At 66.9% G+C, this 230,686-nt stretch carries 157 protein-coding genes and 1 tRNA gene (1 of these 158 cut by a window edge); 69 read left to right on the forward strand and 89 right to left on the reverse strand.

Annotated features, from left to right (window positions below; translation table 11 throughout):
* From KF715_18710 to KF715_18730, 5 genes are all read right to left on the reverse strand, one after another.
* Window positions 1–8,463: tandem-95 repeat protein (locus KF715_18710; GenBank protein MBX3738731.1), on the reverse strand; the 8,463-nt coding region annotated here is incomplete at its 3' end.
* 642 nt (window positions 8,464–9,105) lie between these two features.
* Entirely contained in the window at window positions 9,106–21,804 is a 12,699-nt protein-coding gene (locus KF715_18715) for a hypothetical protein (protein ID MBX3738732.1), read from the reverse strand.
* A gap of 108 nt (window positions 21,805–21,912) precedes the next feature.
* The gene (locus tag KF715_18720; protein ID MBX3738733.1) at window positions 21,913–22,530 is read right to left on the reverse strand and encodes a response regulator transcription factor; all 618 of its coding nucleotides are present in this window, start codon (window positions 22,528–22,530) and stop codon (window positions 21,913–21,915) included.
* 50 nt (window positions 22,531–22,580) lie between these two features.
* A complete protein-coding gene (locus KF715_18725; GenBank protein ID MBX3738734.1) occupies window positions 22,581–25,112 on the reverse strand; it encodes a response regulator in 2,532 nt (843 codons plus the stop codon).
* Window positions 25,113–25,987: 875 nt separating this feature from the next.
* Entirely contained in the window at window positions 25,988–26,980 is a 993-nt protein-coding gene (locus tag KF715_18730; protein MBX3738735.1) for an NAD-dependent epimerase/dehydratase family protein, read from the reverse strand.
* Between the two features lie 218 nt (window positions 26,981–27,198).
* On the opposite strand from KF715_18730, the gene KF715_18735 reads away from it, so the two are divergent.
* The 13 genes from KF715_18735 to KF715_18795 all read left to right on the forward strand — a co-directional run bounded on the left by KF715_18735 (window position 27,199) and on the right by KF715_18795 (window position 36,534).
* Entirely contained in the window at window positions 27,199–27,984 is a 786-nt protein-coding gene (locus KF715_18735; GenBank protein MBX3738736.1) for a DeoR/GlpR transcriptional regulator, read from the forward strand.
* A gap of 50 nt (window positions 27,985–28,034) precedes the next feature.
* The gene (locus KF715_18740) at window positions 28,035–29,354 is read left to right on the forward strand and encodes a 4Fe-4S dicluster domain-containing protein (protein ID MBX3738737.1); all 1,320 of its coding nucleotides are present in this window, start codon (window positions 28,035–28,037) and stop codon (window positions 29,352–29,354) included.
* The gene (locus KF715_18745; GenBank protein ID MBX3738738.1) at window positions 29,351–29,902 is read left to right on the forward strand and encodes a BMC domain-containing protein; all 552 of its coding nucleotides are present in this window, start codon (window positions 29,351–29,353) and stop codon (window positions 29,900–29,902) included. Before KF715_18740 ends, KF715_18745 begins: the two co-directional genes overlap by 4 nt.
* Window positions 29,903–30,031: 129 nt before the next feature.
* Complete coding sequence (locus KF715_18750) at window positions 30,032–30,709, forward strand: phosphate propanoyltransferase (protein MBX3738739.1); 678 nt, start codon at window positions 30,032–30,034, stop codon at window positions 30,707–30,709.
* Between the two features lie 44 nt (window positions 30,710–30,753).
* Entirely contained in the window at window positions 30,754–31,023 is a 270-nt protein-coding gene (locus KF715_18755; protein ID MBX3738740.1) for a BMC domain-containing protein, read from the forward strand.
* Between the two features lie 28 nt (window positions 31,024–31,051).
* Window positions 31,052–31,330 (forward strand): BMC domain-containing protein, encoded by a 279-nt coding sequence (locus KF715_18760; protein MBX3738741.1) that lies wholly within the window; start codon window positions 31,052–31,054, stop codon window positions 31,328–31,330.
* Window positions 31,331–31,400: 70 nt separating this feature from the next.
* On the forward strand, window positions 31,401–32,591 hold the full coding sequence (locus KF715_18765) for an acetate kinase (GenBank protein MBX3738742.1): 1,191 nt from the start codon (window positions 31,401–31,403) through the stop codon (window positions 32,589–32,591).
* Window positions 32,592–32,637: 46 nt separating this feature from the next.
* Window positions 32,638–32,931, forward strand: coding sequence for a BMC domain-containing protein (locus KF715_18770; protein ID MBX3738743.1), 294 nt, complete (start codon window positions 32,638–32,640; stop codon window positions 32,929–32,931).
* A gap of 120 nt (window positions 32,932–33,051) precedes the next feature.
* Window positions 33,052–33,351 (forward strand): EutN/CcmL family microcompartment protein, encoded by a 300-nt coding sequence (locus KF715_18775; GenBank protein MBX3738744.1) that lies wholly within the window; start codon window positions 33,052–33,054, stop codon window positions 33,349–33,351.
* A 2-nt stretch (window positions 33,352–33,353) separates the two neighbouring features.
* Window positions 33,354–34,814 carry an aldehyde dehydrogenase gene (locus KF715_18780; GenBank protein MBX3738745.1) on the forward strand — a complete coding sequence of 487 codons (1,461 nt, stop codon included), beginning with the start codon at window positions 33,354–33,356 and terminating at the stop codon, window positions 34,812–34,814.
* A 4-nt stretch (window positions 34,815–34,818) separates the two neighbouring features.
* Entirely contained in the window at window positions 34,819–35,082 is a 264-nt protein-coding gene (locus KF715_18785; GenBank protein MBX3738746.1) for a EutN/CcmL family microcompartment protein, read from the forward strand.
* A gap of 3 nt (window positions 35,083–35,085) precedes the next feature.
* The gene (locus KF715_18790) at window positions 35,086–35,406 is read left to right on the forward strand and encodes an ethanolamine utilization protein EutN (GenBank protein MBX3738747.1); all 321 of its coding nucleotides are present in this window, start codon (window positions 35,086–35,088) and stop codon (window positions 35,404–35,406) included.
* A 39-nt stretch (window positions 35,407–35,445) separates the two neighbouring features.
* Window positions 35,446–36,534, forward strand: a complete 1,089-nt coding sequence (locus tag KF715_18795; protein MBX3738748.1) for a class II aldolase/adducin family protein — start codon at window positions 35,446–35,448, stop codon at window positions 36,532–36,534.
* A 221-nt stretch (window positions 36,535–36,755) separates the two neighbouring features.
* Here KF715_18795 and KF715_18800 read toward each other — a convergent pair whose 3' ends face one another.
* The 6 genes from KF715_18800 to KF715_18825 all read right to left on the reverse strand — a co-directional run bounded on the left by KF715_18800 (window position 36,756) and on the right by KF715_18825 (window position 45,230).
* On the reverse strand, window positions 36,756–38,894 hold the full coding sequence (locus tag KF715_18800) for a hypothetical protein (protein MBX3738749.1): 2,139 nt from the start codon (window positions 38,892–38,894) through the stop codon (window positions 36,756–36,758).
* Window positions 38,884–40,965, reverse strand: a complete 2,082-nt coding sequence (locus KF715_18805; GenBank protein ID MBX3738750.1) for a hypothetical protein — start codon at window positions 40,963–40,965, stop codon at window positions 38,884–38,886. Before KF715_18805 ends, KF715_18800 begins: the two co-directional genes overlap by 11 nt.
* Window positions 40,966–41,081: 116 nt before the next feature.
* A complete protein-coding gene (locus KF715_18810) occupies window positions 41,082–42,101 on the reverse strand; it encodes a hypothetical protein (GenBank protein ID MBX3738751.1) in 1,020 nt (339 codons plus the stop codon).
* A gap of 70 nt (window positions 42,102–42,171) precedes the next feature.
* Entirely contained in the window at window positions 42,172–42,954 is a 783-nt protein-coding gene (locus tag KF715_18815) for a DUF1573 domain-containing protein (protein ID MBX3738752.1), read from the reverse strand.
* Window positions 42,955–42,961: 7 nt separating this feature from the next.
* The gene (locus KF715_18820) at window positions 42,962–44,281 is read right to left on the reverse strand and encodes a hypothetical protein (protein MBX3738753.1); all 1,320 of its coding nucleotides are present in this window, start codon (window positions 44,279–44,281) and stop codon (window positions 42,962–42,964) included.
* A gap of 7 nt (window positions 44,282–44,288) precedes the next feature.
* A complete protein-coding gene (locus tag KF715_18825) occupies window positions 44,289–45,230 on the reverse strand; it encodes a helix-turn-helix transcriptional regulator (GenBank protein MBX3738754.1) in 942 nt (313 codons plus the stop codon).
* Window positions 45,231–45,424: 194 nt separating this feature from the next.
* Between KF715_18825 and KF715_18830 the strand changes: the two genes are divergently transcribed.
* Genes KF715_18830 through KF715_18845 form a run of 4 tightly spaced genes read left to right on the forward strand, consistent with a single transcriptional unit; the run spans window position 45,425 to window position 49,156 of the window.
* The gene (locus tag KF715_18830; protein ID MBX3738755.1) at window positions 45,425–46,423 is read left to right on the forward strand and encodes an ATPase; all 999 of its coding nucleotides are present in this window, start codon (window positions 45,425–45,427) and stop codon (window positions 46,421–46,423) included.
* On the forward strand, window positions 46,416–47,003 hold the full coding sequence (locus KF715_18835; GenBank protein ID MBX3738756.1) for a cupin domain-containing protein: 588 nt from the start codon (window positions 46,416–46,418) through the stop codon (window positions 47,001–47,003). Before KF715_18830 ends, KF715_18835 begins: the two co-directional genes overlap by 8 nt.
* 6 nt (window positions 47,004–47,009) lie before the next feature.
* A complete protein-coding gene (locus KF715_18840) occupies window positions 47,010–47,402 on the forward strand; it encodes a phosphomannose isomerase type II C-terminal cupin domain (protein ID MBX3738757.1) in 393 nt (130 codons plus the stop codon).
* 2 nt (window positions 47,403–47,404) lie between these two features.
* The gene (locus tag KF715_18845) at window positions 47,405–49,156 is read left to right on the forward strand and encodes a class I mannose-6-phosphate isomerase (GenBank protein ID MBX3738758.1); all 1,752 of its coding nucleotides are present in this window, start codon (window positions 47,405–47,407) and stop codon (window positions 49,154–49,156) included.
* 31 nt (window positions 49,157–49,187) lie between these two features.
* Here the strand turns inward: KF715_18845 and KF715_18850 are convergent, their stop codons facing one another.
* The 6 genes from KF715_18850 to KF715_18875 all read right to left on the reverse strand — a co-directional run bounded on the left by KF715_18850 (window position 49,188) and on the right by KF715_18875 (window position 57,830).
* A complete protein-coding gene (locus tag KF715_18850) occupies window positions 49,188–50,330 on the reverse strand; it encodes a DegT/DnrJ/EryC1/StrS family aminotransferase (GenBank protein MBX3738759.1) in 1,143 nt (380 codons plus the stop codon).
* A gap of 89 nt (window positions 50,331–50,419) precedes the next feature.
* Entirely contained in the window at window positions 50,420–51,172 is a 753-nt protein-coding gene (locus tag KF715_18855) for an amidohydrolase family protein (protein MBX3738760.1), read from the reverse strand.
* 3 nt (window positions 51,173–51,175) lie between these two features.
* On the reverse strand, window positions 51,176–51,946 hold the full coding sequence (locus tag KF715_18860) for an amidohydrolase family protein (protein ID MBX3738761.1): 771 nt from the start codon (window positions 51,944–51,946) through the stop codon (window positions 51,176–51,178).
* Window positions 51,947–51,951: 5 nt separating this feature from the next.
* Window positions 51,952–53,253, reverse strand: a complete 1,302-nt coding sequence (locus KF715_18865) for a hypothetical protein (protein MBX3738762.1) — start codon at window positions 53,251–53,253, stop codon at window positions 51,952–51,954.
* A gap of 52 nt (window positions 53,254–53,305) precedes the next feature.
* Complete coding sequence (locus KF715_18870; GenBank protein ID MBX3738763.1) at window positions 53,306–54,700, reverse strand: MFS transporter; 1,395 nt, start codon at window positions 54,698–54,700, stop codon at window positions 53,306–53,308.
* A 142-nt stretch (window positions 54,701–54,842) separates the two neighbouring features.
* Window positions 54,843–57,830: a TonB-dependent receptor gene (locus KF715_18875; protein ID MBX3738764.1), complete on the reverse strand. Its 2,988-nt coding sequence runs from the start codon at window positions 57,828–57,830 to the stop codon at window positions 54,843–54,845.
* A 282-nt stretch (window positions 57,831–58,112) separates the two neighbouring features.
* Between KF715_18875 and KF715_18880 the strand changes: the two genes are divergently transcribed.
* Window positions 58,113–59,378, forward strand: a complete 1,266-nt coding sequence (locus KF715_18880) for a Gfo/Idh/MocA family oxidoreductase (protein MBX3738765.1) — start codon at window positions 58,113–58,115, stop codon at window positions 59,376–59,378.
* 9 nt (window positions 59,379–59,387) lie between these two features.
* On the opposite strand, the gene KF715_18885 is transcribed toward KF715_18880, so the two are convergent.
* Window positions 59,388–61,427: a family 20 glycosylhydrolase gene (locus tag KF715_18885; GenBank protein ID MBX3738766.1), complete on the reverse strand. Its 2,040-nt coding sequence runs from the start codon at window positions 61,425–61,427 to the stop codon at window positions 59,388–59,390.
* A gap of 56 nt (window positions 61,428–61,483) precedes the next feature.
* Window positions 61,484–63,502, reverse strand: coding sequence for an acetate--CoA ligase (gene acs, locus KF715_18890; GenBank protein MBX3738767.1), 2,019 nt, complete (start codon window positions 63,500–63,502; stop codon window positions 61,484–61,486).
* Window positions 63,503–63,607: 105 nt separating this feature from the next.
* On the opposite strand from acs, the gene KF715_18895 reads away from it, so the two are divergent.
* The 3 genes from KF715_18895 (at window position 63,608) to KF715_18905 (ending at window position 67,980) form a co-directional block, all read left to right on the forward strand.
* Complete coding sequence (locus KF715_18895) at window positions 63,608–64,879, forward strand: DegT/DnrJ/EryC1/StrS family aminotransferase (GenBank protein MBX3738768.1); 1,272 nt, start codon at window positions 63,608–63,610, stop codon at window positions 64,877–64,879.
* 67 nt (window positions 64,880–64,946) lie between these two features.
* Entirely contained in the window at window positions 64,947–66,926 is a 1,980-nt protein-coding gene (locus tag KF715_18900) for an NPCBM/NEW2 domain-containing protein (protein MBX3738769.1), read from the forward strand.
* Window positions 66,927–66,930: 4 nt separating this feature from the next.
* The gene (locus KF715_18905) at window positions 66,931–67,980 is read left to right on the forward strand and encodes a Gfo/Idh/MocA family oxidoreductase (protein MBX3738770.1); all 1,050 of its coding nucleotides are present in this window, start codon (window positions 66,931–66,933) and stop codon (window positions 67,978–67,980) included.
* On the opposite strand, the gene KF715_18910 is transcribed toward KF715_18905, so the two are convergent.
* From KF715_18910 to KF715_18920, 3 genes are read right to left on the reverse strand one after another with little or no spacing between them, the layout of a single operon-like run.
* Window positions 67,973–69,388, reverse strand: a complete 1,416-nt coding sequence (locus KF715_18910) for a Gfo/Idh/MocA family oxidoreductase (GenBank protein ID MBX3738771.1) — start codon at window positions 69,386–69,388, stop codon at window positions 67,973–67,975. The two genes, KF715_18905 and KF715_18910, sit on opposite strands and share 8 nt — an antisense overlap.
* Window positions 69,285–70,136, reverse strand: a complete 852-nt coding sequence (locus tag KF715_18915; GenBank protein ID MBX3738772.1) for a Gfo/Idh/MocA family oxidoreductase — start codon at window positions 70,134–70,136, stop codon at window positions 69,285–69,287. Before KF715_18915 ends, KF715_18910 begins: the two co-directional genes overlap by 104 nt.
* 56 nt (window positions 70,137–70,192) lie before the next feature.
* Entirely contained in the window at window positions 70,193–71,104 is a 912-nt protein-coding gene (locus KF715_18920) for an amidohydrolase family protein (GenBank protein ID MBX3738773.1), read from the reverse strand.
* A gap of 77 nt (window positions 71,105–71,181) precedes the next feature.
* On the opposite strand from KF715_18920, the gene KF715_18925 reads away from it, so the two are divergent.
* The 3 genes from KF715_18925 to KF715_18935 are packed head-to-tail and all read left to right on the forward strand — an operon-like array spanning window position 71,182 to window position 73,792.
* Entirely contained in the window at window positions 71,182–72,123 is a 942-nt protein-coding gene (locus KF715_18925) for an N-acetylglucosamine-6-phosphate deacetylase (protein ID MBX3738774.1), read from the forward strand.
* On the forward strand, window positions 72,120–72,917 hold the full coding sequence (locus tag KF715_18930; GenBank protein MBX3738775.1) for a 6-phosphogluconolactonase: 798 nt from the start codon (window positions 72,120–72,122) through the stop codon (window positions 72,915–72,917). Before KF715_18925 ends, KF715_18930 begins: the two co-directional genes overlap by 4 nt.
* A complete protein-coding gene (locus tag KF715_18935) occupies window positions 72,914–73,792 on the forward strand; it encodes a sugar phosphate isomerase/epimerase (GenBank protein MBX3738776.1) in 879 nt (292 codons plus the stop codon). The genes KF715_18930 and KF715_18935 overlap by 4 nt, the downstream gene beginning before the upstream one ends.
* On the opposite strand, the gene KF715_18940 is transcribed toward KF715_18935, so the two are convergent.
* The 4 genes from KF715_18940 to KF715_18955 all read right to left on the reverse strand — a co-directional run bounded on the left by KF715_18940 (window position 73,777) and on the right by KF715_18955 (window position 78,113).
* A complete protein-coding gene (locus KF715_18940) occupies window positions 73,777–75,153 on the reverse strand; it encodes an MFS transporter (GenBank protein MBX3738777.1) in 1,377 nt (458 codons plus the stop codon). The two genes, KF715_18935 and KF715_18940, sit on opposite strands and share 16 nt — an antisense overlap.
* A 137-nt stretch (window positions 75,154–75,290) precedes the next feature.
* Window positions 75,291–75,947: a TetR/AcrR family transcriptional regulator gene (locus KF715_18945; GenBank protein MBX3738778.1), complete on the reverse strand. Its 657-nt coding sequence runs from the start codon at window positions 75,945–75,947 to the stop codon at window positions 75,291–75,293.
* 61 nt (window positions 75,948–76,008) lie between these two features.
* The gene (locus KF715_18950; protein MBX3738779.1) at window positions 76,009–77,055 is read right to left on the reverse strand and encodes a dihydrodipicolinate synthase family protein; all 1,047 of its coding nucleotides are present in this window, start codon (window positions 77,053–77,055) and stop codon (window positions 76,009–76,011) included.
* A 2-nt stretch (window positions 77,056–77,057) separates the two neighbouring features.
* Window positions 77,058–78,113 carry an NAD(P)-dependent oxidoreductase gene (locus tag KF715_18955; protein MBX3738780.1) on the reverse strand — a complete coding sequence of 352 codons (1,056 nt, stop codon included), beginning with the start codon at window positions 78,111–78,113 and terminating at the stop codon, window positions 77,058–77,060.
* 66 nt (window positions 78,114–78,179) lie between these two features.
* On the opposite strand from KF715_18955, the gene KF715_18960 reads away from it, so the two are divergent.
* The 4 genes from KF715_18960 to KF715_18975 are packed head-to-tail and all read left to right on the forward strand — an operon-like array spanning window position 78,180 to window position 82,926.
* Window positions 78,180–79,328: a M20/M25/M40 family metallo-hydrolase gene (locus KF715_18960; GenBank protein MBX3738781.1), complete on the forward strand. Its 1,149-nt coding sequence runs from the start codon at window positions 78,180–78,182 to the stop codon at window positions 79,326–79,328.
* A gap of 27 nt (window positions 79,329–79,355) precedes the next feature.
* Window positions 79,356–80,321 carry an alpha/beta fold hydrolase gene (locus tag KF715_18965; GenBank protein ID MBX3738782.1) on the forward strand — a complete coding sequence of 322 codons (966 nt, stop codon included), beginning with the start codon at window positions 79,356–79,358 and terminating at the stop codon, window positions 80,319–80,321.
* Between the two features lie 51 nt (window positions 80,322–80,372).
* The gene (locus KF715_18970) at window positions 80,373–82,271 is read left to right on the forward strand and encodes a hypothetical protein (protein MBX3738783.1); all 1,899 of its coding nucleotides are present in this window, start codon (window positions 80,373–80,375) and stop codon (window positions 82,269–82,271) included.
* Window positions 82,258–82,926 (forward strand): HAD-IA family hydrolase, encoded by a 669-nt coding sequence (locus KF715_18975; protein ID MBX3738784.1) that lies wholly within the window; start codon window positions 82,258–82,260, stop codon window positions 82,924–82,926. Before KF715_18970 ends, KF715_18975 begins: the two co-directional genes overlap by 14 nt.
* On the opposite strand, the gene KF715_18980 is transcribed toward KF715_18975, so the two are convergent.
* The gene (locus KF715_18980; protein ID MBX3738785.1) at window positions 82,927–85,221 is read right to left on the reverse strand and encodes a heparinase II/III family protein; all 2,295 of its coding nucleotides are present in this window, start codon (window positions 85,219–85,221) and stop codon (window positions 82,927–82,929) included.
* Between the two features lie 204 nt (window positions 85,222–85,425).
* Between KF715_18980 and KF715_18985 the strand changes: the two genes are divergently transcribed.
* Complete coding sequence (locus KF715_18985; GenBank protein MBX3738786.1) at window positions 85,426–86,004, forward strand: hypothetical protein; 579 nt, start codon at window positions 85,426–85,428, stop codon at window positions 86,002–86,004.
* 331 nt (window positions 86,005–86,335) lie between these two features.
* Complete coding sequence (locus tag KF715_18990; protein ID MBX3738787.1) at window positions 86,336–87,187, forward strand: hypothetical protein; 852 nt, start codon at window positions 86,336–86,338, stop codon at window positions 87,185–87,187.
* Between the two features lie 13 nt (window positions 87,188–87,200).
* Here KF715_18990 and KF715_18995 read toward each other — a convergent pair whose 3' ends face one another.
* Both KF715_18995 and KF715_19000 read right to left on the reverse strand, forming a co-directional pair.
* Window positions 87,201–89,366 (reverse strand): alpha-galactosidase, encoded by a 2,166-nt coding sequence (locus KF715_18995; GenBank protein MBX3738788.1) that lies wholly within the window; start codon window positions 89,364–89,366, stop codon window positions 87,201–87,203.
* A gap of 73 nt (window positions 89,367–89,439) precedes the next feature.
* A complete protein-coding gene (locus KF715_19000; GenBank protein ID MBX3738789.1) occupies window positions 89,440–92,100 on the reverse strand; it encodes a TonB-dependent receptor in 2,661 nt (886 codons plus the stop codon).
* Between the two features lie 272 nt (window positions 92,101–92,372).
* Here KF715_19000 and KF715_19005 point away from each other — a divergent pair, with 272 nt between their 5' ends.
* From KF715_19005 to KF715_19035, 7 genes are all read left to right on the forward strand, one after another.
* Window positions 92,373–93,860, forward strand: coding sequence for an alpha/beta hydrolase fold domain-containing protein (locus tag KF715_19005; GenBank protein ID MBX3738790.1), 1,488 nt, complete (start codon window positions 92,373–92,375; stop codon window positions 93,858–93,860).
* Window positions 93,861–93,916: 56 nt separating this feature from the next.
* Entirely contained in the window at window positions 93,917–96,508 is a 2,592-nt protein-coding gene (locus KF715_19010) for a DUF4982 domain-containing protein (GenBank protein MBX3738791.1), read from the forward strand.
* Window positions 96,509–96,521: 13 nt separating this feature from the next.
* The gene (locus KF715_19015; GenBank protein MBX3738792.1) at window positions 96,522–98,333 is read left to right on the forward strand and encodes an FAD-dependent oxidoreductase; all 1,812 of its coding nucleotides are present in this window, start codon (window positions 96,522–96,524) and stop codon (window positions 98,331–98,333) included.
* 135 nt (window positions 98,334–98,468) lie between these two features.
* A complete protein-coding gene (locus KF715_19020) occupies window positions 98,469–99,776 on the forward strand; it encodes an SGNH/GDSL hydrolase family protein (GenBank protein ID MBX3738793.1) in 1,308 nt (435 codons plus the stop codon).
* A 59-nt stretch (window positions 99,777–99,835) separates the two neighbouring features.
* On the forward strand, window positions 99,836–100,873 hold the full coding sequence (locus KF715_19025; GenBank protein ID MBX3738794.1) for a LacI family DNA-binding transcriptional regulator: 1,038 nt from the start codon (window positions 99,836–99,838) through the stop codon (window positions 100,871–100,873).
* A gap of 76 nt (window positions 100,874–100,949) precedes the next feature.
* Window positions 100,950–102,170 carry an MFS transporter gene (locus KF715_19030; GenBank protein ID MBX3738795.1) on the forward strand — a complete coding sequence of 407 codons (1,221 nt, stop codon included), beginning with the start codon at window positions 100,950–100,952 and terminating at the stop codon, window positions 102,168–102,170.
* Entirely contained in the window at window positions 102,167–104,419 is a 2,253-nt protein-coding gene (locus tag KF715_19035; protein MBX3738796.1) for a right-handed parallel beta-helix repeat-containing protein, read from the forward strand. Before KF715_19030 ends, KF715_19035 begins: the two co-directional genes overlap by 4 nt.
* 73 nt (window positions 104,420–104,492) lie before the next feature.
* Here KF715_19035 and KF715_19040 read toward each other — a convergent pair whose 3' ends face one another.
* The 3 genes from KF715_19040 to KF715_19050 all read right to left on the reverse strand — a co-directional run bounded on the left by KF715_19040 (window position 104,493) and on the right by KF715_19050 (window position 107,217).
* On the reverse strand, window positions 104,493–105,020 hold the full coding sequence (locus tag KF715_19040) for a YXWGXW repeat-containing protein (protein ID MBX3738797.1): 528 nt from the start codon (window positions 105,018–105,020) through the stop codon (window positions 104,493–104,495).
* 32 nt (window positions 105,021–105,052) lie between these two features.
* Window positions 105,053–105,601 carry a hypothetical protein gene (locus KF715_19045; protein ID MBX3738798.1) on the reverse strand — a complete coding sequence of 183 codons (549 nt, stop codon included), beginning with the start codon at window positions 105,599–105,601 and terminating at the stop codon, window positions 105,053–105,055.
* A 134-nt stretch (window positions 105,602–105,735) separates the two neighbouring features.
* A complete protein-coding gene (locus KF715_19050) occupies window positions 105,736–107,217 on the reverse strand; it encodes a hypothetical protein (GenBank protein ID MBX3738799.1) in 1,482 nt (493 codons plus the stop codon).
* A gap of 248 nt (window positions 107,218–107,465) precedes the next feature.
* Here KF715_19050 and KF715_19055 point away from each other — a divergent pair, with 248 nt between their 5' ends.
* The gene (locus KF715_19055; protein ID MBX3738800.1) at window positions 107,466–110,675 is read left to right on the forward strand and encodes a tetratricopeptide repeat protein; all 3,210 of its coding nucleotides are present in this window, start codon (window positions 107,466–107,468) and stop codon (window positions 110,673–110,675) included.
* Entirely contained in the window at window positions 110,672–113,932 is a 3,261-nt protein-coding gene (locus KF715_19060) for a TIR domain-containing protein (protein MBX3738801.1), read from the forward strand. Before KF715_19055 ends, KF715_19060 begins: the two co-directional genes overlap by 4 nt.
* 13 nt (window positions 113,933–113,945) lie before the next feature.
* On the opposite strand, the gene KF715_19065 is transcribed toward KF715_19060, so the two are convergent.
* The 6 genes from KF715_19065 to KF715_19090 form a co-directional block, all read right to left on the reverse strand.
* Complete coding sequence (locus tag KF715_19065) at window positions 113,946–116,555, reverse strand: DUF4982 domain-containing protein (GenBank protein ID MBX3738802.1); 2,610 nt, start codon at window positions 116,553–116,555, stop codon at window positions 113,946–113,948.
* A gap of 61 nt (window positions 116,556–116,616) precedes the next feature.
* Window positions 116,617–117,327, reverse strand: coding sequence for a GNAT family N-acetyltransferase (locus tag KF715_19070; GenBank protein MBX3738803.1), 711 nt, complete (start codon window positions 117,325–117,327; stop codon window positions 116,617–116,619).
* A 79-nt stretch (window positions 117,328–117,406) separates the two neighbouring features.
* Window positions 117,407–118,120 (reverse strand): response regulator transcription factor, encoded by a 714-nt coding sequence (locus KF715_19075; GenBank protein ID MBX3738804.1) that lies wholly within the window; start codon window positions 118,118–118,120, stop codon window positions 117,407–117,409.
* Window positions 118,120–119,181 (reverse strand): response regulator, encoded by a 1,062-nt coding sequence (locus KF715_19080; GenBank protein ID MBX3738805.1) that lies wholly within the window; start codon window positions 119,179–119,181, stop codon window positions 118,120–118,122. Before KF715_19080 ends, KF715_19075 begins: the two co-directional genes overlap by 1 nt.
* A complete protein-coding gene (locus KF715_19085) occupies window positions 119,178–119,621 on the reverse strand; it encodes a response regulator (GenBank protein MBX3738806.1) in 444 nt (147 codons plus the stop codon). The genes KF715_19080 and KF715_19085 overlap by 4 nt, the downstream gene beginning before the upstream one ends.
* A 23-nt stretch (window positions 119,622–119,644) precedes the next feature.
* A complete protein-coding gene (locus tag KF715_19090; protein MBX3738807.1) occupies window positions 119,645–120,874 on the reverse strand; it encodes a PAS domain S-box protein in 1,230 nt (409 codons plus the stop codon).
* A 127-nt stretch (window positions 120,875–121,001) separates the two neighbouring features.
* Between KF715_19090 and KF715_19095 the strand changes: the two genes are divergently transcribed.
* Window positions 121,002–121,973: a PocR ligand-binding domain-containing protein gene (locus tag KF715_19095; GenBank protein ID MBX3738808.1), complete on the forward strand. Its 972-nt coding sequence runs from the start codon at window positions 121,002–121,004 to the stop codon at window positions 121,971–121,973.
* 81 nt (window positions 121,974–122,054) lie between these two features.
* On the opposite strand, the gene KF715_19100 is transcribed toward KF715_19095, so the two are convergent.
* The 11 genes from KF715_19100 to KF715_19150 all read right to left on the reverse strand — a co-directional run bounded on the left by KF715_19100 (window position 122,055) and on the right by KF715_19150 (window position 146,091).
* The gene (locus KF715_19100; protein MBX3738809.1) at window positions 122,055–123,848 is read right to left on the reverse strand and encodes an ABC transporter ATP-binding protein; all 1,794 of its coding nucleotides are present in this window, start codon (window positions 123,846–123,848) and stop codon (window positions 122,055–122,057) included.
* 27 nt (window positions 123,849–123,875) lie between these two features.
* On the reverse strand, window positions 123,876–126,011 hold the full coding sequence (locus tag KF715_19105) for a glycoside hydrolase family 3 C-terminal domain-containing protein (protein ID MBX3738810.1): 2,136 nt from the start codon (window positions 126,009–126,011) through the stop codon (window positions 123,876–123,878).
* On the reverse strand, window positions 126,011–126,694 hold the full coding sequence (locus KF715_19110) for a hypothetical protein (GenBank protein ID MBX3738811.1): 684 nt from the start codon (window positions 126,692–126,694) through the stop codon (window positions 126,011–126,013). Before KF715_19110 ends, KF715_19105 begins: the two co-directional genes overlap by 1 nt.
* On the reverse strand, window positions 126,691–128,625 hold the full coding sequence (locus tag KF715_19115; protein ID MBX3738812.1) for a glycoside hydrolase family 125 protein: 1,935 nt from the start codon (window positions 128,623–128,625) through the stop codon (window positions 126,691–126,693). Before KF715_19115 ends, KF715_19110 begins: the two co-directional genes overlap by 4 nt.
* 2 nt (window positions 128,626–128,627) lie before the next feature.
* On the reverse strand, window positions 128,628–130,847 hold the full coding sequence (locus tag KF715_19120; protein ID MBX3738813.1) for a glycoside hydrolase family 3 C-terminal domain-containing protein: 2,220 nt from the start codon (window positions 130,845–130,847) through the stop codon (window positions 128,628–128,630).
* Window positions 130,848–130,980: 133 nt separating this feature from the next.
* Window positions 130,981–134,163 carry a discoidin domain-containing protein gene (locus KF715_19125; GenBank protein ID MBX3738814.1) on the reverse strand — a complete coding sequence of 1,061 codons (3,183 nt, stop codon included), beginning with the start codon at window positions 134,161–134,163 and terminating at the stop codon, window positions 130,981–130,983.
* A gap of 47 nt (window positions 134,164–134,210) precedes the next feature.
* Entirely contained in the window at window positions 134,211–135,629 is a 1,419-nt protein-coding gene (locus tag KF715_19130) for an MFS transporter (GenBank protein ID MBX3738815.1), read from the reverse strand.
* Window positions 135,630–135,640: 11 nt separating this feature from the next.
* Window positions 135,641–139,081, reverse strand: a complete 3,441-nt coding sequence (locus KF715_19135) for a hypothetical protein (protein MBX3738816.1) — start codon at window positions 139,079–139,081, stop codon at window positions 135,641–135,643.
* 138 nt (window positions 139,082–139,219) lie between these two features.
* Window positions 139,220–142,063 carry a TonB-dependent receptor gene (locus KF715_19140; GenBank protein MBX3738817.1) on the reverse strand — a complete coding sequence of 948 codons (2,844 nt, stop codon included), beginning with the start codon at window positions 142,061–142,063 and terminating at the stop codon, window positions 139,220–139,222.
* A gap of 52 nt (window positions 142,064–142,115) precedes the next feature.
* A complete protein-coding gene (locus KF715_19145; GenBank protein ID MBX3738818.1) occupies window positions 142,116–144,854 on the reverse strand; it encodes a hypothetical protein in 2,739 nt (912 codons plus the stop codon).
* 151 nt (window positions 144,855–145,005) lie between these two features.
* On the reverse strand, window positions 145,006–146,091 hold the full coding sequence (locus KF715_19150) for a LacI family DNA-binding transcriptional regulator (protein MBX3738819.1): 1,086 nt from the start codon (window positions 146,089–146,091) through the stop codon (window positions 145,006–145,008).
* Window positions 146,092–146,182: 91 nt separating this feature from the next.
* Between KF715_19150 and KF715_19155 the strand changes: the two genes are divergently transcribed.
* Window positions 146,183–147,850 carry a hypothetical protein gene (locus tag KF715_19155; protein ID MBX3738820.1) on the forward strand — a complete coding sequence of 556 codons (1,668 nt, stop codon included), beginning with the start codon at window positions 146,183–146,185 and terminating at the stop codon, window positions 147,848–147,850.
* A 63-nt stretch (window positions 147,851–147,913) separates the two neighbouring features.
* Here the strand turns inward: KF715_19155 and KF715_19160 are convergent, their stop codons facing one another.
* The 6 genes from KF715_19160 to KF715_19185 form a co-directional block, all read right to left on the reverse strand.
* Window positions 147,914–150,133 carry a hypothetical protein gene (locus KF715_19160; GenBank protein ID MBX3738821.1) on the reverse strand — a complete coding sequence of 740 codons (2,220 nt, stop codon included), beginning with the start codon at window positions 150,131–150,133 and terminating at the stop codon, window positions 147,914–147,916.
* 89 nt (window positions 150,134–150,222) lie between these two features.
* Complete coding sequence (locus KF715_19165) at window positions 150,223–151,335, reverse strand: DegT/DnrJ/EryC1/StrS family aminotransferase (protein MBX3738822.1); 1,113 nt, start codon at window positions 151,333–151,335, stop codon at window positions 150,223–150,225.
* Between the two features lie 8 nt (window positions 151,336–151,343).
* A complete protein-coding gene (locus tag KF715_19170) occupies window positions 151,344–152,393 on the reverse strand; it encodes an NAD-dependent epimerase/dehydratase family protein (protein MBX3738823.1) in 1,050 nt (349 codons plus the stop codon).
* Between the two features lie 135 nt (window positions 152,394–152,528).
* Window positions 152,529–154,292 carry a DNA polymerase/3'-5' exonuclease PolX gene (gene polX / locus KF715_19175; GenBank protein ID MBX3738824.1) on the reverse strand — a complete coding sequence of 588 codons (1,764 nt, stop codon included), beginning with the start codon at window positions 154,290–154,292 and terminating at the stop codon, window positions 152,529–152,531.
* A gap of 22 nt (window positions 154,293–154,314) precedes the next feature.
* Window positions 154,315–155,562, reverse strand: coding sequence for an AMP-binding protein (locus KF715_19180; GenBank protein ID MBX3738825.1), 1,248 nt, complete (start codon window positions 155,560–155,562; stop codon window positions 154,315–154,317).
* Complete coding sequence (locus KF715_19185; GenBank protein ID MBX3738826.1) at window positions 155,544–156,536, reverse strand: o-succinylbenzoate synthase; 993 nt, start codon at window positions 156,534–156,536, stop codon at window positions 155,544–155,546. The genes KF715_19180 and KF715_19185 overlap by 19 nt, the downstream gene beginning before the upstream one ends.
* A gap of 88 nt (window positions 156,537–156,624) precedes the next feature.
* On the opposite strand from KF715_19185, the gene KF715_19190 reads away from it, so the two are divergent.
* Window positions 156,625–158,187 carry an IMP dehydrogenase gene (locus KF715_19190; protein MBX3738827.1) on the forward strand — a complete coding sequence of 521 codons (1,563 nt, stop codon included), beginning with the start codon at window positions 156,625–156,627 and terminating at the stop codon, window positions 158,185–158,187.
* Between the two features lie 362 nt (window positions 158,188–158,549).
* Window positions 158,550–160,172, forward strand: a complete 1,623-nt coding sequence (locus KF715_19195; protein MBX3738828.1) for an immunoglobulin domain-containing protein — start codon at window positions 158,550–158,552, stop codon at window positions 160,170–160,172.
* A 7-nt stretch (window positions 160,173–160,179) separates the two neighbouring features.
* Here the strand turns inward: KF715_19195 and KF715_19200 are convergent, their stop codons facing one another.
* Entirely contained in the window at window positions 160,180–161,109 is a 930-nt protein-coding gene (locus KF715_19200; protein MBX3738829.1) for a hypothetical protein, read from the reverse strand.
* Between the two features lie 165 nt (window positions 161,110–161,274).
* On the opposite strand from KF715_19200, the gene KF715_19205 reads away from it, so the two are divergent.
* Window positions 161,275–162,798 (forward strand): adenylosuccinate synthetase, encoded by a 1,524-nt coding sequence (locus tag KF715_19205; GenBank protein ID MBX3738830.1) that lies wholly within the window; start codon window positions 161,275–161,277, stop codon window positions 162,796–162,798.
* 59 nt (window positions 162,799–162,857) lie between these two features.
* Here KF715_19205 and KF715_19210 read toward each other — a convergent pair whose 3' ends face one another.
* The 5 genes from KF715_19210 to truA form a co-directional block, all read right to left on the reverse strand.
* Window positions 162,858–163,223 carry a helix-turn-helix domain-containing protein gene (locus KF715_19210; protein MBX3738831.1) on the reverse strand — a complete coding sequence of 122 codons (366 nt, stop codon included), beginning with the start codon at window positions 163,221–163,223 and terminating at the stop codon, window positions 162,858–162,860.
* Between the two features lie 84 nt (window positions 163,224–163,307).
* A complete protein-coding gene (locus KF715_19215) occupies window positions 163,308–164,621 on the reverse strand; it encodes a bifunctional folylpolyglutamate synthase/dihydrofolate synthase (protein ID MBX3738832.1) in 1,314 nt (437 codons plus the stop codon).
* 18 nt (window positions 164,622–164,639) lie between these two features.
* A complete protein-coding gene (gene accD / locus KF715_19220; GenBank protein MBX3738833.1) occupies window positions 164,640–165,536 on the reverse strand; it encodes an acetyl-CoA carboxylase, carboxyltransferase subunit beta in 897 nt (298 codons plus the stop codon).
* A gap of 9 nt (window positions 165,537–165,545) precedes the next feature.
* A complete protein-coding gene (locus KF715_19225; protein ID MBX3738834.1) occupies window positions 165,546–166,289 on the reverse strand; it encodes a ComF family protein in 744 nt (247 codons plus the stop codon).
* Window positions 166,286–167,053 (reverse strand): tRNA pseudouridine(38-40) synthase TruA, encoded by a 768-nt coding sequence (gene truA, locus KF715_19230; GenBank protein MBX3738835.1) that lies wholly within the window; start codon window positions 167,051–167,053, stop codon window positions 166,286–166,288. The genes KF715_19225 and truA overlap by 4 nt, the downstream gene beginning before the upstream one ends.
* Window positions 167,054–167,105: 52 nt before the next feature.
* Between truA and KF715_19235 the strand changes: the two genes are divergently transcribed.
* Window positions 167,106–167,765 carry an HAD family hydrolase gene (locus KF715_19235; GenBank protein MBX3738836.1) on the forward strand — a complete coding sequence of 220 codons (660 nt, stop codon included), beginning with the start codon at window positions 167,106–167,108 and terminating at the stop codon, window positions 167,763–167,765.
* Window positions 167,766–167,780: 15 nt separating this feature from the next.
* Here KF715_19235 and ruvX read toward each other — a convergent pair whose 3' ends face one another.
* Together ruvX and KF715_19245 are read right to left on the reverse strand one after the other, a co-directional pair.
* On the reverse strand, window positions 167,781–168,209 hold the full coding sequence (gene ruvX / locus KF715_19240; GenBank protein MBX3738837.1) for a Holliday junction resolvase RuvX: 429 nt from the start codon (window positions 168,207–168,209) through the stop codon (window positions 167,781–167,783).
* A 107-nt stretch (window positions 168,210–168,316) separates the two neighbouring features.
* A complete protein-coding gene (locus KF715_19245) occupies window positions 168,317–169,402 on the reverse strand; it encodes a mannose-1-phosphate guanylyltransferase (protein MBX3738838.1) in 1,086 nt (361 codons plus the stop codon).
* 89 nt (window positions 169,403–169,491) lie between these two features.
* Here KF715_19245 and KF715_19250 point away from each other — a divergent pair, with 89 nt between their 5' ends.
* The 4 genes from KF715_19250 (at window position 169,492) to KF715_19265 (ending at window position 172,379) form a co-directional block, all read left to right on the forward strand.
* The gene (locus tag KF715_19250) at window positions 169,492–169,812 is read left to right on the forward strand and encodes a sulfurtransferase (protein ID MBX3738839.1); all 321 of its coding nucleotides are present in this window, start codon (window positions 169,492–169,494) and stop codon (window positions 169,810–169,812) included.
* 220 nt (window positions 169,813–170,032) lie between these two features.
* Window positions 170,033–171,448: a 30S ribosomal protein S12 methylthiotransferase RimO gene (gene rimO, locus KF715_19255; protein ID MBX3738840.1), complete on the forward strand. Its 1,416-nt coding sequence runs from the start codon at window positions 170,033–170,035 to the stop codon at window positions 171,446–171,448.
* Between the two features lie 3 nt (window positions 171,449–171,451).
* Window positions 171,452–171,880, forward strand: coding sequence for a hypothetical protein (locus tag KF715_19260; protein ID MBX3738841.1), 429 nt, complete (start codon window positions 171,452–171,454; stop codon window positions 171,878–171,880).
* Window positions 171,852–172,379 carry a hypothetical protein gene (locus KF715_19265; protein MBX3738842.1) on the forward strand — a complete coding sequence of 176 codons (528 nt, stop codon included), beginning with the start codon at window positions 171,852–171,854 and terminating at the stop codon, window positions 172,377–172,379. The genes KF715_19260 and KF715_19265 overlap by 29 nt, the downstream gene beginning before the upstream one ends.
* 136 nt (window positions 172,380–172,515) lie before the next feature.
* Here the strand turns inward: KF715_19265 and KF715_19270 are convergent, their stop codons facing one another.
* On the reverse strand, window positions 172,516–173,982 hold the full coding sequence (locus KF715_19270; GenBank protein MBX3738843.1) for a Mur ligase: 1,467 nt from the start codon (window positions 173,980–173,982) through the stop codon (window positions 172,516–172,518).
* A gap of 187 nt (window positions 173,983–174,169) precedes the next feature.
* Here KF715_19270 and KF715_19275 point away from each other — a divergent pair, with 187 nt between their 5' ends.
* Window positions 174,170–175,957 carry a M2 family metallopeptidase gene (locus KF715_19275; protein MBX3738844.1) on the forward strand — a complete coding sequence of 596 codons (1,788 nt, stop codon included), beginning with the start codon at window positions 174,170–174,172 and terminating at the stop codon, window positions 175,955–175,957.
* Window positions 175,958–176,188: 231 nt separating this feature from the next.
* Window positions 176,189–177,712: a TolC family protein gene (locus KF715_19280; protein ID MBX3738845.1), complete on the forward strand. Its 1,524-nt coding sequence runs from the start codon at window positions 176,189–176,191 to the stop codon at window positions 177,710–177,712.
* 169 nt (window positions 177,713–177,881) lie between these two features.
* Here KF715_19280 and KF715_19285 read toward each other — a convergent pair whose 3' ends face one another.
* Window positions 177,882–178,517 (reverse strand): DUF1080 domain-containing protein, encoded by a 636-nt coding sequence (locus KF715_19285; GenBank protein ID MBX3738846.1) that lies wholly within the window; start codon window positions 178,515–178,517, stop codon window positions 177,882–177,884.
* Between the two features lie 192 nt (window positions 178,518–178,709).
* On the opposite strand from KF715_19285, the gene KF715_19290 reads away from it, so the two are divergent.
* The 3 genes from KF715_19290 to KF715_19300 all read left to right on the forward strand — a co-directional run bounded on the left by KF715_19290 (window position 178,710) and on the right by KF715_19300 (window position 183,682).
* The gene (locus KF715_19290; protein MBX3738847.1) at window positions 178,710–179,537 is read left to right on the forward strand and encodes an MBL fold metallo-hydrolase; all 828 of its coding nucleotides are present in this window, start codon (window positions 178,710–178,712) and stop codon (window positions 179,535–179,537) included.
* An 80-nt stretch (window positions 179,538–179,617) separates the two neighbouring features.
* Window positions 179,618–182,077, forward strand: coding sequence for a transporter substrate-binding domain-containing protein (locus tag KF715_19295; GenBank protein ID MBX3738848.1), 2,460 nt, complete (start codon window positions 179,618–179,620; stop codon window positions 182,075–182,077).
* Window positions 182,078–182,254: 177 nt separating this feature from the next.
* On the forward strand, window positions 182,255–183,682 hold the full coding sequence (locus tag KF715_19300; GenBank protein ID MBX3738849.1) for a PAS domain S-box protein: 1,428 nt from the start codon (window positions 182,255–182,257) through the stop codon (window positions 183,680–183,682).
* 43 nt (window positions 183,683–183,725) lie between these two features.
* On the opposite strand, the gene KF715_19305 is transcribed toward KF715_19300, so the two are convergent.
* Window positions 183,726–183,800, reverse strand: a tRNA-Cys gene (locus KF715_19305).
* A 262-nt stretch (window positions 183,801–184,062) separates the two neighbouring features.
* On the opposite strand from KF715_19305, the gene KF715_19310 reads away from it, so the two are divergent.
* Window positions 184,063–185,805 carry an HDOD domain-containing protein gene (locus tag KF715_19310; protein ID MBX3738850.1) on the forward strand — a complete coding sequence of 581 codons (1,743 nt, stop codon included), beginning with the start codon at window positions 184,063–184,065 and terminating at the stop codon, window positions 185,803–185,805.
* 98 nt (window positions 185,806–185,903) lie between these two features.
* Here the strand turns inward: KF715_19310 and KF715_19315 are convergent, their stop codons facing one another.
* The 15 genes from KF715_19315 to KF715_19385 all read right to left on the reverse strand — a co-directional run bounded on the left by KF715_19315 (window position 185,904) and on the right by KF715_19385 (window position 207,670).
* Window positions 185,904–186,272: a Dabb family protein gene (locus tag KF715_19315; GenBank protein MBX3738851.1), complete on the reverse strand. Its 369-nt coding sequence runs from the start codon at window positions 186,270–186,272 to the stop codon at window positions 185,904–185,906.
* Between the two features lie 75 nt (window positions 186,273–186,347).
* Window positions 186,348–187,418 carry an alginate lyase family protein gene (locus KF715_19320; GenBank protein MBX3738852.1) on the reverse strand — a complete coding sequence of 357 codons (1,071 nt, stop codon included), beginning with the start codon at window positions 187,416–187,418 and terminating at the stop codon, window positions 186,348–186,350.
* Between the two features lie 40 nt (window positions 187,419–187,458).
* Window positions 187,459–188,877 carry a glucuronate isomerase gene (uxaC, locus tag KF715_19325; protein ID MBX3738853.1) on the reverse strand — a complete coding sequence of 473 codons (1,419 nt, stop codon included), beginning with the start codon at window positions 188,875–188,877 and terminating at the stop codon, window positions 187,459–187,461.
* Between the two features lie 101 nt (window positions 188,878–188,978).
* On the reverse strand, window positions 188,979–190,799 hold the full coding sequence (locus tag KF715_19330; GenBank protein MBX3738854.1) for a hypothetical protein: 1,821 nt from the start codon (window positions 190,797–190,799) through the stop codon (window positions 188,979–188,981).
* 114 nt (window positions 190,800–190,913) lie between these two features.
* Window positions 190,914–191,702: an SDR family oxidoreductase gene (locus tag KF715_19335; GenBank protein MBX3738855.1), complete on the reverse strand. Its 789-nt coding sequence runs from the start codon at window positions 191,700–191,702 to the stop codon at window positions 190,914–190,916.
* 43 nt (window positions 191,703–191,745) lie between these two features.
* Window positions 191,746–192,798, reverse strand: coding sequence for a pectate lyase (gene pelA / locus KF715_19340; GenBank protein MBX3738856.1), 1,053 nt, complete (start codon window positions 192,796–192,798; stop codon window positions 191,746–191,748).
* A gap of 1 nt (window position 192,799) precedes the next feature.
* Entirely contained in the window at window positions 192,800–194,203 is a 1,404-nt protein-coding gene (locus tag KF715_19345; GenBank protein MBX3738857.1) for an MFS transporter, read from the reverse strand.
* A gap of 26 nt (window positions 194,204–194,229) precedes the next feature.
* Window positions 194,230–196,824: a glycoside hydrolase family 88 protein gene (locus tag KF715_19350; protein ID MBX3738858.1), complete on the reverse strand. Its 2,595-nt coding sequence runs from the start codon at window positions 196,822–196,824 to the stop codon at window positions 194,230–194,232.
* A 128-nt stretch (window positions 196,825–196,952) separates the two neighbouring features.
* The gene (locus KF715_19355; GenBank protein ID MBX3738859.1) at window positions 196,953–198,041 is read right to left on the reverse strand and encodes a glycoside hydrolase family 88 protein; all 1,089 of its coding nucleotides are present in this window, start codon (window positions 198,039–198,041) and stop codon (window positions 196,953–196,955) included.
* A 3-nt stretch (window positions 198,042–198,044) separates the two neighbouring features.
* The gene (locus tag KF715_19360; protein MBX3738860.1) at window positions 198,045–199,256 is read right to left on the reverse strand and encodes a DUF4861 domain-containing protein; all 1,212 of its coding nucleotides are present in this window, start codon (window positions 199,254–199,256) and stop codon (window positions 198,045–198,047) included.
* 9 nt (window positions 199,257–199,265) lie between these two features.
* Entirely contained in the window at window positions 199,266–200,033 is a 768-nt protein-coding gene (gene kduD / locus KF715_19365; GenBank protein MBX3738861.1) for a 2-dehydro-3-deoxy-D-gluconate 5-dehydrogenase KduD, read from the reverse strand.
* A gap of 33 nt (window positions 200,034–200,066) precedes the next feature.
* A complete protein-coding gene (gene kduI, locus KF715_19370; GenBank protein ID MBX3738862.1) occupies window positions 200,067–200,897 on the reverse strand; it encodes a 5-dehydro-4-deoxy-D-glucuronate isomerase in 831 nt (276 codons plus the stop codon).
* 207 nt (window positions 200,898–201,104) lie between these two features.
* A complete protein-coding gene (locus tag KF715_19375; GenBank protein MBX3738863.1) occupies window positions 201,105–202,082 on the reverse strand; it encodes a hypothetical protein in 978 nt (325 codons plus the stop codon).
* Window position 202,083: 1 nt separating this feature from the next.
* Window positions 202,084–204,273: a hypothetical protein gene (locus KF715_19380; GenBank protein ID MBX3738864.1), complete on the reverse strand. Its 2,190-nt coding sequence runs from the start codon at window positions 204,271–204,273 to the stop codon at window positions 202,084–202,086.
* A gap of 139 nt (window positions 204,274–204,412) precedes the next feature.
* A complete protein-coding gene (locus tag KF715_19385; GenBank protein MBX3738865.1) occupies window positions 204,413–207,670 on the reverse strand; it encodes a TonB-dependent receptor in 3,258 nt (1,085 codons plus the stop codon).
* A gap of 159 nt (window positions 207,671–207,829) precedes the next feature.
* Between KF715_19385 and KF715_19390 the strand changes: the two genes are divergently transcribed.
* The 11 genes from KF715_19390 (at window position 207,830) to KF715_19440 (ending at window position 220,171) form a co-directional block, all read left to right on the forward strand.
* Window positions 207,830–208,663, forward strand: coding sequence for an IclR family transcriptional regulator (locus KF715_19390; protein ID MBX3738866.1), 834 nt, complete (start codon window positions 207,830–207,832; stop codon window positions 208,661–208,663).
* Between the two features lies 1 nt (window position 208,664).
* Window positions 208,665–209,960 (forward strand): DUF2088 domain-containing protein, encoded by a 1,296-nt coding sequence (locus KF715_19395; GenBank protein MBX3738867.1) that lies wholly within the window; start codon window positions 208,665–208,667, stop codon window positions 209,958–209,960.
* A gap of 191 nt (window positions 209,961–210,151) precedes the next feature.
* Window positions 210,152–210,787 carry a bifunctional 4-hydroxy-2-oxoglutarate aldolase/2-dehydro-3-deoxy-phosphogluconate aldolase gene (locus KF715_19400; protein ID MBX3738868.1) on the forward strand — a complete coding sequence of 212 codons (636 nt, stop codon included), beginning with the start codon at window positions 210,152–210,154 and terminating at the stop codon, window positions 210,785–210,787.
* A 26-nt stretch (window positions 210,788–210,813) separates the two neighbouring features.
* Window positions 210,814–211,890 (forward strand): mannonate dehydratase, encoded by a 1,077-nt coding sequence (locus KF715_19405; GenBank protein ID MBX3738869.1) that lies wholly within the window; start codon window positions 210,814–210,816, stop codon window positions 211,888–211,890.
* Between the two features lie 24 nt (window positions 211,891–211,914).
* Window positions 211,915–213,012: a sugar kinase gene (locus KF715_19410; protein MBX3738870.1), complete on the forward strand. Its 1,098-nt coding sequence runs from the start codon at window positions 211,915–211,917 to the stop codon at window positions 213,010–213,012.
* 203 nt (window positions 213,013–213,215) lie between these two features.
* The gene (locus KF715_19415) at window positions 213,216–214,325 is read left to right on the forward strand and encodes an amidohydrolase family protein (protein ID MBX3738871.1); all 1,110 of its coding nucleotides are present in this window, start codon (window positions 213,216–213,218) and stop codon (window positions 214,323–214,325) included.
* 77 nt (window positions 214,326–214,402) lie between these two features.
* Entirely contained in the window at window positions 214,403–215,683 is a 1,281-nt protein-coding gene (locus KF715_19420) for a PD40 domain-containing protein (GenBank protein ID MBX3738872.1), read from the forward strand.
* Window positions 215,684–215,811: 128 nt separating this feature from the next.
* Window positions 215,812–216,642, forward strand: a complete 831-nt coding sequence (locus tag KF715_19425; protein ID MBX3738873.1) for a DUF4339 domain-containing protein — start codon at window positions 215,812–215,814, stop codon at window positions 216,640–216,642.
* Between the two features lie 135 nt (window positions 216,643–216,777).
* Entirely contained in the window at window positions 216,778–217,695 is a 918-nt protein-coding gene (locus KF715_19430; GenBank protein MBX3738874.1) for a DUF362 domain-containing protein, read from the forward strand.
* A 3-nt stretch (window positions 217,696–217,698) separates the two neighbouring features.
* On the forward strand, window positions 217,699–219,207 hold the full coding sequence (locus KF715_19435; protein ID MBX3738875.1) for a 4Fe-4S binding protein: 1,509 nt from the start codon (window positions 217,699–217,701) through the stop codon (window positions 219,205–219,207).
* A gap of 64 nt (window positions 219,208–219,271) precedes the next feature.
* Window positions 219,272–220,171, forward strand: coding sequence for an alpha/beta hydrolase (locus KF715_19440; GenBank protein ID MBX3738876.1), 900 nt, complete (start codon window positions 219,272–219,274; stop codon window positions 220,169–220,171).
* A 28-nt stretch (window positions 220,172–220,199) separates the two neighbouring features.
* On the opposite strand, the gene KF715_19445 is transcribed toward KF715_19440, so the two are convergent.
* Window positions 220,200–220,715 (reverse strand): GreA/GreB family elongation factor, encoded by a 516-nt coding sequence (locus KF715_19445; protein ID MBX3738877.1) that lies wholly within the window; start codon window positions 220,713–220,715, stop codon window positions 220,200–220,202.
* Window positions 220,716–220,875: 160 nt separating this feature from the next.
* On the opposite strand from KF715_19445, the gene KF715_19450 reads away from it, so the two are divergent.
* Window positions 220,876–221,043, forward strand: coding sequence for a hypothetical protein (locus KF715_19450; GenBank protein ID MBX3738878.1), 168 nt, complete (start codon window positions 220,876–220,878; stop codon window positions 221,041–221,043).
* Between the two features lie 64 nt (window positions 221,044–221,107).
* Here the strand turns inward: KF715_19450 and KF715_19455 are convergent, their stop codons facing one another.
* The 3 genes from KF715_19455 to KF715_19465 form a co-directional block, all read right to left on the reverse strand.
* A complete protein-coding gene (locus KF715_19455; protein ID MBX3738879.1) occupies window positions 221,108–221,473 on the reverse strand; it encodes a DUF1294 domain-containing protein in 366 nt (121 codons plus the stop codon).
* Window positions 221,470–222,615, reverse strand: a complete 1,146-nt coding sequence (locus KF715_19460; protein ID MBX3738880.1) for an alginate lyase family protein — start codon at window positions 222,613–222,615, stop codon at window positions 221,470–221,472. Before KF715_19460 ends, KF715_19455 begins: the two co-directional genes overlap by 4 nt.
* A 61-nt stretch (window positions 222,616–222,676) precedes the next feature.
* The gene (locus KF715_19465; protein ID MBX3738881.1) at window positions 222,677–223,264 is read right to left on the reverse strand and encodes a hypothetical protein; all 588 of its coding nucleotides are present in this window, start codon (window positions 223,262–223,264) and stop codon (window positions 222,677–222,679) included.
* Between the two features lie 205 nt (window positions 223,265–223,469).
* On the opposite strand from KF715_19465, the gene KF715_19470 reads away from it, so the two are divergent.
* Entirely contained in the window at window positions 223,470–223,973 is a 504-nt protein-coding gene (locus KF715_19470) for a gluconokinase (protein MBX3738882.1), read from the forward strand.
* A 24-nt stretch (window positions 223,974–223,997) separates the two neighbouring features.
* Here KF715_19470 and rnc read toward each other — a convergent pair whose 3' ends face one another.
* The 4 genes from rnc to KF715_19490 form a co-directional block, all read right to left on the reverse strand.
* On the reverse strand, window positions 223,998–224,720 hold the full coding sequence (gene rnc, locus KF715_19475) for a ribonuclease III (protein ID MBX3738883.1): 723 nt from the start codon (window positions 224,718–224,720) through the stop codon (window positions 223,998–224,000).
* Between the two features lie 82 nt (window positions 224,721–224,802).
* Window positions 224,803–225,600, reverse strand: a complete 798-nt coding sequence (locus tag KF715_19480) for an ABC-2 family transporter protein (protein MBX3738884.1) — start codon at window positions 225,598–225,600, stop codon at window positions 224,803–224,805.
* Window positions 225,601–225,621: 21 nt separating this feature from the next.
* Entirely contained in the window at window positions 225,622–226,434 is an 813-nt protein-coding gene (locus KF715_19485; GenBank protein MBX3738885.1) for an ABC-2 family transporter protein, read from the reverse strand.
* 477 nt (window positions 226,435–226,911) lie between these two features.
* Entirely contained in the window at window positions 226,912–227,697 is a 786-nt protein-coding gene (locus KF715_19490) for a ParA family protein (GenBank protein MBX3738886.1), read from the reverse strand.
* 94 nt (window positions 227,698–227,791) lie between these two features.
* Between KF715_19490 and mfd the strand changes: the two genes are divergently transcribed.
* Window positions 227,792–230,686 carry the 5' portion of a transcription-repair coupling factor gene (mfd, locus tag KF715_19495; protein MBX3738887.1) on the forward strand. The gene runs 465 nt beyond the window's last position, so only the first 2,895 of its 3,360 coding nucleotides appear in the window; its start codon is at window positions 227,792–227,794; the stop codon falls past the right edge of the window.

The following is a 230,686-nucleotide window of genomic DNA, read 5'->3' on the forward strand; positions in this document are numbered from 1 at the left end:
GGCATCGTTGCGCCACATCACCAGTCCGGTGTCCTTCAACTGCGTCGGTCGCGCCCAGAATTCCACCGTGAAGCCGGCGACCGACGCACCAAGGTTATGCTGAGGCACAGCCCGCACGCGACCGAAGTCGTCGGTGCCGTCGAATTGCACCGCGCGCGAGACGCGGCCATCGCCGATCAGCGCGGCGCCGTTGAACAACTCCATCTTGAGGCCGTTCACGACGTCGACGTCGTTCTTGTTGAAGGGCCACCACGCCGCGACGGTGGCGGGGTCTGGCTCGACCTTGTAGAGCGCGTCGACGCGGACCTCGACCGTGGCCTTCGAGCAAAAGCCGCCGTCATCGGCTTCGAGTTGCAGGAGGTAGATGCCGCCCTCCGAGAAGGTGGCGGTGGTCTGAGGCGAAGTATCGTTGGCGAAGGCGACGCCTCCGGGCCCGGAGAGTTTGGTCCACTTCGACGTGAGGACGCCGTCGACCGGCTGGCCGTCGTCGGTGACGGAGCCGTTGAGCGCGACGACGGTGTTGGCGGTGCGATTGTAGAGCGTGGGACCGGCGTCGACAATAGGGGCAACGTTGGCGACAGGGGGGCGTTTGCCGGCGGGGTGCGCGTAGATGGCGTTCACCTCGTCGGCGTAGATGGCGCGCTTGTAGACGGAGATTTCGTCGAGCAATCCGCCAAAGGACTCGGCGTTCGCGGTCTGGCCGCCGAAGTTCACGTCGAGGTTGGTGCGGAGCGTGAAGGAGCCGATCGCCTGCGTGACACGAATGGAACCATTGACGTAGAGACGAGCCTCGCCTGAGACGCGGTCATAGGTGGCGGCGACGTGCGTCCAGGTGCTGGTGGGTAGCACGCCGTCGACGCCGAGGATGTGCGAGGTGTTGTTTGTCTCGCGGAAATCTGCCTCGAGGCGGTTGCCGATCTGGCGGAGATTGAAGCCGCGTATCGCGCCGGAGGAATACTCGAAGATCGTGGCGGTGCGCGCGGCGCTCGGGTTCACCCATAATTCGAGCGCGAAGCCGGCGGTGTCGCCGGCACCGACATCGAGTGTGGGAGCGGCAAAAACACGGACACGGTCGTTCACGGCGTCGAAGCGGAATGCGCCGCCGATCTTGCCTTCGGCGTAATTGGTGCCGCGCTCGGTGAACGCCTGGTTGCCGCCGACGTGATCGTCGCCGTTGGCGGAGGCCTGCCACCAGGAAACGATGCCGTCGGGGGCCACAGGAATGCAGGAGTAGCCGAGCCAGACGGTGGTCACGTCGGTGGAGGTGAGCGCGGTGTCGCTTGCGGAGAGGCTTAAGACGTAGACTCCCGGAGCGGAGAACGTCGCGGTGGTGGACGGCGCAGAGGCATTGGCGAAGGCGACGGTGCCGGGGCCGAAGAGCTTGCTCCACGTCGAGGTGACAGGCGCGCCGTTCGGTAGGCCGTCATCGCGCACGGTGCCCCACAGCCAGAGTTGCGGCGGCAGATCGGCGCGGAAGGTGGTGTAGCCGGCGTTGACATAGGGCGGGCGATTGTAGGGCGTGAGCGAGATCGTGAGGTCGTCGGTGCGTATGACGCCGTCGAGCGTCGCGGTGAGACGGAGCACGTAGGTGCCGATGCCGCCGAACTGCGCCTTGGCGCGCGGCGAAGCGGGATTGTCGAACGTGACCGCAGCTGGGCCGCTAACGACGGACCACGCGTAGGTCGGCGCGGTCGGGAAGTCGTGGGCGGAGTGGCAGAATGCGCCCTTGAGTTGGATCGAATCGGGCCAGTTGCCCTCGATGTCGGCGCCAGCGCTGACGGTCCACGACGGTGCGATGGTCGGCGCGGCGTAGCCGGCAGTGCCGACGGTGACCGAGTAAAGCACAGGGGGCTCGCCGGTGCTGGCAGAGACGAGGCGAGAACGAAGCTTTAGGTAACGGCCGGCACCGGACGGCGTGGGGTTGGCGTAGCTGAGGGTCTGCCAGGCGCCGAAGGTGACTCCATCGGCGCTGAGCGCGGCTTCGACGGCAACATTGCCGTCGTTGCAGAGCTGCGCGTCCCACACGACCGGGCCCCAGGTGGTCCCGGAAAGCTGGCCGTCGTGCACGATGGTCCAGCGGCCTTCAGGCGAAGCGAGCGCGGTGCTGCTGCCGGTGAAGCGGCCGTAGGTCCAGAGCGCGCCGCCGAGATTACCGGTAGTCGTGTCGACCTCACCGATGGGGGTCTGTCCGTCAGAGCCGAGCGCGCCGCCGAGGGGATTAATACGTTCGACGACGCCGGTGGAGCTGACGACCCAGATGCGGCCGCGACGGTCGATCGAAACCTCGACCGGGCCGTGATTGGCCACCTCGACGTTGCCAATGAGCGTGCCATCGCTGAGCAGATGGCCGACGGAGTGGCCGCAGTGCGAGTGGGCGACCCAGATGTGATCGTTGGCGTCGATGGCGATGCCCATCGCCCACGGCTCGCCGTGGTAGAATTCGCCGAGCTTCGTGCCGTCGGGGGCGTATTTTATGATGGTGCTCGTCCAGTCCTTGGTGACCCACAGGTTGCCCTTGCTATCGAGAGCGGAGGCCCAGGCACCATCGCGAACGGAATTGGACTGCGGCAGGGCATCGATCGGGTCGTCGGTCTGCCAAATGAGGAACTGCGAGCCAGCAGAGTAGAGCTTACCGTCGGCGGCGATGAAACCGCCCTGCCCTCCCATGCCGATCGCCGGTTCGGAACGCAGGAGCGCGCCGGTATTGCCGTCGAAACGTTGCCAGCTGCCGCCGGCACCTCCGACCCAGACGTTGTCATCGGCGTCGACGGAGAGATGGCGCACGCCGGGCACGTCGGTGCGGACGTAGAGGAGGATCGCCTCGTCAGTGGCAGCGGCGAGGTTGTCGGCATCCCACGCGAGCACGTCGCCGAGCGCGCCGGAGGTGTCGACGCGACCGTTGCCGTTGCGATCGACCCAGTAGCCGTTCTCCGGGATGCCAATCTTGATCAGGGAATTGTCGCTGTAGTTGGCGACCCAGACGTTGCCCTTCGAGTCGACAGCAATGCGCGATGGATACGGCGTGTTGGCGGCGACGCTGGGCTTGCTGAGAAATTCGCCGAGCACGCGGCCGGTGTCGGGATCGATTTTCACGACAGTGCCCTTCTGGGAGTTGGCGACCCAGACAGCATCGAAGGAAGAGAGGACGACTTTGTTCGTCAGCTCGTCGGCCGTCTCGGTTGAGAGCGAGAAGAGCGTGCCCTCCGCGAAATCAGCGGTGGTCGTGTAGGTCCGCGAACGCGGCGGAAGGCCGGCGGTGAGTTGCACGGTGGCCGGGGCGGAGTTGAGTGCGCCGTCGCTGACGCGGAACGTGAACGAGTCGAACCCGCCGAAATCGGGAGCGGACGTGTAGACGAGGTTCGGCGGCGTGCCGGTCAAGGTGCCGCGCGTCGGCTGCGTTACCACCGTGTAGCTGAGCGAATCACCATCGACATCGGTGCCGGCGAGCGTGACGCTGAGCGGTTGACCGGTCGTGGTGGCGTAGGTCGCGGGCGTGGCGACGGGAGCATCGTTGACGGGAGTTACGGCCAGCGTGACCGCCGTTTCCGGCGACGTCAGCGAACCGTCCGACGCGACGAAGCGGAACACGTCGGAGCCGTTGTAGTTGGGCGCGGGCGTGTAGGTGAGGTTCGGCGCCGCGCCACTCAACGCGCCGTGCACCGGCGGTTGAGTGACCACGAACGTGAGGGCGTCGCCATCCACGTCGGCGCCGGTGAGGGCGATTGACACCGCGGTGTCTTCGGCGGTGGTGAGCGATTGGGAGTCGGCCGTCGGCGCGTCGTTCACGCTGTTGATCGTCAACGCCACCGTGGCCGGGCTCGATGCGACCGTGCCGTCGTGCGCCGTGAACGTGAACGAGTCCGTGCCATGGTAGTTGGCCGCCGGCGTGTAGGTGAGATTCGGCGCCGTGCCGCTCAACGCACCGTGGGCCGGTGGCGTCGCGACAGAAAACGTCAGGGCATCTCCGTCGACATCTGTCGCCGACAGGGCGAGCGCGACCGGAACATCCTCGTCGGTCGTGATGGCGGCGGCGCTGGCGACCGGCGGATCGTTCACTGGCGTGACGTCAAGCGTCACGGACGCCGGTGCGGAGGTGAGCGCCCCATCCGAGACCGTGAACGCGAACGCATCAGGCCCGTTGTAGTTCATCGTCGGAGTGTAGACGAGGTCCCGACCGGTGCCGCTGAGCACGCCGTGTTGCGGCGGGGTCGTCACGACATACGTCAACGCGTCCCCATCGACGTCGCTGCCACCCAGTGCGATCGCGGCGGCGGTATCCTCGGGAGTGACGACCGATTGCGCCAGCGCCACCGGAGCGTCGTTCACCGGGACGACGTTGAGAGTCACCGTCGCGGAAGCCGAGTCCAGTTGGCCGTCGTTGGCCACGAAGGCGAATTCATCGGGACCGTTGTAGTTCGGCGCCGGAGTGTAGAGCCAGTTGGCACCGGAGCCGGTCAGCAAGCCGTGCGCTGGATGCACGACGATGCGAAAGCCGAGCGGGTCGGTTTCGACATCGGAGCCGGTGAGCGTGATTGCCACGCCGACATCCTCCAGCGTGCTGGCAGTGGCCGAGGTGGCGACCGGGGCGTCGTTCACTGCCGCGACTTCCAGCGTGACGGTGTAAGGATCGCTTTGCAGCGTGCCGTCACTGACGCGGTAGGTGAACGAGTCGGGACCGTTGAAATTCGGCGCGGGGGTGTAGACGTAGCCGCCAGGCGCTGGTGCGAGCGTCCCGTGTGCCGGCGCGGTGGTTAGTTGGAACGTGACGGCATCGCTGTCGACGTCGGTTCCGATCAGCGAAAAAGCAACCGGCGTGTCTTCCACCGCGGAAACAGTGAAGTTGGCGCCGCTTGGGGCATCGTTGACCGGCGAGATCACGAACCGGATCTCGGCCGGAACCGACTCCAGCGTGCCATCGGAGACCTTGAAGAGGAGCGAGTCGCTGCCGTGAAAATTGGGGGCCGGCGTATAGGTGAGACGAGGATCGGGCCCAGTGAGCGAACCGGACACGGTGCCGTGGGCTGGCGGTGTCATGATCGCGTAGGTGAGCGCGTCGCCATCGGGATCGCCCGCGATCAGATCGAATTCCGTGGGCGTGTCCTCCACGACCGCCACCTCGGCGGGAGCGGCGATCGGAGCGTCGTTCACCGGATCGACGTGAATCGAGACCACCGCGGGAGCGGACGTCTGGGTGCCGTCGGAGACCGTGAAACGGAAACTGTCGTTTCCGTTGAAATTGTCGTGCGGCGTGTAGATCAGGTCCGGTGCCGTGCCGCTGAGCGTGCCGTGCGACGGTGGCTGCGTGACCGCGTAGCTGAGCGCGTCGTTGTCGGGATCGCTGCCCGTGAGCACGATCGCCTTCGGGCTGTCCTCGGGCGTCGTGACGCTTTGCGCGTCCGCGGTCGGCGGCTGATTGAGATCGGTCACCTCGAACGTGACCGTCGCGACGTTCGAGTCGGCCGTGCCGTCGTTGGCCTTGTAGGTGAACGAATCGGTGCCCCCGAAATTGTCGTTCGGACGATAGCTCAATGCAGGCGGGGTGCCCGTGAGCGTGCCGTGTGCCGGCTGGCTCAAGACCGTGTAGGTGAGCGGATCGTTGTCGGCGTCGCTCGCCACGAGCGTTGCGTCGACGTCGTGGCCTTCGCTCACGGTGCGCGAAAACGACAAGGCAATCGGTGCGTCGTTCAACGACTCGACCGTGATCGCCACCAGTGCTTCGGGCGAGGCGGCCACGCCGTCGCTCGCGCGAAACGCGAACTCGTCCGCGCCGTGGTAATCGGGCGCCGGCGTGTAGGTGAGATTCGGAGCCGTGCCGCTGAGCGTGCCGTGCACCGGTGGCACAGTGATTTCGTAGGTCAGCGCATCTCCGTCCGCATCCTGCGCGGTCAGCACGAGGGGCTTCGGGGTGTCTTCGCTGGCGAGGATGGTCTGGCCTTGCGCAACCGGAGCGTTGTTCGCGACCGTCAGCGAAATTGTGGCTTCAGCCGACGTCGTGCCGAGGTCCGCCACGGTGAATCCGAAGCTGTCGGGTCCCGCGTAGCCCGCAGTCGGGGTGTAGACGAGATTCGGAGCGGTGCCGGAAAGCGTGCCGTGTTGCGGCAGATGCGTGACGCCAAACGCGAGGGCGTCGCCGTCCACATCGGTGCCGGACAGAACGAGCGGCAGCGGCGCCCCTGCATGCAAGGTGTAGCTCGCGGACTGCGCCACAGGCGCGTCGTTGACCGGATCCACGTGCAGGGTGACCGTCGCCGAAACCGATGTGAGTGATCCATCGGAAACCGCGTAGGTAAACGCGTCCGTGCCGAAGTAGTTCGACGCGGGCGTGTAAGTGAGATTCGGGGCCGAACCGGTGAGCGTGCCGTGCTGCGGCTGCGTCTGAACGATAAACGAAAGCGGTGAGCCTTCCGCGTCGGCTCCGGCGAGCACCACCGCAGCCGATGTGTCCTCGGCCAGCGTGATGTCCCTTGGCGTCGCCACGGGACGGTCGTTCACGGGGTCAACCGTGAGCGAAATCGTGGCGGGAGCCGAAGTGAGCGCCCCATCGGAAACCGTGAACGCGAAGGAATCCGGCCCCGCATAGTCGGGTGCCGGCGTGTAAGTGAGGTTGGGCGCCACGCCGCCCAACGTGCCGTGCTGCGGAGGCACCGTGACCGCGAACGTCAGCGGGTCGCTCTCCGGGTCGACGCCGGCGAGAGTCACCGCGATCGGCGTATCCTCCGGCGTGACCACGGACTGCGGCGTAGCCGTCGGCGCGTCATTGATGAGCGCGACCGTCACCGTAATGCCCACTGAGTCCGTGGCCGATCCGCGATCGTCGGTCGCCCGCGCAAGGAAGTTGTAGGTGCCCGCGGGGAGACCGCTGAGCGCGAGCGCATAGGGCGCCGCGAGCGCCTCGCCGATCTTCGTGGCGTCACGGAAGAATTCCACCTTCACCACGCTGCCGTCGCTGTCCGACGCGGACGCCTGGAGGGTGAACGCTCCCGGCACATCGAAGGTGCTGCCATCCGCCGGAGAGATCAGTGCGACGACCGGCGCAACGTTGGCAGGGATGACCGTGACGGCGACCGGCGCCGAGGTGGTGGTGGCACCGTTATTGTCCGTGGCCGCCGCGGTGAAGACGTAGTTGCCGACCGCCAGTGTCGGACTGAGTGCGCTGAAAGGCGCCGCGGTGCTCTCGCCGATCTTCGCTCCATCCTGGAAAAACTCCACCTTCGCCACCGTGCCGTCGCTGTCAGCGGCGGTCGCGTTAAGCGTGATCGCCGCGGGCGCCGCGAACGTGCTCCCTTCGACGGGACTGGTCAGCGCAACGGTTGGCGGGACATTCGGTGTCGCGACGGTGATGGCGACCGAAGCGGAGCTGACTGACGCGCCTGCATTGTCGGTCGCGCGCGCGGAAAAGGAATAGCTGCCGGCACCGAGATGGGAAACGTTGACCGCGAACGGCGCCGCCAGATCCTCCCCGATTTTCACGGCGTCTTGGAAGAATTCCACCTTCGTGATCGTGCCGTCGGCATCCGAAGCGATCGCACTCAGGACGAAAGACGCCGGAGCATCGAACGATGCGCCCGCTGCTGGCGAGGAAATCGCAACGGTCGGCGGCTCGTTCGGAGTCTGCGTCGACTGGAGACGCAGCACGCCGCCCCCGTTGACCGTGAGACGATCGCAAATGACTCCGCCGACCAGCACGCTATTGCCATTGACGAGCACGGTGCCGTTTGGTGCGAGGACGTTGCCGTGAAAATTCACGCCGCCGTTCAAGGTCAGTCCGCCGGACGCGATGTTCATCGTCAGCCACCCGGGCTGGCCGGCGGCCCCGAGATTGCCGTTGGCGGAAAATCCGTTCGCGAGATTGACGATGACCGGACCGACAACGTCGAATCGGGTGCTGCCGTTGAGGTTCAGATGTTGAAAGTTATAGATCGACGGCGTCGTGGCCCCAGCGATGCCGAGCGTGAAGCCGCCGCTGCCATTCGCGGTGAAGTCGCCGTAGGTGCCGGCAGGGACGGTGAACTGCCCCACCCCGCCATTCAGGGTGAGATTGCGCAGGCCGCTCCAGTTGATGCTCGTGCCGGAGGAGTTGACGGTGACCGATGTCGTGCCACTCGGAGCAGGCACCGCAGCCACTGAGGGGAGCGTGACGGCGTTGGTGCGCCGAACGACGTGGCGAAGCGTGGCGTTGCCGTTGAGCGTGATCTGGTAATTCGTCGGCGTCGCCGCGCCGGTGCCATCGAGCGTGCCGCCGTAGCTAGGTTGACCGTTGAGTCGCACGGACGGCGCGCCGGGCACGAGGAGATCGAGAGTGACCTTGGCTCCGCCGTTCAAAGTCACCGCCTCCGGGAGCATCTGCTGCACAGAGCCTTCGACGGTGCCGTTCAGCGATGGCGCATGCCGCACTTGGGCAATCTGACCGAAAACCGGCGCCGACAGGGAAAGACCGAGATACAGGGCCAAAGCACTTTTCATAAGGAAATGCTCCGTGAAAGGGCGGCCCTTGCCCCGTGGAGGGGCGCTAGAGATTCAATCAGCCAGAAAGATTCAAGTGAAATCCCCCAACGAATCCTAATCTTAACGAGCAGTCCTACTGTTTGGCGCGCCTAGCCAATGGCCGATACTCACTCCGCAAAGCCCCTTCCTGCTGCGTTTCCCGTGGCATACAAGGGCTGCGCTTGAACGCAGCGCATGTTTTGTCGGCAATGCTCCCCTGCACGAACTCCGATTTAGTCCGGCAACGCATATTGGGCTTCGATTTGCATCGCCGCGCGTCGGTGCCGTTGGATGGCTACCATTTCTCACGATCAAGCTAGGCACACGGCCGAATTCGTCGAGGTTACCGGACCGATGCACACGCCGGGTGTGCTCGCCTGATTGGCGAGCAGCCTATTGTAGTGACCGATAAGCTGAGCATTGGGCTAAAGCATCACTAAGTAGGCACGAACACTACCCGCGCATGAAGCCGCGTCCTCGTCGAAGGGCGTCACATCGGGGAAATATCGCATGCACTTGCGCAATGCGCTGCCGGTGCTTCGGACTCACCGATTTGACTGACTATACTCGAATTCACTCAGCACAATCGCGGAGAGCGCTCAGTTTTCTCCGAGGCGAAGGCTATCGTGTCACCATGAGACGGAGGAAGCAGTGCGGGGCCGCGGTGGCCGGGTAGGTCGCGCGCCAGGTGGCCACGCCACCGACGGTCGAGACCAGCGTGTGCGTCACGCCCGTGGCCGACCAACTGGTGAGATTGGTCGAGAATTGCACGGCGTAGGTCACGTCCGTCCGGTTCGCCGGACGCGTGTAGGTCAGCGTCCATTGGCCGTTCTCGAGCGTGAGCGCTGGCGCGCCCGCCGGACTGGCGGCCTTCGGATTCAGGCCGAGCGCGTATTCGACGAGGTTTGAGAGTCCGTCATGGTCGTAGTCCGCGTTCGGTCCGGTCTGCGTCGGGTCGGCGATTTCGGTCGGGGTGAAATTATCCACGAGCCACGATGCGAAATTCGCCGTGACGTTGAATGTGCGTTCGACGGGCGCGGCCGCGAGATAGCCGCCGTTGCCCGGCTGGGTGGCGCGAATCGTGATCGCGCCGGTGCCGAGCAGAGTCAGCTGGTTGCCCGCGACGCTGGCGGAGCCGGAGACGACGCTGAACACGACCGTGAGGCCGGAACTGGCCGTCGCCTCGAGCGTGAGCGGCGTGGCGCTGAACGGAACGTCGGACAGCGCGGCGAACGTGATCGTCTGCGCTTCCTGCGTGAGAGCGATCACGGCGCTGCGCGAAGTGGCGGTGCCGTAGGAGTTGGTCACGACGACATCGTAGGTGCCCGCGTCTTCGGCCGTGACATTGGCTTTCGTGAAGGTCGGGGAGGTGGCGCCGTCGATGGCGCTGGTGTTGTGCCGCCACTGATAACCGAGTGTCGGCGCGCCGCTGGCCGTGACGCTGAGGTTGATCGTGCCGCCCGCGCTGAGGGTGGCGCTGGCGATCGTGTCGGCGGTGATTTCCGGAGCGAGGGGCGTGCCTTGCAGCGAGGCGAGGCCGGCGCGGCTGATGCCGTCATCGAGGAAGCTGAAACTGCCAACCACGATCAGGTGTCCGGTCGGGAGCAACGCGAGGTCACGGAAGGAAGTGCTCGAGATGCCGCCCGCGGTGCTGGTGAACGAGCGTGTGCCGTCGTAGGTCGGATCGAGCACACCGTCGGGTCCGAACTGCAGCACACGCGAACGCGTGCCGGCACTCTCGGTGAAACTGCCCGCGATCACGATGCGTCCGTCGGGCCGCAGCACGATCGGCACGATCGTGCTGTTGAAATTGGCCGTCGCGCCGAGCGTGAACGTCGGGTCGACGACCCCGTCGGCGGTGAGCCGCGCGACGCCGGCCCGGGCCACGCCGTCCACGGTCGTGAATTGTCCGGCGATGAGCAGCCGGCCGTCCGGGTAGACGAGGAGCTGGTAGACGTTAGCCACGTTCAGGTTGTTGAACCCGGTATCGAGTGGACCGGTGGAGAGGAAGCGCACGACGCCGCGCCGGGAGGCGCCGCCCGCCGTCGTGAATGGGCCCGCCACGAGCACCCGTCCGTCCGCCAGCGCGCGCACCGCCATCGGCGTGGCGTCGAGGCCGCCCGCGGGGTCGAAGGTCGGATCGATGGCTCCGGTCGAAGCGAGGCGAACGAGGTTCCGCGCGGAGCTGCCGGCGATATCGACGGTGAAATTGCCGCCGACGTAGATCCGGCCATCGCCGAGCTCGGCGACGTCGCTGATCACGGCGTTGGACGGCAGGTCGGCGTTGAACGTCGGATCGAGCGCGCCGTCAGCGGTGAGACGGACGAGTCGCTTCACGGCCTGTCCGGCGAGCGTGGAGAAGGTGCCCCAGGCGTAGAGCCGGCCGTCGGGCAACGGATGGAGCCCCGTCAACGAACCGCCGCTGTTCACTTCCAGTGCCGCGAAACTCGAGTCTGCGGAACCGTCGGGCAACAGCCGAAGGAGGCGCGTCGACGTGATCGTCCACCAATTTCCATTCGCGGCGGCCACGAGGTCGCGCACGTCGGTGCCCGTGGCGGTGGCGTTGAAGCCGAGGCGCACCGAGCCGGCGCGGGGTAGCGCGGCCGAACGGACGGAGAGATTCACAAACGCCTCGGCGTATCCCTCGCCGTTGGCGACGACGATGCGGTATTGGCCCGCATCGGCCGGCTTCACGTTCGTGCGGGCGAGCGCCGCCGTTGTGCTCAGGATGGTCGTCGGATCGGAAACCTTCGTCCACGCATAGGTGAGCACGCCGGTGGGCGTGCTCGCGGCGACGCTCCAGGTGATGCTGCCGCCTTCGGGCAATTCAGCGTCGGCTGGCGCCGTGCCGATGACCGGCGTGAGCGCGTCGGTATATTGGATCCACACGGCGGCGTGGCGGATGTTGGACGTGGCGCTGTTGACTGCGCCCCCGATGCGTCCGATGTCGCCGACGAGCAGGATCTGATTGCCGTTGGCAAGGAGGGGTGCCGCCCGGCTCGAGGTCGCGGTCGTCGCGTAGCCGCGGTAGAATTGGCCGCGGTAACCGTTGGCATTGTTGAAGAGCGTGTCCGCCGTGCCGTCGGCGCGGAAGCGATAGAGGCCATTGGGCGTGCTCGCGACGATACTGTCGTCGGGCAACGCCAGGGCGCTCGTGTAGCCGGTGGTGAGATTCGCGGTCGCGGGCAGCAGCGCTCCGTCGGCGCCGAGCCAGGCGAGTCCGGTGCGGGCGACGCCGCCGACTTGGGTGAAGTTGCCGCCGATGAGCAGGCGCCCGTCGGTGGCGGCGCTGATGAAGTTCACCGTCGAATTCGGCGCCGGCGCGAACGTGGCATCGAGGGCGCCGCTGGCATCGAGCCGGATCAGGCGCGTGGCGGTCAGGCCGTTGTAAGTGGTGAACGCTCCGCCGACGATCACGCGATCGTCCGGCGACATGAGCAGCGTCGGGTTCGGGTTGTTGAGGCCGGTGCCGACGAGGAACGTGGTGTCGAGCGCGCCCGCCGCGGTGAGACGCGCGAGATATTGGCGCGCGACGCCGGCCACCTGGCTGAACGAACCGCCGATGACCAGTCTGCCGTCGGAGGTGAGCGCGAGCGAAGTCACGGTGGAATTCGGGCCGGTGCCGGGGTCCCAGACCGGATCGACGGTGCCGTCGGCGAGCAGGCGGACGACGCGGTTGCGCGTGACGCCGTTGACCTTGGTGAACTGACCACCGAGATAAATGCGGCCCTGCGCGTCGACGAGCGCGCACGACACCACGGGGGAGGAATTCGAGCCCGTGATCACCGTGGGAAGTCCACCCGCGAAGGTGCCGTCGGCGTTCAGCCGGAACAGTTCGTAATTCGCGCTGCCGTTAACCGAGGAGCCAATCGAGACGACCAGCGCCCGACCGTCGGGCTGCCGCACACCGAACAACGCCGGCGTGTCGATGCGCGTGACGGCGTTCAACGCACTGAGTGCGCCGCTGTAGTCCGTCGGCGGGACGCTCACGGTCACCGGCGTCGTTTGCACCGTGCCGCCCGTGGTCGTGACCCGCACGGTGTAATCCCCCGCGGCGCTCGACGGCGCGCCGCTGAGGCGGTAGCGCGATGCCGTGGCGCCAACGATCGCGTCGCCGTCCTTGAACCACTGGAAGGTCGCGTTCGCCGGCGCGAGGACCGGCGCCGCGAGCGAAAGGATGCCGTAAGGCGAAAGCGAAAGGTCCGCGAACGTGCCGGTGATTTCGGGCGCCACGGACGAGGGCAGTTCCGTGCCGACGAGGGCGAAGAGGCCGAGGCGGTCCGTGACGCCTCCGAGGGCGGCTCCACTGCTGTTGCTCACCAGAATGCGGCCGGAGGGCTGCACCGTGACCCGTTGCGGCACGGTGTTGGAGCTCACCGCCGTGGTAGCCGGGAGATTGGCGAAGGACGGATCGGGCGCACCGTCCGCGAGCAGGCGCACGATGCCGTTGCGCGGGAGACCGTCGTAACTCGAGAACACGCCGACCACGATGAGCCGGCCCGCGGCGTCGACGGCCATCTCGGAGTAGGAGGCGCTGCCCGAAGCAAACGCGAACACGCCTGGGGTAAAGTTCGCGTCGATCGTTCCGTCGGGCCGCACGCGCACGATCCGGCGATAGTCGGACCCGTAGCCGCTCTGGCTCGAATTGCTCCAATTCAGAATGACGAACAGGCTGCCATCGGCCGCGCCGACAAAGCCGTTGATGAATTCGCTCGAACGCAGGATCGGTCCGACGAAGGTCGGGTCGATGGTGCCGTCGGCATTGAGCCGCGCGAGCCAATGGTTGTTGCCGACGGAGTCGTTGAGGGAGCCGACCAGCCAGCGCTTGCCGTCGGGAGCGACATGGAAACTGCCCGACGCGAAGGCCCCGACATCGAACGAGCCGTCGAGCACGCCGGCCGCGCTGTAGCGTTGGAGCCCGCTGCCGGCGCTTACGAGAATGCGCCCGTCATCGAGCGGGATCACATCGTTGCTCGCGCCGATGACGCCGAACGTCGGGTCGACCGAGCCGTCGACGTTGAGGCGCACGACGCGCGAGACTCCGTCGACGCCCACGGTGCCGCCGAACAGCAGCAGCTTGCCATCGCTCTGGAAACGCAGGCCCGCGGCGACGCCGGTGACCTGCGCCGAGAGCGTGAAGTCGCCGCGCGCCGTGCCATCCGGGGCAAGCGCCACGAGCGGCCGGGCCGCGGCGGCGCCGAGCTGCACATTGCCGACGAGATAGATGTTGTTGGCCGCGTCGCTGTAGGGCCGCGCTCCGCCCACGACCGAGAGTCCGGCACCCCAGGCGAGGTCGACTTCGCCGGGGCGGGCGTTGTTCGTTCGCACTGTGACCTGCGTCGGTCCGGCCGTGAGCACGTCCGAGCCGCGCGTGGCTGTGACGCGGTAAGCACCGGCGTCCGTCGTGGAGGCATTGGCAATGACCAGTGACGGTCCCGTGGCACCGTCGATCGCATTGCCATCGCGGAACCATTGGTAGGTCGTCGCACCGTCGCCACCGCGGAAGGCAGGGCGCAACGCGAGCACCCCGCCCTGCGCAACCGTGAGCGCATCGGGCAGCGGCGTGAGCAAGGCGAGCGCATCGGTGTCGCCCGCATTCGTATAGGAAAGACCGAACACGCTCACGCCGCCGATCGCAGTCAGGCCATTGCCGCCCGCGACGAGCAGCCGATCGCCCGCCCCCAGCAACGCCTGCGGATTGCTCTGCACGGTGACGGCGCGGTCGATGCCGCCGTTGCGCGTCAGGCGGAGCAGTTGCGACGTGGTCAGCAGGTAGAGGCGCCCCGCGGCGTCCTCGGCCAAGTCCCGCGCGGTGGCATTGAGGCTGAGACTGAAATTGCGATCCACCGCGCCGCCGGAGGTGAGCTGCACGACGATGGAATTTTCGCCGAGCACGAAGCCGTTCTGGCCGGTCAGGAAGATGCGCCCGTCGCCCGCGAGGTAGATGCCGGTGGGCGTATTCGCGAACGCCGGCGCGGTGAACGTCGGATCGAGCGCACCGTTGGACGTCAACCGGACGAGACGGGTCGCGACGTTCGTCGCGCCGACGCGCGTGAAGTTGCCGGCCAGCAGGATGCGGTCGCCGCCGACGAGGACGATGTCGGTATACTCCGTCGCATCGAGACCGGTCGGAGCGAAGGTCGAGTCGAGCACGCCGGCGACGCTGATCCGCGCGAGCTTGCTGCGCGCGACACCGGCGATGGTGGTGAAGCTGCCGAAGAGCACGATCTGCCCGTCGCTCTGGCGCGCCATGCGGACGGGCGATCCGCCGGTGGTGTTGGTGCTGTTGAGCAGCACGCTCGCGAGCGACCCGTTGCTGTTGAGCCGGACGAGGTAAGCCGTGCTGCCGTCGCTCAGGCCGAGATTGCCGAGCACGAGGATGCGGCCGTCAGGCTCGATGAGCGTCGCGTTCACGCTGACGCCGGCGGTCGTGGAGAACGGCAGGGCATTGTTGAAGGCGGTGTCGAGCACGCCCGCGGAGGTGAAGCGCGCGAGCCCGCGGCGCGGGACGCCGTCGACCGTCGTGAAAGTGCCGCCGGCGAGCACGCTGCCGTCGGCCACGCGAGACAGTGCACCCACGCCGCCGTTGAAGTTCGATGCGAGTGTGATGCCGCCCACCGGGGCGAGCGGATCGGCGGCGAAGAACGAGACGTTCATCGTGGCCGTGGCCGAACCGCTGGCGTTGGTCGCGGTGACAGTGTAAGTGCCGGCATCGGCCGACGAGGCGCCGGTGACGATCAGCTGCGGACCGGTCGCGCCTGCGAGCACCGCGCCATCGCGCCGCCAGACGTAGGTGAGCGGTCCCGCACCGGCGAAGCGGGCGAAAAGGGTGAGCGTGGTGCCGTCGCCGATCGTGCGGTTGCCGCTGCTATCGGCGAGCACGGGCGCGCCGGTCGGGCCGCCGGTGACATTCAAACGCACATAGCCCGAGCGCGGCGCGCCGCTGATGAAGCCGGTGAGGGCGAGCTTCGCACCGACCCAGGTCAGCCGGCTCTCGCTCAGGTTGTCCACGCGAAGTCTGCCGCTGCCGGGAAAATTCACGTCGAACTGGCCGGCGGTGGCATCGACGCGCACGATCGGGCCGGTCGGGAAACCGTCGAAGGTCGCAGACGCGCCGGTGTCCAGCGAAAGGTAGATGTAGCCGTCGGCGCCGATGGCGAGGGAGCTCGGCGACGCCGATGCTCCCGCGGAGCGCGTGATGCCGAACGTCGGATCGAGCGCGCCCGTGGTCGTGAGGCGGGCGATCGTCTTCCGCGGCTGCCCGGAGATGCTGGTAAAGCTGCCGACGAGCAGAAGCCGACCTGCGCTGTCCAGCGCCAGGCCGCTGACACTGCCGCTCGCGAAGCTGGCGCGCGTGAACGTGCCGTCGATCGCGCCGGCGGCGGTGAGGCGCACGATTTCCTCGACGTTCGTCGTCGAGTTGTAGCCGACGATGTAGACCTTGCCGAGATTGGCGGTGTCGGTCGCGAGCCGCACGAAGCGGATGCCCGTGAGGCCGTGGGCGCCGGGCACGAACGTCGTGTCGACCGCGCCGGCCGTCGTCAGCCGCGCGACACCGGCGCGGCTGGTGCCGGTGACAGTGGCAAAATAGCCGGCGACGATCAGTTTGCCGTCCGACTGGAGAACGGCGTCGAGGATCTGGTTGTCCGGCGTGGGCGTGTAGGCGGAATCGTAGGTGCCGTTGGCATTCACGCGCGCGATGTAGTTGCGCGCGGTGACGCCGAATGCGTCGTCGAACGCGCCGATCGCGATCACCTTGCCGTCGGATTGCACGAGCAGCGTGCGCACGAAGCCCGTGAAGCCGGCGCCGGAAGCGAACGTCGCGGCGGGCTGCAGCACGCCGTTGGCGTCGTATTTGCGAAGGTAGCTGCGCGAGGGATTGTTGTAGTTGTCGTAGAACGACGCGATCGCGCTGCCGTCGGCGGCAAACCCGAACACCGTCGCATCGCGCGGCAGCGGGTCGGCGGCCCAGGTGAGATCGAGGCTGCCGGGTCCGCCGAGCTCGGGGTCGACCGTGAGACTGACCGGCGTGGTCTCCACGCTGCCGTTGGTCGAGGAGGTGACCCGGAGTTTGTAGGCGCCGGCCTCGTCGGCGCGGATGCTGCGCAAGGTGAGCACGGGGGACGTCGCGCCGGTCACGGTGGTGCTGTTCGTCAGCGCCGTCGCGCCGCGATACCATTGGAAGGCGAGCGTGCCCCGGCCGCTGGCGAGGGCGCTGAGTTCGACACGCGTGCCGGCCGCGACCCCGCTCCCGGGCGCCACCGGGGCGCGCGCGATGGCGGGCGCCTGCGGCGGATACGAGCCGCTGAGCAGGCGCGCGAAACCCGCATAGGAGCCGTTGCTGAGCATGACGCTGCCGGAGACGAACAAGGAGCCGTCGCCGAGCGCGAAGAGCGCGGAGAAGCTGGAACTGCCCGCGTTCGGACTCGCCCATTGCGTATCGATCGCGCCGGTGGAGGTGAGGCGCACCGACCTCTCCACCGGCCAGCCGGAGAACGAGTCGAACAGGCCGAGCACGATCACCGTGCCGTTGTCGCTCGGCACCGCGGCGACGATCGACGGGCTGTCGTAATACGCGCGCACCGCGGGGCCGCTGCCGGGATCGAACGCCGTGTCGAGCGAACCGTCGGCGTTGAGGCGCGCGAGCTTGTTGCGCGTCGTGCCGTTGTAGGCGGTGAAATTGCCATGGACGATCAGCTTGCCGTCGGTCTGCGCGACGAGGCCGAGAATCGTGCCGTCGGCGCGCGTGCCGCCAGCGAACGTCGTGTCGTTGGCACCGGTGCCGCCGATGAAACGCGCGAGGCGATTCGCCGCCGCGCCGCGATACGCGGTGAAGGCGCCGGCGATGATCACGTTCGTCCCCTGGACGACGATGCGGCTGACCACGTCGTTCGGACCCGTGGCATCGCTCGTCGGCGCGAGCGTGGTGTCGACGCTGCCGTTGGTATTGAGGCGCGCGAGGTAGCGCCGCGTCGTGCCCGCCACGGTGTCAAAGTAGCCGCCGAGCAGAATTTTGCCGTCGGACTGCAGCGCGAGCGCGGCAATCTGGGTCGCGTAGCTGGCGCTGGATTGGACGACGGTCACGGGCGCGAAGGTCGGATCGACCGCACCGCTCGAAAGCAGGCGCACAAGGCCGTAGGTCACGCCGTTCGTGACCATGCTGCCGGCGACGATCAGCTTGCCGTCCGACTGCAACGCGAGCGCGGTGGCCGTGAGCTGCGTGAGGGTCGGCGCAAAGGTGCTGTCGACCGTGCCGTCGGCATTCAAACGCCGCAAAAGACCGCTGCCGCCGACGTAGTATTGTCCTCCCGCGGTGCGGACGACGGCTTGCACGGAACCATTCAAGGTAGACGCGCCCGTGAACGGCAGCGTCAGCGCACCGGGCACGGCCGCGGTGTCGAAGGTGAGTGTGACCGGCGTCGAGTCGGTCGAGCCGTAGGTGTTGGTGATGCGCACGAAGAACGTCGCGCCGAAATCGGTGTCGCCGACGTTGGCGAGTGTGTAGCTGCTCCCCGTGGCGTCGGTGATCGCGACACCGTTGCGATACCATTGGTAGGTGAACGGGCCGGGCCCTGCCGCGCCGACGGTGAACGTCGCGCTCGCACCGTAACCGACCGCCTGCGCGAGCGGCGCGCCCGAGATGACCGGTGCAAGCTTCACCGTCACGCGCCAGCCTTGCGTGCTGTATTCGCCGGAGCCGTTGGAAAACGTGAGCGTGTAGAGGCCCATGTCGCCGAGGCCCGCGGAGGCGACCGCATAACTCGCGCCGGTGGCGCCCGGAATGAGCACGCCGTCGCGATACCATTGATAACGGAGTCCGGAAATCGCGTCGCCGTAGCCGACCGAGAACGGGTTGCCCGGGTTCACGTCCGCCACGAAAATCTGGTCGCCCGGCAATGTGTAGCTCGGGCTGTCGCCGCCGAAGAGCACGGCGAGGCGATTGCGCGCCACGCCGCCGTAGGCGGTGAACGTGCCGCCCGCGGCGACACGGCCATCGGCGACCACGGCCAGCGCGCGCACTTCGCCGGAGAAGCCCGTGCCCACATCGAAGACCGGATCGATCGTGCCGTTCGCCGCAAGACGGAGCAGGCCGCGCCGCTCGCCACCGCCGAGCGTCGTGAACGCACCGCCGACGTAGAGCCGGCCATCCGCGAGCGCGGCGAAGGCGTGCACGGCGCCGTCGGCGCCGAGGCCGCCCAGAAAGGCGCTGTCGCGCGAGCCGTCGGCGTTGAGGCGGACCAGACCACCGACGCTGGCGCCGGCCCAGGCGGTGAACGAGCCGCCCACGAGCAGCTTGTCGCCGCTCACGACCGCGAGCGCGCGCACGGGTTTGGAGGAATCGGCGTTGCCGGCGCCGAGGTCGAAACCGCTGGCCCGCGCGCCAGTCGCGTTGAGTTTCACGACTCCGGGCGCGGCCGAGCCGGCGAAGCTCGTGAACGCGCCGCCGGCGAAAACACTCCCGTCGCTGGCGCGGGCCAGCGCGAGAATCGCACCGTTGGCGCCCGAGCCGGCGTTGAACGCGGAGTCCACTGCCCCACCCGCTTGCAGCCGGACGAGGCCGCCGGCCGGTGTGGCGCCGGCAAAACTGAACCCGCCACCGACGAGCAGGCGACCGTCGGGCTGGAGCAGCACGGCGTTGACCGCGGCGTTGAACACCGGCGCGGCGAACGTCGCATCGACGGAGCCATCCGCATTGAGCCGCACGAGGCCCGGAGCGGACGTGCCGTTGTAGCTCGTGAAGCTGCCCCAGAGCAGGATTTTGCCGTTGGCGTCGAGCGCGCCGCCGAGCACCGCGCCGTTGCAGCCGTTGGTGTAGGCGAAGGTCGGATCGATCTGGCCATAGACATCGATCGCCGCGACGCGCAGCCGCGCGGTGCCGGAAAAGGTCGTGAAATCGCCCGCCACGACGAAGCGTCCGTCGGCGAGCGGAACCACGGCGCTGACGGTGCCGCTGGCGAGCGCGGCGGCGTTCATCGCGGATTCGAGTCCGCCGCGACGCACGGGCGCGGAATGAAAACGCGCGAGGCCATGGCGCGTTGCGCCGTCGATGGCCGTGAAAGTGCCGCGCACGAGGATTTTTCCGTCCGGCAGCTCGAGAAAATCCGACGGATAGCCGCCCGCGACCGTGTCGGCGGCGAAGAGCGAATCGACGGGGCCGTTCGCGGTGAGTCGCGCCAGCATCGGACGCGGCTGATCCTGCATCGCGTTGAACGCGCCGGCCACGAGCACGGTGCCGTCGGCGGCGCGGCGCGCGCGGTAGACGTAACTGTTGGCGCCGGGATACGGATTGAAAGTAAGGTCCGGCGTGCCGTCGGCGTTGAGGAGCGTGGTGCCGTTGAAGACGTAGCCGCCGGAGTTGGCGAAGATGCCGCCGAGGAGAATCTTTCCGTCGGTCTGCACCTGCACGCTGTTCACCGCAGCGCTGACGTCCGTGTTGGCGGCAAAGGCGGTGTCGACCGCGCCCGCGGTGGACAGGCGCACGAGATTCGCTTCGGCGGTGCCGCTGAAACTCGTGAATGCGCCGCCCACGATGAGGCGACCGGAGGCATCGAGCGCGGCGTCGGCGATGGTGCCGCCCGCCGGGCCGGTGCCGGGCGCGAAGGCGGTGTCGAGCGCGCCGGCGGCCGTCACGCGGGCGACGCCAGCGCGCGCGGTGGCGTTGACCTGCGTGAACGTGCCGGCAAGCGCGAGGTCGCCCGACGCGGTCGCGAGCGCGCGCACGACATTGCCGCCGGTGATCGCGAGCAGCGGCGAGGCGTAGCTGAGGTTGCCGTTCGCGTCGAAGAGCGCCGCGCCGCTCCGCGTTTGCGAGCCGAGCTTCGTGAAGGGGCCGAACGCCCAGACGTTGCCGTTGGGCAGTTCGAGCACCTCGGTGATCTGGTTGTCGGTGTAGTTGCCGTCGTAGGCGGCGAAACTGGAGTCGATCTTCGCATTCGGCAGGTAACGCGCGAGGTCGACGCGCCGTGTGCCGCCGATCCAGTCGAAGAGGCCCGCGACGTAGAACTTGCCGCCGAGGCCGGGCCGCACGGCGTTGATGTAGGGCGGAAACCAGAGGCCGGCGCGGCTGTTAAAGGTGGCGTCGCGCGCACCGGTGTTCGTCACACGCAGGAGACCGGCCTGGCCGGAGACGGTGTCGAACATGCCACCGGCGGCGAGCACGCCGTCGTCCGGCGTGACGGCGATGCTCTGGATGCGGCGGAAGGACATGCCCGGGCGGTTGAACTGCCATGCTGCCTCCGGCACGAAGAAGCTCTCGTCAATCGTGTTGCCGTCGCCGCTCACGCGCACGAGGCCGGGCGCGGCCGGGTTGTAGTTGTATTGGTAGGCGGGCGCGAAATCGCCCGCGACGAGGATGCGCTCCGCGCTGTCGAGCTTGAGATCGCTGATCGTGTCGTAGGTGGACGAGAACACCGCGGTGGCGCCGAAGGTCGAGTCCAGCGCGCCCGCGGTCGTGAGCCGGGCGAGGCACTGGCGCGCCGTGCCGTTGAAGGTGGAGAAGAACCCGCCGATCACCGGGCGGCCGGCGCTGTCGATCGCGATGGCCACGATGTCGGAATTGGCACCCGTGCCGGGATTGAACGCCGTGTCGAGCGCGCCCGCCGCGGTGAGGCGCGCAATGCGGTTGCGCGCGGTGCCGTTGTAGGTGGTGAAACGGCCCACGATGATCGCCTGGCCGTTGGCCTGGAGCGCGACGTCCCAGACGATGTCGTTCGCACCGGTCGTCGGAGCGAACGTCGTGTCGAGCGCGCCCGCCGTCGTGAGGCGCGCGACGCGGTTGCGCGTGTTGCCGTTGAAGCTCGTGAACGCGCCCACGGCGACGACCTTGCCATCGCTTTGGAGCGCGAGTCCGATGACCTCGCCGTTGAAACCCGTGCCGGGGTTGAAGGTCGTGTCGAGCGAGCCGTCGGCATTGAGTCGCGCGATGGAGTTGCGCGACGTCGCGCCATAGGCGGTGAACACGCCGCCGATGACGATCTTGCCGTCGCTCTGCACGGCGATGCAGCGCACGGTGCCATTGAGCGACGCGCCGACGTTGAACGTCGGATCGATGGTGCCGTCGGCGTTGAAGCGCGCGAGATTGGCCGCCTCCCCGCGGTCGGCGCGACTGAAGAGACCGCCGGCGAGCACCTTGCCGTCCGGCTGGGTCGCGACGGCGAAACCGAGGCCGAAGGTCCGCGCGTCCGGATCGAACGTCGAATCGAGATCCGCCGCAGGCGCGACCGACAGCGCGACCGTCGCCGCGAACGTGAGGGTCAACAACGCGCGAATCCCGACAAAAGCGAGCACGCCGCGCGCAGCGTGGAAGGAGCGGGCAACCATGGCTCCAGCCTTGCCACGCTCCGCCGTCGCTCAAGCGACCGCGGGTCGGGGCATCCCTGATTTTTGCGCAGCCGGGAAAAACGCCGGTGTGATCCGAGCCGACAGGCCCTAGCGGGAAAGACCCTGTTCGCGCACCCAGATCGCCGCCCGCGCGATCAGCGCGTTGGCGTGCGGCAGGCCGAGCTTCTGCTTGATCGATTCCCGGTGGGTCTCGATCGTCTTGACGCTCACTCCGAGTTTGGCGGCCACCTCCTGCGTCGTATGCCCGTGGCCGAGCTCGCGGAAAACCTGGAGTTCACGCTCGCTGAGTTCCGCGAGCTCGTGGTCGCCGCTGGACGTCGACGTTCGCGACGGCACCGGAAAATCGAGCAGCCGCCGCACCGCAGCGACAACCTGGCCCGGACCCTCCCGTTTTGAAAGGAACGCATCGGCACCGGCCTGGAGCGCTTTCGGCCGGTAGACCGCCTCGTCGAGCATCGTCAGCACCACGATCCGCAAGGCCGGGCCATCGCGCCGCAGCTCGCGCACGAGCTTCAGTCCGTCCTCGCCGCCGAGCACGAGGTCGACCACCGCCACGTCGGGCCGCAGTGTCGCGGCCGCCTCCCGTGCGGTGATGCCGTCGTTCGCTTCCGCGCAGATCTCGAGTCCCGGATCAGTCCGCAACACTGCGGCGACGCCGGCCCGAAAAAGAGGATGATCGTCGACGAGAAGAATGCGCGCTGGCATGGCCGCGCCGAACGAAACGACGCGCGCGGAAAATACAAGCGCACAGCGCGTCAGGCTGCACGCAGCCAGCGCTGGAGTGCGGCCTCGACGGCCACCCAGCCCGCGCGCAACGCCGCCTCGTCCTTCCGTTCGGCGGCACGCACGGTCGCCTCGCACGCGTCCCGCAACGCCGCATCGCCCACCGCCGCGGCGCTGTTGGCGAGATAATGCGCGGCCCCGCGCACCCCGCCCCACTCGCGAGCCCCGACCGCCTGTGCCAGCGTCAGACGGTTCTGCGCCGCCACCAGCCGGAACTGCCGCGCCAACTCCTCCTGCCACGCCGGCAACGGCGTCGCCGCCGTCGCACCCGTCCGCCCGGACAGCGCCCCGAGCAATTCCTCCTGCGCGACCGGCTTGGTCAGAAACACGTCGAAGCCCGCCCGCAAAGCCGCCTCGCGCTCCGCCGCACCGGCATGCGCGCTGGCACCGACCAGACGCAGTTCCGGCCGGCGCCCGCGCAGCTCGCGCGCCAAATCCAGACCCGACTCGCCACCGAGCGCGAGATCGAGCACCGCCGCCTCGACCGAAGGGTCTTCTGCGGCGCGCACCGCCGCGGCCACGGACGCCGCCATCGTGCAACGCGCCCCTGCCGCCGTCAGCATCGCGGCGAAGAGTTCGCGCACCAGCGTGTTGTCGTCTACCACCAGAACGTGCCGACCCACGAGCGGGCGCGCCGCCCCCACGGGCGCCTCCGCCGGTCGCGCCGCCTTCGCCCCGACGACCTTCGCGTGAAAAGCGGTCCCGCTCGCCCCGTCGCTCTCCACCGTCAACCCGCCGTCGAGCGCCCGGCACAGCGCCGCACTCAACGCCAGGCCGATGCCGGCGCCCTCCTTGTGCGCGGTGCGCTCGAGCCGCGTGAAGGCCTGGAACAGTTTCCCCTGCGCTTCGGGCGCGATGCCCGGGCCGGTGTCCGCGACCGTCAGCCCGAGGGCCACCGCATCCCCCCGCGACTCCGCCTCCAAACGGACGCTCACCGTGCCACGATCGGTGAACTTCACGGCATTGCCGACGAGATTGAAAACCACCTGCCGCCAGCGCGCATCGTCGATGCACACGGCCTCGGGCACGGTGTCGTCCACCACACATTGCAGACGCAGGCCCTTGGCCTCCGCGCGCGGACGCAGTCCCTCGACCACGCTCAACACCAGCTGGCTCGGTGCGACGGTGCGCGACGCCAGGCGGAGCGTGCCGGCATCCACTGCGCCGAGATCGATCAGGTCGTTCACCAGCCGCGTCATCAATTCCCCGTGCTGGCGCATCGCCTCGATCCAGGCCGCCGCCTGGGCGTCGCCGCCGACGCGATCGCGCAGCAGTTCACCGTAGCCGAGCAAGCTCTGCAGCGGCGTGCGCAACTCGTGACTGACGGTGGCGAGGAAGGCGGACTTCACGCGGCTCGCCTCCGCCTGCACGACCGCATCGCGTTCGGCTGCCTCGCGCTCGCGCTCCACGCGCCGCTGCAACACCAGCATGGCACCCAGCAAAAGGCCCAGCGCCGTCACCAGCAGCGGTCCCGAACGCCACTTGCGCTCGATGCTTTGGAAGAACTCCCGTTGCTCGAATTCCAACCACCCGAGCATCCGCCCGTCCGCGGAGCGCAGGGCGGCCCGGCAAAAATACGGCTGCCCGATCTCCGGCACCGCGGACGTCTCGATCAGGTTTCGACCCTCTCTCCAGTCCGCCTCGTCCTGCGGCGTGGCGCGGCGCAGCACCTCCACAACGCCCTCGGGCAGCCGCCGGCGACTATCCGCGAGCACAAATACCCACCCGCTGTTGACCGCGATGACGCGCACCCGCTCGATGAACGGAGTGTAGCGAAACTCGCGCGCCACGAGGCGGGAAAGCGAGGCGCTCAAACCCTCGAGGTCCTCCGGCAACACGCGGGTCGCGCCGTCGCCGGTTTCACGCTGCCAGAGCGGCGGCAGCGGATCCGACCAGCGCTGGAGCAGGTCGGCGTTGAGGATTTGCGCCCGCGCAGCTGCGCCTCGCAGGCGGTTCTGGTGCAACTCGTGGCGGTTGTCCCGGCCGACCTGTTGCGCAAACCAGAGTCCGCCGAACAACCAACCCGCCGCCAGCAGCCACCAGCCCAACCCGACGCGGTCGGTCGTCGTCGACCGGTCCGGTCGCTCGCGGCGCAACACGAGGAACACGACGGCGGCCGCGAGGCACTGATAAATCGCCGCCACCAAGCCAAACGCCGTCGGCGGCCCGGCACGCTGCAGTTCTCCCAGCGCACCCGCCAGCGGCCCGATCGTGGAACACAACGGACCGGCCGCCGCGATCAGCATCGCCGCACGCACCGCCCGCGAGCGACCGCGCGCGAGCGCAAAAGCCAGACCGAGCACGGCGACGGACAGCGCGGCGCCTCCGATCCGCGGCGCGGATACGTGCACGCCCGCCGCTATGACCACCCCCGCCACCACCGCGGCGTGAGCGCCGAGCGAGCGATTCCGCAGCGCCAACCAGCTCCAACCGATCGTCCACCCCGCCACGAGCGCCGCGAGCAGCCAGTCGCCGAGCAACTCCACATCGATGACCGCCGGCACGAAGTCGCGAATCGTGCCGGGCTTGAGCCGGCTTTGAAAAATATCGAGGTGCGGGTTGAAGATGCCGAACTGCACCGCGGCGCCGAGCGCGCCCGCCGCCGCGACCCACGGCACCCACGTCCACGCCGCCTCGCGCGAGGCCCGCCGCCACCACAGCAACGTGGTAAAACCCCACCCCAGCAGCACGAGAAACCAGAGGTAATCCTGGTGAATCGCGCCGCGCTCGAACCAGAGCGGCCAAGGACTGGGGCTTGCCATCGGAGCCGGAGTCAACGCAGCCCGCCTCCGCCGACGAGAGCAAAATCGCACCGCGCTCGCCACGACGGTGCCAACCCCGCGCCAAGGCGTCTAACACCACCGTCACCAGACGCATCTCGGCGCGGGCGGCGCCTCGCCTGGCGCCATTCGGAGAAACTCATATTTTCGCTCGGAAGACGCGAGGCAGCCCGACCGATTCGCGGACGGGGTCTCAGACGCCCCGCGCCCGGAGGTCGCAGGCTACTTTGCAAGCGCGCTTAGGTGCCGGAGTGTGCGGGAGATCGTCCGAGAACCGGACTCCATCGAAAGTTGCGGATTCTGCACCATGTGCCCCATCGGCACCGTCGCGAAATGCTCCACGGCAGCACGAGTTCGAACGGGTCCTTGGAAAACGCAGCCGAGCAGGATGCCCGCGATGCTGCACGCGCGCAGGATTTCTGTCATCATCGTTGATAGCGCTCCCGCCAGCGCGAGCTACGCTCGGCACCGGCAAACGTCGCAGAGAGGCGCCGCGCCCGGCTCTTCCTCGCGGCTACGACCGCAACTCCGAGTGACAACACCACACACGATCATGTCACGTCCGCCGGCGAGCGGACATGCAACGCGGCGGATATTCCTCAGAGATAGTGGCTCAGCTCGCGCTCGAAGTAACCGAGCGTGAGCCGCAAGGCCGACCGGAGATCGGTGCGCGGCTTCCAACCGAGCTGCCGCTCGATGAGCGCGCCCGAAGAGTAGTAGTCGCCGATGTCGATCTTCTGGCGATCGGCGGGAAACTCGCGCACTTGGTAGCGCGCGCGGGTCGGACAAAGTTCCACCAGCAAGTCGGCCAACTCCCGCAGGCTAACTTTTCCCAGTCCACCGACATTGTAGACCTGACTGATCGCTTCATCGTGCGCGCCCGTCACGAGGAACGCGTCCACCGCATCGTCCACATAGGTGAAGTCGCGCAGCTGCGCTCCGCCCCACACCTCGAACGGCTCGCCCCGCAGCGCGGACTTGATCCACACGCCCACGAAGGTCTGGCGCGCGTCCTTGATCCGCATCCGCGGACCGATCGTATTCGTCAGGCGCAACACCGTGCTGCGAATGCCGTGCACCTGCGAATACAGCAGGTGATACTGCTCGCCCGCCAGTTTGTTGATGCCGTTCACGTCGACCGGCCGCAGCGGGTGCGCTTCGTCGACCGGCAAATAGTCGGGCCGCCCGTAAATCTGCCGCGTGCTCGCGAACACGATCCGCACGCCCGGGTTGTGCAGCCGGCAGGCCTCGAGAATCGAAAGCTGCGCCGCGCAGTTGATCTCCAGATCGGTGACTGGATCCGTCATCGAATCCATGTGGCTGGTCTGCCCGGCCAGGTTGAATAGCACGTCCTGTCCGCGCACGAAACCGGGCAGGCTGTGCAGGTCCCGCACGTCGGAGATGTGAATTGTCAACCGGTCCTCGATCCCGGCCACATTGCGCCGATTGCCGCCATACTCGGGCACCAGACTGTCGATCACCGTGACGTGCGCGCCCGCCTCCACCAAGGTGCGGGCCAGGTTCGCACCGATGAAACCGAGCCCGCCCGTGATGAGCACCCGCTGGCCACGATAGGAGGAGGCGGAGGTCATGATCAATCGCGGCGGATAGCCGGGGACTCGGGGCGAAACGCGAAAACGGGGAGCATCGGACGGCCATCGGAACAGGTCGCCGCGTCCCATTCAAGCCCGGCGCGACCGACGACCCGCCCGCCCGCACCTTCGCAGGAATTGCGCAGCGCTGGGCGTGGGTTGGTGGGCGCCGGATTTATGATTGTGTTCGCTCATATAAATTTAGTCTCCTGCCTCCCGTGCGCGTCTCCATGGACATCGTCAATGCTCGCCGGGAGCGGCTGCGGGAACTGATCCGCGTCGACGGTTTCCTGCCGTTGGCCGAAATCTGCCGCTGCTTGGAGATATCCGAAGCCACCGCGCGCCGCGATTTGGCGGTCATCGCCGGCGAGGGACACATCACCCGCACGCGCGGCGGCGCCCTCGCCGACTACAACGCCTCCTTCGACTCGCTCGCCCAGCGCTCGCACCGCGCGCGCCGGCCGAAGGAGAAAATCGCCCTCGCCGCCCTCGCATTGCTGCCCGCCAAAGGCACTGTCTTCCTCGACGCCGGCACGACCATCCTCGCCGTCGCCCGCGCGCTCGGCCGCAAGCGCGGTGCCGCCGCCGGCCTGACTTTCGTCACCAACAACCTCTCCGTCGCCACCGTGCTCGGCACGCACGAGGACATCGATCTCCACGTTCTCGGCGGCACGTTCCTGCGCCGCCAGGCCGCCCTGCTCGGCGGCGACGCCGTGCGCGCACTCTCGAACTGGCAGTTCGACGTCGCCCTGCTCGGCGGCGAAGGCATGGACGCCGACGGCGTCACCAATTCCCATCCCGAGATCGCCGCGTTCCAGAAGACCGTCTGCGAACGCACGCCGCGCACCTTCTTCTGCCTCGACGCCACCAAGCTCGGGCGCACCACGCCGCACCGCGTCGCCCGCTGGGGCGAGTTTGCCGGCCTCATCACGGATGCCACCGCGAAGCAGTTCGCCGCCGCGAGCATCAATATCCCTTCCCGTCAGCTGCTCCACGCCAGTTGAAGTCATGAACAAGACCGCGCCAAACACGGCCCCACCTGGAGCAACTTCGGATGAATCTGGCTGAACTGGTCCGCCTCGCCGGCGTCGTCGGCGCGGGCGGCGGCGGCTTCCCCGCCCACGTCAAACTCAGCGCGCGCGCCGACACGGTCATCGCCAACGGCGCCGAGTGCGAGCCGCTCCTGCACAAGGATGCCGCCGTCATGGAGCACCGTGCCCGCGACGTCGTGCGCGGCGTCGAACTCGCGATGGACGCCGTCGGCGCCACCACCGGCGTCATCGCCATCAAGGCGAAGAACAAGCACGCCGTCGAAACCGTCACCGCCGCCTGCGCCGGCACGCGCGTCGTGGTCAAGTTGCTCGGCGACTACTATCCCGCCGGCGACGAATACGATCTCGTCCATGAAGTCACCGGCCGCCTCATTCCCGCCGCCGGCCTGCCGATCCACGCCGGTGTCGTCGTGAACAACGTCGAGACGCTGGCGAACATCGCCGCTGCCGCCGAGGGACGTCCCGTCACGATCAAATACCTCACGATCGCCGGCGCCGTGCGCGAACCGGTCACGCTCGCGGTGCCCGTCGGCACCAGTTTCGCCGACTGCATCGCCGCCGCCGGCGGCGCCACGGTGCCCGACCCTGTGCTCTGCCTCGGCGGTATGATGATGGGCGAGACGACAACGAATCTAGACGTCCCTGTCACCAAAACGTCCACCGGCGTCATCGTCCTCTCGCGCGAGCACCCGGTCGTGAAGCGCAAGCTCACGCCGCCCGAAGCCAAGGCGCGCATCGGCAAGTCTGCTTGCGACCAATGCCGATACTGCACCGAATACTGCCCGCGCTTCCTGCTGGGCTACGCGGTCGAACCGCACCTCGTGATGCGTGGCCTCGGCTTCAACGGCACCGGCCAGCAGCAATGGAACGACTGGGCCGCGCTCTGCTGTGCCTGCGGACTCTGCACGCTCTACGCGTGCCCCGAGCAGCTCTTCCCCAAGGAAGCCTGCGACGATTCCAAGGCCGCGCTGCGCGCCGCGAATCGCAAGTGGTCCGGCCCGGCCACACCGCGCCCACACCCGATGCGCGAAGGTCGCCGCGTCCCGATCAAGGCGCTCCTGCGCAAACTCAGCCTCGAGGGCCTCGACGCTCCCGCGCATCTCCGCGCCGAACCGCTCGCGCCCACGCGCGTCACCCTGCGTTTGAAGCAAGGCGCAGGCGCCCCCAGCCAGCCGCTCGTCGCCGTCGGCGCGCGCGTGGCCGCCGGTGACGCGATCGCCGAGCCCGCCGCGGGCGCACTGGGTTCGCGCCTGCACGCGCCCTTCGCCGGCGTCATCGAGGCCGTCACCGCCACCGAAATCCTCCTCTCCCGCTCCGCATGAAAGAGAAATCCATCGGCCTCCTCGAACTCTCGAGTGTCGCCACCGGCTTCCGCGCCGCCGACACGATGCTGAAGGGCGGCGACGTCCGCCTCCTCCTTAGTCGCTCGATCTGCTCCGGCAAATACATGGTGCTCATCGGCGGCGATCCCGCCTCCGTCGAATCCGCCATCGCCGCGGGTGCCGAGGCGGCGAACGGCTTCCTGATCGACAAGACCGTCATCGCCAACATCCAGCCGGAAGTCCTCGAAGCGATCGGCCGCGCGCAGGTGCCGCAACCGAACGGTGCCCTCGGCGTGATCGAGTCCTTCAGCGTCGCCGCGCTCATCCGCGCCGCCGACACCGTCGCGAAGGCCGCCAACGTCACGCTGCTCGAGCTGCGCCTCGCCATGGCGCTCGGCGGCAAGGCCTATTGCACGCTCTCCGGCGACGTCGCTTCCGTCGACGCCGCCGTCAAGGCCGGCGCACTCGTCCTCGCCGAGGCCGGCGTGCTGGTCGACGCCGTCGTCCTGCCCCGTCCTCACCCGGACGTCTACCGCGAAGTTGTCTGATCAACGTCCAGCCGCTCTCCGCAACGATCATGCACCCGATATGAGCGAAACCGCGCATATCCGCACAGCAAAAGCCAACCTACGCCCAGCGGCCCGCGCCGCCCTCTGGCACAGTCCCTTCTCCTCAAGATGAGTTCCGCCCCAGCGTTGCCCCATCGGGCTGAGATCGAACACGTCGTCCGCCGCCTCGTTTATCAGCGGCTGAACCTGCCCATGCCCACCGCGGCCAAGGCGCCGCGCCCGCTCGTGGTCAATGTGAGCGCGCGTCACTGCCACCTCACGCAGGCCGCGGTCGAGACGCTCTTCGGCAAGGGCCACAAGCTCCAGCCGAAGAAAATGCTCTACCAAGCCGGCCAGTTCGCCGCCGAGGAGAGCGTCACGCTCATCGGCCCGCGCAGCCGCGTCATCTCGAATCTCCGCATCCTCGGCCCCTGCCGCGACCTCAACCAGGTCGAGCTGGCCTACACCGACGCCATCTCGCTCGGCTTCGAGATTCCCCTGCGCGCCTCGGGCGACATCAAGGGCACGCCGGGCTGCATGCTCATGGGACCGGCCGGCTTCCTCGAGCTGCCGGAAGGCGTCATTCGCGCCGCGCCTCACGCGCACATGCATCCGGACGACGCCGCCTTCTACGGCGTGAAGGCCGGCGACTTCATGAAGCTGCGCATCGGCGGCCCGGCCGGCATCACCTTCGACCGCATGCTCGTGCGCGTCTCGCCCGACTTCAAACTCGAGGTGCACATCGACACCGACGAGGGCAACGCCTGCGGCCTCGGGCCGGGCACGCCGGTCGAGCTGATCCGTTGATCCGTTTTTCCAACCCATCGCATCCAACTCCAATCCCCATCCTCATGAGTGAATCCATCGGCATGGTAGAAACCAAAGGCTACGTCGGCTCCGTTGAAGCCAGCGACGCCATGGTGAAGGCGGCCGGCGTCACGCTGGCCAAACAGATCCAGATCGGCGGCGGTCTGGTCACCGTCGTCGTCAAAGGCGACGTCGGCTCCGTCAAAGCCGCGGTCGAAGCCGGCTCCGAAGCCGCCAAACGCGTCGGCGAGCTCGTCTGCGCGCACGTCATCGCGCGCCCGCACGCCGAATTGATCAAGCACTTCGGCTTCTAAACCTCCCACCTCGAACTCCTCTTTCGCCATGGCACAAGAAGCACTCGGCATGATTGAAACCAAGGGTCTGTGCGCGCTCATCGAAGCGACCGACGCCGCCCTCAAAGCCGCCAACGTCACCATGACGGGCTACGAAACCATCGGTTCCGGCCACGTGGCCGCGTTCTTCCGCGGCGATGTCGCCGCGCTGAAGGCCGCCGTCGACTCCGGCGCCGAAGCCGCCAAGCGCGTCGGCGACGTCGTCGCCGTCCAAGTCATCCCGCGTCCGCACGAGGACCTCGCCGGCCTCGGCAAGTGGGTCGCGTGAGCGTCCGCGCTTCCTGAACGCGCGCGCGTCTCTCCCGGCGCGCGCTCTCACTTCCTCGCGCCACCGTGCCATGAACATCCTCGTCGCGAACCTCGGCTCCACCTCGTTCAAGTATCGTCTCTTCGGCCTCCAGGGCGAAGCGGCGCGCCTGCTCGCCAAGGGCGGCTTTGAACGCGTGACCGATCATCGCACGGCGATCGATCAGGCGCTGGGCGAACTCGCCGATGCCGGTCTCGTGCGCGGGCCGGCCGATCTCGCCGCCGTCGCGTTCAAGACCGTGCTCGGTGGCGACGTGACAGGCTGCGTGCTCGCCGATGAGCGAGTCGAAGCCGCGCTCCGCGCCACCGCCGACATCGCTCCGGCGCACAATCCCGCCTATGCGGAAGGCCTGCGCGTCTTCCGCGAGCGCCTGCCCAGCGTGCCGCGCGTCGCGCTGTTCGAGACGGCGTTCTACCAATGGGTGCCCGACTACGCGCGCCGCTACGCCGTGCCGGAGTCGTGGTATCAGGTCGGCATCCGCCGCAACGGCTTCCACGGCGCCAGCCACAAATTTATCGCCGAGCGCTCCGCTGAGTTGCTCGGCCGCGACGACGTCGCCGCGGTCGTCCGCCGGCTCTACCTAGACGGCCCGCGCGTCATTCCCGGCGCGCCGGTGCGCGTCATTTCCTGCCACCTCGGCGGCTCGAGCTCCGTCACCGGCATCTCCGACGGCGTCGCCATCGGCACGAGCATGGGCCTGAGCCCGCAATCCGGCCTGCCGCAGAACAACCGCGTCGGCGACCTCGACTCCGCCGCCGCGGCCACCGCGGCGCGCCGCCTCGGCCTCTCCGCGGAACAGCTTGGCCGCGCACTGACCAAGGAGAGCGGCCTGCTCGGCCTCTCCGGCGTGAGCAACGACCTGCGCGACATCAAGGCCGCCGCCGACAAAGGCAACAAGCGCGCCCAAACCGCGCTCGACGTCTACGTGCACTCGATCCGCCACTGGGTCGGCGCGTTCTGGTTCGATCTGGGCGGATGCGACGCCCTTACCTTCACCGGCGGCATCGGTGAAAACGCCGCCTGGCTCCGCGAAGCTGTTTGCGCCGGTCTCTCCGACCTCGGCCTCGATCTCGATTGCGAGCGCAACGCCGCCAACACGCCCGAGGCGGACCTCGCCGCCTGTGGCTCGCGCACGCGCGTCTTCGCGATTCCCGCCAACGAGGAGCTCGTCGTCGCCCGCGAAGCCGCCCGCCTCCTTACCGGGCTGTCCGTCACCCGCTGATCTTTCTCTCAACTCTCACCCTTAACTCTCAACCCAACTACCCACCATGGCCCAATCCGCCCTCGGTCTCCTCGAAACTCGCGGCATCACGGCGCTCGTCGCCGGCACCGATGCCATGCTCAAGTCCGCCAACGTCTCACTCGTCGGCCCGATGAAACAAGTCGGCAACGCGCTCGTCACCGCCGTCGTCACCGGCGACGTCGCCGCCGTGAAAGCCGCGGTCGAATCCGGCGCCGCCGCCGCCAAAGCCTACGGCGAGGTCGTCAGCGTGCAGGTCATTCCCCGCCCGCACGACGAGATCGCCGTCGTGCTGCCGAAGCCGGCCACCAAGAAAAACTGAAGAACTGAAAGGCTGAAAAACTGAACCGAGCAGTCGCGCTCGCCGCGCCCCTGCCGGTTCTGTTCAGCCGCTCAGTAATTCAGCCCGTCAGTCTTTCAGCCCTTCAGCCCTTCCCTCGCCATGTTCCTCGCCCGCGTGATCGGCGCCGTGGTCTCCACCAAAAAAGATGAGACCATGCGCGGCCGCAAACTCCTGCTCCTGCGCCCGATGTTGGTCGACGAGGCCAAGCCCGCGCAGTTTCGTCCCGGCTCCAACACCATCGTCGCCGTCGATTCGCTCGGTGCCGGCGCGGGCGATCTCGTGCTGTTCTGCCAGGGCAGCTCCGCCCGCCAGGCCGCCGGAATGAAGTCCCTCCCCATCGACGCCGCCGTCATCGGCCTCGTCGATACCGTCGAAGTGCTCGGCAACCGCCTCGCCTGACCATGTCTCTCGCCATTGATGAAGCGCTCGTGCGCAGCGTCGTTGAGGAAGTCGTGAAAACCTTCGGCCGCTCGTCCGCGGCCGCGCCTGCTTCCGCGAGCTACGCCACTCCCACCATCGTAAGCAGCGGCCGCCGACCGGGCGTTTTCGCTGACGCGCCAACCGCCTGCGCCGCCGCGCACCAAGCCTTCCTGAAACTCTCGGCCGCCGGCATCGCCGGTCGCGCCAAGGTCATCGAGATCGTCAAGACGCTCTGCGCCCAGAAGGCACAGGAATGGGGCAAGTTCGAGTTCGCCGAGACCAAGATCGGCCGCCTGCCGGACAAGATCGGCAAACTTGAGATCGTGAAACTCGTGCCCGGCGTCGAGTGGCTCCGTCCCGACGCGCGCAGCGGCGACCACGGCATCACGCTCGAGGAGTTCACACCCTACGGCGTTATCGCGGCGATCCTGCCGATGACGCACTCCATCCCGACGCTCTCCGGCAACATCATCAACATGGTCGCCGCCGGCAACGCCGTGGTCTTCAACCCGCACCCGGGCGGCGCCAAATCCGCCGCACTCGCCATCGCGACCTACAACGAGGCGATCAAAGCCGCCCTCGGCATCGAGAATCTCGTCTGCACCATCGAGCAACCGTCGCTCGAATCCTTCGACGCGCTCTGCAAGGCCCCCGAGGTCCGCATGCTCTGCGTGACCGGCGGCCCGCAGGTCGTCGCCGCCGCGATGAAGTCCGGCAAGCGCGCCGTCTGCGCCGGCCCGGGCAACCCGCCCGTCCTCGTCGACGGCACCGGCTGCGTCCAGCAGGCCGCGAAGAAGATCATCGAAGGCGCCGCCTTCGACAACAACCTGCTCTGCATCGGCGAAAAGGAAGTCTTCGTCCTCGAATCCTGCGCCGACGCCTTCATCGCCGCACTCTCGCGCCACGGCGCGAAGCAGCTCAACGGCCACCAGCTCGACCGCCTCACGAGGGCTGCCTTCACGATGAAGCCCGACGCTGGCGGCTGCTCGCACGCGGTGTTGAACCGCGCCTTGGTCGGCGCCGACGCCGCCGTGCTCGCGAAGCATGCCGGCATCGACGTCGCCGCCGACACGCCGCTGCTCTTCGCCGAGACGGATGAGAACCATCCCTTCGTTTACGAAGAGCAAATGATGCCGATGTTGCCGATCGTCCGCGTGAAGAGCGTGGAACAGGGCATCGCCGGCGCGGTGAAAGCCGAACACGGCTACAAGCACTCCGCGATCATCCACTCCCTCAACGTCGACCACATGACCGCCATGGCGCGCGCGCTCGACACGACGCTGTTCGTGAAGAACGGCGCCTGCACCGCCGGCCTAGGCCTCGGCGGCGAAGGCTACCTCTCCTACTCGATCGCCACGACCACCGGCGAAGGCATCACGACGCCGCGCACGTTCACCCGCACGCGCCGCTGCGTGATGGTCGACAACCTCCGGATCTACTGAGCCGATGAACTACGCGCGCATCGACGGCACCATCGTGGCGGCGGCCTGCCATCCCAGCATGGCCGGCACGCGCGCGGTAATTTGCCAGCCACTCGATGCCGAAGGCCGCGACGAGGGCGCCCCCGTCCTCGCCGTCGATCCGCTCGGCGCCGGCCTGCATCAGCGCGTGATTCTCTCCACCGACGGCTCGGCCACGCGCCAGCTCGTCAACGACCCGAAGACGCCGCTGCGTAACCTGATCATCGGCATCGTCGATCCCACTCCGTAACCCATGCGCCTCGGCACCGTCATCGGCCGCGTCACGCTCACGCTCAAGGAACCCGTCTACTCGGCGGGCAGTCTTCTGATCGTGCAACCGTTCACGCGCGACCAGTTCGCCGCCGCCGCGCGCGCGATGCCGAAGGGCACCCCGAAAGTTCCGCTCGCGCCCGGCTCGTCGCTCGTCGTGTTCGACGAGCTCGGCGCAACCATCGGCAGCATCATCGGCTTCACCGAAGGCGCCGAGGCCTCGCAACCTTTCGAGGGCGACGCCCCCGTCGACGCCTACTGCGCCTGCCTCGTCGACCGCGTCGACTACCAGCCCCCCCGGTAACCTCCTCCTCCCAGCTCCCAGCTCCCCGCTCCCTCTCCCATGCCTCAAGTCCTCACTCTCAGCGAAGTCGAAGCGCTCACCAAGTCCGGCCAAACCATCCCGGCCGACGCCATGCTGACGCCCTCCGCGCGCGACTTCGTCAACGAACGCACCCGCTACGCCGGCCGCGCCGCCTCGAACGGCACCGCCAGCCACGCAGCGCCCGCGCGCAACGGCAGTGCGCCGAAAGCGCCGTCAATTCCCGATTACGAATTCAAGTGGACGCCCGGCACCGATCCGAAGACGCCGGCCGAGATCGAGCGCTTCTTCAACTCGCCCGCGATCCAAGTCCTGAAGCAGCGCATGTGCGACATGGGCTCGCGCCTCTGGACGCGCGATTACACCGACGGCAACGGCGGCAACATCACCATCCGCGTCGGCGACAACCTCGCGCTCTGCACGCCCACGCTCATCTGCAAGGGCTTCATGAAGCCCGAGGACATGTGCCTCGTCGACCTCGACGGCAACCAACTCGCCGGCACCCGCGTGCGCACGAGCGAGGCGAAGACGCATTTCGGCATCATGAAGCGCCAGCCGGCCGCCAAGGCCTGCGTGCACGCGCACCCGCCGCACGCCACCGCCTTCGCCATCGCCAACGCCGAGATTCCCTCCTGCCTCATTCCCGAGGCGGAAGTGTTCCTCGGCAAAATCGGCGTCGCGAAATACCAGACGCCCGGCACCGCCGCCAACGCCGACGAGGTCGGCGAAGTCGGTCGCGACCACCAAGCCGTCCTCATGCAGAACCACGGCGTGATCGTCTGGGGCAAGGACGTCGAGGACGCTTACTGGAAGATGGAGAACATCGACTCCTATTGCCGCACCGTGTGGATCGCCGCTGGCCTCGGCACGGGACTGCACCGCTTCAGCACCGAGCACCTGAAGGACCTGATCAATCTCCGTCAAAAACTCGGCATGCCCGACCCGCGCGCCTCGCTGAAGGAGTGCGAACTCTGCGATACAACGGACTTTCGTCCCGGCGCAGTCTGCGACGCGCCGACCGCGCCGCGTGATGCCGCACCGAACGCCGAAGTCGAAGCCCTCGTCCAGAAACTCACCGATGAGATCACGCGCAAGCTCACCGGTGCCTGAGCCACGTTGATGGTGCAGGTTCGGCGCGGAAATTTCCTTTCCCGCGTCGCCCTCCCTCGACGCCGGGAAACGGCGCGCCGCTGACCGCATCGTAGCGGACGCAGTCGCTCCATTGCCTGCACCGTTGAAGCAAAACTCGCGGGCGCGCCACTCATCCCTGACTTTCGGCTCCGCGAAGGAGCCTACCAAACTTCAACTCGATCGGAGAAACAGTGGTCCGATCAGAAATCGCGGATTTCGCCGGCCCCGACCTCGAGGACGGGCCCACCACGGAACCGGATGCTCGCCCGCGCCTGCTCCGCTGCGCGCACCGTCAATCTCCATCCCGCACGCCCGCGTCGCCGGAGATCGAACCGCACGCCGCCCCAATGAAAATTCTCGACCGGCGCGAGGGCGCATGCGCCGTCGAGCGTCATCATGTCGATCCCACCCGCTGTGAGCAGCGCACCAATCCCGGCACCCGCGCCGACGTTCGAGGAGATCAACGGCGTCGCGCAGAGTCCCTGATCGCCGCGCGCCACTTCACCTGTCGCCGCGTCGACGCACTCCCACACGCTCGGCCGGAGCGCGATCATCCGCACGAGACCATCCAGCACTCTCGCGCTCAAGTCGGGGAAATACCGCTGCGCGGTGAACAGCCCCAGCGCGCACGATTTCGGCCACGCCGGTCCGCGCCAATAGTGTCGCGCCGCAAAGCCCGGCTCGTCCGGAGCCACCGTGTGGACACCGTAACGCCCCAGCAATCGCTCGAACGCGGGCCGCGCCTCCGTCGCGCGCTCTTCAGCGACGAGTCCGTAGGCGAGCGGGAACAGGCCGTCGACGCCGATCCGCGTATCGAGCGAGCCGTCCGCATGCCGCGCGCCGAACCATTTTTTCTCCGCGTCCCACAAGTGCGTCTCGAGTGCGGCGCGCGTCTGCTCCGCCTCCGTGCGCCAGCGGTCGCCCTCCCCGTTGCCCAGCCGGTCGGCGATGAGCGCCATCGCTTGCTCGTAGCGGCAGCGCTCCGCGCCGAAGATTGCAGGATAGCAGAACGCCTCCTTCGGTCCGCCCTCGCCGTAGGTCACGCGTTGCAGCACCGCCGTCGTGTCCAGACCGCAGTCGAACGACGTGAGCACGGCCCAGAGATGGAGATTGCGCAGCGCTCGGTCGCGCGTCGCACAGAGGTATTCGTGGAAGCGCGCGAGCCGCGGATACCAGCGGGCCAGCGCCGCATCGTCGCCGGTGCATTGCGCGTAGCGCAGCGCGACCCACGCGATGTGGGGCGTCTGCGTGATGTTCTCCCGTGCCCAACGCTCGCCCGGCACCGCCTCGTCGAGGTAGATCGCGTGGGTGATGAACCCGTCCTCGCGCTGGTGCTCGAAAAACAGGTCGAGCGCGCGCCGGATGTGCACCGAGGTGTGCTCGGGATTCTGGTTCGAGTGCCACTCCACGGCATCGAGCGCCCAAAGCCAGTAACCGCGATAGACCGGCAGCGCCTCGCAGACCAGATGGCCGTAGCGCGGACTGTCGTGGTAGTTGAGCCGCACCACGGACCAGCACTTCGCGTAGGCCCGCGCCTGCACTGCCTGCGCAAATTCCGGCCGCGGCAACGCCGCCAGCCACGCGTCCCACCGCGCGCCGACGATCGGCGTCAGTTCCGTCACCGCCGCCGCGGCCCTGGCCGTTTCCGCTCCCTCGCACGCGAGGCCGAGGGTGATTTCGGCCGATCCGTAGGGCGCCACGCGGACGGGCAGCTCCACCACGAGGTAGCGCGCGGCCGCACCACCCGAGCGCAGGGCTCCCGCCAACACGTCCGCTTCCGCGTCCTCGAGGTGCGCGTAGGTCGCCCAGCGCGCGAACGACCCGCACACCGCGAATCCCTCGGTCGCGAGCGTTCTCGCGTCTCGCGCGCACCACTCCGGCCAGCCGTGCCGGTTTTCGAAAACGAGAAACACGCTCCGCGCGAAGATCTGCAGCGCCCGGTTCCCGCAGCTGAATCGCCACGTGAAGGCGCCGTCGACGGCGCGGCCGAATTGCTCCGCCAGCACGAGGCCGTGATCGGAAAACGCCGCGGTGCGCGTCACGAGGTCCGGCCGGTATTCCTGCCTTTCCCAGACGAAGCTCGTCTGCGCGACCGGCCGACCGACGACGCCCGCACTCAGCCACGGCGCGAGGCGCCATTCGAGCACCGCGTCTTCGTCGTAGCCGCTCGACTTGCGGTCATCGTAACGCCAGCCGATGCAGCCCCAAGGCGCGGGATAGGCGAAGCCGAGCGAGCCGTCGCGCGGCTTCACCGCGATGGCCGTGCGCCGCGGGAGCTTTTCGTCGAACGCCTCGCCTAGCGCGTCCCACGTTCCCGCCGCGCTTACATCAGGGGACATGGCGGTAGAGCGAAATCCCGCGGACGAAATACAGCCGGCCAGCCGAATCCTCGACAAGGTCGGAGCCGCCCTCGCTCGCGCTGATCACGGTCAACGCGCGGGTCTTGGGTTCCAATTTGAACAGCACCCGGCCTTGGATCGTGCCGTAGACCCAGCCGTCGCGCGCGGTCAGCAGCGCGGCGTCGTGCACCACGACGCGACTGGCTTTCGGTTCGTAACGCACCTGCGGAAACAAGTTCGCGTGATGCTCGAAGCGGCGGGTTGCCGGATCGAAAACCACCAGCCACCCCTCGGTCATCATCCAGATTTTCCGATCCGGGCCGACCGCCACCGCCGTGATCGCGGTTTGATTGGGAATATCCGCTGGGAGTTCGAAAGTCTCCGCGCCTCCGTCGTCGAGCGAGTAACGGAGCAGCTTCGCGCGGGTCTGCGTCGGATGCGCACCGATGCCGCCGGAAATCGATGTGCCGGCGTAAACCACCCCGTCGAGCACCGCGCAGCTGAGAACACTGAGGTCCGGGATGCCGAGCTGCGCCGCCGACCGGAAAACGTGTTCGCCGGTGCGCGTGTCCAAGATCGTGAGCGCGCCGCCGAGTTCGCCGTAGCCGGGCACGGTGCCGATCACGACGCGATGCGCGCCGTCGTGCGTCATCGCGTAAGGCCGGTCCTGATGTCGCGCGGCCAGCTTGAAAAGCATCCGCGGATTCTCTCCCTCGCGCCACGGCTGACCGAGATCGTAGTCGTAAACAAGCGCCCCCGGGTAGCCGCCGAAGTAGAGATGCCCGCCGAGCTCGGTCATGCCCTCAGCTTGCGAGACACCGCGCAACGTCGGCAAGACCTCCGCTGGCCGCGCGGGATCGAACACACCGGTGCCGCCCGTGAGATAGCCAGAAACATAGACCTTGTCGTCCGGCCCAACCACGAGGCTCGACATCGTCTGGGCGGCACCGTCGATCGCGAGCGCCACGCTTCGGGTTTTGCCGGTTTTCAGATTCGTCTTCGCGAGCCAGATGCGGCCGCCGGAGTTGCAGATTCCGACGGCGGTATTGCCGGGAAACTGATTCTGGTCCGCGAGCGCAAGCCACGCGGTCGCATAGGAATTCGCGGGCCACGCCTCCCGACCGATTTCGCGCACAGTTCGGGTCGTCACGTTGAAGACACTCGGTCGCGCCTGGTTCGTGAACGCGACGTTGCCGTCCGCGTCGGCCTCGCTGAACGAGAGGCCGGTGGCAGGGAAGATCGCTGTGGCCTTCGCTCCCACTTCGCCGCTCACATCGAGGGCGACGGCCTGATTCGTCGACAGCAGCCGGACCAGCAGCGTGTCGCCCACCACGCGCGCCGCATAGGGAAAATCCGCGCCGGCAAATTCCGCCGGCAGCACCTCGCGCGTGCGGCCGGTCGCAAGGTCGATGCGAGCGACCCGGGCGTTGGGACCGTAGCCCGCGTAGATCACGCCGCGCTTCGCATCGTGCGCGACCGCGCGCACGTAGGTCGGCAGCGCGCCGGAGACCTTCCGTTCCGCTCCGGCATCGACGCGCTTGAATCCTGCGGCACGCGAGTAGCGAAAGACGTGGGCACCGGGGAAAGTGCCGCCGTAGATCGCACCATCCTCGCCGGCGCAGAATCCGTAGAGAAAACTCTGCTCGGGCGCGGTCATTCCGAGATCCTCCAGCTTCTCCGTGCCGGGCTCATAGCGGAAAACGTGTCCACTGCGGTAGACGCCGGCGTAGACCGCGCCGTCGCTCGCCACCGTCATCGCCCAGCCGCCCTCGCCGCCGGGAATGGTGAGCGTGCGTTCCACGCGCGCCGTCTCGACATCCACGACCACGAACCGGGCCGGGGCGCTGTCGCCCGCGAGCGCGCCGTCCTGGAGAATATACGCTTTCGCCACGCCCGCCCGGTCGAGGCCGAACGTGGCGGCGTGCGTCGTCGCACCGAACACGCGGGAGCCCAGATCTTCGATGCGCGGCGCCGCCGCTCCCGAGGCGAGGACGACAGTCGCGAAGACCGTCGCGATTCCCCACCCGCTTCGTCCCGGTCCCCTGCGAAGTGTCGGCGCGCGTTGCAGCATCTTGTAACCATTCGGTTATCTTGCGCCGCACAGGTCAAGCGCCGACTCCCGGTGCCGGAACAAAAAAAACGGGCGGGCACCGTGAGCCGGCGCTCGCCCGTTCGTTTCGTCAAGCATCAGGGCTGCACCCAGTATGCCGTCGCCACGACGGCATTACCGGTCGCTTTGGCGTGCAAACTTGCCTCGACGCCGACAAAGCCGCGGAAAACGCCGCTGTCATCCAGCACCTGCAGCATGGCCCAGGTGTGGCCGCCGCCGACGCTGATGCAGGTCGTGCTCGACCCCTGCGAGTCGCTGCAGGCCACGGAGCCGAGCTGGTGCTGCCAGTAGGTTTTCCGGAAATCGCTCGCCGGGTTGCCGGCGAAATACGAGCGCCAGTAGGCGTTGTCGCAGACCGGCACGCCGGGAGGCGCCGGCAGGGTCATCGAATTCGACGTGCCGCAGATGTTGTAGGTCGTCAGGTCGAGCCAGCCGTTGAGATTCTGCGAATCAGGCACGCCATAGGAATTCTGCCAATAAACGTAGTTGGTCAGTGTGCCGCCCGACTTCATCTGGGCGATCGTCGCGCCGGAGGAGAATCCCGTGTTCGAGCCGAAGCCCCAGGCGTGCTGCACGTCGTAGTTCGAGTTGAAGATCGTGAACATCGAGTAGTAGCTCTTCGGCGAACTGATGGTCCACGTCTCGTATTGGCCGCCGGTCCAGGTGATCACGCAGCGGCCATTCACGTCGATGATGTAGGTGCCAGAGAGGGTGCTCCACGCCTGACCGGGCTGGTAGCCCTTTGGCGTCTTGATGGTGCAATTCCATGTGCAGCCGTTGGTGGTATAGCCGGTGAGCACCTTGTTGGTGTTCGAGTCGCCGGTGAACGTGGACTGATTCCAATACTTGAACTGCTCCGTCACCGTGCCGGTCGAGCCGGAGCCGGCGGTGAAGGTGTATTGGGCGATGCGGACGAACTTCGCGCTCACGGCGCCACCCATGGCGGTGACGACGTAGTAGGCGCGGCCGCCCGGCAGACCGACAGCCGAGGCCGCAACGGCGGCGCCGAGGCTCAGCAGCGAGAGGAACGCGGCCTTGAACGGGAGAAAACTGAGCCGACGGGGCGCCGGCGCAGCGGTATGGAGCGTATCTTTCATGTGGATTTCAGGGGCTGGTGGGAAAAGACGACGGGCGGCCACCAGCGCGGACCGCTCGCCGAGGGGAAAATCATCTTTCCGGCGGGAGCGGAGGCCCCGCGAAGGTGCGGACGAGATACGCCACGAGGGATTCGACCTGTTCCTCGTCGAGCGGGCCGCCCTCGCTCTTCGCGAATGCCGGCATCAGCGTGCCGGGCCGGCCGCGCGTCACGATCTCGCGCCAATACGCCGCGTCCCGCGGCTGCTTCGCCAGTGCCAATTCCGGCACGATCGAGGCGCGGTGCGGCGACTCGTGGCACGGCCCGCACGCCGCCGCATAGAGGAACGCGTCCCTCTGGCCGAGCGCCGGCGCGGCATGGCAGCGCGCGCAGTCGCCCTGGAACACCGCCTGCCGGTTCTGCTGCGCGATGAGGAAATTCGCCTTCCGCTGCGGGTCCGAGTCGATCGCCCGCGCCGGAATGGAAATCGTGAGCGCAAGCGTCTGCGTGCCGAGATCCGAGGCCACCTGCACGGACTTCGTGAGTCGTCCCTCTTTCGCCGTAAAGTCGACCTTCAGCTTCAACATCGAGGTGGCGCCGGGGGCCAGCACCCAAGGATCGGCGGGCAGCTGCGGAATCGTGCAACCGCACGACGGCTGCACGGCCTCGATCACATGCGAACGCGAGTCGCGATTAGTAACCGCGAACGCCACTTCCCAGAAATTCTCGTCCGCGCGCGCATCGTGGTGCTTCTCCATCGCATCCCACACCAGCAATTCGCCGATCGCACGCGGCGATTGGGTCTCGTTGCCGGCGAGCCGGGCCAGCGTGGCGAACGTCAGCAGGACACTCAGAAAAAAAGCCGCGGATCTCATGGCGCACTCAGCCGCGGTTCGGTTGGGCAAACCGGTAGGCCGCCACCGCCTCGTCTCGCACGCTGCCGGCCGGCAGCGTTTGCAGCCACTGCCACGCGCGCACCGGATCCGTCGACGCCCAGACCGGCATGATGTCCCGCACTGCCCGGCGACGGGTCGCCTCGCCGGCCACGCCACTCAGCCACGTCGTGGCGGCCGCGGGGTCGCTATTCGCCCAAGCGACCGCCACGGAAATCAGCGCCCGCTCCCGGCCCTCGTCGGCGGGGAGTTGCAGGGCCAGCTGCGCCGCTTCGACCGGCGCGTCGAGGGCGCGTTGCGCCACTGCGGCGTTGACGAACTCGGCGCGCTCGGCGCTCGACAACGACTCCGCCCACCGGCTCGCCGCCGCGAAATCCACCGCCCCCCATTGGCGTGCAAGCTGTTCGAGCGCGGAGTTCGAGGGGGAAAATTCCCGCCAATGCGCCGCCGCTCCAGCCGGGTCCTGCTCGATCCACCCCGGCAACATGCTCGCCTCGACGGCTCGACGCAGATCGCCCGGCGGCAACTGCGATGCCCACGCCCGCGCCGCCGCGAGGTCCTCCACCACCCAGCGAGCCGAGAGCGAAGCGGCCGCCTGTTGCGCGAGCGGTCCGTCGCCCAGCCGGACGATGCAGGCCGCGGCCAGCTCGGGCTCGCTTTGCACCATGCCCTGCAACGCGACAGACAGCAGCGCCTCCTGGCGCGGATCGTTCGTCTGCGCGCGAATCCAATCGATCGTCGCCGCCGGATCGTGCGTCGCCCACTCGCCGACAATCGCCTCAATCGTCGTCACCCGCGGCAAGCCGTTGAGCCGGGTGGACGCATCCGCGACCGCCGCACCGCCATCGCGACGCGCCCAGGCGCGGTAGGCGATCTCCGCGATGCGCCGTCCGGTCTCGCCGCCCACTTCGGAACGGGCCAGCTGGAGCGCCGCCGGGGCGTCGGCCTCAGCGAGCGCACCCAGCGCGATCGTCCACAGATCGTTGCGCATCACGCCCGGCGGCTGGGCGCGCACCCACGCCAGGGCCGCGTCGCGATCGCGTTCAAGCCATGAGACAAGTCCCGTGCTCACGCGACGACGCGCCGCTCCGCCCGGCGAGGTGGACGCCCATGCGGCCCAGTCACCGGGACCTTCGCTCTGCCTCGCCTCCATGGCGACCGGCGACCCGGAAGACGCCATCCCGCTCGCGACGGCGACCGTCGGTGCCAATCGGGGCGCCGGCACTTTCCATTGTCCGACGATCTCGCGACCCGCAGCGCCGAGCACGAAGCCCAGCAGCACCAGACCCGCCGCGTCCGACCGTTTCATTCGTCCACTATGCCGAAAATGCGGGCCCCGTTGGAATAGCGGGACTCCGGTTTGTTTTAGCATTTCCGCCAACGGTGTCCGCCCCGCCGCCGGAGGACTGCGCCCGCCTGGCCTTCGCAAACGCCAGCGGCGAGAGACCGTAGGCCTGGCGAAACGCGCGACTGAAAACATAGACCGACGAGAAACCCGTCAGCTCTGCAACCTCCGTCACGCGCAGCCGGCCCGCTTCGATCAATCCGCGCGCCCGCTCGAGGCGCATCCTGCGCAAGTGGCGGCCCAGCGGCACGCCGCTCGAGAGATGAAACTGTGCGCGAACATGGCTTACGCTCACTCCGAGCGATTGCGCGATTTCCTTCACTTTTGCGCCTGCACCGCAGGCCCCGGCGATGCGATCGACCAGTCGCACCAGATCGCCCCGCTCCGCCGGAAGCGGGGTCGCCCGAGGGGCCTGCCGCAAATCCTGCAGCAAGGCCGCGAGTCGGAGCACGGTCAGATTCGCTCCATCCGGCTCCAGGAACGCCTGGACCAGCGCCGCCGCCGACCTCTCCGCCGGCGGCAAAAAGGCGACGCGCACATCTTGCAGCCCCGCCAGGCTCGACGCATCGACCATCTCGAACGTGACGAACAGCCAGCGCAACGCCGCGTCGCGGTCGTCCGGGTAGTGATGGAACTGGAATGGGAACACCAACAGCGCCTCCCCCGGGCCCAGCAGGTGCGTCGTGCCGTCGACCGACACCTGCGCGTCACCCTCGATGGCGAGGATGAGCGTGAACCGATGGTGGAGAAACTGCCCGCGGTGCGCGCCTTGGAGTTCGGTCCGCCGCGCCCGCTGGAAGCAAATCACGTTGTTCGGCAGAGCGCCCACATCCCCGCGCCGGCCCTCGAGCAGCGGGACCTGCGGGGACACGAGGCGACCCAGCAAATCTCCAAGGTGATGTCGCGCGGACATGGGTGGTGGCGTGGAAAATACGGGCCGCCGGGCGGCGGGCCTGTGATAACTGCTTGGTTACTTTATTTCGATTGCGCCCGCTGGCTAGGAAAAAATTCCGTAAACCCCGCGCCCGGGCCGTCTGCCCGCCGCGCGCGCCGGCTTTGCCGCGTTTTCGATTGGACACCCACCGCGCCGCCAGGAACATTGCCCGCGTGGTTACCAATCGGTTACTTCTTGGCATCGATGGCGGCGGCACGCACACCCGCGCGCTCCTCGCCGCGCCGGACGGCACCATCCTCGGCCGCGGCCGCGCCCCCGGCTGCAACTACCACAACGTCGGGCTCGACGCGGCGCTCCGGCACATGGCCGCGGCGGCGGCCGGGGCCTGCGCCGCCGCCCGCTGTCCGGTGGAGGACATCCACACCGCCTTTATCGGCACGGCCGGCGTGAAAGCCGCCGAGGACATTGCGGCGCTCCACGACGGCAACCGCCGCGCGGGAGCGCTGCCGGCGCCACAGGTGGTTTTTGCCAACGATTCCGAGAATGCGCACGCCGCCGGCTTGGGCGGCCGGCCGGGTGTCGCGCTCATCGCCGGCACCGGCTCCATCGCCCTCGGGCGGGACGAACACGGACGGTCCTTCCTCTGCGGCGGCTGGGGCTGGCTGGTCGACGACGGAGCCAGCGGATGCTGGCTGGGACTGCAGGCCCTGCATGCCGTCGCGCGGGCGGTGGACGGGCGCGGGCCCGCCACCCATCTCCGTGAGCCCCTGCTCGCCGCCCTCGGCCTGAAGGATCCGCAGACGATTCTGCGCCGCATCTACACCGTCGACCTGGGCGCATCCGACTTCGCGCTGCTCGCTCCGCTGGTATTCGCCGCGGCGCGGCAGTGCGACGCCGTCGCCCTGGAAATCCTGCGCCGCGGCGCCGAGCGCGCGGCCGAGCTGGCCGCCGGTGCGCAACGCGGCGCCGCCCTGCCATGCGATTGCGAAGTCGTCCTGCTCGGCGGCGTCGCCCAGTCCGGCGCGCCCTATCAACCGATGATCGAAGCCGCGATCCGGCGGCACCTGCCAGCGGCGCGCCTCGTGGCGCCCGTTCTCCCCGCTGAATTCGGCGCGCTCGTCCGCGCCCGCGAGATCGCCGGTGCGAAACCGGACGCAGCCTTCATGGCCCAACTGCAGGCCTCCAGCGCCACCGCTTCCTCCCATGCATGACATCGCCTCCCTTTTGGGCTGCTACGACTCCGCGACCGGCCGCATCGCCGGGCGGCCTCTCGTCGAGCGCCGCCTCTCCGATCTGCGCGGCTCGTTTGCCGACACCGCCGCTTACGAAACGGCCCTCCGCGCCGGGAATCCCCTGCTCTACTCCGTGAGTTCCGTCGAGCCCGGCCGCGGGCCCGGAGACCTGCACTACGGTCTCGGCCTGCTTCAGCCCGGCCGGATCGGCGACGAATACTTTCTCACCAAAGGCCATCTGCACTCCTGGCGTCCCGCTGCCGAAGTCTATGTCGGACTCCGCGGCACGGGCGCCATGCTGCTCGAAGACGAGCACAGCGGCGAAGCGCAGCTGATCGAGCTCGGCGCCGGCCAGATCGTCTACGTGCCCGGCAACACGGCGCACCGCACGGTCAACACGGGAACGGAACCGCTCGTCTATCTCGGCATCTATCCCGCCGCCGCCGGCCACGACTACCAGAGCATCGCGGCGAAGAATTTCGCGCACGTCGTCGTCACACGCGCCGGTCGGCCCACGCTCGTGCGCCGCTCCGAATATCGCCCCGCAGCCAACCCCTGATCCCCGATGAGCTACGTCACCAAACCCATTCCCGCCGAAAAGCCGGCCGTCGACCTCGTCACGCGCCCGTGGGGATCCTTCAAGCAGTTCGCGCACAACCGCGAGACGACCGTCTCGTTGATGTCCGTGCTCCCGGGCCAGCGGCTCAGTCTCCAATCGCACACGGGCCGCGCCGAACTCTGGATCGTGCTCGACGACGGCGCCACCGTGACCGTCGGCGAAGCCACCCGCATGTGCCGCGCGGGCGACGAGATTTGGATTCCGGCCAACGAAAAGCACCGCCTCGGCAATCCCACCGCAACGCCCGTCCGCGTCCTCGAGGTGGCGTTCGGCAACTGGCAGCAGGCCGACATCACGCGCTACGACGACGACTTCGCGCGTCCCAACAAGGGAGACTGACGATGCCGCCCCGTCCCGCGAACTACGACAAATTCCCCTTCATCCCCGTCCCCGCCGCTCACGCTGCCGACTGCTGGGTCGGATGGAGCGAGATCGGCACGCGCCTCGGTGCGGCGATCACCGGGCACGGCGCCCTCGTGGTCGACTGCTACCCGGGCGTCCATCTCGATGACGTCCGCCACGCACTGGCGGCGGCCCTGCGCCCCGCGGTGGTGATCGACACACGCGAGGCGTTCAAGCCCGCCGCGACGATCGACAAGCTCGTCGCCCCGGACCTCGGCGGCGCGGATCCGATCTTCGGCCGGCTCACACGCCTGCGCTTCGACGATTTCCTCGATCCGCATCGCGTCGCCGAGTTGCGCGCGAAGATCACCCTTGCACGCGGACTGGCGCTCGTCGTCGGCCCGGCGGCGGCACTCGTCTGTCCGGAGCCCGCCGTTCTCGTCTATGCCGACCTGCCGCGCTGGGAAGGCCAGCTCCGCCAGCGGCGCAACGAGGTGCCGAACCTCGGCGCGGCCAACCACGCCCTCGCCGGTTCGCTGAAATACAAGCGCGCGTTCTTCGTCGATTGGCGCGTCGCCGATCACGAGAAACGCCGCACGATGCCGCGCTGGGATTTTCTGCTCGATACCGTCGACCGCGCCGCACCGAAGCTCATCACCGGTGCCGCGCACCTCGCCGCGCTCGAGGCGGCGGCGCGCCGACCGTTCCGCGTGGTGCCGTTCTTCGACCCGGGTCCCTGGGGCGGCCAATGGATGAAGGAAGTCTGCGACCTCGACCGCTCCGCGAAGAACTTCGCGTGGTGCTTCGACTGCGTGCCGGAGGAAAACAGCCTGCTGCTCGCCTTCGCGCGGGCGCGCGTCGAGATCCCGGCGATCAACCTCGTGTTTCGCCACCCCGAACAGCTGCTCGGTCCGGCGGTGCACGCCCGCTTCGGCGCCGAGTTTCCGATCCGCTTCGACTTCCTCGACACCATGGGCGGCGGCAACCTCTCGCTGCAGGTCCACCCGCCGACCGAGCAGGCGCGCACGGAGTTCGGTCTCCCCTACACGCAAGACGAGAGCTACTACATCCTCGACGCCGAGCCCGGTGCGCGCGTCTACCTCGGACGCGCCAACGGTGCGGACCAAGCGGAGATGTTCGACGCGCTCGCGGCCGCGCAGCAATCCGGCCAGTTCGAGGCCGAGAAATTCGCCGCCAGCTTTCCTGCGAGGACGCACGACCACTTTCTCATTCCCGCCGGCACGCTGCACTGCTCCGGGGCCGGCAGCATGGTGTTGGAGATCAGCGCCACGCCCTACATCTTCACCTTCAAGCTCTGGGATTGGGGTCGGCTCGGTCTCGACGGCAAACCGCGCCCGATCAACCTCGAGCGCGGCCGCCGCGCGATCCGTTGGGAACGCGACGCCGACTACGCCCGGCAGCACCTCGTCAACCAAGTGACGCCGGTCGAGTCCGGCGTCGGCTGGCGGGAGGAGCGCACCGGACTGCATCCGGCCGAGTTCATCGAAACGCGCCGCCACTGGTTCAGTGGCAGCGTGCCTCACGACACCGGCGGCGGCGTGAACGTGCTCAATCTCGTGCAAGGCGCGGAAGCGATCGTCGAGAGTCCGAACGGCGCGTTCGTGCCGTTCGTCGTGCACTACGCCGAGACGTTCATCGTGCCGGCGGGCGTCGGCGCCTACACGATTCGCCCGCACGGCCGCGGCCTCGGGCAGGAGTGTGCGACGCTCAAGGCGTTCGTGCGGACGTGAGGCGAGCAACCCTGCCGGCTGGAAGCTGGCGCTACTTTGCGAGGCGCCGGGCTACGTAAGTCACGGCACGAGCCACCTTGGCGACGTAGCCCTCGGTCATCGCTTCGTTGATGTAGAGTAGAATGCCGTCGCGGATGATCGCCTCGGCGACGGGACAATGAACCTCGCGATAATCCATCGAGGTCAGACCGGCGTCGCGCACCGGCCAGGCGCCACCGAAGAAATTGTGCGTCTGGAACACGCGGTAACCGTAGACCGGTTTCGGGAGATAGCCGGGATTGAGATTCACGCCTTCGGCGCGAAGCGCTTCGGCGAAGGCCGTCGCACCGCCCGCGAAACGCTCCTCCTCGAGGCGGAAGAAATAAAACCAGTAACTGTGCGTGTCGCCCGCGCGCTTCAGCGGGGGCAACAATCCCGGCACGCCGACGAGCGCCTCGTCGAGCTGGGCCGCGATGGCGATGCGGCGCGCGACGATGCCGTCGAGCTTCGGCAGTTGGGCCGCGGCGATCGCCGCCTGCGGCTCGGTGATGCGATAGTTGGGAGCGAGGTCGGCGGGATCGCGCAGGAGAGCGACGTCGCGCTCGCCCGCCACGCGGTCGTAGGACTTGTCGCCCCACTTCTGCAGGCTGACGCCGTAGGCATCGGAATTGGTGCCCACCATGCCGCCATCGCCGCAGCTGAGATGCTTGAAGTCGTTGAACGAGTAGCAGCCGAAGTCGCCGATGAGTCCGACCGGCGTGCCTTGATATCTCGCGCCCCACGCCTGCGCGCAGTCCTCGATCAGCGCGAGCCGATGCTCGGTCGCGATCGCCCTGAGCGCCGCGAGGTCGCACGGATTGCCGGCGAGGTGAACCGCGAGGATCGCGCGCGTCTTTGCCGTGATGGCGCGACGCACCGCGGCCGGATCGAGATTGTAGGTGCGCGGCTCGAGGTCGGCGAAAACCGGCACGGCCTGCTGATAGAGGATGCCGATGACCGAACCCATGTCGGTGATCGGCGGCACGATGACTTCCTCGCCCGGTTTCAGGCGCAGCGCGGCGAGCGCGATGTGGATCGACGCCGTGCCGGACGAACAGGGAAAACAATGCCGAAGCGGATAGGCGCGCCGGAATTCCTCGAGCAACGCGGTCGTCTGCGGGCCCCGCCAATAGAACAGCGAGGGTTGATCGAGCATCGCGGTCAGGCGCGCGAGCTCGGGCGCACCCCAGCGGCGCGGGCGCGGGAACGGTTCGTCGACGATCGGGGCGGACTTCGGGTTCGCGTTCACAAGGAGAAAAACTCGCGCGCATTCGCCACGCCGATGCGCGCACGCTCAGCTGCGGTGAAATAATCGGTGGTGAGCTTCGCGCGCTGCGCTTCCGGCGAGAGCATGGGAGCGAGCGTGCCGAACATCACGCGGCGCGCCGGCAGAAGCTGGCGCAGGCGCGGTGCGAGTTCGTTGTGCTCCACGTAGGCGAGATCGATGGAGAAATTATCCACCTTGGCCGCGAGCAGCGTCGTTTCTCCCAAGGAAAGCCCCGTGCACAGCACGTGATGCTTCGGGAAGCGTTGCAGAAACTCCGTGAGCTCGGCGACCGGCACGCCGCGAATGTTCAATGCGAAGTAGCGCTGACGCTCGTCCTCCAACCGCACCGTGAGCACGAGCCGCAGTTTCGCGGCGGCGAGGGCGTCCATGAACCCTGCCATCCGCGCGTTTCGCAGGCGGTAGTTGTGGTAGTTGGGGAGAATGCGCACGGCGCGCGCCTCGGCAGCGCGGCAGGCTTCCAGTTGCTCGCGCCAGTTGGCCAGCGCGGGGTTGACGATCGGCAACGGCGCGAAGGCGCGAATGTGGCGCACGGCGTCGAACAGATACGCGTTGGCCGTCATCGGCTCGGGTGCGAGCACGGCGTCGAGCGGCGACACGACCGCGCGCTTGATGCCGCTGCGTGCGAGATGCGCGGCCAGTTCGCCGGGCAGACGGCGGGGCGCCGCACTGAACGGCCAGTGTCCGAGGTAGGCGTTGACGTCGATGAGCATGACTCAGGCGAGCTGGAGCAGACGCGCGGCGTTGTCGTGGAGAATCATCCGCTTCTCGCGGGCGGACAGCTGCGTGCCGCGCACGCGATGGATCGCCACGCCGGTCGAGCGACCGGGCAAATCGGAGCCGTAGATCACGCGGTCCGCGCCGAGGTGCTCCACCGCGAACTCGATCAGGCCGTCGTCCGGCAGGCCGCCGGAGGTGTCGACCCAGAGATTCGGCAGGCCCTTCGCCTCGAGGACGCCGCGCACGCCGCAACCAGTGAGGTGCGCCATGATGATCGGCACATCCGGGTGGCGCCGGGCGAGCACGGCGGTGTCGGCCGGATCCGTGTGATAGCTGCGTTGGCGGATGATGGTCTGGCTCCACGAGTGCTGGAGCACGACGAGCTGGAAGCGGCGCGCGGCCTCCATCACGGGGCCCATGCAGGCATCGCGGGCGTTGTTGCAGATCTCGAGCTTGATGCCGATGAAGCCGAACTCGCTCACGCAGCGTTCGACTTCCGCCATGACGGCGCGCTCGCCGTGCAACGGATTGACGAAGCAGAAGAACTTGAAGAAGTCCGGCGCGAGCCGCTGCACGCGTGCGCTCTCGTCGTTGATGACGCGAATCTGTTCGAGCGTCGGGCTGCGGCCGTGCAGTAGCACATCCCCGAGGCCGACCATTTTCACGATGCCTTGCCGCCTGGCATGGGCGAGGAGCCAGCGCACCTCGGCGGGTTTCGCGCCTTCGCGAAACATGATGGGGTGCGTGTGGGCGTCGATGATGCGCATGACGGTCAGGTCGCGGCGGTCGCGGACAAAGCCGGCGCCGGGAGTCGTGCGATCGCGGCCGCGGCCTCGTCGGCCAGCTGCTCGAGCGCCCCGATGCGGAACCGGTAGCCGCCGTAGAAAATGTGCGCCATGTCGACTTCGTAGCCGCCCTCGGCGTAGGCGGGACGCGTGCAGAGATAGCCCATGTCGCCGTTGGCGTAACCGAGCGTGTAGACTTTGGCGAGGCCGGTGTCGCGACGCAGCCAATCCGTGAAAATCGAAAACACTTCCGCGTTCACGCCCACGAACACGCAATCGCCGATCTGCACGAGGTGCAGCTCGGCCTCGCGCCGTTGCGCGGCGCGCCCCTCGGCGAGTTCACGACGCAAATCGTCGCCCCAACCGTGCACGCAGTCGCGGACGCGGCGGCCGAAGCCTTCGTCGGGCACGGTGGCGAGCGTCGACGCCACCGCGGCATCGAGCGCGGTGCGGTCGAGATAATCGAGCGGCAACGGGACGATGCGACGCGCCAGACGGAGCGTAGGCGGCGCCGGGCGCGCACGCTGCAATGCCGGAGCGAGCAGCGCGGCGAACTGGTTGCCCCACTCCTGCACGCGCGACCACGGGACGTTTTCGCCGGGCGGGTTGAGGTTGCCGCAAGCTCCATTCGCGAAAAGCACGACCGGCTGCCCCGGCAACTGGCGCGAGAGCGCGAGCGCCACCGCGCCAGGCAGGTCGGCGCTGACCGCGCGATTCGAGTGGCCGAGCGCCACGGGATGGATGGCGTAGTTCACGACGACCGCGGCGAAGGTGCCGTCGCGGCGCTTGAAGCCGAGGGCGGCGACGCGCGGGTCCACATGCGCGGTGGCCGGTCCGCGCCGGTGCACCGCGAGCGAGAGCATCTCCTCGACGCTGACGAGCGTGCATTCCTCGTTTCGCATCCGCGCCATTTCGGCCGCGGAGCGCAATTTCTCGTCGAGCTGCTCGAGGTAATGCCCGTCGGGCGCACCGGCGGCGCGCAGCGGGACCGTGGCCGGACCGGAGTGCGTATGCGTGGCGGTGAGCAGCACCTGGCCGGGTTCGAGGCCGAATTTGTCCCCGGCCCACCGGCGAAAGCGCGCGACGAGCGCTTCGTCCACCGCGAGCAGATCGCAGTGCAGCCACAAAAGTTCCGCGCCTGCCGACTGCACCCGCAGCGCGCGCACGAAGAGCGGGTCGAGCACGCCCGCGGACGGCTGCTGCCGGAGCGCGAAGCCGGAGAGCTCGACGTTGTGCTCGGGCGTAATCTCAACCTGGGCGATTCCGATCCTGAAATGTTCCGCGGACATTAAGTAACTAATTGGTCCATTATCACGCCCGGTCAATTCGATTCCGGCCAGCTTAGGGCGCGACGTAGCGGTCCGGCCCGCCTAGCGCGCGGAAGCGACGATAGACCACAGTCATGGCGACGAAAGTCGCCGCCGTCATCAGGGCGGCCCAGTAATACATGTAGCGGTAGTCGTTGTTCATCCGGTCGAGCATGGCGCCGCAAACGGGCGCGATGATCATCTGGCTGATCGAATAGCAGATGGCCATGGCGCTGTTGAGCGTGGCGAAGCGCGCTTGCGGGAACAGCGTCGGGCCGAGCGGCAGCATAGTCGTGACCCACGAGCCGCCGAGCGTGCCCACCGCGACGATAGCGATGCCGAGTGTCGTGGCGTCATGGACGGCGAAAAAGGCCCAGACGCATGCGGCGAACAGCAGCGCCAGCGTGGCGAGGTTGACGCGCAGCGCGTGGAATCTGTCCACCAGCCACCCCAGCGGATAGGCCTGCACCACCGACAGCATGAGCTGGATGGTCTGGTATTTGCCGAGCGTGCCGAGGTCCATGCCGATCGACGGCGCGTAGGCGTAGACGAACAGGCTGATCGGCCAGGTCATCACGTAGCCGAGCGAGACGGCGAGGAAGATCCAACGGTAATACGGGTGCGTGAACGCTTCGCGCAGGTAAGTGACGATCGCCCACTGCTGCCGCTCCGCGGCCACCTCCACCGCGTCCGGCTCCGGATACTGTCCCTCCTTCACCCGCCAGCACATCACGGCAAAACTGAGGCCGTAGACGAACGCGATGCCGAGGAAGATGTGGAAGTAATACTCCTCGACATGTCCCAGCAGCAGTCCGGCGAACACCATATTGCCGAACAATCCCACCACGCGGAACATGGCGTAGAAGCGTCCGATCACCGCCTGCGGCACCACATCGGCGATCAAGCCGTGAAAGAGGCAGCCGCAGATCAGACTGGAAAATTCGAAGACGAACCACGAGAGGCCGAGCAGGCCCACGACGAGCGGTCCCACTCCGGGCGACGATGGACCGAGCGCGCGGTGCAACAAGTCGCCCAACACGGGACTGAAAGCCAATCCCACCATCGACGTGAAGGCGATCGGGACGGTGAAGGCGAGAAACGGAATCCGCCTACCCCACTTGCTGCGGTAGCGGTCGCTGCGGTAGCCGATGATCGGCATGAGCACGAGCGACATCGCCTGTGGCAGGCTCGAGACGAGCAGTGCGAGCACGAGGTCGGACGCACCGAACTTCTTGAGCAACACCTGCAGCGTCGGCTGCACGGCGCGCTCCTTGAGAAAGAAACCGAAGTCCCCCCAGAGCAGCCAGCAGAACAGGCCGATCAATCCCGCGGTAGTGTAGACGAGTGTGCCGACGCGCCAGAGTTTGGGCCCGCTGGCCGGGATGGCGGCGGAGGCAGCGGAGTCGGTCGGTGATTCGGCAGCGGACACGGGCGCAGCGGGGTTGATGTGGCGCGACGTTAGCGCGGCGCGCCGGGTTGTCAGGGGATTTTGGAAACGATGCGCCCGACGATCCCCCTGACCGTCGGGCGCAGGCCTAACTCAACTATGGATCCAGGACAAAACAGACCGGTCAGAACCGGACGTTCACGCCGGCGCTGAAGCTCGTGCCCTGCCAGAGGGTGTAGGTCTGGCGGCCAAGCACGCTCTGCGTCTGCGTGGGCTCGTCGGTCAGGTTGTAGATGTCGAGGAAGACATCGACCTTGTTATTGATCCGGTAGAGACTCTTGAGGTCGAGCAACGTGCGCTGCTCGCGATAATTGACGTTGGTGTTGTTGGCCGTGTTCGACGCCGGCGTGGTGATGATGAACTTGCTGCGGTAGTTCGCGAGGAGGCGCAGCTGGAGTTTCTGGCCGGTGTAGGACACGCCGAAGTTGCCGCTCTTCGGCACGAGGCCGGGCAAAGTCGAAAACGTGGCCGTGTTCGTGGCGTTGGGCGTGAAGTTGCCTTCCGCCTTCAAGCGGGTGTAGTTCGCGAACACGCCGAGGTTCTTGAAGACGCCCGGCAGGAACGTGAACTGCTGGCTGTAGTCGATGTTGACGCCCTTGATGGTGCCCTCGCCGATGTTGCGCACCTGCGTGAGCGTGTAGCCGGCGAACTGACCGTCGAAACCGTTGTCGGCACCGGAGCCGATCGTGCTGGTGAACGCGGTGAAGTAGTTGCTCAGGCTCTTGTAGAAACCGCCGACGGTGATCTTGCCGATGGGCTCGAAGTATTTCTCGATCGAGGCCTCGTAGTTGTCGGAGGTATAGGGCTGCAGGTTCGGGTTGCCGATGGTGATCGTCGGCGGCGAAGCGGTCGGGTTATACGAGGCGTTCGGGAGGGTGTTGGCGATCGGCGGGCGCGTGATGGAGCGATTGTAGCTCGCGCGATAAACCATGCCGGCGCCACCGCGGTAGGCGAGGTGGATGCCGGGAAACGCCTTGTTGTAGGAACCGCTGAAGGAACGCCACGTGAACTTCGCGCGCGCGTTGGCGACGTTTTGGTCGCGGGTGAGCGCGGCGTTGAACGCGAGGGCAGGGTCCCCGTTGTTGATGTAGGCGCTCGCATCCGTATCGGTGGTCTCGAGGCGGAGGCCAGCGAGGACGAAGAGTTTGCCGAAACTGGTGTTCGCCTGAACATAGCCGGCGGAGATCGTCTCCTTGAAACGCGCGTCAGCCGCGAGCGAGTTGACCGTGTTGTCGTAGGCGTCCCGGTCGGTCACGTAGAGATTGGAGTTGGCGAGGATGTCGGTGGCGCCGCCGAGGCCCGGCTCGGCGAGGAACGGAAATGGACCGTAGCGACCACCGGCCTGCCGATAGGAAGCGCCGACGAACTGGCCGATACCGGTCGCACCGAGCCAGCCCTGGCGATTCTCCCAATCGCGCTCCTGGCGCTGGTCGTTGATCTGGCGCTTCAAGCCGACCTGCACGGTGACAGGATGGCTGCCTTGGAACTCCTTCTTGAAATCGGCACGGACATTCTGGTTCGTGCTCGGTGCCCACCAATGGATGTGCTGATTGAGGTTAACCGTGTAGCTGGCCGGATCGTAGACGGAAGGCCCGGAAGTCTGGGTGAACGCCGGGTGATAGGCATCGCCGCTGAAATCGAGCGCCCAGCCGAGGCCGCCGGGGGCGACCCGGGCCGTGCTGGCGCGGCCGGTGTTGTAGTTCGGATAGACGATATCCGCGTAGGAGTAGAAATAGCTCAGGTCGAGCTGCGCGGTGTCGTCCATCAGCTTGAGCGAAATGCCCGGGTTGATGCTGTAATTTTCGGACTTCTTCTGGAAGAGCGCCGACCACGTCTGCGCCTGCGAAGCGGCCACCGGCAACGCCTCGGACTTCTCCGACGTGGTGGTAGCAGAGAAATTCGCCAGGGCACCGCCGGTCGCGATGTCCCAGCGGTAAAAGCGCTGATCCTGGTCGTTCGAGTTGTAGGCGGTGCGGAGGAAGAGCGCCCCGTTCTTCAGCTTGTAGTCGACGTTGAGCGAGTAGCTTTCCGCGACTGCTTTGTAGAAGAAATCGCCGGTGCCCCACACGCGGGTGATCGGCGCGGAGGTGACGGTCGGGAAATAGAGCGCACCGTTGCCGGTGGCGGTGAGGCCGGCGCCGACTTCGTCCTGCGTCGTCGCGGATTTGCGGCGGCTGGCGTTGAGCACCACGCCGAGATTGTTGGATTCGCCGAATATCCCGAAAGTCTCCGAGTAGTTGAGCGAGAGCACGTCGGGCGAGAGGCTGATCTTGTCCTGGAACGGATTGGCATCGGATTCGCGTTTGCGCCACATCGTGCCGACCGTGAGATTCACCCGGCGACCCGGCGAATCGAACGCGCGCTTGCTGATCAGATTCACGAAGCCGGCGACGGAATTGGCGTCGTCCTGCGGCCGGGGTGCCTTGATGAGCTCGACCGACTGGAGATTGGCCGTGCCCATCTGCTCGATCTGGAATTCACGCGAAGCGCCGGTGCCGCGCGACGAGGCAACCTGATTGCCGTCGACCTGCAGCACCGAAAACTCCGGACTCATGCCGCGGACGAAGATGCTGCGGACCTCGGAGCCGACGATCTCCGTCGTGACTTCCGAGAGACGCTGGATCAGCTCGCCGGGGTTTGCGGACGGATTGCCGTAGGCGTCGATAGACGAGACGACCTTCGAATTCGGCGCCTGCTTCTGCTGCTGGATCGCCGCCGACTGGCCTTCGCGGATGCTCTTTACCGTGAAGGCATCCAATTGGTAGTAGCCGGCGGTGAGGGCAAATTCCTGAGTGGCGGACCCGCCGGCAGTCACCTCGACCGCCGACTCCTTCGTTTCCAGACCCGTGTAACTGGCCGCGACGGTCTGCGTGCCGGCCGGCACGTTGACGAGGCGGAAGAAACCGTCGCGATCCGTCGCGCCGGTGATGCCGGAGCCCTTGATGGACACCGTGGCGTTCCACAGCGGTTCTTGGGTGGCTTGATTGGTGACTCGGCCGGTAATGGTGCCGGTTTGCGCCCAGACTGGGGTCGCACCGAGCACGAAGAGAACAACTCCGGCGAGGACACGACTAAGAAGCGTGCCGCGGTAGGTGTGCATTGCGAGGTTCATGTCAGACTTGCTGGTTTGTTGGGAGGGGTGTGGTGACCGTGGGAAACAGCCCGCTCACTCGAAACGGCGCGCCGAATTTTCCGGGCCGGAGCAAATGTGCGGGAAGCTCATGAGGGGATCGCAACGGAGAGAAGGAAATTCGTCCGGGCGGGCAAGCTTATTTAACTAACTGGTTACATATTTTCTAACACACCATCATGCCATTCCGCCGAGTGTGTGGTAACTACTCCGTTACTTCATTTAGGCTTCCATTGCCCTCCGTTTTCCACTCACGCTCCAACCATGATTCCGCTTCGCTATCGTCTCGCCGCGCTCGGCGCCGGCAATCGCACCCAAGTCTACGCCGCGCTCGCGGCGCGCCTGCCGGAGCGCTACGAGTTCGTGGCCGTGGCCGATCGTCACGCCGCCCGCCGGGCCCTGGTCAGCCGGCTCTTTCCGGAGCGACGAGTGGCGGAGTTTGCCGACGCGGCTTCGCTGCTCGCCCAACCCCGGATGGCCGACATTCTCATCGTCGCCACGCCGGACTCCGCACATTTCGACCAAGCGCGCCAGGCGCTCGCACTCGGCTACGACCTGCTGCTCGAAAAACCGATCGCCACCAACCCGAACGCCACGCTGGAGCTCGCCAGGCTCGCGCGGGAACTCGGGCGGCGCGTGCTCGTCTGCCATGTGCTCCGCTACACACCGTATTTTCGCCAGATCCAGTCCCTGCTCACGGGTGGCGCCATTGGCCAGCTGGTGAACTTCGAGGCCACGCAGGGCCTCGATCCGTGGCATCAGGCGCACTCCTATGTGCGCGGACACTGGGGTGTCGCTGAAACCTGCACGCCACTCACCGTCGCGAATTCCTGTCACGACTTCGACATTCTCTCCTGGTTGGTCGACGCACCGTGCGACACCGTTGCCAGCTCCGGCAGCTTGCTCCACTTCCGCTCGCAAAACGCCCCGGCCGGCGCCCCCGCGCGATGCACCGACGGCTGCCCGGTCGGCCCCACCTGCGCCTACAACGCACTGCGCTACCTCACCGACCGCAGGAACTGGCTCGGGACCGTTTACGAGCACGCTGCGACGGCGACGGACGTGGAAATTAACGACTGGCTGCGCACGAGCAAATGGGGGCGCTGCGTTTACCGCTGCGACAACACCACCGTGGATCACCAAAGCACCGCCCTCGCCTTCGCCAACGGCGTCACCGGCACGTTCACCGTCACCGCGTTCAGCTCGGGGCGCGACCTGGCGCTGTTCGGCACCGAGGGCCGCATCCTCGCCGGCGCCCGCACGCGCCAGACGGTCGGCTGCGACATTCTTCTCGAGCGCTTCGATGGACGGCCCGGCGAGAAAATCAACGTCACCGCGCCGGACGAATGGCACCGCGACGCCGATGCCGGGATGATGCACGACATGTATCTCGAGATGCAGAAGCCCGATCCGGCCGCGATGCTCACGTCGCTCGAGCGCAGCATAGAGAGCCACCTGATCGGCTTTGCTGCCGAAGAGTCGCGCAGCACCGGCCGCATCGTGGACCTCGCCGCACGACGCAAATCCTGACCGCCGACGTTAGAGGTGGTCTTCGTAGACCGGTCCGCCGATTGTCATGGGCAGCGCGGCCGTCGCGACCACCTGTCGATGCCAAGCCGCGCGTGCGCCGCCTTCCCTTTTGAGTGAAGCGGCGACATCGAGCAGTCGCTCCGAGGCGTGCAACGCGAAATCCACCGGTGCCACGAGCCCCGGCGCCGTTCGTTTCCCGGCCTTCCGTGTGCGTCCCCGCTCGAGATGATCGAGCGCATCGATGAACACCTCACAGGCCACCGCGAGGCGAGCCGCCGCCGATCTCACGTCCTTGCGCGTCACGCCCGCAAGCGCACTTGCGCTCGCCTCAGCCCATTCGTCGATCTGCGTCCGCATGTCGGCCGCGACGACCGGCGATCCGGTGGCGAGAAACTGCTCCACCTGCCTTTGAAACCGGCGCGACCCGACGCTCTCCACGCGTAGACAATCGACAAAATCCGAAAGCGGCAGCGCCTGCGTGGCCTCGGGCTGGTGTTGGTTCCGGCCGTAATTTTTCGGCGGCTCGCAGACGTCCGCCACGCACCCGATGGCACGGTGGAGGCGCTCATCCGCATCGTCAGGGGCAAGTCGACGCAACATGGCCGCGCGATTCGCCTCGTGGCGCAGGCCGCCCTCTTCGAGGCGCCGCTCGACGCTGCCCAGGCGCCGGTAAAGATCGTCCGCGTCATGCACGGCGGCGCTCGACCAAAGGCGTTCCGCGACCACGGCCGCACGGGGCCAGACACACATATCCAGCCGCTCCTCGGTCACCCACTCCGACCACATCGCGGCCTCGCCCCCGAGCACGAGCCGCTGTTCCGCATCGGTGAGCGGCGTGCCGGCCGGGATTGGATCGACACCGTAATGCTGTTCCGCCGACCACGACAGGTCGAGATAGTAGCCATTCGAGAGCAACGCCCGCCGCCCCATCCGCGTAGCCGCCGCGAGGCCCTCGACCCCGCGCCAGGATTGCACCACGGTCGATGCCGGCAGATCGGGGTGGAGAATCTCGTCCCATCCGACCATCTCGCGCCCATGGCGGCGCAAAATTTCCCGAACCCGCCGATTGAAATACGCCTGCAAGCCGCGATTGTCTCCAAGCGCGTGGTCGCGGATGAAGCGCTGGATGCGCGCGTCCGCGCTCCAGCGTTTCGCCTTCACCTCGTCCCCGCCGATGTGGAAATGGCGGTCGGGGAAAATCGCCGCCATCTCTCCGACCAACCCGTCGAGCAACTCGTAGACCCCCTCGTTGGTCGGATCCATCGCCTCCTCCGACACTCCCCAGTGGCGGCGCAGGGACTTCGGCGCCCGGCCCGCCGCAAGTTCCGGGTGACCGATCAACCAACTCGTCACGTGGCCGGGCACGTCGAACTCCGGAACCACCCGGATGCCGCGCGCGGCCGCGTAACCCACCAACTCGCGCAATTCCTCCTGCGTGTAGAACTTCCCGTCCGAACCGAGTTCGTGCAGACGCGGAAAGCGCCGGCTCTCCACCCGGAAGCCCTGATCCTCCGTGAGGTGCAGATGCAGGACGTTCAGTTTCACCAGCGCCATGGCATCGAGCTGGCGCTTGATCGCCGACAGCGACTGCCAATGGCGGCAAACATCGATCAGGAGGCCGCGCCACGGGAACCGCGGCCGATCCACGATCTGCACAGCGGGCAACACCCAGCGCGCACCATCGTGCTGCAGCCACTGCTCGAGCGTCGCGAGGCCACGCAGCAAGCCGGTCCCCGTCGCGGCGGACAACTCCACCCGCTGCGGGGAAACCGTCAGGCGATACGATTCGTCTTCGCCCAGCATCGGCACCGCCGGGCCGGGCTTCCGGCAATCGATAACGAGATGCGCTTCGCGCCGTCCGACCTGTAGTCGCTCGCCCCGCTCGCTACGCACAAAGGCCCGGCCGATGCGCCGCTCCCAGCGCTCCAGCATTCGCCGCATCGCCGCCGCGACCCGCGGATCTTTTCCCCGACCAAGCGCGAACGACAAGTCGCCCTCGACGGCGAAGACGCCGACCGCTCTCCGCACCTCGGCGGGGACCGGCAACACGGGTTGGACACTAGACCACGAACGGCGAACTACGGACATGGAGCGCGGGGGTTGAATCAATCGGTTTCCTGCAAGGCCGACAGCACGGAAATATCCTCGAGCGTCGACAGGTCGCCCTGCACGGAGCCGCCGCCGGCGATCTGCTTCAGCAGCCGCCGGACGATCTTGCCGCTCCGCGTCTTCGGCAACGCCGCGACGAGCCGGATCTCATCCGGCCGCGCGAACGCGCCGATCTCGCGCGCCACATGCTGCCGGAGTTCCTCCCGCAAGGCAGCCGACGGCTCGCCGCGACGCAACACCGCGAAGCAAACCAGCGCCTGGCCTTTCATCTCGTCGTTGCGTCCGACCACCGCAGCTTCCGCGACGGCCGCGTGGGAAACGAGCGCGCTCTCCACCTCGGCGGTCCCGATGCGGTGCCCGGAAACGTTCAGCACATCGTCGATGCGCCCGCTGACCCACAGGTAACCGTCCTCGTCCATGCGGGCGCCGTCGCCGGCGAAATAGTGTTCCGGATGCTCGTCCCAATATTGCTGGCGATAGCGATCCTTGTCGTTCCAGAGCGTCCGCAACATGGAGGGCCACGGGCGCTTCAGGAAAAGTTTCCCCTCCGTGCCGGGCGGCACTTCGCGCCCCTGTTCGTCCAACACTACGGGCACCACCCCGAAAAATGGCCGCGTGCACGAACCTGGCTTGAGCGGGGTGACACCCGGGATCGGCGCGACCATGATCGCGCCCGTTTCGGTCTGCCACCAGGTGTCGACCACCGGACAGCGACCGCCACCCACGACGTCAAAGAACCACTGCCACACCGCCGGACTAATTGGCTCGCCGACCGAACCGAGCAGACGCAACGAGCTCAGGTCGTGCCGGCGCACGTGTTCGTCGCCCCACCGCATGAACGAGCGAATCGCCGTCGGCGCGGTGTAGAAGATCGTCACGCGATGCCGCTCGATCATCTCCCAAAAGCGATCGACGCCCGGCTGGTTCGGCGCGCCCTCGTAGAGCAGGATCGTCGCGCCGTTCGCCAGCGGGCCGTAGACGATGTAACTGTGACCGGTGATCCAACCGATGTCCGCCGTGCAGAAATAGACGTCCGCTTCCTGCAGATCGAAGACATACTTCGACGTGATGGTGGTCCCGAGCAGATAGCCGGCACTCGTGTGCAACACGCCCTTCGGTTTCCCCGTCGAGCCCGACGTGTAGAGGATGAACAGCTCCTGCTCGCTGTCGAAGGACTCCGCCTCGTGCCGCGTCGGGCACCCCGCTACGAAATCGTCCCACCAACGGTCGCGCCCCGCCCGCATCGCGATCTCGTGCCCCGTCCGGCGCACGACGATGACCTGCTCGACCGAAGGCGTGTGCGCCAGCGCCCGGTCGACGTTCTGTTTCAACTCGACGATCTTGCCGCGCCGCCAGCCGCCGTCGGCCGTGATCACGAAACGGGCATGGCAGTCGTTTACCCGGTCCTTGATCGCTTCGCTGGAAAAACCGCCGAAGATCACCGTGTGGATCACGCCCAGTCGCGCGCAAGCCAGCATCGCGATCACCGCCTCGGGAATCATCGGCATGTAGATGGCGGCGCGATCGCCCGCGCGCGCCCCCGCCGCCAGCAGGGCGTTCGCGAAACGGCACGTCTCGCGATGCAACTGGCGGTAGGTGTAGGTGCGAACATCGCCCGGCTCGCCCTCGAAAATCAACGCCGCCTTGTTGGCGCGCGCCGTGAGGAGATGCCGGTCGAGGCAGTTCTCCGCGACGTTCAGTCTTCCGCCGTGGAACCAGCGCGCATGCGGCCGTTCCCAGTCGAGCACGCGCTCGAACGGTTCGCGCCAGTGCAGCAGGCCTTTCGCCTGCGCTGACCAGAATTTCTCCGGCTCGTGGACCGACTCGCGGTAGAGCCGCTCGTAGTCCGCCTCGGGCGCGTGCGGCGCGCCGTGGCGGACGGGTTCGAAGGCGTGGTGGGCGGCCGCGCGCGCGGCCGAACGTGGGGTGGAATCGGGCGAGGAAGACATGCGTGGAGGGGTGAGGCGCCCAAACGAGCCGCGCGGCCGGGGCACGGCAAGTAAATTCATAACCATTTGGTTACTTCAGGCGCAACCACCTCCACGACATGCGCCTCGGAATCCGCGCCCGCAATTTGCTTGTCCGCGCTTTTTTAGTAACCATATGGTTCATTGCCTTCCATGAAAACACCTGCCCTCTCCCGCCCTCCCGCCCTGCTGTCCGGGACTCCGCAACCCGCCCGCGTCTTCCCGTCGTGGCCCATTTTCGACGCCAGCGACGAGCAGCGGGTGCTAAAGGCGCTGCGCTCCGGCCACTGGGGCAAGCTCAGCGGCGCCGAAGTCGTCGAATTCGAGCAGCGGTTCGCCGCGATGCACGGCGCCAAGTTCGGCATCGGCGTCGTCAACGGTAGCATTTCCATCCGTCTCGCCCTCCAGGCGGCCGGCGTGCAGGCGGAAGACGAAGTCATCGTCCCCTCCTACACCTTCCTCGCCAGCGCGACTTCCATCGTCGAAGCCAACGCCATCCCGGTCTTCGCCGACATCGACCTCGAGACGCTGAACCTCTGCCCCAAGGCCTTCGAAGCGGCCATCACCCCGCGCACGCGCGCCGTCGTGGTCGTGCACTTTGCCGGCCTACCCGCAGACATGGACGCGATCCTCGCCGTGGCCCGGAAACACAAACTCGTGGTCATCGAGGACGCCGCGCACGCCCACGGCGCGATCTACAAGGGAACGCCCGTCGGCGCCATTGGCGATGCCGGCTCCTTCTCCTTCCAATCGAGCAAGAACCTCACCTCCGGCGAAGGCGGTTTCATCACCACCAACGACCCCGCGCTCGCCGAGCTGGCCGTCTCCCTCCACAACTGCGGGCGCAAGAAGTCGGGCCTGTGGTATGAGCACCATATCAACGCCGTGAACTATCGCCTCGGCGAACTGCAGGGCGCGCTCCTCAACGCCCAGCTCGACCGTCTCGACGCCCAGACCAACCTCCGCGACGAAAACGGCCAATACCTCGCCGCCCGCCTCGCCCGCATCCCCGGCGTGCACACGCAGAAGCGCGACGCCAGCTGCACGCGCCACGCCTACCACCTCTTCACCTTCCGCATCGATGCGGCGAAGTTCGGCGTCCCGCGCGAAGTCGCGCTCAAGGCCCTCGCCGCCGAAGGCGTCGGCTGCGGCGCCGGCTACCCGCTCCCGCTCTATCGCCAGCCGCTCTTCCTCAACAAGGCGTTCGGCCCCTACCTGAACCACGTCCTCGCCCGTCTCGACTACGGCGCGGTCAAGAATCCGAACTGCGAGAAAATCTGCTACGAACAGGGCGGCTGGTATGGCCAATCCCACCTGCTCGGCACGAAAGCCGATATGGACGCGATCGCCGATGCGTGGGAGCGGATCCACGAACACGCCCCAGCCCTTCGGGATTGGGCCGCCAAGAACGGTCACCGGGTCTGATTTGGGTTCTGTGCCGGCCGGCTCCGCAAGGGGCCGGCCGATTTCTTTCCCCTCCCCGACTCCATTCATGAACCACGCCCGCGCCTTCGCCCTTCTTCTCGTCTTCTCACTCGTCTCCCCGCTCCACTTGAGCGCCGCGGAAACCATCTGGCTCGACCAGCTCGACCTCTCGACCGTCCGCCAAGGCACCGGCGCACCGCAGGTCAACCGCTCCGCCCGCGGCACGCCGCTGAGAATCGCCGGCCAGTCCTTCGCGCGCGGCGTCGGCACGCACTCGAACAGCAACTACCGCTTGTTGCTCGCCGGCGGCTGCGAACGCTTCCTCGCCACGATCGGCCTCGACGACTGCGCCGAAGGCCCCGGCGCCGTCGTCTTCTCGCTCCTCGCCGACGGCAAGAAGATCTACGACTCCGGTCCGCTGAAGAACGGCGACGCCCCGCGCACAATCGACGTCGACCTGCGCGGCGTGCAGCTTCTCCTGCTCAGCGTGCTCCACGGCCCGGGTGCCCGCACGGCCTTCAACCACGGCGACTGGGCCGAGGCGCGGTTCATTGTCACCGGCGCCAAACCGGTGCCATTCGTCGCGCCGCCGCACGGTCCCGCCGAAATCCTCACGCCCAAGCCCGGTCCCGAGCCTCATCTCAACGGTCCGCGTGTCTACGGCGCGCGCCCGGGGCATCCCTTCCTCTTTCGCATCCCCACGCAAGGCGCACGCCCGATCGAATTCTCCGCCGAGGGGCTGCCTCCGTCACTCCACCTCGACGCCGCCGCGGGCATTATCTCGGGCACCACGCCCGACCGCGGCGACTACACCGTCACTCTCCACGCGGGAAACGGCCACGGCCGCGACTCGCGCATCCTCAAGATCGTGGCCGGCGACACACTCGCACTCACGCCGTCGATGGGCTGGAACGACTGGTATGCCCACACCGACCGCGTCACCGACGCGATGATGCGCGCCGCAGCGGATCTGATGATCTCCTCCGGCCTCGCCGACGTCGGCTACGACTACGTGAACATCGACGACTGTTGGTCCAACGCGCCGACACACCGCGATCCGCAGCGCGTCGGCCCCGCCCGCGACGCCGCCGGGAACATCCTTCCGAACCGCCGTTTCCCCGACATGAAGGCGCTGACGGACTACATCCATGCCCGCGGCCTCAAGGCCGGCATCTACTCCTCGCCCGGCGAGCTCACCTGCGCGAAATTCGCCTCGAGCTGGGGGCACGAAGCGCAGGACGCCGCGCAGTTCGCCGCATGGGGCTTCGATTTCCTGAAATACGACTGGTGTAGCTACCGCCTGAAGGTCGGTTCGCCGCCCTCGCTCGACGAGATGCAGCGCCCGTATCGCCTCATGGGGCCACTCCTGCGCCAGCAGAACCGCGACATCCTTTTCAACCTCTGCCAATATGGCATCGGCGATGTCTGGAAGTGGGGCGCGGACGTCGACGGCCACTCGTGGCGCACCGGCGGCGACCTCGGCTACGAACTCGACCGCCTGTTTTCCGTCGCCCTCAAGAACGCCAGCCTGCGCGACTACCAGAAACCCGGCTCGTGGAACGATCCCGACTACCTCCAAATCGGCTTCATGGGACCGAACAAGCCGGGCGAAAAAGGAAAACCCTTCGCGCTCAACCCGACCGAGCAATACGCCTTCATGTCGCTCTGGAGCCTCATGGCCGCGCCGCTCTTCTACAGCGGCGATCTCACCGCCCTCGACGAATTCACGCTCAACGTCCTCTGCAACCGCGAAGTCATTGCCATCGATCAGGACCCGCTCGGCGAATGCGCCCGCGTCGTGAAGGTCGACGAGGAGTGCTTCCTCATGGTGAAACTCCTCGAAGACGGCAGCCACGCCGTCGGACTCTGCAACGGCAGCGAAATCCCACAGCGCCTCGCGGCCCGCTGGACCGAGCTCGGCTTCGCCGGCGCGCAACTCGTCCGCGACGTCTGGCGGCAGAAGGACCTCGGACCCTTCGCCACGGAATTCGCTGCCGAAGTCCCGCGCCATGGGGTTGTGCTCATCCGCGTCCAGGCCCAGAAGTGACACCGTGAACGCAACGCCCCGCGCCCTCGGATTCGGCATTATCGGCACCGGCATGATCGCCGGCTACCACGCGCAGGCCATCGCGGCGTTGCGCGGCGCGCGCCTCGTCGGCGTCGCCAGCCGCTCGCGCGAGAGCGCCGCGGCGTTCGCCGCGAAGCATCAGCTCGGCTGGAGCGGCACGCTGAACGAGCTGCTCGCGCGCCCGGACGTCGATGTGGTGTGCATCACCACGCCGAGCGGCGCGCATCTCGAACCCGCGCTCGCCGCCATCGCCGCCGGCAAGCACGTCGTCATCGAAAAACCCATCGAGATCACGCCCGCGCGCGTCGACACGATCCTCGCCGCCGCCGCGCAGGCGGGCGTCCAGGTGGTCCCGATTTTCCAAGCGCGCTTCGGCCCGGGTGCCCGCGCAGTGAAGTCCGCCCTCGCCGCGGGCCGCCTCGGCCGCCTCGCGCTCGCCAGTATCTACGTGAAATGGTTTCGCGCTCCGGCCTACTACTCCGGTTGGAAAGGCACGCGCGATCTCGACGGAGGCGGCGTCGTCATCAACCAATCGATTCACGGCCTCGACCTGTTGCAATGGTTCGCGGGGCTCCCCGCGGAAGTCTTCGCGTGGACAACCCGCCGCGGCCACACCGGCATCGAATCCGAGGACACCGCCGCCGCCACCTGGCGCTTCCCCGACGGCGCGCTCGGCGCGTTCGAGGCGAGCACCGCCGCCTGGCCCGGCTGGGCCCGGCGCATCGAACTGAACGGCGATGCCGGCTCGATCTGCCTCGAAGACGACCGCCTCGTGCGCTGGGAGTTCGCCCGACCGCTCCCCGGCGACCAAGCAATTCTCGCCGCAAAATCCGACGACTCGCTCCGCACCGGCGCCACCGCGCCGAACGCCATTTCGTTCGCCGGTCATCAGGCCCAGCTGCAGGACTTCGTCGACGCGCTCGCTGCCGGTCGCGCGCCCGCGCTCGACGGCGCCGAGGGCCGCAAGGCCGTCGCACTGGTGCACGCCATCTACGCGTCGGCAGAGCGCGGGCTGCCCGTGCGCGTCAGCTGACAGCCGGGCGGACGCTCACGATCCGGCACTGTTCACGCGAGCGCTCCGCCGCAAACCCCAGCAGATGCCCCGCGATCGAGTCCTCGATCGTGGTGGCCGAGATCGACGGCGGCTCACCGCGCAACAAACGGAGAAAGTCCGCCACCAACCGCAAATCGCCGCCGGCATGCCCGCCGTGCGCGCCGGTCATGTCGCCGCCAATCTTCAAGTCGACCACGCGCTCGGAAAATTCCCGCCCCGGACGCGGATCGATGCCGCGCACGACGAAGCGCGAGTCCTCGAGGTTGCCCTGGATTTCGCCGCGCGTGCCCACGAGATGAAGCGACCGCGACGGCTTGGCCGCACCGCCGATCATGCTGAGCGTCGCCGTTGCTCCATCGGCAAATGCGATCGCCACGGATTCGTGATCCACGATGTCGATTCCGCACTTCCACACACAGCGCCCGTAGGCACTGTCGCCCTTGAGCAGCGCCTCGCGGTCCGCGGCCGTCGGGGCATCGAGATGTTCGAGCGCATCCCAGACGTAGAAGGCCCAGCGTTCCGGGTGATCGAGGTAGTGCTTCCGCGCCGAGTAGAGGCAGTCTTTTTCGATCGGGCAATCGACCAGGCAGCGCGTGCCGGCGCCCGGCGGCGCTTTTTCCGGGCGGAATTGAAAATTGCTGCCCACGCTCGCCACCGTCGCCGGCGCGACACCGCGCTTCATCCACGCGATCAGGTCGAGGTCGTGGCACGACTTCGCCATCAGCATGGGCGAGCCGCAGTAGCTTTTCCTTCCCCATTTTCCCCGCACGTAGGACACCGCCATGTGGTGGTAGGACACGTGCTCCACCGCTTGCACGCTGACGATCTCGCCGATGCTTCCCTGCTCCACTTCGCTCCGGATCGCGGCATAGAACGGCGCATAGCGCAGCACATGGCAGATGCTCACCTTGCGGCCGAGGTGCCGGGCGGCCGCCACCAGACGCCAGAGATCGTCCTCCGTGGTCGCGAATGGCTTTTCGAGCAGGACGTCGTAACCCGCCTCGAGCAGCGGCAGCGTCGTCGCCACGTGCTGGTGGTCCATCGTGCCGTTGATCGCAAAGTCGGCCGACTTCCCCTCCGCCGCCAACGCCTCGGCCGAGACGTGGCACTGGGCCGGAGTCAAACCGAACTCCCGCGCCGCCAACTCCCGCCGGCGCGCCGAAGGGTCGGCAACACCGACGATCGCCAGTTCATCCGGGCGCGCCTTGGCGTAGCCCGCGTAGAGGAGCGCCCGATGCCCGGCCCCCACGATCACCGCCGTTTTTTTCATCGGTGCTCGCGCGTCACAACCGCACCTCGACTCCGCCTCGCGCCGCGCTTTCGTTCGCCGCTTCGAGGAACCGGATGATCTCCAGCGTCTCTTCCATCGCCACTGGCGCCGGCGCACCGCGAAAGAACGCGTGCACCGCGCGCGCCAAGCCCTGATACGCGGGCATGCCCGCAGCCGAATTCACCGGGCGGCTGCCGTCCTCCCGGTGCACGGCGCCCGTGAACGCGCCGTTGCCACAGCGATTCCCGCGCGCCACGCCCATCCGCCCGTCGCGCCAGCGACCGACGATCACCTCGTGATGCGCCGTGGAAAACGCGCGCACCGACTCGCAACCGCCCCCCAGCGTGGCGAACACCATCTCGACGGTGTGAACGCCATACCAGAAGTAGCCCGGCTGGGTGGATTGCATCGCCATCGGCCCGGCGAAATCGGCGCCGATCACCGGCGCCGCGCCCTCACGCCGCAACTCGGCCTGCAGCTCCGCCGCGAAGCGCAGGCTGGACGCGCTGAACATCGGCACGCCGTGCTCCCGCGCCAGCGCGGCGATGGCCTTGGCTTCCGCGGAGGTCGTGGCGAGCGGTTTGTCGATGAACGTGGGGCGCCGCCGCAGCGCGATCTCCCCGAACTGTCGCAGGTGAACTCGTCCGTCGACGGAAGTCAGCAGGACCGCATCCACCCGCTCGGCTACCGCGTCGGGCGATTCCACCATCTCGATCCCGTGCAAGGTCCGCAGTTTCTCCGTGTAGCGCGGCATCCGGTCGATGCTCAGTGGAAAATCCACCGACCCGCCCGGAAACGCCGTCGTGATGCGCGCTCCCGGGATGAAATGGGGATTGGCCGGATCGTTGAACGTCGCGGCAAACATTTCCACGTGCGAGGTATCGAGGCCGATCAGGCCGAGGCGAAGAGAATCGTTGGCACTCATGAGATGCGTTGGGGCGGCGCGACCAGTCGCTCGGCGTTGCGCCAGTAGATCGCCTGCACCACGTCGTCCGGCAGCGGCAGGGACGCGAGGAACTCGTGCAACAGCGTTCCGTAGATATCCCGGCCGAAGAGCAGGCGGTCCGCGTAACGGGCGAGAAAATCCACCGCATGTCGCGGGTCGCGCCGCAGCGCGCGCAGTGCCGAGCTCGCGGAGAGATCCGCCCGAAGGTTCGCATGCCGCGCGAACAGCTCGTGCAGCCGTCCGCCGGGCGCGATTGGGCCGTCGGAGTAGACCGCGCTCTGCGTGTCCGCATCGCCGCTGATCTCGCGCCAGAACCCCGGCGCGTGGCCGACGAACACCGTTTCCGGACACGCCGCGAGCGCCCGCGACAGGTTGTCGATCGTGCCGCCATACCACTTCGACTGGAACACTCGCGCGCCTGCCTCGTTCGCGAGATAGGGCACGTCGAGATGAATCACGACCGGCATCTGCAGTCGTCCCGCCGTGCGGAAAACTTCCAGACAGCGCGGATCGTCGATCAACATTCGGAACTTCCATTCGCCACACACCCGCACGCCGTGCATGCGGTGCGCGGCCTCCAGCAGCTGCGGCGCATTGCGCCACTCGGGATGCGGACAGTAGCCGGGCACGAACCGCCCCGGATACCGCTCCGCCGCCGCCACGACCTCCCCCAGCGTGATCCCCGGATTCGTGTCGGCCGGCCCATGCAGCGCAGGATTGAGGAACTCGTGATACTCCGGCTGCTCGTCGCGCGGACCGATCAGCCACGTGAGCAACCACGCGTAGCCGATGCCGTGGGCATCCATGTCCGCCACGAGGCCACGCGCATCGCGGCCATGCCAGCAGACGTGCTGGTGGGAATCGACGAGCTGAACGGGCGCCGGCATTGACGTATGCACTGTTTAGTTACTTACTGAGAGGCACCGTGCCCGCCAAGTCAACCCTTCAACCCGTCCCGACCGTCCTGCGGCCCGCGTTGTTCGACCTCCAAGTCAACGGCTTCGCCGGTGTCGACTTCCAGCGGACGGACGTCAGTGCGGCCGGAATGCGCCACGCCTGCGGACGACTGCGCGCCCACGCCACCCATCGCATCCTGCTCACGCTCATCACCGACAAGCCCGACACACTCGCTCACAAGCTGGAGCACTACGAACGCCTGCGCGTCGCCGATCCGCTGATCGCCGAAACCGTCGTCGGCTACCACCTGGAAGGCCCGTGGCTCTCACCCCACCCCGGTTTTCACGGCGCGCACCGCCCTGAACTCATGTGCCGCCCCGACGTGGCGGATTTCCACCGCCTGCACGACGCCGCGCATGGTCGCCTCCGTCTTCTCACGCTCGCTCCCGAGCTGCCTGGCAGCGACGAACTCATCGCCGCCGCCCGTGCTCGCGGCATCCACGTCTCACTCGGCCACACTGACGCGAGCGACGGCGAGATCGACCGCGCCATCGCCGCCGGCGCCCGGCTTTGCACTCACCTCGGCAACGGCGTGCCGGCCGACCTCCCGCGCCACGACAACATCATCCAACGCCTCCTAGCCCGCGACGAGCTCACCGCCTGCTTCATTCCCGACGGCATCCACCTCCCGCCGGCGGCCCTGCGGAATTTCTTCCGCGCCAAGCCCGCCGGGCAATCCATCCTCACCACCGACGCGATGGCCGCCGCTGGCGCGCCGCCGGGGGTCTACACTCTCGCCCACATCGAGACCGAAGTCGGCGCCGATGGCATCGTGCGCGAGCGCGGTCGCCGCAACTTCGCCGGCTCGGCGCTCACGCTCGAACGCGGCGTCGCGCATGCCGCCGGGTGGCTTGGACTCGGAATCGACCAAGCCTGGGCGCTCGCCTCCACGGCGGTGGCGAAGCGGTTCGACATTGTCCTGCCCCTCATTCCCGTTTTCGCCGAATGACCGTCCCTTCCTCGCCCCGCACTTTCCACCACGAAGGCGTCGCCGTGGAAATCCACGCCCAGCGCGCGGCGCTGGGGCAATCCGCCGCGCGCGCCGCCGCCGCCACGCTGCGTGCCGCAGTCGGGCGTCACGGGGCCGCCCGCGCCATCTTCGCCTGTGCGCCCTCGCAAGATCCGCTCCTTGCCGCCCTGACGGCCGACGCGTCGCTCCCGTGGGATCGCATCACGGTCTTCCACATGGACGAATATGTCGGCCTTCCCGCCACGCATCCCGCGAGCTTCCGGCACTACCTGCGCGAGCACCTGCTCCATCGCGTTCAGCCGTTGCGCGTGGAGGAGATTGCCGGCGACGCCACCGACGCCGAGGCCGAGTGCCACCGCTACGCCGCGCTCCTCCAGGCCGGCCCGATCGATCTCGTTTGCCTCGGCATCGGCGAAAATGGCCACCTCGCCTTCAACGATCCGCCGGTGGCGGACTTTGCCGACACGCGCACCGTGAAACCCGTCGCCCTCGACGCGGCCTGCCGTGTGCAACAGGTCGCCGACGGCTGCTTCCCCGCGCTGAGCGACGTGCCGCGACACGCCTTGACGCTCACCATTCCCGCGTTGCTCCGCGGTGCGCGGCTCGTCTGCTGCGTCCCCGGCGAGCGCAAGGCTGCCGCCGTGGCCGCGGCGCTCTGTGGACCGATCGCTACGAGTTGCCCCGCCTCCATCCTGCGCCGGCACCCGGCGGTCGCGCTTTACCTCGACGAACCCTCCGCGGCGCTACTGCCCGCCGGCTTCGCCCGTTCATGATACGTTTCCCGGAATCGTTCGCCTTCATCACCGACGAAGTTTCGCAGGACCCGCGCGACGCCGTGCGTTTCGCGGCCCGGCACGACCTCACGCAAGTGGAGCTGCGCAGCGCGTTCGGTCGGCAGTTCCGCGAGCTGACCGACACCGACGTCGCCGAGCTCAAAAAGCGCTTTGCCGACGCCGGCCTCACGGTGGTCGCGTGCGACACGCCGGTGTTCAAATGCGCGCTGGGCGATGTCGCCGCACTCCGGGTCCATCGGGAGCTCTTCCGCCGCAGCATCGAAATCGCCCAAACCCTCGACGCGCCGCTGCTGCGCGTCTTCACCTTTTTGCGCGACAAGCGGGCGCTGTCCGACGCGCGCACTCGGGAAATCGCCGAGCATCTCAACCAGCTGGCCGAACAGCTCCCTCCGCGCATGGCGCTGGGGGTTGAGAACGAGGCCTCGTGCCAGGTCGCGACGGCCGCGGAGACCGCCCGCCTGTTCGAACTCCTGCCATCGCCGCGCATCGGCATCGTCTGGGATCCGTGCAACGTCCTCTACGTCCCCGGACCGCCGTCGTCGATCCACGAGGGTTTTGCCGCCATCGCTCCGCGTGTGATTCACGTTCACGCCAAGGACGCCGCGCGAGCCGGTGCCACCGCGGTGGCCGCGCCGCTCGGCACTGGCGACGTCGATTGGCCTGGTGAATTTCGCGCGCTCACCGCTGCCGGCTACGACGGACCCGTCTCGCTCGAGACGCATTGGCGGCAGACGGCTCTGGCCGAAAGCGCACTGCACCTGCCCGGCGGCTTCGCATTTTCACACGGCGGCGCCGCTGCCAGCGAAGCGTGCCTGCGCGCCCTGCCCGCACTGCTGTCTCAGGGCGCGACGTAGTTGTTCAACCCGCCGTAGCGGCGCATGCGCGCCCAGATCCACAGCAGCACCGCGAACGCGAAAAACGACCCCACGCTCGCCGCGAGGTAGATGTAGCGGTATTGGTGCCCGTAGGCGTCGAAGAACCACCCGCACACCGGCCCCGTGAGCGACAGCCCGAACAGCCGCACCATCGACGACGCGCCGTAGTGCTGCGCGAAGCTCTCCTTCGGCAGCACGATCGGATTGAGCGCCGTGCTGGCGGTCACGACCGCTCCCGCGCTCGAGCCGCCAAAAACCACCACCCACCAGTAAACCTCCACGTCGCGCACGCAGAGGAAAACCCAGAGCGCGAGCGCGGCGTAGATCACGAGCGCCACCGCCGTCACACGCACCGCGTGGAACTTGTCGACCAGCCAGCCGATCGGAAACGCCAGCACGAACGAGAGGGACATCTGCAACGCCGCCGCCTCGCCGTAGCGCGTCATCGTGAGGCCGATCGCCTTGGCGAAAAAGAGGCCGAACAGTGTCAGCGGCTCCATCGCCACCGCGATCAACGCGACAAACACGTAATACCAGACGTAGTAGCCCTGCCGAAAACATTCGCGCAGATAGGTCGCCAGCGGGGCAAGCGGACCTGCGGTTGCGACGCGCGGCGGCGGAGGTGGATAGCCACCTTCCTTGATTTTCAGACACATCGCCGTGAAACAGACGCCGTAGAACAGTCCGACGCTGCAGAAGATCTCGCGGAAATACTGCTCCGCATGCCCGAGGATGAAGTAGTTGAAGACAATACCATCGACGAACGTCACCATCCGAAACAGCGCGATGAATCGCCCCATCACCGCCTTCGGCACCACGTCGTTGAACAGCGCGTAGAAGATCGCGTTGCAGACGTTCGACGCGATCTCGAACACCATCCAGCAGGTGCTGATCACCACGATGATGCTGGTCGTCTCGCTCACTCCGAAACCCGCGAGCGCCGCGTGCAACGCGCGGCCGAGCGGCAGGCTGAAGCCAAGTCCCAGCATCGCGACCACGATGAACGGCGTCGGCCAGAGCAGAAACGGAATGCGCCGCCCGCGCGGCCCGCGGTGGCGGTCGCTCGCATAGCTCACGATCGGCACCAGCAGCACGGCGAGGATCTGTGGCACAAAGCCCATCATCGTCCCGATCACGAGGTCCGGCGCCGCAACCGACTTGAAGAGCAGCTTCAACGTCGGCTTCACCGAGCGGTCCTTCAGGAAATAGGCGAAGTCGCCCCACAGCAGCCAGCAGAACAACACGATCAACGCACCCATCGTATAGGTGAGCGTGCCGACGCGCCAGGTCCGCCGGCCGCCCGACGCCGCGCCCGGCCCGGAAGTCTCCGGCACATTCATGAGGGAAGGATCGGCGCGGCCATGCGGGGGAGGAGGTCCGCCGCGCCCGCGCGGAGAACCGGTCCGGCGGCATCGCCGCCGTATGAACCACTCAGTTACTTGCATGGCGCGGAGTCAACCCCCGACGCCGCCCCGGCTCACTTTCCCTTGCCGCCAGTGAGCATGCCGTTGAAGACGAGATCGATCGCCTGCGCGAGGCGCAGCTCGCGGTATTGCGGGCTGTCGAGATCGAGTTCGAAGCTCTTCGCCAGCGAATAGTGGTTTGAATAATAGATGAAGCAGAGACCGGTGAAATTCACCAGCAGGTGCTTGATGTTGCGCGGCTGGCGGAAGAGCCCCTGCGCCACGCCCTCCTCGATGATGGCGCGGAAGCGTTCGATGAACGGATTCTTGCTTACTCGCGCCGCCTCGCGCGCGATGTGCCGGCCGTGCTCAAGGTTTTCCCAGAGCAGCATGCGCACAAATTCGGGATTCTCGTCGAGGAACTTGAAGTTCGCTGCCAGCAGGTGGCGCAGTTTCTCGTCCGGCCGCGCACTGGCCTCGACCGCCTTGAACTCGACCTGCTCGAGCCGGTTGAACACCTCGACCAGCGCCGCGAGGTAGATGTCGTTCTTGCTGCCGAAATAGTGGTAAACCATCCGCTTGTTCGACTTCGCGCGCGCGACGATCTCATCCACGGAGACACCGTGATAGCCCTTGTCCGAGAACAGACGGATGGCGGCTTGCAGCAGTCGGCGCTTCGTCCGGTCGGGGTTGCGACGGCGCACAGGTTTGGGGGCGGCGGTGGAACTCATCGGAGTGCTATCGAATGCAAAGACTTCCACGGGGGGCAATTCTCGATTACGCCGCCGGCACCTAATCAAGCCACCGGGAAAGGTTCCGCCGCACGAAATCGTCGTCGACCAGCCAAGCGTGCTCGCGCGCCACGCGATCGAGTTCCGCCGCCTGCCCGGGCGAGAGCTGCTCGTGCGGATTCAGGCAGGCGGTGGTCTCGAAGATACCTTGACGGCGAAGAATCTCATGGATGCCGGGAATGCATCCGGCAAAGCCATGCGCCGGGTCGAAAACCGCCGCGTTCGCGTCCGTCAGCGCCGCGTTCCGACGCAACCACTGGGCACCTATCCTGCCGGTGCGGCGCGCCCGCTTGATCTCCGCAAGGAGAGCCACCGCGCGCTCCGTCCACACGCCCCACTGACCGAGCAACCCACCGACGATGTAGCGCGGACGCTCTGCCGGACCGAAGGGCGTGAGCAAATCGGTAATGATATTGTCATCGTTGCCGGTGTAGAGCGCGACATCCTCGCGCCCGCTGTCGATCACGGCGCGGACGACATCGAGCGTCTGGTAGCGGTTGAACGGCGCGATCTTGATCGCGACGACGTTTTCGATCTCCGCGAACTCGCGCCAGAAACGATAGCTCAACAACCGCCCGCCCACCGACGGCTGCAGGTAGAAACCGATGATCGGCAGCGTGCGCGAGACCGACCGGCAGTGCCGCACGATCTCCTTTTCCGTGGCGGTCTTCCACACCCCGAGCGAGAGCAATCCGGCATCGTAGCCGAGCGAGCCGGCGAGCTCGGCCTCGGTGCGCGCCTGCGGCGTGAGCCCGCACAAGCCCGCGATCTTCACCAACGGCTGGCCCAGACGCCGCGGCCACTTTCCCATCGTTTCCGCCGCCAGCCGCAACACCGGTTCGTAGAGACCATGCTTCGGCTCGCGAATTTCGAACTGCGTCGAGTGCACGCCCACCGCGACGCCGCCGACCCCTGCGTCGAGGTAGTAGCGCAACACGGCGCGTTGCCGTCGCTCCGACCAACGACGGCGCCGGTCGAGGGCGAGAGGCAGCGCGGGAATGGCCTGCCCGGCGAGCAGATGAGCGCGAACGGCGGCGATCGAGTCCATCGTCAGAATTGTCCGTCGCGCTTCTCGAAGCCAGTCGGCTTGCGCCACGTGTCGCCGCCGTTCTGAATCCACGCCGCCACATCGCCCACCATCGCGTCGATGTCGTGCGCTGGACGGCCGAAGCGCCGGTGCGATTCGCTGGCATCGCTCAGCCACGCCGTGGGGCTCTCCTGCCCGACAACGATCGGCTTCACTCCGAAGACCCGGCCGAATTTCTCCGCCAGGCTCCGCACGCTGTGCGTCTCAGCCCCCGTGATGTTGATCGGCACCGGAGGATTTCCCGCGAGCGCGGTGGACTGGATGATTTGCGACACCGCATCGCGCTGCCAGATGACGTTCACGTAACCCATAGTCACGTCCACCGGCTCGCGCTGGAAAACCTTCGTCGCGATGTCGAGCAGCACGCCGTAGCGGTATTCGACCGAATAGTTCAACCGCACCAGGACCACCCGCGCGTTCGGGCTCCGGCGCGCGACTTCCGCGAACGCGTGCTCGCGCCGCAGGCACGACTCCGCATACGCGCCGACCGGCGCCGTGGGCGTGGACTCATTGGCGCCGCCGGAGCGAAAGTCGACGAACGGATAGACGCATCCCGTCGAGAAGGCCACGATCAGCGAGTGCGCGTAACGCTCCGCCACGAGCCGGGGCATGATGACGTTCATCGCCTCGAGCAGACCCGGCGAGTCGGACGTGCCGAACTTCACGCCTGCCAGAAAGAACACCGTGGGCGCGTCCGGCAGCTTCGCCACCTCGGCCTGCACCGAGAGATCGGCGGCGATCGTCTCGACACCGTTGACCGCGAAGGTCTCGCGGTCGCGCAGCGTCTTGAAACGCGACACCGCCACCACGCGCAGATCGCGCCCGCTTTGTTGCGCAGCCGCGCGCAGCATGAGACACAGGTGGAGGCCGATCTTGCCGCCAGCTCCGAGCACGAGAACCGGCCCGTTCAACGCGGCCATGGCGCGAGCCACGCCGGCATCGGGGTGTGAGAGGGAGAGGTCGACACTGCTCGGGTCCGCGGGGGGCCGGCGCAGTCCAATCGCGGACAAGTCTGCCATAATTTAAGTATCCGCACGGTTACTAAGCGATTGACCCGGCGCAAGCCTTATTTGAACTTCCTCGTCATGAAAATGCCTGTGTCGCTCCCGGCGTTGCTTGCGGAACTCGTCGCGCTTCCAAGCGTATCGCCGGAGGGCGACTCGGACGGCACGGCACCCGGCGAGGCCGCGCTCGCAGCGCACCTCGCCAACCTCCTCCGCGAGCTCGGCGCGCAGGTGCGCCTCACCGAAGTGCAGCCGGGGCGACCGAACCTCGTGGCCCGCTTTCCTTCGCGCGACCGCCGCGCTCCGGTCGTCGCGCTCGTGCCCCACCTCGATACCGTGGGTGTAGCTGGCATGACCGTGCCGTCATTTCGCGCCACGGTAAGCCGCGGGCGGTTGCACGGCCGGGGCGCGTGCGACACGAAGGGCCCGATGGCGGCCGCGCTCTGGGGCCTCGCTGCGTGGCTGCGCACGCCGGCCGCGCGAAGCTCGCATGTGACCTGGGTTTTCGCCGCGACGATGGGCGAGGAGGAACTAAGCACGGGCGCGAGCGCGCTGTGCCGCGCCGGATTCCGCGCCGACTTCGCAATCGCACTCGAGCCCACCGATCTGAAAATCGTCCACGCCGCCAAGGGCGTGCTGCGCGTGTGGGTGGACGCCGCCGGGCGCGCCGCGCACGGCGCCACGCCCCACCGCGGACGCAACGCCGCCTATCGCCTCCTCCCCTTCCTCGACGCCTGCGCCCACCGGCTCGCGCCGCAATTCGCCCGTCGCGCCCACCCGCTGCTCGGCGGCGCGTCGCTGAACGTCGGTGTCGTGCGCGCCGGAGGCGAACTCAACATCGTGCCGGACGCGGCCACCGCCGGGCTCGACGTGCGCACGCATCCGGCGTTCGACAACACCTCCGCCCTCCGCGCGCTGCGCGGCGCCGCCCGCGGCCTCCGGCTGCGCGTTCACCGGCAAGGTCCCGCATTCGCACTCGAGCGTTCGCATCCCTGGCTGCGCCGCCTCGCGCCGCACGCGAACGGCTTCCTGCGCGTGCCATGGTTCTCCGACGCCAACGTCTTCAACGCCCACGGCATTCCCGCCGTCGCATTCGGCCCCGGCTCGATCGCCCAGGCGCACACCAAGGACGAGTTCATCACGCTCGCCGCGCTGGAGCGAGGCGGCCGCGCCTTTCAACAGCTCATCGCCGATCTCTCGGCCCGACCTCCCGCAACCCGCCCACGCTGAACGCCGCGCGCTCCCCGATCGATCGCCATGCCTCTCCTCGACCTCCCGTTGCCGAAACTCCGGCGCTACCGCGGCCGTAATCCCCGCCCGCGCGACTTCGACCGCTACTGGTCCGATGCGCTCGCCGAACTCGATGCTACGCCGCCGCAGCCGGAGTTCATCCGCGTCGACGCGCTCCGCACCCCCGGAGTCGAGTGCTTCGACCTGCGGTTCACCGGCGTCGGCGGCGCGCGGCTGCATGCGAAATTTCTGCGCCCCACGCGACGCGGCCGGCGCAGCCCGGCCGTGTTGAATTTTCACGGCTACGGCGCCAACAGCGCCGATTGGTCGACCAAGCTGCCCTACGTCCACGCCGGCATGTGCGTGGCCGCGCTCGATTGTCGCGGCCAGGGCGGCAGCTCCGACGATCCCGGCGGCACCAAGGGACCTACCCTCCAAGGCCACATCGTGCGCGGCCTCGACGATCCCGACGCACGAAAACTCTTCTACCGCGCGCAATTTCTCGACACCGCGCAACTCGCGCGCGTCGTCATGGCCCGGCCCGAAGTCGACCCGCACCGCGTCGGCGCGTTCGGCCTCTCGCAGGGCGGAGCGCTCACCCTCGCCTGCGCTGCGCTCGAGCCGCGCCTGAAACTTGCCGCGCCGGTGTATCCTTTCCTGAGCGACTACCAGCGCGTGTGGGAAATGGACCTCGCGAAGGACGCCTACGGCGAGCTGCGCGAATTTTTCCGCCAGTTCGATCCCCGGCACGAACGCGAGCGCGCGATCTTCACCAAGCTCGGCTACATCGACGTGCAACACCTCGCGCCGCGCGTCCGCGCGCGCGTGCTCATGTTCACCGCGCTGGACGACAACATCACGCCGCCGTCGACGCAGTTCGCGATCTACAACCGTCTCCGCGCCCCGAAGGAAATGCGCCTCTATCCCGATTTCGGCCACGAGACGCTGCCCGGCGAAGCCGACGCGACGTTCAATTTCCTCCTTCAACTTTGAGGCGACCGGCCGGACTTCCGAATGGTCGGCACCTCGCATCCCACCTTCCGCATGAAAATTCCCGCGCTCGTCATGTCGTTCGCCGGCTGGCTCGCCGCCATCCCGGCAGGCCTGGGCGGCGCGGAGTCTCCGACAGCGGCCGGCCCGACCGTGCAGCTGCCCGACTTCGACGTCCGCGACCTGCCAATCGTCCCGGAACCAGAACACTGGCGCTACGCCGCCCTGCCCGGCATCGAGGTGCTCTCCGAAGTCGGCGATCGCGCCACAACCGATTTGCTCGCGGAGTTCATCGTCCGGAAAAGCGATCTCGATTTTGCCGCGCGGGCGATTGGACGCACCCTCGGCGACGCGATAGCCTTACCCGATAGTGAGCTGCCCGCCACACCGCCGTTGCTCGTGCTGCTCGTGAAAGACGCGTCACGCCTGGATGATTTTTCCCCCGGCTATTCGCGCGGAGCTCCGGCGGCGACTGCGGGCGTCACGCTTCATTTTCGTCGCGCCGAGACCAGCGTGATCGTTTTCGACGCGGGCGACCGCGTGTTGAATCTGCCCAGCCTCGCCCGCGAATCCCTGCAGAACCTCAGCCGCGCCATTGCGGATTCGCGGCCCACCAACGCCGGGGACCTCGACGAAACCACCATCGCCGAATACATCCGCAACACGCACGCCGAAGTCAACAAAAGCGTCGACGCCTCCCGCACGCTCGCGCGCGAATACGTCCGGCTCCTCTGGTCGCGCTCCGCCGCGCCGTTCCCACCCTGGTTCGAGGAGGGGATCGCCCAGCTGCTCGCACCGGTCGTGCGCGACCAGAATGCCATTGTCCTGGGACGGCTCGATTCCCCCGATCTCGGCGTGCCGCTGCTTTCGTATCAGGAGTGGCACCTGAAGGTCCACGAGGCTTGGCGGCTGATGACCGAGCGCAACAACGTCGCAGCCGACGCCCTGCAGGCGCTCTTCCTCACCGCGGAGGATCCGGAGTGCACGTTCAATCGCGAACTCCGCTTCCGCACCTTGCTCCCGCTCGAGCGACTGTTCGCGCCGCCCAGCGACGCCGGAAGCCGCTACCCGATCGGCAGCGTCTGGGCGAAACAGTGCGAAGCCTTCGTCCACTACTGCCTCTTCGGCGAGAAGGAAGTCCATCGCACCGGACTCGCGCGCTGGATCGCCGCGTTGCAACGCGGCGATCCGCCGACCGCGGACCTCTTCGAGCAGAGCTTCGGGCTGAACTGGGACGCATTTGGGCGCAAGCTTCGCGAATACACGGCCGACGGGCCGGTCTTCCGTCCGCTGCGGCTGCGCCTGAAGGAATGCGGCACTCCTGCCGCCACCGTCACATTGCGTGACGCAACCGAGGCCGAGACCGGCCGGATAAAATCGCTGGCGCTGCTCGCGGCCGGGCAAACTCAGGCGGCGCGCTCCTTCGCCGCCGCGGCCTACATCCGTGGCGCGCGCACGGCCGATTTTCTCGCCACGCTCGGCATCGTCGAATCGGCCGCCGGTCATCCGGAACGCGCCCTGCGGCTGCTCACGGCGCTGGAGCCCCAGCTCACGACGCATCCCCGCGCACTCGTCGAACTCAGCCGCCTGCGCGTCGCGGCGGCCCGCGCCCGCCACGACGCCGCGTTGTCCGACGACGATACCGTCGCGGCGCTCACGCCGCTGCTGCGGGCACAATCCCAGTCGCCGGCGCTGGCGGACGTCTACGTGCAGGTCGCCCGCGTGTGGGAAGCCTCGAGTTTCCGGCCCGATGCGCGCCACCTCGAACTCCTCGCGAACGCCGTCCAGCAGTTTCCCGATCACGGCGAGTTGATCATTCGCACCACGCGCCTGTTCCTCGGCGCCAAACAGGTCGCGGCCGCCGATGTGCTCGTCGATTTCGGGCAGCGCCAGCACCTCAGCGAGGCGGACAAGCAATTCCTCCGCAAACTCAAGGCCGATGCCCATCGCTAAACCCAAGCGGCGCATTCGCGCGCTCGTCCTCGATTTCGACGGCGTGATCCTCGACACCGAATCGGCCCTGATCGGGGCTGCGGCAGAAGTGCACCGCGCGCACGGCGTGCCGTTCGATCCCGACACGCTGCTTCACGGCGCCGGCACGGTGTTCGCCTTCGATCCGTGGGCGGCATTTCCGCCGGAAGTCCCGCGGCGCCGCCTGCGCGCCGAACACGAGCTGGCTTGCGCTGCCGCCTTCGCGCGCCTGCCGCTGCTCCCCGGGGTGGAACGATGGTTGGACGAGGCCGCGCGGCTCGGCCTCGCGCTCGGCATCGCGTCGAACTCCACCAACGCCTACATCGGGGATCATCTCTCGCGCCTCGGTCTGCGCGGGAAATTCCACGTCGTGACCGGTCGCGATGGCGTGGCCCATCCGAAACCTGCACCCGACGTCTACCTGCGCACCGTCGAGCGACTCGGCGTGCGGCCGGAGGAGGCGATCGCCGTGGAGGATTCATTCACCGGCGCGACTTCCGCACGCCGTGCGGGACTGCACGTCATCGGCGTGCCGGGCCCCAGCACCACGGGCCACGATCTCTCGGCCGCGCATCATCGCGTTCGTTCGCTTGCCGAACTCAGCGTCTCCGACGCGATCGCGCGTTTTCTCAGGTAGTCAGCGGACTCCGCCCGCCTCGGCATGCAGCGGGATCCGGAATGCGGCACCGGGTTCGAAATCGTAGAGATAACCGCGCGAGTAGTCGGCGGGCAGCGTCTGGCCGCGGAGCTTCATCGTCTCGCCAGCGTAGCCGCGCACGAACGAGATCGGACCGCAATCGAGCTTCGTCAGTGTCCCGTCCCGCGACACGCCCCTGATCACATAGGTGGCGTCGCGCTCGTTCTGGTTGTCCACGTGTAGACACTGCCCGACGACGTCGGCGCCGGCGGGAATCTCCGTATCGATCCACAGCACGCCGCCTCCGGCCAGATCGTGACTCATGCGCACCACGCGGCCGGTGACGGCGCCCCGCGACTCAAGGCGCATATCCGGAGTGCGCCACTCGGTGGCATCCACGGCGACGGCACGCGCGGCTCGCCCGGCCGACTCGCGACACCAGCCGAGCCGTCCCTCCAGTTCCAATCCGGGCGCCGACAACCTTCCGTGCTCGTCCGGATTCGAGCATACGAAATCGACGTCGCCGTTCGACAGCTCGATCCGCAGGGCCACCTGATCGTCGTGCGACGGCAGGCGTTGCACGCTTCGAATCAGCGCCCCGCCGCGATACGGCTCCAGCACTGTGACGAACGTGCTCGCGAGCGGCGAAGGCGACGTGGCGGCGCGGTGCGCCAGCACATACTCCAAAGTGCGCGGATTGCCCTCCTTGTTCTGCGGCGGATCGCCCCGGGCGAGCGCAAGTTCGTCTGCGCCCGACGGGAAATGTGCGCGCAAGTGCACCGCATCGCCCGCGGCTTCGCCGCGGTAATTCGGATCCATTGTCCAGTCGATCGTCGCGCCGGGCAACCCGCGTCCGCGACGCACCGCGTAGAGATACGAATAGCCCGGCGGAAAACCGTCTGCCCGCGCGCCACGCTCGACCGTTTCGCCCGCGTAGGTGCCACGAGCGGGCGCGGCGAGCTCGGCGCGCTCGGTGGTCACCGTCCCCGGCGGCCCGTGCAGGCTGAGCACATGGTCGCGGCCTCCGTTTACCCGGAAAATGTCGACCAGATAGGCACCCGCCCCACCCCGTTGCCCGATCAGCAACAGAGTGCGGGCATAGCGCTCGAGCGTCGGATAGGCCGCCCGCCCGTCGATCTCGACCGCGGCGAAATCCGGCAGCTGTCGGAACACGACGGCCTTGCCGCCCCAGTGACGGCGCTGCGGTTGTCCGTCGACGAAGACGGTGTTGTGCGCGAGCGTGTTCGTCGTCCACTCGTTGCGGCTCGGCCAGTTCGTCGCGAATTCCGGATAACCATGATCAGGCGCCAGCCAGCGGCCGAAGGCAAACAGGTCGAAATTCAACGTGTCCGCGTGCCCGTGAAAATAAGTGCGCCCATAGTTGCAGGCGACTCCGACATCGCCCACCTCGAGGCGCGCGAGTCCGAAGCCGGTCAGCAATTCTCCTCCATGCGGCGCGAGTGCCTGTGCCGCGGCGGCCAAGGCGCGTTCCAGCTCTTCCGGCTCGGCGGCGAACACGTCTCGCCCTAGCCCGTCCGCCGACCCGCCGTTCAGCGCCACCGCCGCCCGCGCCATCGCCGGATCGCCCGTGAGCCGAAATCCGAGCGCGCTGAAGGCCGCGTCGCCCGGCGCCGTCGTCACCAGCCCGGTCATGCCGGTGTCGCCGAGGTTCGGCACCGCTCGTCCCCGCACGGCCAGCCGGTGGCCGAGGGTGAAGGTCGCGCGCAGTTGCGGGAACTCGCTCCACAAATCGCGGCGCGGTGCCAACGGATAGTCCTCCAGCTTGGCCGCGATGCGGCTGAACAGCATGCCGGCAAACAGCGCGTAGTTGGGCGCCGCCTCCGTCGACCCGCCGTCGCGATCGAACTGACTCACGATGAAGCCCGGAATTGCACCACCGCGCGGCTCGAACAGCCACTCCAGCCACCGCGTCGTCTCCGGAGCCGTGTTCAACGCGAGGGCGGCCGCTGCCATCGCCTGCTGCTGCATGCCTTCATTGCCGCCGATCTGGCCGGATAGAATGCCGTCGTGGATGCAGCGCAGGACGCGCTCATCGACGTTGCGCACGAAAAGATCGCGCGTGCCCTTCCGAGTCGGCAGGTGAAAACGCCGGCCCTGTTGCGCGAGAAATTTTTCCAGCGACTCGTCTCCGACGGTTCCGCTCAGGATGGCGTCGTAGCTCTCCGCGAGCTTGCGCGCGGTGTTGGTCTCCCAGATCGCGCCCTCGATCTTGCCGACGCCGCGGTTTGCATCGGAGTGAAACCAACCGCGCTTCGCGTAGGGGGCCCAATCCATCTCCGGATAAACGTCTGCGATGCGATCGAGCAGGATGGCGGCCTTGTGCGCGTAGCGGGTCTCGCCGGTGAGGACGAACGCGTCGGCCAGCGCTTGCAGTCCCTCGAGCAAGTGGCGCCAGTATTTCCACGCGTAGTAGCCGATGAACCGGTAGTGCTGTCCATCCGGTGCCACGTAGCCCAAGCCGTCGTCGACGCCCCAGGTATGCAGCGGATCGCGCGGATCGGGGTGCGCGGTGTTGAACAAAAGGCTTCGATCGGCCCGCGCCGGATCGAACAGCCCGCGCTCATCGATGCCACTTCGGTAGTAGGTCGCAAAATCGTTTGTCGGGAAAACCGTGCCGCACGACGGGCAAGTGATCTTCCATGGCTGTCGCGCAAAATCGACACCGTAGGGAAAACTGCCAAAGCGATCGATCGCTCCGCCGCACTGCAAGCACCCCGCCCGCGTGGTTCCGCTCGCGCCGCGAGTGAGCGTCACGTCGATGCAACGCGGCAAATCCTGGCCCGGCACCAGCGCCCAGATTTCCTCGTCCCGCAGGACACACCAAGGGGCCGCGCGGGCGACGGCTCGGTCGCGGAGGCTGGCGGCCCAGCTGTAGCGCTCGACGTTACGCCGGACATTGTCCATGCGTGCCGCATTGAAGTATCCGCCGCTCGCGCGCTCGCCCGCCGCAGCCACCGGGAAAAGTCCGGCCAGACATCCCACGAGCAGGCATGCCCGCAATACAGTCCGTTTCATTCCACTTGGATACCGTTTGGTTACTTTTCGTCAACGGACTAAAAGGGGAAACGCACGGCGCCCCCACTCCACGCCAGCCCACCAAGATGAGGAAACAAGAGGGATAGCACCGTCTGAAAGTGCGACAAAGCATGACCGAACTGATCCAAGCGCCATTTCCTCGCGCAGTCATCGCCCGCGAGCGCACCCATCAGTTGCCTGGCGGACACTGCATTCGATGCCGCCCCGCTCTGGGCATTCACATAAGTGTTTCGCGTGGCGAAAGGGCAAAACAACAGCGTTCGTCCCACCACGCACAGGGCTTGCTGGCTCATGGACCGAAAGCGCGGGCGGTGCGCAACCTTGATCGCTGCTGGCGGTCTGTGGAGGCGCGATGAACTCCTTCCCCGGCCGCCCTCCCCGCGCCCGCGAGCCCCTGCGCTCGCCGTGGTTTCGCCGCGCGCTCTGGCTCAGCATCCTCGCCACCTTCCTCGGCGTCGCCTGGTCGTGGCAAGCCACGCACTTCGCCCGCCGCGAGCGCGAGTCCGCCCTCGCCCGCCAGGCGCGCGCGCACGCGCTCGACCTTTCGCTCGTCGAACTCTCCGCCGCCGCCACGCAGGCCGACGCCGCCGCGGAAGTCTTCCTCGTCACCTGGCGCTCCTCTTTTCTCGACGACGCCCTCGCCACCGAGGATGCCCTGCGCCGCCGGCTCGCGGACCTGCGCGCCACTTCGGCAGCCGACACCACGCTCGCACCCGAGCTCGACACGCTCGATTCGCTGCTCGCCCAGCGCCGGGAAAATTTCGCGCAACTGATCGCGTGGGCGCGCGCCGGCCAGTTCAACCGCGTGCGCGAGTGGAGCGAAGCGCACCACGACGCCGTGCGCGCCACCGTGGTGCAAACCGCGATCGATGCGCTGATCGCGCGCCAGCATCGCGCCCGCGCCGTCGAGACCGCGGCGGTCGCCGCGGCTAGCCGCCGCAGCGACCGCGTCATGTATTTGAGTTGGACACTGGAGGCGTCGCTCTGCGCCCTCGTCGCGTGGCTCCTCTGGCGCTACGAGCGCTCCCGCCAGCTCGTGATCATGTGCGCTTGGTCGCGCACGATCCAGTTCGAGGGCGAGTGGCTGACTTTCGAGCAATACCTCGAGCGCCGCTTCGGTCTGCAAACCTCCCACGGCGTCCGTCCGGAAGTCGCCGCGCAGATCGACGCGGAAGATCGCGAAAGCCAAGCCCACCGCCCGTAGGCACCCCGCCCGCTCAATCCACGTCAGCGTGGAGCAAAATCACGCCGCCCACCCACTCCGCGCTCGGGTGCCAGCTGACGGTTTTCGCATCCGCCATCGTCGGAGCCGCATCGCCCCAGGCATTTGCCACGCGCCAACTCCGCGCGCCGGGCAAGGCAAGTTGCAGCACCGCGGGCGCATCGGCGAACGCGTGCCAGACGGCGAGCACCCGACGCCCGTCCGAGCTCGTGAAGGTCACGACTTGGTTTCCCGTTGGCCGCGCCAGCGATTCACCCGTCGAGCGGCGGCACCGCGCAACGCCGTCGCGAATCAACGGCGCCACTTCCCGATAAAACGCGATCGCCTCCGCCAGGCGCGCCCACCGCGCCTCGTCCAGCGCGCCGACATCGCCCGAGAGGCACATGCGGCCGAGGAAGGTGGCGGCGAGCGAGTAGTTCAGCCGCGCGGGGCTGTCGCCCGCCCGCAACACCGCCCAAATCTGTTTCTGCGCCGACCAGACGAGCGGGTTGAGATTCGCCGCGATCAACGGGATGTCCGACGTCTCGTGCGCATCGGAAAACGAGCTCATCGCCGTCAGCGCCATCATCGATGGCTCCAGCCGATGCCCACCGGACGAACAGTTTTCGATCACGAGGTCCGGCAACTCGCGCCGCAATCGCGCGAAGAACCGCTGCACGCCCGCGAGGTGTTCGCGGAGATTTTCCCCGGGCGAAAGCGGTCCGTCGACGCCGGGGCCGATCGAGTCATTGCAATCGACCTTGAGGTAGCCGAAACCGTCGTCGCGCAGGCGCGCCAATACGCGCTCCGCGAGAAAATCGTGCACCCACGGATCGCGGAAATCCCAGAAGCGGCGCGGGCCTACCTCCAGCGGCACGCCGTCGCGGTGGAGTTGATGCGACGTCTCGTGCCACGCCGCCGAACCGAGATTGATGGCCTCGAATTCGAACCACAGGCCCGGCACCAATCCGCGCGCGCGGATCGCCGCCGTCGTCGCGCGCAAGCCGCCGGGAAACGCGCGGCGGTTCACGCGCCAGTCGCCATTCTGTTGGAATTGGTCGCCCGGTCGTTCCGCCCAGCCGTCGTCGATCACCAAGTAGCGCACGCCCGTGCCGGCGAGCCGGTCGGCGAGCGCGACGAGCGAATCGTGCGTTGGATGCCCCCACGACGTGCACCATTCGTTGAAGACGACGGGCAGCTCCGCCTCGCCTGTTGGCAACGGTTCTGCGCGCCCCCGCGCGGCGTTCAGCAGACGGTCACAGGCTTCGTCCACGCCTCCGACGGCGACCGTCAGAAAGGCCTCCGGCGCAGTCACGCTCGCACCCGGCGCCAGCGGGTGCCGCCACTCGCCGGCGAGCCGATCGGGGCCGCCGCCACTGAGCGCGACCTGATCCGCGCGGCGGAAAATTTCCAGATTCCACGTTCCGGGCGTGGCGACTTGCGCCGCCCAAGTCACGCCCGCAGCCCGGTCTTCGAGACCGACGAACGGGAACCAGCCGTTGACCGGCAAGGAGCCCGCCTGACCGAAACGCTCGCTGCGCACGCCGTGGCCGGTCCACGAGCGTTCGAGGTGCAGCGCTTCAAGGGTGCGCTCCTCGTGTCGTCCTTCCGCGCTCCACGCGCTGCGGAAGCGGTGCATGTGCAATCGACCGGATGCGTCGTCCGCGGCGAAGGGAGTCAGACCACCGAGCGAAAAGGCACTGAGATAGTCGAGCGTGAGCGGGCGATTCGTCGGATTCTCCGCTGTGACACGCACCGTTGCGACGCCGGTTCGCGGGTCGACGGACAGTGCGTGGCGACACACGAGGCCGCACGCGGCCGCGAGCACGGTCGTGAGCACGACATCGCCGTCGACTTCGGCCCGGCTGTGCTCGCGCACGGCTAAGCTCGCCGTGGTCGCGCTGTGCCGCAGCGTGCGGCCGTGGGCGAATCCGCCGGGCAACACGTCACCGCTGACGTGCGCGTGCACGAGCGGATCGACTTCCCAGGCGCGCGAGCGGTTCCACTGCGCGGGGAGTTGCGTGATCGCGGGCGAATCGAGCCATTCGCGCGGCGCGACCGCATCGCGTGCGCGCGCGAGCGGCAGCAGTTGCAGCCCCCAAGCATCCGGCCGGTCCTCGGGTGCGACGTAGCGCACGAGAAGATCACCGATGGGATATTCGGCGCGAACGAGGATCGGCATGCGGGTTCCTAAAGGCAAAGCGGCGAAAGTCGCGAGACTTTCGCCGCCGGAAACGTTCAGAATGCGCCGGCGCTCAGAAGCGCGTGGTAGCCGAGAAGGTCAGCGTGCGCGGGTTCGACCAAGTGCGGCCGCCGGCGGAGTAGAGCTTGTCGGTCAGGTTCTCGATGTTGAGCTGCAGATCGACGGGGCGACTGGCGACAGTCACGCGGTGGCCGATCGCCGCGTCGAACACGGTCCAGCCCGGCAGGACGGTGCCCCACGAGGAATTGCTGGCCAGCGGCATGACGGAAGTCTGGTAACGCACACCGAGGCCGAGCCAGAGGTCCTTCAGCTTGCCCTCGGTGAAGGAGTATTTTTGCCAGACGCGGACGGTGTCGTCCGGCGTGTTGTCGAGCGGGCGGCCATTGAGAATCGAATAGTCGATCATCGACTGCGCGGTGGCAGCGGTGCCGGTGAGCGGCTTGGAGAGCGTGAGCTTGTTGGTCCAGAGATGGCTGGCTTCGAAGGTCATCGTGTAATTGCGATTCGGCATCCAGGTGAAGCCGATCTCGATGCCGGCGGAGGTGTTGCCATCGATGGTGCGGTTCCACTGGACCTTGGCGGTTTGCGCGAGGTTCTGCGTGGCCGGGTTGGGGTCGACGGCCGTGCCGACATTGCGCGGATCGTTGGCCGTGCGCTCGTTGTCGATGATGACGGTGTTGTGGCGGGTGAGCTTGAACACACCGACGCGACCGATGAGGCGGCGGTCGAAGAACTCGACCTTGAGGCCGGCCTCGCGGCCGACGCCTTCGAGGTCGGGCACGGGATTGGCGGCGCGTTCCTCGGGCGTGACGAGCGCGGTGAAGCCGGAGGCGGCGTTGATGAGCGAGCCGGCGGGCACGGCCTCCGTGCCGACGTTCTGGCTGGCATAGAAGTTGAGGCCGGGGAACGGTTCATAGACGAGGCCGACCGTGTAGGAGTCCGTGGTGGTCTGGTCCGTGTGGAGGAAGCGTTGCAGGCGGGTGCGGTTGCGATCGAGATTCCAGGAGTCCTGCTGGATGCGCGTGTTGCGATAGCCGCCGAAGACCGTGACGCGGTCCTTCCAGAAACTGCCGCTGTAGGCGGCGTAACCGGCCTCGGGGTAGATGCGCGAGTAGCTCTGGGCGGTCACGCCCGGGGCGAGCGTGTCGTCGGCCCACGTGAGGATGGATTCGTAGTTCGGCACGCTGTGCACGCGCGGATCGAAGTAGTTGAGGATATTCGAGCCGGTCAGGCTGGCGGGCGAGCCGGTGACGTTGGACGAGCCGGTGACGGCGGCGAGGCTGTTGAAATTGAAGGTCGGATTGACGGACCAAGCCTGATTGTAGGCCGCTTCGTAGCCCGCGAGGAGCTTGTGCTTCACCTTGAGGAATTCCTTGGTGAACACGGCCTCGAGCTTGCCGGTGAGGGGGATTTCCTCGCGCTTCGTGGCGGTCGTCGTCGCGGAGAGCAGCGGCGTGCTGCCGTCCGGGTAGCGGCGGAGCGCGTTGCTGAAGAAGGTGGTGTAGCTGTGCTGATCGGCCCAGCGGCCGACGGCGCGGACCTCGAGCCAATCGGTGAGCAGCAGATTGGCTTCGCCTTCGACGAGATCGTATTTGGTGGAGAAAAAGTCATGTGCCCCGAAGTGGTTGGCGTCGTATCCGCCCGCCCAGTCGCCGGCGGTGAAGCTCTCGCCCTCGCCGAGGGAGCGCCAGCGGCCGTCGACATTGAACTTGTCGAGGCGCCAGTTGGCGAAGGTGCGGGCGATGCGCGTGCGGTATTCCGCCACGGTGTAGGGAATGCCGGCCAGCGCGCCGGTGCGGTTCTTGCCGAGATCGAGCAGCGCTTGCGAGGGATTGTCGTAGTCCGCCTGGTAGGCCGCGGTGGACTGCATGGAGTTGCTCACCATGTTGCCGCGCAGGTCGCGATGGGCGTATTCGAGGCGGGTGGTGAGCTTGCGGAACGGAGTCCACGTCACCTGCGGATTGATGAAGAACGTGGTCGAGTTGCTGGAGTCGCGCCAGGTGTTGTCGTCGCTGTATTGCGCGATCAGGCGGTAGGCGACCTTGTCCTTGTAGATCGGGCCGGTGAGGTCGGCCTTGAAGGCGTAGCTGTCGTTGGAGTCGACCTTGACGTTGAACTTGTAGGCGGGCGCGAACTGCGGCTTGGCGGTGACGAGGTTCATCACGCCGCCGAGTGTCGAACCGCCGATGAACACGGACATGGGGCCGCGGGCGACCTCGACGCGGTCGACGTTTTCGGTGCCGAAGCCGAACTTCATCGGCAGGCCGTTGCGCTGGCTGATGTTGATCGGCTGGCCGCGGATGCGGGTGCGCAGCGGCTCGCCGCCGGTGACGGCGCCGACAGTCGGATCGATGCCCGCCGAATTGCGCGTGCCGCCGTCCATGCCGCCTTGGTCCGTGGTGAAGCCCGCGAGGTAATTCGCGACGCCGTTGAAGCCGAAGCCGCCCGTGTCATCGAGGAACTGCGCAGTGACGACGTTGATCGCGAGGGGAATCTTGGAAAGTTCGGTGGCGAAGCCGGTCGTCGCGACGGATTTGTCGGCCACATAGGCCGAGTCGCGACGGCTGCGCACCTCGAAGACGGAAAGTTGCACGACCTTGTCGCCTTCCGGCGGCGGAGTCGTCGACGGCAGCGCTTGCGCGGCGAGCCAGGGAGCGCTGGCCAGACAGCCAAGGGCGGCGAGAACCCGGGAGCCAAAGCGGGAGATGTTCATTGTCGGGGATGAGGTGGATTGAGGTTAGGTGACATCCGCAAGCGTGCAGCGTCCCGCGACGACACTTCCGCCGGCATGAGCCGACGACAAAGCGAGCACGAACGGGGTGAGACAGCGCACGGGGTTTACGGGGTTGTCTGCGTATGGCCCCCGGCGGCGCGCAGGAAAACCGCTGCGTTACTGAAATCGCTCAGCCACCAGAGCGCTCGCGTCCTGAGCGATTTCGACGTCGTCTCGCTGGTGCGCCGCGCGCTTGCTCGGACGCTGTCCTCATGCCCCGCTCCCCGCGTTTTCCGCTCCGCCGCTGGCTCGTCCCGCTCTTCGCGCTCCTGCTCGCCGGCGCGTTGCGCGCCGGACCCGTCCGCATCATGGCGGTGGGTGACTCGATCACCGCCGGCGCCGACTTCTTCTCCTGCTACCGCTATCCGCTCTGGGAAAAACTGTTCGCGGCGGGCTACGTCGTCGAATTCGTCGGCACGCAGACGAGCGCCACGCGCATCGGCCCGCTCGCGCATGAAGGCTACGGCGGCAAGAACACCGAATTTCTCGCCGCCACGGTGCCAGCGCATTTTCTCACCCACCCGGCGGATATCGTGCTGCTTCACAGCGGCCACAACCACTCGGTCGAGGAAAGGCCCGTGGCCGGCATCGTCGCCGCGACGGAGAAACTGATTGCCGCCTTCCGCGCCGCGAACCCGCACGTCACCGTGCTGCTCGCTCAGGTGATCCCCGCCGGCAAGCTCCCAAAGTATTCCTACCTGTCGGAACTGAACGCCGCCCTTGCTGCCCTCGCCCAGCGACTCGACCGCCCCGCGCAACGCATCGTCCTCGTCGATCAGGTGAGTGGTTTCGATTGGGCGGCCGATACGGTCGCCGACAAGGTTCATCCGAACGCCCGCGGAGCGGAAAAAATGGCGCAGTGCTGGTTTGAGGCGCTGCGCACGGTGCTGCCGAAGCCCGCCCGCGAGTTCGCGCCGCGACGTCTGACCTACAAGCACACCGCCAATGCGGAGCTGCAGCTGCATGTGTTCGCGCCGCAGCTCGGCCGCGCGCCGTCTCCGTCGCACGGCCGTCCTGCCATCGTGTTCTTTTACGGCGGCGGTTGGACGCACGGCACGCCGCTGCAATTTTATCCTGAGTGCGCCTTCTTCGCGGACCACGGCCTCGTCGCCCTCAGCGCCGACTACCGCATCGCGTCCGCGCATGGTGCCACGCCGTTCGACAGCGCCGCCGACGCCCGTTCGGCACTCCGCTGGGTGCGGGCCCACGCGCACGAACTCGGCGTCGACCCCGATCGCATCGCCGCCGCCGGCGCCTCGGCGGGCGGGCAACTCGCTGCGATCACCGCGTTGGCGACGGGACCCGACGATGCCACCGACGATCCGGGCGTCTCGCCGCAACCCGACGCGCTGCTGCTCTGGTATCCAATCCTCGACACGAGCGCGGCCGGCTACGGCCACGCCTTGTTCGGCGAGCGTTTCGCCGAACTCTCGCCGCTCGCCCTCGTCCGCGCCGCACCGGAGCGCCTGCCACCGACGCTCATCCTGATGGGCGATGCGGACAACGCCACGCCCCCGGCCACTCTGCGTGCCTTCGAATCCGCTGCGCAGGCCGCGCGGCGCAACTGCGCGGTCGTCGTTTTTCCGGGCGGGAAACACCCGCTCTACGCCTACCGCGAAGGCGGGGAGCCTGGCCGCAGCCAAACCCTGGCCGCCGCGGTGAAATTCCTCGAGCGACTCGGCTGGCTGCCGGTTCACTGAGCGATTTCAGTGCGCACTGATTCGCGCCGCGTTTCGTTCCCGCCGACAGTGCGGATATGCCACCCCGTTCGCGGCCGTTCCTCCGCGCTCTTGTATTCGTCGCCACGCTCGGCGTCGCCGCGACGAACCTGTCCGCCCGCGAACGTCTCCTGCTCGATTTCGGGTGGAAATTTCACCTCGGCGACCCGGCCGGCCTCGATCCGGCGATCTTCGCCTACCCGGAAGTCGATGCGCTCGAGCGCACCGGCCGCGCACATCTTGAGGAAGAGCCCAAACTCGTCCCGCTGCGCCGCTCCGCCGCCGACATCAACGCCGCTCCGCCTGTCGCGTTCTCGCAGCCCGACTTCGACGATCGCGCCTGGCGCTCGCTCGACCTGCCGCACGACTGGGCCGTCGAACTTCCATTCAATCCCAAGGCGCTCCGCAACCACGGCTACAAGGACATGGGCGCCGGCGTCGGTGCGCAGAATTCCTGGGAAGCCCTTGAAATGGGCCAGAGCGCCCAGGCTCTCGGTGGCGTCACCGGCAACACCATCGGCTGGTATCGCCGCAGTTTCGACCTGCCGGTGAGCGATCGCGACAGCGCGCTCTGGGTCGAATTCGACGGCGTTTACCGCAACTGCCTCGTCTGGCTCAACGGCCGCTGCCTCGGCCGCAACGTCAGCGGCTACAGCAGCTTCAAGTTCGACCTCGCGCCCTTCGCCCATTTCGGCGGCCGCAACACGCTCGTCGTCCGCGTCGACGCCTCACGCACCGAGGGTTGGTTCTACGAAGGCGCCGGCATCTACCGCCACGCCTGGCTCGTGAAGACGCCGCCGCTCCACGTCGCGCACTGGGGCACGTTCGTCTCCACCACGCTCGCCTCCGACGGCAGCGCAACGGTGCGCGCGGAGACGACACTCCGCAACGACAGCGCGCACGCAACCCGCGCCGTGCTCGTCTCGCGTGTGCTCGACTCCGCGGGACGCACCGTCGCAGAGGCGACTTCATCGGACTTCGCTCTCGCCGCCGGAGCCGAGACGACCCTCGCGCCGCAGCTCACAGTCGCCGCGCCGCAGCTTTGGTCCCCCGAGTCGCCCCACCTTTACCGCCTCGTTTCCGAAGTGCGTCCCATCGATGAGCCATCTGCGGCGATGTCCGCACCCGACCTGCACGAAACGATCTTCGGCATCCGCACCATCCGCTTCGATCCCGAGCAGGGCTTTCTGCTCAACGGCAAAAAATACGTCATTCGTGGTTTCGGCGTGCATCAGGACCACGCCGGCGTCGGCGCGGCCGTGCCCGACGCCGTGCAGGAGTTCCGCATCCGCCGCCTGAAGGAAATGGGCGCGAACACCTACCGCACCGCCCACCACCCGCACTCGCCCGCGATCCTCGAAGCCTGCGACCGGCTCGGCCTGCTCGTCGTGGACGAGAACCGCCGCTTCGACGACACGCCGGAAACGCTCAGCCAAGTCGAGCGCCTCGTCCGCCGCGACCGCAATCACCCGAGCGTCGTCCTCTGGTCGCTCGGCAACGAGGAATTCCGCGATCGCATGCAGGGCGAGCCTTGGGGCGAGCCGATCGCCCGCCGCATCCAGGCGCTCGTGCAACGACTCGACCCCACACGCCAGACCATGATGCCGATGAACGCCGATTGGGGGAAAGGGTTCTCGCACATCGTCGACGTGATGGGGTTCAATTACCTGAAACTCGGCGACGTCGACAAATTCCACGCCGACTACCCGCACATCCCCGCGATCAGCAGCGAGGAATCCTCCGCCGCCTCGACGCGCGGCATCTACGTCGAGGACCGCGTCCGCGCCTACGTGACCGCCTACGCCGACAAGGTCCCGCCGTGGGGCTCGCGCCACGAGCAATGGCTCCCCTACTTCGAGGCGCGCCCGTGGGTCGCCGGCGTGCTGCTGTGGGCCGCGTTCGATTGGCGTGGCGAGCAATGGCCCTACGACTGGCCCGCGATCAACTGCCAGTTCGGCGTCATGGACACCTGCGGCTTCGCCAAAGACAGCTTCTATTTCCTCCAAGCTTGGTGGTCCGGCCGCGACGTGCTGCACCTCCTGCCCCACTGGAACTGGGCCGTGCGCGACAAGGAGCCGATCGCCGTCCGCGCCTATACCAACGCCGACGAAGTCGAACTCTTCCTCAACGAACAGAGCCTCGGTCGCAAACCCGTCCCGCGCGGCGGCTACGCCGAGTGGCCCGTCGTCTATCAGGCCGGCACCCTACGCGCCGAAGGCTACCGCGTCGGCCAACTCATCAGCTCCGCGAAAATCGAAACCACCGGCCCCTCCGCCGAAATCACGCTCACGCCCGACCGCGCGACGCTCCGCGCCGACGGCGAAGACTGCGCCATCGTCACCGTTTCCGCCCGCGACCGCGACGGCCGTTTCGTGCCGACCGCAAGCGACGCCATCGAGTTCGAACTCGCCGGCCCCGGCCGCATCATCGGCGTCGGCAACGGCGATCCGTCGTGCCACGAGCCGGACAAGGGCAGTCGTCGCAGTCTCTTCAACGGCTACGCGCAAGTGATCGTGCAGACCACGAAAGCTTCCGGCCCGCTCGTCCTCACCGCGCGCGCGCCCGGCCTGCCGCCAACTCAGATCACGCTCAGCGCCGCTCCCGCGACGCCGCGCGCGTCCGTGCCCTAATTTCCCTTTCCCGATGATTCGTCACGAACTTCACACCGACTTCGTCGTCGTCGGCGGCGGCCTGGCCGGCGTCTGCGCCGCGATCGCCGCCGCCCGCAACGGCGCCAAAGTCGTCCTCCTCCAGGATCGCTCCGTTCTCGGCGGCAACGCCTCCAGCGAAGTCCGCATGCACGTCGTCGGCGCCGACGTCCACGGCAGCCGGCCGGGCGCCCGCGAATCCGGACTCATCGAGGAATTCCGCCTCGAGGACGCCTACCGCAACCCGCACCGCTCCTACTCGCAGTGGGATCTGCTGCTCTACGAAAAGGTCACGACCGAGCCCAACATCATGCTGCTCCTCGACACGGTTTGCACCGGCTGCGCGACGACCGACCCCGACGACGGCCCGCGGCGCATCGTCTCGCTCGACGCCGTGCGCCACTCGACCGAAGACGAATTCCGCATCCACGCGCCGGTCTTTGCCGACTGCTCCGGCGACGGCCGCCTCGGCACCGAGGCGGGCGCATTGTTCACGAGCGGCCGCGAGGCGAAAAAGGATTTCGGCGAAACCCTCGCGCTCGACACCGCGGATCGGCAGACGCTCGGCAGCTCGATCATGTTCACCGCGCGCCGCCACGAGCAACCGCAGCCGTTCCGCGCCCCGGCCTGGGCGCGCAAATTCCAAAAGCACGAGTTTCGCCTGCGTCCGTTCGATGGCTACGAATACGGCTATTGGTGGGCGGAATGGGGCGGCCAGCTCGACACGGTGAAGGACAACCCCGCGATCCGCCACGAACTGCTCCGCATCGCGCTCGGCATCTGGGACTACGTGAAAAATTCCGGCGACCATCCCGGCTCGGCGCACTGGGCGCTCGACTGGGTTGGCGCTGTCCCGGGCAAACGCGAGTCGCGCCGCTTCGTCGGTCATCATGTGCTCACGCAACAGGACCTCGAATCCGCGCGCGCGTTTCCCGACGCCGTCGCGTTCGGCGGCTGGCCGCTCGATTTGCATCCGCCGAGCGGCATCGACGCCGTGGACGAGGCGCCGTGCCGCCACACGCACCTGAAGCACGTCTATCCGATCCCGCTGCAGGCGCTCTGCTCGCGCAACATCGGCAACCTCCTCTTCGCCGGCCGCAACATCAGCGCGACGCATGTCGCGTTCGCCAGCACGCGTGTCATGGCCACTTGCGCCGTCATGGGGCAGGCCGTCGGCACCGCCGCCGCGCTCGCCGCACCCGCCGCGCCGGGTTCGCTGACGCAGCATTTCACCGGCGCCGCGCTCACCGCGCTCCAGCAAACGCTGCTCCGCGACGACGCATTCCTCCCCGGCATCCGAGCCGACGACCCGGCCGACCTCGCGCCGCGCGCGCACGCGAACGCCTCCAGCGCGACGGCGAACGGCGCGGCCGTCCATGTGACCGATGGCGCCGCGCGCGAATTCCTGCCGGCGCTCGGCGTCTGGGCCGACGGCAAAAGCCATCGCTGGGAATCCGCCGCCCTGCCCGCCTGGATCGAGCTCGCGTGGGACACGCCCCAGGAAATCGCCGCGGTTCACCTGACCTTCGACTCCGGCTTCCAGCGCGAGCTGACCCTGAGCGCCAGCGACGCGACCACGCGGAAGATCATCCGCGGCCCCCAGCCGGAACTCGTCCGCGACTACGAAATCCTGCTCGACGACGTCATCGTCGCGCGCGGCCAAGGCAACTACCTGCGCAAGCGCGTGCATCGTCTCGAGCGACCGGTCGTCGCCACCCGTCTGCGCATCGCCGTCCATGCGACCAACGGCATCGACCACGCGCGCATTTTCGAAATCCGCGCCTACGGACCCGCCCATTCCCGATAAAGCCAATGTTACCCAACTGCCACCGGTCATGGCGAGGAGCGGAGCGCCGCCGCAATCCAGCGGGAGCGCAACGCGAGCATCGGCATCGGCAGGCACGACACGCTTCGTGCGCCTCGCGCTGACCCGCCTGACCGGATGAAGATCACCCTCTCAGCCTTCGTTCTCCGTAGCGTCGCGATCGCCGCCCTCGCTTGCGCCTCATCCGTGTTCGCCCTCGACGCGCTGCACGTGCGCGATGGCTGGCCGCACGCCGCGACCCGCGCTTCGACCGCGCACGAACTGCGCGTGGCCTTTCTCGGCGGCAGCATCACGGCCGCAGCCGACGGCTGGCGGACGCTCACCGTGGAACGGCTGCGCGCATTGCTGCCCGGCACGAAGATCGTGGAAATCGCCGCCGGCGTGCCCGGCACCGGCTCAGACCTCGGAGCCTGCCGCGTCGGCCGCGATGTCGTGGCGCACCGCCCGGACGTCGTGTTCGTCGAATTTGCCGTCAACGACGCCGCGACGCCGCCCGCCCGGATCGAGCGGACGATCGAAGGCATCGTGCGCCAGGTGAAACGCGCAAACCCCGCCGCCGATCTCTGCTTCGTCTACACGATCTCGACGCCCGGTCTTCCCGACCTGCTCGCCGGCGCCAACACCGCGCCTTCCGGCAGTTTGCATAATTCGCAAAATCCGGTCCCTCGCTTCCCCGCGGCCGCCGCGGCGATGGAGCGCGTCGCCGAGCACTACGGCATTCCGTCGCTGCATTTCGGCGTGGAAGTCGCGCGCCGCGTCGCCGCCGGCGAGCTGATCTTCAAGGGCGCCGCCACCGACGGCGACCGCGCCTTTTCGCTCGACGGCGTGCATCCCACGCCCGCCGGACACCGCGTTTATTTCAGCCAGCTCGCGCCGGCCCTGCACGCGTTTCTCGCCGCGAAAAATCCGCCGCGCGATCTGCCGCCGCCGTTGCACGCGGACAACTGGGAACACGCCCAACTGCAGGAACTCGACCGCGCGATGTTCCGCGGCACCTGGGCCGCCGTGCCGCTCGGCGATCCGTGCCTTCGCGGCGCGACCAAGGCGCTGTTGCCGCCCACCTGGCGCGCCGCTACCGCCGGGGTCGCGCTCGAATGGGAATTCACCGGCACGCGCTTCGGCCTGCTCGGCATCGCGGCGCCGGACAGTGGCGAGTTTGCCGTGACGATCGACGACCAGCCTCCCGTGCGCGCCACTTTCTTCGACGCCTACGTCACACCCACGTTCTGCCGGCAGACGATGTGGTTCTTCCCCCGCGAACTCGCGCCCGGCCGCCATCGCGTGCGCGTCGAGTTGACCGCGACGCCCGTCGACAAGGCCGCGATCAAGGCCCGCGCCGGCAAACCGCTCGAACCCGCCGCCGAATTCGCCCCGCAGCGTCTTGCGCTCTGTGGCCTGCTGACGATCGACACCGCCGGAAAATGAGCCCGCCGCGCACTGCACCGTTGCCCCGCACCGCGTCCGCCACTGAATTCGTTCAGCCCATGACGTCTCCCCGTCGCTGCACGATCAAGGACATCGCCGCCCACGCCGGGGTCGCGGTTTCCACCGTCTCCTACGCCCTGCGCAATCATCCGAGCATTCCGGCGGCCACGTGCCGGCGCATCCAGGCCGTCGGCGAAAAGCTCGGCTACCGCCCCGATCCGCAGATTTCCGCCCTGATGGCGCACATCGGCCGCGGTCGCGCCGTGCCCTCCTCCGGCCGCATCGCGCTTGTCTGGATGCAAGGCCGGCGCGCGGTCACGCGCTCGGACGCCTTTTTCGCCCAGGTGCACGACGGCGCGGCGGCGCGCGCGCAGCTGCGCGGTTACCACATCGAGGAATTCTGGCCCGACGAGGATCGCCTGAGCGGCGCCCGACTCTCCGGCATTCTCCGCGCGCGCGGCATCCAGAGCGTCATCTTCTCGCCGAGCATCGAGGGCGTCGCCGCCGACTATGCGCTGGCCTGGGAGCACTTCGCGTGCGTCGTGCTCGGTCACGCACGCTGGCCGGTGGAATTGCACCGCGTGGCGCACGACCATTACCACGCCGTGTGCGACTGCCTGCAACGGATGGCCGCCGCCGGCGTGAAGTCGCCCGCCATCGTCCTCACCGAGGAAATCAACCAGCGCACCGACAGCGCGGTGAAAGCGGCGTTCATGACGCATCACCCGATCGAGGCCCGCGCCCGCGGCCTCATCTACGCGCTCGACCAGCGCGGCGCCCGATCGTTCTCGAGCTGGCTGCGCACGCACGCGCCCGACGGCGTGCTGCTGCTCCGCCGGGAAATGTGGGACGAGATCGAGTCACCGCGCCTGCGCGAGCTGCGCGCCGCCGGCCGCCTCTGGTGTGCGAACTGGCAGGCGGACGACCCGCTGGCGCTGCCCGGCATCCAGCAGCGCTACGACCTCGCCGCCCGCGCCGCTGTCGACCTCGTCACCGGCCTCGAGCAAAGCCGCAGCCTCGGCCTGCCCGACCACCCGCAAAGCGTCCAGATTCGCGGCGACTGGCGCGATCATCCCGTGCCCGTGGTGCGCCGCTGAACAATTTCAACGCTGCCAGCCTTCGCGCGCGCCCCGCCGCCGCGTTGGCTCCGAGTCTCCCCGCGCCTCACCCCGCATGACCCTTCCCCGTCCCAGTCGCCGCGCCTGGTTGCTGCTCGCCCTCCTCTTCGGCATCGGCCTGCTCAACTACCTCGACCGCCAGACCCTCTCGATCCTCAAGGCGACGCTGAAGGACCAACTCACGCTGACCGACGTCCATTACTCGTGGCTCGTGACGGCGTTCATGGGACCCTACATCGTTTTCTACATCGTCAGTGGACGACTCGTGGACCGTTTCGGCACCCGCGTGAGCCTCGCGGCGTTCACCGGCCTGTGGTCGCTCGCCAACATCTTCAGCGGCCTCGCCACCGGCTTTGGGCAACTGGCCGCCGCGCGCGCGTTGCTCGGTGCGGCCGAGCCGGGCGCGTTCCCCGCGATCCAGCGCGTGATGATGACGTGGTTTCCCCAGGAGCGTCGCGCCTTCGCTTGGAGCTTGCTGAGTCCGTGCACGACCGTCGGCGCCATTCTCGCGCCGCCGCTCGTCGCCGCGCTCACCGGCTGGTGGAGCTGGCATCTGGCGTTCATCGTGCCCGGCCTCGCCGGACTCTTCCTCGCCGTCGCGTGGTGGGCGGCCGACCGCAACCCGCCGCGCTTCGCCGGCGAAGCGGAAGCCACTCCGCCGCCGCCGGCGCTGCGCGAGATCCTCGCCGACCGTCGCGTGTGGCTGCTGCTCGCCGCACGCGCGCTCACCGATCCCGTCTGGTATTTTCACCTTTTCTGGCTGCCCGGCTATTTGCAGGAGCGCCTCGGCGTCTCGCTTCCCCAACTCGGTTGGATCGGCTGGATCCCGTCATTCGTCGCCTCGGCCGCCGTGATGGCGACGGGACGCACGACCGACTTCTTCGTCGCCCGCGGCCACTCGGCCGTGCGCGTGCGCGTGACGATGTTCGCGCTCGCCGCCGCGTTCGCGCCGGTGGGCGCGTTCACGACCGCCGCGCCATCGATCGCCTGGGCGATCGTTCTGATCTCGCTCGTCGCGATCGTCTGCCAAATCTGGTTCTTCGGCCAAGGCCTGCTCGTCGCCGACGTTTTTCCGAAAACCTCCGCCGCGACGATCGCGGGGCTCCTCGGCGCCGTCGGTGCCAGCGGCGGCCTGCTCCTGAATCTCGCCGCCGGACCGCTGATCGAGCGCGCCGGCTACGTGCCGGTCTTTGTCGGTCTCGCCTGCCTGCATCCCCTCGCCGCCCTGATGCTCTGGCGCGCGCAACCGCGCCTCGCGGGAGTCGCTCCGGCATGAAACCGTCACTCCTCCTCGTCGGCCTGACGTTGCTGCTCGCCGCCCGCCTCGACGTCGACGCCGGCCCCGAACCCGCCTACCACGTCGCGCCCGCGCCGCGCGGCGACGACGCCCACGACGGGACTTCCGCCGCGCCGTTCGCCACCGTCGAGCGCGCACGTCAGGCCGTTCGCCGCGACCTCGGCGCGCGCAAGCAAACCGGCGATATCGTCGTGGAAATCGCCGCCGGCACCTACGAGTTGAGCGAGCCAATACGATTCGCGCCCGAGGACTCCGGTCGCGATGGCCACGCGGTCGTCTATCGCGCCGCGCCGGGGGCCGAGGTGATCCTCAGCGGCGGCCGCCACGTGAGCGGCTGGCAACGCGATGGCGCAGGCGGGTTCAGCGCCGATGTCGGTCTGCAAATCGATTTCCGCCAACTCTGGATCGACGGACGCCGCGCTGTGCGCGCGCGCACGCCCAACGCCGGGCAGATGCTCAAGCTCGCCGGCGAAAAACAGGCCGACGGTTTCGATCTGCCGCGCGGCTTGTTCTCCGGCGTCACTGTCCGGCCCAACGAGGTCGAAATGTCCGTGCCGATCGCCTGGATGCACAAGCGCCTGCGCATCGCCCGCGTCGTCGACCGTGGGAGCCCGGATTCCCTCCGCGCCGTGATGGCCGAGCCCGAATGGGATGCCGTCACGAAGCAACCGCAAGGCGACCGCGTCTACCTTGGTCGCAGCTATTGGCTCGAGAACGCCCCTGAATTTCTCGATGCGCCCGGTGAGTTCTACCTCGATCGCGCGCGCGGCATCGTGCGTTATCTGCCGCGCGACGACGAGGACGTCGCGCGCGCGGAGATCGTCCGGCCGAAACTCGAAAGCCTGATCGTGCTCGCGGGGCGGCTCGATGCGCCCGTGCAGCATCTGCGCTTCGAGGGGCTCACATTTGCCTACACGGGCTGGACGCGGCCAAATCGCGCCGGCTTCGTCGATGTCCAGGCGAACTCGCTCGTTCCCGCCGACCCTACCGCGGCAGTCGACACGCAATACCGTCACAACCAACGCAAGGACCGCGTGCCGGCAGCGTTCCAGGCCTTCACCGCGGACCACATTGTCATCCGCGGCTGTCGCTTCGCGCGTCTCGGCGGCACCGGCGTGATGTTCACGCACGGCGGCGACGACAACGTCATCGAGGGCAATTCGTTCTTCGATCTCGCGGCCGGCGGCATCGAGATCGGCGAGGACGCGGCGCGACCGAATTCGCCGCGCCTCTTCCCGCGCCGCAATCGCATCGCGAACAATTTCCTCGCACACATCGGCGAGGACTATTTCGGCTCCGTCGCGATCCTCGGCTACTACACCGACGCGTCCGCCATCGCGCACAACGAGATCGTCAACGTGCCTTATACGGGCATCAGCCAAGGTTGGGGTTGGGGCACGCCGCCCGCTCCCGCCGATTCGCGCGCCAACGTCATGGCGCATAATCTCGTGAGCAACTACATGCGCCGCCTCGACGACGGAGGCGGCATCTACACGACCGACGCGCTGCCCGGATCGGAAATCACCGGCAACATCCTCGAGCACATGCGTCCGCCGGACCGACGCACGAAGGCCGGCGGCGCGCTCTATCTCGACCAATTTACGAGCGGCGTGCGCGCACACGACAACGTCGTGACCGATGCGGTCCGCTGGCTGTTCATCTGGAACCCGAACATCCAGCACAACCGCGTCGAACGAAACTTTGCCGACACCGCCGCGTGGCGCAACGACGGCAAGGACAACGTCGTCGAACCCGCCGCCTTGCTGCCCGCCCGCGACACGCCGCCCGACGTGCAAGCGATTCGCGCCGCCGCCGGCATCGAACCTGCCTTCGCGAACGCGCGAGAATTCTTCGCACCGCGGCGCCTGGTATTCGATGCGGACAGCCCGGCATTCCATCGCTCGCCCGACGATTCATCGCCGACGGAAGAATGCGTCGCATCGTGGCGTCCGGTTCTTCCGCGCAGTGGAGATTACGCCGTCAGTGTGCGGTTCATCGTCGCGGGCGCCGGCGCGCGTTGCACCGTGTTGCACGCGGGCGGGCGCACCGACGTGAACCTTCCCGTCACGGTGCAGACCGGTTGGGTTTCACTCGGCCGCTTCCACTTCCAAGCCGGCGTCGGCGCGGAGATCCGCGTCGGGACGAGCACCGCGGCCCCGTCGCGGCTCGCTGTCGATGCCGTGCGCTTCGAGCGCGTAGAGACGTCGGGCAATTCGCCCGCCCGGTAACCGCGCCCCGCAAAACGAAAAGGCACGGCTTCGAGCGAAGCCGTGCCGAGTGAATCGGGCAAAGTCGGCGCGATCAGTGCCAGTAGCTCTCGACCCAGTAGGTGCGGTGACCGCGGCGTTCCCAGTGGGCGACGACGTAGGTGCGATGGTGCGACGGTGGCAGCTCCCAATGGCCGGAAACCCACACGTAGCCGCGCGGCCGGTAGCTCCAGTAACCCGGCACCCAGACCGCCTCGGGCGACGGCGCGGCAACGACCACTTCCTGCACCTGCGGCGCGGCCGGCACCGGCGGCGGGGTCGGGGCGACGGCTTCCACGCGCGAGGCGTAGGCTTGGTTGTAGTCGCCGTAGATGGTGCCGCGCTGGTGGTCGACGGTGTTGCCCACGGTGCCGCCGGCGATGGCGCCCACGGCCGCGCCGATGAGCGCGCCGCTGGCACCGTTGTGGCTGCCGCTGTTATTGCCGATGATCGCACCGGCCAGTGCGCCGAGCGCGCCGCCGGCGACAGCGCCCTGCTGCGTGTTCGGGCCGGTGCCGACGCAACCGGAGAGGAGAAGCGCGCCCGCACCGAGCGCCGCGAAGGAGAGACGGAGATTTTTCATGACGATGCTCCTGGATGCAAAGGGAGTTCAGTTCACCAATGGCGCCCGTGGTAGTGGCCGCCGTGTCCGCCATGGAAATTCCACCCGAAGCCGAGATTCACGGAGACCGGGACGCGCGGCCAGTAGAACGGATCGTAGTAATACGGATCGTAGGTGCGATAGATCACCGTCGGCGGCGGCGCGTATTCGACGACCTGCACGGTCGTCGGCGCCGATTGCACGACCGTGGGCGCGACTTCCGTGACGGCAGGTGCGCCAGCGTCGGGCAACAGTTGATACGAGATGGTCCGCGTGGAGCTGTTCGCGAGGCGATACGTCACGGTGATGTCGCGCGCCGTCTGCGAGATGGCGGCGATCGTCAGGCCCTGCGCCTGCGCGGTCTGCGTCAATTGCGCGACGCTCGGCAATTGCCCGGAGTAGATGATGCGGTCGGGAACCACGGCCGGAGCGACGATTTCAGGTTCCGTCACGACGGTGGCAGGCGACGGAGCGGCGACAGGCGTATCCGCCGCGAGCGCGCTGGCGGCACCGATCAGGGCGGCCGCGCCGAGTGCGAGAAAGGAAACGGATTTGGTGTTCATCGTAGTAGGTTTGACCGATTCTACGACGCGCGGTTCGCCCGAAATATTCACTTTAGCCGGTCGGCCAGTCGGTAACCGCCCCTACCCGGCCGGCGTCATGCGCCTCCCTGTGGGCGCCCCATGCGTCCGGCACCTCAATGCGACTCGCTGAAGCTCGTGATGGAGTGCCACTCGAGCACTTCCTGGAGCAACGCGCGTTCCGTGCGGGAAACGACGCGCTCCAGCGTGTTCCAAGTCGGCGAGTGCGAGAGCTGGGTGCGGCCTTCCTCGAGGATGGCGCACATCTCGCGGTAACGCGCAACGCGTCGCTGCAGGTCGTTGATCGAGACGAAGGAAATCAGCGCGGCCGCGATCACGGGCAGCGTGATCGGCAGGAACCCGTAAACGAGCTGCTCACCGCCCTCGCCCAGCAGATGCAGGTGGAAGGTGTGGTCGAGCGCGTAGAGCGCCGTGCAGACGATCGCGAGCATCGTGGCGATCGCGAAGCCCGTGCGCAGCCGCTTGAGCTGCGGCAACGCCTTGCGCTCCTGCTTACGGTAGTAGGCCAGCTGGTCGTCGATGCGGCATTGCAGGTAGGTGGCGCGGAACTCCTCGAGCCCAACCTGACGCGCGAAAGTCGAGCGGCTGTGCAGGATGTGGAGCGTGCGGGTCAGCTCCCGCATGCCGGTGAGGTCGATGTCGTTGAACAGCGGAGTCGCCCGCGGCAATCCCCACGTGCACAACGCCGAGCGGCAGAACTCCGCCGCGAGGCGGCAACGCACCCAGTTGTGGTGCGTGTGGTGGTGACGCAGGATCGCCGCCACGAAGAGCGCACCGAGCAGACACATCAGCTTGATCCACGGGAGACCGATCCAGTGCACTCCGAACGCGAGGCCACCCGCCGCCACCAACGTAGCCACGACGTGGAGCAGGACGGTGCCGACGATGAGAAGCCGGAATTGCGGGGAGCCCAGCATCGCGGCGCGGTCGCACTTGAACTGGAACGCCAGCACCTCCGCCGGCGCGCCGAACGGATTCGTCGCCCAGCCGTCGGCCACCGACGGCAGGTTGTTCAACGCGGCGAAGTGCGCATCGTCCGTCTTCAAACGGGCAAAATTCTCCCGCCGCACTTCGAGCGTGTTCGCATCGATCAACACCAGCGGCCGGCCGAGATCGCGCGCATAGGCCACGACGTCCGCCGTGCCACCCTTGCCGCGCGCCGGCTGTCCGTCCCACACCGCGAGGAGCACATCCGCGCCGTTCACCGTCTCGATGCCGCAATCGAGGTAGGCGTCCTCGCGCGTGCCGTTCTCGGTGATGACCCGGATGTGTTCGGCCACACCCAACAGCTCTTCCACTTTCGCCCACTCGGGCGGCGAAAAATCCTTCGCGAACTCCGCCCGCGGCAACGGCAGGATCGCGTGCCACGAGCAGCCGATCTGGCGCGCCTGGTCCACGAAGAGCTGGTCGCAGCCGGCCGCCACCGATGACAGCACGATCCACTCGCCCGCTCCCTCGTTGCGCAGCGACCGCAGCACCTCGCCGATGACCCGCGCGACGCCCGCGGGATTCGGGACCTGCCGATGCCCGGAAAATCCGAGCACATGAAATAACGGCAGCTGGGACGGAGCACTCATGCGGGGAGGAACGCGATAGCACGGCGGAGCGCGCAGCTCTGTCAACGGCTAAGCCGCTGCGATGCACACGCTTTCCGTGAAATCCTGCTGGCGTGCCACCCCGCACCTTGCCATTCCATACCCCGCTCAATGCCTCGGCCCGCGCCCCCACACACAGGCTCCGGACACGGGACACTCTCCCACGCACGCGTGCAGCTTTTCCTGCTCGCAAGGGCGGAGCCTGCGACAAACCGCCCCGTTGCCCACCGATGAGCGACGCGAACAAGGCCATTTTTCTCTCTTACGCCTCGCAGGACGCCGAAGCGGCGAAGCGGATTTGTGACGCGCTCCGCGCCTCCGGAATCGAAGTCTGGTTCGACGTCGAGGGCGGGCTTGAGACCGGCGACGAATGGGACGCAAAAATCCGCCGGCAGATCAAAGAGTGCGTGCTGTTCCTCCCGCTGATCTCCGCCAATACGCAGGCGCGCGAGGAAGGCTACTTCCGCATCGAGTGGGATCTCGCCACCGAACGCGCCCGCGGCATCGCCAGCGGCGTGCCGTTCATTCTGCCCATCGTGATTGACGACACCCGCGAGCCCAACGCGCTCGTGCCGGACCGATTCCGCAGTGTGCAATGGACGCGTGCGCCCGGGGGCGAGTTGCCCGCGGCGACGCAGGCTAAGTTCGCCAAACTCTGGTCGCACCGGGCCGGAGTGGCCAGGCATCAGGCCGCTGTTGCCAGTGCCGTAAGCGACACGCCGACCATCCCCGCGGCACCGACTCCACCAAGGAAAACCGGGCTCTGGCTCGCGGTCGGCGCGGCCATCGTGGCGGTGGGTGCAGTCGCGCTCGTCCTTACTCGACACGAAGACAAGTCCGCTGCGGCCAGTAAGCCGCCTGCGACTCCGTCCGTCGCACCGGTAAGCGAGACCAAAACCTCCGCCGCGCGCGACTGGCCCCGCTCGCCGGAACTGAAACGCGTCATCACGCTCCTCGATGGCATCGAGGTCATCCCGGAAGATTTCCGCCTCGCGGAGGAAATTGCCCAACGCGAACTGGACAAAAATCCCGGAGATGCCGAAGCGCTGACCGTCATGGCCCGCGTCCATTCCATGTGGCTGCTGCGGGGTTGGGATCGCAGCTCGGCCCGCTACCAAAAAGCCAAATCCACCGCGGAGCGCGCCCTCCAACTCGCCCCGGATGAACCCGAGGCGCTCATCGCACTCGCCATTCATCTCTACGCCCGCGGAGCCGAGGCGCAACGGGCCGTCGATCTCGCGCAGCGAGCCGTCGACCTCCGCCCGGACGAGCCACGCTTCCATCGCATCCGCGACAACTGCCTCTGGATCCTGTATCTGCCGACCGGCAGTGTGTTCCTCGACAACGCCGGGGATGTCTCGACCCCCGGCCTGCTGAAGGCGCTCGCCGCCGCCCAGCACACCGTCGAGCTCTTCCCGAAGGACGCCATCGTCCGCTACGAACTCAGCCGCCACTACCGCGACATCGGCATGTGGAAGGAATTCGAGCGCACCACTGAAGAAACCCTCGCGTTGGGCAAGATTGCCAACGCGCTGGTCTGGAAAGGTCGCGCCCGGTTCGGCCTGCACGGCGATCTCGAAGGGATGAAGGCCGTCCTCGACCAGGTCCCGGCCCGTGTCCGCAGCATCGAGCGCACGGTATTCGGTTACTTTCTCTATTCGGCCTTCACCGGTCACACTGCCGAGGGACTTGAGGCGCTGAACAGCTTCACCGATTCGTGGATGATCGACTTCGACTACCGCGGCCCCAAGGCCTTGCTGACCGGTGCGCTGCAGGAACTGGATGGGAAGAAGCAGCTCGCCCGCGTCCAATACGAAGTCGCCCTCACCGAACTGCTCCGCGGCCGCGCCCGCAACCCGGAGGACAGCCAGAGTTTCCTGAACGAGGCCTGGATCAAACACGCCATGGGCCAGAACGATGAGGCCCGCGCCGCGCTTCGCACCTACAACGAAGCCATCGAACGCCCCTACGCCATCAGTCCGCTCTCCACGTGGTGGTTCCAGGCACTGCCGGCGAACCTCCTCATCGGCGACCGTGAAACTGCCCTCACCTTGATGCGCGAAGCCTGCGCCAGTCGCAGCGACGGCCGCGCGACGATCCGCAAGCGCATCGCCCTCGACCCGCGCCTCGCCGCCTTCCGCACCGACCCCGAGATCGTCGCTCTCCTCGCCGAGCCGAAAACAGAAACCGCAGCTGCGCCGGTGAGCGAGGCCGCCCAACTCGCCGCCCGCGCCCTCGCGATCGCGGAAAAACTGAGCTTCGGCCGCGAGGACCTCGGCACCGCAGACGACCTCGCCCGCCGCGCGACGGAGAAGGAGCCCGATCTGCCCAAAGCGTGGGGCGCCCGCGCCTGGGTGCAGGCCGCTTGGATCATGCGCAACTGGGATCTCAGCGAGAAACGCCGGCAGGATACGCAGAGCTTCGCCAACCGCGCCCTGTCCCTCGACCCGAATCAGCCCGAGGCCCTCTATGCGCTCTCCTACGTTTTTCGCTCCCAAGGCGCATTCGATCAGGCCGAGAGCGCCTTGCGCAAAGCGCTCGCCACCGCTCCGGACAATGCCCGGATCGCCCGGACGCTCTGCAACGTCATCGCGCGGCTGGGTCGACGCGACGAAGCCCTGCAAAAACTGACTGAACTGTCCAAGCGCTTCCCGCGCGACCCGCTCGTCCGCTACGAGCTGGCCCAGATGTATGTGAATTACGGTTTTGTTAATTTCCAAGCCACGGACATCGAAACCGCGACCCGCTGGCTCGATGAGGCCGTCGCCCTGCAGCCTTTCGCCAACGGACTGACGATGAGCGCTTGTATCGCGGCGGCGTGGCGCGACGACTATGCAAAGTGTCGCGCGAAACTCGCCCAGCTCGCGGAGCTTCCGCTGGCCGAGCGCACCGATGACCGCACCATCGCCCTCGTCATGTGGACCAATTTGCTCGACGGCCGCTACGACGAGGTGATCTCCACCGCAGCCCTTACCGCGCATACCACCTTCGAGGATTCGGTGCTGGTGTATGCGCACAAGCAGTGGCTCCTGGCCCTCGCCCGTGAACGTCAGGGGAAGCCCAACCTCGCCCGCGTCGAGTGGCAGAACGCCGAGCCTCTCCTGCGCCAGCAAGCGGCGGAAGCTCCCGGCAACCCGTTCCGTCAAGCCGGACTCGCCATCACTTTGGCCCGGGTGGGTAAACGTGAGGAGGCTCTCGCACTCATGGAAAAGATCGAACCCGCTTGGCGCGAGGAGCTGACCCGCTCACGCCCCATGGTCCTCGCCCAATTCTACGCCTCCCTCGGTGACGCGCCCAAGGCCGTGGAGTATCTGCGACTGATCGTAGACCGCAGTGTCTACTCCACCCGCCACATCCTGCGCCGCGATCCATGGTGGGATAAGATTCGCGAGAGCGCGGAGTTCAAAGCGTTCCTGGCCGAGCCGGCCAAAGTTCAATGAGCGATTCCGGCAAAGCCGTTTTCCTCTCCTACGCCTCGCAGGATGCCGAGGCCGTCCAGCGTATCGCCGAGGCGCTGCGCGCCACCGGCATCGAAGTGTGGTTCGATCGCAACGAACTCGTCGGCGGCGACGCGTGGGACCAGAAAATCCGCCGTCAGATCAAGGAGTGCGCGCTGTTCGTGCCGATCATCTCGCCGAACACCAACGCACGCCCTGAGGGCTATTTTCGCCTCGAGTGGAAACTGGCCGTCGACCGCTCGCACCTCATGGCCGACGATGCGCCGTTCCTGTTCCCCATCGCCCTCGACGGGATCACGGACGCGAAGGCGCGCGTGCCGGAGAAATTCAAAGAAGTCCAATGGACCCACCTCCGCCTTGATGAGACGCCATCCGAGCTCGCCGCGCGCCTTGCCCGCCTGCTCGCACCCGAAGCTGCCGCCGCACAGTCGACCGTCCCGGCTGCCCCCCCGGGCGCGAAACCTGCGCCCCCCAATCGCTGGCAGTGGTGGATGATCTTTCCGATTCTTGGTTCGGTGATCGGCCTGCTTTTCGCCGCGGGGCCTCTGCTGCGCATGTTCCGGGGTGCGCCGCCCAAGCCTGTCACCACCGTGTCCGCTTCCCCCGCGACGAAGACCGCCACGCCCGCCGCTTCCGAAGCGCGACGGCTGGCCGACCAGGCGTTCGCCCTGAGCGTGGATAAATACGATTCGACTCTCGACGACTACACCACCGCCGATGCGTTGATGAAGCGCGCCATGACCGCCGATGGGGACGACGGCGAGGTCCTCGCCCGCTCCGCGCAGCTGCAATTCATGTTTCGCAACCGCGGATTCGATTTCGCGCCCGAACGCATCACAACCGGTCGCACCCAGGCGGAGCGAGCCGTCCGTCTCGCGCCCGAATCCGTCGAAGCCCACCTCGCGCTCGGCCTCGCGCATCGTTACACGGGCAACGCCGCCGCGGCGCTCGAGGCCTACCGTCGTGCCGTCCAACTAGAGCCGGATCACGCCCGCGCCTTGATTTGGCTGGGAAGCCGTTTGGTCGAACAGAACGACGGCGAGGAAGGGCGCAAACTGCTCGAACGCGCCCGGCACAGCACCGAGTGGGCGCCCCTCGTCGACTATTACCTCTTCCTCGTCAGCTTCGGAAATCGCAAGTTTGCCGACGCGGAAACCTACATCCGACGCTCTTTTGCCGCGAGACCATCCGTCAACTCCGCCGGCGGCATCGCGCTGCTCCACCTCACGTGGACGGGCGACCTGGAGGCCGCGGTGCGCGACCTGAGCGCCGTCCCGGCCGCGATGTTGAACGCCCCGCGTGTGGTCTGGATGACGGCCCAGGTGCATCTCAATCGCCGTGCGCCGGAGGATGCCTTGCGGGCACTCGACCGGCTCCCCGACCTCTTCATCCGCGACAGCTGGTTCACCGGGCCCAAGGCGCTGCTGATCGGCCGCGCTCATGCCCTCGCTGGCCGCGCGACAGCTGCAAAGCTCGCTTGGGAGGGCGGCCTCCGATTCGTGGACGATGCTCTGAAAAACGATCCTGCCGAACCGGCGATCCACCGGGCCCGCGGGGAATTGCTCGCCGCGCTCGGCCGCTCCGACGAGGCACTGGCCGAGGCCCGGACGTTCGAGGAACTGAGTCACGGCACGCTGCGCGGCTGGAACGTCTCCGCGGCTGGCATCTACGCCACACTCGGCCGTGCCGACCTGGCCGTCCCAAGGCTCGCCGCCATCATAGATGCCGACACGGGCGGCTGGCCGTTGACGCGCACGCTGCTGCGACAGGACCCGCGCTGGGACCCCATCCGCGACGATCCGGCGTTCATCGCGCTGCTCACCGAGCCTCACGCCGCTGCTGATCCTACCCCGATCCTCCCCGTGAAACCCGCCATCGACGACAAATCCGTCGCCGTGCTGGCGTTCGCGAATCTCTCCGACGACAAGGCCAACGAGTATTTCTCCGACGGCATCAGCGAGGAACTGCTCAACGTCCTTGCCAAAGTGCCGGGTTTGAAGGTCACCGCGCGCACGTCGTCGTTCTTCTTCAAGGGCAAGGAGACCCCGATTCCTGAGATCGCGCAGAAACTCGGCGTCGCCTACGTCGTCGAGGGCAGCGTCCGCAAGGCCGGCGACAAGGTCCGCATCACCGCGCAGCTCATCAAGGCCGCCGACGGTTTCCACGTGTGGAGCGACACCTTCACGCGCGATCTGAAGGACATCTTCGCCGTGCAGGACGAGATCGCCGGGCTTATCGCCCAGAATCTTCGGGCGAAGATGGCGGCATCGGGCGAGCGCATCGCGGTAGCGCCGGATGTCTACGCCCTCATCTTGCAGGCCCGCCACGCCGCAGCAGTGCAGACCAACGAGGGCGCTCGGCAGGCCATCGCCTTCTACCAACAGGCCGTGGCCCGCGCCCCCAAGTCCGCCGACGCGTGGGCGGAAATGGCGTTGAACTACGTGCAGCTCGCGCGCTTCGGCGGCTTGGCGACGCCGGAGGGAATGCGCGAGGCCCGCCTCGCTGCGCAACGGGCGCTGGCTGTCGATCCCGAGAATCTGTCCGGCATCCTGGCCCTCGCCTGGGTGCAACGCACCAACGACCGCGATTGGCGCGGCGCCATCGCGTCCTTCCGCCGCGCCCTCGCCGTCGCCCCCGAGAACGTCGCCGCCATGAGTGATGCCGCGATCTGCTTCCTGAATGTCGGATTGGCCGCCGAGGCCGAGTCGCTGGCCGCCCGCGCCGCCGAGCGTGATCCGCTGAATCCTCGCGCCCAGTGGTCGCTCGGCGCGATTTTCCTCTGGTCAGGCCGCGCCGAACAGGCGGTTGAATCCTACCGGAAAGCGGTCGCCTTGGCTCCCTTGGGCGATGAATACCATTCGCACCTCGCCCGGGCATTGGCGATTGCCGGCCGGATTGCCGAGGCGAAGCAGGAGTCGGCGCGTGAGCCGAACGAACGCTACCGGTTGGTGGCCGAGGCGACCATTCACTATCTGGCGGGCGAACGGGCCGAAGGCGATCGAGCGGTCCAGGCGATCAGCGACAAATTCGGCGATCAAATGGCCGGCTACCTCGCCAACATCTGCGCCCTCGCCGGCCGGGTGGACGACGCCTTCCAGTGGCTGGAACGAGGCTACGAGGCCCGCGACGCATCCATCGCCTGGGCCAAGACCAATACGAGCTACGAAAGCATCCGCCGCGACCCGCGCTGGGAGGTATTCCTCCGCAAGATGGGCTTGGCGGACGATCAGTTGAAGTGAACGAGCCGCCGGCTCACCGCGCGGCGAAACTCACCTCGCCGCGCACGAGCCCCTCGGACTCCACGCGGAGTGTGATCGTCCCGCCGGGACCGGCTTTCGGCCGCACAATGGCGAGCGCCAGACCGTTGAAGGCGTTGCGCTCGGGACTGGCGAAGACGCGCTGATCGGTCGGGTCGCCGTTGTCGGTCGCGACGAGATCGGCCGCGCCTGCGACGGAGAATTTCAAGAGCGGCTTCGCGCGCGGGACGACGAGACCGTCCTTGTCGACGACGGCGACGCTCACGTAAGCGAGATCGCTGCCGTCCGCGCGCAGTTCCGCGCGATCGACCGTCACGCGCAACGCGGCCGGCGCGCCGGTCGTGCGCTGCACCGCTTCGGCCCAGGGCTGGCCGTTCTTGTAGGTCACGACCTTCAGCTCGCCGGGCTGATACTTCACGTCATCCCAGCGGAACCGGTATTCGAGCGGGCCGCGCTTTTTCCGGCCCAGCGACTGACCGTTGAGGAAGAGCTCCGCTTCATCGCCGGAAGAGTAGACGTGCACCGGCGTCACCTGACCGACGCGCTCCGGCCAATTCCAATGCGGCAGGATGTGCGCCATCGGCAGCTCCGGCCGCCAACGCGCCTGATAGAGATAGAACCGGTCCTTCGGAAAGCCCGCCAAGTCCACGATGCCGAAGTAGCTGCTGCGCGACGGCACGCGGATCTTGCCAAGCGCGGCGAGCTCCTGGGCTGCTTTCTCGCGCGCGACGGGATCGGCGAAGTTGAGGAGATTCGTCGCGTCGCTGTCGAACGGGGTCGGCTCGCCGAGATAGTCGAAGCCCGTCCACACGAACTCGCCGAGCACGTAGGGATTCTCGTCGAGGGCCTTCCACTCGACGTCGGGCGGCCACGCCCACCACGGCGCGTAGAGATCGTAGCTGCTGACGTGGAAATTCGCCGCGCCGTCGCTCTTCTTGTCCGAGACGGGAAAGAAATACTCGCCGCGCGAACTGATCGTCGACGCGGTTTCGGAGCCCATCATCACGACCTGCGGGTGCCGCGCGTGGAGCTTCGCGTATTCGGCCGGCTTGTAGTTGAAACCGAGCACGTCGACCACCGTCTCGAAACCGTTGTAGGCGGACGGCGGTTTGTCGCTGCCGACGACGACGGCGCGCGTGCGATCCTCCTCGCGCACGATGGCGGCGAGGTGCGCGGCGAGCTTCCAGCCCTCGGCGTCGCCGAGTTCGGGCAACTCGTTGCCGATGCTCCACTGAATCACGCTCGGGTGGTTGCGATCGCGGCGCACCAGCGCGCGCAAGTCGCGTTCGTGCCAGTCGTCGAAAAGCCGGCTGTAATCGTCGGCCTTCTTGCCGACGCGCCACGCATCGGACAACTCGACCATCACGAGCATGCCCATGCGGTCCGCCAACTCGAGCAGCTCGGGTGCCGGCGGATTGTGACTGGTGCGGATCGCGTTCGCGCCGAAGGACTGGAGAATCTCGATCTGCCGCTCGAGCGCGCGGGTGTTGATCGCGGTGCCAAGAGCCCCGAGATCGTGGTGGAGGCACACGCCACGAATCGGCACGCGTTCGCCGTTGAGCTTGAAGCCCTCCGTCGCGCTGACCGCGAGCGTCCGCATGCCGAACGGCGTCCGCACCGTGTCCACCACGAGGCCGCCGCGCTCGACGCGCGTCTCGGCCACGTAACGATTGCGCTCGCGCAAGCTCCAGAGCTTCGGCGCGGCGACGCGCAATGTGTGCGCGACGTGCGCCTGCCGGCCGGCGCCGACGCTCGCCGTCTGCGCCTCGGAAACCGCCACCGGTTCCCCGAGCGGTTGGCCGTTCGCGTCGGCGGCGAAGATCCGCACGCTGGCTTGCACGGCGGCGGTCGCAGCGCCCTGGTTGTCGAGCGTGATGCCGACATTCACGAGCGCGTGGTCGGCGGCGATTTCGGGCGTCGTGACCGTGACGCCCCAATGCGCCACCGCCACCTCGGCAGTCTTCGTGAGCCACACATTGCGATAGAGACCCGCACCCGGATACCAACGCGACGACTCGCGCGGCGGACTCAGGCGGACGGCGATGACGTTATCCGCACCGGGCTGCACAAACGGCGTGAGGTCGACGCGCCACGACGAGTAGCCGTAGGCCCAGCCGCCGGCGATCTGTCCGTTGCACCAAACGAGCGCGTAGGACATCGCGCCGTCGAATTCGAGATAGACGCGGCGGCCGGCATCCGCGGCAGGCAGAGCGAATTTCTTCCGATACCAACCGGTGCCCGCCCACGGCAACTTGCCGGTCGAGCCGGGCAATTCCTGCACGAAACCGTTTTCGATGCCCCAGTCGTGTGGCACGTCGAGCGTGCGCCAGGCGGAGTCGTCGAACTCCGGTTTAGGAAAATTCAGCCACCAACCCGAACGCGGCGGCGGCAGCGCGGCGCGCGGCGGCGCGTAATTCAGGAGATGCTCGCCGGTCGGCAGCATCCACGCCTTCATTCGCTCGTAGGCAAGCGACTCGCCCGCATCCGGATCGTCGCCGTGGAAGAATTTCCATCCGGCATTGAACGAGACGCGCTCGCGTCCCTCCTCCGCTCGCAACACGACGCCGGCCGCAACCAACGCCACCAACAGGAACACGCGATTCATGCAGGCGCGACACTACCCCGCGCGGCCCGGAGCGCCATCCCGCAATTGCCCGCCGCGCCGCCTACGCCGCCGGCTGGAGCGCGCTCGGGTTCCAGCTGGCCCGGAAAATGGGATGTCCCTCGCACTCGCCGACACGCACCGGATTGTAGCGCTTGATCAGGCCGGCGCCGCAGGCACTCCACGCAGTTTGCAGCAGGCATTTGGGATGAAACCCATCCATTTCCGTCAGCGCGCGCTGCAACAGCCGTGTGCCAAGCCCCTGGCCGCGAAACTGCGCGCGCACGGCGACGCTCGTCATGTAGACTGCCGCGCAATCCCCGGGCGACGCGGCGAGGTGCGCGAGCGTCATGCCGCCGTCGCGTTCGCCCCGCAGCAAACGCGCCTCACCGGCGACATTGAGCGGCACCAGCCAGCAGAAGCCGGCGAGCGCGCCCGATTCCTCCTGCGCAAGCGACAGACCGCGCGGCGCGACGCCGAGCAAGGTGAGGTCCGATTCGAGGGTGCCGAAATCCGCATCGTCGTGCGACGGGAAGTGCTCCGTCTCGATAGCGCGCACGTCGCGCACGGTGGAGAAGGCATCGCGGCCCGATTCGCCAAACGGGCGGATCGAGATTTGCGGGAGAGTGAGAGAAGGAAATGGGATCACGCTTGGGATTTTGGCGGCCACCGCCCTGCTCCCCACCGGATAAATGCCGCGAGCCCGCGCTATCATCGGCACTTCGACACACCCCAGAATCGCTGCTGAGTGCGCCAGTCTCGTGACAGCAGGCACTTGCAAAATGTCATAGTGCGGAACCGGCCGTCCGCGCGCCGTTTTGCCGCACCGCAACGCGATACGACGCTCGTCCTGGCTAGGTGCCGGCCTGCGTTTCGACCCAGCGCACGGCATGCCGGACCAGGGCGGTGCCGTCGTTGATTCCGAGCTTGCCCTTGATGTTGGCGCGATGGACGTCGACGGTCTTGGTGCTGAGGTGGAGCTGCGCCGCGATCTCGTGCGTGCTCTTGCCCTGGCCGATCAACTGGAAGACCTCGAACTCGCGATCGGTGAGCTTCGCGATCGGGGAACTGGATTGGCGCGGCTGTCCGCCATGGAGATTCTCCAACAGTCGCGCCGAGAGCCGCTGGCTGACGTAAATCTCTCCGCGCAACACCTGGCGCAGCGCCGCCAGCAACGCCTCGCCGCCGGCCTCCTTCATGATGTAGCCGCGCGCGCCGGCGCGCAGCATGCGCTCGGCGTAGACGAGTTCGTCGTGCATCGAAATCACGAGCACGGGCAGACCTGGGTGGAGCGCGTGGAGATCCTTGATGAACTCCGCGCCGCTGCGCCCGGGCATCGTGATGTCGCTCAAAACCAGATCGGGCCGCGCGCGAGGCATTGCCTGCAATGCCTCGGCCGGATTGCCCGCCTCACCGGCGACCATCATGTCGGTCTGCCGGTCGATCAACGCGCCCAAACCGGCGCGCATGAACGGATGGTCGTCGACGACCAGGATGCGTTTGCGCTCGGTCGCCGATGCGGTGGCGGGCGGAACCGGCGGCGATGATTTCTTGCGGGGCGTTTTCATCACTTGCCCGGCCAGAGGCACGAAATGCAGGTGCCGCCCGCGCGACCACGTTTCACCGTGAGCTCCGCGCCGATCAAGCTCGCACGATGCCGCATGAGACCGAGGCCCGTGCCGTGTTTCTCGGCACCTTCGCGCAAGCCGACGCCATCGTCGGCGATTTCCAGCGCGAGCCGCTGCGTGCGCCGGACGAGGCTCACGCGGATGGTCTTGGCGTGCGCGTGGCGCACCGCGTTGTTCACGGCTTCCTGAGCGATGCGGTAAAGATGACCGGCCACGCGCACATCGTCCACTTCGACGGGCTTCTCGGTCAGGAATGCGCAATAGACCCGACCCAACGCATTTGTCCGCTCGGCCAGTGCCACCAGTCCATGGTGCAACGCTTCCGGACCCTGGCCGATCGGCACGAGGCCGCGCGCCAGAAATCGCGTCTGCGCGATCGCCTCGCGCAGCATGCCGCTCATCTGGTCGAGGCGCGTCGAAACCATCGGGTGCGTGAACGCCGTGTCTTCCTTCAAGGCCGTGCACATGAGTTCCAATGCCGTGAGCAGCTGCCCCAGCCCGTCGTGCAGATCGGCGCCGATCGAGAGTCGCTCGCGTTCGCTCGCGGCCAGGACCTCCGCTTCGAGACGCACATGCTCGGCCCGGGCCGCCGCAAGGGCGCGGTCGCGCGCGACGGAGTCGAGCGCACGGCGCGCCACGGCCGGCAGCAAATCGAGCAGCGTGGTGTCCTTCATCACGTAGTCGAGGGCGCCATGTTTCATCACCTCCACGGCAGCGCGTTCGTCGCCCTGACCGGTCACGACCACGAAGGGCACGCCGAATCCGGTGGCGCTGTATTTGTTGAGCAGGCCGATGCCCTCGGCATCGCGCAGTTTCAAGTCGAGCAACACCAGATCGTGCGGCCCGGACTGGAGCTTAGCGAATGCCTGATAGCAGCTCGTGGCGGTATCGACCTCGTGGCCTTCGGCGCGGAGGGCTTCGGCCATGAGGATGAGCAGACCCTCGTCGTCGTCGACGACGAGGATGCGCGCGGGCGCGGAACCTTGGGAACCGGGACTCACTTGCTCGCTACAGGCGGAACGAGCAGGAGCATCACGAACATGCCCAACCGACGGATCGCCTCGGTGAACTTGTCGTAATCGACGGGCTTTTGGATGTAGACGCTGCAGCCGAGTTGGTGGCAGCGCTCGACCTCGCGGGAATCGTCGGTGGTCGTGAGCATGATCACCGGCAGCTTGCGCAGTTCGGTGTCGGCCTTCAGGCGGCGCAGCACCTCGATGCCGTCGACCTTGGGCATGCGGATGTCGAGCAGCACGAGGTAGGTGCCGTCGTGGCCGCGCACGACGTTGCCGTCGCGATCAAAAAAATAATCGAGGATCGCCTGCCCGTCGCGGAAATGCTCGATGCGGTTTTTCAAGCCGGCCATCTCGAGATTTTCGCGGATGAGGATGGCGTGGCCTTCGTCGTCTTCGACGATGAGAATGGTAGGAGAATGATTCATGGCGTGGTCCGGCGGGGCGTGGGTTAGGTCGCCGGCAATGAAACGTGGAACATGGAACCCTTGTTCACCGCGCTCTCAACCCAAATTCTGCCGCCCTGCCGTTCGAGCACGCGCTGCGCGATCGAGAGGCCGAGCCCCTCGCCCGCCGTGTCCGCGGGATTCAGCCGGTGGAAGATCTCGAAGATCTTCGCCTGATGCTCCCGCGCGATGCCCTGGCCGTTGTCTGCGACCGTGTAGGTCGCGACGCCATCGACGATGCGACCGGAGACCTCGATCAGCAGCGGGCGGTCGGCGGCGCGGTATTTCAGGGCGTTGTCGAGGAGGTTGGCGAAGACCTGATTCGTCTGCACGCTGTCGCCGAGGCAGTGCGGCAGGACGCCGACTCGCACCTGGGCCTTTGCCTCGTCGAGCTGGAACTTCATCGCCGCCGTGATCTCCGTGAGCATCGCGTTCATGTCGAGCGGACGGATGTTCAGCGCCACGCGGCCGAGGCGCGAATAATGCAGCAGGCCCGCGAGCAGCGCCTCCATCTTCGCCACGCCCGCGCTGATGAATTTCAGCGCCTGCGGGATGGAGACATCGATGGGCTTCTTCAAGTGTTCGAGCGCGATCCGGCCGTCGGTGGACTCCGCCGCCGCCGCGCGAATCTGATCGCAGGCGCGCGTGAGCTGGCGGCTGAACCCCTGCACATTCACGAGCGGCGAACGCAGGTCGTGCGAGACGGTGTAGACGATGGCCTCGAGCTCCTTGTTCTTCTGCGCCAAGTCGGTGGCGATGCGCTGCAACTCGAGCTCGTCCGCCTTGCGCTGCGTGATGTCGGTGCGGATCGCGATGTATTGGTAGGGTTTCCCGTTTGCGTTGAGGAACGGGAAGATCGTCGTGTCGACCCAGTAGAGCGAACCGTCCTTGGCGCGGTTGCGCAGCTCGCCGTGCCAGACGTGGCCGCGAGCGATGGTCGACCAGAGATTCTTGAAGAACTCCTTCGAATGGTGGCCCGAGTTGATCAGGCGATGGTCCTGACCGATCAGCTCCTCGCGTGCGTATTTCGAAATCGCGCAGAACTTGTCGTTCACGTAGGTGATGCGGCCCGACGGGTCGGTGATCGCGACGATCGAGTGCTCGTCGAGCGCCGCCTTCATGTCGCGCAGCTCGCGCGCGGCATTCACGAGTTCCTCGGGGGATGAAGTCTGATCGGCGGCGAGACGCGCGATCAATTCCTCCCGACTAAGCGTGGAAAAGTCAGGTGTGGACACGGCGCCAAGTTGCTGCGCGCGCCCGGCGCTGGCAAGCGGAACGCCGCCGCGATCTAGGGAAAATCTTTAGCCAGTCTTGGCCTGGCTGCCAATTACGCGTCTGCGCACCTTCTGCTATTTTCAACGCATGCAAGCGATCCACGCCGCTCCCGCCCTGCCCTTCGTGCCCGCCCTGTCCGCCCGCGACTCCGGTCGCAGCGTTGTCCAACATCTCGAACGCGCCGCCATCTTCCAGGAATACAAGGACGCCTTCGAAGCCACCACCGGCCTGCCCCTCGCGCTCCGCGCCACCGGCACGTTCAATTCCCCGCTGCACGATTCGAAGCGCGTGAATCCGTTCTGCCAGCTCATGGCCGGCCGCAACAAGACCTGCGCCAATTGCCTGCTCGTCCAGCAAAAGGCCGAGGAGGAAGCGCGCAGCGAGGCGAAGACCTTCCAGTGCTTCGCCGGCCTCAGCGAGGCCGCCGTTCCGGTCCGCGTCGGCGAACAGGTGCTCGGCCATCTCCAAACCGGCCAGGTGCTCCTCCACTCGCCCAGCGCCGCCGGCTTCAAGGCTGTCTCGCGCCAGATCAGCCCTGAGACCTCCACCAAGGACACCGCCGCGATCAAGGACGCCTACTTCGGCACCCGCGTCCTCACCAAGTCGCAGTTCGACTCGATCGTCCGCCTCCTCACCGTTTTCTCCCAGCACCTCTCCTCGATCAGCAATCAAGTCATGGTGCAGGAATCCACCGCCGAGTCGCCCGTCGTGGCCAAGGCGCGCGCCTACATCGCCGAGCACTTCAACGGCGAGATCTCCGTCGGCGAAGTCGCCCGCGCGGTCAACATGAGCACGTTCTACTTCTGCAAGGTCTTCAAGGGCGGCACCGGACTCACCTTCACCGATTACCTCGCCCGCCTGCGCGTCGAGTCCGTGAAGCAGCAGATGCTCAACCCGCACATCCGCGTCAGCGAGGCGGCCTTCGCCGCCGGCTTTCAGTCACTCTCCCAGTTCAACCGCGTGTTCCGCCGCATCGCCGGCGAGAGCCCGAGCGACTACCGCGACCGCGTCGTCGGCAGCACGCCGCACCACGACGAGCACAGCACCCGCGCCGCCTGATTTCCCCTCCGCAGGGCACAGGAAAATCTCCCAGGCAATCGCCGCACGACGCGCGATTGCCCTTTCTATTTTTCCCACCGCTCAGGCGCGCAACGCCTGCCCGCGCACGAGCTCCTGGAACAACCCCGGCCGCGCCACGAGTTCGTCGAACGTCCCCTCCTGCGCCACGCGGCCACCATCGACCACGAGGATGCGGTCGCAGTTCTTCACCGTCGCCAGCCGGTGCGCGATAAAGATCACCGTGCGTCCGCGCAGGCTCTTCTCGACCACGTCCTGCACCAGCGCCTCGCTGAGCGTGTCGAGCGCGCTCGTCGCCTCGTCGAGCACGAAGCACTGCGGATCGGCCAGCAGCGCCCGCGCGATCGCCAGACGCTGCCGCTGCCCGCCCGACAATGTCGAACCGCCCTCGCCGATCTTCGCGTCGAGACCGCCCGGCATCGCCGCGATGAACTCCCACGCGTTGGCGAGTTCGCACGCGCGCCGGATCGCCGCGTCATCGGCGTTCGGCCGAGCCACGCGGATGTTGTCGCGCACCGTCGTGCGGAAAATGAACGGATCCTGCGGCACGACGCCGAACTGCCGGCGCAACTCCGCCGCCGCGAACCGCCGCAGGTCCACGCCCCCGAGCTTCACCGCGCCTGCGGTCGGGTCGTAGAGCCGCAGCAGCAATTGCGCGATCGTGGTCTTGCCCGCCCCGGACGGGCCGACCAATGCCACGCGCTGGCCCGGCGCAATCCGCAGCGACAGATCGCGCACGACCGGACTGTCGCCCTCGTAGGCGAAGCTCACGCCATCGAATTCGATTTCCGCCCGCGCCGGGATGCCGTGCGTCGGCTCCGCCGGGTCCGGCGTCGTGCTGGGCGTTTCCAACACCACGCCGATGCGCGCCAGCGATGCCGCAGCGCCGCCCCAGAACGTGAAGGCCTGGAAAATCGCCTGCAGCGGCCACTGGAGCGAGACGAACGACGTGAAGCACGCCGCCACGACGCCGAGCGAAACGTGTCCATCGAGGTAGCGCCACGTGCACACGCCCATCAGCGCCGCGTAGCACACGTAACCGAAGGTCTCCTGCTTCATCCACTCGACGTGACTGCTCACGTCGCGCTCATAGGACTTGCGGCTGATCATCGCCGCCTGCGCCGCGAAATCCTCCTCCACCCGATCCTCCATCGCGTAGAGTTTCACCGCCTTGTTGCCGCGCAACAGATCCGCCACGCGTCCGCTCACATCGCCTTCCGCACTCTGAAAATCCGCACTGATCCGCTGCATCTTCGTCCGCGCCCGCAGCATGAACCACACGCTCAACAACGCCGCCGCCAGCACCACCAGCGCGACCACCCAGTCCCATTGCCAGAACAACAGCAGCAGCGAAATCAGGTTCACGATCGAGCCGGGCACCGCCATCGACGTGTGTTGGAAAAACTGCATCACCGACGCCAGCGGCGAGCCGAAGAGATAGCTGAACAACTCGCCCGACGAATGCTGGCCGTGGAACCGCAGGCACAGCTGGTTCACATGGCGGAAGAACTGGCTGCGCAGCGAAAAGACGATCCGCTCGCGCACCCGCGTGATCAGCCGGTAGCCGAGGTGCCAGCACACCATCCGCAACACCACCGTCGCGATCAGATAGCCGGCCGCCAGCCACCCCACGCGCCGCCACAACACATCCGCCGCTCCGCGCTGTTCCAGCGCATCCAAAAACCACTTCAGGTAGACATTCTGCAACGTCAGGCCGTAGCCGTGAATGCCGAGCAGCACGATCGCGCCGATCGCCGCCCACTTGTGTTCGACGAGCACCGGCCAGACGTGCTGGCGGAACGCCCGGTTCGCCCGGTCGGGGGCCGCCACGTCGCTCGTCCGCTCCGTCTCGCTCATGCGGGCACTCAAAGCCGAACGCGCCGCTTAAGCGAGCACGGTCAATGTCGCCGTGCGCTCGCCGACGAAAATCTGAATTTCGCCGCCCTCGAGCACGCTTCGCCCCTCCGCATCCGGAAACGCGAAATCCCGTCGCGGATCGATCTCCCAGCGGAAGACGCGCGCTTCGCCCGGCGCCAGCTCCGCGGATTCGAAATGCTTCAGGTCGCGCAACGGCCGGGTGATGCTCGCCGCCGGATCGCGGATGAACCACAACACATGTTCGCGGCCCGCGCGCGCACCGGCGTTGGTCACCGGCACTTCCGCGGCGATCGTCTGGCCTTCGCGCACGCTCGCGCGCGACAACCGGATCTCGCCGTAGTGAAACGCGGTGTAGCTGAGCCCGTGCCCGAACGCGTAGTGCGGCGATGTCGGCACGTCCTGATAAAAGCCCTCCGGGTCACGCCGCGCACGCGGACGCATGTTGTGGTAAAGCGGAATTTGCCCCGTCGTCCGCGGCCAGGTGACCGCCAGCCGCCCGGAAGGATTCGCCTCGCCCAGCAACACGCGCGCGATCGCCGCACCGGCGCGCGAGCCCGGCTGCCACGCCGCCAGAATCGCGCCGACGCCCGGCTCGAGGCGGTGCAGTTCCACCGGCCGCCCCGTCACGAGCACGAGCGCCGTGGGTTTGCCGAGCGCAGCGATTTCCAGCCCGAGTTCTTCCTGCCAGCCGGGCAGGCGAATCGAGGAACGCGAGGCGTTTTCGCCGCTCATCGACCATTGTTCGCCGAGACACAGCACTACGAAGTCCGCGGCGCGCGCCGCCGCCAGCGCCTCGACAAAGCCCTCGCGTCCACCGCCCTCGATGGCGCAACCCGCCACGACGGCGAGCTCCGTGCCAGCGGGAAGTCGCGCCCGCATTTCATCGGCGATGCTCGGTGTCTCGTCGCCTCGCCCCTGCTGAGCCCACGAGCCGAGCAACGCGGCGCGTTCCAGCGCGAGCGGTCCGATCAGTGCCACGCGTCGCGCCGCTACCGGCAGCGGCAACGTGCCGCCGTCGTTCTTCAACAGGACGAGCGAGCGCAACGCGACCTCCTCACACAGGGCCAACTGCAGCGCAGTCGGGGCCGAGCCGGTGAGCGCGGTTGATTCGACAAAGGGCTGCTCGAAAAGTCCGAGCGCGAATTTCACCCGCAGCACGCGACGCGCAGCCTCGTCCACCACGGCCAGCGGCACTTGGCCGCCGCGAACGAGCGACGCGAGGTGCCGCCGGTAGAATCCGTCGGCCATGTTGAGATCCACGCCCGCTGTGAGCGCCAGCGCCGCCGCGTCCGCTTCCGTCGCGGCGTAGCCCTGGTTCATCAGCTGCAGGACCGCGTTCCAATCCGAGACGACGAGGCCCGCAAACTTCCACCGCGCGCGCAGAATCTCCGTCAGCGTCTGCCGGTGCGCGGAGGTCGGCACGCCATTCAGATCGTTGAACGCGCTCATCACCGAGAGCGCGCCGGCGCGCACACCCGCCTCGAACGGCGGCAGATGGCGCTCCCACAGCGCCTGTGGCGAGATCTCGGTCGCGCTGTAATCGCGCCCTCCCTCGGAGGCACCGTAGCCGACGTAGTGCTTCAAGCACGCGGCGATCGGCACCGGCGCCTCCTGATAGCCGCGCACGGAGGCCTCGGCGAAGCGGCTCGAGGCGAACGGCGATTCGCCGAACGTCTCGGCCACGCGTCCCCAGCGCGGATCGGTGCAGTGATCGACCATCGGGGCGAACGTCCAATCCACACCGTGCGCGCGCGCCATCTCCGCGGTCGCCTCGCACGCGCGTCGGACCAACTCCGGATCCCACGTGCAAGCCTGCGCAAGCGGGATCGGCGTGATCGCACGGTAGCCGTGGATGACGTCGCAGCCGAAAATCGCCGGGATGCCGAGACGCGATTGCTCGACGCACATCCGTTGGAGCGCGTTGCGGGTCGTGAGATCGGCCGTGAGTCCGTTGAGGATGAAGGAGCCGTAGGTCGGACGAAACTCGTCGGGCCGTTCCGCGAGGTTGTTCGGATTGGCGTCGCCGATGCCGCACTGGTGCAACTGGTCGATCTTCTCGTCGAGCGTCATCCGCGCGAGCAGATCCTCGACGCGGGTGGCGACGGGCAGTGACGAATCGCGGAACGGCACGGCGGCGCTCATTACTTCACGAAGGGCGTCAGAAGCTTTGTCCAGACGGCGTAACCGCCGGGCGCCATGTGCAACCGATCGTGGCTGTAGAGCGATTCGTCGGGTCGGCCGTCCGCGGTCAGCATCGCGGTGTTGGTTTCCACGTAAATGCGGCGCGGGTCGGCGGCACAGAACTTCGCGATCTCAGTGTTCGCCGCGGCCATCTTGCCGCGCATTTCCCAGCGCGACGGCGCAAACTGCAGCGAGACGAACAGAATCTTCGCCGCCGGACGCACGGCATGGACCTTGGCACAGAAGACCTCGAAGTCCTGCGCGACCTGGCCGGGCGTCTTGCCGGCCGCGATGTCGTTCGTGCCGGCGTAGAACACGATCAGCCGCGGATGATGCGGCAGGATCAACCGGTCGAAATGCACGATCGAGTCCGCAATGTGCGAGCCGCCGAAGCCGCGATTCACGACCGGGATGCCCGGGAAGTCCTCTTTCAGCGATTTCCACATCCGGATCGAGGAACTGCCGACGAAGAGCACGCAATCCGGCGCGCTCGGCGCCGCAGCGTCCTGCGCGGCGAACGCAGCCATGTCTTTCGACCAGTCGGCGGACGCGACCGGATCGGCCGCGAACGCCATGAACGGCGTGATTAGAACCAGTGCCGCGGCGACCGCCGCGAGGCGAAGGAGGGGGTGGAGCGATTTCATGGAGTGGAAGATTTCTGGCGCGCCGGGACGACGTATTCCTGCCAGAGCGCGTCGGCGACGTAACCGGCGGCGGTGGCGAAGGCGCGGCCCGCTTTGTCCATCTTGGCGGTGCGGGGATCGACGCCCTCGGTGACGATGCCGCCGTCCCACGCGCTCGCGCGCAGGATTTTCAACGCGTGCTCGCGGCTGCGTTTCAGACGGAGATGATCCGCCACGCTCCACGACGTCGTGAAGGCCACGCGGTAGCTGCCGGGCAGGCCGAACGGCTCGGTGGAATAAGAATACGGATAGGCGGCGGAGTGCAGCCAATCGTAGGTCCGGACAAACGTCGGATCGTCCTCGGGCACGAAACCGACGAGCGGCAGCTTCATCTGCGAGCCCGGCGGCACTTCCGTGAAGACGTGCGCGCGACCGTCCGTCGCGCTGGCAAAGATCGGCTCGAGTCCGCCCGGCGGCACGGCCACGCAATGGCGCAAAATCGCACTCTTCAGCGCGTCGGCCCGCTGCGCGGCGTCGGCCGCGGCATCGACTTCGCCGAGCGCGGCATGAAGCGCGGACAGCTCGCGCCACGCCTGCCAGCTGAGCGCGTTGGCGTAAGTGATGAACGGAAGTTTCTGAAACTCGTCCTGCGAATCCTGCAACGACGAGTAGAGTCCCGTCGCCGCATCGAAGCGGCCGAGCAGTCGCGCGCGAAGCGCCGCCAGCGCGGCGCGGTGCCCGGCGACGAAGGCGAGATCGCCCGTCTGCCGCCAATAGCGCCCGAGCGCGACCAGCGGCGCCACGGCCTCGTCGAGCTGGAAGCCATCCTCGAGCACCATGCCGTCGATGTAGCGGCTGTGCGTGCCGGTGTTCCGCAGTTGGGTCGTGAGCGCGTAGTCGAGCGCTTCACGCGCGAGCGCGAGATCGATGTCGAGCAGGCCGGGGAACGACCACAGCATCGCATCGCGGTCCCAATACGCCGCCGATACGTAGTAGCGCGGGCTGCGCGAGGTGATGCCGACGAGTTGCTCGGTGTCGAGTGTTCGACCCCAGGCGTAGAGTGCGGTGAACAGGAGATTCCGGTTCATCAGCATATCGAGATCGGCCTGGCCGGTCGTGCCCGTGCGGGCCCGGCACCACGCCGCCGCCTTGGCCAGCACGCCGTCGACGCCATCGCGCTCGGTGTTTTCGCGCAACACGCGCGCCGCGTGCACGGCGCTGTTTTCCTCGAGACCCACGCTGAGAAAGAAGACCGCCTCGACGGTCGCGCCGGGTGCCACGGTGAAGATCCGCACCGCGTCGATGCCGGGGGCGCCTTTCCCCGCGCCGGGGTTGGGCTGCACGCGCGCGCCCGGGGCGTTCAGCGCCCAGGCGAAAATCGTGTCGTGGGTGATGAAACTGAACATCGACGTGTCGCCGGTGGTGAACTCGCGCGCGCCGCGGAGCGCCACGGGCGCGTAGGTGACGCGGTTCAACGCGCCCCACGAAGTGCGCACGCCAAGGTGCACGGCGACCGGCTGGGCCCGCCGATTCACCAGGGTCAACCGAATCATCGCCGCGCGCGCGCCGGGCGGCACGCAGTAGGTGAGCGTGCGCTCGAGGCCGTCGGTCGCGAGTCGCGCCGTCGGAATCCAATATTCCGCCAGTTCCCACTGCGGGGCGCGAAACGGAAGCGGTTGGCCATCGATCTCGAAATACGGCTGCACCGCCGGTGCTCCGCCCTCGCCCACGACTTCCAACAGGCCGCGGTCGCGCATCGAAAGCACGTTGAAGCTGTCGAGCGCCCCGTCCGCCGCGCGAATCGTCGGCAGGGAAATCAGCTCGTTGCCCGTCGGCAGGACGTCGTCCGGCGCCAACTGCACCGCGAATCGCCGCAGCTCGTCCGCGCCGGCGCAGCCGAGGCCGAGGGTCAGGGCGACCCACGCGACGGCCATGGCGCGACGGAGCGGCATCGTCATTCGAGCTTGAAGCTCGCCGTAAGCGTTGCCGTCGAATCGGCGCCGACGAAGACGTCGAAGTCGCCCGGTTCGGCGCCGTAGGTCATGTCGCGACGCCAGAACGAGAGATCGGCCGATGTGAGCTGGAACGACACGTCGCGCGCCTCACCGGCCGCGAGCTCGATTTTCTGGAAGCCCTTCAGCTCACGCACGGGCCGCGTGACGGAGCCGACGCGGTCGCGCACGTAGAGTTGCACGACTTCCTCGCCGGCGCGCTGGCCGGTGTTGCGCACGCGCGCGGTGACGGTGATCGTGCCGTTCGCCGGCAGGGCCGGCGTGCTGAGGCGGAGCTGGTCGTAGGCAAAGCTCGTGTAGCTCAAGCCGTAGCCGAAGGGATACTGCGGCGTGTTGGGTGAATCGATGTAGTGCGAGAAATACGGATCCTTCGGGTCCTTCGGCTCGGGACGACCGGAATTCTTGTGCGCATAGAAGAGTGGGATTTGCCCCACCGAACGCGGCCAGCTGAGCGGCAGCTTGCCGGACGGATTGTAGGCGCCCGTGAGCACGTCGGCGATCGCGGGACCGCCCATCGTGCCCGGGTGCCAGGGAACGAGAATGGCGTCGGCGAGCCCCTCGATTTTGTCCAACAGCTGCGGCCGGCCCGCCATCACGAGGAGCACGACCGGCTTGCCGGCGTGGTGCAGCTCCTCGAGCAGGGCGATCTGCTGGCCGGAAAAGTCGAGTGACGTGCGGCTGGTGCACTCGCCCGATTGGAAAACATCCTCGCCCAGCGCGACGATGACGACGTCGGAAGCATCGGCGGCGGCGCGCGCGGCCGCGAAGCCGCTGCGGTCGTCGCTGCGCGTGTCGCAACCCAGCGCGTAGCGGAGATTGTCGCCGTAGAGTTTTTGCAGCGCGGTGCGCACGGTGACGGTGTCCTTCCGGTCGACTTGGGCGTGCCAGGTGCCGACTTGATCGAGCGGGGCGTCGGCGAGCGGACCGACGAGCGCGATCTTCAGACCGGACGTCTTCAGCGGGAGCACGTCGCCCTGGTTCTTCAGCAACACACACGAGCGGCGCGCGAGATCGCGCGCGGCCTGGAGGTGGTCCGGGTGCAGCAAGAGCTTTTCCTGCCGGGCCGGATCGGAGAAGCGATAAGGGTCCTCGAAGAGCCCGAGGCGGAACTTCGCGGCGAGAATCGCGCTCACCGCCTGATCGAGGCGCGCCATCGAGACCTTGCCCTCGCGCACGAGGTCGGCGACGTGCGGACCGAAGGCGCCGTTCTCCATGTCCATATCGAGGCCGGCGTTGAAGGACTTCAGCGCGGCGTCGCGCACGTCGGTGACGTTGCCGTGGGCGCGCATCTCGGTGACGCTGGCCCAGTCGGAGACGACGAAGCCCTTGAAACCCCACTCGCGGCGCAGCACCTGATCGAGCAGGAACGGGTTCGCGGAGCACGGCGTGCCGTCGAGGTCGTTGAAGGCCGCCATAAAGGCGGCGACGCCTTCGTCTTTGGCGGCGCGGAAGGGCGGCAGGTAAACTTCGCGCAGCTGGCGCTCGGTCACGTCGGTCGTGAAGTAGTCGCGGCCCGCCTGCGCGGCGCCGTAGGCGGCGAAGTGTTTCGCGCAGGCGAGCACGCGGTCGGTGCCGGCGAAAGTGCCGTCGCCCTGGAAACCGCGCACCCGCGCGCGCGCGACGGCGGAGCCGAGGAACGTATCCTCTCCTGCGCTCTCGGCGATGCGGCCCCAGCGCGGATCGCGCGCGATGTCGACCATCGGTGCGAACGTCCAGTGGATGCCAGCGGCGGCGGCCTCGGTGGCGGCGATGTGCTCGGCCTGCTCGATGCGCGCCATGTCCCACGACGACGCCGAAGCGAGCGGGATGGGGAAAATCGTCCGGTAGCCGTGGATGACATCGAGCGCAAAGAGCAGCGGGATGCGGAGACGTGAATGCTCGACAGCGATCTGCTGCCATTTGCGCGTCTGCTCGGCGCCCACGACGTTCAGCATGCTGCCGACCTCGCCTTTCTCGAGCTGCGGCGTGAGCGAGGAATCCGATGCGGGGCCCGTCATGTCCTCGCGCGAGGAATACTGGACGAGCTGGCCGACCTTTTCCTCGAGCGTCATGCGCGACAACAGATCGCGCACGCGGTCATCGACGGACGGTGCCGGGGCCGCGCGCAGCGCGACGAAGAGCGAGCCGAGAAGCAGAACGGAGACAGAACGGAGGAAACGCATCGTGAACGGTGGGACGGATGGTAGGGCCTCACCTCGTGTGAGGCCTGTTCCCGGCCCGGTCGCGAGGCTCGACACAAGGTCGAGCCCTACAACCGGAGGAGAGGCGCGCACGCGCGGTGTGGTTGGGCGAAACTCAGTAAGCAATCGACAGTTTCGCCGGGAGGCTGTCGATGCGGATTTCGTTTTGGTGCATCAGTTTTCCGTCACCGTGCACGACGCGAATCGGACGCGAGAGCGGGGAGCGCACGATAATGCCGCCGGGCGGAACCTTCACGCCGTCGGCGATGGTGACTTCCACGGTAGGCACCGAGCCATCTGCGGCGCGCTGGCTCTTCACGGTGTAGCTGATCTTGCCGTAGTAGGTCGGCATCGAGACGACCTCGATGCCGGCCGGATCGGTTACCCATGCGTCGGACACGCCAGCCGCGAGGACCAGCGCGTCGTCCTGCTCGCGCTCGTAGACGAACATGCCCCGCACGGAGCGGATGAAGTCCGAGCCGCACCAGGTGTGCGGCATGTCGCCGATCGTGCGCGGGGTCTTCGGGTCGCGGAAGACGACCTCGGCCCAGTGATTCCAGCCCGCGGGACGGCGCAGCGACATGAAGTAATCGAGGCAGGCCTGCGCGCGGTCCTTCTGCCCAAGGTAGACGAAGGAGCCGATGACGCGATTCTCGTAGGGCGTGAGGTCGAGCCAATCCATCTTGCCGTCGCGGCGGGCGACGAAGCGCTCGAAGTATTTCTCGAATGTGCGACTGAGCGCCGGCTCGGGGAGCAGGCCGACTTCGTTGCCCGGTTGCACGAGCACGGTGGTCGAGGTGGCGTCGAAGTCGCCGAGTTCCGCGCAACCCGGGATGTAATCCACCTTCGTGTTCTGCATCGCGAGGCGGATGGAGTTGTAGAAATCCTTGCGGAAGTCGTCGCGCTCCGCGGCGAACTCCTTCGCGGCGGCGGTCTCGCCCAGGATTTCGGCGATGGCCGCGGCGTCCTTCAGGCCGCGCAGCGTGAAGGCATCGTCCCAGTAGGAATGCATCGGCTTGGCGCTGTATCCCTCATGGCTGATCGATTCGGGCATCAGGCCGTAGAGCGCGCGCTGTTCGGGCGTGCCGCTGATGAAGGGCTCGACCTTGCGCGTCGCGCGCAGTTCCTGGATGTAGCGGACAGTGCGCACGACATGTGGCCACTTGGCGCGCAGCCATTCCTTGTCGTGCGTGAAATGGTAGACCTGCATGAACAGGTAGATGAGCTGACCGTGGCTGTCGTTCTCCGGCGTCGGGTCAGCACCGAGGCGGTCGACGACGCACGGCACCTTGCCGCTCGGGAACTGGAAGGGAGCATACCAGTCGGCGAACGCCTTCACGGCGTCGTTGAGTCCGAGCTCGAGCAGGGCCGTCGACGTGAGCGAGCCATCGCGAATCCACGAACGCTGGTAATTGCGCGAGCCGGGTTGGAAGCGGACGCCGTCCTGATTGATGAAGATGTAGGCGAGGTTCGACTTGATGGTGTCGATCACCGGTTGCGCCGAGGCGGGCAGGCGGACTTGGAACAGATCGAGACGCGACTCCCACATGGCGCGCGCGGCTTTCTGCGCGGCATCGACGTAGCGCGCGGCTTCGTCGGCGGTGACGTTGGCCGGGATCGGCTGCGTCGGCTGGTGGAACGGAGACGCGAGGCGCACCTCCTGACTCGCACCGTTGGCGAGATCGAAGTCGTAAGCCAGCGCGCCGGAGGCGAACCCGGCGGCGTCTTCGGCGGCGGTGGCCGCGGGCAAACGGCCTTGCGCGAGGTGTTCGACGATTTCGCCGGACTCGAACGGCGTCGCGCCGAACGCGGTCGGACGATCGAGCGGAATGACGCGGCGATTGCCGACCTGCACGACGCCGTCGACGAGCGCGACGCGTTCCACGCGCGCCCAGCCGGCGGCGCGGAAGATGTTTTGCCACGGCGGATCGACCATGAACGGCCGCACCGCGAGGAAGAGTTTTCCTTTCACGGGCACCCCGGAATTCGTGAGCTGGTAACGCGTGAGCAGCACGCTGTCCGCGCCGGCCGGCCCGGCGGCGAAAGTCGTGATGCGCAGCGTGAGATCGCCGCGTTTCCACTCGACGGTGGGGATCGGGAGGTAGCCGGCTTCGAGCGACTGCGAGAGCTGCACGTCATTCCAGGTCACGAGCTGACCATCGACATAGAGGAACGGCTCGACGGTGAATGAGCCGCGCGCGAGTTCGATCTGGCCGGTTTCGCCGATGAGCGCGTTGTCGCCGTCGGCCGGACTGCCGGCGGTCGTCCAGTAGCACTGTTCGCCAATGTAGAATTTCGGGAAGAAGCCGCGACGCTCGCGGCGCGCGATGGCTTCGAAGAAGGTGTTCTCGTTCTGGCCGAATTGCGGCGGCTGCACTTCGAGGCGCGCGAGATCAACGCCCTTGGCGACTTCCTCCGGCGGCAATTCGAGGCGAAGCAGGTTGCCCTGCTGCTCGGGCAGGTAGACGTAGTCGCGACCGCCGTTGCCGCGCGTGACGGAGGCGACGGTGCGCCACTCGCGTCCGTCCGCGGAGAGTTGCACGGCGTAACTCGCCGCAGCCTTGCCCGGCGCCCAATCGAGAATCAGTCCGCCGAGCTCGCGCTCGTGGGCGAAGTCGATCGTGAGCGCCGCCTCCCCTTCCCCGGGCGCGACGGACCAGTGCTCGACGACGGTGCCGTGGGCATTCGCGGTCGGAGCGCCCGACGTCGCCTGCACGGTGGCCACAGCGGCGTTGGCGGCGGCGTCATCGATCGCAGTGAATCGAAGATTGGAAATGTAGATGCGGCCCACGCCGCCGGTGGCGGTGGCGACGGTGAACTCGATAGCGCGGATGCGCTTCGGCTCGGGGATGCGATGCGGGCCCCAGCCGAACGAGAGGTGGCGCTTGCGCACGTGCTGCATCTCGAACTGCGTCGGGAACGTGTAGGAGAGCCGCTTGGCCATCCAGACGTTGTCGTATTCGTCGATGAGCTTCACCTCGAAGTTGTTCACCTGGCATTCGCCGCGGAGGTCGAAGGTGAACTGGTAGTTCGCCGGCAGTTCGATATCCACCGCGCGGCGGGCGGTGGCGTAGCCGTAGGCGTGGCTGAGGTCGAAATCGAGCGCGACGGCGCCGCCGGTCTTGCCGGCGGCGTGGCCGATCTTCGCCTGCGCGCCTTCGGAGGTGACGGCGGTCCAGCCGGCGACGGTCGCGAAATCGTCGAGCTGGCGCGATTGCGCGCAGCCGAGGGCGGCGGACGCGAGCGCAGCGGCGGCGAGGCGAACGAGCGGACGGAGTGAAACGGAGTTCGTATTCATCGCTGGAAAAGTGGGGCCAAGTGCGCCGGCCCCGGCGGCTGTTTTGCTCAGGCGGCGCCGGCGGGCTCCGCGGAGGCTTTGCGCTGTTTCAGCAGCGCCTTGATTTCGTAAGCGCGCGTCTCGGTCAGCGGGTAGTTCGCGAGGAGCCAGACGCTCACGAGGCAGATCGCGGCCGGCAGGCCGATTTCCCAGGCGCGGAGCTGGAACAGCGTGGTGTCGCTCTGCGTCTTGGCGCCCTCGACGAAACCGGTGAAGCGTTGCAGGTAGCCGCTGATGATCGTCGCGATCGAGACCGCGACCTTCCACCACCAGTTGTAGACGGCGAAGTAGATGCCCTCGCGGCGGATGCCGGTGGCGAGTTCCTCCTCGTCGCACACGTCCGCGATCATCGCATTCACGAGCGAAAACGCGAAAGCCATACCCAGCGAAAGGCACACCGTCGGAATCGTCGTCCAATACGGGTGCGCCGGGTTGTAGCAGACGATTTTCGAGAGATTGCCCCCGATGATCAGCCCGAAGGCCACGAGCACCGTGAAACGTTTGCCGTAGTGCTTCGAGAGCCAGGTCATCGGAAACGCACCGCCGATGGCGACGGTGGCCCAGAGCGTGCCGTTCAGCGCCATCACTTCGGAAGCGGCGTCGGTGTTGCCGCCGAAGAGAAAGAAAATCTGGATGTAATTGTTGAAGCCCATCACCAGCTGGAACGCGACGATCAGCAGCACGAACGCACCCACGAGCCGGAGGAACGTGCGGTTGCGGTAGGTCGCCTTGAAGCTCTGCCAGATCGGCACGCGCTCCTGCTGACTCGCCTGGTGCATCTTGCCCTCCCGGCAGACGAACGCGCACCACATCGCCGCGCCCGTGAGCATGACACTCAAGCCGAGGCAGACCCATTTCACGCCGTTGACGGCATCGCCGCCGAACATGGGGCGGTTGGCGAGATAGTAAACCCACGGCAGCGCCAGGGCGCCGATGTTGCCGATGATGGTGCTGTAGGCGAAGAGGCTCGTCTTCTCGTGGTAGTCGTCGGTCATCTCGAGCCCGAGCGCGCCGTGCGGGATGGCATAGATCGGCACCACGGTGTAGAAGAAAAGCGACGTCACGAGGAAGTAGCCGAACATCCACTCCTTGCTCCAATCGCGCGGCACGGTCCACAGCGCCCAGAACGCGATGCCGATCAGCACGCCGCCGACGACGAGGAACGGAATGCGCCGGCCCCAACGCGAGCGGCAGTTGTCGGACATGTTGCCGAGGAACGGATCGATGATCGCATCCCACAGCCGCGGGAACGCCTGCGCATAACCGATCCAGATCGCGCTCACGCCCAGACCGACGACGTAGACGAGGTTGGTGAGCTGGACGACGGAATTGACGGCGACGATGGTCACCACGGCCCCCATGCCGTAGGCGACCTTTTGCGAGAACGGAATGCGGTCGGCCGCGGCGGTGGTGTGGTGGGGTGTCATCAGTTCAGCGGTTAGAGTTCGATCTCCACGAGATTGCCGTCGGGTTTCAACAGGGAGGAAATCGCGCGTGCAGGCACTCGCAAGCCGCCGGTGCGGTAGGGATTCGCCTCGGGCGCGCCAGCGAGGTCGCGACCGTTCACGCGCACGCGCTGCGGCGTGTGCGTGGCGGACTTCACCGCGAAGGCGAGGCGCACGGGGCGGCCGCAGAGATGCGTCTCGGCGGTCAACCCGTCGAGGCTGCGCGGCAGCACCGGATCGAACACGACGTCGCCGAACGATTCGCGCAAACCGAGCAGGCAGGCGCGGATCTTGTGCAGGTAGAGTCCGGGACCGCTGGAGTAGAGCCGCCAGCCGCCGCGCACCGGCACGCGTCCGGCGCGCAATTCCGGCCAGCGCGCGGCCGCTTCCACGCGGTCGGCGAAGTCGGCATCGGAGCTGGAGAAATAGACGTTGCTCTGACGCGGGACCGCGCGCGGCACGACTTGGTCGAGCCCGACCGGATTCACGACCTGCAGCGCCTCCCACAGGCGCTCGGCGTCGCCGATCTTGGCCATCGCTTCGGCGTAGCGGATGTGCGCGTGCACGTATTGCAGGCCAATTTCGCGGCCGACGTTCGCGGCGGTCTCGCCGCGCTTGAACAATTTTTCCAAGCCGCCGTGGTAGGTCGCGGGCTCGCTCATGAGCCGGACGCCGTCGGTGAATTTCAGATCGCGCTCGACGATGGAGAGGTGGCGCTTCGCCTCCTCCGGCGTGAACAGCTCCGCGATCACGGAACGGGTCATCGGCAGCAGCCGATAGCGGATGCCGGTGATCTTGTCGCTCGGGTGCAACAGCGGACGCTTCGAGCCGTCGGCCTCGTTGACGAGGAAACCCGCCACCGTGCCGCCCGGCATCAGCTGGGCGCTGAAATCCCGGCGCATGCGCGCGAGCAGCGACTCGAGGACGCCGGTCCGGGCGGTTTCGCCCGCTCGCTGGCTCACCGCGGCGAGCTGGCGGAAAGTCTGGTAGGCCAGCGCCACCGTCCACGCACTGACCATGCGCGTGCGCATCGTCGGATCGGCGGGTTGCAGGGTGTCGTCCCAATCGCCGTCGCCGTAATTCACGAGCGCCGTGCCGGGCACGAGGCGGCTCTCGACATGCGCGACCACGCGATCGCAGTGCACCCAGAGGGATTCCCGCGTGCCCGTCGGGCGGAAGGACTTCGCGTCGGTGTAGTCGATGTTTTGGCCGAGGAAGCCGAGATCGTTGGTCGCCTCGACGTAGTCGCACAGCGCCTTCACCGGCCAGAAGCACACGTCACCGTGGCTGTGCGCCTGCTGGATGAAGTGAAACGGCGGAAACATGAACCACTGCGGCCAGGCGCCTTCGACGCCCTCCGCCTTGGCCGCCGCGCCGAGGTATTGCTGGGCAAAAACGGTCTCGAGCACGCGCCGCGCGACATCGAACTCGCCGGCCGCGAGCAGCCACTCGATCGAACCCTGCGTGACATCGCGCACGCCCCACGCCGCGCCGCCGTATTGCTCGAGGCCGTGCGGCGTCGAGAAATGGATCGAGGCGTTATGCGTGAACCACGGCAGCACGTCGTCGACGCGCGCCACGCCGCCATCGCGCGCGCGCCCCAGCCGCACCGGAGCGAGCGGCGGGCGCGCCGCGGGGCGCTCCGCGGCGAACTCCTCGCGTGCGGCCGCCACGGCGGTTTCGAGCGCGGGCAAGCCGGCATGCGTGCCGACCAAGGCGAGCGAAAGGCGACTCGTCGCGACGGAGCGCAGCGCGGCGTAAGGGCCGCCGCGGGACTGGCGGTCGGCGTAGAGCAGTTCGTCGCCGCCCAGCTCGGCCAACTGCGCCGGCTCGATCGCCGCGAGGGCGAAACAGGTGTTGGGCAGATGTTGGGCGAGAAAACCGGAGGCGGACGGCACGGCGGCCATCCAGCCTTGCGCGGCGTTGACCTCCAAGGTGCCACCGGCGTCGAATTCGTTGGCCCCGAGCGCGAGCGAATGCGTGACGAGGAACTCGCACGGCGCACCCGACGTCACTTGCAGCGTGAGAAAACTCGCCGCCAGCTCGCCGGAGCAGGTGAGCACGGCCTCGATCGTGGCGTCGGCCAGACGATAAATCCAACGGACGCCGCCGGGCTCCATCACGAACGCCGAGGGCACGCCCAGCTGGCGCCACTCCCCTGCCCGGCGCACGAACACGCGCTGGCCGCTCGCGCGCGCGAGGTTGAGCGGGTGGCGCACGACGGAAAGCAGCCGCGTGATGCTCGGGTTGCCGAGATAGACTTGCGCGCCGAAAATGCCGGCGGCGTAGGCGGTGATGCCGAACTGGCCGTCGTCGATCCAGAGCGACGAGCCGTTGCGCACGATGTGTCCGTGCGGCCGCGCGACGAGCGCCTCCTTGGCGCGGAGGACGACGTGCGTATCCGTGCCGCAGAAAAACGAGAGGAGGTTGCGCTGCGCGTCGAATTCCTCGTGGCGACGCGCGGCGGGGAACCAGGCGACGAGATCGGTCGCCGTGGCGTTCTCACCGTGCACCCACGGCGCAGTGAAGACGGAGCTTGGTGCGGTGCAGAACGACGCCGTGCGCGGCGCGTTGGCCCAATCAGCCGGCAGCACCTCGGCGAGGCGCGCCACATCGGCGATGGACGAAGCAGTCGGGTGATCTTCGGCGAAGCGGGCGACGAAAGTCGCCGTGGCGGCGCCGCCCGGTGCGAGTGCGAGCGGGCGGGTTTGCAGGCCGGCGAGCGCGCACTCGTATTGGAGGCGGCGCGACGGCAGCGAGGGCTCGCGCATCGCGAGCGGTTCGCCGGTCAGGCGGAAATCGGCGCCGAGGAACTGATAGGCGTCCGTGCAGAAAGCGGCAGCGCCTTCGGCGCAGGCGAACGCGGCCCACGGATGGCGGCCGCCGGCGGCAGGTTGGTTTTGGCGGGCGAGGAGGACGTGGCCGAGGGTGGCGTCGGTGACGGGGAGCAGGTCGAGGTATTGCGAGGTGTAGGCCTCGTTGTTGCGCACGGCGCCCTCGTCGGCGAGGCCGAGGTCCTGCGCGTGGAAAATCTCGCACGTGAGCGACGCGCCCGACGTGTTGCGGAGTTGCACGCGCCACGCCCAGGCGGCGTGCTGCGGATGCAGCGTCAGGGTCGTGACGCATTCGAGGCCGGCGCACGGCGTGGTGCGCCACGCGGGACCGGCGGCGGTGAAATCGACCTCACGTCCGACCAGTGGCGCCCATCCGGCGACTTTGCCCGCGGCGTCTTTCCAGCGCACGAGAAGGCGGAAGAGACCTTCCTCGGCGGGGCCGGGCAGCACTTGGTTGAGCAGGGTCTCGCGGTGGCGCAGGGCGAACAGCGTGCCGCTGGGCAGCAGTTGCGCGCGGAGTCCGCTGGCGGAAGTCAGCTCGATGAGCCCGAAATCGGCGGCGGCGGAGAGCGAGAGTGCGTGAGGAGAAACGGAACCCATGACGGGTGACGGATTGCGAGCGCGTTGGCGCGACGTTGGCGAGGCGGAATTCCGGGGGTCGTCCCGCAACAGGGCGGGACGACCGAACGGAAACCGGAGGCGGCAGCAGGTGCTGCGCCTCCGGGGACAACTGGCGACTTAGAACTCGAAGCGCGCGGCGAGACGGAACGTGCGCGGCGCCTGGAGGATGTAGCCGTCCTTGATGTGGCGGCCGGAGGTGTCGGTGTAGCCCCAGTGGTAGCTGGTGACCCACGGATCCTGGTCGTCGAGGACGTTGTCGATGTAGAGCGCGAGGTGCAGCGGCACCGAGGCGACCTTGGTGTGATACTGCAGCGTCAGCGTCGTCGAGAGACGGGAGTCGCCGTAGTATTCGACGCCGTCGAAGACGCCGGCATAGGGCTTGGCGGCATAGCTGGCGCCGCCGCCGATTTCGAGGCCCTTCAGCATCTCGTCGGTGAACGTGTAGTTCGCGAAGAACGCGACGGTATACTTGAGCTGGCCGTCCTGCTTGGCACCGGGCTTGGCCTGATCGAGAGCGTTCTGCACGCTGGCGATCTCGGTGCGCAGGTTGTTGCGCGCGGTGGCGTCGAGCGCGGCGTTGTTCACGACCGCATTCCAGGCCGCCGAGTTCGAGGCGAAGTAGGCGCGGCTGTCCGGGTAGTAGTCGACCTTGGACGTGTCCTGCGTGCCCCAGCTCGCCTGGAGGCGGAGGTTCTTGGTCGGGTTGGCCGTGATTTCGAACTCGTAGCCCTTCACGTCGAGCGACGTGGTGTCGGAGAAGGCGAGACCGCCCTTGCCCGACTCGGAGGGGAGGCCCTGCGCGATGTTGTATTTCTGCCAGACGCCGCGGAAGCCGATCGGGTTCTCGACGAGGTGGCCCTTCGACTGCGTGTCGTAGCGGATGAGGGTCGCGTAGTATTTGTTGTCGTTGGTCGACCAACGCAGACCGTATTCGAGGCCCTTGCCTTCTTCGGGCTTCGGGCGGGCGCCGCTGAGGAGCGGTTGCGAACCGGCGTGCGGGGGCTGGATGTTCTTCGACCAGTTGGCGACGAGACCGAGGCCGCCCTTGAGGAAGTAGACGGCGCCCGCGGAGTAGGTGTTGCCGCTCTGCGACTCGTTGACGATGTTGTCGGTCAGGTTCGGGCCGCGGCGGAGCTCGCGGAGGTTTTCGTCGTAGGAATCGCGGCGCGCGCCGAGAGTGACGGTGAGTGCGTCGTCCAGGAGGCGCGATTGCGACATGACGGCGACGTCGGTGAGCTTGAAGGTGTCGTCGAAGTCGAACCAGTAGCCGTCGGCCTTGGGCATGTAGGCGACCGCACGGCCGTTGACGACTTCCGGAATGGCCATGACCTGGTTCGGCGTATCGAGGTAGATACGGCCCCAGATCATGTTCTGCACCCAGTCAGCCGGATTGGTGATGGTGGTGCCGTTGCCGACCTGGCCGAGGTATTGGCGGGCGGATTGCTTGAGGTCCTTCTGCGACGCGGCGACGGAGAACAGTTGCTTCCACGACTGGCCGAAGAGGGACGAGTCGAAATGGTAGTTCAACTGCGCACGGCCTTCGGTGACGTTGCGGGTCTGCGTCTGCTTGCTGAGGAAGAAGTCGGCGAACGCCTTGCCGTAGTTCGGATTGGCGGAGCCGTCCGGGAGCTGCTTGTTGATGTCGATCGCGGCGCCGCCGGTGCCTTCATAATCCTTCGCGGTCTGCGTGTCGTAGTAACGATAGAAGGCCGCGGTGAAGTCGAAGTTCTGGTTGATCTTCTGGTCGTAGGTGACGGTGATGTCGCGATACTTGATGTCGCTGACGCCGTTGCCGTAGGTCCAGTCGTAGCTGGGGCGCAACGGGATCTTGGCCGTGCTCTGGTAAGTCGCTTCCCACGGGAGCTTGATCTGGGAGGGATACCAACCGGCTTTGGGCTGGTAGTTGAGCGCCTGGCCGATGTCGGAGAGGCTATTGGAGGAGGCGTAGCCGCCGGCCCAGCCCATGAGCTGCTTGCCGACCGGAAGACTCGGAACGTAGACCCAGAAGGGGCTCAGCCAATCGCCCCACGCGCCGGCGTTTTGGATCGGCTGGGTGCGAGCGGTGCCGACCGGAGCGGCGCCCCAGGTGTTGGAGGCCGTCGTGCCGTCCCAACCGGAGATCTTGTCGCCGATGCCGGACGAGATGAGCGAGCGGCGGACGTTGGCGTATTCGCCTTCGACGCGGACTTGGGCGTCGTCGGTGATCTTCCACAGAGCCGCGAGATCGACCGCCTTGGTGCGGTTGACGTCGCCTTCGCGCCAGCCCTGGTTGTTGTCCTTCACCGCGTTCAGGCGGAGCGCGACGGTGTCGTTCACCTTGCGGTTGATGTCGACCTCGTAGCGGTTCGAGCCGTTGTTATCGACGGTGACGGTCGCCTTGGTGAGGTTCTTGTCGAGGCGCGGGACCTTCGTGTAGGTGCTCAACTGGCCGCCGACGGTGCCGAGGCCGAAGATGATGGAGTTCGGGCCGCGGAGGAATTCGATGCGCTCGACGTTGTAGGCGTCCTGGTTCTGGTAGAACGAGAAGTAGTTTCTCGTCGGTCCGGGACCGCCTTGCTCGCCGGCGCCGGCGCCACGGTAGTTGAAGGCCCAATCGTGGAACGCGGAACCGCCGAAGCCTTTGCCGGCGTTGAGGTCCTCGGGCACGACATTCGGCGTCCACTTGAGCGCCTCGCGGACATTCTGGATGCCGATGTCGTCGATGGCCGTCCGGGTGATGGACGACATCGAGGACGGCGTGAACTTGATCGGCGTGTTGGTGCGGCCACCGGCCAACGAATCGACGGCCACATAGCCGACGTCCTTGTCGGTGTTCACGACGAACGGCGTCAACGTGTAGACGTCGTCTTTCGCCGGCGGAGTGTTCTCGGGCGCAGCAGCATTCTGCGCCCGCAGGGCGGGCTGGGCGCCCAACGTCAGCGCGACGGCCAACGGGATCAGGCGGGGGATCGGGGTTTTCATTTCGGGTGTGGTTGCACGGGTTGGGATTTTGATCTGAGGATCAGAACAAAAGTCATTGGAGGGTCAGGACACCGAGGCGCACGTGGCTCTCGTCCTCGCGCACGTAGGACCAGATGAGCTTGATCGTGGGCTCCCATTCCTTGGTGCCTTCGGCGACCACGGCGGGCGAGACGCCCATCTCGAGGCCGGGCTTCGGCGTCACGCCGAGCGCGCTCCACGGAATCGAGCCGTCGACGATGTAGCCGTCGGCCGTCGGGGTGATTTTGCCGCTGCTCGCGGCGTGGTGGAAAAATTCGACCGCGTCGGTGGTGTTCTTCAACTCCCAGTGGTGGGCGCGGATGAAACCGAACTGGTAATCGCCGGCGCCGAGCCAGAGCAGTCCGTCGTGCGCGGGGTCGACGAAAAGTTCGACGAGGCGGTTGCGCTCGACCGGCAGCAGATAACCGGCCGGCGAGTCGACCACGATGGCGTGGAAATGCAGCGCTTCGGCGTCCCAGGTGAACGCGAACTTCAGCGAAACCGGCGGATCGCCCGCGCGCACGTCGGCGAGCGAGTCCTTGTATTCCATGCCCGCGACCGTGTGCCACTGCCACTGCTCGCGCGGCGCCGCGGCGGAAACCGCGATCGCGCGCCGCGGCTCGGGCAGCACCCGCGGACCGGCCAGCTCACGCTGGGCGACGACGGAGGTCTTCGCACCGAAGGCGGCTTCGACGAACTCCGGGATGCCCGCACGCGCCTTCTGCGCGATCTCGTCGCGAGCGAACCACGCGCGCACGCAGTCGTTGGAAAGCAGATTGGCGGCCGCGATCACGAGCGCCGCCTGCGCGTTGGCGGGATCATCCGAGGCCCGACCGAGCGCGCCAGCGAACCGATGCAGCACTTCGCCGGGAAACTGGTCGATCAGCAGCGCGAGCATCATCGCGTCCGGCAACTGGGCCGAATGCGCATCGAGTGTCGCGTAGGCCAGCTGCGACGCCGAAGCGCCGCTGAGCACCGCGCGCTCGTCCAGCCACAAGCCCGGCAGCACGGCGCCGGCGGGGTCGGCGGGCGCGAGCACATGCACCGCGCCGCGCGGTTGCGTCGTGCGATCGAGTCCGCTCCACGCCGTCGCGCCGTCACGTCCCTGCCCCACGCCGATGAACGCGCCGAGGCGGGAAATCGCGGCGAGTTTTTCGCCAGTGGGCTTCGTCGGCCAGGACAGCGCGGCGAGCTTCTGCGTCGCCTCGACGGCGACGGCGGGCAGCCCCTGCCGGACAGTGATCAGGGCGGCGGCGAGCAAACTGGTCCCCGCGTAGTCCGCCGGCGCCATGCTCGCGGCGACCAAGCGGCGCACGCGGTCGACGGCCTCAACTCCATCGAGCAAACCCAGCCGATGGGCGGCCAGCGTGGCGGTCAGCTGCAAACCCGCGTCCGCTCCGCCCGACTGGATCTGCTGCCATGCGGCGGCAGCGTGCGCGCGAACGAGATCCTGTTCTCCCTGCGAGAGCTCGCGGCGGGTGGAATAGAGTCCGGCCTTGGCCATGCCGAGCTGCACCTCGGGCGCACGCATGAACAGGCGATGGATGAGACCGCTGCGGAGATTTTCCGCCTGAATCATCGAGATGCCCTGATCGATGCCGATTACGTCCGGGTTGACCCAACCGGTCTCCGGATTGAAGGCATCGACGAACCCGTAGCGTTTCCAGATGCGATCGCCGTAGGCGAGACGCAGGTGGCGGAGCACCGCCAGCGTCTCGCGCGGCGCGAAAATCAGGGAGCCCGCCGCGGCGCAGGGCACGATCGTGCCATCGAGCGAATTGAACCGCAAAGTCCGCGGCGGACCACCCCAAGCCTTGTAGCCGGTGGCGGAGTCCGAGGCGGTCAGGCCCCAGAGATTCGCGCCCCAGCTCGGAAATTCCTTCTTCAAATCGATGCTGAACTGCCGCTGCGCCAGCGTGGCGAGTTGGGAGTTCTTGAAGTAATCCATCGCCGCGTCGCGCCGCTCGCGCAGGTCGAGATAACCCTGCGGGAACTGGTGCACGAACAACGGTGGCTCCTGCACGTAGACGAAATCGCCGTAACGCCCGATCGGCTTGCGCTCCCACGCCCGCCAATACGCCGCCGGCAGCGGCCGGGGCGACACGCCGAGCGCGAGGAAGCTCATCAACACGTGTTCCGAGTAGCGGTCCCAGCGGTAGCGCGAGAAACCGGTCTCGTCGTGCCAGCTGAGCGAGACTTGGCTGCCCTCATTCAGGAACCAGTTCCAATCGACATCGCCGAGCAGGCGGTTGACGAGCGCGGTGATCTCCGGATCGGCAAAATACTCCCGGGCGACGATCGCCCCCGCATAGATCAGCGCGGAATCGATGGACGACAGCTCGCACTTCCAGGCGCGCGCGCCGGTGTCCATCTCCATGAAGTGATAGAAGAATCCTTTTTGCCGCGGAGCCTCGTTCGCGAGGAAGCGCAACTTGGCGCGGACGCGTTCGGCCGCCGCCGCGCGCTGGACCCAGCCGCGCTCGGTCGCGATCACCCAGGCGCTGAGCGAAAAGCCCGAAGCGGCGATGCTGGCCTTGCCCATGCTCTCGGAGCCATCGGCGCGCGCGCGGTCGCGCACGAGACCGGTGCGCGGATGCGCCTGCTCCTGAAAGAAACGGAACGCCGTGCGCTCGATGTCGTCGAGCAACGCGTCGTCCTCCGACGAAAGACCCGCCGCGCGAACCGGTGCGGTGAAGAGAGACAACGCAGGCAGCACGAAGCAGAGCGCGCGGCGCAGCGCCGGCCAGACGGCGAAACGGGAACAAAACAGCATTGGTGTGGGTGCGATAACAGGGCGCCGCAGGCGCGCCGGGGATGGCGCACGGTTGAATGACAACGTTTGCAGTGCAAGGCTAAAAGCGCCGCAATTCTTGTCATTCCACTCGGCCGTCGCGGGAAAACCGCCGGTCCGCGATCCGTCCGGCTTATTTCCGCTCGGTGCGCAACGGCCGCGTCGATTCGCGGATCATCATCGGCGCAGGCATCTCATCGAGCACGACGCGCGTGCTGTGCCCGGGCGCGTTTGCGGCTTCCACGATCAGACCCACGGCGCGCTCGGCCATGTCGGCCAACGGCTGGCGCACGGTGGTGAGCGCCGGCTGGCACGCGGTGGCCCAGATGCCGTCGTCGAACCCGACGACCGAAAGGTCTTCCGGACATTTCAGCCCGGCGACATGCGCCGCGTTGATCGCGCCGAAGGCGATCTCGTCGTTGGCGCAGCACACTGCGGTCGGCCGCTCGACGCATTGCAGGAACTTGCCGATACCCGCACGCCCGGTCTCGGCGCTGAAATTCCCCTCGAAAATCCACTCCGCGCGGGGCTTCGCGCCGGCTTTTTCGAGCATCTCCATGTAGCCGCGGCGGCGCTCATCGGCGTCGCGCGAGCCCGGCGGTCCGAGCAAGAGCCCGATCTTTCGATGCCCGAGTTGAAGCAGCAGGCTCGCGACGGAGCGCGCGCCCGCGAGATTGTCCACTCCGACCACCGGCACGCCCAGATCCGTGGCGCGCACGCCGGGCGGCAAGGCGGATTTGGTCAACACGAACGGCCGGCGGTAGCCCTTCAACTCCTGCACATCCGCCTGCGACAGCGGCTCGGCCAGATAGATGAGGCCCGAGGAGTTCAGCGCGACGTGCTGCATCGCCTCGCGGAAGCTGCCACCCTCTTTTCGCCGCAACGTGCAGATGTGCACGCCCCACCCGCGCGCGGCGGCGGCGTGCAGCGTGCCCGCCAGGAAACGCCCGTAGTATTCCGAGAAGAAAATGTTTTCATCCAGCGGCACCACGACCGTCAGCGTCATGTTCACGCCCTTGCGGAGCATGCGCGCGCCGAGATTCGGGAGGAAGTGCTGCCGCTCCGCCAGATCGAGGATCTCCTTGCGCCGGTCCTCGCGCACGAGGTGCGCCGTCTCGGGGCGCAGAGCGCGGGAGACGGTGGAAGGCGAGACGCCGAGCTTGGCGGCGATCTGGACGATACCGGTCTTATCGAGCCGTTGAGCGCGGCGGGCGGGCATGTGCGAACATCGTGCAGTTCCCCTCGCCGCCGGCAAGCAAACGTGTGCAAAGAGGTTGCGCGCGGCTTCGCCGCCGACCTAGCGTGCGGCCATGATCGCTGCCGTTGCCCGTTTCGCCCGCGCCGCGCTGCTGCCGGGCCTGCTCGGCATCGCCGCATCCGCGGCCGAGCTTCGCCCCCCACCCGCCTGGCTCGAACAAGCCGTGTTCTACCAAATCTATCCGCAGACCTATGCGGACTCCGACGGCGACGGCATCGGCGATCTCCGCGGCATCATTCAAAAACTCCCCTACCTCCACGACCTCGGCGTCACCGGCATCTGGCTGAACCCGTGCTTCGTCTCGCCTTTCCGCGACGCCGGCTACGACGTCGCCGATTTCTACCGCGTCGCTCCGCGTTACGGCACGAACGACGATCTGCATGCGCTCTTCGCCGAGGCGAAGCGGCTCGGCATTCATGTGATGCTCGATCTGGTCGCCGCGCACACCTCGGACCAGCACCCGTGGTTCCGCGAATCCCAGCGCGCCGCGAAAAACAAATACACCGACTGGTATATCTGGACCGCCGGCGTCGGGCAGCTCTTCGCCCCGAACCAGCAAGTCGTCGTCGGCACTGCCGAGCGCAGCGCCAACTACATCGCGAGTTTCTACTCCTGCCAGCCCGCGCTGAACTACGGCTATGCGAAACCCGACCCGACGCAGCCCTGGCAGCAACGCATCGATGCCCCCGGTCCGCTCGCCGTGCGCGCCGAGTTGAAGAACATCATGCGCTTCTGGTTCGACATGGGCGCGAGCGGCTTCCGCGTCGATATGGCCGGCTCGCTCGTGAAGAACGATCCCGATGGCACCGCTACCGCCGCGCTCTGGCGCGAATTCCGCGAGTGGATGGACCGCGAGTATCCCGACAAGGCGATGGTCTCCGAATGGTCCGAGCCGCACATCGCGATCCCGCAGGGTTTTCACATGGACTTCCTCCTCCAATGGACGAAACCCGGCTACGCGTCCGTCATCCGCGAGAATGGCGGGCAGCCCGCCATCTTCGATCGGCGCGGCACCACGCCCTTCCGAAAATTCCTCACCGAGTTCGAGCCGCTCCTCGCCGCCACACGCGGCAAAGGCTACATGGCGCTGCACACCGGCAATCACGACACGACGCCACGTTTCGGCAACGGCCGCGATGCGCGCGATCTCGTCGTCGCCCATGCGTTCCTGCTCACGATGCCCGGTGTGCCGTTCATTTACTACGGCGACGAGATCGGCATGCGTTCGCCGCCGTTCACAGTGAACAAGGAAGGCGGCTACGAGCGCACGCCGGCGCGCACGCCGATGCAGTGGGACGCCTCGCCGGGCGCCGGTTTCTCGACCGCCGCGCCGGAGCGATTCTACCTCGCCATCGATCCGTCACCCGACCGGCCCAACGTCGCCGCACAACTCACCGACGCCACCTCGCCACTGCGCGCCGTGCAGCGTTTCATTGCTTTGCGCCGCGCCCACCCCGCGCTCGCCGCGAGCGGCGATTTCCGCGCGCTGCTCGCGGACATCGGACAACCCATCGTCTACCTGCGCGCCAACGCATCCGAGCGCGTGCTCGTGGCGCTGAATCCGACGGATCGAGCCGTGACCGGCGAGTTGCCGACCGAAATTGACGTCCGCGGCGCCACCGTGCTCGACGGCGAAGCACACACTCTCCACCCGGCCGGCTCGCGCAGTCGTATCGAGCTACCGGCAGTAAGCTACACGATCATTCGCCTCGCACAGTGAGCGCCGGTCCAATCTGGCACCTGAGAGGTGACAGATTTCGAGCGCGCGCGTGCACGGCCGCGCTCACTTCACCGGCTCCGGATCGGGTTTGAAGCCGATCCGGTCGAGCGCGGGCGCGATCTCGGGGTTCGCCATGAATTTGTTCCAGATCAGACCGGTGCGGTGATTCTCGATCATGACGACGATCGGCGCCTGGTTCAGCGCCATGTAATCCTCGTCGAACCAATTCCAGGTCTCATTGAAGCCGTCGTGGAATCCGTATGTGCCCCACACGCGGTCGCCGAGATCGCGATAAAAGTGCTTCAACGCGGCCATCGATTCCTCGGGCGTGTAGGGCATCGAGGAGAGCGACGCCATGACGTTGATGGTGCCGTTGTCATCGCGCGGCTCGGGACGTCCGCCGCCGTTGTTCACGCCGGCGGAGCGGCCCCAGCAGTCCGGGCCGTAGCCGGCAAATCCCCGCGGGTTCGCCATGCAGTAGGCGCGGGCGATTTGCGCGATGGCGCGGTTGTTTTTGAAGTAGTTCGTGTAGGCATCGCGTTTGCCGCGCGGGTCGAACGCCATGTAGGAGAAATGCGTGAAGAACAACTCGGCGCCCGGCCCCTCGCCCACCTCGAGCTTGATGCCGTAGTAGGAATTGCCGTTCACGAAATGGTCGCCCTGCGTCGTGCGGCTCCAGCCGCGGCGATACCGCACCGCCAGCTCGGATTGGCCGGCCCAACCCGTGTGATACAGACTCGCCGGCACCGAATGCGTCGGGGACGCGATCGCGAGCAGATAGATGATCATCGACTCGTTCCACCCGATGAGCGGGTGATCGATGTGGAAACCGTGGTCCGGCGACCAATGCCACCAGAGGAAATCGCTGTTCGGCTCCTTGCGGAACCACGCCCACTCCACCTCGCGCCAGAAACGCGTCACAGTATCGCGAATCGCGCTCTCTGCCGGCGTATCGCGATCGAAATACTGACGCGCCGTCAGCAGGCCCTGGATCATGAAGGCCGTCTCGACGAGATCCGCGCCGTTGTCGTAGAGACCGAAATACGGAATCACCTTGCCGTCGCGCGCATCGAGGAAATGCGCCCACGCACCGTGAAAGCGCGGCGAGCTGTCGAGAAAGCGCAGAATCTTCTGCAGCCGCTCGGTCGCCTGGTCGCGCGTGATCCACTGGCGCTCCGTCGCGACCACCAGCGCCATCACGCCGAATCCGTTGCCGCCGAGCGCCATCAGCTCCTGTTTCCCGGGCAGGATCTCCGGCGCGAGACCGGAGTTCGCATGGCCGGCCTCCCAGTAGTAGCGGAAACAAGCGAGCTGCACCATCTCGAGGAGCTCGTCATCGGTCATCGGGCGCGTCATCGCCACCGCCGAGGCGTCGCTCAACGGCGACTCGCGATCCTCGAGATCGAGCGCGGTGACCTTGTAGCACGCCTGCTTTCCCGGCGCGCCCGCCCAGTCCATGAAGCGCGTCCACGCGTTCCGTTGCGTGCCGACCGGGACGAAGGTCTTGCCGCCGTCCACCGAACGGTAAATGCGATACGCGATGACGTTCTCCGCCCGACTGGGTTGCCACGAAACGTCGAAGTGCCTCTCGTAAGCGGTCACCTGCACCGCCCGCGGCGCGTCGGGTGCGGGCGCGGCGGCGGCTTTGCTGTCCATGATCACGAAATCGTCGAGGTAGAGCGTATGCTCCGCGCCGTCATCGAGACCTTGCGTGAAAATCACCGCCACCGCGTCCTCCATTTTGAATGCGGCGTCCGATGTGTCGCGAAAGATCGCCTGACTGCCGTTCAGCTTCAGCCGCACGCGCACCCACTGCTTCGCCGGCAGACGCGCGTCGCCGCTCACCAGCGTCTCCGGCGATGCGCCATAGTTGTTCGCGTCCTGCATCGTGATACGCGGCGAATTCTCCGGCGTGATTTCGGTGTCCGACCAACACCAGAACGCCAGCGTGTCGCCCACCATCTTCAGCTTCCGCCAATCGCGGCCCGGATCCTTGATCACCGCATGCCAGGCTCCGCCGCTGGCGGATTTCCAGTGCAGCTTCAGCGCGTTCGGGGGACTGACGAACCGCTCGGTGGTCGTCGGCAAGCGCTCGCCCACCCGCTCGATGAAACTCGGCGCCACCATGCCCGTCTCGGTGTTGTAGTAGCCGCCGCTCGCGGGGCTGTTGTCGTAGATCACGTGCAGATCGTAGTCCGGCAGCGCCGCCGCCACGCTTCCGACCGCTCCGCACACTGCCAGCCACCCCGCGAAGGCCGCCCGCTGCAAACGTTGGCATTTCATGGCGCGAACAAAGCACCGCGAGACGCGAGCGCGAGCCTGAATCCGTTTCCGCCGCGAAATTCCCGCGCGCGAAACCGGTGTCGCGCACCTCAGAGTGCCGCGCGCACCGCCGCGGCCACTTGCGCCACATCCGCGAGCGTCAGCCCCGGATGCAGCGGCAGCGAAATAACCTCCGCGCATGCGCGGTCGGTCTCCGGCAGCGAAACATCCTGCGCATAACCGGGCTGCCGGTAGATCGGCAGCGGATAGAGCACGCCGCAGAAAATCCCCTGCGCCTCGAGCGCCGTGCGCAGCGCGTCGCGGCGCGGCGTGCGCACGACAAACTGATGCCATACATGCTCGCGCCCCGGCGCGACGAACGGTAACTGCACCGCGGCGCCCACGAGGGATTCGACGTAGCACGCCGCCAGCCGGGAGCGCAGGGCGTTTTCCGTCGCGAGACGCGGCAGCCGCGCACGCAGGATCGCCGCCTGCAGCTCATCGAGCCGGCTGTTGCGTCCATGCTCGTCGCTCACATAGCGCATGCGCCAGCCGTATTGCCGGAGGAGACGCACGCGCTCGAGCGCAGCGGCATCGCCACCGACCACCGCGCCGCCATCGCCGAGCGCGCCGAGATTCTTCGTCGGATAAAAGCTGAACGCCGCGAGATCGCCCCACGTGCCCGCGCGGCGCCCGTTGACCGCGGCACCGTGCGCCTGCGCGCAATCCTCGATCACCTTCGCGCCATGCTCCCGCGCCAGCGCGAGGATCGCCGGCATGTCGCACGCCTGGCCGTAGAGATGCACCGGCACGATCGCCTTGATGGTGCGCGCCGTATCCGCACGCAGCGTCGCGGCGAGCGCCGCCGGGGCCATCAGCATCGTGCCCGCCTCGATTTCGACGTAGATCGGCTCGGCTCCTGCGGCGACGATCGCCGCCGCCGTCGCAGTCACGGTGTTCGCCACCGTCGCGACGCGATCGCCCGGACCGACTCCCAGCGCGCGCAAGGCGAGCTCGATGGCGTCGGTGCCATTGGCCACGCCCGCACATCCGCCCGCCCCGAGCCAAGCCGCAAACTCCGTCTCGAACGCCGCCAGTTCGCGTCCGTGAATGTAGGTGCCGCTGTCGAGCACGCGCGCGACCGCGGCGTCGATTTCGACCTTGGTGGCTAGATAACCAGCCTTCGGGTCGGCGGAGTAGAGGCGGCGAGGCACGTCGGGCATAGTGGAACTCAAAGCTGAATTTCCCGCAGCCAGCCCGCATGCTCGCGGTGCCACGCCACAGTGCGACGGAAACCTTCCTCAACGGAAACTTGCGGTTTCCAACCGAAGAGACGGCCCGCCTTCGCGATGTCCGCCCAAGTCTCCTGCATGTCGGCAGCATGCGGCGGCTTGCCGTCGAAGGTCCCTTTCCGCCCGAGCGCTGACTCGATGAACCCGATGATCGTGTGCAGATTCACGGGATTGTTGCCACCGCCGAGGTTGACGATCTCGTAGCCCACCGGCCTCACGGCGAGTATCGTGCCGCGCGCGATATCGTCGACGAAGGTGAAATCGCGCGCCTGCGTGCCGTCGCCGAAAAGCTCGATGGGCTGGCCGCGCGCGATCCACTCGATGAAGCGAAACGGCGCCATGTCCGGACGACCCGCAGGCCCGAACACCGTGAAGTAGCGCACCACAGTCGTGTCGATTCCGTAGAGCTTGTGGTAGGTGTAGGCCATCACCTCCGCCGCCTTCTTGGTCGCCGCGTAAGGCGAGAGAGGCGTGTTGACCGGCTGATCCTCCGTGAAGGGCATCGGACAACCTGCGTAGAGCGACGAAGTCGAGGCGAGCACCTGCTTTTTCACGCCATGTCGCCGCATTGCCTCCATGACGTTGAGCGTGCCGTGCGCGTTGGTGGAAAGATAGACGTGAGGATTCACGAGACTGTAACGCACACCGGCGCGCGCGGCCAAATTGAAGACCGCATCGAACTCGAACTCTGCGAACAACGCTTCCAGCGCGGGCAAATCCTCGAGATCAAGCGCGCGAAATACAAAATGCCCCTTCTGCACCGCGCGTCCCGCGTAGCGCGACCGCCGTTTTGGCCCCGGCACGAATCCCTCCGCCTCGCCGAGGAGCCGCGCGAGCCGGTAGTCCTTGAGGCGCGGATCGTAGTAGTCGTTCAGATTGTCCACCCCGACGACGGTGTGCCCCTCCGCGAGGAGCTGCTCGCAGACCTGGGAGGCGATGAAACCCGCCGCGCCGGTGACCAAGTGAATCATCGCGCGGAGCTTGGGCACCGCTGCAACCGACTACAAGCCCGCGTCGTCCGCGATGCGCACAGCCGCGACAGTTACCCTGTCGCGCCACGCCTACGCCATGCAATCGGACGATGGCAACGGCTGCGCGGCAGCGACGATCTGGCGGCCCGAGTCTTAACGGCGCCGCGCCGCGAGGTATCTCTGCACCTCTGCCAGCGATCGCGTGTTGAGCACCTGCTCGCGCGTCAGCCAGCCCTTGCGCGCGGCGGCGACGCCGGCCTTAAACCACTGCAACTGATCGGTCGAGTGCGCGTCGGGATTGATGCTCGTCAGCAGTCCGCGCTCCGCCGCGCGACGCCACAGCCGCCAATCCATGTCGAGGCGCCACGGACTGGCGTTCAGCTCGATGATCACACCGTTGGCGATCGCCGCGTCGATGATCTTCTCGGCGTCGACGTCGTAACCCGGCCGCTCGAGCAGGATGCGACCAGTGAGGTGGCCGAGCATCGTCACATGCGGGTTCTCGATCGCGCGAATGATGCGCGCGGTCATGTCTTCGCGACTCTGCTTGAACGACGAGTGCACCGACACCACGACGTAATCCAGCGTCGCCAGCACATCATCGGCAAAATCCAGCCGCCCGTCGGGCAGGATATCGACCTCGCTGCCAGCGAAGACGTGGGTCGTGAATTTCTTCGCCGCATTGAGCTTCCGGATCGCCGCGACCTGCGCCGCGAGCCGTGCCTCGTCGAGCCCGCGCGCCTGAAAACTCGCCTTCGAGTGATCGGCGATGCCGAGATAATCCCAACCGAGCTCCTGCGCCGCACGGACCATTTCCTCGAGCGTGTTGTGACCGTCCGACTCCGTCGTGTGGTTGTGAAACACGCCGCGCAGGTCGATCTCCTCGAGCAAGCGCGGCAGCGGCCCGGCCTCCGCGGCTTCGATTTCGCCGAGACCTTCGCGCAGTTCCGGCGGAATGAAATTCAATCCCAGCGCGCGAAACAGCTGCTCCTCCGTCTTGATCTCAGTTTTCCGCCCGCGGTCCTCCGCCTTCTGTTTCGCCGTCCCCTCGCCTTCCGCCGGCACGAGCCCCCACTCGCTCATGCTCAGTCCGCGCTGCAACGCGCGACCGCGCATCTGGACATTGTGGTCCTTGGACCCGGTGAAATGGTGCAGCGCGAACACGAACTGCTCCGGCGGCACGAGCCGCAAATCCGCCTGGATGCCCGAATGCAGCCGCACGCTGGCCTTCGTCTCGCCGTGCGCCGTGACCTCCTTCACCACCGGCAATTTCACGAACCAATCCGCCACCGGCAGCGGCTCACGCGTCGCGACCAGAAAATCCAGGTCGCCCACCGTCTCCAGTCGGCGCCGCAAGCTTCCCGCGTGCTCCGCCTGCTCCACCTGCGGCAGCGCGCGCAAGCCCGCGAGGATGGGCTCGGCGACTTCCCACGCCTCGAGCCAGACGTGGCGCTTGCCGTAGGCGGCACGGTTCGCGATCCCCTCGAGAATCTTCGCCTGCGTCTTCTCGCCGAAGCCCGCCAGCGCCGCGACCTGGCCGGCCTTGCAACCCGCTTCGAGCTTCGCGATCGAGTCGATGCCGAGCTGCTCGTGCAGCGCCTTGATCTTCTTCGGACCGACGCCGGGAATCTCCAGCAACTCCACCAAACCCGGCGGCAACGATGCCTTCAATTTTTCGTAGAACTCCAGTTTCCCCGTCGCGTGCAACTCGCCGACCTTCTGCGCCAACGCGTCGCCGATGCCCTTGACCTCGTCGAGCGTCCCGGCGGCGACGCGGGCGGCGATCTCCTCCTCGCTCAGCGACTCGATCACGCGCGCCCCGCCCACGTAGGCGCGAATCTTGAACGGATTCTCGCCCTTCAGCTCCAGCAGCGTGGCGATGTCGTTGAGGACGGCGGCAATCTCGGCTTTCTTCATCGTGGAAAATCGGCCGCGCAACTTACGCGCTCCCGCGCGTCGCGCCAGTGCGAAGCTGTGCCTCTGCCAACTGCCGCAACTGCGCGCGATTCAGCTTCCCCGCTTCGGTCAGCGGCCAGTGCGCGAGCGCAAGATATTCCTTGGGCCGTTGCGGCGCCGGCAGCTCGTGTTGCACCGTCGCGCGCACCCGCGCGAGATCGAATTCCGCGTCCGCCGCATAGACCGCCACGACGCGCTCGCCCCACTCGCGATCCGGCATGCCGATGACCGCCAGCCGTGCGCAGCCCGTGGCGGATTTCAGCACCGCCTCCACCGCGAGCGGCTGCACCTTCTCACCGCCGGAAATGATCACCGCATCGCGCCGCCCAAGCACATGCAGGTGGCGCGCCGCGTCGAGCCGGCCGAGGTCCGCCGTCTCGAACATCTTCCGCTCGTGCCGCCAGTCCGGATAGTAGCCGCGGAAGAGCGAGCGCCCGCTCACGCAGATCGCTCCGCCCTCGCCCAGCACGACGCGCGCATGCGGTAGCACGGCGCCCGAGCTGCGCGCCCCGTGCGCGAACTCCTCCGGTCGCAGCGCCGCGACCATCGCCGCCGTCTCCGTCATGCCGTAGCTCAGCGACAACGGCACACGCGCCTCCGCCGCGCGATCGAGCAAATCCGGCCACGCCGGCGCTCCTCCGAGGAAAACGATCCGGAATCCCCGCAGCCACTCGACCGTCGCAGGCTCGCGCAACAGCCGTTCGAGTTGCGTCGGCACGAGCGACAGCACCCAGCCGTCCGCGCGCTCTGGCAACACGGGCCGCCGTCCGGCTTCGATGTCTTTCCAACTCCCTGGAACGAACTCGCCGCCCGTGATCACGCAGCGCATCCACGCCATGAAACCGCTCACATGGAACAGCGGCAGCAGCCCGAGGGCATTCACGCGCGCGAGTCCGAAGTGCTGCGTGAATCCCTTCACGGCCGCCGCGATCGTGAAACTGTCGTGTCGCGCAAATTTCAATCGGCCCGACGAGCCGCCGGTCGGAATCATCAGCCAGCCGAGACCGAGTTGTGCCTTCGTATTTTCCGTCGGCACATGGGGCAACTGTGCGAACTCCGCGCGGTCGGCCGCGTTCCAAGACGGATCGCCGAGGAAGACCTCGCCACGGCCGGCGGCAGCGCGCGCGAATTCAGCGCGAAAAACCTCTCGATCCGCCGTCGCGATCAACGTGCGAGGAGCATCGTCGTGCGGCACCGTTTCCAACAAGCGCGCTAACTCGCGGCGTTCCATTGCGCCTCCGGGTTGACCTGCGCCCCCCACGACCCGTCGAGCAACGGCCCGATCACCGGTCCATCCCAGACGGGGTCGCCGAAAATCTCGCCGACGCCGAAACCCAGCGGGCGCGTGGTGAGTCTCTCCGCGAACGCCGCCCGCAGGATCTGCGCGCGCGCCAGTGCCGATTCGATCGCGCTCGAGAGCACGAGATCGGGCTTCGTTTCGTCGGCCCACGCCACGAGTTCGTCGAGCGGCCCGGCGAGCGCCGGCTTGATCACGAACACGCCCGGCCAGCCGCGCGCCTGCCATTCGCGCGCCGCGGCGAGCCCGGTCACCGACTCGTCCAGCGCGAGCTTCACCGGGTAATCTTCCGCGAGACCGAGCAGAGCGTCGGGATCCATCACCGGTTGCTCGACGAACTCGACGGGGCGCTCCGCACAAAATTCCAGCCAGCGCGTCGCATCGCGATTCGACCAGCCGCCGTTGGCGTCGAGCCGGAGCTTTGCGTAAGTCGGGAGTCTTGCGAGCAAGTCGTCGAGCAACGGCAGCTCCTCCTCGGGTCGCGCCACGCCGACCTTCCATTTGAAGGCGAGGAAACCCGCCTCGAGTTTCGCGTCGAGCGCCGCCAGCACCGCCTTGCCCGCCGGCAGCAGCGCCGCCACGGGCAACCGCTCGCCGTTCGGCAGCGCCGGCACCTCGTGCGCGAGGAGCGCCGCCAGCGCGAAACGCACGCAAGTCATCCGCTCCGGCACGTCCGAGACCGCGCTCGCCGTCAGCGTGTCGCCGAGCCGCGCGCAAGCCTCCCGCGCTTCCTCCAGGGTCTCCGTGCCGAAATCCGGCAGCGGAGCGACCTCGCCATAACGCACTACGCCCTCCGTCCCCTCGGCCCGCAGTAAAATGCCTTCACGCTCGCTCCACAGCCCGTGCGCCGTGCGCAGCGGAGTGCGCAGCGGACGACGATAGACCCGATGACTGAACCGCAGGGACATCCGCACCAAGGAAGACGGCGAAGACGCACTTGGCAAAGTTTCTCGTTGAGGTTCCGGCAGGCCGGAGTATTTCGCTAACGGCAACACCATGACGAAGTCTGTTGCCGAAGAATCCGAGTTCTACCTGCCGGCCGAGCGATTTTTCGCCGCCAATGCCCCGAGCGCGCTGACCTACGACGACGTGTCGCTCGCCACGCTGTTCAGCGACATCCTGCCCAAGGACGCCGACACCTCGACTTCCATCGCCGACGGACTGCGCCTGCAGATCCCGATCATCTCGTCCGATATGGACACCGTCACCGAGTCGCGCATGGCGATCTCGATGGCGCTCAACGGCGGCATCGGCCTCATCCACTACAACCTGCCCGCCAAGGACCAGATCAAGGAGGTCGCCCGCGTGAAGCGCCACGTCCACGGCCTCATCCAGGACCCGATCACCGTCACGCCCGACGCCACGATCGCCGATGTCCTTCAAATGATCGATCAGCGTCGGTTCGATTTCCGCACCTTCCCGGTCGTCGAGGAAAACGGCAAGCTCGCCGGCCTGCTCTCCGGCAACCTCGTCAAGGAGCGTTACAAGTCAAAGAAGGTCGCCGACGTGATGACCCCGCGGAAGCAGCTCGTCACCGTGCAGGAAAAAGCGCTCGGCGCCGACCCGATCAAGGAAGCGGACAAGTTTTTCACGGAGCACGTCGGCATCCACAAGATCCTCGTCGTCGACGCGCAGGACCGGCTCCGCGGCCTCGTCACCAGCTCCGACGTCGAGCGCATCACTTCGGAAGCCAAGTCCCGCCGCAAACCCGCGCGCGACTCGCAATTCCGCCTCGTCGTCGGCGCCGCCGTTTCTCCGATCCGCAAGCCCAACGGCGAGCTCGATCGCGAGAAAGTCATCGCGCACGTCGGCGCGCTCGTGGAGGAAGCGGTCGATTGCGTCGCCGTCTCCACCGCGCACGGCCACACGGCCGGCGTGGGCGACGTCGTGCGCCTGATCCGCGGCGCGTTCCCCGCGTTGCCCATCATCGCCGGCAACGTCACCAGCGGCAGCGGCGTGGAGTTCCTCGCCGATTGCGGTGCCAACGCCATCAAGATCGGCCAGGGCCCCGGCTCCATCTGCACGACGCGCGTCGTCGCCGGCGTCGGCATCCCGCAACTCACCGCGCTCTACGTCGCCGGCCGCGGCGCCGCGAAGAAGGGCGTCAAACTCATCGCCGACGGCGGCATCACGAAGTCCGGCGACATCGTGAAGGCGCTCACGCTCGCCGACTGCGTGATCCTCGGCGGCCTGCTCGCCGGTTGCCGCGAAGCGCCGGGCGAGATCATGGAGATTTCCGGCAAGCTCTATAAGCAATACCGCGGCATGGGCAGCCACGCCGCGATGAAAGCCGGCTCTGCCGCGCGCTACGGCCACGACAAGAACGACACCGTGCGCAAAGTCGCCGCCGAAGGCATCGAGGCGCTCAAGGAAGTTTCCGGCTCCGTCGACGATGTGCTGAACACGCTCATCGGCGGCGTCCAATCCGGTATGGGCTACCTCGGCGCCAAGACGCTCCCCGATCTCCGCGCCAAGGCCCGCTACGTCCGCGTGACACCCGCCGGTCAGAAGGAAGCGGCCCCACACGACGTGATCGAAGTCGCCACCCGCAAGGGCTGACCAACTCCGCGCCCGGCGAACTCTCATACACCCGGCGCAACGAACGCGCCGCGCGCCCGACGTGTCGCGCGGCCGCCTACCGCAGGAATTGCGCCTTGCGCCACACTGCATCGCGCGAGAGATTTTCCGGCGCGCAGTCCGGCGGGGCCAAGCAGGACGAAACGCGTCCTCTCATGAACAGATTCCGGTGCCTGCAGGCACTCCTCTCCTCGTGCCTCTTAGCCGTTGCCGTCGTGACCGCCGCGACTGGACCGGCGTCAGCGAACGCCGACGACGCGGCGCAACTCGCGACGCTCGCTCGCGCGGACGGACGCACCCTCGACGCGAACGCCAATCTGATTCCGGCCCCGCTCGACGGCACCGTGACCACCCAGCGACTCGCGGACGGCAGCGAGATTGCCGTCCCCATCGGCATGCGACTCGTGCCCGCCGACGCAGCCGCCGGCACCGCGCCATTCTTCGCGGGCATCTACGAGGTCACGCAGGCGGAATACAGCGCGTTCCTCGCCGCAAATCCTCGGATCGCCGCGCCGCGCGTGTGGACCAGCCGCGAATGCCCGTCGGCCACCGCCAATTTTCCTGTGACCGGCATCTCGCACGCCGATGCCCTCGCCTACTGCGCGTGGTTGACGGCCCATACCGGACAGAGCGTTTCGCTCCCGACAACAGCCCAAGCTGCGCGTCTAAGGCAAGGAGCACGGCACGAATCATCGGACAGCTCGCCCGTTCGAGCCGTGGGTGCCGACCGCAATGACGTGAATGATTGGGGCTGCTACGACGTGATCGGTAACGCCGACGAACTTACTTTCGACGAACCTACAACCAGCACGTCGGGCACGCGCATCGGGTTCAGGCTCGTGATGACAGTAATCTCGAACCATACGGCCCGCGAAACTCCCCGGTTTTCCGCAGCCCCGCCCCCACCTTGGTTTCTGCAACCCTACTATGGGGCCTATTTCACCGTGCATCCGCAAAGTCAGGTCGTCCAAGCCGGTGCACGCGTAACCCTGACTGCGCGTGCCACAGCACTCATCGACGGCGACCGCGTCCGTTACCAATGGTATTTCAACGGTGTTCCACTTTCCGGGGCGACGGGTGAAAGCTACACGATCGCGAACGTCCAAGCCACAGACGTCGGAGTCTACCACGTCGAAGCCTCACTTCCCACTCCGGCCCCCAGCATCCGGCAGGAATCCGCGCAATCCGATCAACGCGTCGAGCCGCCGCGGGCGCTATCCATATCTCCTCTCCCCTCGCTCAGCGATCCCGCCATCGTCGCCATCGGCACCACCGGAAGTCCGCCTATAATCACACGTCAGCCAACCAACGTCGTCGTGCTCCGTGGTGACACGGCGCTCGTGACCGCCAGCTTTTCCGGCACGCCGCCTTTGGCCACGCGTTGGAAAGTCCGTCAAATCTTCGATTCCACCAGTTACTCGCCGACTGATTTGCCCGACTTCCAGTTCACGTCCGATGACAACACCACCACGGCGTCCTATCGCAATCCCCCCGCGGGAGTCGTGACGCAACTCGAGCTTACGGTGTTTGGCGCCCACGGCAGCATCACCGCCACCGCGGCCGAGATTCGCGTGCAGACAGAAGGTTCTGCTCCCGTGATCACTGCACAACCGCGAAGCCTGACGGTCGCGCGTGGCAGCAACGTCGCTTTTCAAGTCGCCGCGACGGGCGCGCCTACTCCTTCGTTTCAGTGGTTCCGCAACGGAACGGTCCTTGCTGGGGCAGACACAGACACGCTGAACCTTTCCAACGTCCAGGACACCGACGCCGGAAACTACAGCGTCACTGCGACCAACTCGCTCGGTTCCGTCACCAGCACATCCGCAACATTGAGCTTCAGCACGCCTAACCCAGGCGGTGCGGGAGGTGGTGGTGGCGGAGGAGGTGGCGCGCCGAGCTGGTGGTTCATCGCCATCACGACGGTCGCCGCGTTGCTCCAAGCGTCGCTCCGAAAAAGAAGCGACTGAGTAACCTTCAGTCCAGCCTCCACTCGAGCCACCAGCGCGCGGTCGCACCCGGCGCGAGCAGGCCGAATTGCTTCCAGTCCTGCACGGCCTGCGCCAGCGAGTCCGGCGCGCCGTTCGTCGGCTCCAGAGCGACGTGATGAAAGCCGCCGTGCCCGCGATTCAGCCACAGACCAAGCATCGGCGCAGACGCGGTATCCCAGCGCAATTCGAGACGCGCGCCGGTGCGCGCGTTGGCGATGGCCGCGCGGCCTTCGCGCAGCGGCCCGGCGAAACCCTTGATGCAGCCGCGCGGCATGCCCGGCGTCTCCAGTCGGTCCAGTCGGAAACCCGCTTGCGGCTCCGGGTAGCTCCAGCAGTCGCCGCGCGCGATCGGCCGCGTGCCAATGCCGCCGTCCACGCGCAAGGCGTCGACTTCTGCGGGCAGTTCCAGACGGTCTCCCTGCTCGATGGTGAATAGCGGATGCACGCACCACACGTATTCCTCGGGAGCGGAGCCGGTATTGGTCAGCGCATAGTCGAAACGAAATCCCTCCGCCGTCGCCGAGATGATGCGGCGAAAGCGCAGCGGCGTGACGGGCAGATCGACGCTCGCCGCCAAACGCCCGGCCGCGAGCTCCGCCGGATCGAGTTTCCAGCCCTGAAACCACACCTCGCCGTGATCGGGCACGGCGCGTTCACGCCACGTGCACGCCGCCACGCTCGGCACGCACTCGTCGATGCCCGCCTGCGGGCTCGCGCCGAAATCCGAACCCGGTTCGCTGCGCCACAACCAGCTCGCCTCAGGTCGGTGCCAGCACCACTCGCGCCCGCTGCGGTGCCCGCGCAACCCGATGATGCGCCCGCCGAGCTCGGGCACCATCGCGAGTTCTGCGTTCGGCGTGCGCAGTCCCACGACCTCGAAACCCTGCTCGCTGCCGGTGAATACCTCCGCCTGCATCTCTCCCGTCTACCCTGCGCGCCGCCGAGCGTCGAGCACGCGCCGCGGCGGAATTTCGCTCGGTCAGTGACGCGCACGGCGGGGGTTTAGCCTTGCGACGGCGCGCGCGGTCGCGTTTTAGCTGTTCGGCAACTGGGGACTCACTTCCTGGCTGCCCTCCCCAGCATGTCGCTCACGCCGTTTAGCAGCCAATTGATCGCGGACGTCGGCATTTCCTTCGGCGACGAAGGCAAAGGCCGCCTTATCCCGGAGGTCGTGCAGGAGCTGCACGGCACGCCGGCGGCAGTCTCAGTCGTCTTCAAGGTCAACGGAGGTTCCAACTCCGGCCACACCGCCGGCGGCATCAAGTTGAACCTGCTTCCCGCCGGCGTCGTCGAAAAGAGCGTCGCGCATCTCGCCATCGGCGCCGGCGTCGTCGCCGATCCGCGCAAGATCCTCTGGGAAGCCCAGCCGCTCGAGCAAAAGGGCTACGCGATCTTCAGCCGCCTCGTGATCGACGAGCGCGCCATGGTCTCCGATCTCTCGCACCGCCTGCTCGACCTCGCGTGGGAGGATTACCGCGTGAACGTCCTCAAGGAGGAGCCGCGCGGCTCCACCGGCCGCGGCATCACGCCGTCGTATCAGGACGAGACCGGCCAGTGGCAGATCACGTTCGCCGACTTTCTCGGCGGGGAAAATTTCTTCAAACGCAAGATCGCCGCGCGCGCCGACCGCGCGCTCCGCACCATCCAGCACGTCTGCCAGGTCTCGACCGCGACGTGGGACAACTTCTTCGAAAAACTCACCGCCGCCGAGCAGCGTGCCAATGCCGAGGCGGTCGAGATGGGGCTCTTCGCGAAGAGCGATTTCGATTTTTTCCGCTTCCGCGGCAACGCTCCCTTCACGCTCAACGTCGACGAACTCGCGCAAGTGTATTGGGAAACCGGTCAGCGCCTGCGCGCCAACATCGGCGAGGTCCGCGAGCTCGTGCTGCGCGAACTCGCCGCCGGCCGCTCCATCGTGGGCGAATTCGGCCAGGCCTACTGGCTGGACAAGCGCCACGGCTTTTCGCCGAACGTCACGGCCTCGCATACGTTCACGCCGGAATTTTTCGAGAGCGCCGGCGTGCCCGTGCAGCCGATCCACACCTTCGCCGTCGCGAAAGCCTACGACACCAAGGTCGGCACTCACACGTTCCTCACGCAGATGGACGACGCGCTCCCGATTTGCCAGAAACTGAAGCAAATCGAGTTCGGCACCACGACCGGTCGCCAGCGCATGGTCGGCTGGTATGACGCCGTGGAAAAAGGCGACGCGCTCCGCTACGGCGGCTACCAGGATCTGATGATCAACAAAATCGACGCACTCACCGGCGCAGACGAATTGCTCATCTGCACCGCCTATGCCGACGCCGCCGGCAAGCGCTACGCGCACGTGCCGCGCAACGAGGCGCTGCGCCGCACTCTCCGCCCGCTCTACGAAAAGCACGCCGGCTGGACGCAGGACATCTCGGGCGTCCGCCGTTTCGGCGACCTTCCCCGCGCAGCCCAGCTCTACACCGCAGCGATGGTCCGCAGCCTCATCACGGTAGCCTACGGCGATCGCGCGCCGGCGGCGCTGCCGAACCTGCGCTACCTCGGCGTCGGTCCGCAGCCCTCGCAAATTATCAAGGATGTCCCCGCGACCCGCGAGTTGATCGCCCTGAAATAACGAAGCCGCGCTGGCCCGCGCGGCTTCGGTGAAAGAGAATGACGGTGCGAATCGCGCGCTTACTTGCGCGCCTTCACGAGGCCGAGCTCCTTCTTGATATTCTGCACGCTGGGCAGGGAGATATTGAGCGCCTTCGCGATCTCGGCGCCGGTCTTGTCGGCTTGAACCATCGCCTTCACCTTCTGCTTGGTCTCCGGCGTGATCTTGGCGCGCGGCTTGCGCCCCGAAGCAGCGGCGGCTTTCCCCGCCTTGACGCCGCCGGCCTTGGCCGCGGCCCGTAATGCGTCGATGAAAGCGTCCATCGACTTGAAGCCAAACTTGCCCGGCAGGCCGAGCAGCTTGCGATTAAAGCCAGCGAGTTCCTTTTCCAACTTCACCATCTCGCGCTGATATTTCTCCAACTGTTTCAGTTTATCGGTAACCATGGCGGAAGCACTATTCCCACGGATCAACTTGTAGCAAGTGCATATAGAGCGCACTCCGCCTCGACGCGCCGCCTCCGCACAGGGTCAGAAATCCTGCAATCGCCCCTCGCCCGCCCCGTGATCCGGTCGGATGCGCGTCAGCACTTCGCCCAGTAAATAGATGGATCCCGTCACGACGATCACGTCGTCCGTCCCACCCAATACGCAGCTATCCGCATCCGGGAAAACGGATTCCACTGTTGCGCGCCGGAGCCGCCCCGCGAGCATGTCGCCGGCAAACCGCTCAAGCTCCTCGTAGCTGCAAGCCCGGGTTTGGTGCGGCGGGATCAAGTATACTTCCTTTGCGTGGCGCGAAATCACCTCCAACAAGGCGCGCGCGCGAAATTCGCCGAGCGCTCCGGTGACGACGATGGGACGGCGCCCGGTTTCCGCCACCAACCGCGTCAAATTCGCATCCAGCACCGCCGCGCCTTCCGGATTATGCGAGGCGTCGAGGATGAGCGTGCGCCCTCCGATCGTGGTGCGCTCCCAGCGTCCGGTCCACGAGACGTGATCGAGACCGCGCGCGATCGCCGTCTCGTCGATGCGCGGCAAATTCGCCCTCAGCGCCCGAGCCACGAGCGTGGCGGTCGCCGCATTCCAGCGCTGGTAATCGCCCTCCAGATTCGTCCGCGGATAGCGCGCGATGTCCTCATCGAACACCTCGCGCACCGACGCCACCGGCGCACCGCGTTCGCGCGCGATCGCGCGGATGACGGCTTCGGCCGGCTCCGGCAAACGCCCGAGCACGAGCGGCCGGCCCGCCTTCACGATACCCGCCTTTTCGGCCGCGATCTTCACGAGCGAGTCGCCCAGCTGTTCCATGTGGTCGAAGCCGATGGACGTAATCACCGTCACCTCTGGTTCGACCACGTTGGTCGCATCCAATCGGCCGCCGAGTCCCACCTCGATGACGGCGGCGTCCACCCGAGCCCGCGCGAACTGGAGGAATGCCATCGCGGTCATGAACTCGAAGAAACTCGGATAATCGTCCGGACTCGCGGCGCCGAGCCGCTCGGCAACGGGCACGAGCTCGCTGGCATAGCGGACAATCTCGTCCTCGGTGAGAATACGGCGGTTCACCTGCACGCGTTCGCCGAGTTTCACCAGATGCGGCGACGTGTAGAGGCCGGTCTTGTAGCCCGCGCCGCGCAGGATCGATTCCACCATCGCCGAGACCGAGCCCTTGCCGTTGGTGCCCGCGATATGCACGACCGGGTAGCGCCGCTCCGGATGGCCCAATGCCTCGGCCAAGCCGCGCATGCGATCCACGCCGAACTTCACGCCGGCGCTTTTCAGCGCGTATAGGTATTCCGTGGCCGCCGTGTAGTCGGCGAAGCGCATGGACTGCGACGGCATCGCGGGCGGCCCCGAGAATCAGGTCGCGGCGACCGCGACCTCGGGCGCCTTCGCCGCAGCGCTGGCGCGCGTCTTCTTTTTCAGGAAGAGCGCCTGAAGAATGTCGCGCAGCCGATCGCGCATCTCGGTGCGCGACACGATCTGGTCGACGAGGCCGTGTTTGAGGAGGAATTCCGCGGTCTGGAAACCCGGAGGCAGTGTCTGCTTCGTAGTCTCCTTGATCACGCGTGCGCCAGCGAAGCCGATGAGCGCGCCCGGTTCCGCGATGATCAGGTCACCCAAAGTCGCGAAGCTCGCCGTGACGCCACCGGTGGTCGGATGTGTGAGCACCGAGATAAACGGCAGTTTCGCCTCGGCGAGGCGCCCCAGCGCCGCGCTGGTCTTCGCCATTTGCATGAGAGAGTAGATGCCTTCCTGCATGCGCGCGCCGCCCGACGAGCTGACGATGATGCACGGGCACTTCTGCTTCACGGCGCGCTCGATCGCGCGGGTGATCTTCTCGCCGACGGCCGCGCCCATCGCGCCGCCGCAGAAACGGAAATCCATCACCGCGAGCGACACAGGGATGCTGTGGATCTTGGCCGTGCCGCAGATCACCGCCTCAGGCAAGCCGCTCTCCTTTTCGTATTTCTTGATCCGGTCCGGATAGGCGGCGGAGTCGACGAACTTCAGCGGATCGGCCGACTTCACCCCGGCGTCGAACTCGTGGAAAGTGCCCTCGTCCACCAGTCCGGCGATGCGCGCCCGCGAACCGATCGGAAAATGGTAACCGCTCTTCGGCACCACCATCAGGTTCGCCTCGAGTTCCTTGTTGAAGATGATTTCGCCGGAGATCGGACACTTCGTCCACAAGCCCTCCGGGATGTTCTTCTTCTTCTTGGGCGTGGCCAGTTTGGGTTTCGAGAAATGAGCCATGGGCGGAAATCAGCCGTGACCGAACGTGACGACGTCGAGGTTCAACGCACCTGCATCCCGCAAGACTGCGGCGCAGGCGTTGAGCGTGGAACCCGTGGTGAAAACGTCATCGATGAGAAGGTAATGATGGCCGGGGGTTATGACTGCGCCGGGGGCCAAGGCAAAGGCATTTTTCAGGTTCTGCTGGCGCGTCGCGCGGTCGAAGTGCGTCTGCGAAACCGTGTCCACCACGCGCACCAGCAATTCGTCAATCTGCGCTTCGCCATCAACCGCTTGCAGCGCGCATTCGGCGAGCAAACGGCTCTGGTTGTAGCCGCGCTCCCGAAGTTTTCGCGGATGCAACGGCACGGGCACGAGCGTCCGTCCGCGCACGAAATCCGCATAACCCGGCGCACGTCGCATCAGCGCGGCGATGTCCTCGAGCACATGCAGGCCTTGGTGGTATTTCAACGCATGCACGATCGCGCGTCCCGGGCCTTTCAGGAGAATCGCCGTCTTACCCTCGCCGAAATCCGGCACGAGCGCCTCGCAGTGCTCGCACAGGCGATTCACCTCCGCCTCGCCGAAAAAGGGATGCCCGCACGTCGTGCAATGCGGCGGTGCGACCAAGTGCAGCTGCTGCGTGCACTTCGCACACACATGCCGCAACCCATGTCCGTCGTCCGCCTCCACGAGACCCTGGCAAGCCACGCAAGTCGGCGGAAAAATCACGTCACGCGCGCCACGCCAGACCAGATGCAGGGACGAGTTCACGCGCGCGTTACGTATTTCACCTTCACCAAAAACAAGCCCTGCGGCGGCGCCGTCACGACCGTCGGGATGCGACGCCGCGTGCGAATCAATTCGGCGATGTCTTCCGGCGTAAGTTTGCCGATGCCGACATTGATCAGCGCTCCCGTGAGGCTGCGCACCATCTTGTAGAGAAACCCGTCGGCCTCGAACGTGAACGTCAGCTCGCGTCCGCGACGCCGGATCTCCAGCCGCCGCAGGTCGCGGACGGTCGTCTCGTAGGTGCGATCGTTCTCTCCCGAAAACGCCCAGAAATCCTGCTTCCCGCGCAACACCTTCGCCGCCCGTTCCATCGCGGCAAAATCCAATGGACGCTCGAACGACCAGCGGTAATTCGTCGTGAACGGGTCCGCTTCGCCCAGGAAAACGTGATAGCGGTAAACCTTCCCCTTGGCCGAGAAACGCGCATGAAAACTCGCCGGCACCTTCCGCGCGCTCACGATGTGGATGCTCTTCGGCAGCGTCGCCTGCAGCGCGAGCCGCAACTTCTCCGCACCGTGCGGCCAGGCCGCGTCGAAATGAAAAACCTGCCCCAGCGCGTGCACGCCCGCATCGGTGCGACCGCTGCCGTGCAGGCGCAGCTCCGTCTTGAAAATCGCCGCGAGCCGCCGCTCCAGCACGTCCTGGATCGTGTTGCCGCTCTCCTGACTCTGCCAGCCGTCGAACGCGCCGCCATCGTAGGCGACGACGCACTTCCAGCGGAACGGAGTTGCAGCGGGCGAAGACATCGCGACCAAGCTTGCGGGCCGAACCACGCGCCGCAAGCCTCCCGCCCCATTCATGGCGAAAAGCTACCGGCACATCATCTGGGACTGGAACGGCACGTTGCTCGACGATTGCGACTACAGCATCGGCGTGATGAACACCCTGCTGCAGGCGCGCGGCCTGCCGCTGCTCGACCGCACGCGCTACCACGACGTCTTCGATTTCCCGGTGCAACTCTACTACTCGCGGCTCGGTTTCGATGCCGCGAAGGACAGCTTCGAGCGGCTCAGTGTCGAATTCATCACCGGCTACGACGCGCGGCGCCTCGAGTGCGCGCTCCACTCCAGCACGCGCCCGACGCTCGCCGCAATCCAGCGCGCCGGACGCACGCAATCAGTGCTCTCCGCCTACCGCCACGAGACGCTCTGCGAGATCATCGCGCACTTCGAGCTCACCGCCCACTTTCGCGAGTTGGCCGGCCTCGATAACATCTATGCGCACAGCAAACTCGAGCTCGGGCGCCGCCAGCTCGCGCGCCTCGGCGTTCCGGCATCCGAAGTCGTGCTGATTGGCGACACCGTCCACGATGGCGAAGTCGCTCGCGAACTCGGCGTCGATTCCGTGCTCGTCGCCGCCGGCCATCACTCGGCCGCGAAACTGCGCCGCCACCACGACCGCGTCGTCGAGACCCTGGCCGAGCTGAGCGATGTGCCCGGACTCGAATTCCTCCGCTAAAACCTCCGCGCCCGCTCAGACCGGCGGCGCGAGCGGCGGGTTCTTCTGATCGAGAAAGTCCTGCAAAATGATCGCCGCCGCGCGCGAGTCGATCAACCCGCTGTCGCGCACGCCGCGCCGATCCTTTTTCTTGATCGACGACTCAGCCGCGTAACTGGTCAGCGTCTCGTCCACGAGGTGGACCGGCAGCGCGAAGCGCGCCTTCAGCTCGGCGACGAAAGCGTCCACTTCCTTCGCCTTGAAGCCGATCGAGCCGTCCATGTTGTAAGGATATCCAACCACGAGGTCCGTGATGCGTCGCGCCTTGATCGCCGCGCCGAGCTTGGCCCAGCGCGCGTCGCCCGCCGGCTCGATCACCGCCGGCAACGGCGTCGCGACGCCAATCTCGTCGCCGTGGGCGAGTCCGATCCGCTTCGCGCCGTAATCGATGCCGAGGCAACGCATGAGATCAGAGCCCAACCACGAATGGACACGAATGAACACGAATTATCGATCCAGCCCACGCCACAGCCCTGTATTCGTGTCCATTGGTGTTCATTCGTGGTTTCAGCTCAGAGGAACTTCTTCTTCTCGGCGTCAGCCTCGAGTCGCTTGAGGAGCGCCTTGATCTCCTGCGCCTTGTCCTTCGGGCAAACCAGCGTCGCATCGCCGGTGCTGACAACGATCAACTCACTCGCCCCGACGACCGCGGTGAGATGACCGTCGCGCGACACGACGATGTTACCCGAGCCGTCTTCGACGACCGCGAGCCCGCGCAGCACGTTGCCGGCGGCGTCCTTCGGAAAATGATTCGCCACGGCCGGCCAGGCGCCGACGTCGTCCCAATCGAACGTCGCGGGCACGACGACGACATTGGTCGATTTTTCCATCAGTGCGTAGTCGACGGAAATCTTCTTCAGGCTCGGATATCCAGCCGCGAGTGCTGCTGCCCAGCCGCCCTTCGCCGCCGCCTGCTCCATCACGGCAAGGCCGGCGTGCAACTCCGGCGCGTGAGCCTTTAATCCCGCTTCGACGACCGGCACGCGCCAGACGAACATGCCGGCGTTCCAGAAATACCGTCCCGACGAAACGTAGCCCTGCGCGGTCGCGAGGTCGGGTTTCTCGACGAAGCGTTTCACCGCCATGACATCGCGCCCAACCACGCTCTTCCACGGGCCCGCCTGTTCGATGTAGCCGAAGCCCGTCGCGGGCTCGGTCGGCTTGATCCCGAGCGTCACGAGCACGTCGGCGCTCTCCGCCGCCGCGAAGGCGATATTGAGCAAAGCCTGGTATTCGCGCACATCGTGAATGACGTGGTCCGCCGGCAACATCGCAAACGCCGCCTGCGGGTCGCGCTGCTTCACCAGCAGCGCCGCGAGCCCGGTCGCGGCGGCGGTGTCGCGGCCCATCGGCTCGGCGACGAGGTTCTCCGCGGGCAACTGCGGGCACGCCGCGCGCACGCCGTCCAGCTGCGCCTGCGTGGTGATGACGAAGATGTTTTCCTTCGGTGCGACCCCGAGCACGCGATCGACCGTCTGGGTGAGCATCGGGGTCTCGCCGACGATGGGCAGCAAGTGTTTCGGAGTGGAGTGTCGGCTGGCGGGCCAGAAGCGCTCACCGCGGCCACCGGCCATGATCACGACGTAACGGGCGGGCATAGGATTGTCCCAAGATTCCGCGCCATGCGGCTCCGTCAACGGCGAACTGGATTTGCTTTTGCCGCACGATCACGCAGTTTCGCCGCCCCATGTCGTTTCCGCTCGAAACCGATGTCGCCACCGCCGCCCGGCTGTTTGCCGGCGGCACGCTGCTGGTCGACGTTCGTGAACCCAACGAGGTCGCCGCCGTCCATCTCCCTGGCAGCAAGCACATCTCGATTCGCGAGATCCCGGCGCGCGCGGCTGAAATCCCGCAGGATCGCCAGGTGCTGATCCTCTGTCACCACGGCGGCCGCAGCGCGCGCGTGACGCAGTTTCTGCGCGCCTCGGGCTGGGAGAACGTCACCAACGTCGCCGGCGGCATCGACGCCTGGGCCCGGCAGGTCGACCCGACGCTCCGCCGCTACTGAGCCGCCGCCGGGCTTGACTCGCGCCGCGCAATCCGGACAAATCCCCGCTCACTCATCACTCAACACCATGGGCAAACAATACAACAAGGTCATCAAAAAGAAACGCCGCGTCGCTTACATGAAGCGCAAGAACGCCGCCAACAAGGCGAAGGCTAAGAAGAAGTAACCCGGCGCACAACGCCCACCCTTTCGCGCCCGCAGCCGCGGGCGCATTTCATTTATGTCGATCAAAGTCAGCCTCATCTCCCTCGGTTGCGCGAAGAACCTCGTCGATAGCGAGATCATGGTCGGCCACCTGCACCAGGCCGGCATGCAGGTCATCCCCGAGGCGGAGCAGGCCGATGTCGTGATCGTCAACACCTGCTCGTTCATCGACTCGTCCAAAGAGGAATCCATCGGCCACATCCTCGAGGTGAACCAGCAACGCGGCATGCGCAAACGCCGCAAGGAACAGAAACTGATCGTCGCCGGCTGCATGTCGCAGCGCTTCTCGAAGGACCTGAAGGGCGAACTCCACGAAGTCGACGCCTTCATCGGCCTCGATCAAGTCACCAAGGTCGCGCCGATCATCGAGGAGATCTACGCGAAGGAACGCGGCAAGAAGGACCTCCCCGCCGACTACGTCGCCGGCAAGTCGACGTGGATTCCCGACTACGACACGCCGCGCTTCCGGCTCACGCCGAAACATTTTGCCTACGTCAAGATCGCCGAGGGCTGCAACCACCCCTGCACCTTCTGCATCATCCCGCAAATCCGCGGCCGCCACCGCAGCCGCACCGTCGCGAGCGTCGTCGCCGAGGTGCGCCAGCTCGTCAAGGAAGGCGTGAAGGAGATCAACCTGATCTCCCAGGACACGACTTTCTTCGGCATGGACACGTGGGAACAGCGCCCGAATCCGCGCACGCCGGTCGACTCCTCGCGCGGCACCGCACTCACCACTCTCCTGCGCGAACTCAACGCCATCGAGGGCGACTTCTGGATTCGGCTGCTCTACACGCACCCCGCGCATTGGTCCGACGAGCTCATCAAGACCATCGCCGAGTGCCCGAAAGTCGCGCGCTACATCGACATTCCGCTCCAACACATCAGCGACCACATGCTCGGCCTGATGCAGCGCGAGACGAGCGGCGACTACATCCGCGATCTCATCCGCCGCATCCGCGCCGGCATCCCCGGCATCGCCGTGCGCACGACGTTCATCGTCGGCTTCCCCGGCGAAACCGACGCCGACGTCGACGAACTCTGCCAATTCATCCGCGAGACCAAGTTCGAGCGCCTCGGCGTCTTCCGTTACTCGCAGGAGGAAGGCACGCGCGCCGCGAAAATGGCCGAGCAGCTCCCGCCGAAGGTGAAGGAAGCCCGCTGGCACAAAGTCATGGCGCTCCAAAAGGAGATCGCCCGCGAAGTTTCCAAGAGCTACGTCGGCCGCAAACTCCGCGTGCTCGTCGAAGAGCCCGGCGTCGCCCGCGGCGAAGCCGACGCCCCCGACATCGACGGCCGCGTCTACGTCCCGAAGAGCCTGCCCGTCGGCACGTTCGTGGACGTCACGATCAATTCGTTCCACGACTACGACCTCCTCGCCGTCGCCAAGGGCGAGGAGCCCGTCGTCTACAAAGTCGCGAAGCAGGCGCAGTAAAGCATGCGTAGGGCCGCTCTTGTCGCGACGATTGTCTGCCTCGCCTTTGTCGGCTGCGACAAACGGCCGCCGGAGACCATTCGCGCCTACATCGAGCGATCCCCCATCATCGTGCTCGCCGATCCAGTTCCGGCACAAGGCGGCGTGCCGAACTTCGTCGCTCGCGAGATCTGGCTGCACACCGCCGGTTCACCGTTCACACCCGAATTGGGCCGACCTGTGCCACTCCCGCGATCGTGGGCCGAGCACTGGGGCGCGCGCGGGCCTGTCGTGATCACGTATTCCGTCGAAGGACCACTCGCTTGGCCCAATTCGATGCGTCCAGTCGGGACGGACGGCACCATCCAAATCGGGAGCGAGCATTTCACGCCCGAGCAATTCAAACGCGAGGTGCTGAACTCCCTTGCGCAACGCAGTCGTGCGGTGCGATAGGCTCATCTCCCTTCTCGCGGTTCTCCTCCTCGCCGGCTGCACGCCGCGCGATCCGCTCGACTGGAAAATCGACGGCCGCAACGCCAACGAGCTCCAAGGCTGGCTCGATCATACGATCGAAAAGATGCCCGCCCCTCTCGCGGACGAGTTCTCCGTCGCCGTGGTGCGTATCCGCGACACGACCCATGGCTGGACCAAGGCAAACCCCGAAGCCACGACCAACCCGCTTTGTTTGCGCCTCCACGGTCGCACCGTGCGCGACGTGCTCATCGAGGGACTCCAATTACAGGCCGATGACCTCGCCGCCCGAGTGAAAAACGACAAAGCGAATATTCTCCGCCTCATCGAAAGCGACGCCAACACCACGCGCACCCCTGTTGCGGAGGCGCGATACCAGCGCCAACTCGAACGCTTCCGCCACCAAGGCGAACTCAACGAACGCGCCTATGATGCCCTCGAGAAGCGCATCAGCCAGCTCCTCGCGCAGCCCCGAAACTAAAAGCAGTCCGATAGTCGCTTTTTCACCGTAGGCTGCGTGCTGGCACGCGACCATTGCTCCCTCAGGCGCGACCAAGGTTGCTGCCTACCGCTTCAGCAAGGCGCGCTTCCAGATAGTGCTCATCGCGCGGCGCACCCTACCCGCGGGCCTGCTTCACGAAACCAGTGATGATGCCGTCGAACGAGCCGTTGGTGAAAAACACCACCAACTGAGGTTTCGCCGCCTGCGCGCGCGTCGCAGCGGCGAGTTTGTCGAGCAATTCGGCATTGGTCGGTGCCGTGTAGCCGCGCACGCCGTGCGCGGCCAGATGCGCGATGAGCGCGTCGTGATCGAAGCGTTCCTCCGGTTTCAGGAGGTGCGCTCGCGCGACAGGCCCGAGGTAGACGTGGTCGGCGCGCACCAACGCATCCTTGAACGCATCCAGCATCACGCGTCGACGCGACGTGTTGCTGCGCGGCTCGAATGCCGCGTGGATCGCGTGCCCAGGAAAACGCGCCCGAAAACTCGTCAGCGCCTCGCCCACCGCGGTCGGATGGTGGCCGAAATCCTCGATCACCTTCAGCGCCGGCGTATCGAGCAACAGCTGCTGCCGGCGCTTCACGCCGCGATAGCGCGCGAGCGGAGCCAGATCGAGCGCCGCGGCCTTCGTTACGTAATACGTAATGTTCTCCGGCAGTAGTTCGCCGGGCGGGACAGCCGCGAGACTCAGTTGCGCGGCCACGGCGGCCATCGCGGCGTTGCGCGCGTTGTAGAGGCCGGGCTGCGTCCAACGCACGTCGGCCCACTTCGCGCTCTTCCAGCTCAACGTGAAGCTCGCGCCTTCCGCCGTCTCCGTGAAGTTCGTCAGCCGCACGTCGCAATTCTCGCCGAGGCCAACGCGCACGATTCGCGTCCACGGAAAATTGCCGAGCGCGGCGAGGTTGGCATCGTCGCCGTTGACGACGATCCAGCCGTTGCGCGGCACGATGCGCGAGAGGTGGAAGAACGTGCGCTTCACGTCGCTGAGGTCGTCGAAAATATCGGCGTGATCGAATTCGAGATTGTTCATCACCGCGATGTGCGGCGCGTAGTGGATGAACTTCGAGCGCTTGTCGAAGAACGCGCTGTCGTATTCGTCGCCCTCAATCACGAACGGATCCGCCGCGCTACCGAGGTGGCTGCCCATCGGGGGATCCTGCGGCACGCCGCCGATCAGGAAACCCGGATCGCGACCGTTCTCGCGCAGGAGAAACGCGGCGATGGCTGTGGTGGTGGTTTTCCCATGCGTGCCGGCGATGACGATGTTCTTCCGCCCCTTCAGGACGAATTCCGCGAGCAGCGCCGGCAGCGACGTGAACGGTATCGCACGCGTATCGAGCAGCCACTCGACCTCCACGTTGCCGCGGCTCATCGCATTGCCGACGACCACCAGATCGGGTTTCAGTCGCTCGAGTCGCGCAGCATCGTAGCCTTCATGCAACTCGATGCCGGCCTCGGCGAGCACCGCGCTCATCGGCGGGTAGATGCCCGCATCGGCACCCAGCACCTGATGGCCGTTGGCGCGCGCGAGCAGCGCCGCGTTGCCCATCGCCGTGCCGCACACGCCCATGAAGTAGATCCGCATGGGAGTTTTCTTGGCGTCGGCGGGCGGCCGTGGCCACGAAAAACTCGCCACACCGGCCCGCCGCCCAACCAGGGCGGATTCCCATTCCGGAAACCGTGCCGCGCCGCCGCCGCGACACGGCGTCCACGGCGGGCGCTCCGCGTTGGAATCGATTTGTGCCGTCCGCCACCCGCGCTACGTTGCCGCCATGCTTCGCTCATACCTCGTGCTCAGTCTGGCCGCGCTTTTCGCCTCCGCGCCGATCGCCCGCGCCGACACCAACGCGACGCAGGAACGTGCCGACCGTTTCCTCGCGCTCGTCAACGCGTCCTATCAGGCGCTCTACACCGTCGAAAGCAACGCGCAGTGGGACGCCTCGACCGACGTCTCGCCGGTGCATGACGCCGCTTCGGAAGTGGCCGGCAAGGCGCGCGCCGCGTTCATGGGCAATCCCGCCCTGATCAAGGAAACCCGCGCGCTCCTGCTCGCGCGCAAGGACCTCGACGAACTCACCGTGCGCCAGCTCGAGCGCCTACTCCTGCTCTCCGCCGAAGGCCCGATGACGAATCCCGATCTCACGCGCGCGCGCATCGCCGCCGAGACGGCGCAGGCGTCCACGTTGAACGGCTTCGAATTCAAGCTGCACGGAAAACCGATCTCGGTGAACGAAATCGACAACCTCCTCCAAAGCAGCACCGACCTCGCCGAGCGCCAGGCCGTCTGGGAAGCCTCGAAGGAATCCGGCCAGGCGTTGAAGCCCGGCCTCGTCAAGCTCCGCGACCTGCGTAACGGCGTCGCCCGCGAGCTCGGCTTCAACGACTACTTCGCGCTCCAGGTCGCCGGCTACGGCATGTCGACCGACGAGATGGTGAAGCTGAACGAAGATTTCATGCGCGTGCTGCGCCCGCTCTACCTCCAGTTGCACACATGGGTGAAATACAAGCTCGCCGAGAAGTATCACCAACCCGTGCCGAAGCGCATCCCGGCGCACTGGATCAACAACCGCTGGGCGCAGGAATGGGACGGCATGGTCGAGGCCGCGAACCTCGAGCCGTATTTCAAGGACCGCACGCCCGAGTGGGTCGCGAAATCCTCCGAGCAATTCTACGTCGGCCTCGGTTTCCCAAAGCTGCCTGAGAGCTTCTGGAAAAAGTCCGACCTCTACCCCGTCGCCGCCGGCAGCGCGCGCAAGAAGAACACCCACGCCTCCGCCTGGCACGTCGACCTCGAGAACGACCTCCGCTCGCTCCAGAGCATCGAGGCCAATCCGTGGTGGTTCACGACCAATCACCACGAGTTCGGGCACATCTACTATTTCATGGCCTACACGCGCCCCGAGGTTCCGGCGCTGCTCCGCAACGGCGCGAACCCGGCCTTCCATGAAGGCTTCGGCGAACTGACCGCCCTCGCCGCCTCGCAGGTGCCCTACCTGAAATCGCTCGGCGTGCTGCCGGCTGACTTCAAGGCCGACGAAAACGCCTTCCTCCTCAACAACGCCCTCTCCCCCGGCGTGCCGTTCATCTTCTGGGCCTCCGGCGTCATGACGCACTGGGAAGCCGACATCTACGCGCGCAACCTGCCCGAGTCGGAGTGGAACAAACGTTGGTGGCAATACGTCCGCGACTTCCAGGGCGTCGAGCCTCCGACCGAGCGCGGCGAGGAGTGGTGCGACGCCGCGACGAAGACTCACATCAACGACACGCCCGCCTACTACTACAGCTACGCCATCGCGCAGGTCTTCAAGTTCCAGCTCCACGACTACATCGCCAAACACATCCTTCATCAGCCTCCGCAGTCCTGCAATTACGCCGGCAACAAGCAGGTCGGCGACTTCCTCCGCACGATCATGGCCAAGGGCCAGACGGAAGATTGGCGCAAGGTGCTCAAGGACGCCACCGGCGAGGAACTCTCGACCCGCGCGATGGTGGAATACTACGCCCCGCTCCTGCAGTGGCTCGAGGAGCAGAACAAAGGCCGCCAAATCGGCTGGGATTGACCGTTCCGCGCCGCGGCTCGCCTGTCGCCGCACAGCTTACAACCGCCGCTCGGCTCCCGGCCGACGGCGGTTTTCCGTTCCCACTTTCGGGAAAGCCCAATCCCGCCCGCGAAAGACGGCCTCGCCGAATCGACTCAATCAACCGCACTGAAACGTTGATTTCTAGCAACTTGCAACAGCCTCCGGCGCTGGCATGCCGGTTGCAAAAGCAGCGTCATTACCGCCCCTCTCATGCCTTCGCTCCGGCGCCTCATCGCCCTCTCTTTCGCCCTCGGTTCGCTTGCCGCCGCGTCGGCCCAAGACGTCGCCACTCCTGAGCCGTCTCCGGCCCCGATCCGGGAGAAACTGACGCTCGACGACGCCATCCGCCGCGCCGTGGCGAAGAACTACACGATCCAATCCGACGCGCTCGACGTCTCCGTCGCCCGCGCGCGCGTGCTCGAGCAGCTCGGCATCTTCGATCCCCAACTCACGGGCAAATACACCTACGCGGAAAACGAGAACCCGCTGCAGACCTTCAACTCCTCCACCGGCCTGCGCAACTTCACCACCGACAAGACCGACAGCTACGAACTCAACGTCGGCGGCACGCTGCCGTGGGGCCTCACCTACTCGCTCGGCGCCACGCAGACCAACGCCCGCGGCACGTTCAACGGCTACGCCGACGCCTTCGACACCTTCGCCGGCGTCTCGGCGCGCCAGCCGCTGCTGCGCGGCTTCGGCTTCGGCACCACCACCGCCCAGATCCGCATCGCGATGGCCGGCCGCGATATTTCCGAATGGCAATTTCGCCAGTCGGTCATCGACACGATCACCCGCGTCACCTTCGCCTACTACGAGCTGAGCTTCGCGCAATCGAACCTCCGCACCGCCCTGCGCTTCCGCGAAGTCGCCGCGATGCTCCTCGAGGAGAACCAAAAACGCTTCAAGGTCGGCGCGATGTCCGAATACGACGTCACCTCCGCCCGCGCCCGCGTCGCCATGCGCGAGGAGAACATCCTCTCCGCCCAACGCGGCGTCCGCGAAGCCGAGAACGCCCTCAAAGCCCTCATCTCCGACGAACGCAGCACGAAGCTCCTCGATTGGAAAATCGAGATCGAGCCGCTCACCACGCTGCCCGTCGCCCTCGTGAATCCCGCGCTCGATTTCCAGGAAGCCCTCAAGAAGCGCCCCGACTACCAGCAGGCTAAGCTGAACCTCAAGCGCTCCGACATCACCTACAAATACCAGCGCAACCAGCTCCTGCCCCGCGTCGACCTCGTCGGCAGCTACGGCTACAATGGCCTCGACGCCAGCCGCGAGACCGCCCAGCGCCTCGTCCGCAACGAGGACTACCGCTCGTTCAGCTACGGCGTGCAGGTCACGATCCCGTTCACCTTCGCCGCCGAGCGCGGCCGCTACCGCCAGGCGAAATTCGCCCGCCGCCAAGCCGAGATCGACCTCGACTCGATCGAGCAAAGCATCGTCGTCGCCGTCGGCAACGCCGCCGCGAACATCGAGACCACCCGCCAGCGCGTCGCCGCCGCCCGGCAGGCCCGCGAGCTCGCCCAACAGGTCCTCGAAGACGAACAAAAGCGCCTGCGCGCCGGCAGCAGCAGCACGTTCTTCGTCTCCCAGGAGCAGGAAATCGTTGCCAGCACGGAAGTCAGCGAACTCCGCGCCGAAGCCGATTACCGCCGCGCCGTCGCCGAATACGACCGACAGCTCGGCGTGACGCTGGAAAAGCTAAATATCAGCATCGCTGCGCCGAAGTAAGAATCAGGTTTGTTTAGTGTGTGTCCAACAGGCGGCGGCCCCAAAGGCGCCGCCTGTTTAGCTTTCTGGACGCGGAGGCTGAGGCGCGTGCGCATCGGCCCAGCGCATGAACTCTCCATATCGCTCAAGCGCGAGCGGAACAGGTCACGCCCCATCCACTTTCCCGGCTTCAGATCGCCCGCACCTTTACGTTCCGCAGCTCGATGCCTTCGCCGACGACCGCCACGCGGCCGCTGCGCTCGCTGACGAACTTCGCCACGGACGGGTTCGCGCTCGCCGCGATCGCCTTGCGCCAGTCGGGCGTGTCGAGCATGTAGCCCATCACTTTCTCGCCGTTGACCCAGTATTCGACCGAGTTGCCGAACACCACGATCTTGCAGCGATACCACACGTCGAATTGCGGGGAAACCTTGCGATCGGGCGCGCTCAGGCCGTTGCCCCCGAGCACATCGCCGTGCCCGGCCAGCTGCATCACCGGCCCGGATTTCTCCGGCGCCGACTCGTCCTCGAACACCCGGAAATACACCGCGCCATTGCCGCCTTCGGCGATCTTCCAGTCGAACGTCAGCTCGAAATCCGCGAACGCATCGTTCGTCACCAACGCCGCGCCCGCCGCACCGAAGAACGAGCCGTCGCGCGCCTGCCAGTTGGCCGGAAGCTTGTTGGCGCGATAGCCATGCCAGTCGCTCGCATCGAGCAGACGCCAGCCTTGCGACCGCTCGAACGCCGTCACCTTCGGCTGATCGGCCGCCAGCAACGCGACCGGGAAAACCAACGCGGCGAACAGGAGGGACTTGGGGCTCATGGCGCCCACGATGGGGCTCGGCCCCACAGCGTCAATCCCCGGAATAGGGTGAGCCCCCTAGCCAATCTCCCCGCGACGCCCGGACCGCACGCACCCCGTTGCAAACCACACCGCTCTCCGGACGCAGCTCTCACTCTCCCCCCGCGCCAATGTCCGCTTGCGCCGCCGCGCCACCACCGCGAACGTGCCTCCATGCCGCGCATTCCCCTCGAGGACAATTTCACCGACGTGCTGGGCAAGGCCCAACGCGGTCTCCAGCTCTCCGACGCCGAGCTCGTCGCCAAAGCCGGCATCACCGCCAGCGAGTTCGCCGCGCTCAAGAAAGGCGAAATTCGCGACCACCCGCTCCGCGCCGTCGCCCGCGCACTCCAGCTCAACGGCGCCGCGCTCCTCACCCTCGCCCGCAAGGAATGGTATCCGCAACAACCGCTCTTCCCGCGCGGCTTCGCGATGTTCAACACGACGCACGAGGACATGACCGTGAACAGCTACCTCGTGTGGGACACGCGCACCCGCCTCGCCGCCGCCTTCGACACCGGCGCCGACGCCGGCGCGATGATCGACACCCTCGCCAGCGAGAAGCTCAACCTCCGCTACATTTTCCTCACGCACACGCACGAGGACCACATCGCCGCGTTGCCCCAACTCGCCGCCGCCGCGCCCGCCGCCGAGATCTGGTCGAGCGACCGCGAGCCAGTCGACTTCCCCGGCGCGCGCACCTTCGCCGAGAATGCCCATTTCCACCTCGGCGAGCTCGCCGTGAAGACGCTGTTCACCTGGGGCCACTCGCCGGGCCAGACGACATTCTACGTCACCGGCCTTTCGTGGCCGCTCGCAGTCGTCGGCGACTCGCTCTTCGCCGCCTCCGCCGGCGGCAGCCGCGACCACTACGCCGATCAGCTGCGCAACGATCGGGAAAAAATTTTCCGCCTGCCCGCCGACACCGTGCTCGCGTGCGGCCACGGCCCGCTGACCACGCTCAATCAGGAACGCCGATACAATCCGTTCTTCGCCCGATGAGGCGGCGGAATAGTTGCCGGAAAGAGACTTGAGCCGGTCGGGCGAGCCGGTTCCTGTCCGATGTAGGTAGGAACCCTCTGATGCCCCGTCTGCCCCTCCGCCGCGTCTGGTTCGTCGCGTGGTGCCTTTTGTGCGCCGGCGTGCTGGGGTTGACGTGGGCCGACGAACCCGCCCCGCCCGCCAAACGCCGCTGGCGCGCCGGCGTCGAGCTCAACGCCGCACCCTTCACGCTCGCCGACGAGCAAGGCCGGGCCGCCGGCTTCTCGGTCGAGTTGCTCCGCGCCGTCGCCGCGGAGCGCGGGCTCGAGATCGAGTTCGTCCCCCTGCCCTGGAGCGAGATGTTCCCGAAATTCCGCCGCGGCGAAATCGACATCATCTGCAACATCGTCGACACCCCCGAGCGCCGCGACTTCATCGCCTTCAGCAGCACCACGGCCACGCTCCAAGGCGCGCTCTTCCTGCGCAAGGACCACGCGCCGCTCTACGACTACAGCGACATCAACGGCCTCCGCATCGCCGTGCCCCGCGAGTCACGCGCGCACGACTTCCTGAAACGCAGCCCGTGGCGGATCGAGTTCGTATTCGAACCCTCGCTCCTCGACTGCATCACCGCGCTCGACCAAGGCCGCGCCGACGCCGTCTTCTCCACCGACCTCGTCGCCGCCGACATCATGCGGCGCCGCGGCCTCACCAACATCGTGCGCTCGAAGCTCGAATTCCCCGACCTCGACTATCGCGAGCACTTCGGCGTCTCGCCCGCCAACCCCGAACTCCTCGCCGAGCTCAACGAAGGTCTCCTCGCCGCCCAGCGCCACGAACATTACGATCGCCTCTACGAACACTGGATCGGCCCGCTCCGCCCGCGCGCGCTCGGCTGGCGCGACGTGCGCCCCTACGCGATCCCGTTCCTCCTCTCGCTCGCGCTCATCCTGTTCGCCTTCGCCTGGCAACGCCGGATGCTCCTGCAAGTCGCCCGCCAAGCCGAGGCGCTCCGCCTCAGCGAGGAACGCCTCTCCCTCGTGCTCGAAGGCAGCCAGGACGGATTCTGGGACTGGGATGTGCGCACCGGCGAAATTCTCCGCAGCCCGCGCTGGTATTCCATGCTCGGCTACACCGCCGACGAAGTCCCACCCACCCACTCGGGCTTCGCCGAGCTCATCCACCCCGACGATCGCGCGCGCTGCATCGCCTCCGAATCCGGATTCTGGCGCGGACAGGATCACTTCATCCTCGAGCTCCGCCTGCGCACCAAGGACGGCTGTTGGAAATGGATCCTCGACCGCGGCAAAGTCGTCGCCCGCGATCCGCGCACACACGAGCCGCTCCGCCTCGCCGGCACCCACACCGACATCACGCCCCGCAAACTCGCCGAGCAGGAAGCCGAGAGCCTGCAGCGCAAGATGCAGGAAACCCAACGCCTCGAGAGCCTCGGCGTCCTCGCCGGCGGCATCGCGCACGACTTCAACAACCTCCTCACCGTCATCCTCGGCAACGCCTCCCTCGTCGGCCTCGACGAGCGCGCCTCGCCTGCGACCGCCGGCCACGTCGAGAAGATCAAGCACGCCTCCAACCGCGCCGCCGATCTCTGCCGCCAGCTCCTCGCCTACGCCGGCAAAGGCGCGTTCACCATCGAGCAGCTGTCGCTCAACTCCATCGCGCGCGACACCGTGCACCTGCTGGAGCTCTCCGCCCAGCGCCAGGCCGCGCTCGACTTTGCGCTCGCGAAGGATCTCCCGCTCGTCGAGGGCGATCCATCGCAACTGCAGCAGGTCATCATGAACCTCGTGCTGAACGCCTCCGAGGCCATCGCCGAAAAGGGCGGACGCATCCGCGTCGCCACCGCGCGCGCCGAACTCGTGCGCGGCGAACTGGCCGACGCCCTGCCCTCCCCCGACCTCGCCGCCGGCATCTACGCCTGCCTTGAAGTGTCCGACAACGGCTGCGGCATGCCACCCGAGGTGCGCGCGCGCATCTTCGACCCCTTCTTCACGACGAAATTCACCGGACGCGGCCTCGGCCTCGCCGCCGTCCTCGGCATCGTGCGCTCCCACCGCGGCGCGCTCACGGTCCACAGCACACCCGGCCAAGGCTCCACGTTCCGCGTCTATCTCCCCGCCACCGCCTCCGCCGCGCCGCAACCCGAGCCGGCTCCCCGCGGCCGCGGCGCCTCGACCGGAGTGGTCCTCGTCGCCGACGACGACGAGTCGCTCCGCCCGCTCTTCGCCGAAGTGCTGAGCCGCCTCGGCTTCACGCCCGTCATCACCGCCGACGGCAACGAAGCCATCGCCGCCTTCACCGCGGAGCCAGCGCGCTTCACCGCCGCGCTCCTCGACCTCACGATGCCCGGCAAGGACGGCCTGCAAACGCTGCGCGAGCTTCGCCGCCTCCGTGCCGAGCTGCCGTGCGTCCTCGTCAGCGGCTACAGCGAACACGAAGCCCGCGCGCGCGGCGATGTGCGCGAGTTCACCGACTTCCTGCAAAAACCGTTCACGCCCGAAAGCCTGAAGGCCGTGCTCCACCGCGCCACGAGCAAGGCGTGACCGATCCCCCCCGCCCGGCCCGGCCATGACCGAGCCGCTCCGCAGCGCCGGAACTATTGCGATCACCCTCGCCACCGCTCGCGCAACTCGTCCCCTCATCCTCCGACGCGCCGGCGACCAAGAAAAACAATTAGACACCGGCGCGCCGTTCCCGCTACCTTGAACGGGCTCCCTCGCATGCAACAGCAGCGTAAGTCATGGATGATACTCGGCTTGGTCATTGCCCTGATTTCGGCGCTCGCCGCGATCATCCTGCAAGACGACCTGCGAGAAAAACTCGGGACGAATTACTACCTCCTGTCCCTCGCGATCATCGGTTGCGTGCTGCTCGTGTTGAGCGGCTACCTCTGGGACCGCACGATGATCACGCGCCTGCGGGCGCTCGGTTCGCAGGCGAAGGCGCTCCAGCCCGAAACCGCCATCGAAGAGCCGACGAAGGATGATGAGGTCGGCCATGACGAAATCATCGGCCTCGCCCGGCAGATCGAGCGCATGGCGCGCTCGCTCCAGCGCGTCGAGGCGAGCTACCGCGGCATCGTCGAGGATCAGTTCGACCTCATCTGCCGCTACAAGCCCGACGGCACGCTCACCTTCGTCAATGGCGCCTACTGCCGCTTCTACGGTCGCAAGCGCAGCGAGTTGATCGGCCAGCCTTTCGCGGGCATGGCCACGAGCAGCAAAATCCCCTGGAACAGCGACCCCGCCATCCAGACCTACGAGCAGGAGATCAAGGGCGCAGCCAGCACCACTTGGCTGCAGTGGATCGTCCGCGAGATCTACGACAACGACCACCGCATCCTCGAATATCAGGCCGTCGCGCACGACATCACGGCCCGCAAGATGGCTGAGGTCGCCTTGCTCCGCGCCAAGGACGCCGCCGAAGCCGCCAACCGCGCCAAGGGCGAGTTCCTCGCCATCGTCAGCCACGAGATTCGCAATCCCATCAGCGGCGTCATCGGCTTCGCCAATCTCCTCGACGGCGCCAACCTCACCGCCGAACAGCGCGAATACGTCACGCTCATCCGCAACAGCGGCGACTCGCTGCTCTTTCTCATCAACGACATCCTCGACTTCTCCAAGATCGAGGCCGGCAAGATCGAGCTGGAGAACGAGCCGTATTCGCCCCGCACGTGCATCGAGGAAGTCGTGGCGTTCTTCCGCCCCAAAGCCGCCGCCTCGCTCAGCCTCGACACCCGCGTCGCGCCCGACGTCCCCGCCGTCGTCAGCGGCGACGTCTACCGCCTGCGCCAGATCCTGATCAACCTCGTCGGCAACGCGGTGAAATTCACCAAACGCGGCGGCGTCACCATCCAGCTCGAAGCCGTCGCCCCCGACGATCTTTCGGACACCTTGCTGCTCCGCTTCACGATCCACGACACCGGCATCGGCATCTCCGCCGAACAAGCCGCCCGCCTCTTCAAAGCCTATGCCCAGGCCGAGGCCAGCACGGCGCGACGCTACGGCGGCACCGGGCTCGGCCTGATCATCTGCAAACGCCTCACCGAGCTCATGGGCGGCACCATCTGGGTGGAAAGCACGCCGAACGTCGGCTCGAAATTCTTCTTCGTGGTCCGGGTGAAGCAAGCCGTGCCGGCCAGCGTCTGAGCCTCGTTAATCATCCAAACCATTCGGGATCAACGTCCCAAAGTGGAGGTGCGGGGCGGAATCGAACCGCCGAATAGAGCTTTTGCAGAGCTCGGCCTTACCACTTGGCTACCGCACCGGAGCAAAATCGGCCGGCAACTTGGGCCATCTCCCGAGCCTGCGCAAGAACTGAAATTCGGACCCGTCTTTTCGCCAGCGTCCGCCTCCCGCGCGATGACCACAGGGCAATAATCCACACAAGCGCTTGCCTCGGACCATAGATGCCGCGCGGCCACGGTGCGCGGGCCGAATCGCCTCAATTTCGCTCCCCGCGAGCCGATTGGGACGGCATCTCCGAAGCACACGCCCGCGGTGCGCCTCGGCGTTTCCCTCCTGTCCCGATGGCCAACGTCCTACTGGTCGACCCAAACGACGTGGCGAGAAAAGCCATGCAAGGCATTCTCGCCCGCGGAGGCCATCGCTTCGCGGCCGCGAACAGCATCCCGGAAGCGCTCGCGTTTCTGCGCCGCAACGCCCGCGTGGACCTGGTCTTTGCCGAGCTGCGGCTCAAGGGCGACGGCGGACTCGCCCTCGTGCGCCAGCTCAAAGCCGACCGCCTGCTCGGTTCGCTGCCCGTCGTGATCTACACCGAACACCCGGACCGCGACAGCGTGAAGCGCGCCATCGAGCTGCACGTGCAGAATTTCCTGATCAAACCATACCACGACGACGACATCTTCAAGGAGATCGAGAAAGCCGCCGCCACGCCTTGGCGCGCCACGCACTTCGAGGAGGAGAAAGCCTTCTGTCGCCTCGTCGGCATCACGCCCGCCGCATTGGCCGGAAAACTGGCCGCGCTGCGCGACGCCGTGCCGCTCGCCCGCGCCGAGGCGGAGAAAGGCGCGGCGTTGCGCGACCACCACATGGTCGCCGCCGCCGTGCAACCGCTCCGCGAACAAGGCGAAGCCGCCGGTGCGTGGGGCCTCGTGGAAGTGCTGAACCAGCTCACTGACCACACCTCCGCCGGACAATGGCTCGCAGTATCGGCGGACCTCGCGCAGATCGATTTCGCCGCCGAACTCATCGCCCACTGGCTCGACCCGCAGCGGCTCTGCCCCGATTTCATCGCCACCGAGGAACCGGCGCGCGGCAACCCGGCCCTCGAACGCGAGCGCCGGGCCTGGCTCGCCGCCCCGGGTGAAGGTCGCTGCCCGGTCGTGGAATGGGATCAGCTGCTCCGCGAAACCCTCGCGCTCCCCGGCGCACCGGTGATCGATTCCGCGGCGGCCAACTTCCAGATGGTCGCGAACGGCCATCCCTCGTGCATCAACCCGCTGATGGATCTCGTCGCGCGCGATCCGGGCCTGACTGCACAGATGCTCGTCGCCGCCAACCGCGCGCATCCTTCGGCCGAGGAGTTCAACCGCATCGAGGACGCCCGGCTCGCCATCGGCCAGCTCGGAGAAATGCGCCTGCAGGAAGAGGCGCGCCGGCTGGTTGTGATCGACAGCCGCACCTTCAGCCTGGAGCCGGCCCTGAGTTGGGCGAGCTACTGGACCTTCCAGCGCGCTGTCGCCCGCGTCGCACAGCTGCTCTGCAAGGAGCTCGAATTCTACAGCCTCGAAGCCACCGCCCGCACCGCCGGTCAGATGCACGACCTCGGCCTGATGCTGCTGTCGCGCCTCCGTCCCGCCGGGTTTCAAGCCGTGCTCGAACACGCCCGCATCCACCGCCAGCCGCTGCGCGAGGTCGAGAAGCTTTTCCTCGGTGGAACGACGCCGCAGCTCGCCACGGCATTCGCGGAGCAGTTCGGCCTTTCGCGGCGCTTCAAGAACGTCCTGCGCTGGATCGAGCACCCGTCGACGGCGAGCGAGGACCGCCCGCTCGTCGCGATCATTTCGCTGTCGCGTCATCTGTGCCTGCTGAACGAAGTCGGCACCTCCGGCGATCCGCTGCCCGAATCGATGCCGGCCCTCGCAGAGACGGAGGAGTGGACGATTTTGCGCGAAGGCCTGTATCCGAGCTTCAATTTCCAAAAGTTCGAACAGAAGGTGCACGCCCACTGCGAACAGCTGCGCGCGGAGCTCTCCGGGCACGAGTCGGGCACCGTCCGCGAACTAATCTCTGCCAGCAACACGCGCTAACCGCACGCGCTCGGCCGCAGGAGATTGCACGACGGCGAAAAAAACGGAGCAGCCGTGTCCGGCTGCCCCGTGGAAAAATCGGAAAAACGTGCGCGCGCTCAGTTCGTCACGTCGAACGTCGTGCTGTGGTCGCGGATGGGCAGATAGACCTTATACCACTCCAGCTGGGCCGGGCTCTTGGTGTAGTTCTTGAGCGCGTCCTCGTCCTTGAACTCCATCGCGATCACATGCGTGCGCTCGCCCTGCTGTTTGATCGTCTTGGTCCACACCTGCAACACGCCGGGATAGGCCGCCGGGATGGCCTGCGCGCCGTCGAGAGCGGCCTTGATCTGCTCGGGCGTCGTGCCGGCCTTCCAAGTCACCGTAACGACGTGGAGGACGGTCTTCGGAGCGGAGTCGGCCGCGAAAGCGGCCGAGCCGAAAGCACAGGCCGCGCAGAGAACGAGAGCGGAGAGGAGTTTTTTCATAGGGTGCCTTCACCCTGCGCACCTGCCCGCGGTGCGCAAGCCCGCGTCGACGAACCAGACGACCGGACTACGATGCTAGGGTTTCTCGAATGCCGCCGCTTGCGCGAGGATCGCGTCGAGGAAGCCCGGCGGAAGTTTCTCCAGCTGACGGCCCGGCCACTTCGTCGGATCGGCGTTGTAAGGCGCGAGATAGGCGACGGCCTTTTTCAAACTGCCGCTGCCGGGCGCCTCGTAGTTCCAGAGATCGACGCCGACGCGCTGACCGATGCGGGCGACGAGCAGCTGCGCGTCGAGATTGAACCGGCTGTAGCCGAGCGCGTCCTGGCGGCGCAGCTCGTCGGGTTGGCTGCCGTCCGGCTTGATCTGCGCGGCGATGCGCGCCTTGTCCTCCTCGCAAAAACGGCGCGCGTCGTCTTCGCGGCCGAGATAGAGCGCAATGCCCGCCGCCTGCACGAGGAACCACGTGCCGTGGTTGTTCGTCGCGGCGTGCTCCTTCTTGGCCGTCGGCGCCGTCTCGAGCCAGCGATAGTATTCCTCGAACCAAGCCCGCACGGCGCGCTCCTCGACCGCCGTCAATGCCGGCGAGCCGTGCAGCACGGCCAAGGCATCGGCGACCCAGGCCAACCCGCGGCCGTCGAGCACGCCCGAACTGCTGCCACGGTTGTGATCGCGGCCGAGGCGCACCTGCGCGTAGTCGAGCGCCGGCTTCATCCGCGTCTCCGGGGCGAGCAGCCACGCCCGGATCCACTCGCCGGCGCGACGCGCGCAATCCTCGCGTCGATCCTTGGCCCAGCCGAGCGCGAGCACGGGCACGATGTCGCAGAATTTGCCGAGCCGGCCGCGATCGCCGGCGTCGACCTGCTCGCGATTGTGATGACCGTCGCGCTGCACGTAAGGCAGGCCGTCGGGCTTCGACGGATCGGGCCAGTAATAGCGCGCGTAGCTGACGTAGTCGTGCGCGTCGCCCGTCGGCGACGGCTTCGGCTTGTCCACGACCGTGCGGATCGGGGTGGCGAGGGCCTTCTTGATTTCCGCATCGAGCTGGGCCGCGGTGCGCGGCTCGGCATCGACGAGGAACGGTTTCGCAGTTTGCGCGACGGCCAGCAAAGGGGCCGCCAGCGCCAGGGCATAGCGCAGCAGTTTCATTCGGGGAAAAGACGTCGCGCCACCCGACGCGGTCACGCGCTCAGGCGCGAAACGCGGGATCGAGTTCGAGGCGGAAATAGTCGCGGGCGTTGGCGAAGCAGATGTTCTTCACCATGCCGCCGACGAGCTCGCGATCGTCCGGGATCTCGCCGTGCTCGATCATCGTTCCGAGGAGATTGCAGAGCACGCGGCGGAAATACTCGTGGCGCGTGTAGCTGAGGAAGCTGCGCGAGTCCGTGAGCATGCCGACGAAGCGGCTGAGCAGACCGAGGTTCATCAGCGCATTCATCTGCCACTCCATCGCCTCCTTCTGGTCGAGGAACCACCAGCCGGAGCCGAACTGCATCTTGCCGGCGACGGAGCCGTCCTGGAAGTTGCCGATCATCGTCGCGAAGGCGTAGTTGTCGGCCGGGTTGAGGTTGTAGAGGATCGTGCGCGGGAGCTCGCCGGTCGAGTCGAGGGCGTCGAGGTAGCGGCTGAGCGCGCGCGCCTGCGGGAAATCGCCAATGCTGTCGAAGCCGGTGTCGGGCCCGAGCTGTTTGAGCAGCCGGGTGTTGTTGTTGCGCAGCGCGCCGAGGTGCAGCTGCTTGGTCCAGCCTTTGGCGGCGTCCCAGCGGCCGAACTCGAGCATGAGGAACGAGCCGAACTTCGCCCACTCTTCCGGCGTCGCGGCGCGACCGGCGCGCGCGGCGTCGAAAATGGCCTTCGCTTCGGTGGGCGTGCAGGGCTCAGCGAGCGCCTGCTCCATGCCGTGGTCGGAAAGTCGGCCGCCGATGGCGTGGAAATCGTCGTGCCGCTTCTTCAGCGCGGCGAGCAAGTCGTCGAAGGTTTTCACCGGCATGCCCGCGGCGCCGCCGAGGCGTTCGAGCCAGGCGTTGTAGGCGGCCGGTGCATTCACGCCGAGCGCCTTGTCGGGGCGGAAGGTCGGATAGACGCGCGTCTTGAGGCCGAGTTTTTTGATCCGCTCGTGATCGGCGAGCGAATCGGCCGGATCATCGGTCGTGCAGACCACCGCGACTTTGTTGTTCGCGAGAATGTCGTGCACGCGCATGCCGGAGAGCTTGGCGTTGGCGGCCTGCCAGATCGCGTCGGCACTCTTCGGGTTGATGATCTCGTCGATGCCGAAGTAGCGCTTCAGTTCGAGGTGCGACCAGTGGTAGAGCGGATTGCCGAGCGTGTGCGGCACGGCGGCGCACCACGCGTCGAACTTCTCGCGCGGTGTCGCGTCGCCGGTGCAGACACGCTCGACGACGCCATTGGTGCGCATCGCACGCCACTTGTAGTGATCGCCGCCGAGCCAGATCTCGGAGAGATCGGCGAACTGGTAGTTGTCGGCAATCAGCTTCTGCGACAGGTGGCAGTGGTAGTCGAAGATCGGCTCATCCTTGGCGAACGCGTGGTAAAGGTCGCGCGCGGTCGCGGTCTGCAGGAGAAAGTCGTCGTGAATGAACGGTTTCATGGGAAAATTTCCTCAACCACGAATAGACACGAATTAACACGAATAGAGCGCGCCTGCGTCTGATTCGTGTCCATTGGTGTTCATTCGTGGTTTCCTACACTTCAGCGGCTGACGTCGTTGAGCATCGCGTCGAGGGACGTGTAGCTCTCGAGGAGTTTGGCGGCGGCGGCGCAGCGCTCCTGGCTCGCGAGGCCGGTGTTTTCGGCGAGGAAGAGGATGTAGGCGGCGATGCGCTTCGAGAAGAGCAGGCGCGCCTCGGCGCTGACGGCGTAGAAGCGCGCGCGCTGCCGGTAACCCGCGGGCGTGTGATCGCCGAGCGCGGCCTTCTCGGGTTTGCCGCCGGCGGCGAGCACGTAGAGGAAGTTGTATTCGAAGAACGTCATGTGCTCCGCGGACGGCGGCAGCGCGGCGAGCGCGGCGCGGCAAGCGCCGGGCGAGGCAAAAACGTCGACGGATTTGCCGCAGGCCGCGAGGGAGGTAGTGACGAAGACGCGAGCCATCTTCTGTTCCGTCGGATCGGCGCTGAACGCGCCGGCGACGGCCATGTCGACGGTGAACTGATACCAGTCCTGCCAGAGTGCGGCGTCGGCGGCGTTCTTCGACTGCGAGAGCGCGACACCCATTTCGTAGGTGTAGCGGCCGGAGGTCTTGATCTCGAGCTGGCTGCCGGTGACTCGGCCCATGACCTGGTAATTCTCGGCGGATTTGCCGGAGCCCGAATGGAAACCGATCGAGACGCCGAACTGTTTGCACACGTTCCACTGCGCCTCGATGAGATTCGTCAGTGCGGCGTTGTCGGGATACGGCGTGTTCTTCTGGAAACCGAAGGCGGGCGCGACGAAGTTCACCGGCATGCCGAGCACTTCGCAGAGCGCGAGCATGATGGCGGTGGTTTCCGGCGTGGTGAGGCCGGGCAGTTCGTCGATAGAGAGTTCGCGAAGATACTTTCGGCCCACCTCGGTCGTGAAGGCGGCAGCGCGCGCGGCGGCGTATTTCTCGTCGCGACGCTTCATCTTCTGCATCGGCGTCCAGACCGTCTCGAGCAGCGCGGTGAACGCAGCGTCATCGAGCTTCAGGCCGGCGGCGGCGACCCGAGCGCGAGTTTTCGCGACGACGTCGCCGGGAATCTGTGCGACGTCGGCTTTCTGGTTGAGCGCAAGTTCGGGCGAGAGATCGAAGGTGATGTAGCTGGCGAGCAGGCAGCCTTTAACGAGCGCGTCCTCGCGGACGTCGAACTTGCCGCCGATGGGTTGGTGGTCGGCGTTAAAGGACCACGCCACGCGGCGGCGGTGGAAGCCGGTTTTGAGTTTCGAGAGGACGGAGCCGTGGCTCATGCCTTCGACACTCTGGCCTTGGTGACCTTCGGGCACGTTGGTCCCGATAAACGGGAACGGCACGGTGTCGAGGCGGCCCTCGAGCATTGCATCGACGTCGTAAACGAGTTCGCGCGGGATCGAGTTCTGGTTGGCGGTGAGGCCGATCTCGAGCGCGCTCATCGCCCACTCCACCGCCGGCCAGTGCAGCGTCGTGAAACGCGCGCCAATGCCGAGCGTGCTCTGGCCGAGCTTCGCGCCGGCGGTCGGGAAGATCGTCGAGCCGGCGTCATGCTCCTGGATGAGATTCTTGAGCTTCAGGAGATTCGCGAAGGTCGTCGGGAAGAACGTGGCGTCGCCGATTTTCACACCATCGGCCAACGGCGCGGCGGAGCCGGCGAGTTTCCAGGCGCAGTCGCCCAGAGTGTTTTCCCAGAGCGTCCAGGTGCCGGCGGCGGTGGCGAAGGCGCTCTTGGCGTATTCACAAGCCCGACCCGCACGGAGGTCGGCTTGCAGGCCGGACCAATCGAGGCAGAAGTCGGGCGAGACGCACGGGTTCTGAGCGATGCGGAGATCGTTCTTCAGGAGAAACGCGTTGATGGCGGACATGGGAGGGAAGTAGCGAGTAGTGAGTAGCGGGTAGCGAGTAGGACCGAATGGAGTTTGGCGTGGGTGACTTTCGCGAGATGCTCGCTACTCACTACCCGCTACTCGCTACTGTTTTCAGATCGTCATCGCGTGGTAGCCGCCGTCGACGATGAGTTCCTCGCCGGTGATGAACGAGCCGGCACCATCGCTGGCGAGGAGGAGCGTCGCGCCGATGAGTTCGCGGGCCTCGCCGAAGCGCTTCATCGGCGTGTGGCCCATGATGCTCGCGACGCGATCGGGCGTGAGCACCTTGCGGTTTTGCTCGGCCGGGAAAAAGCCGGGCACGAGCACGTTGACGCGCACCTTGGCCGGCGCCCACTCACGCGCGAGGTTGAGCGTGAGGTTGTGCACGGCGCCCTTGGTGGCGGAGTAAGTGAAGACGCGCGACAGCGGCACGACGCCCGACATCGAACCGAGGTTGATGATCGAGCCGCCCTGGCCGCGATCGACGAGGTATTTGCCGAAGACCTGGCAGCCGAGGAAAACGCCCTTGAGGTTCACGCGCACGATGCGGTCGAACTCCTCCTCGGTGATGTCGAAGTAGGGCGTGGCGGAGTTCACGCCCGCGCCGTTGACGACGATGTCGATGCGACCGGAGCGGCCGAGGACGGCATCGCGCAGGCCTTCGAGCTCGGCCTTGCTGGTGGCCTCGGCGGCGTAGAACCACGCCTTGCCGCCGGCGGCGGCGATCTTGTCGAGACGCGCCTGCGCCTTGTCGATGTTGCGGCCGACGAGGACGACTTCGGCGCCGGCGCCGGCGAGACCTTCGGCCATGGCGCCGCAAAGTTCACCAGTGCCGCCGATGACGACGGCGACCTTGCCGTGCAGACCGAAGAGCGAGGAGAGATATTCGTGGGGGTTCATGCGTGAAGAGGAGAGACAGGCAAACGCGGGCGTGGGGCGACGCTCAGGATTTCAGCTTGGCCTTCCAGAGCTTGTAAGCCTTGAGGACGGACTTGGGCTGATCGGAATACCAACCGTAGCCGTTGCGCCGCTCGAGTTCGATCTCGTTGACGTCGTAGTGCACGACGGAATCGCGGCCCATGAAGACCGGGCGATCGGTGCCGAGTTCGTAGAAGCGCGCCCAGGTCGGCGATGCGGCCGGGTCCTTTTCGGCGAAACGCTCCATGCCGCCGGCCACCGGCCGCTCGGTCCAGCGGATGCCGTGCACGGGGACCTTCTCGAACCACGCGACCGCCGCGTCGACGGCGCGGACGATTTCCGACGAGGGCTGCGGCAGGCTCATGAGGAAACTGACAATCGTGGCACTCTCGCGGCTGGCGAGGGACGGCGGCTCGAATTTCCGCGCCCACGTCGGGGCGAGCGTCGTCTCATCGTGCTGCGCGCCCCAAGCCGTGAGGGTTCCGTTCTGCACGACCTGACATTGCAAAATGCACGCGACGCCGCGTGCGACAGAAGCGCGAGCCTTCTCGCGGCGCGCGACGTCGATCCAGGCAAACGGCTCGCTCCCCTCGCCCACTGCCTTCAGCACCTCGAGCACCTTCACCATCGCGTCATCGTTGAACGTGATGTGGGTGTAGTAGCCTTTGCGGAGCGGGAAATACTGCGGCCAGCCGCCGTTCGGGTATTGCGCCGCGAGCAGGTAATCGAGGCCGCGCTCGGCGGCGGCGCGGTAGCGTGGCTCCTGAGTGGCGGCGTAGGCGCGGGCGAGGAACTTGATCTGCGTCGTCGTGGCGCCGTTGTCCATCGTGGCGTCGTCGTGCGCACGCTCCTCGAGCTCGGCCTTTTCGGCCGGCGAGAGCGGCTTGGCCATGTCGATGTTCTTCGGCCAGCCGCCCGACGGATACTGGTAGAGCAGCAGGTTCTCCGCGATCGCGCGGCCTTGCGCGCCGGTGAACCACTGCGCGTCGCGCGGCAGGCGCTCGGACCATTTCACGGACTCGACCGCGCCGAGCGGCGCGACGAGCACGAGACAGAGCGCGAGAGCGCGGAGGTGCATCTTAGGCTTCACCCAAATCAACCTGTTGAAAACGCGGGACGAGCAGGTGCATGAGCACCCAGGCGACGATGTAGGCGGAGCCGCAGATCACGAAGAGGATGCCGTAGCCCAGCTCGGTTTTGCCGATGGCGGTGAAGTGTTCGAGCAGCAAGCCGGCCACACGCGACACGAGCACGCCGCCGATCGCCCCGGCCATGCCGCCAATGCCGGTCACGGAGGCGACGGCGCGTTTCGGGAACATATCGGAGACGGTGGTGAAGATGTTGGCCGACCACGCTTGGTGCGCGGAGCAGGCGATGGCGATGACGCCGACGGCGAGCCAGGTGTTGATCGCGCCCAGCCGCGACGCGAACAGAACGGACAACGGCAGGAGCGCGAAGATGAACATGGCGGTCTTGCGCGCTTTGTTGGCGTCCATGCCGCCCTGCATGAATTTCTTCGGCAGCCAACCGCCGAAGATCGAGCCACCGGTCGCTACCGTATAGATGAACGCCACGGCGAAGGTCCAGGTGATGACACCGGGGATCAGGCTCGAGTCGCCCGTGAAGTCGGGATGCGTCGCCTTGAAGGCGTCGATCTTGCGCGCGTTCTCGCCGGCGAGGAAGGCCGGCAGCCAGAACAGGAAGAACCACCAGATGCCGTCGGTCAGGAACTTGCCGATGGCGAAGGCCCATGTCTGGCGGAAGACGAGCAAGCGGCCCCACGAGACCTTGCTGCCGGTGTTGGCGGCTTGTTCGTCGCGGTCGCTGTGGATGTAGTCATACTCCGCCTGAGACAGCCGGCCGGCCCGCAACTCGTCCGCGGGAGATCCATACATGCGATACCAGAAGACGAGCCAGAGCAGGCCGACGGCGCCGGTGAGGATGAACGCCCATTCCCAGCCCCAAGCGGCGGCGATTTGCGGCACGCAGAGCGGCGCGACGATGGCGCCGACGTTGGCGCCGGAGTTGTAGAGGCCAGTGGCGAAGGCGCGTTCCTTCTTCGGAAACCACTCCGCCATCGTCTTGTTGGCCGCGGGGAAATTGCCGGACTCGGCCAGGCCGAGGGCCGCGCGCCAGAAGCCGAAACTCCATGTGTGATGGCCGAACGCGTGGCCGATGGCCGCGAAGCTCCAACCGATGAGCGAGTAGGCGTAACCGCGCTTCGTGCCGAGCCAGTCGATCAGGCGGCCCGCCATCACCATGCCCACCGCGTAGGCGATCTGGAAACAGATGACGACGTTCGAGTAGTTGAGTTCCTGCACCGCCTTGTCGGCGCCGAACACGCCCTTTTCCCGCAGGATCGGGTTGAGCAGGCCGAGCACATTTCGGTCGAGGTAGTTGATCGTCGTCGCGAAGAAAACGAGCGCGCAGATCGTCCAGCGGTAGCGGCCGATCTGTTCGTTCACTTGATTGAATTTGGACATCGGGGTGTGGGGTTGGGGAACAGCGCTCATTTGGCTTCGGGGCTCGGGACGGAGTTGAGGCCCTTCGGCATCTTCTTCGGGGTGAGGGTGACGTTGGTGAAGGTAACAGTTCCGGCGTGTTCGACCACCTCCGGTTCAGTCAAATCGTTGAACTGGCAGCTTTTCACCCGGATTCCCTCGATCACGCCGTTGGGAATACCGCGGATGTAGAGGGCGCGCGGGCTGGCGGAGCTGATGATATCCTCCAGCTGGACGTTGCGGACGATGGGTTTGAAGTCGCCCTTCGCGCCTTCCTCGTAGCGGAAATCGATCGTCAGCACCGCCTCGCCGACGTGGCCGACACGGATGTTGCGCGCGAAGACGTTCTCGAGCGTGCCGCCGCGCACGGCGTTGTTCTTGAAGCGGAGAGCGCGGTCGAGGTTGGGGCTGTCCATCTCGCAATTCTCCACGAAGATGTTGCGGATGCCGCCGGAGCATTCGGAGCCGAGGACAACACCGCCGTGGCCGTCGAGCATCTTGGAGTTGCGAATGACCATGTTCTCGGTCGGCACGCCGACGCGACGACCATCGCCGTTGCGGCCGGACTTGATCGCGATGCAGTCGTCGCCGGTGTCGAACACGCAATCCTCGACGAGGATGTCGCGCGAGGACTCGGGATCGCAGCCGTCGTTGTTCGGGCCGTGCGAGTGGATCTTCACGCCGCGCACGGTGATGTTCTGCGAGAGCACCGGATGGATTTCCCACATCGGCGAACGGATGATTGTGACGCCCTCGATGAGGATGTTCTTGCACCGGTAGGGCTGGATGAAGTTCGGGCGGAGGTGATCCTCGGGGCCGAAGACGCGCTGTTCGACGGGCACGTTGGTCTCGCCCATTTTCAGCAACTTATCGCGCGCGATACGCTGGCGCGGAGCGACGCCAGGCTCCTTTTTGTTCCAACCCCACCAGTTGTCCCAGTCGGCCTGGCCGTCGAGCGTGCCCTCGCCGGTGACGGCGATGTTCTCCTGCTCCCACGCGTAGATGAAGGGCGAGACGTTCATCAGCTCCACGCCTTCCCAGCGCGTGAAGACGATCGGATATTTCTTCGGATCGGTGAGGAACTTCAGCGTCGCGCCCTTGCTGACGTGGAGGTTGACGTTGCTCTTGAGGTGGATGGCGCCGGTGAACCACTCACCGGCCGGGATCACGACGCGCCCGCCGCCCGCGGCGTTCGCGGCTTCGATGGCCTTCGTGATCGCCTCGCTGCTGTCGGGCGATCCGGCAGCGGTGCCGAAATCCGTGATCGGAAAATCCTTCGCCGGGAACGTCGGCGCCTTGATGCGGGCGAGGACGCGCTCGTAGTCGTCCCAGCCTCGGGCCTGGAAGGAGGCGGGCGCGGCCGAGGATTTCGTCGCGAGCATCTTCTCAACTTCGATGCCGGCCATGATGAACGGGCCGGTGCCCTTGGGGTCGTTGTCGACGATCGGCTCGCTGATGTAGTATTCGAACGAACCGTCGCGCGGCTTGCCGTTGGCCATCGTGTAGCCGAGGCCGGCGCCCTGGCAGATTTGCGTGAGGCGAATTGTGCCGTCGGGGTTCGACTTGATGAGCGTGTCGAGGAGGCCCTGGTAGCCCTTGAGGATCGCGGCCTCGTATTTCTCGCGCGGCAGGTAGCCCTTGTTCACGGCTTTCGCCAGCGCGTAGACAAACATGGAGGAGCCGGAGCCTTCGAGGTAGTTGCCTTGGCGCGTGCCGAGGTTGGTGATCTGCCACCAGACGCCGGTCTTCGGGTCCTGCCAGCGCACGACGCCGTCGGCGAGGTGCTTGAGGATGCCGACGATGTGGTCGATCTCCGGCTGGCTGACCGGCATGTAGTCGAGCGAGTCGACGATCGCCATGGCATACCAGCCGATGGCGCGGCTCCAGAAGTGCGGGGAAAACCCGGTCTTCTTGTCGGCCCAGCTCTGCGCTTTCGCCTCATCCCACGCGTGCCAGAATAGGCCGGTGGCGGGATCGTAGCTGTGCGCGTCCATCAGGACGATCTGCTTCGCGACGTCGTCGAAGAGCGCGGGCTCGTTGAATTCCACGGCGTATTGCGCGAGGAACGGCGACGCCATGTAGAGGCCGTCGAGCCACATCTGGTGCGGATAACGTTTCTTGTGCCAGAAGCCGCCCTCGCTCGTGCGCGGGTGCTTGCGCATCTGGTCGCGCAGCGTCTCGACCGCCTTGACGTAGGCGGGGTTCTTGTCCCCGCGCGCGATGGCGGCAAGGAGCACCTTGCCCGGCGGGATGTTGTCGATGTTGTAGTCTTCCTCCTTGTAGCCGGCGATGACGCCCTCGGCGTTCACGTGCGAGGCGACGGCGCGGGTGCCGAACTGGATGTAGGCGCTGTTGCCGGTGACCTCGCCGAGGCGGACGAGGCCGAGCGCGAGCACGCCGGGCGAATAATCCCAGCGCGCGCGCGGGTTGGAGCCGCCGGCTTCGAGCGCGTTGCCGAGGCGTTTCATCTCGGAGTCAGCGAGGCGCTGCGACCACTGGAGCGGCGTGGCGCCGTTGAATTTCTGGACCTCGTCCGCGGCGAGCGAACGGACTCCGAGAGCCAAAACAGCCGCGAGCGCGAACAGGGGGCGGGTAAACTTCATAACAGCAGAGGTGATGGGGAAAAGAGGGAGTGACTGCGGTGGCGAAAACGCGGGAGCGAGCTTGCTCGCGACGTTTCAGTTCGGGTCGCGAGCAAGCTCGCTCCCACAGAAGACGGGGCGATGCGGGTTCATTTTGCCGCCTCGAGGCGGATCATCTCACGGCCGGCGAGGAGGAAGGCACCGACGCCGTAGGGTTCAGTGGAGTTTTCGTCGAAGGTGACGGGCGTGAAGCCGACCGGCTGGACGTGCGTCAGCCGACCGTCGGGCTTCACACAGGCGAGCAGCGCGGACCAGGCCTTGCGCACGACGGGCTCGTAGTGCGCGCGGTCGAGCAGGCCTTCGTTGATACCCCAGGCGAGACCGTAGCAGAAGAAGCCCGTGCCGCTGCTCTCCTGCATGGGATAGCTGGCGGGATCGAGCAGGCTGGCGCGCCAGTAGCCGTCGGCGTTCTGGAGGGCGGCGATGCGCTCGGACATCTCGCGGAACTGCGACACGAACTTCGCGCGCGCGGGGTGATCGGCGGGCATCGACTGGAGCATGCGGACGAGGCCGCCGAGCACCCAGCCGTTGCCGCGAGCCCAGAAGACCTTGGCGCCGTTCTTCTCCTTTTTCGGGAAGATCGAGCTGTCGCGGAAGTAGAGGTGCTCGCTGCGGTCGTAGAGGTAGTCGGAGGTGACCCACCACTTCGCCACGGCGAACTCGAGATACTTCGCCTCGCCCGTGACCTGCGTGAGCTTGGCCCAGGCCGGCGGCGACATGAAGAGCGCGTCGCACCACGACCAGCGGTCGGTGCGGCCGGGGTTCTGCTTCTCGTCGAAGAGCAGGTTGTCGTCCTTCTGGTGCGCGAGGATGTAGTCGAAGCGCTCGCGCATCGGTCCGATCATGCGGGCGTCCTTGGCCGCGCGGTAGAGATCGGCGTAGGTCTGGCCGACCGCGTGGTCATCGGCGTGGTAGATGCGTTCGCCGAGTTTCCAGCCGTTCCCCTCGCCCATCCTGACCATTGCCTCGCGGAAGCGCGGGCTGGGCGAAACCTCCACCAGCGCCATGGCGCCGGCGTAGAATGCGGCGTTGTGCCAGTCGGTGGATTTCCACTTCGGGGCGGGATGAGCGAGCTGCCAGTCGGCGACTCGCTCCATCACACTGAGGTTTGTTTCATTGGCGACCGCTGTGACGGCCGCGAGGGAAAGGGAGGTGTAACAGAGGAGTCGTTTCAGCATGGCTCAGTTGGCGGTAAGGGTGACGGTGACAGGGGCGCGCGCCCGCGCAGCGGCGTTGGCGACGTAATCTTTCCAGGCTTGGTAGGTGGTGAACTCGCCGGCCTTGGACCAGCCAGCGCCGGCGAAGTAGCGGAGCGACTGGCCGGCGGCGACCTTGGCGAGGATGAGCTGGTTGCGGTCGTCCTCGGCGAAGCCTTGGAACGCGTCCGAGGCTACGAGGATCGCGGTGCCAAGCGCGCCGTTGGTCTTCTGCTCGACCCATTGCGTGATCGAGCCGTCGGCCGGCGTAGGCGTCGTCGCCACCTTGGGCTCCTGGCCCTTGTCGGCCGGCGTCTTGTTCAGGCCGATGCCGACGACGATCTCCTTCGCGCCGGTGATCTGGAAGGTGCTGTCGATCTGGTCGAGGTTGTGGCCGGCATCGACGGTGAAGCGCTTCGCCTCGGAGACCATCACGCCATTCGCCATCCACGTTTCGTAGGTGAGTTCGAAGATCGCGCGAACGGGTCCGTTGGCGATGACCTTCCACGCTTTGTAGTTTCGGCCGACCCACAACGCCTTGCCGTCCCACACGCCGAGGCCGCCGCAGCCGCGCGACGGGCCGACGTTATACATGTCCATGCCCTCGCCCTCGTCCTTGTGGTAGTGGTCGTGACCCTTGTTATACCAGCGGTCGACGATCGGGTAGCTGACGCGCTTGCACCAGATGTCGAGGCCGTTGGTGACGAGCACTTCCTTGCCGGTGCCGTTCGCGGGCTCCGCGAGCGCGGGGCCGTAGGTGCGGTGGCCGATCTTGTCGTTTTCCCAGGCGAAGTCGTCGAGGCGCTCGGGCACATAGCGCGCGAACGCCTTGGACGGAAACACGGGGGCGACCGTGTCGGTCTTCTCGACGGTGAACGTCGCGCTCTTCTCGCCGGCGGCGAAGTCGTGCTGGAAGATCAGCTCGCCGTAGGCGATGCCCTCGCCCTTCGGGTCCTTGGCCTGCGGGGCGACGTTCGTGACCTGGTAAGGCAGCACGTGGCCCTGCGCGTCCTTCACCGCGATGCGCTGGAGGAGCGCGCCGGGGAGGTGCTTGTTCACTTCGGACCAGGGGACGGTGATCGTCTCGGAAGGACGGGCGATGTCCAACGTGTGCGTGACGGTGAGCGTGATTTTCTCAGCCGCCAGCAGCGAGCTCGACAGCAGCGCGAGCCCGGCAAACAGGAGTTGGGGTTTCATAAAACGGGGTCAGCGCGCGAGCCAGCCGCCGTCGACGGCGATGGTGTAACCGTTGACGTAGTCGGAAGCGGAGGACGCGAGGAAGACGACGGCGCCCTTCAGGTCGTCGGGCGTGCCCCAGCGGCCGGCGGGGATGCGGTCGAGGATGGCGGCGGAGCGCTTCTCGTCGGCGCGGAGCGGCGCGGTGTTGTCGGTCGCCATGTAGCCCGGGGCGATGGCGTTGCAGTTGATGCCCTTCGAGGCGAGTTCGTTGGCGATGAGGCGGGTCAGACCCTGCACGGCGCTCTTCGAGGCGGTGTAGGACGGGACGCGGATGCCGCCCTGGAACGAAAGCATCGAGGCGATGTTGATGATCTTGCCCTTCCCGCCGCGCGACACGACGTCGTTGCAGAACGCCTGACTGAGGAAAAACACGGCGTCGATGTTGATGCCCATGACGTCGTCCCAGTCCTTCTCGGAGAACTTCACGAAGTCCTCGCGGCGGATGATGCCGGCGCAGTTCACGAGGATGTCGAGCGCGGGGAACGTCTGCTTCGCGGTCGCGATGACCTGCGGGATGGACGCGCGGTCGCCGAGATTGCCGACGACGGCGACGGCCTTGCTGCCGAGCGCCTGCACCTGCTTGACCGTGTCGTCGGCCGGCAGGATGTCGACGGCGACGATGTTGGCGCCGGCTTCGGCGAGCGCGAGGGCCATGCCTTGGCCGAGGCCGCGGGCGGCACCGGTGACGACGGCGGTCTTGCCGGTGAGTTTGAAGGAGTCGAGGACGGTGCTCATGGGTGTGCGGGTGTGGAAACGAGTGAAGGAAGATCAGCGCAGGGTCGGGATCGGCGCGGGGTCCATGTCGGCGAAGTCCTGGTTCTCGCCGCCCATGCCCCAGATGAAGCCGTAGCTGTCGGTGCCGGCGCCGCTATGGATCGACCACGGCGGGGAGAGGACGGTCTCGTGATCGCGCACGATCAGGTGGCGCGTCTCGTTGGGCTTGCCCATGAAGTGCATGACCGCGGCGCCGGCCGGGACGTTGAAATACATGTAGACCTCCGAGCGGCGCGTGTGCGTGTGCGGTGGCATCGTGTTCCAGATGCTGCCCGGCTGGAGGATCGTGAAGCCCATGACGAGCTGGCAGCTCTTGATGCCACCGGCATGGATGACCTTGTTGAGCCGGCGGTCATTGGCCGTGGCGGCGCCGCCGAGGGCGACGGCGTTGGCGGGATTGTAGGCCGCGAGCGTCGTCGGATACGCGGTGTGCGCCGGATAGCTCAGGAGATAGAAGCGCGCGGGCTTGGCCGCGTCGGCCGAGACAAAGCTGATGGCCTGCGCCCCGCGCCCGACGTAGAGCGTGTCGAGGTTGCCCATTTCGTAGCGCTGGCCGTCGACCGTGACGGTGCCGGCGCCGCCGGTGTTGATGACGCCGAGCTCGCGCCGCTCGCAGAAGAACGCGGAACGCAGCTCGGCCGCGGCCGAGAGACTGAGCACCGCATCGGTGGGCACAGCGGCACCGACGACGGTGCGGTCAGTCTCCCAATAGCGGAGCGTGAGCTTGCCGGGTTGAAACAAGTCCGGGAGCAGAAAGGCCTCGCGCAGGGCGGAGGTCGACATCGTGCCGTAGGTGCGGACGTCAGCAGCAGGGATCAAATCCATGGGATGGCAGGGCGAGAGTTCGGACAGCGGGGTGAACAGCAAAGAAACCGGGGCGAAGGCCGTAGTTCGCTAATGAACGAAGTGTTCATTTATGAATTTCAGGCGCTTTTGCGGCAAGCGCGAATTCCTCGAAACCCCGGAAAGAACACCCCTCATTCGAGGGGTCGACTCGGACCGCAGCGAGGCGTGCGTCGTTCTCATCGTCGACTAGCGCGAGGTGACGGTCGGGTCCCAACCATCGGTTCCGCCGAGGACGGCCCGCGGAGTGTAGGCGGCGGCTTGCTCCGGAGTGAGTTGATGCGCCCAAGGCACGCGTGCGGCGGTCGAGCCGCCCGGGCCGGTGCTGGCGAACTCGGCGTAGAAAGTCGTCCGCTCTGCGTCGGGCTTGTTCCAGTTGTGCCAGCCTTCGGGGCGGACATTGGCGGACATCTCGGTGTGGAGGAAAACGGTTTGGGCGAAGTTGCGCCACGGACGCCCGAGATAGGTTTTCACGCCGTCCGCACCGGTGATCCGGCAATGCGAGAAGACGTAGCCGTGCGCGGTGCCTTGCGGCGTCGAGGCGGCGGTCAGATAACCGTCGCGGAGCGCGTGGATGTGGCAGCGCTCGAACCAAGCCGTGGCCGCACCGAAGATGAAATCGACGTGGCCTTCGATGTAGCAGTCCTCGAAGTAGTGGCGGCCGCGGTTGACGAGGATCGTGTCCTGCCAGCCGAGGAAGCGCACGCGGCGGAACTCGAGCCGGTCGCCGTCCGCGCGCAATGCCAGCGCCTGGCCGACGGGACCGGCGGTGTTGGCGAGGGTGATGTTCTCCCACTGCATGCCATCGCCGTCGATCTGCACGGTCGGCGTGCGGAAGGTGCCGAGCGGTTTGCCGTCGGGGCCGGGCAGATTCGCATGGACATTGAATTCGACGACGGTGGTCGCGGCATCGTCGCCGACGATGCGCATGTGGCCGCGCTCGCGCTGGACGTAGATGCGCTCGTGGTAGGTGCCGGGCTTCACGCGGATAGTCCAGCGGGGCTGCGCCGGGTCGGTGCGCATCGGCGCGGAACTGATGGCGTCCTGCAACGAGGTGTAGTTGCCGCTGCCATCGAGCGCGACGACGGCGTCGGCCTTGCGATCGGCGGCGTGGGCGAGCGACACAGCGAGGACAACCGGTGCGATGGAGAGGAACGGGCGAAGCATGCTAGAACAGGAGTCGGGTGCTGAAGGTGAACTCACGGCCGGCACCGAGCCGGGCGTTGCTGGAGACGAGATCGCGGTCGAAGAGATTGCGGATGCCGGCCTCGACCTCGAAGGTGCGTTTTGGAGTGCGCCACGAATAGCCGCCGCTGGCGTGGAGCAGGCCGTAGCCGGGATATTTCAAAAAAGTCCGGCGCGCGTCCGCGTAGTTCGCGACGTAGTTGCTGAGGTATTGGCCGGTGGTGGCGAAGAACGGCCCGCCCTTCGGTCCGGGGCGACGATAGCGCAGCTGGCTGTAGGCGGTGAGCGCCGGCAGGCGCGAGATGGCGCGACCGATTTCCTGCGGCAAGTCGGGCGACGCGGTCGTGCGGGCCTGCATTGCGACGACGCGCGACGAGAACGCCACGGCGGGATTGATCTGCCAGCGCACCTCGGCGCGGCCGCCGCGATAGCGCTCCTCGCCGGCGGCGACGAGTTGGGGTTGCGTCTGGTTGGCGTCGAACACCGGGTCGTCGTAGAGTGGATTGCGGCGGGAGATATGCTGGTTGTAGAGGACGAAACCGCTGGCGCTGAACTCGACGGCGCCGCGCTTCGAGCGGCCCTTCAAGCCGGCCTCGTAGCCGAGCGTGGTCTCGTTGTCCTGGATGCGGCCGGTGCGCGAGTCGACGCGGGTCGAGGGATCGAACGCCGTGCTGAGGCTCGCGAAGGCGAGGAGGCGGCTGGGTTTCAACTGCCAATTGAGGCCGGCGTGATAACTGATCTGCGAGGCGCGGTCGCCGACGTGCGGAAACAGCGCGCCGGGTTTGCGATCCTCGACGTTGAGCGAGACACCGTCGTAACGCAGCCCCGTGGACACCACGTATCGGCCGCGCTGGAACGCCGCGCGGTCGCTCAATTCGAACGCAGTGTAGCCGGCGTATTCGGTGCGATCGTTCAGGATGCGGCTGAAGACGGCGGGATCGTAGTCGGGGCGATAGTAATCCGGAGCGAGCGGGTTGAATTTCCGCACGGAGAGCGGGAGCGCGTCGCGTGCGGCGGTCGGCAGCGCGCGGTCTTCGCGGCCGTATTCGCCCCAGGTGTGGCTGGAAGAGGCGAGCAGCTTGTGCTCGGCACCGAGCGCGCGGAAGCGGTTGGTAAGTTCGAGCTGCAACGCGTAGGCGTGTTGCGGCTGCTCGATGTGGCGCGGCTCGCGCGTGCCCTCGAAGAGCCCGGTGTCGAGCGAGAGCACCGAGGTGGTGAAGCGATCCTGCACGACGTCGCGCCACCACCCTTCCGCGTTGGCGCGGATGGCGAGCGTCTTGGTCGGCGCGCCGTCGAATTGCACGCCGAGCACAGCGGCGCGGCGGCGGATGGCGGCGTCGGGGCCGTTGGCGTTGAAATATGCGAGCGGCAGATACGGCCCGGCGATGAGTCCGCCGCTGGGCCGATATTCGGGTATGCCCGGCGTGACGCGCGCGCGAATCTCGCGGTAGTCGGCGGAGACAAGCGTGCTGGCCGAGCGACTGTGGCGCCAGGTGACGGAGGTGCTGACGGAGAGCGTTTCCTCACGGGTGAATTGCTCGGGGCCGGTGCGGCGCTGCCAGTCGACAGCGAGGCGTTGCCAGAGTTTTTTCTTCACCAGCGGACCGGTGGTCTCGAGTTGGGCGCGCTGGCGGTCATGCGAGGTGAACTGGGCTTCGACGCGCTGGCGATCCTTGGCCTGCGGGCGGGCGGTCTGCATGTCCTGGATGCCGCCGGGGGCGGCGCGGCCGAGCACGGGAATGAGCGGGCCTTGGATGACGACGGTGCGCGCGGTGTTGAGCGCGTCGTTGATGCCGAGCTGCGCGAATCCGTTGCGCATGACCGGCGTGGGGAAGCCGCGGAGATTGAGGCGTTCTTCGCCGGAGATGCGGTCGGCGGGCGAAGGATTGTTGACGGCAGTGAGGTCGGCGCCGAGGTCGGAGGCCATGCTCTCGTCGAGCTGCGTGTCGACCGGCTTGATCAGGTCGTTGGCGAACGGCTCGTCGCGCATCTGCTCGTCGAGCGAGCCCATGCCGGTGGCGTCGTAGCCCTCGTCCTCGCTGGTGGCGGTGACGGCGAGCGGGTCGAGCTTGAGAACCGGCTCGACGGTCGGCGCCGGCGTGGCGGTCTGCCCGACGCCGAACGGCGCGGCGAGGGTCAGGACGAGGAGAGCGAGAACGGAGCGGGCGGACATCGGACGAAAACTAGCGGAGCGCGGCGTGCGCTCCAAAGTGAAAAGTCCGCCAGGATTTCGGCCTGGCGGACCTCCCCTGCGGCGCGAGGCCACGAAGACCCGCGCCGCACCGTTTTGGCTGAGACCAATCCGGCAATTTTTAGAAGGTGCCCTTGATGCCGAAGGAGTAGTTCACCCCGAACTCTTCCCAGCGGAAGCCGCGCGCGTAGGCGGGGGTGTCCGGGTTGAAGCGTTCGATGACCTGCTCCTTGTTGAGCACGTTGCGACCTGAGACGAAGAACGTGAAGTGCTTGTTCAGTTTGTATTCGGCGCTGAGGTCGAGGTTGTAGCGGGGCGCGTAATATTCATAGAACCCGTTGGCGGTGCCATATTGCGCACCGGTCTGAGCCGCGGCAGCGGTGGCCGACGTGCCCTTCTGACGGCCGCGGAAGTTGAGGTTCGCGGTCAGCACGATCGGCTTCTTGGAGAAGCTGACGCTGAAGTTGCCGGTCTTCGAGATGAAGCCGCGGAAGTCGGGAGTCTTGTCGCCCGAGAGGTGCAGCGCGGTGCCGTTGGCGCGGACGGTGAAGTAGCGGCCCCAGCCCGGCAGCATGGTGAGCGGGCGGATGACGCTGAACTCCCAGCCGCTGACCTCGGCGTCGCCGCCGTTGACCGTCGTGCTGACGGCCCAACCGATGTAGCGCGGGTCGAGACCGAGTTCGCTGGCGAGCGCGGCATCGACTGCTCCGCTGCGGGTTTGCCAGAAGTTGCTGAGCTTTTTCTGGAACGCACCGATGGACATCAGACCGCCCTTTTCCGGATAGTATTCGATCGAGAGATCGTAGTTGTTCGCGGTCCAGGGCTTCAGGGCCGTGTTGCGGATGGTGACGGAACCGACGGCGTTCGGGTCGTTGTTGTCCTCGTCGATCGTGGTCGCGGGAATGATGTTCGCGTAGTCGGGGCGGCCGAAGGTCTTCGCGTAGGCGGCGCGGAGGAGGAGGTTCTCCTTGATCTCGTAGGTGAGGTGGAGGCTCGGGTAGTAGCCGTCGTAGGAACGATTGGCGCGGTAGCCGCGTTCCTGGAGGATGGCGCGGACGGCCTGCACGGAATTGGCGGCGCCGGTGGAGGTGAGCGCGCCGATGTCGGTGCGGAGCACGCGTTGGATGCCTGCGGTGTTGGGATCGCCGTCGACGTAGGCGCCAGTGGACGTGCGCTGCCAGACGACGTCGGGATTGTTCAACACGCCCTGGCCCTTGTCGTTCGTCTTCTCGTAGCGAACGCCGGTGACGAAGCGGAGTTTGCCGTGCATGAGACGACCGTCGACCTGGAGGTAGCCGGCAGTGACGCGCTCGGACATTTTCTCCGAGTTGTTGATGCGGTTGGTCTCGTTGGTGACGGCGTTGGTGGTCCAGTAGGCCGGGTTGTTCGCGTAGCTATCGGCGAGCAGGTAGGGGTTGATCCACTGGATCGGCTTGGAACCGAAGCCGGAGTCGCTGCCCTTGTAGACTTGGTCGAGGAACGCGCCGGCGTTGTCGTCGGCGGTATTGGCGACGCCGTCGGGGCCGACGAACGTGTAGGACTCCGAATAGCGGCGGTTGTCGCGACCTTCTTCGCGGACTTCGGCGCCGGCCTTCACGTTGATCGGAATGGTCCAGGAATCGAAGTGCCGCTCGGCGTTGATGCGGCCGCTCTTCATCGTGGCCTTGCCGTCGATGGGGTCGTTGGAGGCGTTGCCGAGGCGGAAGTTGCTCAGGTTATACGGATCGAGGACATTGCCCGCCGCATCCTTGGCGGTGATGGTCATGCCGCCGGGGAAGGCGATGCCGTCCGCGCGAACGTTGGACACGCCGACGAGGGTCGTGCCGACATTGGCGAAGTGGCCGCGACCGAGCGCGCGATACCAGGTGCGGGATTGGACGCCGCTGAGGCCGGCATCGACATCCCAATCGGCATTGGACCATTTCCAGAAAATGTTTCCGGCGGAGGTGTTGCCGTATTTGTCGCGGAAGGAGCTGCCTTGCGTGACCGAGCCACGACCGGTGGCGGCTTGCACGAAGTCGGGGCCGTAGGAGAGCGGAGTGCCGGTGTTGGAGCTCGGCGTGCCGCTGGTGCCCATGTTGAAGTTCAGGTTACGATTGCCGAAGAACGAGTGGTAATAGTTGTCCTGGTAGGCGATCGAGAGGGTCTGGTTTTTCGTGAGTTTCCAGTCGGCCTTGATGCCGATCGAATCACGGTTGGTGGTCTTCGGACCGTCCTGGATCTGCCACTGTTGCAGGTAAGGATTCGAGGGCGTGGCCGCTGTGATCGTGGTCGCGGAGCCGCCGGCGGGCGTGTAGGTGCCGCCGCCTTGCTGGAAGTTCCAGGTGGGCTGCCAGCGATGTTGCTCGACGTGCTGGTTCGACGACAGGCCCGTGATGACGATGCCGAAGCGGTCGTTGACCGGCAGGGTGTAGTCGAAGTCGAAGTTCGGGAGAACCTTGAAGGTCTTGTCGACGCCGGGTCCCGGGGTCTTGTTGAGGCTCGTGTTCTCCGAGTTCATGTTCAGGTAGACGCGATAGTTGAACTGCGCGCCTTTGCGCTCGAAGGCGTTCTTCGAGACGAGATTCACGGAACCGCCCAAGGAATCGGCCGGCAGGTCGGGCGTCGGCAGCTTCACGATTTCCGTGCGCGACGTGTTGTTGATCGAGACTTGCTCGAACTCGAACACGCGGTTGCTGCTGCCCGAGGCGGAAGAGGTCAGGCGCATGCCGTCCCAGTAGACGTTGGAGAAATTGGACGCGAAGCCGCGCACCGAGACGGTGCGGACGTCGGCGGCGACGTAGTCGACCGTGACGCCGGGGAGGTATTTGAGGAACTCGCCGGGATTGCCTTCGTTGACCGCGCCGAACGCATCGGCCGCCATGACGACCTTAACATTGGGCGAGTAACGCTGCTCGTTTGTCGCGAGCGCGTTGCCTTCATACTCACGGTTCGACTGCACCACAAAGGTGTCGAGCTGCACGACCTTGTCGTCGCCCGCCTTGCCGTAACGGTCGGCGCTGGTGAGATCGAAATCAAGCGTGGTGCTCTGCCCAGCCGTCACGTTCACCGACTCGGACTTCGTATCGAGGCCGGTATAGGTGACGCGCACAGTGACCGGGCCGACCGGCAGGTCGGCCAAGCGGTATTCGCCGAACTCGTTCGTGAACGTCTCGCGCGTCGTGCCTTCGACCGTGACGCGAGCGTTGTTCAGATAGCGGCCGGTGCCGACGTTCAGCACGCGACCGGAAATCTCGCCGGCCGTCTGGGCGAACGAGGGCACAGCGAGCACGGCCATCAAAGCGAGGCCGGCGAGCCAGCGCCCCAGCAGGGCGCCGCATTGGAATCCACGGACAAAGCCGGCAACAACGTGCCGACGAGCAGTCGGGGTGGGTAGCATAGGGTTGGGGGGTGGTAGGGTTTAGCTCGGCGAAAAATGGGGGAGCCGGGGAATTTCGCCGAAGTTCACTAATGAACTTGCTATTCAATGGTGAATGTCGTTCGCTTTGGCAATAAAATTCTCCCCCGCGCGCGCCCCACGCCGCATGCTTCCCTCTCGGTGAAACCCGCCCCCTATCCCACCCGCCCCGCTCCGACCCGGCAAACGCCCCCTGCTTCCGACGCCGAGCGCTACGTCATCCCGAATCTCCGCAACGCCTGCCGCATCCTCAAGCTGCTCGGGCGCTCCACCGACGGCTACAAGGTCGCCGACATCGCGCGGGAACTGAAAATCCCCGTCACGACCACGCTGCGCATCATGAGCACGCTCACGCTCGAGGGCCTCGCGCGCAAGGTCGACACCCGCTTCGAACTCGGCCCGGTCCTCATCCAGCTCGGCAACGCCGCGCTCTCCGGCACCGAAATCCGCGAGCTCGCGCAACCTGTCCTGCTCAAACTCACCCAAGTCACCGACGAGACCGCGCACCTCGCCATCCCTTGCGACGACCGCTCGCTCATCGTCGCCGTGCAGGACAGCCTCCATCCGCTCCGCGCCGCCTCACGCCCCGGCTTCCTCGCCGAACTGCACTGCTCCTCGACGGGCAAAACCTTCCTCTCGTTCCTCCACTACGAGCGGCTCGCCGAACTCTTCCCCGCATCCGTCAAACCCACCAAGCGCACGCCGCGCACGCTGACGACGCTCGCGGAAATCCGCCGCGAGATCGAGGCCACGCGCAAACGCGGCTACAGCCTCGACGACGAGGAGTTCAATCCCGGCGTCCGCTGCCTCGCCGCACCGGTCTACGCCTCCGACGGCAAAGTCGCCGCCGCCATCGGCATCACCGCCGCCACCGTCCGCTTCACCCGCGAACGCATCCCCGAGATGGGCGCGCACGTGCTGGCCGCCGCCCGCGAACTCTCCGCGCACCTCGGCTACCACGGCCAGGAATCCTGACATGCCCGACGCTCCCTTCCGCTCCCTCGCGCCGTCCGGCCAGTCGCTCAGCGACGGCGCCGTGCGCGATCTCGTCGCCCGCGCCTGCCCCGCCGCCCACTACCGCGGCAAACGAGTGTGCCTCATCATCCCCGACGGCACGCGCACCGCGCCCGTCGGCCTGATGTTCAAGACGCTCTTCGCGCAGCTTGCCGGCACCGTGAAGAAATTCGATGTGATGATCGCGCTGGGCACGCACCCGCCGATGACCGACGCCGCCATCAACGAGCGCGTCGAGATATCCGCCGCCGAACGCGCGTCCACCTACCGCGAAGTCGAATTCATCAATCACGAGTGGGACAACCCCGCCGCGCTCCGCGACCTCGGCTGCATTCCTGCCGAGCAAATCCGCGAGCTCTCCGGTGGTCTCTTCGCGATGGACGTCCCTGTCCACGTGAACAAACGCCTCTTCGACTACGACGAGCTCATCATCGTCGGCCCGGTGTTCCCGCACGAAGTCGTCGGCTTCTCCGGCGGCAACAAGTATCTCTTCCCCGGCGTCGCGGGCCCGCAGATCCTGAACTTCTTCCACTGGCTCGGCGCTGTCGTCACGAATCCGATGATCATCGGCAACAAGTGGACGCCCGTCCGTAAAGTCGTCGATCGCGCCGGAGCGATGGTCACCGTGCCGAAATCCTGCTTCGCGATGGTCGTGCAAGGCAAAGGCGAACTCGCCGGCCTCTTCGCTGGCACGCCCGAACAAGCGTGGGACGACGCCAGCGAACTCTCGCGCCAGCTCCACATCACTTACAAGGACCGCCCGTTCCACACCGTGCTCAGCTGCGCCCCCGCGATGTATGACGAGCTCTGGGTCGGCGGGAAGTGCATGTATAAACTCGAGCCGATCGTCGCCGACGGCGGCGAACTCATCATCTACGCGCCGCACATCCACGAAGTCTCCGTCGTGCACGGCAAGATGATCGAGCGCATCGGCTATCACTGCGTGCAGTATTTCCTGAAGCAGTGGGACAAGTTCAAACACGAGCCGTGGGGCACCCTCGCCCACTCGACGCACGTGCACGGCATCGGCACCTACGATGCCCAGACCGGCATCGAGACACCACGTGTGCGCGTGACCCTCGCGACCGGCATACCCGAAGCCACCTGCCGCAAGATCAACCTCGGCTACCGCGACTGGCGCACGATCAAGAAAGAGGACTACGCCAACCGCGAACACGAGGGCGTCTTCCTCGAACCCAAGGCCGGCGAACGTCTCTATCACCTCCGCCAAAAGCCCAAGTGGGCCGGCGGCGAGTGAGTCCTCGGGTCCGCGTTGCGATGCTCACCACCCGCCATCCCGAGCGCCGCCGCCCCGCGAAATTTCGCGCGCCGTCCGCGCACGGCGAGGCGCTTGTGCAGCGCTTGCGTATTACTCGGCATGACACGGTTCCGTCGGGTGTAGACAACGCGCTCTGGTAGAGTTTCGACTGCGAAAAATTTCTTTTCCCCATGAACAAGTCCGAAGTCCTCGCCCGCATCAAACAAGAGAAGGTCATCGCGCTCATCCGCGCCGACGGCCCCGACAGTCTCATCGACTGCGCCCGCGCCCTCGCCGCCGGTGGTCTCACGATCATCGAGCTCACGATGTCCACGCCTGGCGCGCTCGACGTGCTCGCGAAAGCCGCGAAGGAGCTCCCGCACGTGACCTTCGGCATGGGCACCGTCGTCAACGCCGAGACCGTCGCGCAGGCCCAGGCCGCCGGCGCGAAGTTCATCGTCACGCCGTGCGTGCGCCCGGCCGTCATCGCCGCCTGCAAGGAGCGCGGCCTCGCCATCCTCGGCGGCGCGCTCACGCCGACCGAAGCCTACAACACCTACGAACTCGGCGCCGACATCGTGAAGGTCTTCCCCGCGGAATTCTTCGGCCCGGCGTTCATCAAATCCCTCAAAGCCCCCTTCCCCTTCCTCAACATCATGCCCACCGGCGGCGTCACCCCGGAGACCGTCGCCGACTTCCTCAAGGCCGGCGCCTACGCCACCGCCGCCGGCAGCGCCCTCGTGCAACCCGCCGCGCTCAAGGCCAAGGACTGGGCCGCGATCACGCTGCGCGCGAAGGAATTCGTCGCCGCCGCCAACAAGGCCTGACCCGCACCGCACTCCACGCACCCGCGATGCAAACCGCCTTCCGTTGGTATGGTCACTCCGACCGCGTGCCGCTGCTCTGGCTGCGGCAAATGACGCCGCGTCCGCTCGTCGTCACGCACCTCGCGCACATTCCGCCCGGCGAAGTCTGGCCGGTCGAGGACCTGCGCCGACTCCGCGACGAACTCGCCGAACAGGAACTCGCGCTCGGTCCCATCGAGAGCGTTTTCTGGACCGACGACATGAAGCTCGGCCGCGGCGACCGCGACCTGCACATCGAGAATTACATCCAGACGCTCGCCAACATCCGCGCCGCGTTTCCCGACGCCGGCGAGATCATCGTCACGTATAACCTGATGCCGCTCGACTGGGGCCGCACCGAGCTCGCGCATCTCCACCCGAACGGCACGCGCGGCCTCGCCTACGATCACGCCGCGATGGCCCGCATCGATCTCTCGCACGGCCTCTTCCTCCCGGGCTGGGGCCGCCGCTACAGCCGCGAGGAATTCAGCGCGCTGCAAAAAGCCTACGCCGATCTCGGCGTCTCCGGCTTCTGGGAAAACGTCCGTTACGCGCTCAAAGCCATCATCCCCGCCGCCGCCGCGAGTAACATCCGTCTCGCCGCGCACCCGAACGATCCGCCGTGGTCCTACCTCGGCTTGCCCGCGTTCCTCTGCAACGCCGCGGACATCCGCCGCCTCCTCGCGCTCTATCCGCACCGCTCGAACGCGATTTGCTTTTGCACCGGCTCCTACGGCGCAGATCCCGCGAACGACATCGTCGGCATGATCCGCGAGTTCAAGGACTCCATCGCGTGGGCGCATCTGCGCAGCGTAAAAACCACCGCGGAAAAAACCTTCCACGAAGCCGACCACGCCGACCTCACCGCCAACGTCGACCTGCTCGCGGTCATGCGCACGCTCGTCGAAATCGGTTGGGACGGCGTCTTCCGCTCCGATCACGGCCTCGACCTGCTCCACGAAAGCGACTCGGTCACCAACGGCTATCCCGCCATCGATCGCTACGCGGCGAACAAGATGCTCTGGGCCTACCAGCGCGCGCTGAAAAGCGCCCTGCCCGCCCGCGCCGCCGCGTCCGCTTCGTAATTTTTCCCCAAACCCGACATCATCATGTCACTCCCGATCAAACCCGCCAACAGTGTCGCATTTGACCAGATTTCGCTCGGCGAAGTCATGCTCCGCCTCGATCCGGGCGAAGGCCGTATCCGCACGGCCCGCTCCTTCACCGCTTGGGAAGGTGGCGGCGAATACAACACCTCGCGCGGCCTCCGCAAATGCTTCGGCCTGAAAACGGCCGTCTGCACCGCGTTCGTCGACAACGAGGTCGGCCACCTCGTCGAAGACTTCATCATGCAAGGCGGCGTCGCGACCGACTTCATCAAGTGGCGCGAGGACGACGGCATCGGCCGCACCGTCCGGAACGGCCTCAACTTCACCGAGCGCGGCTACGGCATCCGTGGCGCCGTCGGCTGCCCCGATCGCGGCAACACCGCCGCCTCGCAGCTCAAGCCCGGCGACTTCGACTGGGAGCACATCTTCGGCAAGCTCGGCGCGCGCTGGTTCCACACCGGCGGCATCTTCGCCGCGCTGTCGTCCTCGACTGCCGAACTCACCATCGAGGCCGTCAAGGCCGCGAAGAAGCACGGCACGATCGTCAGCTACGATCTCAACTACCGCCCGTCCCTCTGGAAAACCATCGGCGGCCTGAAGAAGGCCCAGGAGGTCAACCGCGAGATCGCGAAGTATGTCGACGTCATGATCGGCAACGAGGAGGACTTCACCGCCTCGCTCGGCTTCGAGGTCAAGGGCGCCGACCACAACATCTCCAAGATCGAGATCGACGCCTTCAAGGACATGATCGGCACCGCCGTGAAGGAGTTCCCGAACTTCAAGGTCGCCGCCACCACGCTCCGCCGCGTCATCACCGCGACGAAGAACGATTGGTCCGCGATCCTCTGGCACGACGGCCAGTTCTACGAGAGCCGCAAGTATCCCGAGCTCGAGATCCTCGACCGCGTCGGCGGCGGCGACTCTTTCGCCTCGGGCCTGCAGTTCGGCTTCATGACCTTCAACGACCCGCAAAAAGCCGTCCAATACGGCGCCGCCCACGGCGCCCTCGCCAGCACCACGCCCGGCGACACCTCGATGGCCACCCGCAAGGAAGTCGAGAAGACCATGGGTGGCGGCGGCGCTCGCGTCGTCCGCTAAACTCGGCTCTGTCATCGCGAGGCCCGCAACGCGGGCTGTGGCGATCCATCTGATTTCTCAGCCCGAGCCTAGCGCTCGGGCTTTTCTTTTGTCCGCGCAAGCACGCTCGCTCGCCTCACGCCGCCGCGCGCACTGCGCCCCATAGTGTCCATCAGGTTTATCAATTAACGCTCCGCGTGCGTGCGCCGCTACAGTGCGGCGCCATGCAATTCCTTTCCGCTCCCGCGCGCCGCCTCCCTCGCCTTCTCTCGCTCGGCACTCTCGCCGCACTCGCGCTCTCGGCCACTGCCGCCAAACGCCCGTATCGCCCCGCCGAGCCGCTGCCCGCCGGCACGTTCATTGATCTCCACTGCCACACCGCTGGCATCGGCGCCGGTGGCAGCGGGTGCTACGTCTCGCCGGAACTCCTCCACAGCTATAAACTCGCGTTCTATCTCCGCTCGTTCGGCGTCACCGCGCGCGAACTCCGCGAGCACGGCGACGCCCTCGTCCTCGATCGTCTCTCCGCCCGCCTCGCCCGCAGCGAGCACCTCGGCCGCGCCGTCGTCCTTGCCCTCGATGGAGTCGTCGACGCCCACGGTCAACTCGACTTCGCGCACACCGAAGTCTATGTGCCCAACGAATTCCTCGCCGAAGAAATCCCCAAGCACCCTAATCTCCTCTGGGGTGCCAGCGTGAATCCCTACCGTCCCGACGCGCTCGCCCGTCTCGAGTGGGCCAAAGCCCACGGCGCCGTCCTGGTGAAATGGTTGCCGTCGATCCAGCACATCGATCCAGCCGACGAACACCTCGTTCCCTTCTACCGCAAGCTCGTCGAACTCCACTTGCCGCTCCTCGTGCACACCGGCGACGAGCATTCCTTCACGCGCGCCGAAAATCACCTCGGCGATCCCGACCGCCTACGCCTGCCGTTACGCGAAGGAGTGACCGTCATCGCCGCGCACGCCGCCACGACCGGCAAAATCGACGGCGAGCGTTGCTTCGACCGCCTTGCCCGTCTCATGTCCGAACACCCGAATCTCTACGCCGACATCTCCTCGCTCACCCAACTCAACAAGCGCGCCTACCTCGCCGAACTGCTCACGCGCCCCGAATTCGCGCATCGCCTCCTTTACGGCACCGACTATCCGCTCGTCGAAATCCGCGCGCTCGTCTCGCCGTGGTATTTCCCGCGTCAACTCACTCTGCGCCAGCGCTGGCAAATCGCCCGCCTCTCCAATCCGTGGGATCGTGATGTCGCGTTGAAACAAGCCCTCGGCTTTCCCGCCGACTGCTGGATCCGTCCCGAGCAGTTGCTCTCCCACGCGGACTGACCGAACACCGACTCGCTTCCCCTCGCCCCGTATCCGCTTTCAGTAGCCGGCGACGCCCTGCTGGCGTCTTACTCCGCATGTCGCCCCGCCGCCCCGCTCTCTTCGTCCTCACCTGCACGCTCGCGCTCACCACCCGCTTCGTTGCCGCTGAAAACGCTCCCGCCGAGCCTCCGCGCGAGTGGATCGATCCCGCCACCGGCCACCGCGTCATCCGCCTCACCGACGAGCCGGGCTCGAACAGTTTTTATTTCAACTTCAACGCCTTCAGCCCCGACGGACGCTGGATGGTCTACACGACCCCGAAAGGCGGCATCTCCGCCCTCGAGCTCGCCACACGCCACGCCAAGAAACTCGTCGACGGCCCCGCGCGCACCATCGTCGTGAGCCACCGCACCTCGACGCTCTTCTACTCCCACCCGGCGTCGGCAGAACACCCTGCTTCCGTCTGGAAATGCGACATCGACACCGGCGAGTCGCGTAAACTCGTCGACCTCCCGCCCCGCGCCACCGTCGTCGCGATCAACGCCGACGACACGCTCGGCGCCGGCACCTACATCGAGGGCGACGCCGACGCCGATGGCGCCTACGACGGCAAGCCGCACACCGGTGGCTCGCGCCTGTCGCCCGTCAACCAAGGCGAGCCCGCCAACAAATCCGAGATGATGACGCGCCGCCTCAACGCGAAGCTCCCGATGACGCTCTTCACCATCGATCTCGCGACCGGCAAGCTCACGAAGCTCCTCGAGCACGATACCAACTGGCTCAACCACCTCCAGTTCTCGCCCACCGATCCCACGCTGCTCCTCTACTGCCACGAAGGCCACTGGCAGCTCGTCGACCGCATTTGGACCATCCGCACCGACGGCACGCAAAAACAGCTGATTCACCGCCGCACCATGCAAATGGAGATCGCCGGCCACGAATGGTGGGGCGCGGACGGCCAGACGATCTACTACCAACTCCACTTCCCGCGCGGCGGCCGCACCTCGTTCATCGCCAGCTACAACGTCGCGACCCGCGAACGCACCTGGCTGCAATACGATGCGGCGACGCAATCCTCCATCCACGACAATTCCTCGCCCGACCAGAAACTCTTCTGCGGCGACGGCGACAACCAGTCGCCCTGGATATTTCTCTTTCGCCCGAAGCTCGTGACCGATCGCGGCACTCTCGGCGAAAACCTCATTCGCGGCGGCTACGTCGAGTCCGAAAAGCTCGTCGACATGTCGAAACACAACTACCGCCTCGAGCCGAACCCCATGTTCACGCCCGATCAGAAGTTCATCATCTTTCGCTCGAACATCCTCGGCCCCGACTACGCCTTCGCCGTCGAGATTGCGCGCGCCGCCGGCCACTGATCCTCAAATGATCGAGCGTCAGCCGCGCTGGGTGCGGTAGGGCGCGACCGCCGGACGCGTCGCCCCACGCGCCATTCTCCTCGACCGCCTCGCGCGCTTAGCCCAGCTTCTTGCGATTCATTTCCCCCATGAGCTGGCACTACGCTGAAGGCAAAGAGCAACGCGGCCCGGTTTCGGAAGGAGAGATTCTCTCCCTAATCGCAAACGGCCGCATCACCCGCGCGACGCTTGTCTGGCGCCAAGGCATGTCCGCATGGCAACCCGCGCAGGACACCGAGTTGTTCGGCGCGCCGCCGCTCCCGGCCGACGCCGCTTCCGCCCCCGCCACGCATCGCTGCATCATCACCGGCAAGCTCTACCCCGCGTCGCAAATCATCCAGACGCCCGACGGCCCCGTGTCGCACGAGGGTAAGGATATCTATTACCAATCCCGCCGCGAAGGCGCGCCGGTGCCCGTGGCCGAGGGCGTGAGCAACGCCCGCGCCGACGGCAAATACGTCGTCGTGCCGGTTGCCAACCCGAAACTGCCCGCGCGCTGCGTGAAGACCAACGCGCCCGTCACCTCCACCGAGTCCAAGCACAAGACGCTCTATTGGTATCCGCCGCTCCTCGCGCTCACGATTCTGCTCAATCTGCTGATCTTTTTCATTCTCTACCTGATTTTCCGGAAAAAGATCGCCATCGACATCCCGATCAGCGCCGCCGGCCGCAAGATCGTGCGCAACCACGCCTTCATCGCTTGGGGCGCGGTGCTGCTCGGCCTCGTCTGCCTCGTCATCGCCATTGCCGAGCCCACGCTTGTCGCGCTCTTCCTGCTGACTGCTCCGCTCATCATCGGCGGCCTGGTCTACGGCGCTTTCAAAGCCACCCTTCTCCGCGCCGCGAAACTCCGCAACGGCGAGGTTTGGCTCGCCGGCGCCTCGCGCGAATTTGTCGAATCGCTGCCGCGCTACTCGTGACGCGTGCGCCGCGCCACGACGCGCGCAACTCAGGCCGAGCCTTGGCCAACTGATGCGCGGCGGCTTCGTGCCATCGGCGTAAGGTGCTCGTTCGACGGCCCGCCGTCGCGGACCGCACCTTTGTCCTTTGGCCCCATGAAGACCAGTCGCCGCGACTTCCTCAAAACCGGCCTGGCGCTCGCCGCGACCGTTTCCGCCGGTCGTTTCACCCGCGCCCTCGCCGCCGACGTCCCCGCCGCGCCGCGCACCATTCTCGCCGCCGTCCGCGACGGCACGCGCACCGCGATGCTCGACCGCGCCCTCGCCGAACTGGGCGGCCTCAGCCAGTTCGTTCGTCCGGGCCAGACCGTGTTGATCAAACCCAACATCGGTTGGGACGTCGCCCCCGACCTCGGCGCCAACACCCATCCCGAGCTCGTCGGGCACCTCGTGAAACTCTGCCGCGACGCCGGCGCGAAGTCCGTCAGCGTCTTCGACCACACCTGCGACCAATGGCAGCGCTGCTACGCCACCAGCGGCATCGAGCCGGCCGTGCGTGACGCCGGCGGCATTGTCGTCACCGGCGACGACCACGCACTCTACCGCCCGGTCGAGATCCCGCGCGGCGTGAAGCTCAAGTCCGCCGAAGTGCACTCCCTCGTCCTCGACAGCGATGTGTTCATCAACGTGCCCGTGCTCAAACACCACAGCGGCTCGCTCATGACCGGTGCCGCGAAGAACCTCATGGGCGTCGTCTGGGATCGCCGGTTCTACCATCGCAACGACCTGCACCAGTGCATCGCGGACTTCCTCACCTTCCGAAAGCCCGACCTCAACATCGTCGACGCCTACCACCCGATGGTGCGCAACGGACCGCGTGGCCGCGCCGCCGATGACGTCGTCGAACTCCGCAGCCTGCTCGCGTCGACCGACATCGTCGCCGTCGACACCGCCGCCGCGCGCCTGCTCAACCAAAATCCCGCCGACATACGCCACATCGGCCTGGCCGCCGCACACGGCGTCGGCACGACGAACCTCGACGCGCTCGACATTCGCCGCGTCAAGCTCGCCTGAGCCGTGCGCCGCTGGCTGAAACCGCTCCGCGTCCTCCTCGCAGTCGTATTTTTCGGCGTCCTCTCCGCCGCGTTCCTCGATTTCCGGGGCCTCATGCCGACGCGGCTCGCACACGCGTTCGCGGCGATGCAACTCGGCCCCGCGACACTCGCCGCCGTCGCCGGCAGTGCGCTCGCCGCCGGCTCGGTCGCGCTGCTGTTGATCGTCACGCTGCTCTTCGGCCGCGTCTATTGTTCCGTCATTTGCCCGCTCGGGATTCTCCAAGACGCTATCGCACGCCTGCGACCACGCCGCCGCACCGCGACGCGCTTTGCTCCGGAAAACAAAACCATCCGCTACGGCTTCCTGACCAGCGCGCTTCTCGCAGTCGCCCTTGGCGCGACCGGCGTGGCCTTCACACTGCTCGATCCCTACAGCCACTTCGGCCGCATCACCGCGACGCTCGGCCGGACCGCACTCGTGATCGGCAACAACACACTCGTTCCCGCCGCGCAGACGCTCGGCTGGCAGGCGCTCTATCGCGTGCCTCCACCGGCCCCGCCGCTGGGACTTGTGCTGTTCGCGACAATCGCCGCCGTCACCGTCGCCGCCCTGGCGCTCTGGCGCGGTCGGATTTACTGCAACACGGTCTGCCCGGTCGGGACAATTCTCGGACTGCTCTCCCGCGTCAGCGCGTTTCGGCTGACCATCGATCCGGCCGCCTGCACCAAATGCGCCGATTGCCTGCGCGCGTGCAAAGCGCAGTGCATCGATCTCCGTGCGGGGCGCGTCGACGCCTCGCGCTGCGTTGCCTGCGCCAACTGTCTCAGCGCATGCCGGCACGGCGGCATCGCATATCGCTTCGCCTGGCGCCGCACGCAGCGTGCGCCCGATCCCCAGCGACGCGCGCTCGTCGCCGGCGCACTGGCCGTCCCTCCGTTGGCCGCCCTGCAAGCCGTCGCCGCCGCGCCGCGTCGCGCACCCGTCGCGCCCCCCGGCGCGCACAGCGCCACCCGCCTGCTTGACCGTTGCACCGGTTGCCAGTTGTGCGTGACCGCCTGCCCCACGCAGGTGCTGCAACCCGCAGTGTTCGACTACGGCTGGCTCGGATTCGCCAAGCCGCACCTCGATTTCGAGCGCGCCTTTTGCAACTTCGATTGCCATCGCTGCGGCGACGTCTGCCCAACCGGGGCGATTCTGCCGCTCGCACTCGCCGACAAGCGCCTCACGAGCGTCGGCACGGCGCAGTTCGAACGCTCCCGCTGCATCGTCGAAACCGACGGCACCGATTGCGCCGCCTGCTCCGAACACTGCCCGACCAAGGCGGTGAACACCGTGCCTTTCCGCGACAACCTCCGTCTCCCCGCGGTGAACGAATCGCTGTGCATCGGCTGCGGCGCCTGCGAATTCGCCTGTCCCGTGCGTCCGCAGCGCGCGATCACCGTCACGGCGCGCGCGACGCACACGCGCGCCGCCCAGGCGGTCGAGGCCAGGCCGCAGTTGCCGAAGCCGACGGGCGATTTTCCGTTCTGACGCTCCGCCGCCGCACGGGCAAAGCGACCTTGTCGTTTCCCGGCGCGCCGATTTTCCTCCTCCCATGCTGCGCGTCGTCCCCTTCGTCCTGCTGCTCGTCACCATGCTCTCCGCGACCGAACATCCCGTCATCCCACTTTGGCCCGAAGGCATTCCCGGCGCCAAGCCGCACGCTAAGCCCTTCGTCGTCGACGCCACTGGCCGCGTCTCGGAAGTCCATGAGCCCAGGCTCACCGTGTGGCCGGCCGCGCCCGGTAAAGCCAACGGCACCGCCGTCGTCATCTGTCCGGGCGGCGGCTACGCCATCCTGTCCGAGCAGCGCGAGGGCGTCCGCTACGCCGAGTGGCTCAACGAACTCGGCGTCACCTGCTTCATCGTCCGCTCCCGCCTGAAAGAATACGGGCACCCCGCGCCGTTGCGCGACGTTCTCCGCGCGATGCGCATCGTGCGCTCGCGCGCCGCGGAGTTCGCTGTCGATCCACACCGCATCGGCATCATCGGCTCCTCCGCCGGCGGCCATCTCGCCTCGAGCGCGTCGACGCTCTACGACCATGCCGACGGCAAAACCGGCGCCGCACTCGACACTGTGAGCGCCCGCCCGGACTTCGCATTGCTGCTTTACCCCGTGATCCTGATGGACGGACCGCACATCCACGTCGGTTCGCGCAACAACCTCATCGGAGAGCACGCCGCGCCCGAGTTGGTCGCGCTCATGTCGGCGGACCGGCAGGTGAACAAGGAAACGCCGCCGACCTTCATCATCCACGCGGAGGACGACCATTCCGTGCCGGTCGAGAACGCGCTCGCCTACTACACCGCGCTGCGCCGTGCCGGCGTGCCGGTGGAAATGCATCTCTACGAAAAAGGCGGCCACGGCTTCGCGATGGAGGCCACGCACCCGCAAACCGCCCAATGGCCGCAACGCGCCGAAACATGGCTCCGCAGCCACGGTTGGGTGAAGTGACTCGGGCCGCGCCGAGCGCGGGACGAGCTCAGTAACGGATCCCGGTGATCTCGAGCTGCGTGGCGCCGCTCGGGAACTTGAACGGCACCTGCTGCCCCAACCGCGCATTGAGCAGCGCGCGCGCGATCGGCGACAGCCAGCTCACGGCGTCCGCCGAGAGATCGGTCTCATCCACGCCCACGATGTGATACGTGGACACGACGCCCTTCGCGTCCCGCACGGTGACGACCGCACCGAAACGCACCACATCGTGCGGCGGCGGTGGCGGCGTGGCGATTTCGGCGGTCGCCAGGCTCTGCTGCAAATAGGCGATGCGCTCCTCGGCGCGCTGGAGCTCCTCCTTCGCGTCGGCGCCGCGGCCGCCTTCATCGGCGGATTCCGCAATGAGGCGCGGCGCACGGTCGGTGAGCTCTTTCAGTTCGCCGCGCAAGCGCTCCGCCCCCGCGGCGGTGAGATAATTGCGCGCTCCCGGCGGGAGCGGCGAAATCCGGCGCGGGATGACGACGTCGCGCGCGTCGTCTTCACGGGTGAAAGCTCGGCTCATGGCCATAACGTAGCCCACCGAGAGGCCGTTGGCAATGGGTGCGAGGGCGAGCCGCCGCAACCGATGCGTAGTCCGCGCGACCGGCACGGTGTATAGTCGACGCGAACAAACAACGACCGCGCGCGCATTGCTGGCGCGAGGTCCCCGACTCCCTCCCCCCATGAAAGCGGCTCTGATCGCGGTTGGAATTGCGGCGCTCGCCGGACTGGCCTTCTCCCTCGCTGGCCGTCCATTGGACGCAGCCGACTACGTGGTCGTGTTGCTCGTCGTCACGCTCATCGCGTGGACCTACGAGCAATACAATCACGACCCCACCGAGGAGAAGTAACCACCGCCGGCGTTCCGCCCCGTCACCGCTGCGCGTCCGCGGTGCGTGGAATGCGCTGTCCGACTTACCGGGAAAGCCACCACGCCGCGCCGGCTTCGTAGCTCGCCACGATCAGCCAGAACACGAACTGGTAACTTGGCTTCGCCGTCTTGTGCCGCAGCAGCTGCTGCGCGACGAGACCGCCGGGCCAACCACCAAGCGCGTCGATGGCGAGCAGCTGCGCTTCCGGCAGCCGGCCGCCTCCGCGGACCGCCCGGCCTTTGTCGAACGCATAGCTCGCAAACGACACCGCGGACAGCACCGTCGGAACCAGCAGCCACTCCCCGCCGGAGCGTTGTAGCCAAGGCCACAGCGCCACTCCGGGCAGGATGAGCAACGCAGCGAGCGCAAGCAGCACCCCGACCGCCCGATCCGTCGCGCGAGCCGTCATTGTGCCGGCGCGGGCCGCAGCCACAGCGTCGGGTAGCGCACGGGAAAATTCCGCTGCACTTCCTCGACCGGTGAGTCCGCCGGGAGGCGTTGCCAGAGCGCCAGCCATTCCGCGTCGCACCCCGCCAGCGCGCCGAAGAGCAGCGCCGGCTGACGAATCGGCCAATCGTTCCAATACATCACGTCCGGCGCCTTCGGCCACCGCGACTTGTCCGCGAGGAACGGCGCCAACCAGCCGACCGCGCGCAGCATGCCGCGTCCGTCGGGCAGCGTCGCGCGCATGAGGTTCTCCGTCGGCGTGGACAACACCACCGCGGTGGCGGCCATCACGTCGAGGTTGAAGATCGCGTAGCCGTAGGGTTTCGTGCGCGCGAGTTCGCGCGGGAAACTCCCGTCGAGCGCCATTTGCGTGAGGAGATCGCGGCGGAAGCGCTCGCGGCACTCGGTCAACGCCGCCGCATCGCGCGTCAGGCGCGCGAAACACGCCGCCTGCAACACCCAGCAGGTGCCGTGATTGTTCTCCTGTTTCGCCTCGTCGAGACCGTAGGGATGCGTGCGCATCCAGTGCAGGTAGTCGCGGAACCACTGCGTGAGCGCCGCATCGTCCTCCGGCTTCAGCGCCGGCGATCCGCGCAAAGCCTCGATCGCGAGCGCGACCTCGGCGAGATGCACGGTGTCGATGATGCCGATGCCGCGCCCGGTTGCCACGCCCTGGATGGCCTGCGCGTAGACCAGATTCGGGTTCATGCGCGTCGCCGGATCGACGAACCACGTGCGCAGATGCCGCGCCGCCGCGACCGCGAAGCGCTCCTCGTGCGTGAGATCCCACGCGGCGACCAGCGCGCCGACGTCGCGCGCCAGACCGAACATCAGGTTCCGGTGCGCGACGAAGTTGTCGGGATTCGTCAGTCCGTCGCGACGGATGTAGGGTCCGGCGGGCTTCTGCGGATCGGGCCACCAATAATCGCCCTCGGAGGAGAAATCGTGCGGACCGCCCGCACTGCGCGGATTCCGCACGCTCGTGAGCGTGCGCGGCTCGTGCGTGAGGGCGACTTCCGCCGCCTGCACCGCCCGCGCGCGCTCCGCAGCGCGCAGATCGAATTCCGTGACGGTGGCGGCAGTCAGCAGGGCGAGAAACAGCATGCGGACTTCGTAGCCCGCGCGCGCGGAATTGCCAGCTCCGAGCGCCGCTCCGGCGCGCGGCTCACTCGGCTTCCCAGTCGGCGTCCTTCGGCAGCAGGTGCACGAGCGCGACGTTCAGCACGAGCAGCACGACCAGCCCCGGCCAGACCTGGACGAGTGTGGCGGCGAAGTGCTCGAGCGGATTCCGCTGCGGCCCGAAGCTCGGCACGACCCACTGCACCGCAAGCACCAGCGCATACGCCGGCAGCCAGGCCAGCGGCGCCGTCACGCGCAGCGACGGCCAGCGACGCACCGCGAGCGCGGCAAAGGCAACATAGGCCGCGAGCTCGACGCTCATGGCGAGCACACGATCGGAAACGGGCAGGCCCGTGGTGAGCGCGTTCACCACCGGCACGACCAGTGCGACGAGCACGCCGACGCCGGCGCCGTAGAGATACACCGCGAGGAACGCCGTCCAGAACGCCGGCAGCAGGTGCACGCCCAACGGCCGCGGACCGCTCCACGGGATCAAGTGGACGAGAACCGGCACGAGCCAGGCGACGGCCATGAGCACGAGCGTTTCGCGCCAGGAGGCGCGCGTGAGCGAGAAGAAGGAGCGGGCGCTGACTTGCATGCGTTGGAGACGGGAAATCGGCGCGGAGGTAATCATGGGAAGCGGACGTTTGCCAAGGATGGATGCCGGCATGGCGCGGGGTAAATAGGGGCGACGCGGCGCGACTTTCGGCCTTAGACGCCGGTCGCACCGCACTCGTTCGAAATCTCGCCGCTCGCGCCAGAGCTTGGCTTTATGACTGGGGTAAACACCTCCTGCCAGCTTGCGCGAACCCGCTCGGCCTGCTCAATCGGGCGCTCCCGTGTCCGCTCTCCTTCCCCGCATCCTCCTCATCATGGGCGTCGCCGGCTCCGGCAAGACGACGCTCGGCCAACGCGCCGCAGCCGCGCTCGGCTGGCCGTATTTCGAGGCGGACGATTTTCATTCCGCGGCCAACAAGGCCAAGATGGCGAGCGGCCTGCCGTTGAACGACGACGACCGCGCCCCATGGCTCGACGCGATCCGCGCGAAGATGAACGCCACGATCGATGCGGGCCAGAGCGCGGTCTTCACCTGCTCCGCACTGAAGGAAAAATACCGCGCTGTGCTCGCCGGCGACGCGAAGCACCCGGTGACGATCGTATTCCTCCACGGCGACTACGAAACGATCCTGGCGCGCGTGAGCCGACGCAAAGGCCACTTCATGAAGGCCGAGCTGGTGCGGAGCCAATTCGAGGCGCTCGAGCATCCGAAGGACGCGCTCGAACTCGACATCCGCGAATCGCCCGCAGTGCTGTTGGAAAAGATTCTCGCCACGGTGCGCTGAAGCGCGCGCCGGCGGGATTCGCGGCTACGGTTTCGCTTCGGTCGCGCCGGATTGGCGCAACCTGATCAGTGCCACGCGCGCCGCCTCTTCTTCGGCCGCCTTTTTCGAGGAGCCCTTGCCGCCGCCAAGGAATTGGTCGTTCAGGAAGACACTGACTTCGTATTCGCGCGCGTGTTTCGGGCCGGTGGCGTTCACGACGTCGTAGCGCAACGCGCCGTTGCCGTGCACGGGCTGCACCATTTCCTGGAGTTGGCCCTTGGGGTTTTCCTTTCCCTCGCTCAAGGCGAGGCGCTCCGGGATGGAGCCATACCATTGGGTCACGACGGCCTGCACGGTCGCGAAATCACTGTCGAGGTAGATGGCGCCGACGATCGCCTCGAGCGCGTCCTCGAGAATCGACGCGCGGCCGCGCCCGCCGGCGTCCTCCTCGCTTTGACCGAGCTGCACGGCGGCATCGACGCCGAGATCGCGCGCGAGCTGGCTGAGAAACTCGCCCTTGGTCAACCCGGCGCGGCGCCGGCTGAGCACGCCTTCGCGCTCCGCGGTGAATTGCCGGAACAGTGCGTCCGTGAGGATGAAATGGAGCACTGAATCGCCGAGGAATTCGAGCCGCTGGTTGTGCGCGCCGTCGTTGGGACGATCCTGCAGGAAGGAGGCGTGACGCAGCGCTTCGCCCAGCAATGCGGGATTACGGAAGGTGTAGCCGAGGCGTTTTTGCAGCGCGGCGAGCTTGGCGATATGCGGCATGCGAGTGCGGGTTGCCTCCTGAGAAATCGAATTGCGGCGAGTTGTCCATCCCTTCGGCGTCGCCGCCGTTCGCCGCGTCGCGTCACGAGCTCGCGCTCGAATACCGCCGGAGCCCGCGATGGAAAACGAAGACCGTCACCGCAAACCAGCCCGCCGCCAGAGCGACGACCCAGAGCGTCAGCCGCCAGTCGAAGCCGTGCAGCAGCGTGTGCGCGGGGACGTTGCTCACGAGCACCATCGGCAGCACCCACACGAAGGCGACCTTGGTGAGGCCGATGAACGCCTGCCGCGGCAACCGGGAGAATTCGCTCAACGTGAAATAGCTGCCCTCGATGCCTTGCGCGCTCGTCATCCAGAACGCCGCCGAGAGGCTCAGCACGAGCACGCTGTAATGAATGACCACGCCGCAGAAAACCAGCAGCGCATACAGCGCGATATCCGCAAGGCCGGGCGAGAGATGCAGCTGGCGCGCCGAATAGATCACGACAGACAGCGCCACGAGCGAGTTGATCAGGCTGTCCGGATCGAGTTTCCGCGTCGTGGCCGTGAACATCACGTTGCCCGGCTGCGCGAGGAAGAAGTCGAAGTTGCCCGTGCGGATGTTGCGCCCCATCTCGAAGATGCTGCTCCAGAAAAACCCCATCAGGAACCGCTGGATGAGCATCGAGGTGCCGACGAGGAGCATCATCTCGTATTTGGTCCAACCGGCCACGGTCTTGGTGTGCTCGTAGATTACGGAGACCATGAGCACGTTCACCGTCATCCAAAACAGCTCGACCAGCGCCCAGACGAAGAAGTCGCCGCGGAACATCAGCGTGCGCACGACGGCGTAGCGGGCCGAGGCGAGCCAGATGCGGGCGTAGTGGGCGAGGGAAAACATGGCGGGCGGGTGCGGCGAGGTTCAGCCGCCGACGGCGGTGTGCAGGCGCAGGCCGCGGCGCCACAACAGTTGTCCAAGCGCGAGGATCGCTACGACCCAGAAGACCTGGATCTTCAGCATGTGTCCGGCCTCGACCGGATCGGTGATACGCCCGGTGAGCAACGCGACCGGGAAATACATCTGATAGAAATACGGCAGACCGGCCGACAGGCCGAACAGCCATTTCGGCAGCAGATCGAGTGGGAAAATCTGTCCGCCGAGCACCGACTCCAGTGCCATCGACAGGATCACGAAGCCCTGGATTTCGAGGAACCAGAACGTCAGCATCCCGAAGCAGTAGGCAATGCCGAACTGAATCAGCGCCGACATCAGCAGCGCCGGAATCGCATAGAGATAGGGCCAGAGCTGGTGCGGCAGCGTGAGGTGGTCGCGCAGCAACGGATAGAACACCACGAGCGGGAGCAGAATCAGCAACCCGGTCACGAGCCGCGCCGCGAGGTAGATGCTGAAGCGGTAGGCGAAGTAATTCACCGGTTTCAGCAGGAACTGATTGATGAGTCCGTTCCGGATTTCCTCGGCGATCTGGTAGTCCTCGTTGAACGCGCCGATCATGAACTGCACGACGATCAACGCCACGAAGTAGGTGATCGTCTGCCCGAGGCTGAAGCCGCCGATCGAGGGATTCCCTGCGTAGGCCGCGCCCCAGAGGATGAACACGACGATGAGATGGAAGAACGAAAAGAACCCGCGCACGGCGAAGTTCACCCGGTAGATCAGGTTGCTTTGGAGCCCGACGGTGAACGCGGCGAAGTATTTGCCCAGGGAGCCGAACATGCGAGAGGCCCAGCAGTAAGCCGCGGAAAACGGAAAGCGCAAGCGGCGGCAAGCGCCGGCAAAGGACTGCTAGCTTGCGCGCCGCAAGCAACAATGCCTCGCTACGCTGACTGATCGCCACCGCCGAGATGTCCGCACGCGCCTACTCTCAATTGCTAACCTGGAACACGTTGCTCGGCCTCGCCGGCGCGAGTGTCGGAAGCGGGATTGCCGCTTTTTTTGCGATACAACGCGAGGCATGGGGTTGCTCGGCAGTTTTCATGCTGCTTGCCGGGGCAACGGCGGTGCTCGCAACGCGGGTCCACTTCGCGTCGAAGGCTTCATTAGCTTCCGTTCCGAAGCACGAAATCCGTATAGTGGGTGGGCCAGTCGCCTACTGCTGCATCATGCGACACAACGACGGGTGGCGATGGTTTTGCTGCACGTCGCGCGACGTCGATACGTTAAGACATCAAACCACACTCGACTCCTAACCTCTCACTTCTCCGTCAGCTTGAACCGCGTCGCCACTTCCTTGGCCAGCGCGGTGTAGGCGGCGGCGCCGGGGCTGTGCGGGTCGTAGGCGAAGATCGGTTTTCCGAAGCTCGGCGCCTCGCTGAGCCGCACGGTGCGCGGGATGACGGTGCTGAAAATCTTGTCGGGCAAATGCGAGCGCACTTCCTCGACGACCTGCTTCGCGAGATTGATGCGGCTGTCGAACATCGTCATCACGATGCCGCCGACATCGAGCGTCGGATTCACGCCGGCGTTTTTCAGACGATCGACGACCTTCAGAATCTGCCCGAGACCCTCGAGCGCCATGTATTCGCACTGCAGTGCGATGAGCAGGTGGTCGGCCGCGGCGAGCGAGTTCATCGAGAGCATGCCGAGCGCGGGCGGGCAATCGATGATGATGGCGCGATAGCCGCCGGAATTGCGGATCGGATCGAGCACGCTCTTGAGCCGCAGCAGGTAGTTTTCCTGCTGCGCCAGTTCGATCTCGATCGCGGCGAGGTCGACCTCGGACGGAATGAGCGCGAGGTGCTCCCACTGTGTCGGCGTGAGCATCTCGAACACGCTGCCTTCGCCGTGGAGCGGCTTGTAGAGCGACTTGCCCTCCTGCTTTTCGATGCCGAGCGCGCTGGTGGCGTTGGCCTGCGGGTCGAGGTCCACGACGAGTGTGTGGATCTTCTGCGCCGCGAGGGCGGCGGCGAGGTTGACGGCCGTCGTGGTCTTGCCGACGCCGCCCTTCTGATTCGCGATGGTGAAAACCGTGCAGGCCATGCCGCTTTATTCGAGAAGCCCCGCCGGGGGTCCAGCGCGAAGTGTCTCCCGGCGCTTGCGCCGCGCGTGGCGTGCTGCACCGTAGAACCTCCTCATGTCCGAAGCCGCCACCGCTCCGCGCACGAAGATCACCGGCGTCTGTCCGCCGGCGCGTGCGTTCGCGCTCACGCGGCTCGTGTCCGAGGCTCCGGCCCCGACGTGGCTCGTGGTCGTCGAGGAAGCGCGCGAACTCGAGGCCTTCGCCGAAGACCTGACGCTGTTTCACCGCGCCTCCGGCAACCGCGCCGCGCTCGACGTGCTCGTGTTTCCCGAATCGCAGGCGGACAGCCGCGACATGCGCGAGGCCTTCCACGCCGCCAGCGATCGCCTCGCCGTGCTCAGCAAGCTGCGCGGACGCCGGCACGCGACGTCCGCGCCGGACACGGTGCTCGTGCTCGCCACGCCCGGCTCGCTGGTGCAGGCGGTGCCGCCGCCGGAGGATTTTTCGGAACGCGAAATCACGCTGCGCAAAGGCGAGGAGCGACCGTTCCAGAGTCTGCTCGAGCTGCTGAAACAATTCGACTACGACAGCGAAGCGGTCTGCGAGGCGCCCGGCCAATACGCTGTGCGCGGCGGCATCGTGGACGTCTACCCGATCACCGCGCATCAGCCTTACCGGCTCGATTTCTTCGGCGACACGCTCGAGGACATCCGCACCCTTGATCCGGTCTCGCAGCGGTCCGGCGAGAGCGTGGCGAACATCACGCTCACGGCTACGCCGCAAATCCACGCCGCGCACGCGCGGGCGTCGCTCCTCGACTATGTTGGCGCCGCCGCACACGCGATCCTCGTGGAGCCGAAGGCACTGGAGGAAGCGTTCGACCTCCTCGACAATTCCCCGGCCGAGGCGCGTGTCCTCGGACGGCTTGCAGCGCGCGCGGCGCGGCTGTTCGGCGTGGGCGATCTCGACCTCGCCAGCGCCTTGTTCGACGGCGTGGGCGACGAGCAGACCTGGGACACCGAATCGCTCGCGCATCACCGCTCGTTTCCCGAGGACCACCAGCTCGCGCACGAACGCCTCGAAGCGGAGGACGTGGCGCGCCGGCGATTTCTCGAGCAGATCCTCGCTTGGAAACAGGAAGGCTACGCGGTCGATTTCTTCGTCTCGAAGGAAGGCGAGGAACAACGCACGCGCGAGCTGCTCAACGAGGACGCCGAGCTGAAGAAACTGAAACCGCGCTTCTTGCGCGGCGCGGTGAACGAAGGCTTCCGGGTCACGGCCCGCAACGCCGCGGCGAAAGGCTACATCGCCGTCACAGAGACCGAAATTTTCGGCCGCAAGCGCCAGCGCCGCACCGCCGGCAAACGCGCGCTCGTCACGCCCTCGGCCGTCGATCAGCTGCTCGATTTTACCGACCTCGTCGAAGGCGACTTCGTCGTCCATCTCCAGCACGGCGTCGCCGTCTACCGCGGGCTGACGAAGCTCGAGACGGCCGACGGCATTCGCGAGGTCATCTCGCTCGAGTTCGACGACAAGGTGACGCTCCACGTGCCGCTGCAGGAGTCGCACCTGATCAGCCGCTACGTCGGCCTGGCGAAGGTGAAGCCGCAGCTCGGCCGCGTCGGCTCGGGTCGTTGGGAAAAAGTCCGCGCCGCCGCCGAGCGCGCCACGCTCGATCTCGCGGCCGAGTTGCTGCAAATCCAGGCACGGCGCGAGGCGCAGCCCGGACACGCCTTCGCCGCCGACGCGACCTGGCAAAAGGAATTCGAAGCCGCGTTCCCGTTCACCGAAACACCCGATCAGGCCAAGGCCATCGTCGAGACGAAGGCCGACATGGAGAAGACGCGCCCGATGGACCGCCTCGTGTGCGGCGACGTGGGCTTCGGCAAAACCGAAGTGGCGATCCGCGCGGCATTCAAGGCCGTGATGGGCGGCAAGCAGGTCGCCGTGCTCGTGCCGACGACCGTGCTGGCGCAGCAACACCTGAACACGTTCCGCGAGCGCATGGCCGGTTATCCGGTGGCCGTGGAGATGGTGTCGCGCTTCCGCTCGCGGAAGGAGCAAAACCAGATCCTCGCCGCGCTCACGCTCGGCAAGATCGACATCCTGATCGGCACCCATCGCCTCGTGCAGAGCGACGTGCAATTCAAGGACCTCGGCCTCGTCATCATCGACGAGGAGCAGCGCTTCGGCGTGAAGCACAAGGAAGTCTTCAAACGCTGGCGCGCGCACGTCGACATGCTCTCGATGAGCGCCACGCCGATCCCGCGCACGCTTTACCTCGCGCTCACCGGCGCGCGCGACCTCAGCACGATCGAGACGGCGCCGGTCAACCGCCTGCCGATTCAGACGATCGTGAAGAGCTACGACGAGAAAGTCGTCGTCGAAGCCATCCAGCACGAGACGCGGCGCGGCGGGCAGGTTTTCTACCTGCACAATCGCGTGATGAGCATCGACCTCGTCGCCGCGCGCCTGCGCGAGCTGTTGCCGAAGCTCCGCATCGGCGTTGGCCACGGCAAGATGGACGAAGACGATCTCGAGCACGTGATGACCGACTTCGTCGCGGGCAACTACGACGTGCTCGTCTGCACCACGATCATCGAAAGCGGCCTCGATATCCCGAACTGCAACACGATCATCATCGAGGGCGCGGACCGCTTCGGCCTGTCGCAACTTTACCAGCTCCGCGGCCGCGTCGGGCGCTTCAAGCATCAGGCCTACGCCTACCTGCTGCTCCACCGCCACGCTCGCGTGATGGATCTGGCGCGCCAGCGTCTCAGCGCCATCCGCCAACACAACCAGCTCGGCGCCGGCTTCCGCATCGCGATGCGCGACCTCGAACTGCGCGGCGCGGGCAACCTGCTCGGCGCGGAGCAAAGCGGCCACATCGTTGGCGTCGGCTTCGAGCTGTATTGCCAGCTGCTCAAGCAGAGCGTCGCGCGCCTGAAGGGCGAAAAACACGCCGCCGCCGTGCGCGCCAGCGTGAAGCTCGATTTCGTCTTCGTCGGC

Origin of the sequence: Candidatus Didemnitutus sp., from assembly GCA_019634575.1 — a bacterium.
GTDB lineage: Bacteria > Verrucomicrobiota > Verrucomicrobiia > Opitutales > Opitutaceae > Didemnitutus.

Coding starts and splice junctions, on each gene's coding strand:
- KF715_18815 (MBX3738752.1), bottom strand. CDS start 42,954: ATGAGATCCGCGGCTTTTTTTCTGAGTGTCCTGCTGACGTTCGCCACG.
- KF715_19135 (MBX3738816.1), bottom strand. CDS start 139,081: ATGGGTTCCGTTTCTCCTCACGCACTCTCGCTCTCCGCCGCCGCCGAT.
- KF715_19400 (MBX3738868.1), top strand. CDS start 210,152: ATGAACAAGTCCGAAGTCCTCGCCCGCATCAAACAAGAGAAGGTCATC.
- KF715_19040 (MBX3738797.1), bottom strand. CDS start 105,020: ATGAAAAATCTCCGTCTCTCCTTCGCGGCGCTCGGTGCGGGCGCGCTT.
- KF715_19405 (MBX3738869.1), top strand. CDS start 210,814: ATGCAAACCGCCTTCCGTTGGTATGGTCACTCCGACCGCGTGCCGCTG.
- KF715_18865 (MBX3738762.1), bottom strand. CDS start 53,253: ATGTCCGCGGAACATTTCAGGATCGGAATCGCCCAGGTTGAGATTACG.
- KF715_18780 (MBX3738745.1), top strand. CDS start 33,354: ATGTCTCTCGCCATTGATGAAGCGCTCGTGCGCAGCGTCGTTGAGGAA.
- KF715_19060 (MBX3738801.1), top strand. CDS start 110,672: ATGAGCGATTCCGGCAAAGCCGTTTTCCTCTCCTACGCCTCGCAGGAT.
- KF715_18860 (MBX3738761.1), bottom strand. CDS start 51,946: ATGCGCATCATCGACGCCCACACGCACCCCATCATGTTTCGCGAAGGC.
- KF715_19215 (MBX3738832.1), bottom strand. CDS start 164,621: ATGCCGTCGCAGTCCATGCGCTTCGCCGACTACACGGCGGCCACGGAA.
- KF715_19270 (MBX3738843.1), bottom strand. CDS start 173,982: ATGCGGATCTACTTCATGGGCGTGTGCGGCACGGCGATGGGCAACGCG.
- KF715_19455 (MBX3738879.1), bottom strand. CDS start 221,473: ATGACGGCTCGCGCGACGGATCGGGCGGTCGGGGTGCTGCTTGCGCTC.
- KF715_18715 (MBX3738732.1), bottom strand. CDS start 21,804: ATGGTTGCCCGCTCCTTCCACGCTGCGCGCGGCGTGCTCGCTTTTGTC.
- KF715_19200 (MBX3738829.1), bottom strand. CDS start 161,109: ATGCAGGCGGAGGTATTCACCGGCAGCGAGCAGGGTTTCGAGGTCGTG.
- KF715_18985 (MBX3738786.1), top strand. CDS start 85,426: ATGCAGCGGATCGCGCGGATCGGGGTGCGCGGTGTTGAACAAAAGGCT.
- KF715_18770 (MBX3738743.1), top strand. CDS start 32,638: ATGGCCCAATCCGCCCTCGGTCTCCTCGAAACTCGCGGCATCACGGCG.
- ruvX (MBX3738837.1), bottom strand. CDS start 168,209: ATGCGTTGCCTCGGCATCGATTACGGCGCGAAGCGGATCGGACTCGCC.
- KF715_19450 (MBX3738878.1), top strand. CDS start 220,876: ATGAAAGCGGCTCTGATCGCGGTTGGAATTGCGGCGCTCGCCGGACTG.
- KF715_18990 (MBX3738787.1), top strand. CDS start 86,336: ATGAACTCCTTCCCCGGCCGCCCTCCCCGCGCCCGCGAGCCCCTGCGC.
- KF715_18895 (MBX3738768.1), top strand. CDS start 63,608: ATGAAAACACCTGCCCTCTCCCGCCCTCCCGCCCTGCTGTCCGGGACT.
- KF715_19335 (MBX3738855.1), bottom strand. CDS start 191,702: ATGAACCCCCACGAATATCTCTCCTCGCTCTTCGGTCTGCACGGCAAG.
- KF715_19465 (MBX3738881.1), bottom strand. CDS start 223,264: ATGATTACCTCCGCGCCGATTTCCCGTCTCCAACGCATGCAAGTCAGC.
- rnc (MBX3738883.1), bottom strand. CDS start 224,720: ATGCCGCATATCGCCAAGCTCGCCGCGCTGCAAAAACGCCTCGGCTAC.
- KF715_19235 (MBX3738836.1), top strand. CDS start 167,106: ATGGCGAAAAGCTACCGGCACATCATCTGGGACTGGAACGGCACGTTG.
- KF715_19065 (MBX3738802.1), bottom strand. CDS start 116,555: ATGAATCGCGTGTTCCTGTTGGTGGCGTTGGTTGCGGCCGGCGTCGTG.
- KF715_18720 (MBX3738733.1), bottom strand. CDS start 22,530: ATGCCAGCGCGCATTCTTCTCGTCGACGATCATCCTCTTTTTCGGGCC.
- KF715_19380 (MBX3738864.1), bottom strand. CDS start 204,273: ATGTCCGCCCGCTCCGTTCTCGCTCTCCTCGTCCTGACCCTCGCCGCG.
- KF715_18935 (MBX3738776.1), top strand. CDS start 72,914: ATGATACGTTTCCCGGAATCGTTCGCCTTCATCACCGACGAAGTTTCG.
- KF715_19395 (MBX3738867.1), top strand. CDS start 208,665: ATGCCCGACGCTCCCTTCCGCTCCCTCGCGCCGTCCGGCCAGTCGCTC.
- KF715_19020 (MBX3738793.1), top strand. CDS start 98,469: ATGAAGATCACCCTCTCAGCCTTCGTTCTCCGTAGCGTCGCGATCGCC.
- KF715_19410 (MBX3738870.1), top strand. CDS start 211,915: ATGTCACTCCCGATCAAACCCGCCAACAGTGTCGCATTTGACCAGATT.
- KF715_19155 (MBX3738820.1), top strand. CDS start 146,183: ATGATCGCTGCCGTTGCCCGTTTCGCCCGCGCCGCGCTGCTGCCGGGC.
- KF715_18805 (MBX3738750.1), bottom strand. CDS start 40,965: ATGCTGCAACGCGCGCCGACACTTCGCAGGGGACCGGGACGAAGCGGG.
- KF715_18785 (MBX3738746.1), top strand. CDS start 34,819: ATGAACTACGCGCGCATCGACGGCACCATCGTGGCGGCGGCCTGCCAT.
- KF715_19330 (MBX3738854.1), bottom strand. CDS start 190,799: ATGTCCGCCATCAACGCGTTTCTCCTGAAGAACGATCTCCGCATCGCT.
- KF715_19165 (MBX3738822.1), bottom strand. CDS start 151,335: ATGCCCGACGTGCCTCGCCGCCTCTACTCCGCCGACCCGAAGGCTGGT.
- KF715_19180 (MBX3738825.1), bottom strand. CDS start 155,562: ATGGAACGCCGCGAGTTAGCGCGCTTGTTGGAAACGGTGCCGCACGAC.
- KF715_19210 (MBX3738831.1), bottom strand. CDS start 163,223: ATGGTTACCGATAAACTGAAACAGTTGGAGAAATATCAGCGCGAGATG.
- KF715_19310 (MBX3738850.1), top strand. CDS start 184,063: ATGGCCAACGTCCTACTGGTCGACCCAAACGACGTGGCGAGAAAAGCC.
- KF715_19160 (MBX3738821.1), bottom strand. CDS start 150,133: ATGAAATGCCAACGTTTGCAGCGGGCGGCCTTCGCGGGGTGGCTGGCA.
- KF715_19490 (MBX3738886.1), bottom strand. CDS start 227,697: ATGGCCTGCACGGTTTTCACCATCGCGAATCAGAAGGGCGGCGTCGGC.
- KF715_18845 (MBX3738758.1), top strand. CDS start 47,405: ATGCCGCCCCGTCCCGCGAACTACGACAAATTCCCCTTCATCCCCGTC.
- KF715_18850 (MBX3738759.1), bottom strand. CDS start 50,330: ATGCTCGATCAACCCTCGCTGTTCTATTGGCGGGGCCCGCAGACGACC.
- KF715_18765 (MBX3738742.1), top strand. CDS start 31,401: ATGAACATCCTCGTCGCGAACCTCGGCTCCACCTCGTTCAAGTATCGT.
- KF715_18745 (MBX3738738.1), top strand. CDS start 29,351: ATGAAAGAGAAATCCATCGGCCTCCTCGAACTCTCGAGTGTCGCCACC.
- KF715_19295 (MBX3738848.1), top strand. CDS start 179,618: ATGCCCCGTCTGCCCCTCCGCCGCGTCTGGTTCGTCGCGTGGTGCCTT.
- KF715_18775 (MBX3738744.1), top strand. CDS start 33,052: ATGTTCCTCGCCCGCGTGATCGGCGCCGTGGTCTCCACCAAAAAAGAT.
- truA (MBX3738835.1), bottom strand. CDS start 167,053: ATGTCTTCGCCCGCTGCAACTCCGTTCCGCTGGAAGTGCGTCGTCGCC.
- KF715_19355 (MBX3738859.1), bottom strand. CDS start 198,041: ATGCTGAAACGACTCCTCTGTTACACCTCCCTTTCCCTCGCGGCCGTC.
- KF715_19095 (MBX3738808.1), top strand. CDS start 121,002: ATGCAAGCGATCCACGCCGCTCCCGCCCTGCCCTTCGTGCCCGCCCTG.
- KF715_19300 (MBX3738849.1), top strand. CDS start 182,255: ATGCAACAGCAGCGTAAGTCATGGATGATACTCGGCTTGGTCATTGCC.
- KF715_18960 (MBX3738781.1), top strand. CDS start 78,180: ATGAAAATGCCTGTGTCGCTCCCGGCGTTGCTTGCGGAACTCGTCGCG.
- uxaC (MBX3738853.1), bottom strand. CDS start 188,877: ATGAAACCGTTCATTCACGACGACTTTCTCCTGCAGACCGCGACCGCG.
- KF715_19145 (MBX3738818.1), bottom strand. CDS start 144,854: ATGCTGTTTTGTTCCCGTTTCGCCGTCTGGCCGGCGCTGCGCCGCGCG.
- KF715_19360 (MBX3738860.1), bottom strand. CDS start 199,256: ATGAAACCCCAACTCCTGTTTGCCGGGCTCGCGCTGCTGTCGAGCTCG.
- kduD (MBX3738861.1), bottom strand. CDS start 200,033: ATGAGCACCGTCCTCGACTCCTTCAAACTCACCGGCAAGACCGCCGTC.
- KF715_18955 (MBX3738780.1), bottom strand. CDS start 78,113: ATGGCAGACTTGTCCGCGATTGGACTGCGCCGGCCCCCCGCGGACCCG.
- KF715_19285 (MBX3738846.1), bottom strand. CDS start 178,517: ATGAGCCCCAAGTCCCTCCTGTTCGCCGCGTTGGTTTTCCCGGTCGCG.
- KF715_18835 (MBX3738756.1), top strand. CDS start 46,416: ATGCATGACATCGCCTCCCTTTTGGGCTGCTACGACTCCGCGACCGGC.
- KF715_19075 (MBX3738804.1), bottom strand. CDS start 118,120: ATGAAAACGCCCCGCAAGAAATCATCGCCGCCGGTTCCGCCCGCCACC.
- KF715_19140 (MBX3738817.1), bottom strand. CDS start 142,063: ATGAAAACCCCGATCCCCCGCCTGATCCCGTTGGCCGTCGCGCTGACG.
- KF715_18980 (MBX3738785.1), bottom strand. CDS start 85,221: ATGGATTGGGCCCCCTACGCGAAGCGCGGTTGGTTTCACTCCGATGCA.
- KF715_19250 (MBX3738839.1), top strand. CDS start 169,492: ATGTCGTTTCCGCTCGAAACCGATGTCGCCACCGCCGCCCGGCTGTTT.
- KF715_19110 (MBX3738811.1), bottom strand. CDS start 126,694: ATGAAATCGCTCCACCCCCTCCTTCGCCTCGCGGCGGTCGCCGCGGCA.
- KF715_18975 (MBX3738784.1), top strand. CDS start 82,258: ATGCCCATCGCTAAACCCAAGCGGCGCATTCGCGCGCTCGTCCTCGAT.
- KF715_19485 (MBX3738885.1), bottom strand. CDS start 226,434: ATGTTCGGCTCCCTGGGCAAATACTTCGCCGCGTTCACCGTCGGGCTC.
- KF715_18855 (MBX3738760.1), bottom strand. CDS start 51,172: ATGCTCATCGACGTCAACGCCTACCTCGGACACTGGCCGTTCAGTGCG.
- KF715_19130 (MBX3738815.1), bottom strand. CDS start 135,629: ATGACACCCCACCACACCACCGCCGCGGCCGACCGCATTCCGTTCTCG.
- KF715_19105 (MBX3738810.1), bottom strand. CDS start 126,011: ATGAGCGCCGCCGTGCCGTTCCGCGATTCGTCACTGCCCGTCGCCACC.
- KF715_19045 (MBX3738798.1), bottom strand. CDS start 105,601: ATGAACACCAAATCCGTTTCCTTTCTCGCACTCGGCGCGGCCGCCCTG.
- KF715_18755 (MBX3738740.1), top strand. CDS start 30,754: ATGAGTGAATCCATCGGCATGGTAGAAACCAAAGGCTACGTCGGCTCC.
- KF715_18760 (MBX3738741.1), top strand. CDS start 31,052: ATGGCACAAGAAGCACTCGGCATGATTGAAACCAAGGGTCTGTGCGCG.
- KF715_19190 (MBX3738827.1), top strand. CDS start 156,625: ATGACGAAGTCTGTTGCCGAAGAATCCGAGTTCTACCTGCCGGCCGAG.
- KF715_19480 (MBX3738884.1), bottom strand. CDS start 225,600: ATGTTTTCCCTCGCCCACTACGCCCGCATCTGGCTCGCCTCGGCCCGC.
- KF715_19005 (MBX3738790.1), top strand. CDS start 92,373: ATGCCCCGCTCCCCGCGTTTTCCGCTCCGCCGCTGGCTCGTCCCGCTC.
- KF715_19035 (MBX3738796.1), top strand. CDS start 102,167: ATGAAACCGTCACTCCTCCTCGTCGGCCTGACGTTGCTGCTCGCCGCC.
- KF715_18945 (MBX3738778.1), bottom strand. CDS start 75,947: ATGAGTTCCACCGCCGCCCCCAAACCTGTGCGCCGTCGCAACCCCGAC.
- KF715_19345 (MBX3738857.1), bottom strand. CDS start 194,203: ATGTCCAAATTCAATCAAGTGAACGAACAGATCGGCCGCTACCGCTGG.
- KF715_19315 (MBX3738851.1), bottom strand. CDS start 186,272: ATGAAAAAACTCCTCTCCGCTCTCGTTCTCTGCGCGGCCTGTGCTTTC.
- KF715_19440 (MBX3738876.1), top strand. CDS start 219,272: ATGCTGCGCGTCGTCCCCTTCGTCCTGCTGCTCGTCACCATGCTCTCC.
- KF715_19205 (MBX3738830.1), top strand. CDS start 161,275: ATGTCGCTCACGCCGTTTAGCAGCCAATTGATCGCGGACGTCGGCATT.
- KF715_18795 (MBX3738748.1), top strand. CDS start 35,446: ATGCCTCAAGTCCTCACTCTCAGCGAAGTCGAAGCGCTCACCAAGTCC.
- KF715_18730 (MBX3738735.1), bottom strand. CDS start 26,980: ATGACCTCCGCCTCCTCCTATCGTGGCCAGCGGGTGCTCATCACGGGC.
- KF715_18930 (MBX3738775.1), top strand. CDS start 72,120: ATGACCGTCCCTTCCTCGCCCCGCACTTTCCACCACGAAGGCGTCGCC.
- KF715_18920 (MBX3738773.1), bottom strand. CDS start 71,104: ATGCCGGCGCCCGTTCAGCTCGTCGATTCCCACCAGCACGTCTGCTGG.
- KF715_18950 (MBX3738779.1), bottom strand. CDS start 77,055: ATGGACTCGATCGCCGCCGTTCGCGCTCATCTGCTCGCCGGGCAGGCC.
- KF715_19125 (MBX3738814.1), bottom strand. CDS start 134,163: ATGAATACGAACTCCGTTTCACTCCGTCCGCTCGTTCGCCTCGCCGCC.
- KF715_19245 (MBX3738838.1), bottom strand. CDS start 169,402: ATGCCCGCCCGTTACGTCGTGATCATGGCCGGTGGCCGCGGTGAGCGC.
- KF715_19010 (MBX3738791.1), top strand. CDS start 93,917: ATGCCACCCCGTTCGCGGCCGTTCCTCCGCGCTCTTGTATTCGTCGCC.
- KF715_19460 (MBX3738880.1), bottom strand. CDS start 222,615: ATGCTGTTTCTCGCCCTGCTGACTGCCGCCACCGTCACGGAATTCGAT.
- KF715_18825 (MBX3738754.1), bottom strand. CDS start 45,230: ATGTCCGCGCGACATCACCTTGGAGATTTGCTGGGTCGCCTCGTGTCC.
- acs (MBX3738767.1), bottom strand. CDS start 63,502: ATGGTTATGAATTTACTTGCCGTGCCCCGGCCGCGCGGCTCGTTTGGG.
- KF715_18995 (MBX3738788.1), bottom strand. CDS start 89,366: ATGCCGATCCTCGTTCGCGCCGAATATCCCATCGGTGATCTTCTCGTG.
- KF715_18965 (MBX3738782.1), top strand. CDS start 79,356: ATGCCTCTCCTCGACCTCCCGTTGCCGAAACTCCGGCGCTACCGCGGC.
- KF715_18875 (MBX3738764.1), bottom strand. CDS start 57,830: ATGAACCTCGCAATGCACACCTACCGCGGCACGCTTCTTAGTCGTGTC.
- KF715_19425 (MBX3738873.1), top strand. CDS start 215,812: ATGAGCTGGCACTACGCTGAAGGCAAAGAGCAACGCGGCCCGGTTTCG.
- KF715_19115 (MBX3738812.1), bottom strand. CDS start 128,625: ATGCCGCTCCGTCGCGCCATGGCCGTCGCGTGGGTCGCCCTGACCCTC.
- KF715_19185 (MBX3738826.1), bottom strand. CDS start 156,536: ATGTCCCTGCGGTTCAGTCATCGGGTCTATCGTCGTCCGCTGCGCACT.
- KF715_18740 (MBX3738737.1), top strand. CDS start 28,035: ATGAATCTGGCTGAACTGGTCCGCCTCGCCGGCGTCGTCGGCGCGGGC.
- KF715_19120 (MBX3738813.1), bottom strand. CDS start 130,847: ATGCGTTTCCTCCGTTCTGTCTCCGTTCTGCTTCTCGGCTCGCTCTTC.
- pelA (MBX3738856.1), bottom strand. CDS start 192,798: ATGCACCTCCGCGCTCTCGCGCTCTGTCTCGTGCTCGTCGCGCCGCTC.
- KF715_19150 (MBX3738819.1), bottom strand. CDS start 146,091: ATGCCCGCCCGCCGCGCTCAACGGCTCGATAAGACCGGTATCGTCCAG.
- KF715_19320 (MBX3738852.1), bottom strand. CDS start 187,418: ATGAAACTGCTGCGCTATGCCCTGGCGCTGGCGGCCCCTTTGCTGGCC.
- KF715_19375 (MBX3738863.1), bottom strand. CDS start 202,082: ATGCTTCGCCCGTTCCTCTCCATCGCACCGGTTGTCCTCGCTGTGTCG.
- KF715_19385 (MBX3738865.1), bottom strand. CDS start 207,670: ATGCTACCCACCCCGACTGCTCGTCGGCACGTTGTTGCCGGCTTTGTC.
- KF715_18840 (MBX3738757.1), top strand. CDS start 47,010: ATGAGCTACGTCACCAAACCCATTCCCGCCGAAAAGCCGGCCGTCGAC.
- accD (MBX3738833.1), bottom strand. CDS start 165,536: ATGGCTCATTTCTCGAAACCCAAACTGGCCACGCCCAAGAAGAAGAAG.
- KF715_19030 (MBX3738795.1), top strand. CDS start 100,950: ATGACCCTTCCCCGTCCCAGTCGCCGCGCCTGGTTGCTGCTCGCCCTC.
- KF715_19275 (MBX3738844.1), top strand. CDS start 174,170: ATGCTTCGCTCATACCTCGTGCTCAGTCTGGCCGCGCTTTTCGCCTCC.
- KF715_19085 (MBX3738806.1), bottom strand. CDS start 119,621: ATGAATCATTCTCCTACCATTCTCATCGTCGAAGACGACGAAGGCCAC.
- KF715_18810 (MBX3738751.1), bottom strand. CDS start 42,101: ATGAAAGATACGCTCCATACCGCTGCGCCGGCGCCCCGTCGGCTCAGT.
- KF715_19050 (MBX3738799.1), bottom strand. CDS start 107,217: ATGAGTGCTCCGTCCCAGCTGCCGTTATTTCATGTGCTCGGATTTTCC.
- KF715_19260 (MBX3738841.1), top strand. CDS start 171,452: ATGCGTAGGGCCGCTCTTGTCGCGACGATTGTCTGCCTCGCCTTTGTC.
- KF715_18790 (MBX3738747.1), top strand. CDS start 35,086: ATGCGCCTCGGCACCGTCATCGGCCGCGTCACGCTCACGCTCAAGGAA.
- KF715_18880 (MBX3738765.1), top strand. CDS start 58,113: ATGATTCCGCTTCGCTATCGTCTCGCCGCGCTCGGCGCCGGCAATCGC.
- KF715_19025 (MBX3738794.1), top strand. CDS start 99,836: ATGACGTCTCCCCGTCGCTGCACGATCAAGGACATCGCCGCCCACGCC.
- KF715_19015 (MBX3738792.1), top strand. CDS start 96,522: ATGATTCGTCACGAACTTCACACCGACTTCGTCGTCGTCGGCGGCGGC.
- KF715_18940 (MBX3738777.1), bottom strand. CDS start 75,153: ATGAATGTGCCGGAGACTTCCGGGCCGGGCGCGGCGTCGGGCGGCCGG.
- KF715_18800 (MBX3738749.1), bottom strand. CDS start 38,894: ATGTCCCCTGATGTAAGCGCGGCGGGAACGTGGGACGCGCTAGGCGAG.
- KF715_19420 (MBX3738872.1), top strand. CDS start 214,403: ATGTCGCCCCGCCGCCCCGCTCTCTTCGTCCTCACCTGCACGCTCGCG.
- KF715_18820 (MBX3738753.1), bottom strand. CDS start 44,281: ATGAAACGGTCGGACGCGGCGGGTCTGGTGCTGCTGGGCTTCGTGCTC.
- KF715_19445 (MBX3738877.1), bottom strand. CDS start 220,715: ATGAGCCGAGCTTTCACCCGTGAAGACGACGCGCGCGACGTCGTCATC.
- KF715_19430 (MBX3738874.1), top strand. CDS start 216,778: ATGAAGACCAGTCGCCGCGACTTCCTCAAAACCGGCCTGGCGCTCGCC.
- KF715_18900 (MBX3738769.1), top strand. CDS start 64,947: ATGAACCACGCCCGCGCCTTCGCCCTTCTTCTCGTCTTCTCACTCGTC.
- KF715_18970 (MBX3738783.1), top strand. CDS start 80,373: ATGAAAATTCCCGCGCTCGTCATGTCGTTCGCCGGCTGGCTCGCCGCC.
- KF715_19290 (MBX3738847.1), top strand. CDS start 178,710: ATGCCGCGCATTCCCCTCGAGGACAATTTCACCGACGTGCTGGGCAAG.
- KF715_19350 (MBX3738858.1), bottom strand. CDS start 196,824: ATGAAGTTTACCCGCCCCCTGTTCGCGCTCGCGGCTGTTTTGGCTCTC.
- KF715_19000 (MBX3738789.1), bottom strand. CDS start 92,100: ATGAACATCTCCCGCTTTGGCTCCCGGGTTCTCGCCGCCCTTGGCTGT.
- KF715_19100 (MBX3738809.1), bottom strand. CDS start 123,848: ATGAGCGAGACGGAGCGGACGAGCGACGTGGCGGCCCCCGACCGGGCG.
- polX (MBX3738824.1), bottom strand. CDS start 154,292: ATGAAGAAAGCCGAGATTGCCGCCGTCCTCAACGACATCGCCACGCTG.
- KF715_18915 (MBX3738772.1), bottom strand. CDS start 70,136: ATGTTTGCCGCGACGTTCAACGATCCGGCCAATCCCCATTTCATCCCG.
- KF715_19415 (MBX3738871.1), top strand. CDS start 213,216: ATGCAATTCCTTTCCGCTCCCGCGCGCCGCCTCCCTCGCCTTCTCTCG.
- KF715_18750 (MBX3738739.1), top strand. CDS start 30,032: ATGAGTTCCGCCCCAGCGTTGCCCCATCGGGCTGAGATCGAACACGTC.
- KF715_19280 (MBX3738845.1), top strand. CDS start 176,189: ATGCCTTCGCTCCGGCGCCTCATCGCCCTCTCTTTCGCCCTCGGTTCG.
- KF715_19055 (MBX3738800.1), top strand. CDS start 107,466: ATGAGCGACGCGAACAAGGCCATTTTTCTCTCTTACGCCTCGCAGGAC.
- rimO (MBX3738840.1), top strand. CDS start 170,033: ATGTCGATCAAAGTCAGCCTCATCTCCCTCGGTTGCGCGAAGAACCTC.
- kduI (MBX3738862.1), bottom strand. CDS start 200,897: ATGGATTTGATCCCTGCTGCTGACGTCCGCACCTACGGCACGATGTCG.